Source organism: Allobosea sp. FG18, from assembly GCF_057809495.1.
In genome coordinates, this window is the sequence record NZ_JBMDKB010000006.1 from 1 (window position 1) to 224,895 (window position 224,895).

208 protein-coding genes, 2 tRNA genes and 4 pseudogenes (1 of these 214 only partly in view) are annotated in these 224,895 nt (G+C 66.7%); 103 read left to right on the forward strand and 111 right to left on the reverse strand.

Annotated elements, in window-relative coordinates; genetic code table 11:
* Window positions 1-106 precede the first annotated feature (106 nt).
* On the reverse strand, window positions 107-835 hold the full coding sequence (locus ACODTJ_RS08365) for a LysR substrate-binding domain-containing protein (protein ID WP_488848159.1): 729 nt from the start codon (window positions 833-835) through the stop codon (window positions 107-109).
* A gap of 306 nt (window positions 836-1,141) precedes the next feature.
* Here ACODTJ_RS08365 and ACODTJ_RS08370 point away from each other — a divergent pair.
* Window positions 1,142-1,488, forward strand: a pseudogene (locus ACODTJ_RS08370) (transposase); the annotation flags it as partial.
* A 133-nt stretch (window positions 1,489-1,621) separates the two neighbouring features.
* On the opposite strand, the gene ACODTJ_RS08375 reads toward ACODTJ_RS08370, so the two are convergent.
* Entirely contained in the window at window positions 1,622-2,548 is a 927-nt protein-coding gene (locus ACODTJ_RS08375; RefSeq protein ID WP_454655592.1) for a hypothetical protein, read from the reverse strand.
* A gap of 116 nt (window positions 2,549-2,664) precedes the next feature.
* On the opposite strand from ACODTJ_RS08375, the gene ACODTJ_RS08380 reads away from it, so the two are divergent.
* Window positions 2,665-2,877 carry a helix-turn-helix domain-containing protein gene (locus ACODTJ_RS08380; RefSeq protein WP_454655591.1) on the forward strand — a complete coding sequence of 71 codons (213 nt, stop codon included), beginning with the start codon at window positions 2,665-2,667 and terminating at the stop codon, window positions 2,875-2,877.
* Window positions 2,878-3,078: 201 nt separating this feature from the next.
* Here ACODTJ_RS08380 and ACODTJ_RS08385 read toward each other — a convergent pair whose 3' ends face one another.
* Both ACODTJ_RS08385 and ACODTJ_RS08390 read right to left on the reverse strand, forming a co-directional pair.
* Entirely contained in the window at window positions 3,079-3,750 is a 672-nt protein-coding gene (locus tag ACODTJ_RS08385; protein WP_488848161.1) for a hypothetical protein, read from the reverse strand.
* A gap of 518 nt (window positions 3,751-4,268) precedes the next feature.
* A tRNA-Ser gene (locus ACODTJ_RS08390) sits at window positions 4,269-4,358 on the reverse strand.
* Window positions 4,359-4,650: 292 nt separating this feature from the next.
* Here ACODTJ_RS08390 and rplU point away from each other — a divergent pair.
* The 3 genes from rplU to ACODTJ_RS08405 all read left to right on the forward strand — a co-directional run bounded on the left by rplU (window position 4,651) and on the right by ACODTJ_RS08405 (window position 6,422).
* Window positions 4,651-5,136: a 50S ribosomal protein L21 gene (rplU, locus tag ACODTJ_RS08395; RefSeq protein WP_454655589.1), complete on the forward strand. Its 486-nt coding sequence runs from the start codon at window positions 4,651-4,653 to the stop codon at window positions 5,134-5,136.
* A gap of 168 nt (window positions 5,137-5,304) precedes the next feature.
* Window positions 5,305-5,571 (forward strand): 50S ribosomal protein L27, encoded by a 267-nt coding sequence (gene rpmA, locus ACODTJ_RS08400; protein ID WP_061970119.1) that lies wholly within the window; start codon window positions 5,305-5,307, stop codon window positions 5,569-5,571.
* Window positions 5,572-5,726: 155 nt separating this feature from the next.
* Window positions 5,727-6,422 (forward strand): GNAT family N-acetyltransferase, encoded by a 696-nt coding sequence (locus tag ACODTJ_RS08405; RefSeq protein ID WP_488848163.1) that lies wholly within the window; start codon window positions 5,727-5,729, stop codon window positions 6,420-6,422.
* A 120-nt stretch (window positions 6,423-6,542) separates the two neighbouring features.
* On the opposite strand, the gene denD (ACODTJ_RS08410) is transcribed toward ACODTJ_RS08405, so the two are convergent.
* From denD (ACODTJ_RS08410) to ACODTJ_RS08440, 7 genes and pseudogenes are all read right to left on the reverse strand, one after another.
* Window positions 6,543-7,523, reverse strand: a complete 981-nt coding sequence (denD, locus tag ACODTJ_RS08410) for a D-erythronate dehydrogenase (protein WP_454655587.1) — start codon at window positions 7,521-7,523, stop codon at window positions 6,543-6,545.
* 33 nt (window positions 7,524-7,556) lie between these two features.
* Window positions 7,557-8,542: pseudogene (gene denD, locus ACODTJ_RS08415) on the reverse strand (D-erythronate dehydrogenase).
* Window positions 8,543-8,639: 97 nt separating this feature from the next.
* Window positions 8,640-9,386 carry an SDR family oxidoreductase gene (locus ACODTJ_RS08420; protein ID WP_061970123.1) on the reverse strand — a complete coding sequence of 249 codons (747 nt, stop codon included), beginning with the start codon at window positions 9,384-9,386 and terminating at the stop codon, window positions 8,640-8,642.
* Between the two features lie 12 nt (window positions 9,387-9,398).
* On the reverse strand, window positions 9,399-10,571 hold the full coding sequence (locus ACODTJ_RS08425; RefSeq protein ID WP_454655585.1) for a GNAT family N-acetyltransferase: 1,173 nt from the start codon (window positions 10,569-10,571) through the stop codon (window positions 9,399-9,401).
* The gene (locus tag ACODTJ_RS08430; RefSeq protein WP_454655584.1) at window positions 10,568-10,894 is read right to left on the reverse strand and encodes a hypothetical protein; all 327 of its coding nucleotides are present in this window, start codon (window positions 10,892-10,894) and stop codon (window positions 10,568-10,570) included. The genes ACODTJ_RS08425 and ACODTJ_RS08430 overlap by 4 nt, the downstream gene beginning before the upstream one ends.
* Complete coding sequence (locus ACODTJ_RS08435; protein ID WP_454655583.1) at window positions 10,891-11,730, reverse strand: isocitrate lyase/PEP mutase family protein; 840 nt, start codon at window positions 11,728-11,730, stop codon at window positions 10,891-10,893. The genes ACODTJ_RS08430 and ACODTJ_RS08435 overlap by 4 nt, the downstream gene beginning before the upstream one ends.
* Window positions 11,731-12,092: 362 nt before the next feature.
* Complete coding sequence (locus tag ACODTJ_RS08440) at window positions 12,093-13,913, reverse strand: IlvD/Edd family dehydratase (RefSeq protein ID WP_454655582.1); 1,821 nt, start codon at window positions 13,911-13,913, stop codon at window positions 12,093-12,095.
* A gap of 253 nt (window positions 13,914-14,166) precedes the next feature.
* On the opposite strand from ACODTJ_RS08440, the gene ACODTJ_RS08445 reads away from it, so the two are divergent.
* Together ACODTJ_RS08445 and ACODTJ_RS08450 are read left to right on the forward strand one after the other, a co-directional pair.
* Window positions 14,167-15,351 carry a pyridoxal phosphate-dependent aminotransferase gene (locus ACODTJ_RS08445; protein WP_454655581.1) on the forward strand — a complete coding sequence of 395 codons (1,185 nt, stop codon included), beginning with the start codon at window positions 14,167-14,169 and terminating at the stop codon, window positions 15,349-15,351.
* Window positions 15,352-15,353: 2 nt separating this feature from the next.
* Window positions 15,354-15,686 (forward strand): NIPSNAP family protein, encoded by a 333-nt coding sequence (locus ACODTJ_RS08450; RefSeq protein WP_454655580.1) that lies wholly within the window; start codon window positions 15,354-15,356, stop codon window positions 15,684-15,686.
* A gap of 118 nt (window positions 15,687-15,804) precedes the next feature.
* Here the strand turns inward: ACODTJ_RS08450 and ACODTJ_RS08455 are convergent, their stop codons facing one another.
* A complete protein-coding gene (locus ACODTJ_RS08455; protein ID WP_454655579.1) occupies window positions 15,805-16,614 on the reverse strand; it encodes a DUF3108 domain-containing protein in 810 nt (269 codons plus the stop codon).
* A 289-nt stretch (window positions 16,615-16,903) separates the two neighbouring features.
* Here ACODTJ_RS08455 and rpmB point away from each other — a divergent pair, with 289 nt between their 5' ends.
* A complete protein-coding gene (rpmB, locus tag ACODTJ_RS08460; RefSeq protein ID WP_454655578.1) occupies window positions 16,904-17,191 on the forward strand; it encodes a 50S ribosomal protein L28 in 288 nt (95 codons plus the stop codon).
* Between the two features lie 249 nt (window positions 17,192-17,440).
* On the opposite strand, the gene ACODTJ_RS08465 is transcribed toward rpmB, so the two are convergent.
* The 10 genes from ACODTJ_RS08465 to ACODTJ_RS08510 form a co-directional block, all read right to left on the reverse strand.
* Window positions 17,441-18,436: an esterase-like activity of phytase family protein gene (locus tag ACODTJ_RS08465; protein ID WP_454655577.1), complete on the reverse strand. Its 996-nt coding sequence runs from the start codon at window positions 18,434-18,436 to the stop codon at window positions 17,441-17,443.
* Window positions 18,436-20,328 (reverse strand): cobaltochelatase subunit CobT, encoded by a 1,893-nt coding sequence (gene cobT / locus ACODTJ_RS08470; protein ID WP_454655576.1) that lies wholly within the window; start codon window positions 20,326-20,328, stop codon window positions 18,436-18,438. Before cobT ends, ACODTJ_RS08465 begins: the two co-directional genes overlap by 1 nt.
* A 31-nt stretch (window positions 20,329-20,359) precedes the next feature.
* Entirely contained in the window at window positions 20,360-20,710 is a 351-nt protein-coding gene (locus tag ACODTJ_RS08475; protein ID WP_454655575.1) for a GFA family protein, read from the reverse strand.
* Window positions 20,711-20,726: 16 nt separating this feature from the next.
* Complete coding sequence (gene cobS / locus ACODTJ_RS08480) at window positions 20,727-21,710, reverse strand: cobaltochelatase subunit CobS (protein ID WP_488848169.1); 984 nt, start codon at window positions 21,708-21,710, stop codon at window positions 20,727-20,729.
* Window positions 21,711-21,862: 152 nt separating this feature from the next.
* Entirely contained in the window at window positions 21,863-23,023 is a 1,161-nt protein-coding gene (locus tag ACODTJ_RS08485; protein WP_454655573.1) for a glycosyltransferase family protein, read from the reverse strand.
* Window positions 23,020-24,270 (reverse strand): glycosyltransferase, encoded by a 1,251-nt coding sequence (locus tag ACODTJ_RS08490; RefSeq protein WP_454655572.1) that lies wholly within the window; start codon window positions 24,268-24,270, stop codon window positions 23,020-23,022. Before ACODTJ_RS08490 ends, ACODTJ_RS08485 begins: the two co-directional genes overlap by 4 nt.
* The gene (locus ACODTJ_RS08495; RefSeq protein ID WP_454655571.1) at window positions 24,267-24,929 is read right to left on the reverse strand and encodes a class I SAM-dependent methyltransferase; all 663 of its coding nucleotides are present in this window, start codon (window positions 24,927-24,929) and stop codon (window positions 24,267-24,269) included. The genes ACODTJ_RS08490 and ACODTJ_RS08495 overlap by 4 nt, the downstream gene beginning before the upstream one ends.
* A 76-nt stretch (window positions 24,930-25,005) precedes the next feature.
* Entirely contained in the window at window positions 25,006-26,748 is a 1,743-nt protein-coding gene (locus ACODTJ_RS08500) for an adenylate/guanylate cyclase domain-containing protein (RefSeq protein ID WP_454655570.1), read from the reverse strand.
* 82 nt (window positions 26,749-26,830) lie between these two features.
* Window positions 26,831-27,280 (reverse strand): Crp/Fnr family transcriptional regulator, encoded by a 450-nt coding sequence (locus ACODTJ_RS08505; protein WP_488848171.1) that lies wholly within the window; start codon window positions 27,278-27,280, stop codon window positions 26,831-26,833.
* Complete coding sequence (locus ACODTJ_RS08510) at window positions 27,277-30,003, reverse strand: ABC transporter transmembrane domain-containing protein (protein WP_454655568.1); 2,727 nt, start codon at window positions 30,001-30,003, stop codon at window positions 27,277-27,279. The genes ACODTJ_RS08505 and ACODTJ_RS08510 overlap by 4 nt, the downstream gene beginning before the upstream one ends.
* Window positions 30,004-30,204: 201 nt before the next feature.
* Here ACODTJ_RS08510 and ACODTJ_RS08515 point away from each other — a divergent pair, with 201 nt between their 5' ends.
* From ACODTJ_RS08515 to ACODTJ_RS08590, 16 genes are all read left to right on the forward strand, one after another.
* The gene (locus ACODTJ_RS08515) at window positions 30,205-31,197 is read left to right on the forward strand and encodes a heparin lyase I family protein (RefSeq protein WP_454655567.1); all 993 of its coding nucleotides are present in this window, start codon (window positions 30,205-30,207) and stop codon (window positions 31,195-31,197) included.
* 47 nt (window positions 31,198-31,244) lie between these two features.
* Window positions 31,245-33,122: an ABC transporter ATP-binding protein gene (locus tag ACODTJ_RS08520; protein WP_454655566.1), complete on the forward strand. Its 1,878-nt coding sequence runs from the start codon at window positions 31,245-31,247 to the stop codon at window positions 33,120-33,122.
* Window positions 33,119-35,080 carry an ABC transporter substrate-binding protein gene (locus tag ACODTJ_RS08525; RefSeq protein ID WP_454655565.1) on the forward strand — a complete coding sequence of 654 codons (1,962 nt, stop codon included), beginning with the start codon at window positions 33,119-33,121 and terminating at the stop codon, window positions 35,078-35,080. Before ACODTJ_RS08520 ends, ACODTJ_RS08525 begins: the two co-directional genes overlap by 4 nt.
* A 6-nt stretch (window positions 35,081-35,086) precedes the next feature.
* Window positions 35,087-36,085 (forward strand): ABC transporter permease, encoded by a 999-nt coding sequence (locus ACODTJ_RS08530; protein WP_454658946.1) that lies wholly within the window; start codon window positions 35,087-35,089, stop codon window positions 36,083-36,085.
* The gene (locus ACODTJ_RS08535) at window positions 36,082-37,269 is read left to right on the forward strand and encodes an ABC transporter permease (RefSeq protein ID WP_454655564.1); all 1,188 of its coding nucleotides are present in this window, start codon (window positions 36,082-36,084) and stop codon (window positions 37,267-37,269) included. The genes ACODTJ_RS08530 and ACODTJ_RS08535 overlap by 4 nt, the downstream gene beginning before the upstream one ends.
* Window positions 37,270-37,295: 26 nt before the next feature.
* Window positions 37,296-38,435 carry a glycosyltransferase family 4 protein gene (locus ACODTJ_RS08540; protein WP_488848174.1) on the forward strand — a complete coding sequence of 380 codons (1,140 nt, stop codon included), beginning with the start codon at window positions 37,296-37,298 and terminating at the stop codon, window positions 38,433-38,435.
* Window positions 38,432-39,226, forward strand: a complete 795-nt coding sequence (locus ACODTJ_RS08545; RefSeq protein ID WP_488848175.1) for a polysaccharide deacetylase family protein — start codon at window positions 38,432-38,434, stop codon at window positions 39,224-39,226. The genes ACODTJ_RS08540 and ACODTJ_RS08545 overlap by 4 nt, the downstream gene beginning before the upstream one ends.
* A 149-nt stretch (window positions 39,227-39,375) precedes the next feature.
* Window positions 39,376-40,656: a glycosyltransferase family protein gene (locus tag ACODTJ_RS08550; RefSeq protein ID WP_454655561.1), complete on the forward strand. Its 1,281-nt coding sequence runs from the start codon at window positions 39,376-39,378 to the stop codon at window positions 40,654-40,656.
* Between the two features lie 72 nt (window positions 40,657-40,728).
* Window positions 40,729-40,917 carry a twin transmembrane helix small protein gene (locus ACODTJ_RS08555; RefSeq protein ID WP_454655560.1) on the forward strand — a complete coding sequence of 63 codons (189 nt, stop codon included), beginning with the start codon at window positions 40,729-40,731 and terminating at the stop codon, window positions 40,915-40,917.
* Between the two features lie 155 nt (window positions 40,918-41,072).
* Window positions 41,073-41,669, forward strand: coding sequence for an acyloxyacyl hydrolase (locus tag ACODTJ_RS08560; RefSeq protein WP_454655559.1), 597 nt, complete (start codon window positions 41,073-41,075; stop codon window positions 41,667-41,669).
* Between the two features lie 58 nt (window positions 41,670-41,727).
* Window positions 41,728-42,309, forward strand: a complete 582-nt coding sequence (locus tag ACODTJ_RS08565; protein WP_454655558.1) for a cob(I)yrinic acid a,c-diamide adenosyltransferase — start codon at window positions 41,728-41,730, stop codon at window positions 42,307-42,309.
* Window positions 42,310-42,317: 8 nt separating this feature from the next.
* Complete coding sequence (locus ACODTJ_RS08570; RefSeq protein ID WP_454655557.1) at window positions 42,318-43,016, forward strand: rhomboid family intramembrane serine protease; 699 nt, start codon at window positions 42,318-42,320, stop codon at window positions 43,014-43,016.
* Window positions 43,017-43,180: 164 nt separating this feature from the next.
* The gene (locus ACODTJ_RS08575; protein WP_454655556.1) at window positions 43,181-43,927 is read left to right on the forward strand and encodes an electron transfer flavoprotein subunit beta/FixA family protein; all 747 of its coding nucleotides are present in this window, start codon (window positions 43,181-43,183) and stop codon (window positions 43,925-43,927) included.
* A complete protein-coding gene (locus ACODTJ_RS08580; protein WP_454655555.1) occupies window positions 43,927-44,871 on the forward strand; it encodes an electron transfer flavoprotein subunit alpha/FixB family protein in 945 nt (314 codons plus the stop codon). The genes ACODTJ_RS08575 and ACODTJ_RS08580 overlap by 1 nt, the downstream gene beginning before the upstream one ends.
* A gap of 82 nt (window positions 44,872-44,953) precedes the next feature.
* Window positions 44,954-45,838: a 3-hydroxybutyryl-CoA dehydrogenase gene (locus ACODTJ_RS08585; RefSeq protein ID WP_488848180.1), complete on the forward strand. Its 885-nt coding sequence runs from the start codon at window positions 44,954-44,956 to the stop codon at window positions 45,836-45,838.
* Between the two features lie 224 nt (window positions 45,839-46,062).
* Entirely contained in the window at window positions 46,063-46,620 is a 558-nt protein-coding gene (locus tag ACODTJ_RS08590) for an HNH endonuclease (RefSeq protein ID WP_454655553.1), read from the forward strand.
* Window positions 46,621-46,623: 3 nt separating this feature from the next.
* Here the strand turns inward: ACODTJ_RS08590 and ACODTJ_RS08595 are convergent, their stop codons facing one another.
* Together ACODTJ_RS08595 and ACODTJ_RS08600 are read right to left on the reverse strand one after the other, a co-directional pair.
* A complete protein-coding gene (locus tag ACODTJ_RS08595; protein ID WP_454655552.1) occupies window positions 46,624-47,151 on the reverse strand; it encodes a disulfide bond formation protein B in 528 nt (175 codons plus the stop codon).
* Window positions 47,152-47,158: 7 nt separating this feature from the next.
* Entirely contained in the window at window positions 47,159-47,770 is a 612-nt protein-coding gene (locus ACODTJ_RS08600; RefSeq protein WP_454655551.1) for a YqaA family protein, read from the reverse strand.
* 198 nt (window positions 47,771-47,968) lie between these two features.
* Between ACODTJ_RS08600 and ACODTJ_RS08605 the strand changes: the two genes are divergently transcribed.
* From ACODTJ_RS08605 to ACODTJ_RS08650, 10 genes are all read left to right on the forward strand, one after another.
* Window positions 47,969-48,053 (forward strand) — tRNA-Leu (locus ACODTJ_RS08605).
* A 195-nt stretch (window positions 48,054-48,248) separates the two neighbouring features.
* On the forward strand, window positions 48,249-49,892 hold the full coding sequence (locus tag ACODTJ_RS08610) for an MFS transporter (protein WP_454655540.1): 1,644 nt from the start codon (window positions 48,249-48,251) through the stop codon (window positions 49,890-49,892).
* Window positions 49,893-50,181: 289 nt separating this feature from the next.
* The gene (locus tag ACODTJ_RS08615; protein WP_173044066.1) at window positions 50,182-50,271 is read left to right on the forward strand and encodes a K(+)-transporting ATPase subunit F; all 90 of its coding nucleotides are present in this window, start codon (window positions 50,182-50,184) and stop codon (window positions 50,269-50,271) included.
* 28 nt (window positions 50,272-50,299) lie between these two features.
* Complete coding sequence (gene kdpA, locus ACODTJ_RS08620) at window positions 50,300-52,003, forward strand: potassium-transporting ATPase subunit KdpA (protein WP_454655539.1); 1,704 nt, start codon at window positions 50,300-50,302, stop codon at window positions 52,001-52,003.
* 10 nt (window positions 52,004-52,013) lie between these two features.
* Window positions 52,014-52,187: a hypothetical protein gene (locus ACODTJ_RS08625; RefSeq protein WP_454655538.1), complete on the forward strand. Its 174-nt coding sequence runs from the start codon at window positions 52,014-52,016 to the stop codon at window positions 52,185-52,187.
* Between the two features lie 33 nt (window positions 52,188-52,220).
* Window positions 52,221-54,278 (forward strand): potassium-transporting ATPase subunit KdpB, encoded by a 2,058-nt coding sequence (gene kdpB / locus ACODTJ_RS08630; RefSeq protein WP_454655537.1) that lies wholly within the window; start codon window positions 52,221-52,223, stop codon window positions 54,276-54,278.
* A 12-nt stretch (window positions 54,279-54,290) separates the two neighbouring features.
* Window positions 54,291-54,896, forward strand: a complete 606-nt coding sequence (locus ACODTJ_RS08635) for a K(+)-transporting ATPase subunit C (protein WP_454655536.1) — start codon at window positions 54,291-54,293, stop codon at window positions 54,894-54,896.
* A gap of 54 nt (window positions 54,897-54,950) precedes the next feature.
* Complete coding sequence (locus ACODTJ_RS08640) at window positions 54,951-57,659, forward strand: DUF4118 domain-containing protein (RefSeq protein ID WP_488848186.1); 2,709 nt, start codon at window positions 54,951-54,953, stop codon at window positions 57,657-57,659.
* Window positions 57,656-58,348 carry a response regulator transcription factor gene (locus tag ACODTJ_RS08645; RefSeq protein WP_454655534.1) on the forward strand — a complete coding sequence of 231 codons (693 nt, stop codon included), beginning with the start codon at window positions 57,656-57,658 and terminating at the stop codon, window positions 58,346-58,348. The genes ACODTJ_RS08640 and ACODTJ_RS08645 overlap by 4 nt, the downstream gene beginning before the upstream one ends.
* A gap of 28 nt (window positions 58,349-58,376) precedes the next feature.
* Entirely contained in the window at window positions 58,377-58,823 is a 447-nt protein-coding gene (locus ACODTJ_RS08650) for a PTS sugar transporter subunit IIA (protein ID WP_454655533.1), read from the forward strand.
* Here the strand turns inward: ACODTJ_RS08650 and ACODTJ_RS08655 are convergent.
* A complete protein-coding gene (locus ACODTJ_RS08655; protein WP_454655532.1) occupies window positions 58,796-59,797 on the reverse strand; it encodes a LysR family transcriptional regulator in 1,002 nt (333 codons plus the stop codon). The genes ACODTJ_RS08650 and ACODTJ_RS08655 overlap by 28 nt on opposite strands.
* A 108-nt stretch (window positions 59,798-59,905) precedes the next feature.
* On the opposite strand from ACODTJ_RS08655, the gene ACODTJ_RS08660 reads away from it, so the two are divergent.
* From ACODTJ_RS08660 to ACODTJ_RS08670, 3 genes are all read left to right on the forward strand, one after another.
* Window positions 59,906-60,742 carry an alpha/beta hydrolase fold domain-containing protein gene (locus tag ACODTJ_RS08660; protein ID WP_454655531.1) on the forward strand — a complete coding sequence of 279 codons (837 nt, stop codon included), beginning with the start codon at window positions 59,906-59,908 and terminating at the stop codon, window positions 60,740-60,742.
* 51 nt (window positions 60,743-60,793) lie between these two features.
* Window positions 60,794-61,993: an efflux RND transporter periplasmic adaptor subunit gene (locus tag ACODTJ_RS08665; RefSeq protein WP_454655530.1), complete on the forward strand. Its 1,200-nt coding sequence runs from the start codon at window positions 60,794-60,796 to the stop codon at window positions 61,991-61,993.
* 79 nt (window positions 61,994-62,072) lie between these two features.
* Window positions 62,073-65,252, forward strand: a complete 3,180-nt coding sequence (locus ACODTJ_RS08670; RefSeq protein WP_454655529.1) for an efflux RND transporter permease subunit — start codon at window positions 62,073-62,075, stop codon at window positions 65,250-65,252.
* Window positions 65,253-65,466: 214 nt separating this feature from the next.
* On the opposite strand, the gene ACODTJ_RS08675 is transcribed toward ACODTJ_RS08670, so the two are convergent.
* From ACODTJ_RS08675 to ACODTJ_RS08695, 5 genes are all read right to left on the reverse strand, one after another.
* Window positions 65,467-66,339: an ABC transporter permease gene (locus ACODTJ_RS08675; RefSeq protein ID WP_336810519.1), complete on the reverse strand. Its 873-nt coding sequence runs from the start codon at window positions 66,337-66,339 to the stop codon at window positions 65,467-65,469.
* A 151-nt stretch (window positions 66,340-66,490) separates the two neighbouring features.
* Window positions 66,491-67,537, reverse strand: a complete 1,047-nt coding sequence (locus ACODTJ_RS08680; protein WP_454655527.1) for an ABC transporter substrate-binding protein — start codon at window positions 67,535-67,537, stop codon at window positions 66,491-66,493.
* 35 nt (window positions 67,538-67,572) lie between these two features.
* Window positions 67,573-68,631 carry an ABC transporter ATP-binding protein gene (locus ACODTJ_RS08685; RefSeq protein WP_454655526.1) on the reverse strand — a complete coding sequence of 353 codons (1,059 nt, stop codon included), beginning with the start codon at window positions 68,629-68,631 and terminating at the stop codon, window positions 67,573-67,575.
* Between the two features lie 20 nt (window positions 68,632-68,651).
* Window positions 68,652-69,467, reverse strand: a complete 816-nt coding sequence (locus ACODTJ_RS08690) for an ABC transporter permease (RefSeq protein ID WP_454655525.1) — start codon at window positions 69,465-69,467, stop codon at window positions 68,652-68,654.
* 159 nt (window positions 69,468-69,626) lie between these two features.
* On the reverse strand, window positions 69,627-70,862 hold the full coding sequence (locus tag ACODTJ_RS08695; RefSeq protein ID WP_454655524.1) for a metal-dependent hydrolase family protein: 1,236 nt from the start codon (window positions 70,860-70,862) through the stop codon (window positions 69,627-69,629).
* 212 nt (window positions 70,863-71,074) lie between these two features.
* On the opposite strand from ACODTJ_RS08695, the gene ACODTJ_RS08700 reads away from it, so the two are divergent.
* Complete coding sequence (locus ACODTJ_RS08700) at window positions 71,075-72,184, forward strand: CaiB/BaiF CoA transferase family protein (protein WP_454655523.1); 1,110 nt, start codon at window positions 71,075-71,077, stop codon at window positions 72,182-72,184.
* Here the strand turns inward: ACODTJ_RS08700 and ACODTJ_RS08705 are convergent.
* The gene (locus ACODTJ_RS08705) at window positions 72,153-72,398 is read right to left on the reverse strand and encodes a hypothetical protein (protein WP_454655522.1); all 246 of its coding nucleotides are present in this window, start codon (window positions 72,396-72,398) and stop codon (window positions 72,153-72,155) included. The genes ACODTJ_RS08700 and ACODTJ_RS08705 overlap by 32 nt on opposite strands.
* A 36-nt stretch (window positions 72,399-72,434) precedes the next feature.
* On the opposite strand from ACODTJ_RS08705, the gene ACODTJ_RS08710 reads away from it, so the two are divergent.
* Complete coding sequence (locus ACODTJ_RS08710; RefSeq protein WP_454655521.1) at window positions 72,435-73,178, forward strand: aspartate/glutamate racemase family protein; 744 nt, start codon at window positions 72,435-72,437, stop codon at window positions 73,176-73,178.
* Window positions 73,179-73,188: 10 nt separating this feature from the next.
* On the opposite strand, the gene ACODTJ_RS08715 is transcribed toward ACODTJ_RS08710, so the two are convergent.
* Window positions 73,189-74,100 carry an NAD(P)-dependent oxidoreductase gene (locus tag ACODTJ_RS08715; RefSeq protein WP_454655520.1) on the reverse strand — a complete coding sequence of 304 codons (912 nt, stop codon included), beginning with the start codon at window positions 74,098-74,100 and terminating at the stop codon, window positions 73,189-73,191.
* A 101-nt stretch (window positions 74,101-74,201) separates the two neighbouring features.
* On the opposite strand from ACODTJ_RS08715, the gene ACODTJ_RS08720 reads away from it, so the two are divergent.
* Window positions 74,202-75,272 (forward strand): LacI family DNA-binding transcriptional regulator, encoded by a 1,071-nt coding sequence (locus ACODTJ_RS08720; RefSeq protein WP_488848192.1) that lies wholly within the window; start codon window positions 74,202-74,204, stop codon window positions 75,270-75,272.
* Window positions 75,273-75,433: 161 nt separating this feature from the next.
* Here ACODTJ_RS08720 and ACODTJ_RS08725 read toward each other — a convergent pair whose 3' ends face one another.
* The 5 genes from ACODTJ_RS08725 to ACODTJ_RS08745 all read right to left on the reverse strand — a co-directional run bounded on the left by ACODTJ_RS08725 (window position 75,434) and on the right by ACODTJ_RS08745 (window position 80,929).
* Window positions 75,434-76,339: an NAD(P)-dependent oxidoreductase gene (locus ACODTJ_RS08725; RefSeq protein ID WP_488848194.1), complete on the reverse strand. Its 906-nt coding sequence runs from the start codon at window positions 76,337-76,339 to the stop codon at window positions 75,434-75,436.
* 73 nt (window positions 76,340-76,412) lie between these two features.
* The gene (locus ACODTJ_RS08730) at window positions 76,413-77,315 is read right to left on the reverse strand and encodes a carbohydrate ABC transporter permease (protein ID WP_454655517.1); all 903 of its coding nucleotides are present in this window, start codon (window positions 77,313-77,315) and stop codon (window positions 76,413-76,415) included.
* On the reverse strand, window positions 77,308-78,264 hold the full coding sequence (locus ACODTJ_RS08735; RefSeq protein WP_454658945.1) for a carbohydrate ABC transporter permease: 957 nt from the start codon (window positions 78,262-78,264) through the stop codon (window positions 77,308-77,310). Before ACODTJ_RS08735 ends, ACODTJ_RS08730 begins: the two co-directional genes overlap by 8 nt.
* Window positions 78,265-78,338: 74 nt before the next feature.
* Window positions 78,339-79,643: an ABC transporter substrate-binding protein gene (locus ACODTJ_RS08740; RefSeq protein ID WP_488848196.1), complete on the reverse strand. Its 1,305-nt coding sequence runs from the start codon at window positions 79,641-79,643 to the stop codon at window positions 78,339-78,341.
* 233 nt (window positions 79,644-79,876) lie between these two features.
* The gene (locus tag ACODTJ_RS08745; RefSeq protein WP_454655515.1) at window positions 79,877-80,929 is read right to left on the reverse strand and encodes an ABC transporter ATP-binding protein; all 1,053 of its coding nucleotides are present in this window, start codon (window positions 80,927-80,929) and stop codon (window positions 79,877-79,879) included.
* A gap of 240 nt (window positions 80,930-81,169) precedes the next feature.
* On the opposite strand from ACODTJ_RS08745, the gene ACODTJ_RS08750 reads away from it, so the two are divergent.
* The 3 genes from ACODTJ_RS08750 to ACODTJ_RS08760 all read left to right on the forward strand — a co-directional run bounded on the left by ACODTJ_RS08750 (window position 81,170) and on the right by ACODTJ_RS08760 (window position 83,846).
* Window positions 81,170-81,946 (forward strand): FadR/GntR family transcriptional regulator, encoded by a 777-nt coding sequence (locus ACODTJ_RS08750; protein ID WP_454655514.1) that lies wholly within the window; start codon window positions 81,170-81,172, stop codon window positions 81,944-81,946.
* Between the two features lie 146 nt (window positions 81,947-82,092).
* On the forward strand, window positions 82,093-83,067 hold the full coding sequence (locus ACODTJ_RS08755) for a 2-hydroxyacid dehydrogenase (protein ID WP_454655513.1): 975 nt from the start codon (window positions 82,093-82,095) through the stop codon (window positions 83,065-83,067).
* Window positions 83,052-83,846 carry an AprI/Inh family metalloprotease inhibitor gene (locus ACODTJ_RS08760; RefSeq protein WP_454655512.1) on the forward strand — a complete coding sequence of 265 codons (795 nt, stop codon included), beginning with the start codon at window positions 83,052-83,054 and terminating at the stop codon, window positions 83,844-83,846. Before ACODTJ_RS08755 ends, ACODTJ_RS08760 begins: the two co-directional genes overlap by 16 nt.
* A gap of 39 nt (window positions 83,847-83,885) precedes the next feature.
* Here the strand turns inward: ACODTJ_RS08760 and hppD are convergent, their stop codons facing one another.
* Window positions 83,886-85,022, reverse strand: a complete 1,137-nt coding sequence (gene hppD, locus ACODTJ_RS08765) for a 4-hydroxyphenylpyruvate dioxygenase (RefSeq protein WP_454655511.1) — start codon at window positions 85,020-85,022, stop codon at window positions 83,886-83,888.
* Between the two features lie 133 nt (window positions 85,023-85,155).
* On the opposite strand from hppD, the gene ACODTJ_RS08770 reads away from it, so the two are divergent.
* The 6 genes from ACODTJ_RS08770 to ACODTJ_RS08795 all read left to right on the forward strand — a co-directional run bounded on the left by ACODTJ_RS08770 (window position 85,156) and on the right by ACODTJ_RS08795 (window position 90,170).
* On the forward strand, window positions 85,156-85,626 hold the full coding sequence (locus tag ACODTJ_RS08770; RefSeq protein ID WP_454655510.1) for an Lrp/AsnC family transcriptional regulator: 471 nt from the start codon (window positions 85,156-85,158) through the stop codon (window positions 85,624-85,626).
* A gap of 99 nt (window positions 85,627-85,725) precedes the next feature.
* On the forward strand, window positions 85,726-86,610 hold the full coding sequence (locus tag ACODTJ_RS08775) for a tellurite resistance TerB family protein (RefSeq protein ID WP_454655509.1): 885 nt from the start codon (window positions 85,726-85,728) through the stop codon (window positions 86,608-86,610).
* A 218-nt stretch (window positions 86,611-86,828) separates the two neighbouring features.
* Window positions 86,829-87,719, forward strand: coding sequence for a UbiA family prenyltransferase (locus ACODTJ_RS08780; RefSeq protein WP_454655508.1), 891 nt, complete (start codon window positions 86,829-86,831; stop codon window positions 87,717-87,719).
* A complete protein-coding gene (locus tag ACODTJ_RS08785) occupies window positions 87,716-89,029 on the forward strand; it encodes an FAD-binding oxidoreductase (protein ID WP_488848200.1) in 1,314 nt (437 codons plus the stop codon). Before ACODTJ_RS08780 ends, ACODTJ_RS08785 begins: the two co-directional genes overlap by 4 nt.
* Before the next feature lie 81 nt (window positions 89,030-89,110).
* Window positions 89,111-89,737 carry a TlpA disulfide reductase family protein gene (locus tag ACODTJ_RS08790; RefSeq protein WP_454655506.1) on the forward strand — a complete coding sequence of 209 codons (627 nt, stop codon included), beginning with the start codon at window positions 89,111-89,113 and terminating at the stop codon, window positions 89,735-89,737.
* Between the two features lie 133 nt (window positions 89,738-89,870).
* Complete coding sequence (locus ACODTJ_RS08795) at window positions 89,871-90,170, forward strand: hypothetical protein (protein ID WP_454655505.1); 300 nt, start codon at window positions 89,871-89,873, stop codon at window positions 90,168-90,170.
* Between the two features lie 293 nt (window positions 90,171-90,463).
* Here the strand turns inward: ACODTJ_RS08795 and ACODTJ_RS08800 are convergent, their stop codons facing one another.
* From ACODTJ_RS08800 to ACODTJ_RS08820, 5 genes are all read right to left on the reverse strand, one after another.
* Complete coding sequence (locus ACODTJ_RS08800; RefSeq protein ID WP_454655504.1) at window positions 90,464-91,912, reverse strand: aspartate aminotransferase family protein; 1,449 nt, start codon at window positions 91,910-91,912, stop codon at window positions 90,464-90,466.
* The gene (locus ACODTJ_RS08805) at window positions 91,909-92,913 is read right to left on the reverse strand and encodes an NAD-dependent epimerase/dehydratase family protein (protein ID WP_454655503.1); all 1,005 of its coding nucleotides are present in this window, start codon (window positions 92,911-92,913) and stop codon (window positions 91,909-91,911) included. The genes ACODTJ_RS08800 and ACODTJ_RS08805 overlap by 4 nt, the downstream gene beginning before the upstream one ends.
* 4 nt (window positions 92,914-92,917) lie before the next feature.
* Complete coding sequence (locus ACODTJ_RS08810; protein ID WP_257732638.1) at window positions 92,918-93,040, reverse strand: hypothetical protein; 123 nt, start codon at window positions 93,038-93,040, stop codon at window positions 92,918-92,920.
* A gap of 8 nt (window positions 93,041-93,048) precedes the next feature.
* Window positions 93,049-93,417, reverse strand: coding sequence for a DMT family transporter (locus tag ACODTJ_RS08815; protein ID WP_377841245.1), 369 nt, complete (start codon window positions 93,415-93,417; stop codon window positions 93,049-93,051).
* 152 nt (window positions 93,418-93,569) lie between these two features.
* A complete protein-coding gene (locus ACODTJ_RS08820; RefSeq protein ID WP_488848204.1) occupies window positions 93,570-94,883 on the reverse strand; it encodes a DUF3422 family protein in 1,314 nt (437 codons plus the stop codon).
* 146 nt (window positions 94,884-95,029) lie between these two features.
* Here ACODTJ_RS08820 and ACODTJ_RS08825 point away from each other — a divergent pair, with 146 nt between their 5' ends.
* From ACODTJ_RS08825 to ACODTJ_RS08845, 5 genes are all read left to right on the forward strand, one after another.
* Entirely contained in the window at window positions 95,030-95,659 is a 630-nt protein-coding gene (locus ACODTJ_RS08825) for a hypothetical protein (RefSeq protein ID WP_454655501.1), read from the forward strand.
* Between the two features lie 292 nt (window positions 95,660-95,951).
* On the forward strand, window positions 95,952-96,899 hold the full coding sequence (locus ACODTJ_RS08830; RefSeq protein WP_454655499.1) for an ABC transporter ATP-binding protein: 948 nt from the start codon (window positions 95,952-95,954) through the stop codon (window positions 96,897-96,899).
* A gap of 8 nt (window positions 96,900-96,907) precedes the next feature.
* The gene (locus ACODTJ_RS08835) at window positions 96,908-97,669 is read left to right on the forward strand and encodes an ABC transporter permease (RefSeq protein ID WP_454658944.1); all 762 of its coding nucleotides are present in this window, start codon (window positions 96,908-96,910) and stop codon (window positions 97,667-97,669) included.
* Window positions 97,670-97,882: 213 nt separating this feature from the next.
* Complete coding sequence (locus ACODTJ_RS08840; protein ID WP_454655497.1) at window positions 97,883-99,505, forward strand: peptide chain release factor 3; 1,623 nt, start codon at window positions 97,883-97,885, stop codon at window positions 99,503-99,505.
* A 150-nt stretch (window positions 99,506-99,655) separates the two neighbouring features.
* Complete coding sequence (locus tag ACODTJ_RS08845; RefSeq protein ID WP_454655495.1) at window positions 99,656-100,345, forward strand: OmpW/AlkL family protein; 690 nt, start codon at window positions 99,656-99,658, stop codon at window positions 100,343-100,345.
* 65 nt (window positions 100,346-100,410) lie between these two features.
* On the opposite strand, the gene ACODTJ_RS08850 is transcribed toward ACODTJ_RS08845, so the two are convergent.
* Entirely contained in the window at window positions 100,411-100,884 is a 474-nt protein-coding gene (locus tag ACODTJ_RS08850; protein WP_454655493.1) for an Lrp/AsnC family transcriptional regulator, read from the reverse strand.
* Window positions 100,885-101,062: 178 nt separating this feature from the next.
* On the opposite strand from ACODTJ_RS08850, the gene ACODTJ_RS08855 reads away from it, so the two are divergent.
* The 3 genes from ACODTJ_RS08855 (at window position 101,063) to ACODTJ_RS08865 (ending at window position 102,908) form a co-directional block, all read left to right on the forward strand.
* Window positions 101,063-101,584, forward strand: a complete 522-nt coding sequence (locus ACODTJ_RS08855) for a cysteine dioxygenase (RefSeq protein WP_454655491.1) — start codon at window positions 101,063-101,065, stop codon at window positions 101,582-101,584.
* Window positions 101,585-101,659: 75 nt separating this feature from the next.
* Complete coding sequence (locus tag ACODTJ_RS08860; RefSeq protein WP_454655489.1) at window positions 101,660-102,250, forward strand: glycoside hydrolase family 19 protein; 591 nt, start codon at window positions 101,660-101,662, stop codon at window positions 102,248-102,250.
* 145 nt (window positions 102,251-102,395) lie between these two features.
* The gene (locus tag ACODTJ_RS08865; protein ID WP_454655487.1) at window positions 102,396-102,908 is read left to right on the forward strand and encodes a TspO/MBR family protein; all 513 of its coding nucleotides are present in this window, start codon (window positions 102,396-102,398) and stop codon (window positions 102,906-102,908) included.
* A gap of 9 nt (window positions 102,909-102,917) precedes the next feature.
* Here ACODTJ_RS08865 and ACODTJ_RS08870 read toward each other — a convergent pair whose 3' ends face one another.
* From ACODTJ_RS08870 to ACODTJ_RS08880, 3 genes are all read right to left on the reverse strand, one after another.
* Entirely contained in the window at window positions 102,918-103,292 is a 375-nt protein-coding gene (locus ACODTJ_RS08870) for a response regulator (RefSeq protein ID WP_454655485.1), read from the reverse strand.
* Window positions 103,293-103,301: 9 nt separating this feature from the next.
* On the reverse strand, window positions 103,302-103,859 hold the full coding sequence (gene hpt / locus ACODTJ_RS08875) for a hypoxanthine phosphoribosyltransferase (protein WP_454655483.1): 558 nt from the start codon (window positions 103,857-103,859) through the stop codon (window positions 103,302-103,304).
* A gap of 126 nt (window positions 103,860-103,985) precedes the next feature.
* Window positions 103,986-104,786 (reverse strand): zinc-ribbon domain-containing protein, encoded by an 801-nt coding sequence (locus ACODTJ_RS08880; protein WP_488848209.1) that lies wholly within the window; start codon window positions 104,784-104,786, stop codon window positions 103,986-103,988.
* A gap of 228 nt (window positions 104,787-105,014) precedes the next feature.
* On the opposite strand from ACODTJ_RS08880, the gene ftsE reads away from it, so the two are divergent.
* The 5 genes from ftsE (at window position 105,015) to ACODTJ_RS08905 (ending at window position 108,854) form a co-directional block, all read left to right on the forward strand.
* On the forward strand, window positions 105,015-105,674 hold the full coding sequence (gene ftsE / locus ACODTJ_RS08885; RefSeq protein ID WP_454655479.1) for a cell division ATP-binding protein FtsE: 660 nt from the start codon (window positions 105,015-105,017) through the stop codon (window positions 105,672-105,674).
* Window positions 105,661-106,623: a cell division protein FtsX gene (locus tag ACODTJ_RS08890; RefSeq protein WP_454655478.1), complete on the forward strand. Its 963-nt coding sequence runs from the start codon at window positions 105,661-105,663 to the stop codon at window positions 106,621-106,623. The genes ftsE and ACODTJ_RS08890 overlap by 14 nt, the downstream gene beginning before the upstream one ends.
* Window positions 106,624-106,729: 106 nt before the next feature.
* Window positions 106,730-107,536, forward strand: a complete 807-nt coding sequence (locus ACODTJ_RS08895; RefSeq protein WP_454655476.1) for a YdcF family protein — start codon at window positions 106,730-106,732, stop codon at window positions 107,534-107,536.
* A gap of 12 nt (window positions 107,537-107,548) precedes the next feature.
* A complete protein-coding gene (locus ACODTJ_RS08900; protein WP_454655474.1) occupies window positions 107,549-108,349 on the forward strand; it encodes a lysophospholipid acyltransferase family protein in 801 nt (266 codons plus the stop codon).
* A 106-nt stretch (window positions 108,350-108,455) separates the two neighbouring features.
* The gene (locus tag ACODTJ_RS08905) at window positions 108,456-108,854 is read left to right on the forward strand and encodes a hypothetical protein (RefSeq protein ID WP_454655472.1); all 399 of its coding nucleotides are present in this window, start codon (window positions 108,456-108,458) and stop codon (window positions 108,852-108,854) included.
* Window position 108,855: 1 nt separating this feature from the next.
* Here ACODTJ_RS08905 and ACODTJ_RS08910 read toward each other — a convergent pair whose 3' ends face one another.
* On the reverse strand, window positions 108,856-109,425 hold the full coding sequence (locus ACODTJ_RS08910; RefSeq protein ID WP_454655470.1) for a gamma-glutamylcyclotransferase: 570 nt from the start codon (window positions 109,423-109,425) through the stop codon (window positions 108,856-108,858).
* Between the two features lie 169 nt (window positions 109,426-109,594).
* On the opposite strand from ACODTJ_RS08910, the gene ACODTJ_RS08915 reads away from it, so the two are divergent.
* Window positions 109,595-110,635, forward strand: coding sequence for a DUF2125 domain-containing protein (locus tag ACODTJ_RS08915; protein WP_488848214.1), 1,041 nt, complete (start codon window positions 109,595-109,597; stop codon window positions 110,633-110,635).
* 58 nt (window positions 110,636-110,693) lie between these two features.
* Here ACODTJ_RS08915 and rpoH read toward each other — a convergent pair whose 3' ends face one another.
* From rpoH to ACODTJ_RS08935, 4 genes are all read right to left on the reverse strand, one after another.
* Window positions 110,694-111,590, reverse strand: a complete 897-nt coding sequence (gene rpoH, locus ACODTJ_RS08920) for an RNA polymerase sigma factor RpoH (RefSeq protein ID WP_454655466.1) — start codon at window positions 111,588-111,590, stop codon at window positions 110,694-110,696.
* Between the two features lie 218 nt (window positions 111,591-111,808).
* Window positions 111,809-112,837: an RluA family pseudouridine synthase gene (locus ACODTJ_RS08925; protein ID WP_454655464.1), complete on the reverse strand. Its 1,029-nt coding sequence runs from the start codon at window positions 112,835-112,837 to the stop codon at window positions 111,809-111,811.
* Window positions 112,838-112,883: 46 nt separating this feature from the next.
* Window positions 112,884-114,578, reverse strand: a complete 1,695-nt coding sequence (locus ACODTJ_RS08930) for a heme biosynthesis protein HemY (protein WP_488848216.1) — start codon at window positions 114,576-114,578, stop codon at window positions 112,884-112,886.
* Between the two features lie 18 nt (window positions 114,579-114,596).
* Window positions 114,597-116,438, reverse strand: a complete 1,842-nt coding sequence (locus ACODTJ_RS08935; protein ID WP_454655461.1) for a uroporphyrinogen-III synthase — start codon at window positions 116,436-116,438, stop codon at window positions 114,597-114,599.
* Between the two features lie 269 nt (window positions 116,439-116,707).
* Between ACODTJ_RS08935 and tsaD the strand changes: the two genes are divergently transcribed.
* From tsaD to ACODTJ_RS08955, 4 genes are read left to right on the forward strand one after another with little or no spacing between them, the layout of a single operon-like run.
* Window positions 116,708-117,763, forward strand: coding sequence for a tRNA (adenosine(37)-N6)-threonylcarbamoyltransferase complex transferase subunit TsaD (gene tsaD / locus ACODTJ_RS08940; protein WP_454655459.1), 1,056 nt, complete (start codon window positions 116,708-116,710; stop codon window positions 117,761-117,763).
* A complete protein-coding gene (locus tag ACODTJ_RS08945; protein ID WP_454655457.1) occupies window positions 117,760-118,755 on the forward strand; it encodes an NAD(P)H-dependent glycerol-3-phosphate dehydrogenase in 996 nt (331 codons plus the stop codon). The genes tsaD and ACODTJ_RS08945 overlap by 4 nt, the downstream gene beginning before the upstream one ends.
* Window positions 118,756-118,766: 11 nt before the next feature.
* On the forward strand, window positions 118,767-119,093 hold the full coding sequence (locus ACODTJ_RS08950; protein WP_454655455.1) for a hypothetical protein: 327 nt from the start codon (window positions 118,767-118,769) through the stop codon (window positions 119,091-119,093).
* Window positions 119,093-119,500, forward strand: a complete 408-nt coding sequence (locus tag ACODTJ_RS08955; RefSeq protein ID WP_454655453.1) for an EVE domain-containing protein — start codon at window positions 119,093-119,095, stop codon at window positions 119,498-119,500. The genes ACODTJ_RS08950 and ACODTJ_RS08955 overlap by 1 nt, the downstream gene beginning before the upstream one ends.
* A gap of 5 nt (window positions 119,501-119,505) precedes the next feature.
* On the opposite strand, the gene ACODTJ_RS08960 is transcribed toward ACODTJ_RS08955, so the two are convergent.
* The gene (locus ACODTJ_RS08960; RefSeq protein WP_454655452.1) at window positions 119,506-120,639 is read right to left on the reverse strand and encodes a T6SS phospholipase effector Tle1-like catalytic domain-containing protein; all 1,134 of its coding nucleotides are present in this window, start codon (window positions 120,637-120,639) and stop codon (window positions 119,506-119,508) included.
* A gap of 228 nt (window positions 120,640-120,867) precedes the next feature.
* On the opposite strand from ACODTJ_RS08960, the gene acs reads away from it, so the two are divergent.
* Entirely contained in the window at window positions 120,868-122,820 is a 1,953-nt protein-coding gene (acs, locus tag ACODTJ_RS08965) for an acetate--CoA ligase (protein WP_454655450.1), read from the forward strand.
* A gap of 210 nt (window positions 122,821-123,030) precedes the next feature.
* Window positions 123,031-123,753 (forward strand): AprI/Inh family metalloprotease inhibitor, encoded by a 723-nt coding sequence (locus tag ACODTJ_RS08970; protein ID WP_488848223.1) that lies wholly within the window; start codon window positions 123,031-123,033, stop codon window positions 123,751-123,753.
* Between the two features lie 143 nt (window positions 123,754-123,896).
* Here the strand turns inward: ACODTJ_RS08970 and ACODTJ_RS08975 are convergent, their stop codons facing one another.
* Entirely contained in the window at window positions 123,897-124,511 is a 615-nt protein-coding gene (locus ACODTJ_RS08975; RefSeq protein ID WP_454655447.1) for a GNAT family N-acetyltransferase, read from the reverse strand.
* 328 nt (window positions 124,512-124,839) lie between these two features.
* On the opposite strand from ACODTJ_RS08975, the gene ACODTJ_RS08980 reads away from it, so the two are divergent.
* A complete protein-coding gene (locus tag ACODTJ_RS08980) occupies window positions 124,840-125,544 on the forward strand; it encodes a cold-shock protein (RefSeq protein ID WP_454655446.1) in 705 nt (234 codons plus the stop codon).
* Window positions 125,545-125,654: 110 nt separating this feature from the next.
* On the opposite strand, the gene bfr is transcribed toward ACODTJ_RS08980, so the two are convergent.
* From bfr to ACODTJ_RS09005, 5 genes are all read right to left on the reverse strand, one after another.
* Window positions 125,655-126,149 (reverse strand): bacterioferritin, encoded by a 495-nt coding sequence (bfr, locus tag ACODTJ_RS08985; protein WP_454655444.1) that lies wholly within the window; start codon window positions 126,147-126,149, stop codon window positions 125,655-125,657.
* 117 nt (window positions 126,150-126,266) lie between these two features.
* Complete coding sequence (locus ACODTJ_RS08990) at window positions 126,267-126,554, reverse strand: (2Fe-2S)-binding protein (protein WP_454655442.1); 288 nt, start codon at window positions 126,552-126,554, stop codon at window positions 126,267-126,269.
* Window positions 126,551-127,084 carry an iron response transcriptional regulator IrrA gene (gene irrA, locus ACODTJ_RS08995; protein WP_454655440.1) on the reverse strand — a complete coding sequence of 178 codons (534 nt, stop codon included), beginning with the start codon at window positions 127,082-127,084 and terminating at the stop codon, window positions 126,551-126,553. Before irrA ends, ACODTJ_RS08990 begins: the two co-directional genes overlap by 4 nt.
* A gap of 243 nt (window positions 127,085-127,327) precedes the next feature.
* Window positions 127,328-128,917, reverse strand: coding sequence for a DHA2 family efflux MFS transporter permease subunit (locus ACODTJ_RS09000; RefSeq protein ID WP_454655438.1), 1,590 nt, complete (start codon window positions 128,915-128,917; stop codon window positions 127,328-127,330).
* Window positions 128,918-129,119: 202 nt separating this feature from the next.
* Window positions 129,120-130,322: an HlyD family secretion protein gene (locus ACODTJ_RS09005; RefSeq protein WP_454655436.1), complete on the reverse strand. Its 1,203-nt coding sequence runs from the start codon at window positions 130,320-130,322 to the stop codon at window positions 129,120-129,122.
* A gap of 148 nt (window positions 130,323-130,470) precedes the next feature.
* On the opposite strand from ACODTJ_RS09005, the gene ACODTJ_RS09010 reads away from it, so the two are divergent.
* On the forward strand, window positions 130,471-131,139 hold the full coding sequence (locus ACODTJ_RS09010) for a TetR/AcrR family transcriptional regulator (RefSeq protein ID WP_454655435.1): 669 nt from the start codon (window positions 130,471-130,473) through the stop codon (window positions 131,137-131,139).
* Between the two features lie 12 nt (window positions 131,140-131,151).
* Here the strand turns inward: ACODTJ_RS09010 and ACODTJ_RS09015 are convergent, their stop codons facing one another.
* Together ACODTJ_RS09015 and ACODTJ_RS09020 are read right to left on the reverse strand one after the other, a co-directional pair.
* A complete protein-coding gene (locus ACODTJ_RS09015; protein ID WP_454655433.1) occupies window positions 131,152-132,084 on the reverse strand; it encodes a DMT family transporter in 933 nt (310 codons plus the stop codon).
* Between the two features lie 145 nt (window positions 132,085-132,229).
* Complete coding sequence (locus ACODTJ_RS09020) at window positions 132,230-133,264, reverse strand: aspartate-semialdehyde dehydrogenase (protein WP_454655432.1); 1,035 nt, start codon at window positions 133,262-133,264, stop codon at window positions 132,230-132,232.
* 457 nt (window positions 133,265-133,721) lie between these two features.
* Between ACODTJ_RS09020 and ACODTJ_RS09025 the strand changes: the two genes are divergently transcribed.
* A complete protein-coding gene (locus ACODTJ_RS09025; RefSeq protein WP_488848229.1) occupies window positions 133,722-134,822 on the forward strand; it encodes a hypothetical protein in 1,101 nt (366 codons plus the stop codon).
* Window positions 134,823-134,911: 89 nt separating this feature from the next.
* Window positions 134,912-135,217: a hypothetical protein gene (locus ACODTJ_RS09030; protein ID WP_454655429.1), complete on the forward strand. Its 306-nt coding sequence runs from the start codon at window positions 134,912-134,914 to the stop codon at window positions 135,215-135,217.
* Window positions 135,218-135,409: 192 nt separating this feature from the next.
* On the opposite strand, the gene ACODTJ_RS09035 is transcribed toward ACODTJ_RS09030, so the two are convergent.
* The gene (locus ACODTJ_RS09035; RefSeq protein ID WP_454655427.1) at window positions 135,410-137,809 is read right to left on the reverse strand and encodes a transketolase-like TK C-terminal-containing protein; all 2,400 of its coding nucleotides are present in this window, start codon (window positions 137,807-137,809) and stop codon (window positions 135,410-135,412) included.
* A gap of 158 nt (window positions 137,810-137,967) precedes the next feature.
* Window positions 137,968-138,609, reverse strand: coding sequence for an invasion associated locus B family protein (locus ACODTJ_RS09040; RefSeq protein ID WP_454655426.1), 642 nt, complete (start codon window positions 138,607-138,609; stop codon window positions 137,968-137,970).
* 343 nt (window positions 138,610-138,952) lie between these two features.
* Here ACODTJ_RS09040 and ACODTJ_RS09045 point away from each other — a divergent pair, with 343 nt between their 5' ends.
* Entirely contained in the window at window positions 138,953-140,374 is a 1,422-nt protein-coding gene (locus tag ACODTJ_RS09045; protein WP_454655424.1) for an amidohydrolase, read from the forward strand.
* 164 nt (window positions 140,375-140,538) lie between these two features.
* On the opposite strand, the gene ACODTJ_RS09050 is transcribed toward ACODTJ_RS09045, so the two are convergent.
* Complete coding sequence (locus ACODTJ_RS09050; protein ID WP_454655422.1) at window positions 140,539-140,817, reverse strand: hypothetical protein; 279 nt, start codon at window positions 140,815-140,817, stop codon at window positions 140,539-140,541.
* A 234-nt stretch (window positions 140,818-141,051) separates the two neighbouring features.
* On the opposite strand from ACODTJ_RS09050, the gene ACODTJ_RS09055 reads away from it, so the two are divergent.
* A complete protein-coding gene (locus ACODTJ_RS09055) occupies window positions 141,052-142,161 on the forward strand; it encodes an aminotransferase class I/II-fold pyridoxal phosphate-dependent enzyme (protein WP_454655421.1) in 1,110 nt (369 codons plus the stop codon).
* 169 nt (window positions 142,162-142,330) lie between these two features.
* Here ACODTJ_RS09055 and ACODTJ_RS09060 read toward each other — a convergent pair whose 3' ends face one another.
* From ACODTJ_RS09060 to ACODTJ_RS09070, 3 genes are read right to left on the reverse strand one after another with little or no spacing between them, the layout of a single operon-like run.
* A complete protein-coding gene (locus ACODTJ_RS09060; protein WP_454655419.1) occupies window positions 142,331-143,287 on the reverse strand; it encodes a Rossmann-fold NAD(P)-binding domain-containing protein in 957 nt (318 codons plus the stop codon).
* Window positions 143,280-143,897, reverse strand: coding sequence for a helix-turn-helix transcriptional regulator (locus ACODTJ_RS09065; RefSeq protein ID WP_454655417.1), 618 nt, complete (start codon window positions 143,895-143,897; stop codon window positions 143,280-143,282). Before ACODTJ_RS09065 ends, ACODTJ_RS09060 begins: the two co-directional genes overlap by 8 nt.
* A 10-nt stretch (window positions 143,898-143,907) precedes the next feature.
* Entirely contained in the window at window positions 143,908-145,023 is a 1,116-nt protein-coding gene (locus ACODTJ_RS09070) for an aminotransferase class I/II-fold pyridoxal phosphate-dependent enzyme (protein ID WP_454655415.1), read from the reverse strand.
* Between the two features lie 151 nt (window positions 145,024-145,174).
* Here ACODTJ_RS09070 and argH point away from each other — a divergent pair, with 151 nt between their 5' ends.
* The 3 genes from argH to ACODTJ_RS09085 all read left to right on the forward strand — a co-directional run bounded on the left by argH (window position 145,175) and on the right by ACODTJ_RS09085 (window position 150,967).
* Window positions 145,175-146,593 (forward strand): argininosuccinate lyase, encoded by a 1,419-nt coding sequence (argH, locus tag ACODTJ_RS09075; RefSeq protein ID WP_454655413.1) that lies wholly within the window; start codon window positions 145,175-145,177, stop codon window positions 146,591-146,593.
* Between the two features lie 284 nt (window positions 146,594-146,877).
* Window positions 146,878-149,886 (forward strand): aminotransferase class III-fold pyridoxal phosphate-dependent enzyme, encoded by a 3,009-nt coding sequence (locus tag ACODTJ_RS09080; RefSeq protein WP_454655411.1) that lies wholly within the window; start codon window positions 146,878-146,880, stop codon window positions 149,884-149,886.
* 79 nt (window positions 149,887-149,965) lie between these two features.
* Window positions 149,966-150,967: a LysR family transcriptional regulator gene (locus ACODTJ_RS09085; RefSeq protein ID WP_454655409.1), complete on the forward strand. Its 1,002-nt coding sequence runs from the start codon at window positions 149,966-149,968 to the stop codon at window positions 150,965-150,967.
* A gap of 6 nt (window positions 150,968-150,973) precedes the next feature.
* Here ACODTJ_RS09085 and ACODTJ_RS09090 read toward each other — a convergent pair whose 3' ends face one another.
* The 10 genes and pseudogenes from ACODTJ_RS09090 to pip form a co-directional block, all read right to left on the reverse strand.
* Complete coding sequence (locus ACODTJ_RS09090; protein WP_454655407.1) at window positions 150,974-151,984, reverse strand: serine hydrolase domain-containing protein; 1,011 nt, start codon at window positions 151,982-151,984, stop codon at window positions 150,974-150,976.
* A 41-nt stretch (window positions 151,985-152,025) separates the two neighbouring features.
* The gene (locus ACODTJ_RS09095) at window positions 152,026-152,820 is read right to left on the reverse strand and encodes an ABC transporter ATP-binding protein (RefSeq protein ID WP_454655405.1); all 795 of its coding nucleotides are present in this window, start codon (window positions 152,818-152,820) and stop codon (window positions 152,026-152,028) included.
* Window positions 152,817-153,002 carry an ABC transporter ATP-binding protein gene (locus ACODTJ_RS09100; RefSeq protein WP_441473452.1) on the reverse strand — a complete coding sequence of 62 codons (186 nt, stop codon included), beginning with the start codon at window positions 153,000-153,002 and terminating at the stop codon, window positions 152,817-152,819. The genes ACODTJ_RS09095 and ACODTJ_RS09100 overlap by 4 nt, the downstream gene beginning before the upstream one ends.
* A gap of 144 nt (window positions 153,003-153,146) precedes the next feature.
* Window positions 153,147-153,605 (reverse strand): annotated as a pseudogene (locus ACODTJ_RS09105) (ATP-binding cassette domain-containing protein); the annotation flags it as partial.
* Between the two features lie 70 nt (window positions 153,606-153,675).
* Window positions 153,676-154,602: an ABC transporter permease gene (locus tag ACODTJ_RS09110; protein ID WP_454655404.1), complete on the reverse strand. Its 927-nt coding sequence runs from the start codon at window positions 154,600-154,602 to the stop codon at window positions 153,676-153,678.
* Window positions 154,603-154,611: 9 nt separating this feature from the next.
* Window positions 154,612-155,682, reverse strand: a complete 1,071-nt coding sequence (locus ACODTJ_RS09115) for an ABC transporter permease (RefSeq protein WP_454655402.1) — start codon at window positions 155,680-155,682, stop codon at window positions 154,612-154,614.
* 26 nt (window positions 155,683-155,708) lie between these two features.
* Window positions 155,709-157,343, reverse strand: a complete 1,635-nt coding sequence (locus ACODTJ_RS09120; protein WP_454655400.1) for an ABC transporter substrate-binding protein — start codon at window positions 157,341-157,343, stop codon at window positions 155,709-155,711.
* An 89-nt stretch (window positions 157,344-157,432) separates the two neighbouring features.
* Entirely contained in the window at window positions 157,433-158,860 is a 1,428-nt protein-coding gene (locus ACODTJ_RS09125) for a M20 family metallopeptidase (RefSeq protein WP_454655399.1), read from the reverse strand.
* Window positions 158,861-158,890: 30 nt separating this feature from the next.
* Complete coding sequence (locus ACODTJ_RS09130) at window positions 158,891-160,705, reverse strand: S9 family peptidase (protein ID WP_454655397.1); 1,815 nt, start codon at window positions 160,703-160,705, stop codon at window positions 158,891-158,893.
* Window positions 160,706-160,715: 10 nt separating this feature from the next.
* Window positions 160,716-161,693: a prolyl aminopeptidase gene (gene pip, locus ACODTJ_RS09135; protein WP_454655395.1), complete on the reverse strand. Its 978-nt coding sequence runs from the start codon at window positions 161,691-161,693 to the stop codon at window positions 160,716-160,718.
* 252 nt (window positions 161,694-161,945) lie between these two features.
* Here pip and ACODTJ_RS09140 point away from each other — a divergent pair, with 252 nt between their 5' ends.
* Both ACODTJ_RS09140 and ACODTJ_RS09145 read left to right on the forward strand, forming a co-directional pair.
* Window positions 161,946-162,989 carry a transporter substrate-binding domain-containing protein gene (locus ACODTJ_RS09140; protein WP_454655393.1) on the forward strand — a complete coding sequence of 348 codons (1,044 nt, stop codon included), beginning with the start codon at window positions 161,946-161,948 and terminating at the stop codon, window positions 162,987-162,989.
* Between the two features lie 313 nt (window positions 162,990-163,302).
* Window positions 163,303-163,821, forward strand: coding sequence for a protein-tyrosine phosphatase family protein (locus ACODTJ_RS09145; RefSeq protein ID WP_454655392.1), 519 nt, complete (start codon window positions 163,303-163,305; stop codon window positions 163,819-163,821).
* Here the strand turns inward: ACODTJ_RS09145 and ACODTJ_RS09150 are convergent.
* The 3 genes from ACODTJ_RS09150 to ACODTJ_RS09160 all read right to left on the reverse strand — a co-directional run bounded on the left by ACODTJ_RS09150 (window position 163,797) and on the right by ACODTJ_RS09160 (window position 166,920).
* Window positions 163,797-164,483: a GntR family transcriptional regulator gene (locus ACODTJ_RS09150; protein WP_454655391.1), complete on the reverse strand. Its 687-nt coding sequence runs from the start codon at window positions 164,481-164,483 to the stop codon at window positions 163,797-163,799. The genes ACODTJ_RS09145 and ACODTJ_RS09150 overlap by 25 nt on opposite strands.
* A gap of 75 nt (window positions 164,484-164,558) precedes the next feature.
* Entirely contained in the window at window positions 164,559-165,656 is a 1,098-nt protein-coding gene (locus tag ACODTJ_RS09155) for an amino acid ABC transporter permease (RefSeq protein ID WP_454655390.1), read from the reverse strand.
* A 1-nt stretch (window position 165,657) separates the two neighbouring features.
* Entirely contained in the window at window positions 165,658-166,920 is a 1,263-nt protein-coding gene (locus tag ACODTJ_RS09160) for an amino acid ABC transporter permease (RefSeq protein ID WP_454655389.1), read from the reverse strand.
* A 141-nt stretch (window positions 166,921-167,061) separates the two neighbouring features.
* Here ACODTJ_RS09160 and ACODTJ_RS09165 point away from each other — a divergent pair, with 141 nt between their 5' ends.
* Window positions 167,062-167,601 (forward strand): phosphatase domain-containing protein, encoded by a 540-nt coding sequence (locus ACODTJ_RS09165; RefSeq protein ID WP_454655387.1) that lies wholly within the window; start codon window positions 167,062-167,064, stop codon window positions 167,599-167,601.
* A 13-nt stretch (window positions 167,602-167,614) separates the two neighbouring features.
* Here the strand turns inward: ACODTJ_RS09165 and ACODTJ_RS09170 are convergent, their stop codons facing one another.
* The 3 genes from ACODTJ_RS09170 to ACODTJ_RS09180 form a co-directional block, all read right to left on the reverse strand.
* Window positions 167,615-167,935: a cupredoxin domain-containing protein gene (locus ACODTJ_RS09170; RefSeq protein ID WP_454655386.1), complete on the reverse strand. Its 321-nt coding sequence runs from the start codon at window positions 167,933-167,935 to the stop codon at window positions 167,615-167,617.
* Window positions 167,936-167,945: 10 nt separating this feature from the next.
* On the reverse strand, window positions 167,946-168,470 hold the full coding sequence (locus tag ACODTJ_RS09175; protein WP_454655384.1) for a DUF4142 domain-containing protein: 525 nt from the start codon (window positions 168,468-168,470) through the stop codon (window positions 167,946-167,948).
* Between the two features lie 94 nt (window positions 168,471-168,564).
* The gene (locus ACODTJ_RS09180; RefSeq protein ID WP_454655382.1) at window positions 168,565-169,263 is read right to left on the reverse strand and encodes an RNA polymerase sigma factor; all 699 of its coding nucleotides are present in this window, start codon (window positions 169,261-169,263) and stop codon (window positions 168,565-168,567) included.
* A 211-nt stretch (window positions 169,264-169,474) separates the two neighbouring features.
* On the opposite strand from ACODTJ_RS09180, the gene ACODTJ_RS09185 reads away from it, so the two are divergent.
* Both ACODTJ_RS09185 and ACODTJ_RS09190 read left to right on the forward strand, forming a co-directional pair.
* Window positions 169,475-170,650, forward strand: a complete 1,176-nt coding sequence (locus ACODTJ_RS09185) for an amidase (RefSeq protein ID WP_488848276.1) — start codon at window positions 169,475-169,477, stop codon at window positions 170,648-170,650.
* Window positions 170,647-171,051 (forward strand): AtzH-like domain-containing protein, encoded by a 405-nt coding sequence (locus tag ACODTJ_RS09190; RefSeq protein WP_454655380.1) that lies wholly within the window; start codon window positions 170,647-170,649, stop codon window positions 171,049-171,051. Before ACODTJ_RS09185 ends, ACODTJ_RS09190 begins: the two co-directional genes overlap by 4 nt.
* Before the next feature lie 15 nt (window positions 171,052-171,066).
* Here ACODTJ_RS09190 and ACODTJ_RS09195 read toward each other — a convergent pair whose 3' ends face one another.
* From ACODTJ_RS09195 to aptA, 3 genes are all read right to left on the reverse strand, one after another.
* On the reverse strand, window positions 171,067-171,369 hold the full coding sequence (locus ACODTJ_RS09195) for an alkylphosphonate utilization protein (protein WP_061970508.1): 303 nt from the start codon (window positions 171,367-171,369) through the stop codon (window positions 171,067-171,069).
* 86 nt (window positions 171,370-171,455) lie between these two features.
* Complete coding sequence (locus tag ACODTJ_RS09200; RefSeq protein WP_454655379.1) at window positions 171,456-172,001, reverse strand: carboxymuconolactone decarboxylase family protein; 546 nt, start codon at window positions 171,999-172,001, stop codon at window positions 171,456-171,458.
* Between the two features lie 54 nt (window positions 172,002-172,055).
* Window positions 172,056-173,405 (reverse strand): omega-aminotransferase AptA, encoded by a 1,350-nt coding sequence (gene aptA, locus ACODTJ_RS09205; protein ID WP_454655377.1) that lies wholly within the window; start codon window positions 173,403-173,405, stop codon window positions 172,056-172,058.
* A 139-nt stretch (window positions 173,406-173,544) separates the two neighbouring features.
* Here aptA and ACODTJ_RS09210 point away from each other — a divergent pair, with 139 nt between their 5' ends.
* The 5 genes from ACODTJ_RS09210 (at window position 173,545) to ACODTJ_RS09230 (ending at window position 179,225) form a co-directional block, all read left to right on the forward strand.
* Window positions 173,545-174,093, forward strand: a complete 549-nt coding sequence (locus tag ACODTJ_RS09210; protein WP_454655375.1) for a cupin domain-containing protein — start codon at window positions 173,545-173,547, stop codon at window positions 174,091-174,093.
* Between the two features lie 321 nt (window positions 174,094-174,414).
* The gene (locus ACODTJ_RS09215) at window positions 174,415-176,019 is read left to right on the forward strand and encodes an ABC transporter substrate-binding protein (protein WP_454655374.1); all 1,605 of its coding nucleotides are present in this window, start codon (window positions 174,415-174,417) and stop codon (window positions 176,017-176,019) included.
* Window positions 176,020-176,029: 10 nt separating this feature from the next.
* Entirely contained in the window at window positions 176,030-176,971 is a 942-nt protein-coding gene (locus ACODTJ_RS09220; RefSeq protein ID WP_454655373.1) for an ABC transporter permease, read from the forward strand.
* Window positions 176,968-177,840 (forward strand): ABC transporter permease, encoded by an 873-nt coding sequence (locus ACODTJ_RS09225; RefSeq protein ID WP_454655371.1) that lies wholly within the window; start codon window positions 176,968-176,970, stop codon window positions 177,838-177,840. The genes ACODTJ_RS09220 and ACODTJ_RS09225 overlap by 4 nt, the downstream gene beginning before the upstream one ends.
* Before the next feature lie 191 nt (window positions 177,841-178,031).
* The gene (locus ACODTJ_RS09230; protein ID WP_454655370.1) at window positions 178,032-179,225 is read left to right on the forward strand and encodes an amidohydrolase family protein; all 1,194 of its coding nucleotides are present in this window, start codon (window positions 178,032-178,034) and stop codon (window positions 179,223-179,225) included.
* A gap of 235 nt (window positions 179,226-179,460) precedes the next feature.
* Here the strand turns inward: ACODTJ_RS09230 and arcC are convergent, their stop codons facing one another.
* The 6 genes from arcC to ACODTJ_RS09260 form a co-directional block, all read right to left on the reverse strand.
* On the reverse strand, window positions 179,461-180,444 hold the full coding sequence (gene arcC, locus ACODTJ_RS09235; protein ID WP_454655369.1) for a carbamate kinase: 984 nt from the start codon (window positions 180,442-180,444) through the stop codon (window positions 179,461-179,463).
* 98 nt (window positions 180,445-180,542) lie between these two features.
* Window positions 180,543-181,988 carry a YlbE family protein gene (locus ACODTJ_RS09240; protein ID WP_454655367.1) on the reverse strand — a complete coding sequence of 482 codons (1,446 nt, stop codon included), beginning with the start codon at window positions 181,986-181,988 and terminating at the stop codon, window positions 180,543-180,545.
* Between the two features lie 2 nt (window positions 181,989-181,990).
* Window positions 181,991-183,535, reverse strand: coding sequence for an acyl-CoA synthetase FdrA (gene fdrA / locus ACODTJ_RS09245; protein WP_454655366.1), 1,545 nt, complete (start codon window positions 183,533-183,535; stop codon window positions 181,991-181,993).
* Window positions 183,513-184,433: an oxamate carbamoyltransferase subunit AllH family protein gene (locus ACODTJ_RS09250; RefSeq protein WP_454655365.1), complete on the reverse strand. Its 921-nt coding sequence runs from the start codon at window positions 184,431-184,433 to the stop codon at window positions 183,513-183,515. Before ACODTJ_RS09250 ends, fdrA begins: the two co-directional genes overlap by 23 nt.
* 22 nt (window positions 184,434-184,455) lie before the next feature.
* Window positions 184,456-185,688, reverse strand: a complete 1,233-nt coding sequence (locus tag ACODTJ_RS09255) for an ankyrin repeat domain-containing protein (protein WP_488848246.1) — start codon at window positions 185,686-185,688, stop codon at window positions 184,456-184,458.
* Between the two features lie 109 nt (window positions 185,689-185,797).
* On the reverse strand, window positions 185,798-187,363 hold the full coding sequence (locus ACODTJ_RS09260; protein ID WP_488848249.1) for a SulP family inorganic anion transporter: 1,566 nt from the start codon (window positions 187,361-187,363) through the stop codon (window positions 185,798-185,800).
* Between the two features lie 257 nt (window positions 187,364-187,620).
* On the opposite strand from ACODTJ_RS09260, the gene ACODTJ_RS09265 reads away from it, so the two are divergent.
* From ACODTJ_RS09265 to ACODTJ_RS09295, 7 genes are all read left to right on the forward strand, one after another.
* Window positions 187,621-189,243, forward strand: a complete 1,623-nt coding sequence (locus ACODTJ_RS09265; RefSeq protein ID WP_454655361.1) for a PucR family transcriptional regulator — start codon at window positions 187,621-187,623, stop codon at window positions 189,241-189,243.
* A gap of 457 nt (window positions 189,244-189,700) precedes the next feature.
* Window positions 189,701-190,675 carry a helix-turn-helix transcriptional regulator gene (locus ACODTJ_RS09270; RefSeq protein WP_454655360.1) on the forward strand — a complete coding sequence of 325 codons (975 nt, stop codon included), beginning with the start codon at window positions 189,701-189,703 and terminating at the stop codon, window positions 190,673-190,675.
* A 168-nt stretch (window positions 190,676-190,843) separates the two neighbouring features.
* Window positions 190,844-191,857: an AraC family transcriptional regulator gene (locus tag ACODTJ_RS09275; protein WP_454655359.1), complete on the forward strand. Its 1,014-nt coding sequence runs from the start codon at window positions 190,844-190,846 to the stop codon at window positions 191,855-191,857.
* A gap of 214 nt (window positions 191,858-192,071) precedes the next feature.
* A complete protein-coding gene (locus ACODTJ_RS09280) occupies window positions 192,072-192,614 on the forward strand; it encodes a hypothetical protein (RefSeq protein WP_454655358.1) in 543 nt (180 codons plus the stop codon).
* 79 nt (window positions 192,615-192,693) lie between these two features.
* Window positions 192,694-197,013: an autotransporter outer membrane beta-barrel domain-containing protein gene (locus ACODTJ_RS09285; RefSeq protein ID WP_454655357.1), complete on the forward strand. Its 4,320-nt coding sequence runs from the start codon at window positions 192,694-192,696 to the stop codon at window positions 197,011-197,013.
* 7 nt (window positions 197,014-197,020) lie between these two features.
* Window positions 197,021-197,449: a globin family protein gene (locus ACODTJ_RS09290; protein WP_454655356.1), complete on the forward strand. Its 429-nt coding sequence runs from the start codon at window positions 197,021-197,023 to the stop codon at window positions 197,447-197,449.
* Window positions 197,446-198,102 (forward strand): invasion associated locus B family protein, encoded by a 657-nt coding sequence (locus ACODTJ_RS09295; RefSeq protein ID WP_454655355.1) that lies wholly within the window; start codon window positions 197,446-197,448, stop codon window positions 198,100-198,102. Before ACODTJ_RS09290 ends, ACODTJ_RS09295 begins: the two co-directional genes overlap by 4 nt.
* A 13-nt stretch (window positions 198,103-198,115) precedes the next feature.
* On the opposite strand, the gene ACODTJ_RS09300 is transcribed toward ACODTJ_RS09295, so the two are convergent.
* The 10 genes from ACODTJ_RS09300 to ACODTJ_RS09345 form a co-directional block, all read right to left on the reverse strand.
* Window positions 198,116-199,075: a carbohydrate kinase family protein gene (locus tag ACODTJ_RS09300; protein ID WP_454655354.1), complete on the reverse strand. Its 960-nt coding sequence runs from the start codon at window positions 199,073-199,075 to the stop codon at window positions 198,116-198,118.
* A 106-nt stretch (window positions 199,076-199,181) separates the two neighbouring features.
* A complete protein-coding gene (locus tag ACODTJ_RS09305; RefSeq protein ID WP_291653681.1) occupies window positions 199,182-199,787 on the reverse strand; it encodes a histidine phosphatase family protein in 606 nt (201 codons plus the stop codon).
* Window positions 199,784-200,887, reverse strand: coding sequence for an ABC transporter ATP-binding protein (locus ACODTJ_RS09310; RefSeq protein WP_454655353.1), 1,104 nt, complete (start codon window positions 200,885-200,887; stop codon window positions 199,784-199,786). Before ACODTJ_RS09310 ends, ACODTJ_RS09305 begins: the two co-directional genes overlap by 4 nt.
* Complete coding sequence (locus tag ACODTJ_RS09315) at window positions 200,887-202,626, reverse strand: ABC transporter permease (RefSeq protein ID WP_454655351.1); 1,740 nt, start codon at window positions 202,624-202,626, stop codon at window positions 200,887-200,889. The genes ACODTJ_RS09310 and ACODTJ_RS09315 overlap by 1 nt, the downstream gene beginning before the upstream one ends.
* Window positions 202,627-202,688: 62 nt before the next feature.
* Window positions 202,689-203,801 carry an ABC transporter substrate-binding protein gene (locus ACODTJ_RS09320; RefSeq protein ID WP_454658942.1) on the reverse strand — a complete coding sequence of 371 codons (1,113 nt, stop codon included), beginning with the start codon at window positions 203,799-203,801 and terminating at the stop codon, window positions 202,689-202,691.
* Window positions 203,802-203,843: 42 nt separating this feature from the next.
* Entirely contained in the window at window positions 203,844-204,680 is an 837-nt protein-coding gene (locus tag ACODTJ_RS09325) for a MurR/RpiR family transcriptional regulator (protein WP_454655349.1), read from the reverse strand.
* A gap of 185 nt (window positions 204,681-204,865) precedes the next feature.
* Window positions 204,866-205,990: an N-acetylglucosamine-6-phosphate deacetylase gene (gene nagA, locus ACODTJ_RS09330; protein ID WP_454655347.1), complete on the reverse strand. Its 1,125-nt coding sequence runs from the start codon at window positions 205,988-205,990 to the stop codon at window positions 204,866-204,868.
* Window positions 205,990-207,021, reverse strand: a complete 1,032-nt coding sequence (locus ACODTJ_RS09335; RefSeq protein WP_454655345.1) for an SIS domain-containing protein — start codon at window positions 207,019-207,021, stop codon at window positions 205,990-205,992. The genes nagA and ACODTJ_RS09335 overlap by 1 nt, the downstream gene beginning before the upstream one ends.
* Window positions 207,018-207,851: a GntR family transcriptional regulator gene (locus tag ACODTJ_RS09340; RefSeq protein WP_454655343.1), complete on the reverse strand. Its 834-nt coding sequence runs from the start codon at window positions 207,849-207,851 to the stop codon at window positions 207,018-207,020. The genes ACODTJ_RS09335 and ACODTJ_RS09340 overlap by 4 nt, the downstream gene beginning before the upstream one ends.
* The gene (locus tag ACODTJ_RS09345; RefSeq protein WP_454655341.1) at window positions 207,848-208,774 is read right to left on the reverse strand and encodes an N-acetylmuramic acid 6-phosphate etherase; all 927 of its coding nucleotides are present in this window, start codon (window positions 208,772-208,774) and stop codon (window positions 207,848-207,850) included. Before ACODTJ_RS09345 ends, ACODTJ_RS09340 begins: the two co-directional genes overlap by 4 nt.
* A 74-nt stretch (window positions 208,775-208,848) precedes the next feature.
* Between ACODTJ_RS09345 and ACODTJ_RS09350 the strand changes: the two genes are divergently transcribed.
* A complete protein-coding gene (locus ACODTJ_RS09350) occupies window positions 208,849-209,748 on the forward strand; it encodes a DMT family transporter (protein ID WP_454655339.1) in 900 nt (299 codons plus the stop codon).
* Window positions 209,749-209,950: 202 nt separating this feature from the next.
* Here ACODTJ_RS09350 and ACODTJ_RS09355 read toward each other — a convergent pair whose 3' ends face one another.
* Window positions 209,951-211,060: an anhydro-N-acetylmuramic acid kinase gene (locus ACODTJ_RS09355; protein ID WP_488848259.1), complete on the reverse strand. Its 1,110-nt coding sequence runs from the start codon at window positions 211,058-211,060 to the stop codon at window positions 209,951-209,953.
* Window positions 211,061-211,218: 158 nt separating this feature from the next.
* Here ACODTJ_RS09355 and ACODTJ_RS09360 point away from each other — a divergent pair, with 158 nt between their 5' ends.
* Genes ACODTJ_RS09360 through ACODTJ_RS09385 form a run of 6 tightly spaced genes read left to right on the forward strand, consistent with a single transcriptional unit; the run spans window position 211,219 to window position 217,109 of the window.
* Entirely contained in the window at window positions 211,219-212,748 is a 1,530-nt protein-coding gene (locus tag ACODTJ_RS09360) for an ABC transporter substrate-binding protein (RefSeq protein WP_454655335.1), read from the forward strand.
* 18 nt (window positions 212,749-212,766) lie between these two features.
* Complete coding sequence (locus ACODTJ_RS09365) at window positions 212,767-213,720, forward strand: ABC transporter permease (RefSeq protein WP_488848261.1); 954 nt, start codon at window positions 212,767-212,769, stop codon at window positions 213,718-213,720.
* On the forward strand, window positions 213,717-214,535 hold the full coding sequence (locus ACODTJ_RS09370; RefSeq protein WP_454655331.1) for an ABC transporter permease: 819 nt from the start codon (window positions 213,717-213,719) through the stop codon (window positions 214,533-214,535). Before ACODTJ_RS09365 ends, ACODTJ_RS09370 begins: the two co-directional genes overlap by 4 nt.
* Entirely contained in the window at window positions 214,532-214,981 is a 450-nt protein-coding gene (locus tag ACODTJ_RS09375) for a GNAT family N-acetyltransferase (RefSeq protein ID WP_488848263.1), read from the forward strand. Before ACODTJ_RS09370 ends, ACODTJ_RS09375 begins: the two co-directional genes overlap by 4 nt.
* Complete coding sequence (gene murA / locus ACODTJ_RS09380; RefSeq protein WP_488848264.1) at window positions 214,981-216,240, forward strand: UDP-N-acetylglucosamine 1-carboxyvinyltransferase; 1,260 nt, start codon at window positions 214,981-214,983, stop codon at window positions 216,238-216,240. The genes ACODTJ_RS09375 and murA overlap by 1 nt, the downstream gene beginning before the upstream one ends.
* Entirely contained in the window at window positions 216,237-217,109 is an 873-nt protein-coding gene (locus ACODTJ_RS09385; protein WP_454655327.1) for a glucosamine kinase nucleotide-binding domain-containing protein, read from the forward strand. The genes murA and ACODTJ_RS09385 overlap by 4 nt, the downstream gene beginning before the upstream one ends.
* Here the strand turns inward: ACODTJ_RS09385 and ACODTJ_RS09390 are convergent.
* The 7 genes from ACODTJ_RS09390 to ACODTJ_RS09420 all read right to left on the reverse strand — a co-directional run bounded on the left by ACODTJ_RS09390 (window position 217,106) and on the right by ACODTJ_RS09420 (window position 223,661).
* Entirely contained in the window at window positions 217,106-217,705 is a 600-nt protein-coding gene (locus tag ACODTJ_RS09390) for a histidine phosphatase family protein (protein ID WP_454655325.1), read from the reverse strand. The genes ACODTJ_RS09385 and ACODTJ_RS09390 overlap by 4 nt on opposite strands.
* Window positions 217,706-217,929: 224 nt before the next feature.
* A complete protein-coding gene (locus ACODTJ_RS09395; RefSeq protein ID WP_454655323.1) occupies window positions 217,930-218,868 on the reverse strand; it encodes an N-acetylglucosamine kinase in 939 nt (312 codons plus the stop codon).
* Complete coding sequence (locus tag ACODTJ_RS09400) at window positions 218,855-219,538, reverse strand: N-acetylmannosamine-6-phosphate 2-epimerase (protein WP_454655321.1); 684 nt, start codon at window positions 219,536-219,538, stop codon at window positions 218,855-218,857. Before ACODTJ_RS09400 ends, ACODTJ_RS09395 begins: the two co-directional genes overlap by 14 nt.
* Window positions 219,535-220,389 (reverse strand): carbohydrate ABC transporter permease, encoded by an 855-nt coding sequence (locus tag ACODTJ_RS09405; RefSeq protein WP_454655319.1) that lies wholly within the window; start codon window positions 220,387-220,389, stop codon window positions 219,535-219,537. The genes ACODTJ_RS09400 and ACODTJ_RS09405 overlap by 4 nt, the downstream gene beginning before the upstream one ends.
* Entirely contained in the window at window positions 220,389-221,321 is a 933-nt protein-coding gene (locus ACODTJ_RS09410; RefSeq protein WP_454655317.1) for a carbohydrate ABC transporter permease, read from the reverse strand. The genes ACODTJ_RS09405 and ACODTJ_RS09410 overlap by 1 nt, the downstream gene beginning before the upstream one ends.
* A 109-nt stretch (window positions 221,322-221,430) precedes the next feature.
* Window positions 221,431-222,708 carry an extracellular solute-binding protein gene (locus ACODTJ_RS09415; RefSeq protein WP_454655315.1) on the reverse strand — a complete coding sequence of 426 codons (1,278 nt, stop codon included), beginning with the start codon at window positions 222,706-222,708 and terminating at the stop codon, window positions 221,431-221,433.
* Window positions 222,709-222,737: 29 nt separating this feature from the next.
* Window positions 222,738-223,661, reverse strand: a complete 924-nt coding sequence (locus tag ACODTJ_RS09420) for a hypothetical protein (RefSeq protein ID WP_454655314.1) — start codon at window positions 223,659-223,661, stop codon at window positions 222,738-222,740.
* Window positions 223,662-223,848: 187 nt separating this feature from the next.
* Here ACODTJ_RS09420 and ACODTJ_RS09425 point away from each other — a divergent pair.
* Window positions 223,849-223,971, forward strand: a pseudogene (locus ACODTJ_RS09425) (ring-cleaving dioxygenase); the annotation flags it as partial.
* 131 nt (window positions 223,972-224,102) lie between these two features.
* Here ACODTJ_RS09425 and ACODTJ_RS09430 read toward each other — a convergent pair.
* A protein-coding gene (locus ACODTJ_RS09430; RefSeq protein ID WP_454658941.1) for a LysR family transcriptional regulator crosses the window boundary here: on the reverse strand, window positions 224,103-224,895 show its 3' portion. Its footprint extends 119 nt past the window's final position; the window shows 793 of its 912 coding nt (coding positions 120-912); its start codon lies off the right edge, out of view — the gene reads right to left on this strand; it ends in the stop codon at window positions 224,103-224,105.

The window sequence follows — 224,895 nt, forward strand, 5'->3', positions numbered from 1 at the left end:
CAAAATCTCAGCAATTACCGAGCCGCAGCGCACTGCCGCGAGAGCGGCTTAGTCCTCTGGCGCGTCACGGCCGCTAGGTACGCCAAGCCAGAAGAGCATCACATTTTCAGCCCGGCAGGGCCGCGACCAGCTCCTCGATCTGCCTTGCCACATGCTGCACCGCCGGGTCCCCGGCGCGGCGCTTGTGCCAGGCACTGTGCAGCGGAAAGCCCTCGACGGCGACCGGCGGCTCATAGGTCACGATCTCGCCTCGCACCCGCTCCGGCAGGCAGCGACTCGGTAGCAGCCCGATCATGTCGGATTCGGCCAGCAATGGCGGCACCATGATGAAGCTTGGCACGACCATGCCCACCTGGCGCGTGCGGCCGATCCGCGCCAGCGCCTCATCGAGCGGGCCGCGGGTATCGCCGCGCCCTGAGACCAGAACGTGCGGATAGGCGAGCCAGCGGTCAAGATCGAAGGTGCCGGCAGCCGGATGGTTCCGCCGCATCGCGACGCAATAGCGCTCTTGCAGCAGCTCGCGGCGGGTGAAATCGGCATCGACCTTCGGGAAGACCGAGATGGCAAGGTCGATGCCACCGCGACCCAGCTCGTCCAGCGCCGCTGCTGCGCCATGCCAAGGCATGACCGCGACTGTGATGCCGGGCGCCGTCTGCGCCAGCCGGCGGTGCAACGCCGGGTCAATCGCGACGGCCGGGAGATCGGCCATGACGACGCGCACCGTCTGGCGGACGGTGGCCAGCTCCGGCTCGCTCCTGTCAAGCAGCGCCGCCATGCCGGCAAGGATTTCCTTGACCGGGTCAGCGAGCCCCTGAGCCTTAGGGGTCAGCACCATCCCGCCCGCTCCGCGCTCCAGCAGCCGGTCCGCAAAGAGATGGCCAAGAATCTGGAGCACAGTTTCCTGCGCGCCGTCACGGTCTCGCCCGAAGCGCGGGCAGAAGCTGCTTATCTCTACGCCGCAATCAAGCAAGGCCTGAGGATCGGCTAAGCAGTTGGGGCAGGCGATCGTATCGACGCCGCCTGCCTCGATTGCCAAGAGCGAAGTGTTGGCCTGCTGCCGGTTTCGTGGACACCGAGATTGGGTGTTTCATGGAGCCGGAGGTGGCGTATGAGACGAAGACAGTTTGGGCGTTAGTTCAAGATCGAGGCGGTCCGCCTGATTAAGGATCGCGGAGTGAGCGTAGCGCAGGCGTCTCGGGATTTAGATGTCCACGAGAACCAACTGCGCAAATGGGTGAAGCTCTTCTCGGCGGATCCTGCGCAGGCCTTTCCCGGCCACGGTCAGATGAAGCCGGAGCAGCTTGAGATCGAGAAACTGCGGCGAGAGGTGGCCAAGCTCAAGGCGGAGCGCGACATCCTAAAAATAGCCGCAGCCTACGTCGCGAAGGACGTGACATGAGGTTCACGTTCATTGCGAAGCACCGGGGGATCTGGCCGGTGGCATGGCTTTGCGAAGCGCTGGATGTGTCGCGCTCGGACTACCCCGCACGCAATGCGCGCTGAAGCGCAGGGACCGAGCCAAGCTCCAAGAGACCATCTCGAAAGTCCCCATGATTTGCCCGCAAGCGAAAAGCGGGGCACCTTTCGGAGCTCCGCTGCTTCGATATTGAAGTGATGAATTTCAGCCGCCGCTTTCGACCAGAGCGTTGCGGAACGAATCCAGATCCTCTTGGCTACCGATGTGGCTGAGAATCTCGATAAATTCGACAAAAGCCTGGGCCGTGACCTGCGTCATGCACTTTGCTGGGTTTGCATCTCGCGAGCAGCGTTTCTCTTCTTCGAACGGAGATGGCAATTTTATTGGAGCGCCCTTTTCAACTCCCCAAGCGTGCGCAGTGCGGTAAACTAGAAATCCCAGACGAAAAGTCATTTGCGCGTTGAGCGGCTCAACCTCCTGCGCTGTTTGTTTCAAGCACGCAGGATATAGAGTGGTGCTATCCTTGTTCGCAGTGATACCCAACCGTAGGCAAGCGAAAGCCGTTTCGACAACGTACTTCGACAGTCGAGTATTTTCATTTTGGGATGCTGGCGGCTTCACGGGCGCAGCATTTGGCCGTGCATTGATCGTGCTGTCAGTGGGAGTTCCTGACGCATACAGGTCCATCGCCTTTGCCATCTGACCGGGCAGATTCTGAAGTTCCTCATTAGATTTTGCTGCAAATTGGCCCATAGGGCCGGCTTTGTTTGCGATGCGTTGAAACGCTTGTTGGAACTCTGCATCGCCGGACAATCGCATGCTGAGCGGCAACATTCCCACGGCTGCTAGACTGCAATTGCCTTTCAACAAGAGCTGTAACGGTCCGCGTTGTTCGAATTTCGCGCGCAACCAATGCTGTCCGTACAAAGTCGACAACTCGGAATCGAATTGCGATACCCTGTCTTTGATGACAGTGGAATTCATTCCAGCGCATGTATCTTTGGTGATCTCGTAAGCGAGAACCACGCCAGCATACTCTTCGAGTTGCCTGTAGGTTGTCTGCGCCTTTGCACTGTGCGCGCACGTCAAGACTAGTGTGGCGCCGATCGTTATCGCGGTTCGCATTTTCATAATCAGCCTCGCGCTTGTCTCCGTGCATGCTCCGCCCTCTGCAAAGGCCGTCACCGCGGTCTCTGTAGAGAATACTCCGTGGCAAAATACTCCACAAGGCATCGACCATCCTGCGAATGGAAATTCGCGAGGTCCTTGCGTTGAATCTTCGGCAGCTGCGGCGAGCACGCGGCCTGTCGCAGGAGGAACTTGCTCACAGGGCCAACATCGATCGGACCTACATCAGCTCGCTAGAGCGGAGTGTCTATGCCGCGAGCATCGATGTCCTTGACCGCATTGCACACGTCCTCGACGTCGAGGCGGCCGAATTATTGAAGCGGCCAGAATAGGGGCGTTACCCTAGCGCCAATGCGCATAGCCGTGACCAGGAAAAGCTGGACACTTTTTGTCTCGGAGGGCGAACTGATGCCCGCAGAGGAAAATCTCACAGTATTCGGCCCATAAAGCGGAACCGAAATCTCGTAGCCAATATTCGAACGCTAGAGCCTCAACGCGGATTTAACCAGATCGCAGAGCCGAGCAGCAATCGGTTATCGAGCGAAATCATAAATGTGATCGCTCTGCGGATTGAAATACCGTGAGTTCAGATCGAATGCAGCCGCCGAGCGGCGGTTCTCAGTGCAATAGCGGTCGCCATTCTCGCTGACGAACCCGACCGTCGCGTTCAGCCAGAATCGGAACTCTCCCACTGAGAAGCTGAACACATTGCCTCGCGGCTGCGAGCACCACGAAGCCCGCACGTGGGCGAGGCGACACACCGTGACGACGAGCATCAGTGGATTGTTGTCGCTGCGCGCCCAAAGCGGGCAATCCCCGACGAATGAATCGATATCCTGCTCCGAAGATTCGAAACCACGCGCCAGCCTGACAGCGGCGACATCGTCAAACGGGTGCGAGTGAAACTCCCCCAGGAATGCAAATTGAGGCGACCACCGCGCGACGAAGTTGTCCTTCAGCAGCAAGGCCCGCGGATGCGGAACGACATAGCTGTCACCTCGGCGTGCCGAGATGCTGACCGAGGCTTTCGCAACGAAGATCGTCGTGAGATCGGGACAGAGTTTCCGGTGACCCCACAGATAGCCAAACGTCTCGACCGGTTCGAAATCCGAGCCTTGCCCGTCTCCGAGGCAATACGCCTCAATCGCCGCCAGAGCCAGCGATTCAAGGGCATCGTCGGCTATCCGTATCAGATATCGCATCACGGCAGGATGAAGGCGTTCTCAGCAGGGTCGAGCAGGCGCGCGCCGACGATAGCGCCGCGTCGAGGACCGTTCCCGCTCAACCGACTGCAACGCATCTGAATGCCTCCCGCGCCCGCCCGCCCGAGCATCGCGTCGATTCGGAAATCCGCAGCCGCAATGCTCGTTTCGAGTGCGTCCGCTCAGATTCTAGCGTTCTCGACGGGGGCCCACAATGGACTTGGCCTTGAATAGACCCGGCAACACATTGAAATGACCACGCTTTCGGGGGATCGCGTACGGGACGTCAGCTTTTCGAGGCTACCCGTCCCCGCGCGAGCGGCACGCCTCTATCCCTCTCCCTCCCCGGCTGATTGCCGCTCGCGCAAATCGCGCCTGAACGGGCAAAATCGACAGAAAGAGCGCAGCTCGGCGCTCAAACGGGCGATTTTTCAGCGCTTTGGCTTTTGTAGGCGATTTTGTGAGTCAACAACAAGGCGCAATAAAATAATCGCGCAACTCCAACGCCTTAGCTAGAATGATGGCGGACAGGGAGGGATTTGAACCCCCGATACCCTTGCAGGTATGCCGCATTTCGAGTGCGGTGCATTCAACCACTCTGCCACCTGTCCGCGGTCGCCTTCGGTCGAAGCGAGGCGGTTACTACACAAGCAGCGCCCGGGGGGCAAGCCTCTCCGATATGAGAAATCCACTCTTCACAGCCGCTTTCGCTTGACCTCATCCGGCCGTGCGACTATCGAGCACCGTCCGGCGTGGGGAAACCCGCGCCCGATCTCTTTTGGCATGTGCGCTGCGTCGCATGCCAGATGAGCAAGCCAGACCACGCAATCGACTGCCAAAAAGCCGTCCCACGGGCCTCCATCCGGAAGCCGCGACAGGACGGGGCCGAACATGGAGGACAAAATGTTCGCAGTCATCAAGACCGGCGGGAAGCAGTTCCGCGTCGCCGCCAACGACAAGATCACCGCTGCCAAGATCGAGGGCAACGCCGGCGACACCGTCGCTTTCGACTCGGTGCTGATGCTCACCGAAGGCGAGAAGACCACGCTCGATGCCAAGGCCCTTTCCGAGATCACCGTCGTCGGTGAGATCGTCGAGCAGGCCCGTGGCGAGAAGGTCATCGCCTTCAAGAAGCGCCGCCGCCAGAACTCCAAGCGCAAGCGCGGCTTCCGCGCCGAGCTGACCGTCATCCGCATCACCGACATCCTCACCGGCGGCAAGAAGCCGGAGATGAAGAAGGCAGATGCCGCCGCTGCTCCGGTCGCCGCCAAGGCGAAGGCTGCGCCGAAGGCCGCCAAGGCCGAGGCTGGCGAGGCCGAGGCACCGAAGAAGGCCGCGGCCAAGAAGGCCCCTGCCAAGAAGGCCAAGGACGAGGCGTCCGAGGCCTGAGACCGGGTTTCCCGGCGTCGATATCCACGCCGGATCACCATTGCCGAGGCTCACGTCCCGGTCTGTCACTCCTGACAGAATGGTGTTCCGGCATTTCGTATCCGATGCGGGTGGCTTTCGCCGCCGATTCGGGTTAGAGAGACACGACAAGTTTTGAGGTAGGGCGTTATGGCTCACAAAAAGGCAGGCGGTTCATCCCGCAACGGTCGCGATTCCGAAGGCCGGCGCCTCGGCGTCAAGAAGTTCGGCGATCAGGCCGTCATTCCCGGCAACATCATTATCCGTCAGCGCGGCACCAAGTGGCATGCCGGCGCCAATGTCGGCATGGGCAAAGACCATACCCTCTTTGCGACGGCAAATGGCCGAGTCCGATTCACGACGAAACTCGGCCGAGCTTTCGTGAACGTAGTCCCGGCCCAAGAGGCCGCAGAGTAATAGGCGGATAGGGAAATCTCTCGATCCGCCGGTTCCATCGAACCGAACGGATCAAGGGTTAAAAGGCCCGAATAGGGTCTCCCGAAGGTCAGCGAAGGGGAGATGGGACCAAAGTCCCAGCTCCCTTTTTTCGTTTGCGCCGACGGAGAGACGATATGTTCCCCGAACTGACCCGCGACGATGTCTTCCGGCTCGAGACCCGGCGTCTCTGGCTGCGTTGGCCCCGCATGGCCGATGCCAATGCGATCCTGCGCCTTGCCGGCGAAAAGGCGGTGGCGGAGATGACGGCATCGATTCCCCATCCCTACCCGTCCCAGGCGGTCGAGCCCTTCATCTTCGGGGCCCGCAAGGGCAATGCGCTGGGTGAGCACCTCATGCTGGCGATCACGCCGCGTTCGAAGCCGAACGAGCTGATCGGCATGATCGGCGCGCACAAGCAGGCTTCGGGCGTGCCCTTCATCGGCTACTGGCTCGGCACTCCGCACTGGGGCAAGGGCTACGCGACCGAGGCGGTGCAGGGCCTGATCGACAGCCTGTTCTCGCTGATCGACCTGCCCGCGATCGAGGCGGATACCCGCGTCATCAACCCGGCTTCGCGGCGGGTGCTGGAGAAGTCCGGTTTCCGGGCCGAAGGCTCCTTCCTCAAGTCGCTGCCGGCGCGCGGCGGGCTGTTCCCCTGCGAGCAGTTCCGGCTCGACCGCTCGACCTGGGCGGCGCTCAAGAGCTGGAGCGCCAGCGGCTGGGCCCATGCGCCCGAGCTGGAGCAGGAGGAGCAGCCCGTGCGCGGCCAGCCGGCGCTGGGCATGCCATCGCGCCGCCAGCAGGAGCAGGCCGAGCCCTGCCCGGCGTAAGAGCCTGCAGCCGTCATGCTCGCCCTTGTGGCGAGCATCCACGTCTTGAACACGGACTATGACCGACGAAGGCGTGGATGGTCGGGACAAGCCCGACCATGACGGAACCGCAGTTTCGTCTTACTTCACGAACGTCCCGTGCAATTCGTCCTCGATATGCACGCGGATAATCTCCTCGAAATTCGCCTCCGCCTTGAAGCCGAGCGCCAGCGCCCGCTGCGGATCGAAGTTGCGCGGCCAGCCGGCGACGATCCCGTCGATCACCGGATCGGTCTCGCGACGGATGCGCTTCACCACGTTCTCGCCGGCGACCTTGCGCAAGGTCTCGATCTGCTCGGCGACGGTGCAGGAATAGCCCGGCATGGTCAGCGCCCGGCGCGGGCCGATCGCGGCGGTGTCCATCGTCGCGGCATGGACGAGGAAGCCCACCGCCGAGCGCGGCGAGGCATGCCAGTGGCGGACCTGGTCGGACACCGGCAGCACCGCCTCCTCGCCGTTCAGCGGCTCGCGGATGATGTTGGAGAAGAAGCCGGAGGCCGCCTTGTTCGGCTTGCCCGGCCGCACGCAGATCGTCGGCAGGCGGATGCCGACGCCATTGAAGAAGCCGCGCCGCGAATAGTCGCAGAGCAGGAGCTCGCCGATCGCCTTCTGCGTGCCGTAGCTGGTTAGCGGCGTGGTGAAGAACTCGTCCTCGATCTTGTCGTGGAAGGGCGCGCCGAACACCGCGACCGAAGAGGTGAAGACCACGCGCGGCGTGTAGCCCTCGGCATGGCGGATCGCCTCGAAGAGATAGCGCGTGCCGTCGAGATTGATCCGGTAGCCCTTGTCGAAATCAGCTTCGGCCTCGCCCGAGACCACCGCCGCAAGATGGATGATCACTTCCGGCCGCGTCGCGATCAGCTTCTCGGATTCGCCGTGGATCGAGAGATCGGAGACCACCGCCTCGAAATCGAAGGGCGCGGCCGGCGGCGGCGAAGCCACGACAACGTCCTGCGCCGTCACGCGCGTCACTGGCTTCCCGCCGAGCTGGCCGTCGCGCGCCAGCCGCTCGATGAACTTGCGGCCGACCATGCCGGCGCCGCCGAGAACGAGAATATGCATCGGTTCTGTCCTGAAGGTTTGCTTTGAGTTTCATCAGTTCGGGAAATGGCCGCCGAGGTCGTCTGCGATATGGACGCGGATGATCTCGTCGAAATCGCGTTCGGCCGTGAAGCCCAGCGCCAGCGCACGTTTGGCATCGAAGCGCGTCGGCCAGCCCGCGACGATCGCAGCGGAGGCCGGATCGGGCGCACGCCGGATCAGCTTCACCGCCCTGTCGCCGGCAATGCGCCGAAGCGCTTCGATCTGCTCGCTGACGGTGACGCAGACGCCGGGCATGGTCAGGTTGACGCGCGGGCCGAGCTGCTGGCGCGAGAGCCCGGCGGCATGGATCAGGAAGCCAACGGCCGAGCGCGGGCTCGCATGAGTGAAGATCACCTCGTCGCCGACCGGCAAGAGCGCCTCCACGCCCTGCAGCGGCTCGCGGATGATGCCGGAGAAGAAGCCGCCGGCCGAGGCATTGGGCTTGCCTGGCCTGACCACGATCGAAGGAAAGCGGATGCCGACGCCATCGACGAAGCCGCGCCGGGAATAATCGGCCAGCAGCAATTCGCCGATCGCCTCTGCGTGCCGTAGCTCGTCAGCGGCGTGACGTGGAATTCATCGGAGATCGACGGCGGGAACGGCGCGCCGAAGATGCCGCTCGAACTGGTGAAGACGAGCTTCGGAACATAGGCAGCACCGCCCTCGTGCCGGACCGCCTCCAGAAGGTTCAGCATGCCGTCCAGATTGACGCGGTAGCCCTTGTCGAAATCGCGCTCGGCCTCGCCGGAGATGATCGCGGCGAGATGGAAGATCAGGTCCGGCCGCAGCGCAGCGAGCTGCTTCGCGACCGCCGCGTCGCCGGCATCCTCGACGCGGATCGTCGCCCGGTCGGCAAGTTCCGCCGGCAGCGAAGCGGGCACGACATCGGTCAGCGTCAGCCTGTCGACCGCCTGGCCGGCGCATTGGCCTTCGCGGGCCAGACGCTCCGCCAGCCTGCGGCCGACCATGCCGGCCGCACCCGTGATCAGGACATGCATGACCTCTCCCTGTCAGGTTCGCGTCTCGGGTCGCTCTTGCCGGCAACCGCATGGGAGAATGGAGGGCGATGGGCGCCCTCCACCCCGAAGTCAGGCTTCAGAGGGCGAAGCCGCCATCCGCCAGATGGATCTGGCCGGTGGTGTAGCTCGACTCGTCCGCCGCGAGGTAGACGGCGAGCGCGGCGATCTCCTCGGCCGTGCCGAGCCGGCCCATCGGCTGCCGATCGATGAAGGCCTGCCTTGCGGCGGCCTCGGTCGTCTTCGTCGCCTGGGCGAGGTCCTTGATACGCTGGTCGAGCGAGGGCGACTGGATCGTGCCGGGGCAGATCGCGTTCGCGCGCACGCCCTTCTTGATGTAGTCGGCCGCAACCGCCTTGGTCAGGCCGATCACCGCCGCCTTGGTCGCGCCATAGGCGTAGCGGTTCGGGATGCCGCGCACAGAGCCGGCGCCCGAGGCGATGTTCACGATCGAGCCCGAGCCCTTGGCCAGCATGCCCGGCAGGAAGGCCTGGATCGTGCGGTGCATCGACTTGACGTTGAGGTCGAAGGAGAAGTCCCAGGCCTTGTCGTCGGTGTCGAGCACGGTGCCATGATGGACGAAGCCGGCGGCGTTGACGAGGATGTCGACGGGCCCGACCTTCTCGGCGAAGGCATTGACCGCCTTGCTGGAGAGCACGTCGAGCTTGCGCTTCTTCGCCTTCGGAATGCCCTCCAGCAGGGCGACGTCCTTGTCGGTCGCCCAGACGGTGGCGCCCTCGGCGACGAAAGCCTCGGCGATGGCCCGGCCGATCCCCTGCCCCGCGGCGGTGACGACCGCGACCTTGCCCTTCAAACGTCCTGCCATGCTCGTTTCCTTTTATTGCCCGGCTTTTGCTAGGGTTTTGCGCATATGGGTCAGCCGCCGGTCGGCCATGTCCTCATGATGCGTGATGGCGAAGCCCAGCCGCTCGTACCAGCCGATGCGCTGGGTCAGCTTGGCGTGGGTGTAGAGATGGACCGAAGCATAGCCGAGCGCCTGCGCCCGTTCGTCGGCGAAACCCATCAGCGCGGCCCCGAGCTTGCGTCCGCCGGCCTCGGGCGCGACAGCGACGCTCCAGACGGTGAAATCCTCCGGCTCGATATCGAGCACCAGCGCGGCTTCCAGTTCACCGCCCTCGCCTTCCGCGAGCCAGACCTCATGCTCGGCGACGACCTGCGCGTAATCGGCGATGCGGGGCAGCGAGGGCACGCCGATGATGCTTTCGTTCGGCGTATAGGCGGCGTTCTTGAGCGCGAGGATCGCCGGGATATCGGCAAGCCCGGCCCGGCGCAGCGCGACCGCGCCGACATGGCCGCCGGTCTGGTTGAAGGCGCCGAGCGAGAGCTTCTGCTGGCCTTGAGCATCGAAATTGGACGGCGCCAGCCAGCGCCGGAAAGCCTGCGCCCGCACCGGCCATTCGCCATCGAGGATCGAGAACCAGGCGGTGTCGCGATTGGCGCCCTTCACCACCATGTGCTGGCGGAACAGGCCCTCGTACAGGAAGCCGAAGCGCAGGGCGGCGCGCTTGGAAGGCTCGTTCCGGTTGTTGCACTTCCACTCGTAGCGGCGATAGCCGAGCGAGAAGCCGTAATCGCCGACGAGATAGATCGCCTCGGTCGCCGCGCGTGTCCGCTGCAGGGCCGGCGAATAGGTGATCCAGCCGACCTCGAACACGCCGTGCTCGGGCCGGATCTCCATGATCCAGAGATGACCCTTGGCCTTGCCGTCGGCCTTGTCGATCACGGCGAGCGGCACGATCCCGGCCTTGGCCACCATCGAATCGAGCAGGGCGCGGTATTCGTCCTTGCTTTTCGGCGGCGCAGCCGGGAGCCAGGCCCAGACATCGTCGCGCGCGACATCGCAGGCCCAGATGTCGTCGATATGCTTGGCGACATCGAGCGGCTCCAGCCGGCAATACTGGCCTTCCAGAACCTTGGCCGGCGGGAACGGCGGCGCCTTCCAGCCTGCCGGTACCGTGGACTGAGCGGGCGGTGCGATCATCGGCATCATGGCTTCGTCATCTCCTGCCAGCCAGTGAGATCAGCAGTAACCGTCCAGCTGGCGCCCAATTCTTCGCGGATCGCCTCGACGATGGCCGCACCCTCCGCTTCCCAGGCCAATTGCTCGACGGCGTCGGGAAAGCGCGAGCGCGCCTCGTCATCCTCTTCATAGATCGCGTCGAACGCATCCATCCAGGCTTCCAGCCGGTCCGCGAGATCGTCGGACAAGCCCGCATCATCGGCATCGATGGCCTTGCGCCGGCCCTTTGCGTCGATCGTCCAAAGGCCGCTATGCCCAAGCCAGGCCGGGGCGATGAGCAGGGTCTGGCTCACGAGCGCGCCTTCAGGTCCGCGGTGAAGAACGGGTTCAGCGGCGCCGAGGGGCCGTTGCCGGCAAAGCCCTTGAAGCTGCCCTCCTCCGCGATCAGGCGCGTCGCCTCGATGAAGGCGGCCCAGGCCGCCCGCGCCAGCGCGCCGCCGATCGAGATGCGCCGTGTGCCGGTCGCCGCGATATCCGCAACCGACAGTCCGAAATCGCCGTAGATCAGCGTGTTGACCGGCTTGCCGCCGGCCGCGGCGACGATCGCCGCGATATCGGCCGGGGTCTTCGGGCCGGGGGCATAGAGCACGTCGGCACCGGCCGCCGCATAGGCCTCGATCCGCCGGACCGATTCCTTCAGCGGCTCGGCATGACCGGTCAGGAAGCACTCGGCCCGCGCCGTCAGCACCACGCCGGAGCCGGTCTCGTCGATCGCCTTGCGCGCCGCCTTGATGCGCTCGACCGCGAGCTCGAACGGATAGAGCGGCTCGTCCTGGCGCCCGGTCGCATCCTCGATCGAGAGGCCGGCGACGCCGGTCGCGACGCAGAGCTTGACGTTGGCGGCGACGCCGTCAGGCGTATCGGCATAGCCGTTCTCGAAATCGGCATTGACCGGCAGGTCCGGCACCGCCTTCACGATCTCTGCGAGGTGGCTCAGCATCATGTCGCGCGGCACGTCCTGGTCGGCGCGCCCTTGCGTGAAGGCATAGCCCGCGCTCGTTGTCGCCAGCGCCTTGAAGCCCTGCCCGCGCAGCCAGCGGGCCGAGCCAAAATCCCAGGGATTGGGCATCACGAAGCAGCCGGCCTCGTGGAGCTTGCGGAAGGCTTCGACCTGGGGGCTCTGTGCCATGGTTTAAATCGTTTCAAATGGAGGCGGAACGAACGACTGCCATAGTGTCGAGGGTCGTCTCGTTTGTCAGCCCCGTTGGGCGCGCGTCGCACAGCGAACGCCGATGCGCGGACGGAATGGCGTGGGAAGCGGCGCGGGCGATGAGCGGGGCGGAAGCGCACCGATGAAGCGCCATGAAGCGTGTCATCCCGCACGCGCTGCGGCGCGAAGTGCCGCTGCGCAGATGCGGGATCATCCGACGAGAAGGCGCCCATCGACGCGCTCGATAAGGCACCTTTTTCCGGGTGACGGTCCCGTGTCTGCGCCGCGGCATTCACATGCCGCAGCGCGCACGGGAAGACACCCTTCAAACGCGCTTCACGTCAATGGTTGTCGCGCGGAATGCCGAACTTCTTGTGGATCTTCTGATACTTGACCGCCGGCTTGAGGACCATGCCCTCGGAGAGCTCGTCGACGATCTTGCGCTGGATCTCCTGCCAGGGCGTCTGGCTCTTCGGATACTTGTAGCCGCCCGAAGCCTTGAACGCCGCCTTGCGCTCGGCCAGTTCCTCATCCGAGATCAGGATGTTGGCGGTGCGCTTCTTCAGGTCGATGCGGACCTTGTCGCCCATCTTGAGCATGGCGAGCCCGCCGCCGGTCGCCGCTTCCGGCGAGGCGTTGAGGATCGAGGGCGAGCCGGACGTGCCGGACTGGCGGCCGTCGCCGACGCAGGCGAGCGCCGTGATGCCCTTCTTGATCAGGTAATCCGGCGGCCGCATGTTCACCACCTCGGCTGCGCCCGGATACCCGATCGGGCCGACGCCGCGGATGAACAGGATGCAGTGCTCGTCGATGGCCAGCGCCGGATCGTCGATGCGGTGGTGGTAATCCTCTGGCCCGTCGAAGACGATGGCGCGGCCCTCGAAGGCCATCGGGTCCTTCGGGTTCTCCAGATAGCGCTTGCGGAATTCCGGCGTGATCACGCTGGTCTTCATGATCGCGGAATCGAACAGGTTGCCGGAGAGGTTGAGGAAGCCCGACTGGGCCTTCATCGGCTGGTCGTAGCTCTTGATCACCTCGCGGGCGATCGAGAAGGCGCCCTTGCAGTTCTCTTCCAGAGTCTTGCCATTGGCGGTGATCGCGGGCTTGAGCTTGCCCTTCTCGATCAGCTCCGCGATCACGGCAGGCAGGCCGCCGGCGCGATAGTAGTCCTCGCCAAGATACTCACCGGCCGGCTGCAGGTTCACCAGCAGCGGGATATCGTAGCCGACCTTGGTCCAGTCCTCGTTGTCGAGCTTGACGCCGATATGCTTGGCAATGGCGTTGACATGGACGGGCGCATTGGTCGAGCCGCCGATCGCCGAGTTGATGACGATGGTGTTCTCGAACGCCTCACGGGTCAGGATCTTCGATGGGATCAGGTTCTCCCAGACCATCTCGACGATGCGCTTGCCGGTGAGATAGGCCATCTCGTAGCGGTCGCGGTACGGCGCGGGGATCGCGGCGGCGCCGGGCAGCGTCATGCCCATGGCCTCGGCCAGCGAGTTCATCGTCGAGGCCGTGCCCATCGTGTTGCAGTGGCCAGCTGAGGGAGCAGACGAAGCGACGAGGTCGACGAAGCCCTTATAGTCGATCTCGCCGGCCGCCATCATCTGGCGCGCCTTCCAGACGATCGTGCCCGAGCCCGTGCGCTCGCCGCGGAAGGAGCCGTTCAGCATCGGCCCGCCCGGCAGCGCGATCGCCGGGATGTCGACCGTCGCGGCCGCCATGATCTGGGCCGGCGTGGTCTTGTCGCAGCCGGTCGTCAGCACGACGCCGTCGAGCGGGTAGCCGTAGAGGATCTCGACCAACGAGAGATATTGCAGGTTGCGGTCGAGCGCCGCGGTCGGCCGCTTGCAGGTTTCCTGGATCGGATGGATCGGGAATTCGAAGGGCACGCCGCCCATCTCGCGGATGCCGTCGCGGACGCGCGAGGCCAGCTCGATATGATGCCGGTTGCAGGGCGCGATGTCGGAGCCGGTCTGGGCGATGCCGATGATCGGCCGGCCCGACTGCAGCTCCTCGCGCGACAGGCCGAAATTCATGGTGCGCTCGATATAGAGCGCGGTCATGTCGGCATTGTCGGGATTGTCGAACCACGCCTTCGAGCGCAGCTGCTCGGGCTTGATGCGCCGAACGGGCTTCTTGCCGGGTGCCTTGGCCATCCTCGTTTCCTCTCGTTCGGCGCGGCGCTGGCGGCCGCTTGCCGATCTCACATTCAAACGATTTGAGACTAGCCATCATGCCGATCGCCCGCGGCTCGGCAAGGCCCAATCTGGCTGATAGTCATACTATTTAATCATGCTGTATGCAGCACGCAACAATCCCGCAATGCGCCGCCCGCGCTTGCCAGCCGCGCCGGTTTGGCGCCAAGACAAGGTGAGCCGGCCGCCACGCCAGAGCCTGAGGAAACGCGCCATGACCCTTCACGTCGTCCCCTCCTTCTCCCGCATCGGCGAGGAGAACGCCTTCGCCGTGCTGGCCCGCGCCACCGAATTGCAGCGCCAGGGCAAGGACATCATCAATCTCGGCATCGGCCAGCCGGATTTCTCGACACCCGATCATATCGTCGAGGCCGCGGTGAAGGCTTTGCGCGACGGCCACCACGGCTACACCCCGGCCAATGGCATCCTGCCGCTGCGCGAGGCGGTCGCCGCCGACCTGCACAAGCGCTTCGCGGTCGAGGTTTCGCCCGAGAGCGTGATGATCGTGCCCGGCGGCAAGGTCACCATGTTCATGGCGATCCTGATGTTCGGCGAGCCCGGCGCCGAGATCCTCTATCCGGACCCCGGCTTCCCGATCTATCGCTCGATGATCGAATATACCGGCGCGACGCCGATCCCGGTGCCGATCCGCGAGGAGAACGGCTTCGCCTTCTCCGCCGAGGAGACGCTGGCGCTGATCACGCCGAAGACCCGGCTGCTGATCATCAACTCGCCGGCCAATCCGACTGGCGGCGTCACGCCCAAGGCCGAGATCGACAAGCTCGTCGTGGGTCTCGCGAAGTTCCCGGACGTCGCCGTGATGTCGGACGAGATCTACGACCAGATGGTCTATGACGGCGAGAAACATGTCTGCCTGCTCAGCTATCCCGAGATCCGCGACCGGCTGATCCTGCTCAACGGCTGGTCCAAGACCTATGCCATGACCGGCTGGCGCCTCGGCTATTCGATCTGGCCGAAGCCCTTGCTCGACAATGCCCGCAAGCTCGCGGTGAACTCGCATTCCTGCGTCAACGCTCCCGCGCAATGGGCAGGCCTGGCGGCGCTGACCGGCCCGCAGGACGCGGTCCATATGATGCTGGCGGAATTCGACCGGCGCCGGAAGGCGGTGGTCAAGGGCCTGAACGGCCTGCCCGGCGTCTCCTGCATCGAGCCCAGGGGCGCCTTCTACGCCTTCCCCAACGTCTCGCAAACCGGCTGGAAGGCGAAGAAGCTGGCCTCGGCCCTGCTGGAGGAAACCGGCGTCGCCACCATCGGCGGACCTGATTTCGGCGTCCATGGCGAGGGCTATATCCGCCTCTCCTATGCCAACTCGCTGGAGAACATCGAGAAGGCGCTGGAGCGGATGAAGACCTTCCTCAGCACCGCGAAGGCTGCCTGACCATGGTCACCTGCTACCTGCGCTACGTCATCGACCCCCATAAGCTCGATGCCTTCGAGGCCTATGGCAAGCTCTGGATCCGGTTGGTCGAGAAATTCGGCGGCAAGCATCACGGCTATTTCATGCCCTCAGAGGGCGTGTCGAACGTCGCGCTCGCGATGTTCAGCTTTCCGTCGCTGGCCGCTTATGAGGATTACCGCAAGCGGTCCTTCAATGATCCCGAATGCCAGGCAGCCTTCGCGATGAACGAGAAGGAGCGCTTCATCATCAGCTATGAGCGCTCGTTCTTCAGGCCGGTCTTCGAGGACGACCAGGGCGTCAAGCGCGCGCCCTGAAGCGACCGCACAACCCCATCGTCATTGCGAGGCGCAAAGCGACGAAGCAATCCAGCGGCGGCAGAGCGCTACGTCTCCCTGGATTGCTTCGCTACGCTCGCAATGACGGTTACGCGGCTCAGTTCCGCGCGCTGGCGGTCACGCCGGGATCGACCTTGAAGCTCGAGGCCTCGATCACGGCGGTACCGATCATCGTCTTCACGGAGATCCGCACCGGCACCATCACGTCCGTACCGGCGATCGGCGCGAGCCAGGTCGTGATGTCGCGATTCTCCGCCATGAACTTGGTGCTGGGCCTGAGCGCCCTGTGGCCGGCGATCGGCACGAAGCGCGCCTGGCAGATCGAGACCGGGCCGCTATAGCCTTCGAGCGTGACGTTGCGCGTGCCGGCGCTCGACAGCTTGATGTCGTAGCGCGCCGCGCCGTCGAAGATCGGCAGCGTGCGGTTGCAGGCGCCGTCCTTGCCCTTGCCGTTGACCGGCATCAGGAAGGCGCTGAGCGGATCGACGATATTGCGTTTGTGGCTGTCGTTGAGCGGCACGCGATCGGGCTTCTCGTCGATCGGCGGCTCGATATCGATGCCGGCGACGCCGCCCTCGGCCAACGCCATCCTGACGGTCCGGCTCTCGCTCGAATTGGCGGAGCTCACCGCGAAGGTCTTCGGCGCGAGCCGGCCGCCGACGAGCGTGCCCGTGGCCGCGCCGGAGCCGCGCCCGCCGGTGACGCCACCGGCGATTCCCGTCAGCTTCGCTGACATGTCGAGCTTGTAGCCGGAATTGTCGATTCCGCCGCTGAGGCTCGCCGTGCCCAGGGTGATTCCCAGCAGAGACACGTCATAGCGCGCGTCGAGCGAGGCCGCGCCGGCTCCCGTGCCCAGACAGGCGGCGAGGACGAAGCCTGCGAGGGACGATGCGGCGGCGGACTTCATCCATTGTCTCCGGAACGGCGCGATCCTGCGCTGAATGCACTTTGAATCGGCCCGAATCGTGACCGGCTTCCCCGCGCGGCGAAGCGACGGCCGGTTGAAGCATCGGACCCCGATCTTTACACCCCGTTAACGCTGAAGGCCATGTGAACGGCTTGCCGGAGTTTTCCTTGACGCAAGCTCCGCCCTTGGCTATGGAACCCCCGACTTCAAATTGACTTCCGGTGCTCGCCGGCACGTCACGTGTCGGTTTTTTTGTTTGAGCGCCCCCGGGGATGTAAGGAACGATATCATGGCCCGCCGTTGCGAACTGACCGGGAAAGCCACCCAGACCGGCCACCTCGTCAGCCACTCGAACCGCAAGACGAAGACGGTCTTCCGTCCGAACCTCGTGAACGTCACGCTGCAGTCGGACGCCCTCGGCCGTTCGGTGCGCCTGCGCGTTTCGGCCAACGCCCTGCGTTCGGTCGAGCATCGCGGCGGCCTCGACGCCTTCCTGCTCAAGGCTGCGGCCGGCGACCTCTCGACGGGCGCTGCCACGCTGAAGCGCGACCTCGAGAAGAAGCTCGCCGCCAACTGAGTGGGCTTTAACCCTCGGGTTTGAAGGAAGCGGCCGCAAGGCCGCTTTTTTTGTTTGGGCGCATCAGACGAAGATGACCGGCCGCCACGCGCGCCATCCCCTCGCCCCTTGCGGGAGAGGGTTAGGGTGAGGGGTCTCGCGACACTGCTCGCAAGCGTTTCATGGCGTTCTCCGAAGCTTTCAAGACCTGTGCGCCCCCTCATTCGGCCCTCCGGGCCACCTTCTCCCGCAGGGGGAGAAGGGAAGGCCTCACAGCAGCTCGAACTCCAGCAGCAGCGTGCGCTGCAGGAACGAGAAATTGTCGTCCGAGACCAGGGTCAGCACCGTGCGCCCCTCCTCCAGATGGACCGACAACCCCTCCATGTTATCGATCTCGAAGCCGAGATCGGCCTCGATCAGGCGCTGACCGTCCACCAACGCACCCGGCCGGATGTCGCGCCCGGCGATTCGCCTGATCCGCATGCCGACGCCGCGCAGCGGCTGGTACCAGCGCTCCAGCACCAGCATGTCGCCGGATGGCAGGAAGGCGAGATCGGTGATGTCGTAGCCGTCATGCCGGGCGAGCCTGAACAGGCCGGGCTGCGGGCCGCCGACAAGCGCGCCGAGCGTCGGCTCGTCCTCCTTGCCCGAACGTTCCGCGATCGCGACCAGCGCCCCCTTCAGAGGCCCCACGGGCATGACGCCGAGCGCCTCCAGCCCGCGATTGCGCGGCAGGCGCTTCAGCTCGGGCGGCACAGGCACGGGCCGGGCCCGCGCCTCGACGCCATCGCGCGCCCAGTCGAAACGCGCGATCTCGTGCTTGCGCTCGATGCCGACATAAGCCGTGCCGTCATGGATGCAGAGGCTCTCGGTGTCGTAGAGCCCCGAGCGCGAGAGCGGCCGGCCGGAGCCGCCGAGAATCGCCGCCATCTCGACATCTTCAAGCCCGGTCAGCTTGCCGTTTCTGGAGCCGACCTTCGCGGTCAGCCAGTAGCCACGATCCGTCACCGCGACGAGATCGCGTCCGCCATTGAGGCGCGCGAGACCTGACAACCCGCCAAAGCGCGGATGGCCGGACGAGAGCACGAGCCCGCTGCGGAATTGCAGCGCATCGAAACGGCGCTGCTCCGGCCGGCGCGGCTCGAAGGCCGTGATCGGCCGGGCCGAGACCCCAATGGGGAAGCGGGTCTGCTCGACCGCCTGCGCGGCGCTGGGCAGCGCCAGCGCGCCGAGCCCTGCCAGCGCGGCGCGGCGCGTGAGACGCATCAATGGCCGCGGCGCTTGGCGCCGGAACCGCCCGGACCGTCCTCTTCGAACAGCTCGGCGAGCTTCTCGGTCATCACCCCGCCGAGCTCCTCGGCATCGACGATGGTGACCGCGCGACGATAATAGCGCGTCACATCATGGCCGATGCCGATAGCGATGAGTTCGACCGGCGAGCGCGTCTCGATCTCGGCGATGACATGGCGCAGATGCCGCTCCAGATAATTGCCGGCATTGACCGAGAGGGTGGAATCGTCGACCGGCGCGCCGTCCGAGATCACCATCAGGATCTTGCGCTGCTCGGGTCGGCCGAGAATGCGCTTATGCGCCCAATCGAGGGCCTCGCCGTCGATATTCTCCTTGAGCAGCCCCTCGCGCATCATCAGCCCGAGATTCTTGCGCGCGCGCCGCCAGGGCGCGTCCGCCGCCTTGTAGATGATGTGGCGGAGATCGTTCAGGCGGCCGGGATTGGCCGACTTGCCCGATTGCAGCCAGGCCTCGCGCGACAACCCGCCCTTCCAGGCGCGCGTGGTGAAGCCGAGCAACTCGACCTTCACGCCGCAGCGCTCCAGCGTCCGGGCCAGGATGTCGGCGCAGGTCGCCGCGACCGTGATCGGCCGGCCGCGCATCGAGCCGGAATTGTCGATCAGCAGGGTGACGACCGTGTCGCGGAAATTCGTGTCCGATTCCTGCCGGAAGGAGAGCGGCTGGAACGGGTCGAGGATGATGCGCGGCAGGCGGGCCGGGTCGAGCGCGCCCTCCTCCAGGTCGAATTCCCAGGTCCGGTTCTGCTGCGCCATCAGGCGCCGCTGCAAGCGGTTGGCGAGGCGCGCGACCACACCCTGCAGATGGGCGAGCTGCTTGTCGAGATAGGCGCGCAGGCGCGTCAATTCCTCGGCGTCGCAGAGCTCCTCGGCCGTGACGACCTCGTCGAACTTCTGGGTATAGGCCTTGTAGTCGGTCTGCGGCCGCTCGTTGCCGCGGCTCTCGCGCGGACGCGGGGCCTCGCCGGCCTCCTCGGATTCGGAGTTCTCGTCCTCCTCCTCCCAATCGCCGGCCGGCGCGTCGGTCGCCTCGGAGGCGCCCTCCTGCAGTTCCTCGGTCGCGTCCTCGCTGACCTCGACCTCGGAGCGGTCGGCGCCGCTCTCCTGCTCGGATTCGCCGTCCTGCTGCTGCTGATCCTCGGAGGACTGGTCCTGGTTGTCCTCGTCCTCGTCCTGCTCGTCGCCCTGTGCCGTCTGCTCGGCCATGTCGAGCGCGGCCAGCATGTCGCGCACCGTGCGGGCGAAGCCACGCTGGTCCTCGATCGTCTTCGTCAGCCGGTCGAGATCGCCGCCGGCCTTGGCCTCGATCTGCTCGCGCCAGAGCTCGACGACCTTCTCGGCCGCCTTCGGCGGCTTCAGGCCGGTCAATCGCTCGCGCACCATCAGCGCCAGCGCATCTTCCAGCGGCGCGTCAGCCCGGTCGGTGATTTCCTCGTAGCGGCCGCCGCGATGATAGCGGTCTTCCAGCATCGCGGTGATGTTGCCGGCCATGCCGGACATCCGCCGCGCGCCGATCGATTCGACGCGCGCCTGCTCGACGGCGTCGAACACGGCCCGGGCGGCATCGCCTTCCGGCGCAGCGCGGCGGTGGATCGCGGCATCATGGCAGGCGAGGCGCAGCGCCATCGAATCGGCATGGCCGCGCAGGATCGCCACGTCGCCGGGGCTGAGCTTGCGCGGCGGCTCGGGCAGGCGCGCCCGCTCGCCGACCAGCGAGGGCTTGTCGGCAGCGAAGACGATTTCCATCTCCGGCTTGCGCGCGATCGCCTTCATGGCGCCGGAGATCGCCCGCTTCAGCGGCTCGGCCGGAGCCTCTTTCGGCGTTCCTGGCTTGCGGTTCGAGATGGACAAGACTGAGGCCGTCCTCTGGGTTCCGTGACTGTTACCGCGACCGGCCGTCGTACTGGATCGACTGGAGCTCGGTTGGCTCCACCCCGGCAAGGCAGCGCACATTGATCGCGACCGTCGGCGTTCCGTCCGGCATCGCGCCGCGCGCGAAGGACTCGATGCCGCAGGTCTCGCAGAAGAGATGCTGGATCTTCTGCGTGTGGAATCGGTACTCGGTCAGCGCGTCCTCGCCCTTGGTCAGGGTGAAGGCGCTGGCGGGCGAAAACGTGAGGATCGAGCCGCGGCGCTGGCAGTAGGAGCAGTTGCAGGTGATCGTCTGCGCGAGATCGGCTTCGACCTCGTAGGCGACCCGCCCGCAGTGACAGCTTCCCTGATACTGCGCCATGGCTCGTGTCCTCCCGTTAGCTGAGCACCACGTTCGCGGCGCTTTCCGGCAGTTCCTTGCCGAAGGAGCGCTGGAAGAACTCCGCCACCAGCGTGCGCTCCATCTCGTCGCACTTGTTCAGGAAGGTGACGCGGAAGGCGAAGCCGATATCGCCGAAGATCGCCGCGTTCTCGGCCCAGGTAATGACCGTACGCGGGCTCATCACGGTCGAGAGATCGCCGTTCATGAAGGCGTTGCGGGTGAGATCGGCGACGCGGACCATCTTGTTGATGACGTCCCGGCCTTCCGGCGTGCTCTGGAAATGCTTCGACTTCGCGAGGACGATCGCGACCTCGTTATCATGCGGCAGGTAGTTCAGCGTGGTGACGATCGACCAGCGGTCCATCTGGCCCTGGTTGATCTGCTGGGTGCCGTGATAGAGGCCGGAGGTGTCGCCGAGACCGACCGTGTTGGCGGTGGCGAACAGGCGGAAGGCCGCATGCGGGCGGATGACGCGCTTCTGGTCGAGCAGCGTCAGCTTGCCGGACTGCTCCAGCACGCGCTGGATCACGAACATCACGTCCGGGCGGCCGGCATCGTATTCGTCGAAGACGAGCGCGATGTTGTTCTGCAGCGCCCAGGGCAGGATGCCGTCCTGGAACTCGGTGATCTGCTTGCCTTCCTTCAGCACGATCGCATCCTTGCCGACGAGGTCGAGGCGCGAGACATGGCTGTCGAGGTTGACGCGGACGCAGGGCCAGTTGAGGCGGGCCGCGACCTGCTCGATATGGGTCGACTTGCCGGTGCCGTGATAGCCCGAGATCATGACGCGGCGGTTATGAGCGAAGCCGGCGAGGATCGCGATCGTGGTGTCGCGGTCGAATCGGTAATCCGGGTCGAGGTCCGGCACATGCGGATCGGCTGCGGAATAGGCCGGCACCTCGAGATCGGAATCGATCCCGAAAGTCTGGCGCACCGACAGCTTGATGTCGGGCAGGCCGGGCGCAGTCGTCGTCGTCATCATCTTGTCTCCAGGCAAGGGGCCATGACCGGAATTCGCCGGGTAACCCAGAGCCGACCGAGGAGGGAGGCGGATCGTCCCTCATTAGAGCGAAAGACCGGAAGCGGCAATTCGCAAAGCTGCACCCCGGCCCACGCAAAGGGCATGCCGGCTCAGTGTCCTGCGCGGGCAGCGGCCACGGCGAGAAGCTCGGTCACGATAGCAACCGAGCGGACGGTGCCGTCTCGGTCGATGGGCAAGGCCGGCGGCCGGGAGCCGATGGCTCCCCCAACGGCATCCGCGAGTGCCACCGCGTCCGCGACGAAATCTCCAGACAGGCGGAAGCAGCGCGCCAGCCCCGCCCGCTCCATCGCCTCGGCCCGGACCGTCTGCTCGGTCTCGTTGCCGGCGTCGAAGGGCACGACGATCGCCGGCCGGCCAGCCGCGACAAGGTCGAGCACCGTATTGTAGCCGGCCTGGCTGATCGAAACGGCGCAACCGGCAAGCAATGCGGGAAAATCCGGCCGCGCCCGCTCGATCACGACCCTGTCGACAGCTTCGGCCGCCAGCAGCGCGAGATCGACCTCCGCGATGCCGCGCCCCGCGAGAAGCCGCCAGCGGCGCCCGGAGCGGTCGAGCCGCGCCGCTGCGACGGCATTGGCGAAAAGCGGCAGGGCGGCGGCCGAACCGCCGCCGGAAACGATGATCTCGCCATTCTCCTGCGCGTCTCCAACGGGCCGGTCGTCGGCGATGTAACCGGTATAGCGCAGCTTCCCCGCCAGCCCCTCGCCCACCGGCCATGACCGGTCGAGCGGCAGGAAATTCGCATCGCCATGGACCAGGACCGCGTCGAACAGCCCGGTGATCCGCTCCTCGGCCTCCGCGATCCGGTCAGGCCGCGGCGTCACCAGCACGTCGCGCACCGAGGAAAGCACCAGCGCCTCGGACCGCGCCGCCTTCACGGCTGCGATCAGGGCGAGGAACTCCTCCGCCAGTTGCCGCCGTCCGAAGGGGAAATGCTCGACGATCACGACATCGGGCCGCAATCGCGCAGCCAGTTCTTCGAGCATCGCGATGCGAGCGGTCTTGCGCTCTGGTTCAATCGGCTGGCCAGCTTCATCCAACAGCGTGCGGAAATCGGTGCCCTCGGTTCTGATCGGCGGCAACTGCACGAAGGCGAAGGGCTCGCCCTCCATCGCGCGTAACGGCATGCCGCCGCCGGCCAGCGTCACGGAGAAGCCGCCTTGTGCCAGTGCTCGCGCCAGATTGGCCGCCCGCACCAGATGGCCGCTGCCGAGCAGATGCGTCACCGCAATCAGGACGGAGGCGCTCATGCCCCCCCTCCGGCCGAGCGCTTCAGCATCGCCGCGACCCGGTCGAGCCCGGCCTGCGCGGAGAAAGATTCCGTCAGGCGCGCATAAGCTGCCTTACCCAACATCGCGCGCTTTTCGGGCGCCCCGGCAAGTTCACCCAGCGCGGCGGCCAGAGCGGCGACATCGCCCGGCGGCACCAACTGGCCCTCGACGCCGTCACGTACGAATTCCGGTATCCCCGCGAAATCGGTCGCGACGATCGGCAAGCCTTGGCTCGCCGCTTCCATCACCACATTGGGCAGGCCGTCGCGGTCGCCGTCCCCGGCCTCCTTCGAGGGCAGCACGAAGAGATCGGCCGCCCGCAGCGCGGCGATGACCTCGTCCTGCGCCTTCGGCCCGGCCCAGATGATCCTGTCGTCGAGCCCGAGCGCCTGGGCCTGCGCCTGCAGAGCCTTCAGCTTCTCGCCGCCGCCGATATGGGTGAGGCGCCAGTTCAGCGTGCTGGGCAGCCTCCCCAACGCCTCCAGCAGGTCGTCGAAGCCCTTCTTCGCCACGGCCCGCCCGATGGTGACGAAGCGCACGGGATCGTTCGCGTTGGAGCCGTCCCGCGCTGATCGCGGTCCCGGCGCCGGAAAACGCGCGAGATCGAGCCCGTGATAGAGCAGCGCGACCTTGTCGGGCCGGTCGGAGAGGCGTTCGAGTTCGCGATGCCCGTCGCGCGTGCAGGTGACGCCCCACGCGGCCGAAGCGATCTTCTCGCGCTTCTCCCAGTCCTCGGTGGTCCAGATGTCCTTGGCATGGGCCGAGAACGACCATGTCAGGCCACCAAGCAGGGCGGCATAGCGGATCACCGAAGCCGGCGTGTGCAGGTAATGCACATGCAAGTGCGTGATATCCCGGGGCAATTCATGCGCCATCACGCAGGCTTGCCCGAAGCGGCGCCAGCGATTGCGCGTCCGGTCGCGGGCGAGATCGCGCAGGAAGACCGGCAGGAGCCGCAGCAGGCCCGGCCGCAACAAGGCCGCCAGCAATCCACGCGCCACGCGTGCCGGCTCGTCATGCAGATATTCCGGCAGATAGCGCACAGGTGCCGTGATCTGCTGGTGCATCAGATGCTTGGCCGCATCGGTGGGATGGCGCAGCGACCAGATCTCGAAGGGCAGGCCGCGCTGCTGCAGGCCCAGCAATTCCTGCGCGATGAAGGTCTCCGACAGGCGCGGATAACCTTTCATCGCCACCGCGATGCGCGGCCGCGTAGGCTCCGTCATCGCCGCCCGATCAGCATGAAGCGCGTGTAGTTCTTCGCCGGCCGGGCGCCTGCAAACCAGACCTCCGACAGCCCCGCCTGCTCGCGGAAGGCATCGAGCGAGGGCACGCAGCTCCGGTGGTCCGGCTCGCGAAAATAGTCGTTGGACTGCAGCACCAGCGGCACCCGCTTCGGCAGGGTCGCGATCCAGCCCGGCACATCGTCGAGATGCTCGCAGCTCGTGTTGATGACGAGCCCCGGCGCCGGCGACTGCGCCGCGAAATCCACCGCCGTCATATCCGCCGTCACCGCCCGGAACCGCCCCGCCGCGACATGGCGATGGTTCAGGGTGTCCGCGACCGGCGCGCAGGTCGGGTCGATATCGAGGCTGACGATTTCGGGAATCGCGAGCCTTTCATCGTCGAGCAGCAGGGCGCCGAGCACGCCATACCAGGCACCGAGCACCCAGACAGGCCCCTCGGGCTTCGGATAGGTCTCCACCAGCGCCTCGACCAGCCATTGCTTCGAGGCGATCTGCTTGTGATTGCAGGCGATCGAGAGGTCGGGCGGCGCGCCCTTGCCGTAAAGCCGCGCGATATCGGCGACGATGCGATGGCCCGAGAGCGCCGCCATGCCGCGCAGCAGGTCGTGAAAGGCCTCTTGGGGCGGTTCGGGCGTCATGTCTCAGTCGTCACGAGGAAAAGCCGGCGGACCATAGGCATGCGCGCCCGGAAAAAACCAGCGGCCCGCGCAAGGATCAGCCTTTTTCGCCTGTCTCGTCCTGCTCCCGCACCACCTCCGCCGGTGTCGTCGCCTCGCTCCCGGCCACCACGGGCACCGGCACGGCCACGTCCTCGCGCTTGCGGCGGGCGATTTCCGGCGCGCTGGCGAAGCCATAGGCGGTAAGCGGCTTCTCCCGCCCCTTGATCGCGATCTTCAGCGCCGTCGTGCCGGCATAGCTGCGCCCGCTCGCCCTGATCGTGTCCTCGGAGACGACGACATCGGCCAGCACGCGCCGGGTCGCCGATTCGAGCTGGCTCGCGACCATGACGCTCTCGCCGACCGTGATCTCGCGCCGGCCGAGATTGTCGTTCTCGACCGCGCCGGTGACGGCATCGCCCGTATGGATACCGATGCCGATCCGCAACGGCAAAGGCAGCGCCGCGCCATATTCGCGGTTGATCGCATCGACCGCCCGAACGATGTCGCCGGCAGCCGCGATCGCGGCCTGCGCCCCACGCGCGGGCGGGCCTTCCAAGCCGAATACAGCCATGAAGCCGTCGCCATAGAAGGCGTCGATCCGCCCTTCATGCGCGGTGATCGCCTGCCCCATCTCGTCGAAGAACCGATTGAGCAGACCGATCAATTCGCGCGGCAATTGCCGTTCGGAAAGAGCGGAGAACGCCCTGAGATCGGCCACCACCACGGTCAGGCCGCGCTTGCCGGCGGCATCGTCGAGTTCGAGGGCGCGGCCCGCACCGGCATTCAGCCGCGAGGCCAGAAGGAGCTGCACCTGCAGATCGTCGCGCGGCCGGATCTGGCAGGCGAGCCGGACGCCCTCGGGCGCCGAGATCCGGCGCAGCAGCTTGGCTTCGTTCATGCCGGGCCTCGGCAGCTTGTCGTTGCCGTCCATCACCAGCACGCGGCAGGTGGCGCAGCGCGCCCTCCCGCCGCAGAGCGCCGCATGGGGAATGCCGAAGCGCCGGAACATCTCCAGCACGGTCGGCCCCGGGGCCAGCCGGCGCGTGCCATGGCCGACGAAGCGCACCGTGATCTGGCGCGTCGTGCGAACCCTGATCTCGCGGATGCCGATGAAGAGCAGGAAGCAGGCGACGAGCCCGTAGAACCCGCCCTTCCCCCACATCACGTCGCGGGCGAACATCGCGGCCTGAGCATCGCTGACCAGTTCGGCCGGCATCGCCAGCCGCTCGGCCTCCCGCGCCCCCACGGCGAAGCCGATAATCGCCAGAAGCGGGATCAGGATCGCCGCCAGCAGGAAGGGATCGCGCCAATGGCGATAGCTGTCGCGGGCGCGCAGCATGAAGTGGATGCCGATGATGCCATGCGTCCAGACCAGCAGCAGCAGCAGCGACTGCGTCAGCGCCAGTCCCGGCCAGAGCCGCCGCAGCACCGAGCGATAGCTCTCGTCGACGCCGAAATAGATGCCCATGATCCGCGTGCTGATGATGTGGTCGATCAGCAGCAGCGGGATCGCGAGGCCGAGCGCGATCTGCAGCATTTCGCGCAGCGGCATCTTGAAGGTGCGTCGCTGCACCACGCGCAGCAGCGCGAAGACCGGGTGGACGATCAGTGCGCCGTAGAGCGCGACCGTTCCGACCCGGGAATGCCAGAGGCCGTAGCGCCAGTCCTGCACCTTCTCCATGGCATCGACGCCGAGGATGCCGACGGCATGGTTCAGGAAATGCGTCGTCGCGAAGGCGAGCAGGATCAGCCCGGAGACGAGCCGGATATCCCGGCTCCAGGACGAGACCTGGTCCATGCCCGCGCTCATGCCGCCGCGGGGCATTCCGGTACGATTCGTGCCTGCAGCTTGCGGCCGGTTCATGCGCTGATCGACCTCGTCAGACGGTTTCGTGCTCGTGCAGCAGCACGGAGGCCAGCCGATGGAACCGGTCGGCCAGGTCACGGCAGACCGCGAGGCTGAACTCCGGCACGGTATGCAGCAGTTCGAAGAACAGGTCCTTCGGTATCCGCAACGCCAACACCTGCGACTTGGCCCGGATGGTCACGCTGAACGGCTTGCCGCTGAGCAGCGCAACGTCGCCGGTGATGCTGCCGGTGTCCTTGACGAAGGCCCGTTCCTCGCCGTTCTCGCGTGGCTGCAGGATTTCGACCTCGCCTTCCATGATGACGTAGACGCCCGCGAGCTTCTCCTGCGGGCTGATCAGGATGTCGCCCGGCTCGAATTGCAGTCGCTCCCCCATCAGCGCGACGAGCTTGAGCCGCGACGCCGGCATGCCCTGAAACAGCGGCATGCCGCGCAGGCAGCCGAGATCGGTTTCCAGACTCATGACCGTGCCTCCATTCGCCCGGCATTCTCGAAGCGCGACGCCCGATCATTGGCCGCGTCGGGCGCGTCCTGCGCTTCGACCGTCCCCGTCGCTCCGTGGAACACCACCCGCAGCGGGACCTCTCTCGCAAGATTAGCATCTCCGACCAGAAGAAACAGCGTCATGCCCGCGCAATAGCTGTGCAGGCGGGCGACGATCTCCTCGGGACAGTCCGAAATCGCGAGCAGGGCCGAGATGTCGAGCACCGCGATCTGCGGCGCTTTGATCAGCGCCTGCACAAGCGGCACGGCCTGGCGCAGCCGCGCCGGCAGGAAGCGCCCGCGAATGCCGCTCTCGGTATCGAGGCCCAGCCGGTAGAGCGCCTCGCCCAGCCCGGAGCGAGCAAGCGCCTGCAGCGCGATCTCGCCCACCTTGCGCGCGGCATCGGGTACGCCATAGCCGATACGCCCGAACATCAGGTTGTCGCGCACGCTGGCGCCGACCATCACGGTGTCGGGATCGTAGAAATCGACATCCTCGACCGCATCGGCCGGCAGATGCTTGCGGAAGCTCTCCCGCGCCCGGAGGATGCGCCGCTCCAGGCGGGCATCGATCAGGTTCAGCCGGTGCTTGGGCTCGATATAGCCGAGCGCCAGCGCGACGAGGTCGCGTTCCGTCTCCTGGTCGAGCGGATTGCGCATGTCGTGCTTGGCCAGCAGTTCCGCCAGCTCGTTCAGGCGCTCGAACTCGAAATTGGCGCCGAAGGAGTAGCGCTCGAACAGCGCGTGGCCCTGCGGCAGGCCGGCGAAGATCTCGACGACGGTCGCGACGATCCGCCGGCCCATCTCGGCCAATGGCTCGACCAGCGCCTCCGCGTTCAGGATCGACTGGGCATAGGGCTCGAACAGCAGGGTCGCGCTGTCGAAACGCATGGTCGTCCGCGTGCCGAAGATCAGGTTCTCGATGATCGGGGCATTGCGGTTGTAGCGGTCGAGCACGAAGGGCTCGATCAGGTCGCCCTGCTTGATTCGCGCGAGCTCGGCCGCGACCACGCGGCGCGCCTCGATGATGCGTTCGGTCGCCTGCTCGCTGACGGGGCGCATCACTTTCCCGCCGAGCCCGAGCTCGTAGACCTCCTGCGTACAGCCGAAGACGTCGAGCAACTCGTGGACCCGCGCCGCGAGCTCAGCCGCATCGGTCACGCCGACCCCTTCATAGTCGGTCCAGTCTGCTTCGAACGGGAAGGGCGAATTGCCGGAGCGGATCGCCTCGACGAAGCGGCGATGCTCCGGCGACGAAACCGCGCCGCCGGCCTTGAGATCGGGTCGCCGGCGCCGGAGCGGCAGCAGGATGTTGTCGCGCATCGAGCCGGCGATGATCTCGGGCTCGTCGCCGGAATAACCGATGAGATGGCTCGCCCGCTCGACCGACATGCCCGCCAGCGGCTCGCCGTCGATCAGCACGCGGCCGGTATAGCTCGTCGCCTGCCGGCCGAGGATCCGGCCGAGCACGTCCTTGCCGCCACCCTGCGGGCCGACCACCGCGGCCACGCCCGGCCGTTGCAGGCTGAACGAGAGCGGCGTCAGCAGCGGCTGGCCGCGATTGTCCAGCATCTGCACGGATTCGAGCCGGATCTCGCCCTTTTCCGGCAGGGCTTTGACGCCGTTCTCCTCCTCGAGGACCAGGGTTTCGTCGGTGTTGAACTGGGAGATGACCTGATCGTACTTGATCGTCACGTCGTTGCGCTGCTGGTCCCAGTCGATCAGCTCCTTGATCGGTGGCGGCAGGTCGCGATAGGCGGCGATCACCGCGACGAGCTGGCCGATATCGAGCCGCCCCTGCAGCGCGAAGAAGCCGCCGATCGCGTAGAAGAAGAACGGCGTGATCTGGGCCAGCAGGTTGTTCAGGAACTTGACCGCGAATTTCCGCTTGTAGAGCGCGTAGCGGATATCGAAGAGCCGCCCGAGCCGCCCGGCGATGTCGGACTGGACATAGGCCGTGGCGCCATGGCCCTGGATCATCGGCCCGGCATCGACGATCTCGCCGATGCGGCCGGCGAGCTGGCGCGAGGCGATCTGGCGCTCGCGGCCGAGCCGGAGCTGCTCACGCCGCAGGATCGGGATGATGATCGCCTGCGCCAGCACGATCAAAAGCGCGACCGAGCCCAGCCAGAAGCTCTGCGCCATGATGAAGACGAGCGCCGTCAGCGCCTGGCTGAGCAGGAAGACCGGCTGGATGAAGGCATCGCCGACGAAGCCGCCGATCGGCTCGACCTCGTCCTTGATCATGCTGGCGATCTCGGCCGGCTTGACCGCGCGGATCTCCTCCGGCCGGAAGCGCATGAGCTGGCTGAACAGATCGTAGCGCATGCGCCGGAGCATCCGCTCGCCGAGAATGCCCTTGCGGACGTTGATGACGTACTTGAAAGCGCCGTTGATCAGCACCAGCAGCAGGAAATAGGTGCTCAAGCCCAGGAGCAGGCCGTACTGGCCGACCTGGATGCCGTCCGAGATCTTGTAGCTCGCCCCGCCCAGCCATGACGGCAGGTGCAGGGTGAAGTCCATCAGCGTCGCGGTGGTCTTGCCGTCCTTGAAGGCGCCGCCCTGGATCGCGTCGTTGACGATGCGCTTGGGCACGTCGAAGGACGCCCAGTTGAATGGGATCGAGACAAGGATGATCAGCAGGACGACGACCTGCTCCGCCCGGCTCTTCTGCCAGATGTAACGGAAGAGATTGGACTCCAAGGGGCAACCCCGTACCGAAGCGCTCGCGGCGCAACCTCGACGGGTCCGGCGGGCCCGAGGCGTCCATATGTGGGGAGGTTGCGGCCGAGTGCAATGCGCGCCACGCTGCGACCGTACCGGCATTGCAGAGTGGAGGCTGCGTCCGTCATCGGGGGAAGCGTGAACAGGGTCGCCGTGTCGGGAATGCTGTGCTGTGCGGCCATGATCGGTCTCGCCGGCGCTGTGACCGTCTCTGCGCGCGCCGAGGCCGGGGCTGATCCCACGCAGCACATCCTGCACGACGGTTTCGAGCGAGGCTGTTTCGCCCCCGAAGGCGGGCTTTTCTATACGGACAATCCCGAGCAGCGCTCCGGCCGCGTGGTTTTCGATGGTGTCGCGCCCGACAGCGGCGCCGGCGCCGTGACCGTGGTCATGGCGCCGTCCTGCCTTTCGCATGCGGTGGGATGCAGCGAGCGGACCGAGATCTGGGAGCGCCCGGAGGTGCTCGTCCCCCTCCACAGCACGGTCTGGTACGGCTTTGCCCTGCACCTCAACGATGCGCTCGCGCAGGATGATCGCAGATATGTGATTGCGCAGTGGAAGCGCGAAATCCTGCCCGAAGCCGTCGGCGACTACTCGCCATTCCTCGCCTTGCGCCTCTATCGCGGCCGCCTCGGCATCACCGTCGAGACCGACCTGATTCCCTCCTACCCGATCGGCGGCAGCGAGCGCCCCGAGGGCTGCCTTCCCGGCGAGGTGCTCGTGATCAACTGCACCGAGGCACAGCAAACCCGCGCGCTGATCGCGATCGAGAGCGGCACGACCACGAAAAATTATCCGCGCTATTTCAACGTCTGTGCGCCGGGCATCCGGGTCGCATCCCATGCCGACCTGCCCTCGGCGCAGCAGGGCTGGATCGACTTCGTCATCCGCTCCCAGCCCGGCCCCGATGGCGAGGGCCATATCGAGGTTATCGCCGGCGGCGTCCATACCGTGACCCTACAGGGGCATATCGGCCATGGCGGCCCCGGGCTCGACGACAACCAGTATTTCAAGATGGGGCCCTATCGCGCGCCGCCCCCCTGCCCTGGAGCATCAGCTACGACGATTTCCGGCGCGGACCCCGTTGCAGCGATGTCATCCGCATCGGGCAATGCTCGCCGGAAGCGTCGAAAGCGATTGGCAAGCCGTCGCTTTCGACGTCTAGTGACATGAGGAAAACTGCAGAGCGGTAAGGCTCCCGGGAACGTATCGACGTAAGCATGGACATCCTGCGCATCAACGACCTGCGTATCGGCTTCACAATCCACGGCCTGTCCCGTGACGTCGTGAAGGGCGTGAGCCTGCGCGTCCCCGCCGGCAAGACCGTCGCGCTCGTCGGCGAATCCGGCTCCGGCAAATCGGTGATCTCGCAGGCGATCATGGGGCTGCTGCCGCGCGCCGGCGGCGTCACTGGCGGCGAGATCCTGTTCCGCGACCCGCTCGCGCCCGAAACCGTCGTCGACATCGCGACGCTGCCGGCCGAGGGCGAGGGCATCCGGGCTCTGCGCGGCGGGCGCATCGGCATGATCTTCCAGGAGCCGATGTCCTCGCTCTCGCCGGTCCATACGATCGGCAACCAGATCGAGGAGGCGCTGCTCCTGCACCGGCCGATGCCGAAGGCCGAGGCGCGCGAGCTCATCGAGGCCATGCTGAAGCGCGTCGGCTTCAAGAATCCCAAGCGCGCCTTCGGGCTCTATTCCTTCGAACTCTCCGGCGGTTTGCGCCAGCGCGCCATGCTTGCCATGGCCCTGATCTGCCAGCCGGCCCTGCTGATCGCCGACGAGCCGACGACGGCGCTCGACGTCACCATCCAGGCCCAGGTGCTTGACCTGATGCGCGATCTCCAGGCCGAGATGGGCATGGCGATCCTGCTGATCACCCACGACCTCGGCGTCGTCGCCAACATGGCCGACGAGGTCGTCGTGATCTTCCACGGCGAGATCATGGAGCGCGGCCCGGTCGAGGACATCTTCCGCCGGCCGCGCCACCCCTATCTCAAGGCCCTGCTCGACGCCTCCCCGCATTTCGACATGCAGGACGGCGAGCGGCTCGTCGCGTTGCGCGAGGCGCGCCCGCGCCCGGTCGTGACCGCGCGCCCGCCGAAGCCTTCAGTGGATGCCGCCCCATTGCTCAGCGTCCGCGGCCTGTACAAGACCTATGTCACGGGCTCGCGCAGCTTTTTCGGCAAGGGCAGCCAGACCAGCGTCAAGGCCGTCGACAATGTCAGCTTCGACATCAGGCGCGGCGAATGCCTCGGCCTCGTCGGCGAGAGCGGCTGCGGCAAGACGACCGTCAGCAAGATCATCATGCGCGCCGTCACGCCCGATTCAGGCGAGATCATCTTCGACGACGGGCGCGAGCGGGTCGACGTGCTCGGCCTCGACGGCGAGGACCTCCGCAAATTCCGCCCGCGCGTGCAGATGATCTTCCAGGACCCGGTCTCGTCGCTCTCGCCGCGCATGACCGTGATGAACATCCTGCGGGAGCCGCTGGTCGTCCATGGTCGGGGCGGCCCGGCCGAGCAGGACGAGCGGGTCCGCAACCTGATGCAGGATGTCGGGCTCGATACCCGCTTCCTCAACCGCTACCCGCATTCCTTCTCGGGCGGCCAGCGCCAGCGCATCGGCATTGCCCGCGCGCTCGCGCTCGACCCCGAGCTGATCATCTGCGACGAGCCGGTTTCGGCACTCGACGTCTCCGTGCAGGCGCAGATCCTCAACCTGCTCAAGGACCTCCAGGCCGAGCGCGGGCTGACCTTCCTGTTCATCTCGCACAATCTCGCCGTGGTGAACTACATGGCGGACCGGATCGCGGTGATGGCCAATGGCCGGATCGTCGAGCTGGCGCCGCGCCACGCGCTCTTCACCCGCCCGGCCCATCCCTATACGCGGGCGCTGCTGCGCTCCGTGCCCTTCGCCGATCTCGACCGCAAGCTCGACTTCAAGCTGGCGGCGCCCGGCGGCGCCTCCGACGACAGCCACTGGGACATGGCCTTCAAGGCCGGGCCGGACGAGGCCGTGCTGGCGCCCCTGCCGCTCGGCGACGGTCACTATGTGCTGGCACGGCCGAATGCCGATATCCGGGAGCTGGTGCCATGACGCCACGCCGCCACAACCCGACCCGCCGCACCGCGCTGCTGCTCGGCTCCGCCGCGCTGGCTGGAACGAACCTGCCCCGCCTCGCGCAGGCAGCGCCTGCGCCCTTCTCGGGCACCGCGATCGACAGCCCGTTCTTCAAGGACAGGGTCGCAGCCGGCTCCCTGCCGCCGGTCGCCGCGCGCCTGCCCGCCAATCCGCGCGTCATCGATCTGGAGGCGCTCGGCCGGCAGCAGGGCCGCCATGGCGGCAATATCCGCATGCTGATGGGCGACCAGCGCGATATCCGCATGATGACGCTCTACGGCTACACCCGGTTGATGGTCTATGACGACAGTCTGGAGCTGGTGCCGGACGTGCTCGAGAGCTGCGAGGTCGAGGACGGCCGCATCTTCACGCTCAAGCTGCGCGAGGGCCATCGCTGGTCGGACGGCTCGCCCTTCACCACCGAGGATTTCCGTTACTGGTGGGAAGATATCGCCAACAACAAGCGGCTTTCGCCGGGCGGGCCGCCCCAGGCGCTGCTTGCAGGCGGCAATGCACCGTTCTTCGAAGTGCTGAACGAGCGCGAGGTGCGCTATAGCTGGGAGGCGCCCAACCCGGTCTTCCTGCCGGCGCTGGCCGGTGCGCAGCCGACCTATCTCTTCATGCCCTCAGGCTATCTCAAGCAGTTCCACGAGAAGCACGCTCCCAAGCACGAGCTCGCCCAGCGGGTGAAGGAGCACCGGGTGCGCGACTGGGGGGCGCTGCACGAGCGACTGTCACGCATGTACCGGCCGGAGAACCCGAAGCTGCCGACACTGGAGCCCTGGCGCAACACGACGCCGCTCCCGGCCGAACAGTTCGTCTTCGAGCGTAATCCCTATTTCCACCGCGTCGACAAAAACGGCCGCCAGCTTCCCTATGCCGATCAGGTCACGCTGACGATCGGCACCAGTGCCCTCGTCCCAGCCAAGACCGCGGCCGGCGAAGCCGATCTCCAGGCCCGCTACATCCGCTTCGACAACTACACCTTCCTCAAGGAGGCCTCGAAGCGGATGAATTTCGACGTCCGGCTGTGGAAGCGGGCGGAAGGCGCCTATTTCGCCCTGCTCCCCAACCTGAACGCCATCGATCCGGCCTGGCGCGACCTCAATCGCGACGTCCGTTACCGCCAGGCGATCTCGGTCGCGATCAACCGCAAGGACGTCAACAAGGTCATCTTCTTCGGGCTGGCGCGAGAGAGCGGCAACACCGCCCTGCCTGAAAGCCCGCTCTACGACGCGAAGCTCGCCGAACTCTGGACCCAGCACGATCCGGCGCTGGCGAATCGCCTGCTCGACGAGATCGGCCTGACGAAGCGCGACGACGACGGTATCCGCCTGTTCCCGGACGGACGCCGGCTGGAATTCACCATCGAAACCGCCGGCGAGAACACCGAGGAAACCGACATCCTCGACCTGCTCAAGCCGGACTTCATCGATGTCGGCATCAAGATCTACCCGCGTTCGACCCAGCGCGACGTCTTCCGCCGCCGCATCCTCGCCGGCCAGACCGTGATGTCGGCCTGGGCCGGCATGGACAATGCGCTGGTCACGTCGGATATGGAGCCGGACGCGCTGGCGCCGACCTCCTCGGCCCAGTTCCAGTGGCCGCGCTGGGGCCAGTTCATCGAGAGCAGCGGCCGCGAGGGCGAGCGACCGGCCCTCGCCGAAGTCAACGCGCTGGTGCGGCTCTACGAGGAATGGCGCATGAGCTCGACCCGCGAGCAGCGCCGCGCCATCTGGCACAAGATGCTGGCGATCAATGCCGAGCAGCTCTACACTATCGGCGTGATCAACAGCACGCTGCAGCCGATCGTCGTCTCGAACGACCTGCGCAATGTGCCCGAAAAGGGCCTCTACAGCTTCGAGCCCGGCGCCTTCATCGGCCGCTACATGCCCGACACCTTCTGGTTCGACAGGCCAGAGACCAAGGCCTGACCCGTGCTGCTCCGCTACATCCTCAAGCGCATCCTGATCATGATCCCGACGCTGATCGTCACCAGCGCGCTGATCTTCACCGTGATCAACCTGCCCGAAGGCGATTACTTCGAGACGCTCGCCGCCGAGATGCAGGCCCAGGGCGAGAAGGCGGACATGAGCCGCATCGAGTTCCTGAAGCAGGAATACGGCTTCGACAAGCCGCCGGTGGAGCGTTACGTCCGCTGGGTCGCGGGCCTGCTCCAGGGCGATATGGGCTACTCCTTCGAGTACCAGCGCCCCGTGCGCGAGATCGTCGGCGACCGGCTGCTACTGACGATGATGGTCTCCTTCGCCACCATCATCTTCACCTGGATCGTCGCCTTCCCGATCGGCATCTATTCGGCCACGCACCAGTACAGCTGGGGCGATTACGGGCTCACCTTCCTCGGCCTCGTCGGGCTCGCCGTGCCGCATTTCCTGCTGGCGCTGGTCTTCATGTATTTCGCCAATGTCTGGTTCGGCACCTCGATCGGCGGGCTCGTCGATCCCGCCTATCTCAACCAGCCGATGAGCTGGGCCAAGCTCAAATCGGTGCTGGAGCACCTCTGGATTCCCGTCATCATCATCGGTGCGGGCGGGACCGCCGGCATGATCCGGGCGCTGCGCGCGAACCTCCTCGACGAGTTGCAGAAGCAGTACTATGTCACCGCCCGCGCCAAGGGGCTGCCGCCCGGCAAGGCGCTGCGGAAATATCCGCTGCGCATGTCGCTCAACTTCTTCATCTCGGATATCGGCGACATCCTGCCCTCGATCGTCTCGGGCGCCGAGGTCGTCGCCATCGTGCTCTCGCTGCAGACGACCGGCCCGCTGCTGATCCGCGCCCTGCAGAGCCAGGACATGTATCTCGCCGGCTCCTTCCTGATGTTCCTCTCCTTCCTGACCGTGATCGGCGTGCTGATCTCGGACATCGCGCTCGCCATTCTGGATCCGCGCATCCGCCTCCAGGGAGCCGCGACCAAGTGAAGGCGACGACGCTCAACCATCTCCCGCCGGACGGCGCGCCGCTGCCGCACGAGGTCTCGACGGCACCGTTCGAGCCCTATGCCACCGAGGCGATGACGCCCGAGCAGGAGCGGGTCTATCTCGCCTCGCAATGGCAGTTGATGTGGTGGAAGTTCCGCAAGCACAGGCTCGCGGTCATCTCCGCCTTCGTGATCGTCGCGATCTACGCGATGGCGGCCTTCGCCGAGTTCCTCGCGCCCTATCACTACACGACGCGCAACACCGATTTCATCCGGGCGCCGAGCCAGGGCATCCATCTCTTCCACGAAGGCAGCTTCATCGGCCCCTTCGTTTATCCGTACACGATGCGCCTCAACATGGAGAACCTGAAGCGCGAATACGAGGTCGACACGACCCGCCCGCAGAAGCTGCGCTTCTTCTGCAAGGGCGACGACTACACGTTCTGGGGCATGGTCCCCGGCAACACGCATCTCGTCTGCCCGCCCGAGGGCGGCACCTTCTTCCTGCTCGGCTCGGACCGGCTCGGCCGCGACATGCTCTCGCGCATTCTCTACGGCGGACGCATCTCGCTCTCGATCGGCCTGCTCGGCGTCTCCGTCTCCTTCGTGCTCGGCGTGATCATCGGCGGCATCGCCGGCTATTATGGCGGCCGCGTCGATCTCTTCATCCAGCGCATCATCGAGATCGTGCAGTCGCTGCCGCATATCCCGCTCTGGCTGGCGCTGGCCTCTATCCTGCCGCCGACCTGGAGCCCGCTCTTGGTCTATTTCGGCATCACGGTGATCCTCGGCCTGATGGATTGGACCGGGCTCGCGCGCTCGGTGCGCTCGAAACTGCTCTCGCTGCGCGAGGAGGATTATGTCGTCGCGGCTCAGCTCATGGGGGCCAAGCCGCGCCGGATCATCGCGCTGCATCTCGTGCCCGGCTTCATGAGCCATCTCATCGCCTCGGCCACGATCACCATCCCCAAGACCATTTTGGGCGAGACCGCGCTCTCCTTCCTCGGTCTGGGCTTGCGGCCGCCGATCACCAGCTGGGGCGTGATGCTCAACGAGGCCCAGAACATCAATGTGGTGGCGCTCTATCCCTGGCTGCTCTATCCGGTCGTGCCCGTGATCGTGATCATCCTCGCCTTCAACTTCCTCGGCGACGGCCTGCGCGACGCGGCCGACCCCTATCGCTGACAGCATCACCGACACTGAAGACCGTCTTGCACATCGCTTTCCACACCCCGCTCAATCCGGTCGGTGACGGCGGCGTCTCCGGCGATCGCCGCATGGCCCGCCAGCTCGCCGCAGCGCTCGAAAGCCTCGGCCATGTCGTCGCGCCCGTCGCAGCGCGGAAAACCTATTTCCGCGAACCCGATCCTACCCGCCTGGCCCGCTGCGCCGACGATGCCGCCCGGCTGCGCGACGCCCTGCTCGCCGGTTACCGGGAGGGCAAGCCGCGGCCCGAGCTCTGGTTCACCTATCACAACTACTATCGCTCGCCGGACTTCCTCGGTCCCGCGATCGCGGCGGCGCTCGGCATCCCCTATGTCACAGCCGAATCGAGCGATTCCGCGCGGCGTGCCAGCGGCGAATGGGCCATGCATGTGGCCGCCGCCCGGCAAGGACTCGCAGCCGCCGATGTCCATTTCTACTTCACCGCCCGCGACCGGCAGGGGCTCGCGCGCTGGGAGAACGAAGGCACGGCCCTGCTCCACCTGCCTCCCTTCGTCGCGCCCGGCTTCGAGTTTTCCCGGGCGACCGACCTATCGGGCAAGCCCCGCCTGATCACCGTCGCCATGATGCGCGCGGGCGTTAAGTTGAAGAGCTACCTCACCCTCGCCCGTATCCTCGACCGCTGTCGGGGCGAGGACTGGACGCTGAGCATCATCGGCGACGGCCCTTGCCGCGCTGAGATCGGCGCCGCCTTCGCCGGCCTGCCCGAAGGCCGCATCACCTGGCATGGGCAGCTCGACCGCGACGCCACCCAGGCCGAGCTTGCCCGGCACGACATCCTCCTCTGGCCCGGCATCGGCGAGGCCTATGGGCTGGTCTATCTCGAAGCCCAGGCGGCCGGGCTGCCGGTCGTCGCCTTCGACAGCGGCGGCGTCGCCGAGACGGTGCGAGCCGGCGAAACCGCCCTGCTCGTCCCGGAGCATGACGACGAAGCCCTGGCTGCGGCGCTGACCCGCCTGCTGCGCGACAGGGCCTTGCGCGAGGGCATGGGCGCAGCCGCGCACCGTTTCATCCTCGCCGAGCGCACACCCGCGCGCGCTGCCGAAAGGTTGGCGGAAGGTCTCACCCTCGCCGTGCGAAATCGCAGCGCCAAATTGCGGTCGCCCGCCCGGGAAGCCACGCCATGACTGCCTCGACCTGGCACGCGCTCGCCCTCGAGCTCGACCACTGGAGTGCATCCGGCCGGCAGATCGACCTCTGGCTGCGCGATGACGACGCCGTGGCACCGAGCCTGGCGCTCGACCGGCTCTCGGAGCTGGCCGAGCGCTTCGCGGCCCCCATCCTGCTCGCCGTCATTCCCCTGCTGGCCGAACCCGAACTGGCGACCGCGTTGCGCGGCATGCCGCTGCTGCGCCCCTGCCAGCATGGCGCCATCCATCGGAACCACACGCCCGCCGGCGGCAAGAAATCGGAATTCGGCGCTGAACGCGACGCCGATCATGTCGACGCCGACATCGCGCAGGGCCGCCGGCGCCTGTACGATCTGCTCGGCGGCGATGTCCTGCCGATCTTCGTCCCGCCCTGGAACCGCATCGCCCCGAGCCACGCCGCACGTCTCGGGGCGCTCGGCTTTTCCGGGCTCTCCTGCTTCCGCGGCTTTCGCCTGGGGTCGGATGGCGGACCGCGCCTGCTCAACACCCATATCGACGTCATGAACTGGCATGGCGGCCGCGTCGGACGTCTGGCCGCCGACGTCGTCGGCGAGCTTGTAACCCTGTTGGCGGATCGGCGAATGGCGGAAACCGGCAACATCGAAATCGGCCTGCTGCTGCACCATCGCGACCACGACGAAACAGCGTGGTCCTTCCTGTCCGATCTCCTGCAGGCGGCCGCTCATCCGGCCATCCGCCTGGTCGATCCGGCAAGCTTCGTCCGGCTGCCGGGCAGCGACCGGCAATGCGATCCCGGCCCGCGGTGATAACTGCGATCCGACACGGTTTTTCTCGCCTGACGACAGGCCGACGGGCTTGGATCGTTCCCGGCGACCAGTTATAACCGCTCCAGAGTTTCAACTGCGTTCGTCCTCGCCAAGAGGTCGTCTGGCCTTTCCCGGGGGGCGACGTTCCGATGCCTTCAAACGTCGTCGATCTCGCCGGCGCCGAGCGCGCGCCGCGTAGCCCCCACGCTCCGCGTGTCCTGATCTACAGCCACGACACCTTCGGCCTCGGCCATATCCGCCGCTGCCGCGCCATCGCCAATGCGCTGATCGCGAGCTTCCCGCATATCTCGGTGATCATCGTCTCGGGCTCGTCGGTGATCTCGAGCTTCCAGTTCGGCGACGGCGTCGATTATGTCCGCATTCCCGGCGTCGAGAAGCAGAGCGACGGCGGCTACGAGCCGCATCACCTCAATCTCGGCCTCGACGACACCATCCGTCTGCGGGCCGACATCATCAAGCAGACCGTGCTCTCCTTCGATCCCGACGTGGTCATCGTCGACAAGGAGCCGGTCGGCCTGCGCGGCGAATTGAAGCCCTCGCTCGACATCCTGCGCCGGCGCGGTGCCCGCATCGTGCTCGGCCTGCGCGACGTGCTCGACGAACCCGCCGCGGTGCTCGAGGAATGGAGCCGCAACGGCGCGCTGGAAGCGCTCGACACGGTCTATGACGACATCTTCGTCTACGGGCTCGACAACGTCTATGAACCCCTGACCGGCCTGCCGAACCAGCACCGCTTCGCCGACAAGCTCCGCTACATGGGCTATCTCAAGCGCGCGGTACCGAGTCCGATGCCGCCGAACCGCTACCCCCGCATCACCAAGCAGCCCTTCATCCTGGTCACGCCGGGCGGCGGCGGCGACGGTGCCGGCGTCATCGACTGGGTGATCTCGGCCTACGAGAGCGATCCGACGATCGCATTGCCCGCGCTCATCGTCTTCGGTCCCTTCATGTCGCGCGAGAAGCGCAAGGAATTCGCCGAGCGCATTGCCCGCCATCCCAAGCTCGAAGGCCTCGGCTTCGAGCCGCGCCTCGAATTGCTGATGAACCGCGCCCACTGCGTCGTCGCCATGGGCGGCTACAACACATTCTGCGAGATCCTGTCCTTCGACAAGCCGGCGCTGATCGTGCCGCGCGTCCGGCCGCGCCTCGAGCAGGCGATCCGCGCCGGCCGGGCCGACGAACTCAAGCTGGTCGATGTCCTCTACGATCCCTCGCAGACCGGCGAGGGCGAGCGCGATCCGCGCGTGATGGCCGCTGCGCTCCATGCGCTGCCGCGCCGCCAACCGCCGTCGCAAGCCTTCGTGCCCGACCTGCTCGACGGCCTGCCCGCCATCAGCCGGGCGCTCGCCGGCGACCTCTCCATGCCTGTCCGCGGCCGCGCCCTGGCGCAGATGGCTGCGACGAGCTGACCCACGGCCCAACCGGCACGAGCCCCATCAGGGCGCTGGCCAAGTCCTTCCCACCATCCTAAGCCTGTCGCCATGACGCTTTCGAACACCCTCGTATCCGTCGCGGTCGGCGCCGTCGCCATCGTGCTCCTGCTCGGCCTCATCAACATGCTGCGCGGCGGCAGCGCCAACGCCTCGCAGCGATTGATGCGGCTGCGGGTCATCCTGCAATTCGTCGCCATCGTGCTGATCGTTATCGTCCTGTGGTGGCGCAACGGCTGAACGCCTGCGACACTACACACAAGACCTTGAAATAATTGAACTTGCATTCTTAGTGCACTGTGGATGAGAGCTTGGATTTCCGGGCCTTGCCACATTCCGAACACGAGTATGTGCGCTTCACTAACGTCTGCTCACACGTTCATTGCCGAAGGTCCATGGTCCGCGTCGCGTTGCTGCCTCTTGCCGTTTGCCTGGCCGTTTCTGCCGCCTCCGCGCAGACCCGATCCCTCTCCGGCAGCGTCTCCAGCTACGCTCCCGCCACCGAACCACCCGCACCCGCCTGGGAGGCAAGGGTCGGTGCCGGCCTGGCCAATCCCGGCGGCCGCGAGAGCGGCCTGCCGAACCTGAGCGCCGACCTCCTGTCGCCGCGCCTCGTTCCCCTGAGCGACCGCCTCGCCGCAGCCTTCATCCCGCGCTTCAACATCGGCGCGAGCCTCAATCTCAACGGCACGCGCTATGCCTATGCGGGGGCGACCTGGACCTTCGACGTAACCCGCGACATCTTCGTCGAGGCAAGCCTCGGCGCCACCCTGAACGACGGCAAGACCGGCCTGGTCATCCCGGAGAATCGCCTCGCGCTCGGCTGCAACACCGGCACGCGCGAGGCCGCCGCCCTCGGCTTCCGGCTCTCGGACCGCTGGAGCCTGGTCACCACGCTCGAGCATTTCAGCACGGTCGGCTGCTCCGACAAACCGGGCACGAACAGCCGCGGCCCGGCCAATATCGGCGCCAGGCTCGGCTACACTTTCTGACGTACCGCCACGGCGGAAACGCGCTTCCGTCCAGCCGGGACCGCGCTATAAGCGTGGCATGGTCAAGCTCAATCGCATCTACACGCGCACCGGCGACAACGGCACGACCGGCCTGACGAGCGGCCCGCGCCGGCCCAAGTTCGACCTGCGTGTCGACGCCTACGGCACGGTCGACGAGACCAATGCCTGCGTGGGCCTCGCCCGCTTACATGCGGCGACGGAAGACGCCCTGGTCGATGCCATGCTCGGCCGCATCAGCAACGATCTCTTCGATCTCGGCGCCGACCTCTCGACGCCCGAGACTGATAAGCCCCTCGCCTTCGAGCCGCTGCGCATCGTCCAGGCTCAGGTCGACCGGATCGAGAGCGAGATCGACCAGCTGAATGCCGATCTCAGCCCCCTGCGCTCCTTCGTCCTGCCGGGCGGCACGCCGGCTGCGACCCATCTGCATCTTGCCCGCACCGTCAGCCGCCGGGCCGAGCGCCTGATGGCCGAGCTCGCCGCGACCGAAGGCGAGACAGTCGCTCCTGCCGCGCTAAAATACATCAACCGTCTCTCGGACTTCCTGTTCGTCGCCTCCCGCTACCTCAATGCCAAGGCAGCCGGCGATGTGCTCTGGGTGCCCGGCGGGAATCGCTGAGATCGGCCATGTTCGTTCCCCTGCATGACGGCGTGCCACTGCGCTTCATGCGAACGCCCTACATTACCTATGGGTTGATCGGCGCCTGCCTCGCCCTTCAACTCATGCTGCTGCTCTGGCCCGGCGAGGAGGCGGAGCTCGCGCTCATGGCCGGCTTCGGCATGATTCCCTCGGTACTGTTCGGCACGGCGCAACTGCCGGACGGGCTCGCCCATCTCCCGGCCTGGGCGACCCTGTTCAGCAACATCCTGTTGCACGCCAATCTCGCGCATCTCGTCGGGAACATGCTGTTCCTCTGGGTCTTCGGCGACAATGTCGAGGATGCGATGGGCCATGCCCGCTTCCTCGTTTTCTTCTTCCTCTGCGGGCTCGGCGGCTCACTCTTCCATGCCGGCCTATACCCGGATTCACAGCAGCCGCTGATCGGCGCCTCCGGCGCCATCTCCGGTGTCATCGCCTCCTATCTGATGATCTATCCGCAGGTCCGGATCTGGGGCCTCGCCTTCAACTGGATTCCGATCCATATCCCGGCGCTCTATGCGCTCGGCGGCTGGATCTTGCTGCAGGCCGCCTCCGCCATATTCGGCGCCGACGGCAATGTCGGCTGGTGGGCGCATCTCGGCGGACTGGCGACGGGCGCCGCCCTGACCCCGCTCTTCGTGCACCGCAGCATCGCCCTGTTCGGGCGCAAGGCCACCCATGGCTGAAGCCGCGCTGTTTTGCCTCCGAGTCGGGCCAGGACGGACGTTGACAAGCGCAAACGGGCGTCGTTACGGTCCCAGCGCATTCCAGCCGAGGGCCGCGATGCCGCTGTCCTGCCGTCAGGTATGGTGCGGCGCGAGGCTCATCTCTTCTAAACGGTGATCTGGCGATGAAGATCTTGGTGCCCGTCAAGCGGGTGGTTGATTACAACGTGAAGATCCGCGTGAAGGCGGACGGCTCCGGCGTCGAACTCGCCAACGTCAAGATGTCGATGAATCCCTTCGACGAGATCGCGGTCGAAGAGGCGCTGCGCCTGAAGGAAGCCGGCAAGGCGACCGAGGTGGTCGTGGTCTCGATCGGCCCGGCGCAGGCGGCCGAGACGATCCGCACCGGTCTCGCCATGGGCGCCGACCGCGGCATCCTGGTCAAGGTCGACGGCATCGTCGAGCCGCTCGCCGTCGCCAAGCTCCTGAAGAAGGTCGTCGAGCAGGAGGCTCCCGGCCTCGTCATCCTCGGCAAGCAGGCGATCGACGACGACTGCAACCAGACCGGCCAGATGCTCGCGGCGCTCCTTGGCTGGGGCCAGGGCACGTTCGCCTCGAAGGTCGAACTGTCAGCCGACAGCGTCGACGTCACCCGCGAGGTCGATGGCGGCCTGCAGACCGTGTCGCTGAAGCTCCCGGCGATCGTCACCACCGACCTGCGCCTCAACGAGCCGCGCTATGCCTCGCTGCCCAACATCATGAAGGCGAAGAAGAAGCCGCTCGACGAGACCTCGGCCGAGACGCTCGGCGTCGATGTCGCGCCGCGCCTCAAGGTTCTGAAGACGGTCGAGCCTGCCGGCCGCTCCGCCGGCGTCAAGGTGGCCAATGCCGCCGAACTCGTCTCCAAGCTCAAGACTGCCGGGGTGATCTGATGACCACGCTGCTGATCGCCGAACACGACAACGCGTCCATCAAGGACGCCACCGCCAAGGCACTGACGGCCGCCGCCAAGCTCGGCGCGCCCGTCCATATCCTCGTCGCCGGCCAGGGCGCCAAGGGCGCGGCCGATGCCGCCGCCAAGCTCGCCGGCGTCGAGAAGGTGCTGCTCGCCGATGACGCCGCTTACAGCCATGCGCTGGCCGAGCCGCTTGCCGCGCTGATCGTCAAGCTCGCGAGCAACTACGACGCCATCGTCGCGCCCTCGACCACCACCGGCAAGAACGTGCTGCCGCGGGTCGCAGCCCTGCTCGACGTGATGCAGGTCTCGGATGTGAGCGGCATCGTCTCCCCCGACACCTTCGAGCGTCCGGTCTATGCCGGCAACGCCATCCAGACCGTGCAATCGACCGACGCCAAGAAGCTGCTCACCATCCGCACCGCTTCCTTCGCGGCGGCGGGCGAAGGCGGCTCGGCCACGGTCGAGAGCGTCTCGGCGGCCGAGAATCCCGGCACCTCGTCCTTCAAGGGCGAAGAGGTCGCCAAGTCCGACCGTCCGGAGCTGGCCTCGGCCAAGATCATCATCTCGGGCGGCCGCGCGCTGGCCTCGGCCGAGAATTTCGGCAAGGTGATCGAGCCCGTCGCCGACAAGCTCGGCGCCGCCATGGGCGCCTCGCGCGCTGCGGTCGATGCCGGCTACGCCCCGAACGACTGGCAGGTCGGCCAGACCGGCAAGGTCGTCGCCCCCGAGCTCTATATCGCCGTCGGCATCTCCGGCGCGATCCAGCATCTCGCCGGCATGAAGGACTCGAAGGTCATCGTCGCCATCAACAAGGACGAGGAAGCCCCGATCTTCCAGATCGCCGATTACGGCCTCGTCGGCGACCTCTTCACCGTCCTGCCGGAGCTCGACGCCGAACTCGCCAAAGCCGGCAAGTAAGCCGGCACATCGCTTCCGGGCCGCCTCAGGGCGGCCCGTTCCGCTCCTGCGGGAGCCTGAAAAGTTCATCCGGGATCAAACCATGTCGGACCACGCGATCAAGACGATCGGCATCATCGGGGCAGGCCAGATGGGCAACGGCATCGCCCATGTCGCGGCCGCCGCCGGCTTCGACATTTGGCTGCACGACATCGCCGAGGAGCGGATCAAGGCCGCGCTCGCCACGATCGACGGCAACATGGCCCGTCAGGTCTCGAAAGGCGCCCTTGCCGAGGACGAGCGCCGCGCGGCAATCGCCCGTATTCAGCCCGCCATCGGCCTCGCCGATCTCGGCGGTTGCGACCTCGTCATCGAGGCCGCGACCGAGAACGAAGAGGTCAAGCGCAAGATCTTCACCGCTGTCTGCCCGCATCTGCGCCCGGACGCGATCCTCGCCTCGAACACCTCCTCGATCTCGATCACGCGCCTTGCCGCGGCGACCGATCGCCCCGAGCATTTCATCGGCATCCATTTCATGAACCCGGTCCCGCTGATGCAGCTCGTCGAGTTGATCCGCGGCATCGCCACCGATGACGGCACCTTCGAACGCGCCAAGAACCTCGTCGGCAGCCTGCACAAGACCGTCTCGGTTTCCGAGGATTTCCCGGCCTTCATCGTCAACCGCATCCTGCTGCCGATGATCAACGAAGCCGTCTACACGCTCTATGAGGGCGTCGGCTCGGTCGAGGCGATCGACACCGCCATGCGGCTCGGCGCCAACCATCCGATGGGTCCGCTCCAGCTTGCCGACTTCATCGGCCTCGATACCTGCCTCTCGGTGATGCAGGTGCTCCATGACGGGCTTGCCGATTCGAAATACCGCCCCTGCCCGCTGCTGGTGAAATATGTCGAGGCCGGCTGGCTCGGCCGCAAGACCAAGCGCGGTTTCTACGACTATCGCGGCGAGAAGCCTGTCCCGACCCGCTGACGAAGCGGGCCGGTCGCTCGCAAGCTACGAAAACCCGGCCGGATTTCGTCACAATCCACCGTTTCACTGCCGCGGGCGAGGCTGATCCTCGCCCGCGCGCAGATGCTTGCCGCAGTCGCAATAAGTTCCTTCACATTCCTGTCGTCTCGCGCTTACATTGATCCTTGAGCGGGATTCGTCCCGCTCGATGAAGCGGAGGTGCGACGGGTTTGACGGCGCATGTGATGCATCCGATGGCATCGCCGGACGGCTGTCCGGCTTTGGTGCTGAACGCCGATTTCCGGCCGCTCAGCTACTATCCCCTGTCGCTGTGGAGTTGGCAGGACGCGATCAAGGCGGTCTTCATGGACCGCGTCAACATCGTCTCCGAATACGACACTGTCGTCCGCAGCCCGAGCTTCGACATGCGGCTGCCCTCGGTGGTCTCGCTCAAGAGCTATATCAAGCCCTCGCGGACACCGGCCTTCACCCGGTTCAACGTCTTCCTACGCGACCGCTTCGCCTGCCAATACTGCAATACGCGCGACGAGTTGACCTTCGACCACGTTATCCCGCGCTCCAAGGGCGGCCAGACGACCTGGGAGAACGTCGTCGCAGCCTGCTCGCCCTGCAACCTGCGCAAGGGCGACAAGATGCCGGCCACAGTCGAGATGTTCCCGGCCCAGAAGCCCTATGCGCCGACGGTCAACGACCTCCACCGCAACGGCAAGCTCTTCCCGCCCAACTATCTGCACGAGAGCTGGCTGGACTATCTCTACTGGGATTCGGAACTGGAGCCGTAAGGCTTACGCCGACGATCGCCCGCGCAGCAGCCCGAACACGGCGAGCAGGAAGAGCCAGGCCGAGGCCAGCGCATTCCAGCCGGCGAGCGACAGTCCCAGAAAGCGCCAGGCCGCTTCCGAGCAGGCGACGATGCGCGTCGTCTGCAGCTGCTTCATGAAATCCTGCATGCCGGTGGCGGCCGGAGCCGCCCCGCCGCAATCATTCGGCCCGATGAACCAGCCCCATTCGACGCCGGCATGATAGACGCCGAGGCCTGTGCTCCAGGCCATCAGGCCGGCGAGCCCCAGCAGGACGAACCATTGCAGCCGGGCTGAGCGCGCCAGCACCAATCCGACGAGTGCGAGCCCGATCGCGGCATAATGCGGCGCACGCTGCTCGAGGCAGAGCTTGCAGGGGCGCAGATGCAGGACGAGTTCGAAGAACCACGCCCCGGCGATCAACGCCAGGCTGACCACACCGATGAGAGCGATCAGTTGCCGCGAATTCGGCAGGCGACGCGAAGCGGGGGGAGCGGCAAGGGAGGCGGTCATCACGGGCTCAGCAGGAGAAAAGCTGGCCCGACCCTGCGACGAGCTTGAGGCCGAAATAAAGCAGGATCAGCAGGGCTGCACCGACCACGGCGATCACTTTCAAGCGACGTTCGATGAAATGGCGGATCGTGTCGCCATAGCGCCGGAGCAGGAAGGCGAGCGCGAAGAAGCGCGCCCCGCGCGCCAGCACGCAGGAGATGACGAAGAAGGCGAGCCCGATATGGACGGCACCGGCCAGGATCGTCACCACCTTGATCGGCGGCAGGTGGGCAAGGCCGGAGGTCGTCAGCAGGATCAGCGTCGTATCCGGTCCGGCGCAGGCCTTGAGCGCCTCGAAGGCGCCGAGCTTGCCGTAGAAGGCCAGAACCGGCTTAGCCAACGCCTCGAAGGCGTAATAGCCGAGCGCATAACCGGCAATGCCGCCGAGCACCGAAAGCAGCGTCGCCACGAAGGCCAGCCGGTATGCTCGTTGAGGCCGGGCGAGCGCCATCGGCACGAAGAGGACGTCAGCCGGGATCAGGAAGAACGAGCTTTCGACGAAGGCGACGACCGCCAGCCAGATCGTCGCCCGCGGCCGGGCGGCGAGTGACATCGTCCATTCGTAGAGGCGCTTAAGCATGGCGCGCTCTAGAGCATGGGTAGGCAGAGGACACAACCGCTTGCGTGCCTCGGAAAGGCACGTTTTCGAGCCATCTCGCCCGCCATTCGTTTCGGGCGACGGTACGCCTTCCAGATCAACCGCGAAAACCTGCCGGAACAGCCGCACCAGCGATTGACCGGCATTGGCCGATCGCTATAGTCCGCCCGCCTGCAAAGGGCCCCTGTGGCGGAATTGGTAGACGCGCTCGACTCAAAATCGAGTTCCGCAAGGAGTGCTGGTTCGATCCCGGCCAGGGGCACCATTCGCCGTCCTCACGATATTTTCAGCGTTGTTGGGCTGTGCGGCTCAGCCGCCGGCGGCGAAGATTCATCTCCCTGCAGGTCATCCATGCCGGAAAATCAGGCCTTCCAGGCGAAAATCGTGACATAAGATTCCAGAATCACGCTCGGAACCCATGCCGGCGGCCGAGGAGCAGACGTCGGAAATGAGCGGAGTCATGGATGTGCGGAAGCCCGCGGCGAGCACCGGGCCATTTGCGCCTCTCCGCAACGTCACCTTTCGGGCGATCTGGCTCGCCGGCCTGATCTCGGGACTGGGATGGCTGATCCAGACCATCGCCATGAGCTGGCTCATGGCCACCATCACGCCGTCCAGTGTCATGGTGGCGCTGGTTCAGGCCGCGACCAACCTGCCAGCCTTCATCCTGTCGATCTTCGCCGGGGCGATCGTCGATAATTTCAATCGCCGCAAGGTGATGCTGGCAGCCCGCTCGCTGATGACCCTGACCGCCGTAGCGCTGACGATCCTCGTCGCGCTCGGCATGATCAATCCCTGGGTCATCCTGTTCTTCAGCTTCCTGGCCGGCTGCGGCATTGCCTTCAACGACCCGGCCTGGCAGGCCTCGGTGGGCGATATCGTCGATCGCAAGGACCTCGCAGCGGCCGTAACGCTGACATCCGTCGGGTTCAACACGGTGCGCAGCGTCGGGCCGGCGCTCGGCGGCATCATCCTGGCGACCTTCGGCCCCCTGACCGCCTTCTGCCTGTACACGCTCGGCCATCTCGCGCCGCTGGCCGTCGTCTGGCGCTCCCGATGGAAGGTGCCGACCTCGAGATTGCCGCCGGAGGCAATGCTGACGGCGATCTCCGACGGCATCCGCTTCACCTCCCTGTCCTCCGAGATCAAGACGGCGCTCGGGCGCGGTTTCCTGTTCGGCTTCGCGGGTATCGCGATCCTCGCCTTGCTGCCGCTGGTGGTTCGCGACCAGCTCAAGCAGGGCGCGATCGCCTATGGCACCTTGATGGCAGGCTTCGGCGCGGGAGCGCTGCTGGCCGGCCTCGCCTCGACGACGCTCCGGCGCAAGCTGTCGGACGAGCAGATGCTGAAACTGGCCTGCACGGCTTGCGCGACCTGCACGCTCTGCCTTTCGCTGACGCAGATGCCGGCCGTCGCGGCCATCGCACTGATGCTCGGCGGCGCCGGGTGGGTGCTGGGCTGGTCGGGCCTCAGCATCAGCGTGCAATGGGCAAGCCCGCGCTGGGTCGTCGGCCGGACGATCTCGCTCTACTACGCCCTCACCTCGCTCGGTCTCGCAGCCGGAAGCTGGCTCTGGGGCATGGTCACCGAGAGCTATTCCCTGAGCTTCGCCCTGCAGGCGTCGACCGCGGCGTCCCTTGGCGTCGCCCTTCTCGGCTTTCTCCTGCCCATCCACCAGCGCAAGGATTCCGATGTCTCGACGCCCGAAAGCTTCGAGGCACCGGCTCTGGGCCTCGATCTGAAGCCGCGCAGCGGGCCGATCGCCGTCAAGATCGAGTATCGGATCGCCCCGGATCAGGTCGAAGCCTTTCTCGCCCTGATGCTGCAGCGACGGCGCGCACAGGGGCGCAACGGCGCGCGTCGCTGGATCCTGACCCGGAACCTGCACGACATCGCTGTGTGGACCGAGAGTTTCCGCACGCCGACCTGGCACGACTATCTGCGTTTCAACTATCGCCGCACCGCGGCTGACAGAGTGCTGAACGATAGCCTCGCCAACTTGCATATGGGCGACGGCGCGCCGGAGGTGACCCTCTCGATCGAGCGCCCCACCGCCGTACCGCGAAAGCCCGGCATCTTCCGGTCCGACACCCCTCACGGCTGAAGGCCGCGCGCCCCGCAGGGCACGCCGAATTCCTATAAAATTCCTATTCTGCGGCGCTGCCGGCCGTCTCGAACGGCTATGCCGCCAGCACGATAATCCCGCCCATGGTCGATCCGCTCGTGTCCTCGCCTTCAACAGGAAGGCGGGTCCGCGCGCGTCGGCCCATCGGTAACGCCCGGTCGAAAGGACCACGGCAATGGATATCGCCATGCTCGCGCTCGCACTCGGCTTCTTCGCGGCAGCCCTCGCCTATGTCTCGGCCTGCAACGCGCTCTGAAGGAGCCCATCCATGTTCGTCGACTATCTCCTCGGCGGCGCGGTGACTGCGGTCCTGCTCGTCTATCTCACCTATGCGCTGCTGCGCCCCGAGCGCTTCTGAGCGCGGGCCGAGCTGAGAAAGCACCCCCATGACACTCTTTGGCTGGATCCAGATCCTGCTCTTCTGCGCGATCGTGCTCGCCTTGGTGAAGCCGCTCGGCGGCTACATCACGCGCGTCTTCAAGGGCGAGCGCACCTTCCTTTCCCCCGTGCTCGCGCCGGTCGAGCGCGGGCTCTATGCGCTCGCCGGCACGCATGAGCGCGAGGAACAGCACTGGAGCGCCTATGCGGTCGCCCTGCTGCTGTTCAACCTCGCCGGGCTGCTGCTGCTCTACGGGCTGCAGCGCTTTCAGGGCCTGCTGCCGCTGAACCCGGACGGCATGTCGGCAGTGCCTGCCGACCTCGCCTTCAACACGGCGGTCAGCTTCGTCACCAATACCAACTGGCAGGGCTATGGCGGCGAGAGCACCATGTCCTACCTGACGCAGACGCTAGGCCTGACCGTGCAGAACTTCGTCTCCGGCGCGACCGGCATCGCCGTCGCCATCGCCCTGATCCGCGGCTTCGCCCGCGCCTCCGCCCAATCGGTCGGCAGCTTCTGGGTCGACCTGACCCGCGCGACGCTCTATCTGCTGCTGCCGCTCTGCATCCTGCTGACGCTGGCCTATGTCGCGCTCGGCGTCCCGCAGACGCTCGATCCCTCCGTGACGGCGACGACGCTCGAAGGCGCCCAGCAGACCATCGCGCGCGGCCCGGTCGCCTCCCAGCTCGCGATCAAGATGCTCGGCACCAATGGCGGCGGCTTCTTCAACGCCAACTCGGCCCATCCGTTCGAGAACCCCGACGCCATCACCAATCTCCTCCAGATGGTCTCGATCTTCGCGATCGGCGCCGCGCTGACCAATGTCTTCGGCCGGATGGTCGGCAATCAGCGCCAGGGTTGGGCGATCCTCACGGCCATGGGTACCCTGTTCATCATGGGCATCGCCGTCTGCTACTGGGCCGAGGCTGCCGGCAATCCGCTGGTCCAGAGCCTCGGTCTCCAGGGCGGCAACCTCGAAGGCAAGGAGATGCGCTTCGGCATCCCGCTCTCGGCCCTCTTCGCGGTCGTGACCACCGCCGCCTCCTGCGGCGCGGTCAACGCCATGCATGGCAGCTTCACCGCTCTCGGCGGCATGATCCCGCTGATCAACATGGAACTCGGCGAAGTCATCGTCGGCGGCGTCGGTGCCGGCTTCTACGGCATCGTCCTCTTCGTCGTGCTGGCGATCTTCGTCGCCGGGCTGATGGTCGGCCGCACGCCGGAATATCTCGGCAAGAAGGTCGAGGCGCGCGAGGTCAAGATGGCGATGCTGGCCATCCTCTGCCTGCCGGCCGGCATGCTGGTCTTCACGGCGATCGCCGTGGTGCTGCCCGGCGCCGTCGCCTCTGCCGGCAACAGCGGCCCGCACGGCTTCTCCGAGATCCTCTACGCCTATACCTCGGCGGCGGCCAACAATGGCTCGGCCTTCGCCAGCCTCTCGGCGAACACGCTCTGGTACAACACCACGCTCGGCATCACGATGCTGGTCGGCCGCTTCCTGGTCATCATCCCGGCGCTCGCCATCGCCGGTTCGCTCGCCGCGAAGAAATCCGTGCCTGCCTCGGCCGGCACCTTCCCGACCGATGGCCCGCTCTTCGTCGGCCTGCTCGTCGGCGTCATCCTGATCGTCGGCGGCCTGACCTTCTTCCCGGCGCTGGCCGTCGGCCCGATCGTCGAGCATCTCGCGATGCTCGCGGGCCAGAGCTTCTGAGGAGGCCGCCATGGCAAGCTGCCTGCGCCAATTGCGCCGCGAGGCCGTCCATCGTGACGCCGCATCGCGGGAAACGGACAGGGCGCCCCCGCGCCCTGCCACCCTCATCCTCGGCCTGACGGTCGCTCTGTTCCTCGTCCTGCTGCTCGTCCGGGCGCTCGCCGGCCTCGTCGCCGCTGCCTGAGCCGGACCTTACACCCTTCCGCTGGAGCCTCTTATGAGCCCATCCAAATCCGCGAGCCTGATCGACGCTCGGATCCTGCTGCCGGCGCTTGCCGACGCCTTCCGCAAGCTCGACCCGCGCAGCCTCGCCCGCAACCCGGTGATGTTCGTCGTCGCCGTGGTCTCCGCGCTGACCACCGTCCTCTTCCTGAAGGACCTCGCCACGGGGGGCGCCAATCTCGGCTTCTCCTTCCAGATCGTGCTCTGGCTCTGGTCCACCGTGCTCTTCGCCAATTTCGCCGAAGCGGTGGCCGAGGGGCGCGGCAAGGCCCAGGCGGACTCGCTGCGCAAGACCCGCTCCGAGACCGAAGCCAAGCTGCTTTCGGGCGATGACCGCAGCCTGTTCCGGCTCGTGCCCGGCACCTCGCTCAAGGTCGGCGATGTCGTTCTGGTCGAGGCCGGCGACATCATCCCCTCCGATGGCGAGGTCATCGAGGGCGTCGCCTCGGTCAACGAGGCCGCGATCACCGGCGAATCCGCCCCCGTGATCCGCGAATCCGGCGGCGACCGCTCGGCCGTCACCGGCGGCACGCAGGTGCTCTCGGACTGGATCCGCGTCCGCATCACCGCCGCGGCCGGCTCGACCTTCATCGACCGCATGATCGCGCTGGTCGAGGGCGCCGAGCGCCAGAAGACGCCGAACGAGATCGCCCTCAACATCCTGCTCGCCGGCATGACGCTGATCTTCGTGCTCGCCACCGTGACGATCCCGAGCTTCGCCACCTATGCCGGCGGCTATATCCCGGTCGTCGTGCTGGTCGCGCTCTTCGTGACGCTGATCCCGACCACGATCGGCGCCCTGCTCTCGGCCATCGGCATCGCCGGCATGGACCGTCTCGTGCGCTTCAACGTGCTCGCCATGTCCGGCCGCGCCGTCGAGGCCGCCGGCGACGTCGATACACTCCTCCTCGACAAGACCGGCACGATCACGCTCGGCAACCGCCAGGCGACCGAGTTCCGCCCCGTGCGCGGCGTCGGCGAGCAGGAGCTGGCCGATGCCGCCCAGATCGCCTCGCTCGCCGACGAGACGCCGGAAGGCCGCTCGATCGTCGTGCTCGCCAAGGAGAAATACGCCATCCGCGCCCGCGACATGGGAGCCCTGCACGCGACCTTCGTGCCCTTCACCGCGCAGAGCCGGATGAGCGGCGTCGATCTCGAGGGCTCACAGATCCGCAAGGGCGCGGTCGATGCCGTGCTGAAATATGTCGAGGGCGCCAGCGGCAAATCCACGCCCGAAACGGTGCGCGAGATCCAGGCCATCGCCGCCGAGGTGTCGAAGGCCGGCGGCACGCCGCTTGCGGTCGCCCGCGACGGGCGCCTGCTCGGCATCGTCCATCTCAAGGACATCGTGAAGGGCGGCATCCGCGAGCGCTTCACGGAACTGCGCCGCATGGGCATCCGTACCGTGATGATCACCGGCGACAACCCGATGACCGCCGCGGCCATCGCGGCCGAGGCCGGGGTCGACGATTTCCTCGCCCAGGCGACGCCCGAGAACAAGCTCGCCCTGATCCGCGAGGAACAGGCCAAGGGCAAGCTCGTCGCCATGTGCGGCGACGGCACCAACGACGCCCCGGCGCTAGCTCAAGCGGACGTTGGCGTCGCCATGAACACCGGCACGGTCGCGGCTCGCGAAGCCGGCAACATGGTCGATCTCGATAGCGACCCGACCAAGCTCATCGAGATCGTCGAGATCGGCAAGCAGCTCCTGATGACGCGCGGCGCGCTGACGACCTTTTCGATCGCCAACGACGTCGCCAAGTATTTCGCCATCATCCCGGCGATGTTCCTGGCCTTCTATCCGCAGCTCAGCGCGCTCAACGTCATGGGGCTGGCGACGCCACAGAGCGCCATCCTCTCCGCGATCATCTTCAACGCGCTGATCATCGTCGCGCTGATCCCGCTCGCGCTGAAGGGCGTGAAGTACCGCGCGGTCGGCGCCGGCGCCCTGCTGAGCCGCAACCTCACCGTCTACGGGCTCGGCGGCCTCGTCGTCCCCTTCATCGGCATCAAGGCCATCGACATGGCCATCACTGCCCTCGGCCTCGTCTAAGGAGCCGCAGACATGCTCAAGCAGATCCGCCCCGCCCTCGTGATGATCGTCGCGCTGACCGCCATCACCGGCCTCGCCTACCCGCTCGCCATGACCGGCATCGCCCAAGCCGTGTTTCCGCGCCAGGCCAATGGCAGCCTGATCGAGAAGGATGGCAAGATCATCGGCTCCAGCCTGATCGGCCAGAACTTCACCAGCGAACGCTATTTCCACGGCCGCCCCTCGGCGACAGTCGGCACCGACCCGAACGACAGCACGAAGACCGTGGACGCGCCCTATAACGCCGCCAATTCCAGCGGCTCCAATCTCGGCCCGACCAACCAGAAGCTGGTCGACCGCATCAAGGCCGAGACCGAGAAGCTCAAGGCCGAGAACCCGAGCGCGCCGGTGCCGATGGAGCTGGTGACGACCTCAGGCAGCGGGCTCGACCCGCATATCTCGCCTGAGGCCGCCTATTTCCAGATCGCGCGCGTCGCCAAGGCCCGCAATGCCGACCCTGCGACGCTGAAAGCGCTGGTCGATACCCATGTCGAGCGGCGCAAGCTCGGCTTCATCGGCGAGCCCGTCGTCAACGTGCTCGCGCTGAACCTGGCTCTCGACGGCGCCGCCCAGCGCTGACACAAAGACCCCGGCGGCGCGCGAGGCGCCGCCGTTTTCCCCTTGCGGACCCACATGACCATCGCCGACAGCCATCGCGAGACGAGAGGCAGGCCCTCACCAGAGGCGCTCCTCGCCAGCGCCCAGCGCGAAGGGCGCGGGCGCCTGAAGATCTTCCTCGGCGCGGCGCCGGGCGTCGGCAAGACCTATGAGATGCTGACCTCCGGCCGCGCCCGCCGGGCGGAAGGGATCGATGTCGTGATCGGCGTCGTCGAGACCCATGGCCGCAGCGAGACGAAAAGCTTGGTCGACGGCTTCGAGATCGTCCCGCGCCGGCTCGTCGACTACAAGGGCCGCGCGCTCGACGAGATGGACCTCGACGCGATCCTGGCGCGGCGCCCGGCCCTCGTCCTCGTCGACGAACTCGCCCATACCAATGCGCCCGGCAGCCGCCATCCCAAGCGCTATCTCGATGTCGAGGAATTGCTGTCGCGCGGCATCGACGTCTACACCACGCTCAACATCCAGCATGTCGAGAGCCTGAACGACGTCGTCGCCCAGATCACCCGCATCCGCGTCCGCGAAACCGTGCCCGATTCGATCGTCGACCGCGCCGACGATATCGAGATCATCGACCTGACACCAGCCGACCTGATCAAGCGGCTCGAAGAGGGCAAGGTCTATCTCGGCAAGACCGCCAAGCGCGCCGTCGCCAACTATTTCTCATCGGGCAACCTGACGGCCCTGCGCGAGCTGGCGCTGCGCCGTACCGCGCAGCGGGTCGACGACCAGCTGCTCAGCCATATGCAGGAACACGCGATCTCCGGCCCCTGGGCGGCGGGCGAGCGCATCCTGGTCTGCATCGACGACAGCGTCGGGGGGCCTGCCCTCATCCGCCATGCCAAGCGGCAGGCCGACCGGCTGCGCGCACCCTGGAGCGCGCTTTATGTCGAGACGCCTCAGGCCGCGGCCTTGCCCGAGGCCGCGAAGACTCGCATCGCCAATGCGCTCCGGCTTGCGGCACAGCTTGGCGCCGAGGCGATCACCCTGCCCGGACAGGACGTCGCTGGCGAGATCCTGCGCCATGCCGCCGCCGGCAACGTCACCCAGATCATCGTCGGCAAACCGGCCAAGCCGCGCTGGCGCGAATGGCTGAGGCCTTCCGTCTCGCATGAATTGATCAGCCGGACCGGCGATATCGGCGTGCATGTCGTCGCCTTGCGCGAGCAGCCGCCGGAGGCGGATGCCGGCGTCTCGGCCATCGGCAAGCCCGGCTTTGCGCCTAAGCCCTATCTCGCGGCAGCGGCCTATGTCGCGGCCGCGCTCGGCGCAGCCGAACTGCTCAGCCAGATCATGGATCTGCGCAATATCGCGCTGGTCTTCCTCACCGCCGTGCTTGCTTCAGCCGTGACCACCGGGCTGGGTCCAGCCCTCTTCGCCTCGCTGCTGAGTGCGCTCGCACTGAACTTCTTCTTCATCCCGCCGCTCTACACGCTGACGATCGCCGATCCCGAAAATGTCGTCGCGCTCGGCTTCTTCCTGCTCGTCGCCCTGATCGCTTCGAACCTCACCGCCCGCGTCCAGCGCCAGGCCAATGCCGCCCGTCAGCGCGTCCGCACCACCGAGGACCTCTATCTCTTCTCGAAGAAGCTCGCCGGCACCGGCACGCTCGATGACGTTCTCTGGGCCAGCGCCTTCCAGATAGCCTCGATGCTGCGCCTGCGCGTCGTCATCCTGATGCCCGAGGACGGAACGATCGCGGTGCGCGCCGGCTATCCGCCCGACGATACGCTGGTCGATGCCGACATCGCCGCCGCGCGCTGGGCCTGGGAGCATGATCGCCCGGCCGGGCGTGGCGCCGATACCCTTCCTGGGGCCAAGCGGCTCTACCTGCCCCTGCGCACCGGCCGCACTGCCATCGGCGTGATCGGCCTCGACGACGACAAGGAAGCCCCTCTGCTGACGCCGGAACAGCAGCGCCTGCTCGATGCGCTGGCCGATCAGGCCGCCGTCGCCATCGAGCGCATCCAGCTCGTCGCCGATGTCGACCGCGCGAAGCTCGCGGCCGAAGCCGACCGCCTGCGCTCGGCCCTGCTGACCTCGATCTCGCATGACCTGAAGACGCCGCTGGCCTCGATCATGGGCGCGGCCGGCACCTTGCGCGACTATCGCAACGCCCTGCCTGAGGACGACCGCACGGCCCTGCTCGCGACCCTGATCGACGAATCCGAGCGCCTCAGCCGCTTCATCGCCAATCTCCTCGACATGACCCGGATCGAATCCGGCGCGATGGAGCCGAATGCGGCCCTGGTCGATGTTGCCGACGTGGTCGGCAGCGCTTTGCGCCGCGCCAGCAAGATCACCGCCGGCCACCACGTCGAAACCGCACTGCCCGGCGACCTGCCGATGCTCAGGCTCGACCCCGTCCTGTTCGAGCAGGTGCTGTTCAACCTGCTCGACAATGCCGCGAAATACGCCCCCACCGGCAGCGCCATCGCGATCGGTTCCCGGCAGGACGGCAACCAGGTTCTCGTAACGGTCACCGACGAGGGGCCGGGCCTGCCGCCCGCCGATCTCGAACGCGTCTTCGACAGCTTCTACCGCGTCCGCAAGGGCGATCAGGTCCGCGCCGGGACCGGGCTCGGCCTCGCCATCTGCCGCGGCTTCGTCGAGGCGATGGGCGGCACGATCACGGCGGCCAACCGAGCCGATCACAGCGGCGCAATCTTCACCATCCGCATGCCGGCCGACGCCCAGCCCAACCAAGTGGAACCGCAGACATGACGGCAACGGACATCAAAGTGCTGGTCGTGGACGACGAGCCGGCGATCCGCCGCCTGCTCCGCGTCGGCCTCTCGACCGAGGGCTACGCCATCCGCGAGGCCGCGACGGGGCGTGAGGCGATTGAGCGCATCGCCGAGGCCCTACCCGATCTCGTTATCCTCGATCTCGGCCTGCCCGATCTCTCCGGGCAGGAACTCCTGCAGAAATGGCGCGCCGAGGCGCTGGTCCTGCCCATCGTCATCCTGTCGAGTCGCACCGACGAGGCCGGCATCGTCGCGGCTCTCGAAAACGGCGCCGACGACTATGTCACCAAACCCTTCGGCATGAAGGAATTGGCGGCGCGCTTACGCGTCGCCTTGCGCCACAAGCTCCAGCAGCAGGGCGAAAAGCCGATCTTCCAGACCGGCGAGCTCTCGGTCGACCTCGTCAAGCGCATCGTCAGGCTGGGCGAGCAGGAGGTGAAGCTCTCGCCCAAGGAATACGACATCCTGCGCATCCTCGTGCAGCATGCCGGCAAGGTGCTGACCCATCAGTTCCTGATGAAGCAGGTCTGGGGCGCCTCGGCCGATGTGCAGTACCTGCGCGTCTATGTCCGGCAGCTCCGCCAGAAGATCGAGCGCGTCCCCGACCAGCCGCAATACATCACCACCGAGACCGGCGTCGGCTATCGCCTGCGCGAAGCCGAGTGACCCCTGCCGCAAGGCATAAGACCGATCCATGATTCCAGCAGACATCATCCGCCCGCGCTCCATCGTCAAGCTCTCGGCCGCGACCAAGCCCGCCCTCTTCCGCGCGCTCGCGAAAAAGGCGGCCGAGCAACTAGCCTTGCCCGAAGCCGCGATCCTCGACGCACTGCACCGCCGCGAAGCGCTCGGCTCCACGGGGGTCGGCGGCGGGCTGGCGATGCCGCACGCACCGGTCGAGGGTCTCGCCGAGCCTTTCGGCCTGCTGGCACGGCTAGAGAAACCCGTCGCCTATGAAGCGATCGACGGCGCGCCGGTCGATCTCGTCTGCCTGGTGCTGACGCCGGTGAACGGCGGCAAGGGCCGCATCGACGCGCTGGCCTGCATCGCGAAGCGCCTACGCCCGGCCGAGATCCGCGACCGCATCCGCAATGCCGCGGGCGGCGAGGATATCTACGCGCTGCTGCTCGACGAGAGCTGATCGGCCTTGGCCGGGATCGGCAGCGGCACGGCCGGCAGGATCGTCGGTTTGCAATTGCCGCCGCGCGACAGCACGAATTCGTCGCGCGCGAACAGCTCCGCCAGCCAGTCGACGAAGACGCGCACCTTGTTGCTGAGGTGTCTGTTCGGCGGATAGACGATGTGCAGCGGCTTCGGCGCCGTGCACCAGTCCATGAGCAGCGGCACGAGGCGACCGTCAGCGATCGGCACCCGGGCCATGAAGGTCGGCAATTGCATGATGCCGTGGCTGGCGAGCCCGGCGGCGAGATAGCCCATGCCGTCATTGAGCGCGATCGTGTGGCGCCCGCTGACCTCGATCGTCTCACTGAGGCTCTGATAGACCAGCGGCAGCACCCGGCCGCCGAGCGCCGGCCGGTAGGCGACGATCTGGTGCCCGTCCTCGATATCGCGCGGATGGACTGGCGTGCCGAAGCGCGCGAGATAGTCCGGCGTCGCGCAGGTGATGAGCTGCATCTCGCCGATCCGCCTTGCGATCAGGCTCTGGTCGACGATCTCGCCGGCCCGCACCGCGCAATCGAGATTCTCGCCGATCAGGTCGGCCGGCCGGTCGCTCAGGCCGAGATCGAGCTGGATATCGGGATAGCGCGCCTGGAATTCGTGAAGCGCCGGGATAATCACAGAGACCGCGAGAGACGAGCTGCAATCGACCCTGAGACGCCCGCTCGGCCGCGCCTGCGCGAGCGTAAGGCTGGCGTCGAGTTCGGAGAGCTCGTCGAGCAGGCGCAGCGCCCGTTCGTAATATGCCGCGCCGTCCATGGTGACCGTCACGCGTCGCGTCGTCCGGTTCAGGAGCTTGGCGCGCAGATGCGCCTCCAATTGCTGGATCAGCTTGGTGACGGTCGGCTTCGGCATGTCCAGGAGATCGGCGGCGCGCGTGAAGGTCCCGGTCTCGACGACCCGCACGAAAGCCCGCATCGCGGCAAGCTGATCCATTTGCCCTCAGATTGTTTCCGTACGTGAACAATGAATAAGCCAATAGCGTATTTATTCCGAAATCCCGATTCACTATCTCGTGGTGCACCGCAACAGCGAGGGTGAGCCATGCCCGCGATCGCCGCGCAGAGACTACAACCGGTCCTCTCCGTATTCTGGCGGGAGGAAACCCTGAGCGCCCGTGGAGAGACCTTCACCGGCCGGCTCTACGTTCCCGCCGAGGTCCCGGACAATGCCGGGCTCGTGCTGCATCTGCATGGCGGCCACTTCAACAGCGGCTCGCCAGCCGAAGGGCAGGCCGTCGCCACGGCCCTGACCGAAGCCGGCGCGGTCGTGTTCTCGCTTTCCTATCCGCTCGCGCCGGTCCAGCGCTTCCCTGAGACGCTGGAGCGCATCTATGCAGCGCTTGAGGCTCTTGCCAGGGGTCGCAATCGCTGGGCGACGCGCGGCGCGCCGCTCTACATCGCCGGCGAGGAAGCCGGCGGCAATCTCGCCGCGGCACTCGCCATGATGGCGCGTGATCGCGGTGGCCCGGCGCTCGCCGGCCAGATCCTGTTCTCGCCGATGCTCGACGCCTGCCTCGGCACGGCCTCGCTACGCGACGTGCAGGCCGGCCCGGTCGGCTGCCGCTGGGCCGATGGCTGGGCCGATTATCTCGGCACGCCCGAGCGCGCCGCCCACCCCTACGCCGCCCCGCTTCAGGCGACGCGCCTCGCCGGCCTGCCCCCGGCCCTGCTGATCAGCGGCCAGGATGACCCGATGCGTGACGAAGCCGCGCAATACGCCGATCGCCTCGGCCAGGCCGGCATCGCCGTCCGCCATGTCGAGTTCACCGCGCCGACGCGCTGGCCGCAAGCCTATGCGGACGCGGCGGAGGAAGGTTCCTGTCTCTGCAAGAGCTGCGGCGAGATCGCCGCCTTCTATGAACGGACCGCGCCCTCCTAGCGCTCTCCCTCTTTCGAACACCCCAAGCATTTCCAAGGAAGGACCGACCCCATGATTCCGGGAACGAACCGTCGCGGCCTTTTGGCCGGCCTCACTGCCTCCGTCGCGCTGACCGCCATCACGGTCTTCTCCCTCTCCGGCACCCGCGCGCAGGGCGACACCGCCCCTGCCGCCCCGCCGGCCGTCCCTGTCTCCGTCGCGACCGTCGAGGCGCGCGAGGTCGTGCCCTGGGCCGAATTCTCCGGCCGGCTGGAGGCGATCGAGCGCGTCGAATTGCGCTCACGCGTCGCTGGCGTGGTCGAGGCCGTGCACTTTCGCGAGGGCAACCTCGTGAAGCAGGGCGACCTGCTGGTCAGCATCGACCAGGCGCCTTATCTCGCCGATCTCCAGCGGGCCGAGGCTCAGGTGCAGGGCGCGAAGGCACGCGTTGCGCTGGCCGAGAGCGAGAACGAGCGCGGCCAGCAATTGCTGGCGACCCGCAACCTCTCCCAGCGCGACGTCGACACCCGCGTCAACAACCTGCGGGAGGCGCAGGCCAATCTTCAGGCTGCCGAGGCCGCGCGCCGCACGGCGCAGCTCAACCTCGACTACACCCAGATCCGCGCCCCGATCAGCGGCCGCATCGGCCGGCTCGACGTTACCATCGGCAACCTGATCGCGGCCGGCGGGCAGGTCCTGACCTCGCTGCTCTCGGTCGATCCGATCTACGCCGCCTTCAATGCCGACGAGCGCAGCGTGCTCGACGCATTGGCCTCGCTGCCGGACGGTTCGCGGGCGCTGGAGCAGATCCCGGTCAGGATCGGCACCGCGACGGCGCAGGCCGCGCAGTTCACCGGCAAGCTACATTTCGTCGATAACGGCATTGACGGCGCCAGCGGCACGGTCAGGGTGCGCGCCAAGCTCGACAATCCGGACGGCAAGCTGATGCCCGGCCAGTTCGTCCGGGTCCAGCTCGGGCAGGCCAAGGCCGAGCAGCAGCTCGTCATCAACGAGCGCGCGGTCGGCACCGACCAGAACAAGAAGTTCGTCTTCGTCGTCGGCGACGACGCCAAGGCGGCATGGCGCGAGGTCTCGCTCGGCGCGGCCCATGACGGTCTGCGCGTCGTCAATGCCGGCCTGAAGCCCGGCGAGCGCATCGTCGTCAACGGCCTCCAGCGCGTCCGCCCCGGCGCGACCGTCGCGCCCGAGCCGGTGCCGATGGCGCAGAAGAGCGAACTGAAGAAGCCCGCGACCGAACTCGCGCAACGCTGACCGACACGACCAGCCACGGATGCCGCAAGGGCGGGTCCGTGGCCGCAGGTCCAATAAGCCGCTCGAAAGGGGGCGCCCCATGAACCTCTCGAAATTCTTCATCGACCGGCCGATCTTCGCGGCGGTCCTCTCTGTTCTCATCTTCCTGGCAGGGCTGCTCTCGATCAGGGCCCTGCCGATCTCGGAATATCCGGAAGTTGTCCCGCCGACGGTCGTCGTGCGGGCGCAATATCCGGGTGCCAGCCCGCGCGTGATCGCCGAGACGGTGGCAACGCCGATCGAGGAGCAGATCAACGGCGTCGAAGGCATGCTCTACATGTCGAGCCAAGCGACGACCGACGGCGTCATGACGCTCAACGTCACCTTCCGCTTGGGCACCGACCCGGACAAGGCCCAGCAGCTCGTGCAGAACCGCGTCAGCCAGGCCGAGCCGAGGCTGCCGGAAGAGGTGCGCCGGCTCGGCGTCACCACGGTCAAGAGCTCGCCCGATCTGACGATGGTGGTGCATATCACCTCGCCGAACGGCCGCTATGACATGACCTATCTGCGCAATTACGCGGTGCTCAACGTCAAGGACCGGCTCGCCCGCATCGACGGCGTTGGCCAGGTCCAGCTCTTCGGCTCCGGCGACTACTCGATGCGCGTCTGGCTCGACCCGCAGAAGGTCGCGGAGCACGGGCTGTCGCCCGGCGACGTCGTGCGCGAGATCCGCGCCCAGAACGTCCAGGCAGCGGCCGGTGTCATCGGCGCCTCGCCGAATGCGCCGGGCCTCGATCTCCAGCTTTCGGTGAACGCGCAAGGCCGCCTGCAGAACGAGGAGCAGTTCGGCGAGATCATCGTCAAGACCGCCGCCGACGGCGCGGTCGTCCGGCTCAAGGACGTGTCCCGCATTGAATTGGGCGCCGCGGACTATGCGCTGCGCTCGCTGCTGAACGGCAAGTCGGCCGTCGCTGTCCCCGTCTTCCAGGCGCCGGGCTCGAACGCCATCGCGATCGCCGACCGCGTCCAGGAGACGATGCGCGAGATCAAGCAGAACATGCCCGAGGGCGTGGACTACTCGATCGTCTACGACACCACCCAGTTCGTGCGGGCCTCGATCAAGGCCGTCATCACCACGCTGCTTGAGGCGGTGGCGCTCGTCGTGCTCGTCGTCATCGTCTTCCTGCAGACCTGGCGCGCCTCGATCATCCCGCTCGTCGCCGTGCCGGTTTCGGTCGTCGGCACCTTCGCGGTGATGTATCTCATGGGCTTCTCGATCAATGCGCTCAGCCTGTTCGGGCTGGTGCTCGCCATCGGCATCGTCGTCGACGACGCGATCGTCGTGGTCGAGAATGTCGAGCGCAATATCGAGAACGGCCTCTCGCCGCGCGAAGCCACCTACAAGGCGATGCGCGAGGTCTCCGGCCCGATCATCGCGATCGCGCTGGTGCTGGTCGCGGTCTTCGTGCCGCTGGCCTTCATCTCGGGCCTGACCGGGCAGTTCTACCGCCAGTTCGCGCTGACCATCGCGATCTCGACGGTGATCTCGGCGATCAACTCGCTGACGCTGTCGCCGGCGCTCGCCGCGCTCCTGCTCAAGGGCCATCACGCTCCCAAGGACGCGCTGACCCGCTTCATGGACAAGCTGTTCGGCTGGTTCTTCCGCGCCTTCAACCGCTTCTTCAACCGCTCGTCCGAGGCCTATGGCGGCGGCGTGCGCCGGGTGATCTCGCATCGCGCCGTGATGCTCGCGGTCTATGTCGTGCTGCTCGGGGCGACCGGCGTGCTGTTCAAGGCCGTGCCCTCGGGCTTCGTGCCGGGCCAGGACAAGCAGTATCTCGTCGGCTTCGCGCAGTTGCCCGATGCCGCGACTCTCGACCGCACGGAGGATGTCATCCGCCGCATGGACGAGATCGCGCTGAAGCATCCGGGCGTCGAGAACGCCATCTCCTTCCCCGGCCTCTCGATCAACGGTTTCACCAACTCGTCGAATTCCGGCATCGTCTTCGTCGGCCTGAAGCCCTTCGACCAGCGCAAGGACCCGTCGCTCAGCGGCAACGCCATCGCGATGCAGCTCAACAAGGAGTTCTCGGGCATCAAGGAGGCCTTCATCGCGATGTTCCCGCCGCCGCCCGTGCAGGGCCTCGGCACGATCGGCGGCTTCAAGCTGCAGATCGAGGATCGCGCCGGGCTGGGTTATGCCGCGCTCGACGAGGCAACCAAGGCCTTCATGGGCAAGGCCGCGACCGCGCCGGAGATCGCCGGCATGTTCTCGAGCTTCCAGGTCAACGTTCCGCAGCTCTATGCCGATATCGACCGCACCAAGGCCCGCCAGCTCGGCGTGCCCGTGACGGAGGTCTTTGACACGCTGCAGACCTATCTCGGCTCGACCTATGTCAACGACTTCAACCGCTTCGGCCGCACCTACACCGTGCGCGTCCAGGCCGATGCGCCCTTCCGCGCCCAGCCCGAGCATATCGGCCAGCTCAAGGTGCGCTCGACGTCCGGCGAGATGATCCCGCTCAGCGCCGTGCTCAACGTCCGCACCGATTCCGGGCCGGAACGCGCCATGCGCTATAACGGCTTCCTCTCGGCCGACATCAATGCCGGCGCGGCTCCGGGCTTCTCCTCGGGACAGGCGCAGGAGGCGGTGGAGCGCATCGCGAAGGAGACCCTGCCCAAGGGTTTCGCCTTCGAATGGACCGAGCTGACCTATCAGGAGATCCTCGCCGGCAACTCGGCAGTGATCGTCTTCCCGGTCGCGATCCTTCTGGTCTTCCTGGTGCTGGCGGCCCAGTACGAGAGCATGACCCTGCCGATCGCGATCCTGCTGATCATCCCGATGGGCCTGCTGGCGGCGCTGACCGGCGTCTGGCTCTCGGGTGGAGACAACAACGTCTTCACCCAGATCGGCCTCGTGGTGTTGGTCGGGTTATCCGCCAAGAACGCCATCCTGATCGTCGAATTCGCTAGGGAACTCGAATTCGAGGGCAGGACGCCGGTCGAGGCCGCAATCGAAGCCAGCCGCCTGCGCCTGCGTCCGATCCTGATGACCTCGCTCGCCTTCGTCATGGGCGTGGTGCCGCTGGTGATCTCGACCGGGGCCGGCGCCGAGATGCGGCAGGCGATGGGCATCGCGGTCTTCGCCGGCATGATCGGCGTCACCGCCTTCGGCATCTTCCTGACGCCGGTCTTCTACGTGCTGATGCGGAAGCTGGCGGGGAACCGCCCGCTCGCCCGGCACGATATCGAGCCGCCGGTCCTGCAGGTTGCCGAATGACTAGAAACCCGCCTCCGGCCACGCGGCCGGAGGCGGTTTCGTTTGCGCCGCCTTCAGAGACCATCAGCCTTTCCGAGCCCTCATCCTGAGGAGCCGCGTCAGCGGCGTCTCGAAGGATGTTCCAGATGTCTCCGGAGCCTCCTGAAACATCCTTCGAGACGCCATTCCCAAGAGAATGGCTCCTCAGGATGAGGGCTCACATGAGCAACTCGCCCTATCGATAGCGCCGCTGCACCGTGAGATGCGCGATCATCGTCAGCAAGATCGTCGCGGTCATCAGGATGAACGAGATCGCGCCGCCGAAGGGCCAGTTGTTCTGCTGCGCGAACTGGCCATAGACTAGCGGTCCCATCATCTGGAATTTCGGCCCGCCCAGCAGCACGGGCGTGGCATAGGCGTTCATCGCCAGAATGAAGGTCAGGATCGTGCCGGCGAGGATGCCGGGCAGCGCCAGCGGCCAGAGCACGCGGCGGAACATCGCCGCGGGGCCGGCACCGAGGCTGAAGGCGGCCTCCTCGACATTGCGCGGAATGCCCTCGATCACGCTCTGCAGCGTCAGCACCATGAAGGGCAGGTTGACTGCGATGATGCCGATCAGCACGGCATTCTCGGTATACATGATCTCCAGCGGCTGATCGATCAGGCCAAGCCCCATCAGCGAGGCGTTGAACGCGCCCTTGCTGCCGAAGAGCGTCATCCAGCCGGCAGCGCGCACCGCGTTGCCGACGAAGAGCGGCAGCACCACCGCGATGACCATCAGGTTCTTGAAGCGGCTTTGCGTGCGCGCCAGCACATAGGCGAGCGGGAAGCCCATGATCAGGCAGGCCAGCGTACAGATCACCGCGACGCGGACCGTGCGGGCGAGCACGTTGAGATAATAGGCGTCGGTGAAGAACTTGACGTAATTCTCGATCACCAGCGCATCGACCATGAACTGGCCGGGCACGAACTTGTTGAGCGAGTAGCGGAACAGGATCGCGAGCGGCCCGATCAGCATGAGCGCGACGAAGAGCGTCGCCGGCACGACGAGCAGGCCGGCGAGTCTGGTGCGGGCGCCGGCGACGGCTTCGGGAGCGGAAACACTCATAACCAACTCCTGTCATTCCGGGACATGCCGAAGGCATGAACCCGGAACCCACGACCGGGCGAGCGATCGCGGTTGTCGAAAATACAGGCCTCGCCCAGTCGTGGGTTCCGGGTTCGCTCCTGCGGAGCGCCCCGGAATGACAAAGGGGGCATCAGCCCTTGAAGACCTTGTCCCACCATTCCTTCATCGCCGCGTCGTTCTTGGCGAGGAAGGCGTAGTCGAGATCCTTGAGGGTCTTCTCCTCCTCGGGCGTGAAGCCGATGCGCTTGTGCAGCGCCGGATCGACATTGAGGCCGGTGACGGTGCCGTTATAGCCCATGTCGACGGCGAAGGCCTCCTGCGGCGCCTTGGCCAGCATCGCGTCCATATAGGCGTAGGCATTGTCCTTGTTCGGCGCGTTCTTCTGGATCACGAAGCCCGAGACATAGGTCGGAATGCCTTCGATCGGCGACACAGCCTCGCAGGGGATGCCGGCATTCTGCCACTGCACGACGCGCGCCTTCCAGATCGCGCTGATGCCGACTTCCTCGTTCTTCATCGCTTGGGCGAAGGCCTCGTTGGTCGGATAGACGCGCGCGCCGGCCTTCTTGACCGCGAGCAGGACTTCCTTGGCCTTCTCGATGTCGTTCATGTCCTTGCCGCCGGTCGCGGCCATCGAGGCCGCGATGAAGATCGACTGGTACTGGATGTCGATGAAGCCGATCTTCGAGCCCCATTTCGGGTCGAGCCAGTCCTTGAAGCCCTTCGGCGCCGGCGAGATGATCTTGGGATTGTAGATCACGACGTTGCCCGAATAGATGTGCCCCATGCCATAGGGGTACTTCATCGTCGGCAGCAGGTTCTTGGCGTTGGGCAGCTTGGAATAGTCGATCTGCTCGAGCACGCCGGCTTCGTTCATCTCGTACATGTTGGCGGCGGAGAGGCCCTGGATATCGACCGTGCCGCGCGGCAGGCGGCGTTCGGCGACCATCTTGGCGCGGCGCGGCGCGTCGCCGGCCTGATCCTGCACCACTTCAAGCCCCTTGGGCTTGAGGATCGGGTCCTCGATGTTCTTGGTCAGCAGCCTGGCATAGTCGCCACCCCAGGTGCCGACGACGACGCGGCCGCCGGATTGGGCGAAGGCCGGCATGCCGGTCGCGGTGGCGAGCGCGGCTGCGCCTACGCCCTTCAGAAGATCCCGCCTGTCGAATGAAGCCATGGTATTCCCCTCGTTTCTGGACGCCGGATGAGCCTTCAGGCTCCTTGCGGATAGACGAGCCCGGCGCTTTCGGCCCAGCCTATCGTGATGCTCTCGCCGACATGCGGCTCGGCGAACCCGACCTTGTTCGGGATCTGCAGGAGCATGCGGTCCTGCTCGTTGAGCGCGACCTGCACGTCGAGCAGCGCGCCGAGATAGGAGGCATGCTCGACCCGCGCCGGAAAGCGGTTGGGTAACCCATCCGCCTCAGCCCCGACCGCGATCCGCTCGGGCCTGAGCGCCAGCGTCGCCGGTCCGGGCGCGGCAGCGGCGATGCAGGCGATGTCGAGCCCGCCGCCCGTGCGGAAGCGCCCCTGCCCCGTCACCTGCCCTTCGATGAAGGCGCTGCGCCCGATGAAGCCGGCGACGAACCGGTCGGCCGGTTTCTCGTAGAGCTCGCGCTGGGTACCGATCTGGCGCACCTGCCCCTTTTCCATGACGACGAGGCGGTCCGCCATCGTCAGCGCCTCCTCCTGGTCATGGGTCACCATGATCGTGGTGAGGCCGAGCTTCTGCTGCAATTCGCGGATCTCGATCCGGACTTCGAGCCTGAGCTTGGCGTCGAGATTGGACAGCGGCTCGTCAAGCAGCAGCACCTTCGGCTCCATCGCCAGCGCGCGGGCGAGCGCGACGCGCTGCTGCTGGCCGCCGGAGAGCTGGCGCGGATAGCGCTCGTCGAAGCCGCCGAGCCGGACAAGCCTGAGCGCCTCGGCGACGCGCGGACCGCGCTCGGCCTGCGGTACCTTGTGCATCTCCAGCCCGAAGGCGACGTTCTGCGCGACGGTCATATGCGGGAACAGCGCATAGCTCTGGAAGACCAGCCCGCAATGGCGCTTCCACGGCGGCAGGTTGGTGACGTCCTGCTCGCCGATCGTGATCGCCCCGGAGGTCGGCGCGATGAAGCCGGCGACCATGCGCAGGGTCGTCGTCTTGCCGCAGCCGGAGGGGCCGAGCAGCACGAGGAATTCGCCTTCGGCGACCGCGATGTCGACATCGTCGACAACCGTCAGCGCGCCGTAGGTCTTCTTCAGATGCGAGATCGAGAGACGTGCCACGTTAGTATCTCGCCATCCGTTCACACCACCCGGCTCAGTTTGACATAGCGATCGGTCACGACCATCGCGACGCAGATCAGGACGATCTGGATCAGGGATGCCGCCGCCACCGTCGGATCGATCTTCCATTCGAGATACTGGAGGATCGCGATCGGCAGCGTCGTCCGCCCCGGCCCGACCAGGAACAGGCTCATCTCGAGATTGCCGAACGAGGTCACGAAGCCGAACAGAGAGGCCGCGACGATGCCGGGCCGGATGCTCGGCAGCGTCACCCTCCAGAAGGTGGTGACCGGGCCGGCGCCCAGATTCTGCGCGGCCTCCTCGATCGAGCGGTCGAAGCCCGCGAGGCTCGCCGTCACAAGCCGGACCACCCAGGGGATCACGACGAGCGTATGCGCGGCGACGAGACCCGCGAGCGAGCCCATCACCGGCCATTGCGTGGCGATCTCGACCTCGATCTGGAAGACATAGGTCGCAGTGCCCAGCACGATGCCGGGCATCACCAGCGGCAAGAGCAGGAGCGTGCTGATGCCACCGCCCAGCGGGATGCGGTGGCGCACCAGCGCCAGGCTCGCCGGCACCCCCAGCAGAAGGCCGATCAGCGTCGATGCAATGGCGACCTGAAGGCTCAGCGTGAAGCCGTCGATGAAGGACTTGTTGTTCGCCGCCCCGGCGAACCATTTCAGCGAGTAGCCTTCCGGCGGAAAGGACGGGATCTCCTGTCGGAAGAAGGCGAGCCAGGTCACGAAGATCAACGGAAGCAGGATGAAGCCGAGCGAAAGCGCGGCTGCACCGTTCAGGGCGTAGCGCCCGAATCGCTGCGAACCGGCGCTCACCCGACGTTTTCCCGATGGCAGGCCGCTCCCGCTGCCTGCCGCTTGCTGTCCACTGCGAAAACCAAAACCGTCCCCTCTTTTGTCAGACAGTTTGCGACGCCACTTACAAACAGTGAAGCCTGCATTTCCGTCATGCGCCGGCTGGCGCTTCGGCAGGACTCAGTGCAGCGTGTTCTTGTGGAAGGCGCCGCCCTTCATGATCGCCGCCAGGTGCTTGCCCTGCTCCTGGAACAGCGCGAGGTCCTTCAGCGGGTCGCCATCGACGAGGATCAGATCGGCGAAGGCGCCGGTCTGAACCGTGCCGAGCTTGCCTTCCATGCGCAGGATCTGGGCACCGACCGTGGTCGCCGAGCGAATGATCTCCAAGGGCGAGAGCACCTCGCGGCGCAGCAGGAACTCACGCGACTGCTCGCTCTGCAACTGGCCGAGCAGGTCCGAGCCATAGGCGACCGGCACGCCGGCGCGCTTGCAGATTTCGAGGGAGCGCAGGCCGCCATCGATGACGAGATCGTTCTTGGCTAGCATGTCGCCGGTCATGCCGAACTCGGCCGCCCGCTCCTTCATCGCGTAATAGGCGACGAGATTGGCGGTGAGGAACATGTTGTTCTCCGCCATCAGCTTGGCCGAGGCCTCGTCGATCAGGTTGCCGTGCTCGATCGCGCGCACGCCGCATTGAGCCGCCCGCGTGATCGCCTCCGGCGTATAGGCGTGGGCGCAGACATAGCGGCCGAAGGCCTTCGCCTCCTCGACGGCGGCCTTCACCTCGTCGACGCTGAACTGCATCGAATCCAGCGGGTCATAGGGACTGGCGACGCCGCCGGACATCATGATCTTGATATGGTCGGCACCGAGCCGCATCTGCTCGCGCACCGATTTGCGCACCGAGGAGACGCCGTCGGAGACGTTCATCGTATAGGCCATGGCGTTGCAGCAATGGCAGCGCGCGCCGAAATCGGTGCGCCGGCGCGGGTCGCTATGGCCACCGGTCGGGCCGATGGCGGCGCCGGCGATGAACAGGCGGGGACCCGCGACATCGCCCTTCTCGACCGCTTCCTTGATGCCCCAGTCGGCGCCGCCGGTATCGCGCACGCTGGTGAAGCCGCGGTCGAGCATGCCCTTCATCAAGCGGACGGCGCGCGCCGTCATCAGCGTCAGCGGCATGCTCTCCATCGTCCGGATATAGACCTCGGACAGGAAGACATGGACATGGCTGTCGATCAGGCCCGGCATCAGCGTGCGGCCGCCGCAATCGACCACATCAGCCTTGGCGAGCTTCAGCGGCTTATCGGAGAGTTCGCGGATTTTGTCGCCTTCGACGACGAGCTCGTAGCCCTGCCGGAGCTCACCGAAACCGGGTTCGAGCAAAGCGAAGTTCTTGAAATGCAGCATCGTCATCACCGCCTCCGAACATGCCTGCCGGGAAGCACCCGGCCCCAGACGTCAGCATGATATGCACGCAACATCCAACTTGTCGACAGCGCAAAAAGCGCATTTGGCGGCCCCGTACCGCCCATCGCGCGCAGGGCGGGGGCGTCCAACGGTGAGCGGCGTTGCGCCCCTCGCGGTTGGCAGCTTCACTGCGCTCCGAACGGAGATTCGCACGCGCCATGCCGGGACCACTGGACGGGATCAAGATCGTCGACCTGACCACGGTCATCGCCGGCCCCTATGCGACGCAGACGCTCGGCGACATGGGCGCCGATGTCCTCAAGATCGAGCCCCCGGGCGGCGACATCATGCGGGCACCGGGTCCTGCGCGCTCGCCGGGCATGGGCGCGGCTTTCCTCAACTGCAACCGCAACAAGCGCAGCATCGCACTGGACATGAAATCGGCCGGGGATCTCGCTCGCCTGCGCGAACTCGTCGCCGATGCCGATATCTTCATCCACAACATGCGGATGGAGGCGGCGCGCCGGAACGGGCTCGATCCGGAGACGCTGCTCGCCCGGCATCCGCGGCTGATCTACTGCGCCATTGTCGGCTTTGGGCAGGACGGGCCCTATCGCGACCGCCCGGCCTATGACGACGTCATCCAGGCCGCCTCGGGCTGGGCCGCGCTGGCTGAGCGCAGCGGCGATGCTCCGGCCTATGCGCCCACCATCGTCGCCGACAAGACGACCGCCCTCTTCGCCGTCGGCGCGATCAATGCCGCGCTCTATCACCGGGCGGTCTCGGGGGAAGGCCAGGCGATCGAGGTTCCCATGTTCGAGGCCATGGTCTCCTTCCTCGCCGTCGAGCATCTCGGCGGCCGCAGCTTCGAACCTGCACTCGGTCCAAGCGGTTATTCGCGCGTCCTGTCGCAGCATCGCCGGCCCTATCGCACGGCGGACGGCTTCATCGCAGCGATGCCCTATACCGCTGCGCATTGGCACGCCCTGTTCGAGGCGGCCGGTCGCGAGGACTGGGCCACGGAACCGGCGCTCAGTGACGGCGCAGCCCGCGCCGCGATGATCGACACACTCTATGAGCGGCTGGCGGAGTGCCTGCTGCATCGCCCGTCCGCCGAATGGCTGGCGATCCTCGACCGGATCGATGTCCCTTGCTCCGCGATCAATACGCTCGACGACCTGCTGGACGACCCGCACCTGAAGGCGACAGGCTTCTTCGAGACGGTCGAGCATCCCGAGGAAGGGCGGCTCGTCACGACGAAGCCACCGATTCGCTTCAGCCGGACGCCCTGCGCGATCACGAAGCAGGCGCCGAGCCGGCCGCGCTGAGCGGCAGCGCGATCACGCCCTTGCTGTAGGCGCTGCGGAATGCGAGAACGCCGGCAGTGCCAACGACGACCGGCCATGCCGGAATGGAAGCACTGTTTCTCCATTCCTCCGCTTGCAGGCCGAACGGCATATCTGCTGTTGATTTCAAACCGATGAGACATCGTTCACTCCTGACCGCCGCTGCCTGGCCATTGCGCAATCGCTCGATCGGCAACGGCCAGCGGCTGAATCACGGATTGTGAGGCCTCGCTTGCGCATTCTCCTGCTCAACCCCAACACCATGCCGGAGATGACGGCGCTGGTCGCGCGCGTGGTCCAGCCCTATCTGCCGGCACAGGCCGAACTCGTGCCGATCACCGGCCGCTTCGGTGCGCAGTACATCGCCAGTCGCAGCGCCGGGGTCATTGCCGCCCATGCCGCGCTCGAAGCCTTCGCCGAGCATGGCAGGGACTGCGACGGCGTCTATCTCGCCTGCTTCGGCGATCCCGGGCTGCTGGCCCTCAAGGAGATGGCTCGCATCCCGGTGATCGGCATGGCGGAGGCCAGCAGCCGTTATGCCGCGGAGAAGGCTGAGCGCTTTGCCATCGTCACGGGCGGCGAACGCTGGGGGCCGATGCTGCATGAATTCGTCGGCTCGATCGGGCTGGGCAATCGCCTCGCCGCCGTCGAGACCGTCGCGCCGACCGGCGCCGACATCGCCCGCGATCCCGACGGTTCGATCGCCATGCTCGCCGAGGCCTGCCGCCGCGTCGCCAAGCGCGACGGTGCAGGCGCGGTCATCCTCGGCGGCGCCGGCCTCGCAGGACTCGCGCCCCGCGTCCAGCCGCATGTCGACGTGCCCGTGATCTGCTCGGCCGAAGCCGGCATCCGGATGCTGCTGGCCGAGCTGGCCCAGCCTCGACCCAAGCCGCAGGAAGGCGACCTCGCCCTGCCGGCGCCGGTGGCTAGCACCGGGCTTTCGGCAGGTCTTTCCCAGTTGCTGGCTCAACCCTGAACCGATCTCGTCAGCCCTTGCCGGCGAGCGAGGTGCCGTTCAAGCCCGCGATCCAGTCCGACAGCATCGGCACGTAATCCTCGCCCTTGCCGCTGGCGACGGCGGCGGCGTAGCTGTTCTTCACGGCGTTGCCGATCGGATTGGCGACGCCGGCCTCATTGGCCACGCTCTCCAGATAGCGCACGTCCTTCAGCGCATTGGTCAGCGTGAACTTGTGGGCGTCCCGGTCGCGCTCCAGCACGTATTTCATGAAGGTCTGGTAGAAGCCGCAATCCATCCGGCTGCCCCGCAGCACGCTGTCGAAGGTCTGGGGCGTGATGCCGATCTTCTGGCCGAGCGTCAGCGCCTCCGCATAGATCGCGGCGTAGCCGAGCGACAGGAAATTGTTGATCAGCTTCATCTTGTGGCCGTCGCCGACCGGTCCGAGATGCACGATCTTCTGCGCCCAGGCCTCGCAGGCCGGCTTGATCCGCGCGAAGACCTCCGGCGAGGCTCCGACCATCGCCGAAAGCTGGCCGAGCGCGGCCTGTGCCGGTGTGCCGCCGAGCGGTGCGTCCGCCAGATGCAGCCCCTTTGCCTCGAGCTCGGCCGCGAGCTTCACCGTCACCGTCGGGTCCGAGGTCGAGCAATCGACGACCACGGTGCCCGGCTTTGCCCCGGCAATGATGCCGTTGTCGCCTCTCAGCACGGCCTCGACCTGGGGCGAACCGGTCACGCACAGGAAGATGATTTGGGAGCGCGAAGCGAGCTCCTTCGCCGTCTTCGCCTCCACCGCGCCGGCCGCGACCAACTCCTCCACCGGCTTGCGGTTGCGGTGCCCCATCACGGTGAGGGGAAAGCCCTTGTCGACGAGATTGCGGGCCATGCCCTGCCCCATCAGGCCGACGCCGATGAAGCCGATCGACTCTTTCTGTGCGCTCATCTTCAAATTCTCCCGCTGATATGGTTGAGATGGAGCCGGAAGTCGGCGAAATGGCCCGACCGGAAGCCGGCCGCGAGGCCCGCGCTCACTGTGGACGAGTCATGACCGCCAGCGACCCGCCCGGGCCCCGACAGCCCAAGACCCCGCCCCCTGCCGGCCGCAGCCGCGTCACGCTGCAGGTTATCGCCGAGCGCCTTTCGGTCTCGACCGCGACGGTGTCGCTGGCGCTGCGCGGCTCGCCGCTCGTGGCGGAAGCGACGCGCAGCCGCGTGCGCGAGATCGCCCGCGAGATGGGCTACAGCTACAACCGCAGCGCCGCCTCGCTGCGCACCGACCGCACCAACATCATCGGCGTCGGCTTCCACGAAATCATCAATCCGTATTTCGCCGAGTTGCTGGCGGCGATAGAGGAAACCGCGGCCCGCCATGACCGCTCGATCCTGCTCGGCACCTATTCCGAGAATCTGGACCGGCAGCAGCGCGTGCTCAGCACGCTCGCCGAATACCGGCCGGACGGCATGGTCCTCTGCCCCGCCGGCGCCAGCACGGCCGAGAACCTCCTGCCGCTCGTCGAGGCCGGCATCCCGATCGTCCAGCTCTCGCGTGAAATCCCGGAGCTCGATCTCGATTTCGTCGGCTCCGACGATCGCCACGGCACCAATCAGGCGATGGAGCACCTGATCGGGCTCGGCCACCGCCGCATCGCCTTCCTCTGCGCCAACGAGAACATCTCGACCGGCCGCAACCGCTATGCCGGCTATCGCGAAGCGCTCACCCGCCACGGCCTGCCCTTCGATCCGCAGCTGGTCCATTTCGACTACGGCACCCGCGAGAACGGACTGAAAGGCATTCAGCAGGTCCTCGACGCCGAGACCCCGCCGACCGCTGCCGTCTGCATGAACGATCTCGCCGCCTTCGGCGCGATGCTCGGCCTGCGCCATCGCGGGCTGGAAGCCGGCAGCGACTTCTCGATCGTCGGCTGCGACGACGTGAAGGAGGCGGCGCAGTGGTTCCCCGCGCTCACCACGGTCTATAATTTCCAGAACGACATGGGCGCCAAATCGGCCGAGTTCCTGCTCAACCGCATCGCCGATCCCACCGCCCCGACTCAGCGCCTGCTGCTGACGCCGGCCCTCCACGTCCGCGGAACGACCTGCCCGCCGCCGCGCTAGGGGCGCATCTCTCAAGCCCTCATCCTGAGGAGGCCCGCAGGGCCGTCTCGAAGGATGTTCCAGCATGCTCAGGAACCTCCTGGAACATCCTTCGAGACGCGCTTCTCCGAAGCGCTCCTCAGGATGAGGGCTGAGGACATCCGCCATGGAACCAACGCCCTTCAGGCATCGTTCGCCGGCTTGGCGTTGAGCGCCCGATAGGCCCGGACCACCTGCGAATCGTCGCGCCCGCCATGGCCAAGACCGGAGGCCGACAGGAACATCTGGTGCGCCGCCGCCGCCAGCGGCAGGGCCGTCTTCGCCGCACGCCCGGCATCGAGCACGATGCCGAGATCCTTGACGAAGATATCGACGGCGCTCGCCACCACCGGATCGGGCTCATGCATGCGCGGCCCGCGATCCCAGAGCATCCAGGACGAGGCGGCCGAACCACCCATGATCTCGAAGAGCAGGCGCCCGTCGATGCCCGCCTTCTCGGCCAGCGACAGGGCCTCGGCCGCGACCGCTATATGCACGCCGCAGAGCAGCTGGTTGACGGTCTTCACCGTCGCGCCCTGCCCTGCCTTCTCGCCGACATGGAAGACCTTGTCGCCAAGCGCATCGAGCACCGGCTTCGCCCGCGTGAAGCTGTCCTGGGGCGCGCCGACCATGATGGTCAGCGTCGCGTTGCGCGCGCCGTTCACCCCGCCTGAAACGGGGGCGTCGATAAAGTGCCGGCCGGTCTTCATGACCTCCGCCGCGATCGCCTCCGCCTCGCCCGGCGGGCAGGTCGCCATCAGGATCACGTTGGCCCCCGGCGCCAGCGCCTCCAGCGCTCCGGCCTCGAACAGCACTGCGCGCGCCTGCGCGGCATTGACGACCATCAGCACCAGCGCCTCGGCACCATCAGCAGCTTCCTTCGCGCTCGCGGCCGCATGGCCCCCGGCCGCGACGAGCGCCTCACGCGCCGCCTCCCGCATGTCGAAGCCTGTCACGCGGAACTGCTTCCTGACGAGGTTCTCGGCCATCGGCGCGCCCATGGCGCCGAGCCCGACGAAGGCGATGCTGGAGATCGGTTGAACGGACATGAGGCAGACACTCTCGGAACGAAAGCGGGCACAGCTCGCGCCATGCCCGCAGGAAATCCGGCATTGGCGCCGGTTACTCCTTCACCGCACCCGTCATGGACGCGACGTAGTAGTCGACGAAGAAGGAATAGAGGATCGCAACCGGGATCGAGCCGAGCAGAGCGCCGGCCATCAGCGAGCCCCAGTGATAGACGTCGCCCTCGACGAGCTGGGTCAAGACCGCGACCGGAACCGTCTTCTTCTCCGCCGACTGGATGAAGGCGAGCGCATAGATGAACTCGTTCCAGGACAGGGTGAAGGCGAAGATGCCGGCAGAAATCAGGCCGGGCATGGCGAGCGGCAGCGTGATCCGCCACAGCGTCTGCAGCCGTGTCGCCCCGTCGATCATCGCGCATTCCTCGAGCTCGTAGGGGATCGACTTGAAGTAGCCGATCAGGAGCCAGGTGCAGAACGGGATCAGGAAGGTCGGATAGGTCAGGATCAACGCCAGCGGCGAGTCGAACAGCCCGAACTGGAAGATCAACGTCGCCAGCGGAATGAACAGGATCGAGGGCGGCACGAGATAGGCGAGATAGATCGCCAGACCGACATATTGCGAGCCCTTGAAGCGCAGGCGCTGGATCGCATAGGCGGCGAGCACGCTGGAGAACAGCGAGAGCGCCGTCGCCACGGCCGCGACCATCATCGTGGTCCACAGCCATTGCGGATAGTCGGTCTGGAACAGCAGCTTGTGGATGTTCTCCAGCGTCGGCGACTTCACCCAGAACGGGTTGTTGTTCTTGTAGTCGAGCAGTTCCCCGTTCGGTTTGATCGCCGTGATCGCCATCCAGTAGAATGGGAACAGCAGCACGAGCACGAAGACCGACAGCGGCAGGTAGAGCGTGATGAAGCGCCGCGGGCCGGACGACCAGTCGATGACGCCTTCGCGCTCCTTGTCCGTCAGATGCGGGCGCGCTCCGAGGGTCTGGTCAGTCATTGTCTTCCCCCTGCTGCCACTTGCGCCGGGACAGGCCGTAATAGCTGAACAGCGTCGCCATCACGAGGAACGGGATCATCGCAACCGCGATCGCCGCACCCTCGCCGAGCTGGCCGCCGGGAATGCCGCGCTGGAAGGCGAGCGTCGCCATCAGATGCGTGGCGTTGACCGGCCCGCCGCGGGTGATCGCGTAGACCAGCTGGAAATCGGTGAAGGTGAACAGCACCGAGAAGGTCAGCACCACCGCCAGGATCGGCATCAGCATCGGCAGCGTGACATGCCGGAAGCGCTGCCAGGAATTGGCGCCGTCCAGCATCGCCGCCTCGTAGAGCGAGGGCGAGATCGTCTGCAGGCCGGCCAGCAGGCTGATCGCCACGAAGGGGATGCCGCGCCAGATATTGGCCGCCATCAGCGAGAACCGCGCCGGCCAGGGCTGGCCGAGGAAGTCTATATAGGTGTCGCGCCAGCCGAGTATGTCGACGAGCACATAGGAGATGATCGAGAACTGCGGATCGTAGATCCACCAGAAGGCGATCGCCGAGAGCACGGTCGGCACGATCCAGGGGATCAGGATGATCGCCCTGAGCAGCGACTTGAACGGCAGATGGTTGTTGAGCAGCAGCGCCAGCCAGAGGCCGAGCGCGAATTTCCCGAAGGTCGCCACGCCCGTATAGAGCAGCGTGTTCCAGACCGAGGTGATGAACACCCGGTCGTGCCAGAGCGACACGAAATTCTCGAAGCCGATGAAATGCCCGACGCGGCCGATGCGCGTATCGGTGAAGGCGAGCCAGATGCCCAACCCCAGGGGATAGCTGAGGAAGACCAGCAGGAAGCCAGCTGCCGGCAGCAGGCACAGGAAGATCAGGAACGGCTTGTAGTCGAACAGACGCACCAGCCAGTTGTGTTGCAGGCTGTGGACGGTTCGCGATTCGGCGGCAGCAATGGCCATGGCGCCCTCGCGTTCGAGCAGGCTATCGTCGGCCGCCGGACGAACCGGCGGCCGCATGTATCCGGATCAGCGCATCAGGTCCGGTAATAGCGCTTGGCGCGGCGTTCGGCCTCGGCCGCGGCCTCTTCCGGCGTCGCCTGACCGGCGCAGACCGAAGCGACCATCTGGACGACGACATATTCGGCGTTGACCGTGCCGGCCGCCTCGTTGATCGAGCCCTTGTAGCCGCTCCAGAGCGCGCGCTCCCAGGTGTCGCGGTAGACGAGGATCTTGGGATCGCCCGACCAGACCTTGCTCTCGGCATAGCCCTTCAGCGGCTGGGTCCAGTAGCCGAAGCAGCCGGTCAGCCACTTGTCGTACTGCTCCTTCTCCATCATGAAGCGGAGATATTCCTTCGCCGCGTTCGGGAACTTGGTGTGCTTGAACGCCATGGCGTTGATGATCAGCGCCGGCTCCGACGGACGCCCGAGCGGGCCGACCGGCATCGTGGCATGGTTCAGGTCCTTGCCGATCGCCGCGGTCTTCTCGTCCTTCGAGTTCTTGATCGAGAAGTAGAGCGAGACGCCGTTCTGGGTCAGGCCGATTTCACCGGCGGACAGCGCCTTGTTGTTGCTGATGTCGAGCCATGAGAGCGTGCCGGGAATGAAGGTCTCGTAGAGCGCCTTCGCGTATTTCAGCGCCGCGATCGTCTCCTTCGAGTTGATCGCGACCTTGTTGTTCTCGTCGACCATGTAGCCGCCATGGGTCCAGACGAGCCAGTTGCAGAAGGCGTTGCCGTCGCCGACCGCGTTGCCGAGCGCGAAGCCGGCGGGGTGGCCGTTCGCCTTGAGCTTGCGGCAGAGGTTGAGGAAGCCGTCGAGATCCTTCGGGAAGGTGTCGAAACCCGCTTCCTTGACCCAGGATTCACGATAGACCGCCGGCGCGCCGGAGGCGCCCATCGGGATCGAGACCCACTGGTTGGTCTTGTCCTTCTTGCCGTATTTCTCGGCGATCGGGTACCAGCCACCATTCTTCTTGCCGAGTTCCTCGGCGATCTCGGTGAGGTCGATCAGTTTGTCCGAGAAGATATGCGGATCATCGGCCCAGCCGACGACGATATCCGGCCCGGCGCCGGTATTGGCGGTGACCGCCGTCTGCGGACGCAGGTCTTCCCAGCCGGCATAGTCGACGCGCACCGGCACGCCGGTCGCCTTGGTGAAGGCCTCGGTGTTCTCGTTGAAGATCGCCTGGTCGGGATCGACGAACTTGGTCGGGCGCAGCACGCGCAGCGTCGCGCCCGGCTCGATCTTGGCCTGCGCGATGGACGGCGCGAACGGCAGCGTGGCGCCCGCCGCGAGCCCGGCGCCGCCGATCAGAACGTCTCTTCTGGAAATGCTCATGGAAACCGTCTCCTCCGTTGGTGCGGCGGCGGCCTGCATGGGACCACCGTCCTGCATGATTTATGGGCGTTGACAGCGATCATCCGTCGCTCCGCCTGGCGGGAGCGGCGAATTCCTTGGAGCCGGGTCCGATCAGGCGTGAAGAAGGCCGATCGGGAAGGCCGGCTCTGAATTCAGCATCGAGAACGCGCCTCGCTCGGCCGGGTCGCATCGCAACCCGGCCGATGCTCGTTCTAGATACGCTTGCCTGTCGCCGCGTCGAACAGATGCGTGACGCTGGTATCCGGCGTGATGCCGATCGTTTCGCCGGGCTTGGCCAAGATGCGCTCGCGGAAGATGCAGGTCAGATCCTGCCCGCCGCAGCGGACGACGACCTGCGTCTCCGAACCCATCGGCTCGACGACCGCGACCTCGGCCTTCAGGCCATTGGGATCGAGCCGGAAGTGCTCAGGGCGGATACCCAGCACCGCAGCTTGCCCGTCGGAGCCGATCGGGTGCTTGCCGATGGGCCAGACCGTGCCACCTTCGGTCTCGAAGCCGTTGCCGACGATCTTGCCCTTGAGCAGGTTCATCGAGGGCGAGCCGATGAAGGCGGCGACGAAGAGATTGGCCGGGTTGTCGTAGAGATCGAGCGGCGCGCCCATCTGCTCGACGATGCCGTCATGCATCACGACGATCTTGTCGGCCATGGTCATGGCCTCGATCTGGTCGTGCGTGACATAGACCGTCGTGGTCTTCAGGCGCTGGTGCAGCTCCTTGATCTCGGTGCGCATCTGCACGCGCAGCTTGGCGTCGAGATTGGAGAGCGGCTCGTCGAACAGGAAGACCTGCGGATCGCGCACGATGGCGCGGCCCATGGCGACGCGCTGACGCTGGCCACCCGAGAGCTGGCGCGGATAGCGGTCGAGCAGCTTGGTCAGGCCCAGGATCTGGGCCGCCTTGTTGACGCGCTCGTCGATCTCGCTCTTCGGCGCCTTCCTGAGCTTCATCGAGAAGGCCATGTTGTCGGCGACCGTCATATGCGGATAGAGCGCATAGTTCTGGAACACCATGGCGATGTCGCGTTCCTTGGGCGGAACGTCGTTCACCACGCGCGGGCCGATCTTGATCTCGCCGCCCGAGATGTTCTCGAGCCCCGCGATCATGCGCAGCAATGTCGATTTCCCGCAGCCGGACGGACCGACCAGGATGACGAACTCGCCGTCGTTGATGTCGATATCGACGCCGTGGATGACCTGCGTCGACCCGTAGGCCTTGCGCACATCGGCGATCTGGACTGAGGCCATGCCGTCCTTCCCTGCTTTCCGTTCCCTGGTCGCTCCGCCCGTCATGCAGGCGGCTCACGACCACAATCGGTTTCTTGTGACCGAATGATGAAAGCGGATATCGCCCGATCCCGGCGATTGTCTCCGTTCCAATCTGCGATAAAGTCATACGATAGAAGCGGGCCTGTCAAGCACCGCCACAACCTCCGGGATGCCGTAATTTCAGGCTGGCCGGAAGTGCCTGAGGGAGGGGCATCAGCGATGCGGGTACGCGATTTCTCGCGACCGACGACGCTCAATCCGGACCGGCTTTTCGGCCAGGTCGCCCAGAAGCTCGCCGTCGCGGTCATCACCGGCCGCGTCCGGGCAGGCGAGGTCCTGCCGAACGAGGATGACCTGCGCTCGGAAATCTCGGTCTCGCGCACGGCCTATCGCGAGGCCGTCAAGATCCTGACGGCGAAAGGACTGGTCGAGGCGCGCCCGAAGAGCGGCACGCGGGCCGCGCCGCGCGAGCGCTGGAACCTGCTCGACCCCGACGTCCTGTCCTGGCATTTCGAGGCCGATCCCAACGAGAAATTCATCCGCGATCTCTTCGAGTTGCGCCGCTTCGTCGAGCCCAGCGCGGCGCGCCTTGCGGCGCAGCGCCGGACCTCGACCGATATCGCCCGTATCGAGGCGGCCTATCGCGGCATGGCCGACGGCGCGCCTTACGCCGAGAACACGATCCGGGCCGACCTCGCCTTCCACGAAGCGATCTTCTCCGCCTGCCAGAACGCCGCGCTGCAATGCCTCTCCAGCGCCGTCATCGCGACGCTGCAATGGTCCTTATTGCTCAAGACCGGCGACGAGGCCGCCTATGTCGAATCCCTGCCCGATCACGAGCACGTGCTGCTCGCCATCATCGATCGCGACGGCGACCTCGCCTCGGCGCGCATGGCCGGCCTGGTCATCGACAGCCTGAACACGACGCTGGCTTCGCTCGGCACGCATGTCGCCACGGAGACGGGGAAAATCGCCAGAATAAAGCATACTAAATGAGCGCCTCGCTCATCGGCGGGACGTGATCGGATAGCGCTCATGCGACGACCGGGCTATGCCGTTCCGGCAGGCCGCGCCATTCCATTTTAATCGATTCAGACCACCCGAATCAACGACCTTCGCCACCACAGACGGACAGCCCGACAATGACAGCCTCGACCAAGCCCGAAATCGTCCAGACCGGCCCGCTGATGGCCTATGCGGCCGACCAGCTCAAGGCCCGCTTCACCGTCCATGAATTGTGGAAGGCGGCCGATCGCGCCGCCCTGCTGCGCGAGGTCTCCGGCCGCGTGCGCGGCGTCGCCGCCGGCGGCGGGCACAACCGCGTCGATGGCGCGCTGTTCGACGCTCTGCCGAAGCTCGAGGTCATCTCCAGCTTCGGCGTCGGCTACGACCATGTCGACGCGGCTGAAGCCGGCAAACGCGGCCTCGTCGTCACCAACACGCCCGACGTCCTGACCGACGAGGTCGCCGACCTCGCGCTCGGCCTGCTGATCGCCACCGTCCGCCAGCTGCCGCAGGTCGACCGCTATCTACGGGAGGGTCAATGGCTCAAGGGCAATTACCCGCTCACCACCTCGCTGCGCGGTCGCAAGGTCGGCATCGTCGGCCTCGGCCGCATCGGCAAGGCGGTGGCGCAACGCGTCGAGGCCTTCGGCCTGCCGGTCGTCTATCACGGCCGCTCGCGCCAGCCCGACGTGTCCTATCCCTACTATCCCTCGCTGGTCGACATGGCCGCCGATGTCGACACGCTGATCTCGGTCGCGCCGGGCGGCGCCTCGACCCATCACATCATCAATGCCGAGGTGCTGAAGGCGCTGGGTCCCAACGGCATCCTGGTCAATGTCGGCCGCGGCACCGTCGTCGACGAGCAGGCGCTGATCAAGGCACTCAAGGACAGGACCATCCTCTCCGCCGGCCTCGACGTCTTCGAGGACGAGCCGCGCGTGCCGGCAGAGCTGATCGCGATCGAGCATGCCGTGCTGCTGCCCCATGTCGGCTCTGCCTCGGTTCATACCCGCGAGGCGATGGGCCAGCTTCTGGTCGACAACCTGGTTTCATGGTTCGATGGCAAGGGCCCGCTGACGCCCGTGTCGGAGACTCCATGGAAAAAGGCCTGATCCACCGGCTTCTGCCACTGTTGATCCTCGCCGCCGGCGCCCTGCCGGCGGCCGCCCAGACGGCGCCGTTGCCGCGCGGCGCCGACAAGGCACCCGAAGCAATCCGCCACTGGCTCGGCGCCTGGGAGCTTGCAACGGCCGATGCCTCGCGAAGCTGCACCGTCACGCTCGGCGCGGAAGCCACAGGCAACCGGCGTCAGTTGCGCTTCCCGGCCACCTGCCGCCGCGCCTTGCCGATCCTCGATACCGCCGCATCCTGGACGCTGAACGGCGCAGGGCAGCCGCAGTTCATGGATGCAGGCGGCAAGGAGGTCATCGCCTTCCAGGGCGGATCGCCCGAGGCCGGCCTCAACGGCAAGGGCAGTGACGGCAAGCCCTACAAGCTGTCGTCGGGAGCCCATCCGCGCGTCTCACCGCAGGTTGCGCAGAGCTCCGCCGGGACGGCGGCCCAACGCATCACGCAAGTCGACCCCGCGACCGCGCCAGCAGCTTCTTCGTTGCCCGGCCGTTATGTCGTAATGCGCCAGCAGAACCGCGAGGCCTGCCGCCTCGTCCTGTCGCCTGCCTCTGCCGGTGGCCGCCAGCCAGCCGCTTTCGAAGGGCTCTGCCCGGATACCGGCCTGACCATCTTCGACCCCGTCGGCTGGCGTTATGCCGACGGCCGCCTGACGCTCGTCGCGCGCCGAGGCCACGGCACCGACCTCGTCTTCGAGAACGGCCAGTGGCGCAAGGACCCCGCGGTTGGCGCCCCGCTTCTGATGCGCAAGCTCGCGCCGTAGCGTGCATGGCCGGGCTGGCCGGCCGTGCAGCGTGGAGCTCTATTCGGCAGCAGCCGCCGGGCTCAGGACGCCCCTGCGAATCTGGTCTTCCTCGATCGATTCGAAGAGCGCGCGGAAATTGCCCTCGCCGAAGCCATCATCGCCCTTGCGCTGGATGAACTCGAAGAAGATCGGTCCGACCACCGTGGCCGAGAAGATCTGCAGCAGCACCTTGCTCATCCGGCCCTGTTTCTCGCCGAGCGCGACCGCGCCCTCGCCGTCGATCAGGATGCCGTTGGCCTTGAGCCGCTCGACCGGCTCGCCATGGTTCGGCACGCGGGCATCGACCTTCTCGTAATAGGTCGCGGGCGGCGAGGGCATGAACGGCAGACCGTTGCCGCGCAGGGCCTCGACGCTGGCATAGATGTCGCGCGAGCCCATCGCGACGTGCTGGATGCCCTCGCCCTTGTACTGGCGCAGGTACTCCTCGATCTGGCTCTTGTCGTCGAGCGACTCGTTGATGGGTATGCGGATCTTGCCGCAGGGCGAGGTCAGCGCACGCGAGATCAGGCCGGTCAGCTTGCCCTCGATGTTGAAGAAGCGGATCTCGCGGAAATTGAACAGGTTGCCGTACCAGTCGGCCCAATGGTCCATGCGCCCGCGCATGACATTATGGGTGAGGTGGTCGAGATAATACAGGCCGGCCTGCTCCGGATGCGGGTCGCGCTCGCCGATCCACTCGAAATCGACATCCCAGATCGAGCCCTTCTCGCCGTAGCGGTCGACAAAATAGAGCAGCGAACCGCCGATGCCGCGCACCGCGGGGATCGCGAGCTCGCCCGGTCCGATCGCGCTTTCATAGGGCTCGGCGCCGAGCGACACGGCCCGCTCGAAGGCATGCTTCGCATCGACGACGCGGAAGGCCATCGCGCAGGCGCAGGGGCCATGTGCGGCGGCGAAGGCCTGGGCGAAGGAATCGGGTTCCGCGTTGACGACGAAATTGACGTCGCCCTGCCGGTAGAGCGTCACTTGCTTCGAGCGGTGGCGGGCAACCTTGGTGAAGCCCATCGTCTCGAAGAGAGCGCCGAGCTTCTCCGGTTCGGGATGGGCGTATTCGACGAACTCGAAACCATCCGTGCCCATCGGGTTGGCGGCCGAGATCGCAGGCGGGGCGGCATCGTGCGGAAACGGACCCATGGGCATTCCTCCTGTCTGCTCTTGTCGGGATGATCGATCATCGCGCAAATGGCAGGCGAGTTTCGTGCAAACTTGCCTCCTTTCGAGAATTCGATGCATGATCCGTGCATCATGGATGTTGCAGGCGCATCATATGGCCACGCTCGACGCACTCGACTGGCGTCTCCTCGACGCGCTCCAGAACGACGCCTCCCTGACCAACGCATCCCTGGCCGAGACGGTCGGGCTTTCGGCGAGCCAGGTCTCGCGCCGGCGCCAGCGGCTGGAGCAGGAGGGGGTCATCCGTGGCTATCGCGCGGCATTGGAGCCTTCCGCCGTCGGCCTCGGCGTCATCGTCTTCATTCATGTCGCGCTCGACACGCATTCGCGCGACAATGCCCGCCGCTTCCGCGATCTCGTGCGATTGACGCCAGCGATCCTCGAGGCCCATGCCCTCACGGGCGAGGCTGATTACCTGCTGAAGGTCGCCGTAGGCGACCTCAAGGCGCTCGCCCGACTGGTCAACGAAATCCTGATGCCACATGAAAGCGTGGCCCGCGTGCGCTCCGAGATCGCGCTGGAAACGCTGAAGGAACCGGGAGTGCTGCCGCTGCCGATGACTTGAGCGCCAAGCTGTGCAAACTGACGCCTTGGTCGCACCGTTTTCATGCCGCTGATCGATCCCGACTGCGCGGCATCACGACCGCCAACAGGAGAAACCTAGATGTTCAATGCCAAATCCCTGCTCGATGCCCTGATCAATGCCGGCAGCCAGGCCGGCACGCAGGCAGGGCAGCAGGGCGGCCTCGGCGGCATGCTCGGCGGACTGGCCGATCAGGTCCAGCGCTCGGGCGGGATCGGCGGCCTGGCCGGACAGATCCTGACCCAGGCGACGCAGGGCCTTGGCGACGCGGCGCGCCAGACCGGCGTGCAACAGGGCGCCGGCGAAGCACTCGGCCGGGTCACCGGCGGCCGGACGCCGGACCAGCTCATCGAGCAGGCCAAGGGCATGTTCACCAGCAACCCGGCGCTGGCCACCGCCGTGCTCGGCGGTCTCGGCGCGCTCGTCTTCGGCACCAGCACGGGCCGCTCGGTCGCCGGCTCCGCAGCCAAGCTCGGCGGCCTCGCCCTGATCGGCGGCCTCGCCTACAAGGCCTACCAGAACTATCAGGCCGGCAAGCCGCTGCTCAACGCAGCCCAGCAGGAAGTACTGCCGGCGCCGGCCGGCACCGGCTTCGAGCCGCAGGCCGCGACCGAGGCCACGGCCCTCGTCTTCATCCGCGCCATGATCGCGGCGGCCGCCGCCGACGGCCATATCGATGCGGAAGAGCGCAGCGCGATCCTCGGTGGCCTGAAGGAAGCCGGCCTCGAACAGGAGGCGCATGCCTGGCTGGCACAGGAGATGGCGAAGCCGGCCTCGATCGACACATTGGTCGAGGCGGCCGAAAGCCCCGAGCTCGCCGCGCAGATCTATACGGCGGCGCGCATCGCCATCAATCCGGACAACGCCGCCGAGAAGGACTTTCTCGCTGGCCTCGCCGGCTCGCTCGGCCTCGATGCCGAACTGGTCGCCAATATCGACGCCGCCGCCAGCGCCGCCAAGGTCTGACAGCCTCGGCCGGCGCCTGATCGCGGCGCCGGCCACCTCGGGCTTTCGCGGAATGCGGAAGCCCGATGTTAAGCATGGCGTTGAAATCACTGCCCGTTTCGACGCCACATGCACCCTCGCTTAGGATTTTCCAGCCGATAACGCCCGCGCCGGTCGAGCCGGTGGCCGGGTTCCGCATCGCGGAAGCCGACCCATGTCTTAGGGAGACGGGTCGAACCATGTCTGTGACCGCGATGATCAGAGCGATGCGGCCGCACCATTGGCTCAAGAACGGCCTCGTCTTCGTCCCCATCCTGCTCAACCACGACGCCTTCGATCCGCACGCGCTTTGGCTGGGCCTGATCGCCTTCGTCGCCTTCAGCCTGATCGCCTCCGCGGTCTATCTCCTGAACGACATCAAGGATGTCGAGGCGGATCGGCGCCACCCGACCAAGCGCAAGCGCCCGCTCGCGGCCGGCGAGATCACGGCGGCACAGGCCTATGCCGCCGTCCCCATCCTGCTCATTGCCGCCTTTTCCATGGTCATGCTCGTCCCGCAGCCGAAGAACTTCCTCCTCGCGCTGCTGGCGTATCTCTTCCTGGCGCTGGCCTATCTGCTCTTCCTCAAGCGCAAGCTTCTGGTCGATGTGCTCGGCCTCGCCGCCATGCACACGCTGCGCATCCTCGCCGGCAATGCCGCCGCCGCCATCGCGATATCGTCCTGGCTGCTGGCCTTCGCGATGTTCCTCTTCCTCAGTTTGGCTCTGGTGAAGCGCTATGCCGAACTGCGCCTGACTCAGGATCAGTCCGGGCTGAAGAAGGCGGGGCGCGGCTATCAGGCCGAGGATATCGAGGCGCTGTCGCAGCTCGGCATGGCCTCGGGCTGCACCTGCGCGCTCATCATGGCGCTCTATGTCGACAGCGCCAACGTGAAGCAGCTCTACAGCCAGCCCAAGCTGATCTGGCTGATCTGCCCGATCATCCTCTACCAGATGGCACGGATCTGGTTCCTGGCCCGCCGCGGCCAGATGCCGGACGATCCGCTGGTCTTCATGATCCGTGACTGGCGCAGCCAGTTCATGGGGCTGCTCGTGGTCCTGATCATGGTCGCCGCGACCTTCCTGCCGTGACCGCGCCCTTGACCGATTACCGATCCTGGGGCGGACTTGCGGCCCGCGGCAGCACAATCCTCGACGCCCGCGACTGGCTCGACGCGCCTCACCGCCCGCGCCGCCCGCTCCTCGCCTATGGCAACGGCCGCTCCTATGGCGATTCCTGCCTGAACGACGGCGGCACGCTGATCGATGCACGCAGTCTCGACGACATCCTCGCCTTCGATCGCGAGACAGGCCTCATCACCTGCGGCGCCGGCCTCATGCTCGATCGCCTGCTCGAGATCGCCGTGCCGGCCGGCTGGTTTCCGCCGGTCACGCCCGGCACCGCCTTCGTCACCGTCGGCGGCGCGCTCGCCAACGACGTTCACGGCAAGAACCACCACGGCGCCGGCACCTTCGGCTGTCATGTTCGCGCCTTCGAACTGGCACGCTCGGACGGTCAGCACCTGATCTGCGCCCCCGATCTCAATGCCGAGCTCTTCGCCGCGACAATCGGCGGCTTCGGCCTGACCGGGCTCGTGACGCAGGTGACGCTGCAGCTCATGCCGATCGCATCGGCCGAAATGGCGCAGGAGGTCCTGCCCTTCGACAATCTGGCACGCTTCTTCGAGATCGCCGCCGCCTCCGACGCCACGCATGACTACACCGTCGCCTGGATCGACTCGCTCGCCAGCGGCCGTCATTTCGGCCGTGGCGTCTTCTTCCGGGCCAATCATGCCCCCGCATCCGACGAGCCGCCGCCGCGGATGGCACGCTCGCTGCCGTTCCCGCTGAAGCCACCCTTCCCGCTGATCAACCGCGTGACACTCGGAGCCTTCAACTGGCTCTACCGCAACAGCCAGCCGCAGGGCGGCAGCGAGCGCCGCGTCCCCTATAGGCCGTTCTTCTATCCGCTCGACCGCATCTACGACTGGAACCGCGCCTATGGCCCGAAGGGCCTGCGGCAGTTCCAGTGTGCCGTCCCGCGCGACGGTGCGCCCGAGACCGTGGCCGAGATGCTCAGGCAGACGCTCGCCGCGGGCGAAGCCTCCTTCCTGACGGTGCTGAAGCTCTTCGGCGACAAGCCCTCGCCCGGCCTGATGTCCTTCCCCATGCCGGGCGCGACGCTGACGCTGGACTTCCCCAATCGCGGCGAGCGAACCGAACGATTGCTCGCCCGGCTCGACAGCCTCGCCATTGCCGCTGGCGGACGGGTCAATCCCTACAAGGATGCTCGCATGTCATCAGCGACCTTCGCGGCCTCCTTTCCGCGCTGGCGCGACTTCGCAGCTCATATCGACCCGGGCTTTTCCTCCGATTTCTGGCGGCGGGTCACGACGCGGTAGGATCGGCCTGCGACATCACAGCCCGGTGAGGTACGCGCGACAACGGTTTCCCGGCAGATGGCCGGCTGCTAGCAGCGCCTCATGACCACCCCTCTGAACGATCAGCCGGCACCGGACCGGCACGCATTCCTTTCGCCGACACGTCGCCAGGCCCTCGCCATCACCTTGTTCTCGTCGCTGGGCGCCATCCCGGCTGAGGCCCGGCAGCCGCCGCGCTTCTCGGGGCCAAGCTCGCAATTCGTCCAGATCGATCCCCCGGAAGAGGCCGGCTCCCTCGTCCTCACCGATCTCGCCGGCAAGACCCGGCCGCTTTCCGCCTATCGCGGCAAGGCGGTCCTCCTGAATTTCTGGGCAAGCTGGTGCCCGCCCTGCCGGCGCGAATTGCCGATCCTGCGGCGGCTCCAGACAAAGACGGCCCGCGAGCCCTTCGTCGTCGTCCCGGTCTCGCTCGACAGATCCGTGGCGACCGTGAAGGCCTATCTCGACAGGCTCGGCCTTGCCGACCTCAAGACTTTCATCGATGCCGAGGGGATAGTGGCCTCGGGCCCGAAATCGGCGAAGCCCACGCCCTTCCCGCTCTATGGCATGCCGATGACCTATCTGCTCGACCGCGAGGCGCGCAGCGTCGGCTATCTCGTCGGCGAAGCGGATTGGACGAGCCCGGAGGGGCTGGAATTGCTGCGCTTCTATGGGCGGGCCGCGGGCTGATCGCACCGTGTTCTGGAGCGGCTCCAACCACCCCGAAAAATTCTCACGTCACCTTTGAACCCGTTTGCTGCGGCCTGCGACCAATGAGCATGAAGAGCGAAACCTTCGCTCTCGCAGAGATTGGGAGACGAGCATGACGACGTTCCGCAAGACCGTGACCGCGACCCTCGCGGCCCTCACCCTGGCCACCACCTTCGCGGCTTCCGGCGCCGAGGCGCGCCCGCGCTGGGGTTATGGCTACGGCCACCGGGGCTGGGGTGTCGGAGCGGGCGTGGTCGGCGCACTCGCCGCGGGCGCCATCATCGCCGGCGCCACCCGCCCCGCTTATGGCTACGGCTACTACGCCGCCCCCGTCCGCTCCTGCGATATGGTCGAACGCTTCGACCGCTGGGGCAACGTCATCGGCTACCGCCGGGTGTGCGGCTACTACTGAGCTTTTCTGGAAGACTCCTGTTTCGAGACCCCTGACTCAAAAGGCCGGCTTACGCCGGCCTCTTTTTTGTTGGCGGTCACTCGGATCGCCAACTGCGGATCGTTCCCGGCCAGAACCACCTTTGTCATTCCGGGGCTTCGCCTAGCGAAGAACCCGGAACCCACGACTGGGTGAGCCGCTCGCAACGCGTCTTGAATGTCTCACCCCGTCGTGGTTTCCGGGTTCGCGCCTGCGACGCGCCCCGGAATGACAAGCGTGGAGCTTGAAGCCGCTGCAACCAGCGCCCGCATCACCTAGCCCTTGCCGACCGCGACCTTGCGCAGGTAGCCGGTGACGATGCCGGTGACGCCGCCCGACAGCACAGCTTCGAAGGCCGCGAGGAACTGGTCGCACTGCTCGCGCGTGACGATCAATGGCGGCTCCAGCCGGATGACGTTGCGGTTGTACTCGGTGAAGGCGACGAGCACGTCGTGTTCCTTCAGCAGGAGCGCGCCGACGAAGCCGCAGAGCGAGCCCTTCAGCTTGTCGTCGAGCAGCGCGACCATGTGCTTCAGTCCGAAGGGCATGGTCTCGCTGATGTCCTGGAACTCGACGCCGATCATCAGGCCGCGCCCGCGGATTTCCTTGAGCAGGGTCGGATACTTGGCGCGCAGGCCGTTCAGCTTCTCGATCAGGTAGTCACCCTGGCGCTGCGCATTGCCCATCAGGTCCTCGTCATAGAGGACGTTGAGGGCCTCGATCGACGAGACGCAGGCCTCGCCCATGCCGCCGAAGGTCGCCTGCGCATGGATCAGCGCGCTCTTCGGCTTGCCATAGGCTTTCATGTAGATCTCGCGACGGGCGATCATCGCCCCCATCGCCGCCTTCGAACCGCCGAGCGCCTTGGCCAGCGCGGTGACGTCAGGCACCACGCCGTCGCGCTCGAAGGCGAAGAACTGGCCGGTGCGGCCGAGCCCGCACTGCACCTCGTCGGCAACCCAGAGCACGCCATGCTTGTCGCAGAGCGCACGCAGTTCGCGCCAGAAGCCCTCGGGCGCCTCGACGATGCCACCACCGCCCTGGATCGTCTCCATCACGACGATGCCGATCGAGGGATCGCTCTCCAGCGCCTGCCGGACCGCGTTGATGTCGCCGAACGGCACCTTGACCCGGTTCTCGACCAGCTTGAACTGCGACTGGTAGAGCGTCGAATCCGTGACCGAGAGCACGCCCTTGGTCTTGCCGTGGAACGAGTTCGCGGCGTGCAGGATTTTGGACTTGTCCGGGCCCTGCGCCTGCTCGGCGACCTTCAGCGCCGCCTCCATCGCCTCCGAGCCGGTCGAGCCGAGGAAGACCATGTCGAGATCGCCCGGCGCGATGGTGGCGAGGTTCTTGGCCAGCGCGGAGGCATATTGCGACATGAAGGCCATGCAGATTTCATGGCGGTTCTCGTCCTGGAACCTCTGCCGGGCCGCGACGATGCGCGGATGGTTGTGACCGAAGGCGACCGAGCAGAAGCCGCCGAAGAAATCGAGGATCTTGCGGCCATCCTTGGTGATGTAGTGCATCCCCTCGGCACGATCGACGAGGATCTTGTCGAAGCCGAGCAGCTTCAGGAAGTGAAGCTGGCCGGGATTGATATGGGCTGCGAAGAGCTCCTTTACCTGCGCGGCATCGAGCTGCTTGGCAGCTTCCACGCTGATGAGCTGCGGCCGGGCATTGGTCAAGGCGACGTCCTCGTTCTTGAAGGCGGGCATGCTCATGCGGCGAGGCTCCTCTCAGCCTGTTTCGGGCCATCCTTGGCCTTGCGATACTCGGTATAGGCGGCGAGCAGCATGTCCTCGTCGCGGTATTGCGGCGCCCAGCCGAGCTCGCGCTTGGCCTTGGAGGTGTCGAGGATGCAGATCTCGTCGGCGATCTTGTACTGCTCGGGATCCATGATCGGCAGGTTGATCGCGTCCAGCGTATCGAGCGTCAGCTTCACCAGCGAGGCCGGCGTCGGCAGCAGGATCGACTTGGAACCTGCATGCTTGATCAGGTCGCCGAGCAGCTTGCGCACCGGCGGCGGATCGTCGGAGCCGAGATTATAGGCCTCGTTCGGGAAGCCCGCCTTCCAGGCCGCGACGCAGGCGCTGGCGCAGTCGAAGACCGAGATGAACTGGTAGGGGTTCTTGCCCGAGCCGATCATCGGCACCGGCAGGTTCATGTCGATCAGCTTGAACAGCTTGACGAGGATGCCGAGCCGGCCCGGCCCGATGATCAGGCGCGGTCGGAAGATCGGGATGCGGAAGCCCTTGGCCCGGTATTCGTCGGCGAGGCGCTCGGTCGCGAGCTTGCTCTCCCCGTACTCGCCGAGCGGATGGGCCGGGTGCGTCTCGTCCTGCGGCACCGTCACCGAATGGCCGTAGATCATGTCGGTGGTGAAATGGACGAGCCGGTTGGCGCCGTTCTTCTCCATCCACGACAGGATGTTCTGCGTGCCGTGATAGTTCACCGGCCAGAAGAATTCGTGCCGCTCGGCCCGCGTCACGATCGGCGACAGCATCTTGGCGGAGAGATTGTAGACGAGGTCTTCCGGCGTCAGCGGGATTGCGTCCACGCTCTCGGCCTTGGTCACGTCGACCGTCAGGAACGGCACCTTGGCGTAATGCGCGTGGCTGCTCTGGTGGATGTCGGCAACCAGCACCTCCTCGCCCATGGCGGAGAGATCCGCCGCCAGATGCGAGCCGACGAAGCCGTCGCCGCCGATGATGATGTGCTTCATCGTATCACCTCCGGTCGACAGGCAGGCGGGGATGGCGGTTGCGCACCGGCACGGGCACCGGCTGCGGCGCCACCGGCGGCTCGAACAGGGCGCCGAGGCGCAGGAACAGGCGTACGATCAGGTCCATGATCTCCCTCAGCTTTGTGCAATGAAGATGGTGCCCAGCACGATGAAGCCGATGCCAGCGATACGCATCGCGCTCAGATCCTCGTGGAAGACGAAATAGGCGTAAGCCGCGACCACGACATAGGCGAGGCTCAGGAACGGGTAGGCGTAGCTGATCTGCACCTTGGAGAGCACGATCAGGTGCGAGGCCATGCTGATCACGAAGGTGCACAGGCCCGCGAAGACGAAGGGGTTGAAGACGACGCGGAAGACCGTGGCGATCAGCCCGTCGCCGGCGACATCAAGCGAACCGACACCGGTCATGCCGCGCTTCAGCATCAATTGCGCGGCGGCGTTGGTCAGCACCGTGAACAGGATCAGGGGCAGATAGGTGTTCATGGTGGCGCTTGCCGGCTCCGCTTGGCTTCGTCGCCACCGGGATGCAGCCAAAAATACTTCAAATGCCTTAGGGGCCGGCGCCGACTTGCTTCTAGCGTTAAGGCTCTGCTGACGGGATCGCAGAAAATCGCCGGCGCTTCTTCAGGTATTGCTCAGCTCTCATGGTGTCCGCGCCGGATGCGCCTGACAGCCAACCAGACTCCCAGCAGCGCCACCGGCACGAACAGCGCCATCGCGACGCCCGTATCCGGCATCGGCCAGCCGGCCTCCTTCGCGCCCTTGGCGAGATAGCCGAACAGGCTGACGACGTAATAGGCGATGGCTGCGACCGAGAGCCCCTCGACCGTATGCTGCAATCGCAATTGCAGCCGCGTCCGCTCGTTCATCGCAGCGAGCAGGTCGCGGTTCTGCTGCTCCAGCGCCACGTCGACGCGGGTGCGCAGCAGGTTCGAGGCGCGGCCCAGATTGCGCGAGAGATCGGCCAGGCGCCCGACCAGCATCTGGCAGGTCCGCATCGCCGGCGCCATCCGCCGCGACAGGAAGGCGGAGATCGTCGGCCAGCCCTCATGCGGCTCCTCACCGATCGCCGCAAGCCTCTGCTGCACGATATCGCTATAGGCGCGGCTGGCGCCGAAACGGTAGCCGGCGACGGTCGCCTCCGCCTGGAGCCGGGCCGCAAGCGCCGTCATTTCGTCGAGCAGGGCGTTGTCGGCGGCGAGCCCGTCGGTCTGCGTCATCGTGTTGGCGATGCGCACCAGCGCTTCCTCGGTCGACTTGACGAAAGGCGCGATGCGATGGGCTTCCGGCAGGCCGAGCAGGGCCAGCGTCCGATAGGTCTCGATCTCCAGCAGGCGTTGCGCGAGCGCCCCCGCCTGCGCCGGCGTCAGCGAGCGATCCCGCACCAGGATGCGCACGAAACCGTCTGCACAGGCCCGGAAATCCGTCGCCGCCATGGCCGCGCCGCCATCGACCACGGCGAGGCTAGAGGCATCGAAGAGCCGGTCGAAAGCCTCGGTCGGCCGCTCGACGACCAAGTGCAGATCGACCGAGACGAGATGCGGCCCCGGTTGCGGCAATTCGAGCATCGGCTGCGGCAGCATCGTGGGCGGCGGCTCGAAGGGTTGGCCGCCATTCGCCGGCAGCTCCCAGCTATAGGTGGTGAACTCGCTATGCTGTTCCCAGCGCAGGCCAGTGTCGTTGAGCCGAGCGCGATGATGCTTCGCGTCCTCCGATGGGCCGGCGACGCCGCGCTCGGCACAGAAGCGCGCCAGCGCCGCGCGATCCGCCGCGGCCTGCGCGGCATCGGTCAGGAAGGCGAAATGCAGGACGCGGCTCGGCGTCGCCATCGGTGCGAAAGGCCGCGCATGCACCTCGCCCAGGATCAGGCCGCGATCGGGATGGGCGACCAGCCGCGACGGCGCCGGCTGCGGCACCTGAATCGCATTCGCATGACGCGCGTCTTCCATCGCCGCCCCCGCTCTGGACGAAGCCAGCTTGCCTCAGGTCCTCCCATGCGCCAACACGCTGCGACGTCGCAGGGCCGGACGCTGCTGCCATCGCCTGTCGCGCGGGACCCGGATGCTGACCACGATCAAGCTCGGCGAACCATCCCATGCCCCTTCCCAATCGCGTCAGACCCGATGGCACGCTCTTCGCCGATCCGGCGCGTGGCACCTTCTACGGCAATCGCGGCGGCCGCTTTCATGACCCTTCGGCGCAAGAGGTCCCCACCCGAATGCAGGCGACGCGCCAGTGGCTCTGCTGCGTCCTCTCGTTCAAGGGCCGCAAACGCAAGGTCTGGGACCGCGGCTATACCGAGCTGTTCTTCTGCGACGAGGTGACCGCGCTCGCCGCCGGTCACCGCCCTTGCATGGAATGCCGGCGCCAGGACGCGCTCGCCTATCGCGATGCGCTGGTGCGGGGCCTTAGGCTTCCCGAGACACCACTCTTTCCCGAGATCGACCGCATCCTCGATGCCGACCGCCGTGACGGCCGGCTGAAACGCACGCACCGGCTGGCCGCTGAACAGCTGCCGGATGGCGCGATGCTGCGATCAGATGACGGAACAGCATTCCTGGCGCTGCGTGGCACCTCCGCCCTGCTCTGGTCGCCCGGTGGCTATGTCGAGCAACGGAGACGCCCGACGGGCACCGTGACCGTGCTCACGCCTCCCGCCACGCTCGCGGCGCTGGAACACGGCTATCGCCCGCGATGGCATCCAGCCGCGGAGGCTTTCAGATAGGTCTGACAGCCCGCGGACAGGAACATTACCCCTTCGAACAGCGTTGCCGCAGCATCATCGATCCAACGAGGGGCTGCATATGCGTTCCATCATTCTGTGGCTTGTAGGCGTTCCGATTCCGATCATCATCCTGCTGTGGTTTTTCATGAAGTAGCGTGCGATTGCGTTGCGTAACCGAAGGCCGGGCCGCGCCCGGCCTTTTCGTTTGGGTACGCTTCCCGCCATGAACTGACAGGCGATCATGCTTTCCCGACATGACCCCGCCATCGTAACCACGCAACGGCTCCCCTATATGCCGCCCATGTCAGACACGACCTCGCCGATCATCTCGGTCTCCAGCCTCTCGAAGACCTACGCCTCCGGCTTCAGCGCACTGAAATCCGTCGACCTCGCCATCAGGCGCGGCGAGATCTTCGCCCTGCTCGGCCCCAACGGCGCCGGCAAGACGACGCTGATCAGCATCATCTGCGGGCTCGTCCGGCCGAGCACCGGCACCGTCACCGCCGATGGTCACGACATCCTCAGGGACTATCGCGCCGCCCGCGCGGCCATCGGCCTCGTGCCGCAGGAGCTGACGACCGACGCCTTCGAGACGGTGTGGTCGACCGTGAATTTCAGCCGCGGCCTCTTCGGCAAGCCGCGCGATCCCACCCTGATCGAGCGCATCCTGAAAGACCTCTCGCTCTGGGAGAAGAAGGACAGCCAGATCCGCATGCTCTCCGGCGGCATGAAGCGACGCGTCATGATCGCCAAGGCACTCTCGCACGAGCCACGCATCCTCTTCCTCGACGAGCCGACCGCCGGCGTCGATGTCGAGCTGCGGCAGGACATGTGGCGGATGGTGCGGCGGCTGCGCGACGAGGGCGTCACCATCATCCTGACCACCCACTATATCGAGGAGGCCGAGGAGATGGCCGACCGCGTCGGCGTCATCTCCAAGGGTGAGATCATCCTGGTCGAGGAGAAGGCCGAGCTGATGCGCAAGCTCGGCAAGAAGCAGCTTTCGCTCCAGCTTCAGCAGCCGATCGCGGCCGTGCCGGAGGCGCTGGCGAGCTTCGACCTCAAGCTGTCGGCGGCCGGCGACGAGATCGTCTACACCTACGACACCCAGGCCGAGCGCACCGGCATCACCACCTTGCTGCAAGGCCTGGCCGAGGCCGGCATCCGCTTCCGCGACCTCAGCACCAGCCAGAGCTCACTCGAGGACATCTTCGTCAGCCTGGTCAAGGAGCGCCATTGATGACCGGCCTGAACCTGCACGCCATCGCCGCGATCTACCGCTTCGAGATGGCTCGGACCTGGCGCACCCCGCTCCAGAGCATCGTCTCGCCCGTGCTTTCGACCTCGCTCTATTTCATCGTCTTCGGCGGCGCGATCGGCTCGCGCATGCAATCGGTCGAAGGCGTACCTTATGGCGCCTTTATCGTGCCCGGCCTGATCATGCTCTCGCTCCTGACGCAGAGCATCGCCAACGCCTCCTTCGCGATCTATTTCCCGAAATTCACCGGCACGATCTACGAATTGCTCTCCGCCCCCGTCGCCTGGTGGGAGGCGGTGATCGCCTATGTCGGCGCCGCCGCGACCAAGTCGATCCTGCTCGGCCTGATCATCCTGGCGACGGCCGCCTTCTTCGTGCCACTGCGGATCGAGCACCCCGTGATGATGCTGTTCTTCCTCGTGCTGACGGCGACGACCTTCAGCCTGTTCGGCTTCATCATTGGCATCTGGGCCGACGGCTTCGAGAAATTGCAGGTCATCCCGCTGCTGATCGTCACCCCGCTCGCCTTTCTCGGCGGCTCCTTCTACTCGATCTCGATGCTGCCGCCCTTCTGGCAGACCGTGACGCTGTTCAACCCCGTCGTCTACCTCATCAGCGGCTTCCGCTGGAGCTTCTACGGGCTCGCCGATGTCAGCCTGGGCGTCAGCCTCGGCATGACGCTGTTCTTCCTTGCCGCCTGCATCGCCACCGTCGGCTGGATCTTCAAGACGGGGTATCGGCTAAAGAACTGAGCCCCCTGTCATTCCGGGGCGGCCCGCAGGGCCGAACCCGGAACCCACGACCGGGTGATACCTCTTGGTTCTCCGTTGAACCGACCGATCGAAAACAGCAAACGCTCACCCGGTCGTGGGTTCCGGGTTCTTCGCTGGCGCGAAGCCCCGGAATGAGAAGCGGGACAGCGTCAACCAATTGACTTCCGCCCCCCTTCCGTCTTCATGCGCGCCATGACCGATCTTTCGACCCTCGAAGCGTCCGCGGCCTCCGTCGCGCCGCATGCGCGCCGGCGCACCTTCGCCATCATCTCGCACCCGGACGCGGGCAAGACGACGCTGACCGAGAAGCTGCTCTATTTCGGCGGCGCCATTCAGCTCGCCGGCGAAGTCCGCGCCAAGCAGGGCCGTCGCCAGACCTCCTCGGACTGGATGAAGATCGAGCGCCAGCGCGGCATCTCGGTCGTCACCTCGGTGATGACCTTCGAATATGGCGGCCACGTCTTCAACCTGCTGGACACGCCCGGCCACGAGGACTTCTCGGAAGACACCTACCGCACGCTGACCGCCGTCGACGCCGCCGTCATGGTGATCGACGCCGCCAAGGGCATCGAGGATCGGACCAAGAAGCTGTTCGAGGTCTGCCGGCTCCGCGACATCCCGATCGTCACCTTCATCAACAAGGTCGACCGCGAGACGCGCGATCCCTTCGACCTGATCAACGAGATCGAGACGACGCTGGCGCTCGACGTCGCGCCGATGACCTGGCCGGTCGGCCGGGGCCGCGAATTCGTCGGCACCTACGATCTCAAGGCCAACACCTTCCGCCGCAACCAGAAGGGTGACGAGCGCGCCGAGGACCGCCAGGTCTCCGGTTGGGACGATCCGCTTTTCGACGAGTTGCTGCCGCACGGCGCTGCCGAGACCTGGCGCGAGGAGGTCTTCCTCGCTGCCGAGGGCCTGAAGCCCTTCGACCTCCAGGCCTTCCGCGAGGGCCATCTCACGCCGCTCTATTTCGGCGCGGCGCTCCGCGACTATGGCGTGCGCGACCTGATCGATGCGCTGGGCCGCTATGCCCCGAGCCCGCGCGCGCAACCTTCCGACAAGCGCCTGATCGAGGCGGACGAGCCGAAGATGACCGGCTTCGTCTTCAAGATCCAGGCGAACATGGATCCGAACCACCGCGACCGCATCGCCTTCATGCGCATCTGCTCGGGCAAGCTCTCCCGCGGCATGAAGGCCAAGCTCGTCCGCACCGGCAAGCCGATGCCGCTCAACGCGCCGCAATTCTTCTTCGCCCGCGACCGCTCGATCGCCGAGGAAGCCTTCGCCGGCGACATCGTCGGCCTGCCGAACCATGGCACTTTGCGCATCGGCGACACGCTGACCGAGGGCGAAGACATCGTCTTCAAGGGCGTGCCGAGCTTCGCCCCGGAAATCCTGCGCCGCGTCAAGCTCAAGGATGCGATGAAGGCCAAGAAGCTGCGCGAGGCCCTGCAGCAGATGGCCGAGGAAGGCGTCGTCCAGCTCTTCCTGCCGCATGACGGCGCGCCCGCCATCGTCGGCGTCGTCGGCGCCCTCCAGCTCGACGTGCTCAAGGAGCGCATGGACGTCGAATACTCGCTCCCCGTCGATTTCGAGCCCTGCCAGTTCGCAATCGCCCGCTGGGTCTCGTCGGACGACAAGGCGGCGCTGGAGAAATTCGTCGGCCTCAAGCCATCCTCGATGGCCGACGACCTCGACGGCGATCCGGTCTTCATGGCGTCCAGCCAGTTCACATTGAAATACGATGCCGAGCGCGCGCCCGGCATCACCTTCTCGGACGTGAAGGACTACCAGAAGGTCACGAAGGCCTGACCGGCAGCCGTGGCCGGAAAGCCACAGCCAGCGGCAGCCGCCCCCGCGGTTGATCCGGATCAATTCGCATCGCTCGAAACAGGCGCTGATGGAGCCATGGGCTGGAGCTGCCGACAGGTAGCCCGGCTTACCACTCCAGGGGCTGCCTCCATGACGTTTCGTTCAACCATACTTTCCCTCGCCGCCGCGCTGCTCGGCGCCACCGCCTTGACCGGCGCGCAGGCCGCCGACCTGCCTTCGACCAAGGTGGCCCCGATTGCGCCTGTCATGACGCAGTGGAGCCCGTGGATGATCCGCGGCCGCGCGCTGTTCGTCATCCCGCAGGAAAAGGCCAGCCTGAACATCGGCGGCGCGCCGATCGTCGGCGGCAAGGTCGACATCTCCAACTCGGTCGTGCCCGAGCTCGACATCACCTATTTCTTCACGCAGAACATCGCGGCCGAACTCGTCCTCGGCGTCACTCCCCATAATGTGAAGGGCGCGGGCAGCCTTGCCGGCGCACGCATCGGCTCGGCTTGGCTGCTGCCGCCGACCCTGATGCTGCAGTACCACTTCACCGATCTCGGCGCGTTCAAGCCCTATGTCGGCGCGGGCGTGAACTACACTGTGTTCTTCAACGAGAAGGCCAAGGGCGGCTTCACCGATTTCGACCTGAAGGACTCGTTCGGCTTCGCCCTGCAAGCCGGCTTCGACTACATGATCGACCGGCACTGGGGCTTCAACTTCGACGTCAAGAAGCTCTTCCTGGAGCCGAAGGTGAAGGTGAACAACGGCCTCGTCGCCGGCAAGGTCAAGATCGACCCCTGGCTGATCGCCGCAGGCGTGACCTATCGCTTCTGATTCCCAACCCTCTCGAAATGACGAAGGGAGCGGCTCGCCGCTCCCTTTTGCATGAGAGCGCGGCCTCAGTGTTCGGCAAATCCCAGCGGGATCGCCGAGGTCGATTTCAGCTCCTCCATCGCGAACATCGAGGTCACGTCGCTGAGGTCGATGCGCGAGATCAGCTTCTTGTAGAGCGCGTCATAGGCCGCGATGTCGGAGACGCAGGCCTTGAGCAGGTAGTCGATCTCACCACTCATCCGGTAGAAATCGACGATCTCCGGCAGGTCCTGCACGGCGGCATGGAAGCGCTCCAGCCATTCCATCGAGTGCCGCGCCGTTCTGACCGCGATGAAGACGGTGACGCCGGCCTTGAGTTTCTCGCGGTCGAGCAGGGCGACGCGGCGCTTGATATAGCCGCCCTCCTCCAGCTTCTGCACCCGCCGCCAGCAAGGCGAAGACGACAGCCCCACCGCCTCGGCGAGTTCCGCCAGCGGCAGGCTCGCATCCTCCTGCAATCGCGCCAGGATGCGCAAGTCGAATGCGTCGAGCTTCGCCATCACACTACACCGAATCCAGAATCGGATTGCTTCCCAAAGAAGGAAGGTGAGAAATAATTCCACCTATAATCACATGAAGGGCATCAGATTCCAACCGGGGATGAAAATTCTCCAACTCCGCAAACTGCTGCCCTCAAGCGCGCCCTATCATCGCCGCAGTGATCGAGAGGGGAATGGCATGCAGGGTTTTCTCAGCGAGGAACGGCGTGGGGCCGTGTTGCGCAACCTGCGGACCGATGCGGGCACGCTGACGCGCGACTACCTGACCGCCGCCCGCGAGGTGCTGCAGGAGCTTGTCGCCATGCCCGACCTGATCCAGCGCCTGCCGCTGGAGCGCAAGGCCGGCAGCTACCGCCGCAACCTGCTCGCCGGCAACGAGGCCGTCAGCGTCTGGGCGATCGTCTGGAGTGAAGGCTCGGCCACCTCGATCCACGACCACCATTGTTCCTGCTGTTTCGGCGTGGTCTCCGGCACCGTCACCGAGACCTGGTATCGCGCCATCGACGCCGACCGCGCCGTCCAGACCGAGGAGCAGGAGCGCAAGCCGGGCTACGTCGCCTGCATGCTGCCCTCGGGCCCGAATATCCATCGCATGCGCAATTTCGGGCCGGGCGAAGCGATCTCGATCCACATCTACGGCTTCGACCACGAGGTCCACGCTTCCTCGATCGAGACCGAGTACACCGCCGTCAGCGGCTGATCTCCCCCGCCGGAAACTTTATCCCCGGCCACGCGGCAGCGGCGATGATGTCCTCCTTCTCGGGAGGGCATTTTCATGTCGATGCGCGCCGTCGGAAACTGGATCGGCCTCGACCATGCCCCCGAGCCGGGCCTGGCTGTCAACCGCGAGCGCCTGCTGCGCCTCGCGCCCTCGGCCAATGCGACGATCATCGCCGGCCTCGCCGAGCGCTTCGATGAACTGGCTGGTGACCACGACATCGCGACGCCGCGGCGCATCTGCCATTTCCTGGCGCAGGCGGCTCATGAGACCGACGGCTTCCGCACGCTGGAGGAGTATGGCGGTCCCGCGTATTTCATCCGCTACGAGGGCCGGCGCGATCTCGGCAACACCCAGGCCGGCGACGGCATCCGCTATCACGGGCGCGGCATCTTCCAGCTGACCGGGCGCGCGAACTACCGCCTCTTCGGCCAGCTGCTCGGCATCGACCTGGAAACCGAGCCCGAGCGGGCGAAGGAGCCCGAAATCTCGCTGCGCGTCGCCTTCGCCTACTGGGGCGAGCGCGCCATCAATGCCGCGGCCGATGCCGACGACAGCGAGCGCGTGACCAAGCTGATCAATGGCGGCCGCAACGGCCTCTCGGAACGGGTGCGCTATCTCGCGAAGGCGAAAGCGATCTGGTTCTGACAAGGCCTGCGCACCCGCATGGGCAAGCGCACCGAAGGTTCTGCGCGGCTCTTCCCGAAAAGTTCCATGAGATGCGGGAATGTTCGCTGCATGCCGCAAGCAGACGCATCGCCTTGCGAGACGCACAGCAGCGCCCCATCATCGCATGATGACGACGCCTGCCGACATCAGCACTGATCTCCGCCCGCCGCTCTGGGCGGCGCTCGCCATCGCGATCCTGCCGGTGGTCGCCGCCTCGATCGCCGGCAGCGCTGTTACCGTCCCGCAGATTCCGACCTGGTATGCCGGCCTCGCCAAGCCACCCTTCAATCCACCGAACTGGATCTTCGCACCGGTCTGGACCACGCTCTTCGCGCTCATGGCGCTTGGCGCCTTCCGCATTCTGCGCCGGCCCGTCGGCACGCCCGGCCGCCGGCGCGCGCTGCTGGTCTATCACCTGCAGCTTCTGTTCAATATCGGCTGGTCCTTCGCCTTCTTCGGCGCCAACAGCCCGCTGGCGGGCCTCGCGGTCATCCTGCCGCTGTTGGCCCTGATCGTGGCAACGATCGTGGCCTTCCGGCCGCTGGACCGGCTGGCCTCCAACCTGTTCTGGCCCTATCTCGCCTGGGTCGGCTTCGCGACGCTGCTCAACGCCTCGATCTGGTGGCTGAACCGCTAGGGTTTGCGCTCACCCGATCGAACCCTCGATCACCTTCAGCACGGTCGCGCGCAACTCGGCGATGGTGAAGGGTTTCGCCATCACCTCGGCGACGATCGATTCCAGGCTCTTCGCCCGCTCGCGCTGCTCGGCATAGCCGGTCATCAGCATGATCGTCAGCTCCGGGAACTGCTGCTTGGCGGCGAGCGCCAACGCGATCCCATCCATCAGCGGCATGCGGATATCGGTCAGGAGCAGATCGAAGCGGCCTTGCTCCGCGACCAGGATATCGAGCGCCTCGGCGCCGTCCGACGCCATGAGGCAGCTATGTCCGTCGAGGCCGAGGCCGCGCGCGACCAGCAGGCGCAGCGGCTCCTCGTCATCGACGACCAGAATACGCGACATGGCGGCTCCTCAGATCCCCGGCAACCCAGCCTGATCATCGGTCTCGATCACGCCGACGAAGGGTAGCTGCCGATAGGAATGCGCGACGTCCATGCCGTAGCCGACCACGAAATAATCCGGGCATTCGAAGCCGACATAATCCGCCTGGATATTGACCGCCCGCTTGTGCGGCTTCTCCAGCAGCACGGCGGTCGACACCTTGCCGGCCCCGCGCGCTGCCAGAAGGTCCTTGGCGAAGGCCAGCGTCCGGCCGGATTCGAGGATGTCATCGACCAGCAGCACGTCGCGGCCGCGCACCTCGCTCTGCACGTCGCGCAGGATTTCGACCTGGCCGGAGGAAACCGTGCCCTGGAGATAGCTCGACAGGTGGATGAACTCGACCTGGGGCGCGAGCCCGACGCGGTGCATCGCCCGGATCAGGTCGGCGGCGAACATGAAACTGCCCTTCAGGACGGCGACGACGAGCAGGTCCTTCGGGTTGCTGGCCGCGATGGCCTGCGCCATCTCCTCGTTGCGCCGCGCGATCGCCGCTTCGTCGTAGAGAACCCTGATGCGCCGTTCCGGCATGATGACTCCGTTTCGATGTCCGGCCGCAACCGGCCCCGCTGCGCCGGGGACCCGATGAGGCAATGATGCGTGACCACCGACCGGCTGCTGGTTCCGGTCGGTCGGCAGGCCTCTGTCCTAGCAGCCTCAATGCTTGCTGGCGAGATTGGCCGCCGGTTCGGCGGAGGTGAAGCGCACCCGCACCGACTGCCCTTGCTCCGGCGGAGAGGCCAGTCGCGCTCGAAAGCGGACGAGCTCCGCCGGTTCCAGATTCGCGCGCGGTGGCTCGGTGGTCCAGGTGTAGAGTGTCGCGCCGCCGGCATCCTTGACCGCAACCTCGATCAACGGCACGGCCGCCTTGCTCTTGCTGATATTGGTGACATCGCCCTCGACCACGAGGAAGCGGTGCTGGCCGTCCTCGACCAGGCCGCTCTCGATCGAACCGAGGCTGAGGCCGCGGACATTCACGGGCATGCCGATCTTCTCGAACACACCGGCAAGCTGCGGCGCAGCGCGGACGGCCGCTTGGCGCTGCCAGACGACGATGCCGAGCAGGGCAAGGCCCGCAAGCGCTGCCGCTATCGGCCGTCCCGCTCCGCCCTGACGCAGGAAGGCGCTCGACGCCCTGCCCGGCTTGGCTGAACGCTTGGCCCGGCGCCTCGACACGGCAGCCACCGGCGCCTCGACGATCGGAGGCTCCTCGGAAATATCCTGCGCGCCGGCCTCGGCAGTCACCGCGGTGATCTCGGCATCGATCGCGGCGGCGCGCTCCAGCTCCTCGGCGAGCAGCGCCTGGGTTTCCGCTTCGCTCGGCGGCTCGGGGAAGGCGCTCGGCGCGACATGCCAGGACGTCTTGCAGCCGGCGCAGCGCACCTTGCGCCCTTCCGGCCCCAGTTTGGCCGCGTCGAGTTCATACTGGCTCGCGCAGGATGGGCAGACGATCAGCATGGCTGCGAGCCAACTCCTTCGGTGCGATTGCCGCAAGCGCTTCGGCGCATCGGCAGGGAGCCGCATGACGGCAGCCGTTGCGCGCGCCTCCATTGGCGCGATTTATGGTTAACGCCCCGTGAAGAATCTCTGGCGCAGATTGGTCGCATCACGATCTTTCCGCAGGCATCGGCTTGCAGTGTAGGATCGAAGGCGGATTCGCAAGATCGGGTGAGCGAGGAAGACCGTTTGGTTCGGTTCGAGAATGTCGGCCTGCGTTACGGCATGGGTCCGGAGGTGCTGAAAGACATCAACTTCAGCATCCAGCCGCGCTCGTTCCAGTATCTGACGGGCCCCTCCGGCGCCGGCAAGACGACGCTGATGCGCCTCATCCTGATGGCGCTGAAGCCGACGCGCGGACTGGTCAACCTGTTCGGCCAGGACGTCTCGCGCCTCGAGCCGGATACGCTGACCGCCTTCCGCCGCCGCATGGGCGTCGTCTTCCAGGATTTCCGCCTGCTCGACCATCTCACCGTCTACGAGAACGTCGCGCTGCCGCTGCGTGTCCTCGGCAAGGAGGAAGCGAGCTACCGCGCCGAGGTCGTGGAATTGCTGCGCTGGGTCGGGCTCGGCGAGCGCATGCATGCCGTGCCGCCGGTGCTCTCCGGCGGCGAGAAGCAGCGCGCGGCCATTGCCCGCGCCCTGATCAGCCGGCCCGAGCTCCTGCTCGCCGACGAGCCGACGGGCAATGTCGATCCCGGCCTTGGCCGGCGCCTGCTGCGCCTGTTCATGGAGCTGCAGGCGCTCGGCACCGCCGTCGTCATCGCGACCCACGACCTCAACCTGATGGATATCTACGACGCACCGCGTCTCGTGCTGGCCGACGGACACCTTCATGTCGACGCCTGAGGCCAGCGACAGGGAGCCCGAACGGCGGCCGCGCGGTCTGCCTGCCAATCTCCGGCGGGACCAGCCGCTCGTACCCATAGACACTGTCGCCGGTCGTGCGCTGATGGCCGTGATCGCGATCCTGACCTTCCTCGCCGCGCTCAGCGCCGGCGCAGCGGTCCTCGCCGCGCGCGCTTCCGATCAATGGCGCGGCGCCATCTCGAACGAGATGACGATCCAGGTCCGGCCCGATTCGCATCGCAAGATCGATGACGACGTGGCGCGCGCCGTCATGCTGGCGAGCGGGTTGAAGGAGGTCGAGAGCGTCCGCGCCGTGCCGAAGGCCGAATCGGACAAGCTGCTCGAACCCTGGCTCGGCACGGGGCTGGACCTCGTCGAATTGCCGGTCCCGCGCCTCATCGTGCTGAAGCTGAGGACGGACGCCCCCTCCGACCTCGCGGGCTTCGGCGCGACGCTGCGCCGCGAGATACCGACCGCGACCCTCGACGACCATCGGCTCTGGGTCCGGCGCCTCTCCGCCATGGCGGGCACCATCATCGCCTCCGGCTTCGCGATCGTGCTGCTGGTCCTCACGGCGGCGGCGCTGGCCGTCGCCTTCGCCACCCGCGGGGCCATGGCCGGCAGCCGCGACAGCGTCGAGGTGCTGCATTTCGTCGGAGCGAACGACGATTTCATCGCGCGCGAGTTCCAGAGCCGCTTCATCCGGCTCGGCCTCCGTGGCGGCCTGTTCGGCGGCCTTGCCGCGATCGCGACGATCGGCATGCTCGGCTTCCTCGCCTCGCGCTGGAGCGCCACGCCGGAAGCCGAGCAATTGCAGGCCCTGTTCGGCGCCTTCGAGATCGGCTGGACCGGCTATGGCGCCGTGATCCTCGTCGCCCTGGTCGTCGCCGTCATCGCCGGCCTGGTCTCGCGCTTCACCGTGCGGCGGCATCTGAGGATGCTGTCATGAGCCTCCCCCTGACCGGACAGCGTCAACCAGGCCTTAACGCGTGCGGCAGTGTCGGACGCGAGCCTGCCGCCGTTATGCCCGATTGGCGCGCTAGGACGGCAGCGCTATGGCCATGATCGGCAGCACAGACGACCATCTCACGATGGCCCAGCCCAATTCAGCACCCCGGAGCGGCAAGCCGGCCCGGCCGGCCTCGCTGCGCCGCGTCCTCGGGTTTGCGGCCGTCGCCATCGCCGGCACCGGAATTCTGCTCCTCGGGATCGGCTATGCCCGTTTCGCCGGCATGATCGACGCGCGCGAACCGGCGGACACGCCACGCACCGATGCGATCGTCGTCGCCACCGGCGGCGCCCAGCGCGTCGGCGACGCCATGGGCCTGCTCGGGGCGGAGCGCGGGCGACGGCTCCTGATCAGCGGCGTCAACGAGAAGACCGGCCGCGAGGAACTCGCCAAGCTGAATCCGGCCTCGCGCGACCTGCTCGCCTGCTGCGTCGATCTCGACTATCGCGCCCGCAACACCATCGGCAACGCGATCGAGACCCGCCGCTGGGTCCGCCGCCACGGCTTCCGCTCGCTGCTCGTGGTGACCTCGAACTATCATATGCCGCGCACGCTCGCCGAATTCGCGCATGCGATGCCGGACGTCCGGCTTGTCGCCCACCCGGTGGTGACCGAACACATCGACACGTCCGGCTGGTGGAACCGCTGGTCGGTCATCAAGGTGCTCGCGCCGGAATATGCGAAATATCTCGTCGCGCGCCTGCGCGGCCTCGTCGAGAGCGATCCGGAGACCTCGCGCCTTTCGGTCATCATCGGCGGCCGCAAGCCGGTTTCGCCGAAGCCCGCCGATGTGCTCGGCCCCGCGGCCGAAAAGCCCACGCGCCTCCTGGGCCAGCATCGCCACGAGGGTTGATGACGAAAAGGCATGCTTGACCGGGACGGCGTCTCGGGCTCATTGCGCTGCATGCTCGTCCTGCGCTCCCTCGCCTTCAATGTCCTGTTCTATGCCAATCTCATCCTCTGGCTGATCTTCGGTGTTCTGCCCACGCTCGTTCTACCGAAGCGGATGCTGCTGGCGGTCGCGATCGGCTGGTCGCACTCCTCGCTCTGGCTGATGCGCGTCGTCGCCGGCACGCGCTGCGAGATCACCGGCATCGAGAACATTCCCCAGGGCGGCCTGATGGTCGGCGCCAAGCACCAGTCCTTCCTGGAGACCTTCGCGCTGGTCACCGTCTTCCGGAACCCGGTCTTCATCCTGAAGCGCGAATTGACCTGGATCCCGGTCTTCGGCTGGGCCCTGACGAAGATGCGGATGATTCCGGTCAATCGCGGCGCCCGGGCCCGCGCCCTGTCCGACGTCACGCGCCGCGCCAAGGTCGAGCTCGGCCAGAACGGCCGCCAGCTCCTGATCTTCCCGGAAGGCACCCGCCGCGCGCCCGGCGCCGAGCCCGCCTACAAGTTCGGCGCCGCCCATCTCTATGCCGAGCTCGGCGTGCCCTGTGTTCCGGTCGCCCTGAACACCGGGCTTTACTGGCCGCGCCGCAAGTTCCTGCGTCGCCCCGGCACCGTCCGCATCGAGATCCTGCCGCCGATCGAGCCCGGCCTCGACAAGGCGTCGTTCCAGCGACTTCTGCAGGAACGCGTCGAGACGGCGAGCGACCGGCTCCTGGCGCAAGGCCGGGCCGAACTCGCCGCCCGCGGGATGGACCCGCTCGCGAACTCCTGACAGGCCCTGACAGCAGCAGAGCGGGAAAGCGCCGGCCTCGTCGCTGACGGCGCTTGACTTATCCCCAGACCGTTCCCATTTTGTTCCTATCACAAGAGGAACGGATATGGCCGCTCTCGCCTATCGCTACACCCCCGATCTCTTCGATGAGGCCCCAGTCGCCTGCGAAATGCCGTTGCGCAGCACCGCCGCGCTCAACGAGCGTCGCTTCACCGCCTGGCGCGGCCGCTCCGGCCGGCGCTATGTCGCCTCGGTCTTCGCCGTCGACGACACGCATGCGTTGAGCTTCACCGATGCGGTCCTGCTCGCGGTCTCCGCCGATCGGCGCGTGATCGCCGCCCGCGATTCCGGCCCCTTCGGCATCGAGGCCGCGCTCGGCCGCTGGCAGCGTTCGATCATCGCCGCCGGCGCCTGCGAGATCCATGTCCATCTGCTCGCCGAGGACGGGATGAGCCGCCGCGCCGCCCTGCTCGACCTGATGCCGGAAGCCAATCCGGAGGGCTGAGCTATCCTGCCAACGGCGGATGGGGCGCGCCGAGCCCCGGCGCCAATTGCTGTGCGAGTTCCGCCAGCACGGGATCGAATATCCCCATCTTGCGCAGATGCTCGTGCGTCTGCAGTACATAATCGGGGTTCTCGCCGGACTGGCCCCTGCCCTCCCGCACGAGCTTGAGCAACTGCGCCGAAGGCAGCTTGCCGGCATATTGCAGGTGCTTGCGGTCGGCGACATAGACGATGCCGCGCACCTGCCGGCCATCCTCCAGCTTCAGCGCGACATGGCGTTCCAGATAGACCGCCGTCGCCTGCTCGCGCGCCCGGAGATAGTCGACCGTCTCCTGCGCCTGCCCGGCCGCGACGCGGAAGGCGAGGCCGCGGCAGACCCCGCCGCGATCCAGCCCCAGCACCAGCCCCGGCCGCTCCGGCGTGCCGCGATGCACATGCGAGAACACGCAGAGCGAGCGGTGGTAGCCGTGGAGGCGCGCCTGCACGCTCTCCTCGAAGGCGAAGCCCGGCCGCCAGATCAGCGAGCCATAGCCGAAGACCCAGAGATCGGTCGCGCCGAATGCGGTCGTCATCCTCGTCCCATAATTTAGCCGCGCCGGCCTGCTTGCTTGAGCATCAGACCGAAAAGCGGTACCCGCCTTTCGAGCAAATCCAGTGCCACGACAATGCGATAGACCGCCCGCGAGAGCGACCCGGGCGATCTAGCGATCCGCCCGCCCCTGCGCAAGGAATGCCTGCCGCATGACCGATCCCCTTCCGACGCGCCGCCGCAGCCGCTTCTGGCTCTACGGGCCCTTCATGCTGCTCGTCGTCCTCGCCGCCGCCTGGTCCGCCTTCTGGTTCTATGCGCGCGGCCGCATCGCCACCGAAATCGACGTCGCGCTGGCCCGCGAAGTCGAGCGCGGCCGCACCTGGACCTGCACCGACCGCAGCATCGGTGGCTTCCCCTTCCGCATCGAACTGCGCTGCAACGCGCTGAGCCTGACTTCGACGCGCTGGGGCGATGCGGTGCGCGTCCAGACGGGCCCCGCCGTCGTGGTCGGCCAGGTCTACTCGCCCGGCCTCGTCATCCTTGAGGCATCGAGCCCGGCGAAAGTCACCCTGCCGGAAGGCCGCGTGCTCGACCTGACCTGGAAGAATCTCGACGCCAGCTTCGCCTGGCGCAGCCCTGAGCGCTTCGCGCTTGTCGCCAGCGAGCCGCGCGGCGTGCTGACCACGCCCGGCATCACCACCGAGAACTGGGGCGCCGCGACGCTCGAGGCGCATTTGCGCCGCAACCCGACACGCCCCGCCGCCGAGCAAGCGGTCGATATCGCCGTCACCGCCAAGGGGACGATCCTGCCGCCGGTCGACGCCTTGCTCGGCAACACCGATGCCGGCGAGATCGACCTGCAGGCGTCGCTGACCCAGGCCGAGAACTTCCGCAAGGGTTTCAATCCCGATGCCCTGGAAAGCTGGCGCGGCGCCAACGGCACCTTCGAATTGACCCGCCTCGTCTCGACCAAGGGCAAGGCCCGCGTCGATGGCAGCGGGCAGTTGCTGCTCGACTCGCTGCACCGCGTCGCCGGCGATCTCCAGCTCGCCGCAGCCGGCATCGAGCAGATCGGCGGCCTGCGCATCGGCAACCTCCTGGGCGGCCTCGGCGGCTTCCTCGGCGGACGCGGCAGCAACACCGCCGCGGCGCCCGGCCTCACCACCCTGCCGCCGGTCTCGCTGCGCGAGGGCCGGGTCTTCATCGGCCCGTTCCGCCTGCCGCTCCAGCCGCTGCCGCCGCTGTACTGACAGACAAAAAAGGGGCGCCTCACGGCGCCCCTTGAACTGTGTTGGAACCCGAAATCCGTCAGGCCGCCGGCAGCGCCGCACGCGGCGCCTCGATGCGGGTGATCGCCTTCTTCACGGCTTCCTGCACCTTCTCGAAGGCACGGACCTCGATCTGGCGTACGCGCTCACGCGACACGCCGAACTCCTCGGAGAGCTGCTCCAGGGTGATCGGATCCTCGGCCAAGCGGCGCGCCTCGAAAATGCGCCGCTCGCGCGGATTGAGCACCTCCAGCGCCTCGCGCAGCGCCGAGTGGCGGTTGTCGGCCTCCTCGGAATCGGCGAGCCGGCGCTCCTGGCTTTCCGAATCGTCGACCAGCCAGTCCTGCCACTCGCCCTCGCCATCCTCGCGGAGCGGCGTGTTGAGCGAAGCATCGCCGCCGAGGCGGCGGTTCATGTCGACCACGTCCTGCTCGTTGACGCCGAGCTTGGTCGCGATCTGCGCGACCTGGTCGGGACGCAGATCGCCCTCGCCCAGCGCCGAGATCTTGCTCTTGGCCTTGCGCAGGTTGAAGAACAGCTTCTTCTGGTTCGCGGTGGTGCCCATCTTCACCAGCGACCACGAGCGCAGGATGTATTCCTGGATCGAAGCCTTGATCCACCACATCGCATAGGTGGCGAGGCGGAAGCCCTTTTCGGGCTCGAAGCGCTTAACCGCCTGCATCAGGCCGACATTGCCCTCCGACACGACCTCGCCGATCGGCAGACCGTAGCCGCGATAGCCCATGGCGATCTTGGCGACGAGGCGCAGATGCGAGGTCACGAGCTTGTGCGCCGCGTCGCGGTCGCCATGCTCGCGCCAGCGCTTGGCCAGCATGTATTCCTGGCTCGGTTCCAGCATCGGGAACTTGCGGATTTCATCGAGATAACGTGACAGCCCGCCTTCGGCGGACAGGACGGGCAGCGAAGCACTCGCCATGCTCGTTCTCCTTATCGAGGCCCCCGCTTGGCGGCAGGCCCTCCGCGCGATCAACCTTCGCGCAGGCTTCGGATCCGGCAAAGCGGTCCAACGCAGGAACCTGTCATCGGTTCGGTCGGAACGCTCGCTCGCGGCGCCCCCTTGGCCATCCGCATCCGAACAGCCCCAGTATATGCGAACTCACTCTGGCGGAAAGGTGGCAAAATCGCCCGGTTCGCTCACAGCCGTGCGAGTGCGGCTTGCAGATTCGCAAAATCCTCCGGCGGCTCGGACTCGAACAGCATCTCCTCACCACTGGCTGGATGCTCGAATCCGAGGATCGCCGCATGCAGGGCCTGCCGGCCGAGCGCGGCCAGCGCGGCTTGCGCATCGGCGGGCAGGCGGACCGCCTTGGTGGCGAAACCCGAGCCATAGAGCTGATCACCCAGCAGCGGATGGCCGATATGGCTCATATGCACGCGGATCTGGTGCGTGCGCCCCGTCTCCAGCCGGCACTCGACCAGGCTCGCCAGCGGTTCGGTCTCGTCCAGACCCTTCAGCAGCGGCGGAAAGCGCTGGAGCAGTTCGATATGGGTGATCGCCTCGCGCCCGCGCCCTTCCTTCACCACCGTCATCTTCTCGCGGTTGCGGGTCGAGCGCTCGATCGGTGCGTCGATCGTGCCCTCGCGCAGGCGCGGCACGCCCCAGGCAATGGCGAGATAGGCACGCTGCAACGGCCCGGTGCGGCCATGGTCGGCGAACTGCTTGGCGAGCTTCTGATGCGCCCGGTCGTTCTTGGCGACGACCAGGAGGCCACTGGTATCCTTGTCGAGCCGGTGCACGATGCCCGGGCGCCGGACGCCGCCGATGCCGGACAGGCTCTCGCCACAATGCGCGATCAGCGCATTGACCAGCGTTCCGTCCTCATGGCCGCCGGCCGGATGGACGACGAGCCCCGCCGGCTTGTCGATGACGATCAGATGCTCGTCCTCGTAGACAACGTCGAGCGGGATATCCTGTCCGACGGGATCAGCCGGCTTCGCCGCCGGCATGACCAGCGCGATAGTGTCGCCCTCGACGACCTTGCGGCTGCCATCGCTGAAGACGGCGCCGTTGAGGCTGACCCCGCCCTCCTTGATGACCTGCTGCAGGCGCGCGCGCGAAATCTCGCCGGCCAGCAGGGCCAGCGCCTTGTCCAGGCGCTGGCCCGCCTGCTCGGGGCCGACCGTCAGGGTCACAGTGGCATTCGGATCGAGAATGGATGTCATCGCGTCGCTATAAGGCGCATGGCCGCCGGCCGCACGCCTTTTCCGCTCAGCCGAACAGCCTGAAGCCGCTCTTCTTCGGCTCCGGCGATGGTTCCTCCTCCGGCCCCGGATCATCGGGCGCATGCGAGACCGGGAAGATCACCGGCTTGGGCGACCCAGCCTCGCGCGGAGCGGGCTTGCTCTCAACCAGCTTGGTCTCGGCAGGCTTCGATTCAGCCGGTTTCGCGGGTTCGGCAACCGCTTCCACCGGCTTCGGCTCCTCCTTCTGAACCGGTGGCGCAGCAGGGGCGACCGGCTCCGGCCTCGGCTCCTCCTTCGGCGCGGACGGCGGCGGCGGAGGCGGCGGTGCAACGGCCGCAGGCTCGATCGTCGTGACGCTCTCCGCCTTCGCCTCGATCAGCTTGGTCGAATCGTCGAGATCGGCCAGCACGTCGTCGGCGGCCTGGGCCCGGCTGCCGAGCGTCGCCGGTGGCACGGTCCAGACGAAGGCGTCGAGCCGGCCGGTGATCGGCGAGACCGGCATCCAATGGTCGGAGACCAGCCCGTCCGCCACCCAGGCAGCATCGCGCGGCGCCCGTGTCGCCCGCGCCAGCCATTCGCGCACGCGGCCGGCGGCGCCATGCTCGGCATCCTCGAGCTCGACCATCAGCAGGCAGGCGCGCACCGAGGCGCCGCCCGCCAGCAAGGGCTTCAGCGTCTCGCGCGCCTTCTGGAACTCGCGAGCCTGGATCGCGGCGCCCGCCAGCACCAGCACACTTTCCGGATCGGAGGGGCGCAGCTTCGTCAGGGTCGTTGCCCGGTTGAGCCGATCCAGCGCGCTGTCGCCCGGTCGTGCATCGAGATAGGCGGCAGCAATATCGGGATGGGGCGCATCCTTCCAGGCGGCTTCCAGCAGCTTCGATGCCTTGCGGACATCGCCGCGCTCGGCAAGCATCCGGCCGGCCAAGGCAGCGGCCGGCGTCAGGGCCGGCGCGAGCTTGACCGCCTCGAGCGCGGCTGCGAGCGCCTTCTCAGGCTCGTGCTCGCGTGCCTGCAGCGCCTCGGCCGCCAGCAACACCGCGCGCTGGCGGCGTGCCTCGGCCTTGTCGGCGAGCCTGAGCGCGGCGCGACGCTCGACCGCCGTGCGAGCTGCCTGCCAGTCGCCGGCCTGCGTGTGGAAATCGAGCAGTGCATCATTGGCCCAGGCCAGCGAGGGCGAGCGGCGCACGGCATCATCGGCAAAGGCGCGCGCGGCGGTGACGTCGCCGCGACGCTTGGCCTCGACGAAGAGCCCGCGCAGGCCCAGCACCCGCGTCTCCGATTTCTCCAGCATCGCCTTGAAGGCGGCCTCGGCCTGCGCCCGATCGCCGCTCAGCTGCGCGGTTTGTGCCTCCAGCAGCAGGGTCAGCGGCTCGCCCGGCACGAAGCGGCGCGCCTCGCCGGTGTAGCGCCCGGCGGCAATGGGATCGCCTGCACCAATCGCGACCATGCCGCGCGACACGGCCTCGAAGCCGCGTGCCCGACGCCGCGCCCGCGAGGACAGGCTGAACGCCGAGGGCAAGCCGAAGACGAAGCGCAGCACCGCCCAGGCCAGCAGCACGAGGAAGGCGAGCGCGACGACGCCGATCGCGGCCAGCGCGACGCTGGTCTCGATCCGGTAGCCCTGCCAGAGCACGGAGACCTCGCCCGGCCGGTCGGCAAGCCAGACGGCGCCGAAGGCAAGGCAGGCGAAGACGGCGAGGTAGACGAGAACGCGAACCATGGACCTCTCAACCCTCCGTCAACCGGCCACGCCGAGCGCCGCAACCGCATCCTGCGCGATTTTGGCGATCGCCGCATCCGCCGCGGCACGTTTCTGCAAATCGGCGCCGAATTCCGCACTGGCACGGCGTGCCGGCTCCGGCAACTGGCCCCACAGGCCCGCGGCCTTGACGATATCACCGGCAGCGATCGCGCTTTCCAGCCGGATCGGCAGCGTCGCCGGATCGGTCGAGCCGCTGTCGCCGACCGGGCGGACCGTGACGACGCGGCTGGTCAGAGCCAGCAATTTGTCCGTCCAGCTGTCGGAAACCGGCATCACCTCACGCTGGAACATCGCGCCATGCTTGCGGAAGCCCGCCTGAAGAGCCTCGCGGGCCGGCGCGCCGGCCGCAGCGACCGCCGTCAGCGCGGCGACATCCGCCTGCGCCACGCCGCTTTTCGTCAGTGCAGCGATATCGCCGGCGAAGGGCCGCCCGCCGGCGAGCGCACGCTGCACCCGCTCCGCCAGCACGATGCGCGCCGCCGCCATCGCTTCCGGACTCGCACCCGATGCCGCCTTCGCCTGCGTCTCGACGTTGCCGAGCCGCCCGGCAATCTGGTCGAGGCGCTGACTGAGGGCCGTTGCCGCAGCTTCAGCTCGCTGCGCCTGGGCGCTGAGGGCGCTCGTATCCGGCGCCTGCGCATTGCCGAGCGACGCGAGCCTCGTCGTTACCGCCTGCAGTTCGGCGCCGGCCTTCGCAGCCGCTTCCGATGCCGCAACCGCCTTGCGATCGGCCGCCGCGGCACTCGCCTGCATGGCCTCCAGCCGGCTGCGCAATTCGGCGATCGCCTCGCCGCCGCCCGAAGGCGCCTGCTTGGAGAGGGCATAGGAGACGAGCCCGCCGCCGATCAGGCCGCCGACGAGACCGGCCGCCGCAACGGCAAGCCACGGCGTGCGGGCCGGCTCTGCGGGCACGACGGGCCCGCGCGCCGGCTCGACCGGAGGCGGGGCGAACTCTTGCGGCAGAGCCTCGGTCGGCGCGAGCTGCGAAGGATCAGCCAACCCGGCAGGCTCGGCCGTAGCCGTCACCGCCTTCAGCTCGACGGTCGGCCGTGTGCGGCGCTGGCTGCCTTGCGGACCCGGCCGTGCCGGATCGGCCAGGCGCTCGCGCGCCGAAACCTGCTCAAGCGCGGCGAGCATGCCGGCCTCCTCGGGGTGCTCCGCGACCAGGACGGTGCTCGCCCCCGTCGCGATCAGCGGCTCCGCCGCGGCGGCCGAGATCACGACATGGGTGAGTTCCAGCGCCTCGTCCGCCACGCCGGCAGCCTGCGCCAGCGCGATGAAGGTCTGCGCCCCGCGCGCCGAATAATGCATGGCGGCGGCATCGCCCTTGCCCTGCCGCAGCGCGGCCTGGGTCTCCGCCGGCAAGGCCGGGAGCGCCTCGGCCGCATAGGCCGTCCAGAGCGCGACATCGTAGCCGGCCTCGCGAAGACGATCCGGCACATCCTCCTTGCGATCGCGCCCGGCGATCATCAGCAGTTTCGCAGGGGCCGGCAGCGTCCGCCGGATCAGCTCGATCAGGTCGTTGCGGTCACCATCGGCGCTGCGCGCATCCTCCAGCCCGGCCTCGCGGATCTTGGTCGCCGTGCGCGCGCCGACCGCGAAGATCGGCAGGTCGCGCCACGACGCCGGCCCGTCGGCCAGCATCGGCACGGCATTGCCGCTGGTCACCACGATCGCATCGAAATCACCCTCAGGCGCGTCACCGGGCAGGCGGACCACCTCGAAGAGCGGCGCGATCACCGGCTCGAAGCCGTGCTCGGCGATGGCGCGCGCCGTCCGCTCGGCATCGTGGCGGGGACGAAAGACGAAGACGCGCATTCACAACTCCTGACAAAACCGGCGGCGACCGCAGGACGATCCGCGAACCGTGCAGCATTCCGCGATCATGCCGCATTGAGGCGGAACAATGATCCTGCCCATGCCGTCTCCCTTTCCTGCCTTGCCGTCATACTGCCAGGGCGCCTCTTGTGACGCGCCTCTTGGCCTTGCGCCCCCTCGCGCACTATACGAAGGAATTGCCGGCACGGAACCGTCGGGCGCCGTTCCTCGATCCTGATCCCTCATTCCGCGAGACAAGTCGACCGATCATGCGTGTACTGGGGATAGAGACGACCTGCGACGAAACGGCAGCGGCGATCGTCTCCGTCGAGCGTTCCGGCGAAAGCAAGATCCTGTCGAACGAGGTGCTGAGCCAGATTGCCGCACATGCAGCCTATGGCGGCGTGGTGCCGGAAATCGCAGCGCGCGCCCATGTCGAGGCGATCGACCGCATCATCGCCCGCGCCTTCGCCAATGCCGAACTGAAGCCGGACGAGATCGATGCCGTCGCCGCGGCGGCCGGTCCCGGCCTCGTCGGCGGCGTCATGGTGGGCTTGACCGCCGGGAAGGCGATCGCGCTGGCGACCGGCAAACCCTTCATCGCAATCAACCATCTCGAGGCGCACGCGCTGACCGCCCGCCTCACCGACGATCTGGCCTTCCCCTATCTGCTGCTGCTCGTCTCCGGCGGCCATACTCAATTGCTCGCCGTGCGCGGCGTCGGCGACTATCTCAAGCTCGGGGGCACCATCGACGACGCGGTCGGCGAGGCCTTCGACAAGATCGCCAAGATGCTGGCGTTGCCCTATCCCGGCGGTCCCTCGGTCGAACGCGAGGCGGCCAAGGGCGATCCCGAGCGCTTCGACTTCCCCCGCCCTCTGCAGGGCAGGCCGAGCCCGGATTTCTCGCTCTCCGGCCTCAAGACCGCCGTGCGCCTCGTCGCCGAGCGGATCGCACCGCTCTCCGACAACGATGTCGCCGATCTCTGCGCCTCCTTCCAGGCGGCTGTCGTCGACGTGATGGTGGATCGCACCCGCGCCGGCCTGCGCGCCTGCCGCGAAGCCGGCATCACCCCTTCCACGCTCGTCGTTGCCGGCGGCGTCGCCGCCAACCAGGCGATCCGCAGCGGGCTCAATCGTCTCGCCACAGAAGCCGGCCTGCCGATGGTCGCCCCGCCGCTGGCGCTCTGCGGCGACAATGGCGCGATGATCGCCTGGGCCGGTCTCGAACGCCTCAGGCTCGGCCTCGTCGACGACATGAGCGCGGTCGCCCGGCCGCGCTGGCCGCTGGACGAGCTCTCGCCAGCCCCATCGACCGCCGCATGAGTTCTCGTGCTGCCTATCAGAGCGTCGGCGTCATCGGTGCAGGCTCTTATGGAACCGCCCTGGCGCTCGCCGCCGCTCGCGCCGGACGCGATGTGCAACTCTGGGCGCGCGATGCCGCGACGATCGAGGCCATCGCGCAGACGAGGCAGGCGCCGCGCCTCCCCGGCGTCGACCTGCCCGAAAGCATCCGCGCGACCGGCTCGCTCGCTAACCTCGCCGATTGCGACACCCTGATCGTCGCCGTACCGACGCAAGCCTTGCGCTCAGCCTGCGAAATCCTGGCCGCGGCCCTGCCGCCGCGCGTGCCGGTGATCTCGGCCGCCAAGGGCATCGAGCAGGCGAGCGGCCGATTCGCGACCGAGATCATCGGGGAAGCCTGGCCGGGTACGACCGCGGCGATCCTCTCCGGGCCGAGCTTCGCCGACGATATCGGGCGCGGACTGCCGACGGCGGTGACGCTCGCGGCCGGCAATCCCGAGCTGGCGCAGGCGCTCGCCGAGGCGCTGAGCTCACCGGCCTTCCGCATCTATCACTCCGCCGACACCCGCGGCGTCGAGATCGGCGGCGCGGCCAAGAACGTGCTGGCCATCGCGGCGGGAATCGCGATCGGGCTAGGCTATGGCGAGAGTGCCCGCGCCGCGCTGGTGGCCCGCGGCTTCGCCGAGCTGCGCCGCTTCGGCGAAGCCTATGGCGGCGATGCCGAGACGCTGATGGGATTGTCCGGCCTCGGCGACGTCGTGCTGAGCTGCGCCTCGCCCCAGTCGCGCAATTTTTCCTATGGACTGGCGCTGGGCCAGGGCAGGAGCCCGGCTGAAGCGGCCGGCGGCAAGCTGGCGGAGGGTGCTTTCACCGCCCCGGTCCTAGTCGAGATGGCGCGGGCAAAACAGGTCGAAACCCCGATCGCCGAGGCCGTGGCCGCGATCATCGCCGGCCATGTCGGCGTGCGCGATGCGGTCGCGGCACTGCTGGCGCGGCCGATCCGGGCGGAGTGAGGGAGGAAAGCATGGCGGGAGACTGGTCCGACCTGACGAAGCGCGTCGCGCGCGGCATCGCCGAGGTCAAGAAGACGACGGGCTCCGAGCTCGTCGCCGAGAGCGAGCCCGTGCCATTGGCCGGCCGGATCGCGGGCCCCGTGATCCAGCATCGCAAGCGCCGGGCCGAGGGCACGCATCGTTTCGTGCTGATCCTGCCCTTCGGCGAGGGCGAGGTCCGCGTCGAGCTCGACCCCAAGGATTACGCCGCGCTGACCCGCGAGATGGTGCGGTTCTGGAACGAACAGGGCGAGGCGGCCTCGCAGCCGCCGGTGCCGCTCAAGGAGGACGAGGCCTGATGGCTCACTGGCTGATCAAATCCGAACCATCCGTCTGGTCCTGGGACGACCAGGTCAAGGCCGGCGCCAAGGGCACGCATTGGGACGGGGTGAAGAACCACACCGCCAAGCTCAACCTGATGGCGATGAAGCAGGGCGACCAGGTCTTCTTCTACCATTCCAACGAGGGGCTCGAGGTCGTCGGCATCGTCGAGGTCATCAAGGAAGCCTATAACTGGATCCCCGGCGAGCCCTGGGTCCTCGTCGACTTCAAGGCGGTGAAGCCGCTGCCAAAGCCGGTCACGCTCGCCGCCGTCAAGGCCGAGCCGACGCTCGCCAAGATGGCGCTGGTCACCTCCTTCCGCCTCTCGGTCCAGCCGGTCACGGACGAGGAATGGGACATCGTCTGCAGGATGGGCGGGCTTTAGAGCGCTCACGCGCGATAGTAATCGGCGAAGGTCGGATAGCCCGCCAGCGCGCGCGGCCGATAGGGCAGCATCTCCTGAAGGATCGGCACGGCCGTAGCCCGCAGGCGTGGCTCGACGGCATCGGCCATCCGCGCCGGCTGCGGCTGGAACCCGTGCGGCACGAAGCCCTCCCGCGTGCCCTCGCTCCAGGGCAGCCAGGAGGTCTTGCGCTCGTCATGCTGGCGGCCGAGCGCATCCGGCCGCAGCTCCGCGATCAGCCCGGGCTCGACGATGAGCGGATGCGGGATGGCCTGCGCCTCCGCGATCATCCAGCCGAGCGAGAGGTCGGACAGGCCCATCTTCAGGCCGTAGCCGCCGCCGATATCGGTATGCACGCCGGCGAACCAGGCCTGCCGGATCTGCCCCGGCGGCGCCTCCCGCTCGTCCCAGAGCTCGGGCGCGAAGACCTGCCGGTTCTCGTCGATGGCCAGGACGTGGCGGCCATGGGCGACCTGCCGGTTGAGGATTGCATCGTGGAACTTGTGGCGCCCCGGCAGGCTGCCGATCCCCGGCAGGCCGAGCGCCCTGACCGTATCCCAGACGCCGACGAAGAAAGGCGGCGCCGGCTGTGTGCCATGGCGTTCGCGGAACGCCGCCGCGGCTTCGGCCCGCGCGGCGGCATCCCTGATCATGTAGACATCCTTGACGGCGCTAGCGGCCAGCGCCCTGACCTCCTCCGCCTTGATCGCGTCGCTGAACCCATCCCAGCGCGTCACCTGCGCGAAGCCGCCCGGTACGCCGCATAACGCCAGCACGCCTCCGAGGCTGCGGACGGTGTAGGCGCCGCGGCTGAAGCCAAACAGGAAGATCCGATCTCCCGGCCTGTGCGCGCAGAGCAGTGCTGCATAGCAATCGATGATGTTGTCGGTGATGCCGTAGCCGGTCGCCTCGGCGAGCAGGTCCTTGAAGCGTCGGAACGGCCCGCGAATCTCGCCCTCGTCGGGATTCGCGCCGAGGCCGGGGTCGTAGAAGCAGATTTGCCCGGCTCCATCAGCCTCGCGGGTCGCCATGAACAGGCGATAGACATTCGTCCAGTTGATCGGGTTGGCGCCGCCGGCCTGTCCCGTCCCATCCGAGAAGATGCCGATATTGCGCGCCATGACGCCTCCCAGGACCCTATCCTACCATTGGATGAGGCGAACCGGGGATGTTTTGGCCTTGCGCCATGCCCAAAACGCCGGTCCCTGCCACGAAAGTGCGATGCACAATGGGTTGCCGCGCCGCGCACGCAACCTATGATGCGTCGAAATCGAAGAAGCGATGCCCGCCGCACCTCCATGAGGCGGACCAGCGCAACACAGACGGTCCAAGTCTGGGGAGACGCCCGAATGTCCGAGATCATCTACGACGTCCCGACCTCCTGGTCGAAGAAGGCCTGGGCGACCGACGCCAAGTACAAGAAGATGTACGCGGCCTCGATCAAGGATCCCGACAAATTCTGGGGCGAGCAGGGCCAGCGCATCGACTGGTTCAAGCCGTACACCAAGGTCAGGAACGCCAGCTACAAGCCGGGCAAGGTCTCGATCAAATGGTACGAGGACGGCACCACCAACGTCGCCCATAACTGCATCGACCGGCATCTCGCGACCCGCGCCAAGCAGACGGCGATCATCTGGGAAGGCGACGATCCCAGCGAGTCGAAGAAGATCAGCTATGGCCAGCTCTATACCGAGGTCTGCAAGTTCGCGAACGTCCTCAAGGCCAATGGGGTCAAGAAGGGCGACCGCGTCACCATCTACCTGCCGATGATCCCGGAGGCGGCCTATGCGATGCTGGCCTGCGCCCGCATCGGCGCGATCCATTCGGTCGTGTTCGGCGGCTTCTCGCCGGATTCGCTGGCGAGCCGCATCGAGGATTCCGATTCGAAGATCGTCATCACCGCCGACGAGGGCCTGCGCGGCGGCCGCGCCGTGCCGCTCAAGAAGAATGTCGATACCGCCGACGACAAGGTGAAGGGCGGCATCGGCACCGTCATCGTCGTCAAGCGCACCGGCGGCAACGTCACCATGAAGGAAGGCCGCGACCTCTGGTATCATGACGAGGCCGCCAAGGTCTCCGGCCACTGCCCGCCGGCCGAGATGAAGGCGGAAGACCCGCTCTTCCTGCTCTACACCTCGGGTTCGACCGGCAAGCCAAAGGGCGTGCTGCACACCTCGGCCGGCTATCTCGTCTACGCCGCGATCACCCACCAGTATGTCTTCGACTACCATGACGGCGACATCTACTGGTGCACGGCGGACGTGGGCTGGGTGACCGGCCACAGCTACATCCTCTACGGGCCGCTCGCCAACGGCGCGACCACGCTGATGTTCGAGGGCATCCCGACCTATCCGACGATCTCGCGCTTCTGGGAGGTCATCGACAAGCACAAGGTCAACACCTTCTACACCGCGCCGACCGCGATCCGCTCGCTGATGGGCGCCGGCGAGGAGCCGGTGAAGAAGACCAAGCGCAAGTCGCTGCGCCTGCTCGGCTCGGTCGGCGAGCCGATCAATCCGGAAGCCTGGGAGTGGTATCACCGCGTCGTCGGCGAGCGCCGCTGCCCGATCGTCGACACCTGGTGGCAGACCGAGACCGGCGGCATCCTGATCACGCCGCTGCCCGGCGCGACCCCGCTGAAGCCCGGCTCGGCGACGCGGCCCTTCTTCGGCGTCAAGCCCGAGATCGTCGACGCCGGGGGCAAGGTCCTGGAAGGCGCCTGCGAGGGCAACCTCGTCATCGCCGAGAGCTGGCCCGGCCAGATGCGCACGGTCTACGGCGACCATAAGCGCTTCGAGGAAACCTATTTCGCGACCTACCCGAACAAGTACTTCACCGGCGACGGCTGCCGGCGCGACGCCGACGGCTACTACTGGATCACCGGCCGCGTCGACGACGTCATCAACGTCTCCGGCCACCGCATGGGTACCGCCGAGGTCGAATCGGCGCTGGTCGCGCATCCGTCTGTCTCGGAGGCCGCGGTCGTCGGCTACCCCCACGACATCAAGGGCCAGGGCATCTATGCCTATGTCACGCTGATGTCAGGCGAGGAGCCGAGCGAGACGCTACGCAAGGACCTCGTCGCCTATGTCCGCAAGGAGATCGGCCCGATCGCCTCGCCGGACCTGATCCAGTTCGCGCCGGGCCTGCCCAAGACGCGCTCCGGCAAGATCATGCGCCGCATCCTGCGCAAGATCGCCGAGGATGAGTACGGCGCGCTCGGCGACACCTCGACGCTCGCCGATCCCGCCGTCGTCGACGACCTCGTCGCCAACCGCCAGAACAAGCGCAAGGCGGGGTAAGACGCTCTCCTTCGGGATGAGACCGAAAATGGCCTGTTCGCATCGGCGCGCAGGCCTTTTTCATGGGATTGAGCCCACCGGCGGGAACCGCAGCCGATATCGAGGGTTCGCAATGCCGCTGGCCTGGGTTAGACCATGCTCATGCCGCGTTCATCGCGTTTCCTGATAATGACGCAACGTTCGGCTGACCGAGATCGGAACCCGCGCCTGATGACGACGACGATCAAGACCGCATCGCCCGCCGCCTTCGTCCGCGCGGCCGCCTTGCTGCCTCTGGTGGCCCTGACCGCCTGCGCCGGATCGCAGCGCTTCAGCGGGCCGGTGATGAACCAGCCCTCTTACAGCCAACCCCTGCCCTCCGCACCGCCGGTGAGCTCCGCCCCGATCACCTCGGAGCCCTTGCCGCCGCCTGGCGGCTATCCGGCTGCGCCCCCGCAAGCCGGCGGTTATCCCGCCGCGGGAGGCCCGCAGGGCGGCGGCGCCCTGCCCCCGCCCCAGGATCCGTTCTTCGACCCCAATGCCGGCGGCGCGCCGCAGGGCCAGCCCCTGCCCCCGACCGGCCAGCCGACGCAAGATCCCGGCCTGCGCGGCAGCAACAATCAGGTTGCCGGCCTCGGCTCAGCCCCGGCAGCGACGCCACGCCCCTCGGCCAGCCGCGACAGCGTCGTCGGCGGCTGGACGGCCCGCGAAGCGACCGGCGGTACCTGTCGGGTGCAATTGTCGAGCTCGCCGACGCTTGATCTCTATCGCGCCTCCTCGTCCGGCTGCGCCAACAAGGATCTGCAGAAGATCTCGGCCTGGGATTTCCGCGACGGCGAGGTCTATCTCTATCAGCAGGGCGGCACCGTCGCAGCCCGGCTGCGCAGTTCCGGCTCGGGCGCGCTCGACGGCGCCGTCACGAAATCCGGCGCCTCGCTGTCGATGAACCGCTAGATAACAGCCTGCACGTCATGGTCGGGCCTGTCCCGACCACCCACGTCTTCGCTGGTCGAACGCGGTGTTCAAGACATCGACGCTCGCCACAAGGGCGAGCATGACGACGGCTGGATCAATGCCGTTGCGTAGCTTCTCGGGGTTCAGGCCCCGAAGGTCCGGGTCAGCAAGGTGCTCGGCCAGAAGCTCTTCTGGATCGACAGCGCCATGGTCGCGAAGCCCCGGGCATTGTCGAGCGCCTCGTCGAGGATCGTGAAGGGCGTCGGGGCACCGGTCGCGATCACGCCCTCGACATCGGCATAGCCGCCGACCAGATCGGCCTCGAACTTCGCCGCGAGCCGGCGCATCGCCGCATTCTCCGGCAGGCAGGTCAGATAGAGCGTGCGGACGCTGCGATTGCGTGCTGCCGTGATCAGGCGCCCGAACAATTGCGAACCGACGCCACGCCGCCGCCACGGCGTCTCGACGCTGAAGGCGGCTTCGCCGGTGAGCGCGATGATGTCGTCGAGGCCGCGCAGCTCGGCCGCCCCGCGCACCACGCCATCGACCACATAGGCATAGACCAGGCCACCGACGCCAAACGTCGTCCTGGCATAGTTCTCAAGAAACGCGTCATTGACCGCCGTGCCGAAACGCTGGTGGCGCGTGACGGCATCGAGCCTGAGCAGATGCTCCTTGAAGAGATCGCGCTCCGTCGGCCACAGCCTGCGGATCACGCCATCGCCGGCCTTCTTGCCGGACTGTCGCGAACGAACCAATTCTCATCTCCTGAACAGCGCAAGTCTTGCGCGAACCGACCAGGAGGCGTTGTCTTCCCTGACTTGCTCATCACATCGTATTACGTCCGCACGATGGCAAGTGCACGATCCGCGGCATTTTTGCCGGGTCCACGCAAAAATCAAGTGAACACCCCGCACTCTCATGCACTGAGCGCATGGAAAAGGCACGGCATGACGTTGGGGACGGGGGCGAAAAAACCACTGTAACGCCGTAAAATGCCATGCAATAATTTCGCATTGACCCCGATGACGGCGCGTCCGGCATGAGCTAAGTTGCGTGCTCCCGGTCACTCATATTTGAAGCTCCATGTTCGATCGTCGCAAGCCTCCGGCTGCCCAGCCTTTCGTCACCCACGAAAACATCGAAGCCAAGGTCAAGTGGTTCGACCCCGAGAAGGGGTTCGGTTTCGCATCGCCCTCCGATGGTTCGGGCGATGTCTTCCTGCACGTCTCGGCCATCGGCCCGCTCGACCAGCAGGACCTGCTGCCCGGCGCGACGATCGTCGCCGATCTCGGCGAAGGCCGCCGCGGCCTCCAGGTCGTGGCGATCCATGAGATCGATGCGTCGACCGCCTCGCAGACCGCGCCGGCTCCCCGCGCCTTCTCGCCCCGTCCCCCGCGCGATGATTTCGGCGGTGGCGGCTATGGCGACCGGGATCGCGGCGGCTTCGGCGGCGATCGCGGTGGTTATAACGACCGCGGCGATCGCGGTGGCTACGGCGGTGGTGATCGCGGCGGCTTCGGCGGCGGCGATCGCGGCCCGCGTGGTGGCGGCTTCCAGGATCGCAACAGCGGTCCGGTCGAAGGCCCCTATGACGGCGCCGTGAAGTTCTTCAACTCGGATCGGGGCTTCGGCTTCATCGCTCCGGACAAGGGCGGCCCGGACGTGTTCCTGCACGTCTCTTCGCTGGGCCGCAGCGGCCTGCAGCCGCCGATGGACGGGCAGCGCGTGCGCTTCTCGATCCGCACCGGCCGCAAGGGCCCGGAAGCAGCCGACGTCAGCTTCATCTGACGCGACGCAGCTTCGCTGGAATCACAAAGGCCCGCCAATGGCGGGCCTTTTCTTTTGGCACGGCAGGCCTTGCAGACCGCGCGCCGCCGAAGCGACGCGCGTCAACCGACTCAGTGGCCGTGGTCGTCGCCTTCCAGGCCGCCGATATGCTTCTGGGTGTAGAGCTCGATGCCGATGCGGCTGATGAGGTCGAGCTGGGTCTCGAGGAAGTCGATATGGCCTTCCTCATCCTTCATCAGGGCCTTGAACAGGTCCTCGGACGGGAAATCGCCGACCTCGCGGCAGTACTTCGCCGCTTCCTGGTAGAGCGTGCGCGCTTCGAGCTCAGCCTTGAGGTCGCACTCGATCACTTCCTTGACGGTCTCGCCGATGCGCAGTTGGTCGAGCGTCTGCAGGTTGGGGAAACCCTCGAGGAAAAGGATGCGGTCGACGAAGCGGTCGGCATGGACCATCTCCTCGATCGATTCCTTCTTCCAGGTCTTGGCCATGTCCTTGAGGCCCCAGTTGTCCAGCATGCGGTAATGCAGCCAGTACTGGTTGATGGCCGTGAGCTCCGAACGCAGCCCCTTGTTGAGGTATTCGATGACCTTCTTGTCGCCCTTCATGGGGTCCACTCCGCAATCCACATTAGAATGATACTAATGTAGGCACGGACTGGCCGGAAGTGAAGAGCTAAAAAGCGGTCTCGGCGCTTTTGATCGAGCAGGAGGCCGCAGCGGCGCTCAGGCCGCGATGCTCTCGTCGTTCAGCTCGATCCCGTCGAGCATGATACCGACCGAGACATGCACCGCGCACTCGATCTCGCGGCTGGCGCAACCGCCGCATTGCGTCGCGCAGACGGCGCGGGCCTCGGCCAGAAGCGCCCGGACCTCACGCGCGCAACGTCCACAATCCGGGCTGCAGCCCAGGCAATCGTAGACCTCGCCGGCTGTCCGGGGGCCGCTGCCGTCAGCAGCGACAGTCCCCTTGATCTGGCCGCAGGACAGAACGTTGCAGGAGCAGACGATCACGCGTGGTGGCCCACCACCCGCTTGGTCTCGATTTCCTCGCCATCGGCGCTGCGCAGGCGGACAATGACCTCGACCGAGGAGATCATCATGCCCTCAGGCGCGTCCGGCAGTCCGGCAACCTGGATCATCGAGCCGGGGATGTCGGTGACGGTCTCGTCGTCCTCGTTGTAGAAATGGTGATGCTCCGACACATTGGTGTCGAAGAAGGTCTTCGGACCGGAGACCGAGACCTGGCGCAGCAGGCCGGCTTCCGAGAACTGGCGCAGCGTATTGTAGACGGTCGCAAGCGAGAGCGGCTCGCGCGCCCGCAGCGCCTCCTCATAGAGCATCTCGGCGCTGACATGACGGTCGCCCTTGGCGAAGAGCAGCCAGCCCAGAGCCATGCGCTGGCGCGTCGGACGCAGGCCCGCCGTCCGCAACCGCGCCTTCACGGCGCTGATCGGGCAGCTCGACGGATTTTTCTGCGGCCACGGGATATGATCGGCCGCCACCGGCCTGTGATCGTGATCCTTGCTCGCCAGAACGCTCATTGTAACGCCTTCCACACGCCGAACCTCGGCAGCGTAGTTTAGAAAACATCTAAACTACTGATATTATTGTCATTTTTGGCAAAGCACCGCTCAAATGTCAATCTTCGCAGCTGCGACATCGGGCAGCGCCCACAGCACAACCGCGTGACCGCCGTGCCGACGCCCTGCCCTGAACGCATGGCTGCGGCATCCACGGAGATCATTTCTCAGCTTCGCGCAGCCGGCAGCCACGCGCGGAATCGCCTAGTGACCGCCGCCGCCAGCGCCTGCGACGGGCTTCGGCGGCTTGCGTAGGAACAACGCCATCACGACCAGGCTCGCGAAGATCATGGTCAGCCCGAGGAAGACATCGCCGAAGGCCATGACCAGCGCCTGCTTGTGGACGCGCTGGTTGATCAGGGCGAGCGCCATCGTCTGCGCCGCATCGCCGTAGTCGATGAAACGCTGCGCCGTGTTGGCGATCGCCTCCTCCGCCACTTGGCGCCCGGCAACGACCATCTCGTGGAGCCGGGTGATATGCAGATCGGTACGGGTGTTCAGCATCGTGTTGATCACCGCGAGCCCGACGGCGCCGCCGAGATTGCGGGTCAGGTTGTAGAGCCCGGACGCGTTCTTGAGTTGCTGCGGCGGCAGCGAGCCCAGCGCGATGTTGTTGATCGGCACCATGCACAGCATCAGCGAGCAGCCACGCAGGATCTGGGGAACCATCAGCTCGTAGAAATCCCAGTCGGAGGTGATGAAGGAGGCCCACCAGGTGCCGACCGCGAAGCCGCCGAAGCCGATCATCATCATCGCGCGCGGGTCGAGCTTGGTCGAAAGGCGCCCGGCGATCGGGGCCGTCAGGAACATGCACAGACCGGTGACGAACATCGTCTCGCCGATCATCAGTGCGTCATAGCCGCGGATACGCCCGAGATAGACCGGGTAGAGATAGGTCAGCCCGTAGAGGCCGATGCCCATCGTGAAGGAGAACAGCGAGCCGAAGGCGAAATTGCGATTCTTGAACGCATAGAGATCGACCAGCGGATCGTCGCGCGTCAGCGCCCGCCAGAAGAACAGGACAGCACCGGCGACCATCACGACCGAGAACAACACGATCTCGTGGCTCTGGAACCAGTCCAGCCGCGTCCCCTCCTCCAGCACGTATTCGAGGCTGCCGAGGAACGCCGCCATGGCGGCGAGTCCGAGCCAGTCGAAGCGCTTGATCAGGCTGTGGTCGGGCTTGTCGAAATCGATCAGCGTCCAGGCCGCGATCGTCACCGCGATGCCAGGCACGACATTGACCAGGAACAGCCAGTGCCAGGAGAAGGCATGGCTGAGATAGCCGCCGACGGTGGGGCCGATCGTCGGCGCCAGCGTCGCGACGAGCCCGATCAGCGGCGAAATCACCGGCCGCTTCGACGGCGGGAAGATGGTGAAGGCTGCCGCGAAGACGCCGGGAATCATGCCACCGCCGATGAAGCCCTGCACCGCCCGCCACAGGATCATCTCGTTGATCGAGGTGGCCTGCGCGCAGAGCACGCTGGCAATGGTGAAGCCCGCCGCGGCGATCGAGAAGAACACGCGCGTCGACAGCGCCCGGCTGAGATAGCCCGACAGCGGGATCATGATGACTTCGGCGATCAGATAGGCGGTCTGGACCCAGGCGACTTCGTCGGACGAGGCGGACAGGCCGGCCTGGATCTCCGCAAGCGAGGCGGAGACGATCTGGATATCGAGGATCGCCATGAACATGCCGAAGACCATCGCCATGAAGGCGAAGATCCGGCGGAGCGGGATGGCGTCCTCGGCGGGTTTGGCGCCGGCGCCCGGATTCAGGGTCGCAGTGGCCATGACGGCCTGCCTTTCATCGGGGTGTCTTCCCGCGCGCGCTGCAGCGTGAAACGCTGCTGCGCAGACGCGGGACCGTCATCAGAATGAGGCGCCCTCACAGCGCCGGGAGCCGATCACATTTCGTCCTGCGGTCCCGCATCTGCGCAGCAGCACTTCGTGCCGCAGCGCGTGCGGGATGACCCGCTTCATCAATGGCGCTTGATCAGCGCTGGCTGACCGGCCGCGGATCGATCGAGACGACCACCGACATGCCCGGCCGCAGCGCATGCTTCGCCGTCGAGGCCGGATCGAGCGCGATGCGCACCGGCACGCGCTGCACGATCTTGGTGAAGTTGCCGGTCGCATTGTCGGGCGGCAGCAGCGTGAAGACGGAGCCCGTGCCGCCGGCGATGCCGCTGACCGTGCCGTGGAAGACCTGTCCCGGCAGGGCGTCGACGGTGATGCTCGCCTTGTCGCCCCTCTTCAGCGGCCCGACCTGCGTTTCCTTGAAATTGGCGTCGACATAGACCTGGTCGAGCGGAACGATCGACATCAGGCGCTTGCCGGCGCCGACGAGGTCGCCGATCTGGACATTGGTATTGGCGATGACGCCGTCGATCGGCGCGGCGATCTTCATGAAGGAGAGATCGCGCTCGGCCTTCTGCTCGGCCACCTTCAGCTCGTCGATCTGTCGGGCGGCCTCGATGCGCTGCGCCTCCAGCACCTTGATATTGGCCTGCGCCTGCACGACGCCGGCCTTGGCGCTCGCCACTGCAGCGACAGCCTGATCGCGGGCCGCGGTCGCGGCATCGAGTGTCGCCTGCGAACCGTAGGACTTGGCGGCTAGGCTATTGGCGCGGTCGAAATCGGCTGTCGTGCGCGTCACGGCCGCCTCGGCCGAATTCTGCTGCGCCTGCGCCTGCAACTGGGCGGCGCGCGCGGCCTCGACCTGACTGTCGATGCGGGCGAGCGTCGCCTGCGCCGTCGCGGACTTGGCGCGGGCGCTGTCGAGCGCGATCCGCCAGTCACCGTCATCGAGCGCGACGAGCGGCTGCCCGGCCTTGACCTCCTGGTTCTGCCGCGCGGAAACGGACGCGATATTGGCGGAGAGCTTGGCCGAGACGGTCGCCATCTCGGCGCCGACATAGGCGTCATCGGTCGAGACGATGAAGCGGCCATTGCGCCACCAGTCGACACCGTACCAGAGCCCGGTCCCCACGACGGCAGCGCCCACGACAAGCAGCGCGCCGCGCTTCAGCGGGCTCTTGCCGGATTTGGCCTTGGCCTCGGCGGTTTCGGGCGGGGAGGTCTTCGCCTGTGCGTCACGGGCGGTGGCGGGCTCGGCCGCCGGCTGGGCGGTCTCGGCCTTGGCATCGACCAGCTTCAGCCGGTCGCGACGGTGTTCGGCAGCGGTTTCAGCAGACATTGGGCGTCCTGCATGTCAATTCGAACCAACCGGTTCGATTGCGCTTGAAGTAGCGCGGCGCATGATGCATATCAAGCCAAATCGAACCGATTGGTTCGATTCTTTTTCGCAGCTGCCATGCAGGGCCCGCAGACCGGGCCGGGATGAGATGTCGGAAAGCTCTGAAAGCCCGGTAAAGACGGGACCACGCAATCGCCGGATCGCCGGCACCGATCCCGACAAGCGCCGCCAGATCCTGGACGGCGCCTTGCACATCTTCACCTCGCGCGGCTTCGACGCCGCCAGCATGAGTGATATCGCAGCCGCCGCGAACGTGTCGAAGGGCACGCTCTACGTCTATTTCGAGGACAAGGAGCATCTCTTCGTCGCGCTGATCCAGCGCGAGCGCGAAGCCCAGAAGCGCGGCGCGCTCGAAGCCCTGAACGAGGATTCCGATCCCGTGCGGGCTTTGACCAGGTTCGGACTCTGCATCGTCAGAATGATCAACGGCGACCTCGCCGTCAGCGCCCATCGTGTCGTCATCGGCGTCGCCGAGCGCATGCCTGAGCTCGGCCGTGGTTTCTACGAGAACGGCCCGATGCTCGGCTCCAAGCTGATCGCGGGCTATCTCGACCGCATGGTGGCCGAAGGCAAGCTCGCGATCGACGACACCTATCTCGCCGCCGTCCAGTTTCTCGATCTCTGCCAGTCGACCCTGACCCGCCCGCGCCTGTTCAACGCCGTCCGTACGCCCCCGAGCGACGAGGAAATCAGCCACGTCGTCGGCGAAGCGGTCGCGATGTTCATGGCGCGCTACGGCGCCCAACCGCGCGACTGAACATCGACGCCGTCAGCCGGCGACCAGCTTCGCCCGGATGCGCTCGCGATGGGCGATATAGAGTCCCGAAGCCGCAATGATAGCCGCGCCGACATAGGTCCAGATGTCCGGGATCGCTGCAAAGACCAGATAGCCGAAGATCGAGGACCAGAGCAGCTGGGAATAGGCGAAGGGCGCCAGCAGCGAGGCATCCGCGTAGCGGAAGGCCTGGATCAGGAAGATATGCCCGATCGTCGAGATGCCACCGATGAAGAGCCCGATCAGGATCGTGTTGAGATCGAGCGCCTGCCAGCTGAACGGCACGGCCAGCGACAGCAGGATGAAGCCGATCGTGGCGGAATAGGCCAGCGTCACCACAGGGATCTCGGTGCGGCTCATCATCCGGGTGACGATCAGCGAAAACGCCCAGAAGAACGATGACCCGAGAACGAAGAACGACGCGCTGTGAAAGCCGTCGCCGCCGGGGCGCACCACGACCAGCACGCCTATCAGCCCGACGCTCGTGGCAAGCCAGCGCCGCCAGCCGACGATCTCGCCGAGGATGGGAATGGACAGCGCCGTCACGAAGAGCGGCGAGACGAAGGAGGTTGCAGTCGCGTCCGCCATCGGCAGGTCGTGCAGCCCGGCCACAAACAGGATCGAGGAAACCGTCACGCCCAGGGCCCGCAGCACCTGCAGGCCCGGCCGGCGCGTGCTCATCCTGCGGAAGCCGCCGGTGAAGCTGATGGTGACGAGCATGATCGCGGCGAAGGTGCCGTAGCGCATCCAGGTGATCTGGAGCGCGGGCAAGGTGGTCGCCAGATATTTGGAGGCGATGTCGCCGCTGCACATGAAGATGGCTGAGAGCAGCACAAGTGCGATGCCGCGCGCGGAATTGTCGACGCGCAGCGGCCTGCCTTCCTGCGGAGGGACGACCGGCGATTGATCAAGGGGAGCTTTGGACAAGGGCTCGGTTCGCACTCTGGGAATGCGCAAGCCTTAGCCCTTTTGCCCGGCATAGCCACACGCAAAGACGGTCGCCCGCCCATGCGCGTGGACATGGCCTGTGACCCTGCCCGGTATCGGCCAGGGCCGGGCAGCGCAGCTTGTCTTACGCAGCCTGCTTGCGCGGCTGGATCAGCTTGCGGTTGACCAGAACCTCGGCGATCTGCACGGCGTTCAGCGCCGCGCCCTTGCGCAGGTTGTCGGAGACGCACCAGAAGGCGAGGCCGTTCTCGACGGTCGAGTCCTCGCGGATACGCGAGATATAGGTCGCGTCCTCGCCGGCCGCCTCATGCGGGGTGATGTAACCACCGGGCTCGTGCTTGTCGATCACGAGGATGCCCGGAGCGGTGCGCAGCACCTCGCGCGCCTCGTCGGCTGTGATCGGCTTCTCGCACTCGATGTTCACGCTCTCGGAATGGCCGATGAAGACCGGCACGCGCACGCAGGTCGCGGTCAGCCTGATCTTCTTGTCGAGGATCTTCTTGGTCTCGACCACCATCTTCCACTCTTCCTTGGTGAAGCCGTCCTCCATGAAGACGTCGATATGCGGAATGAGGTTGAAGGAGATGCGCTTCGGGAACTTCTTGGTGGTGACCTCGCCGGCCGAGAACACGGCGCGGGTCTGGTTGAACAATTCGTCCATGCCTTCCTTGCCGGCGCCGGAGACCGATTGATAGGTCGAGACGACGACGCGCTTGATGCCGAACTTGTCGTGCAGCGGCTTCAGCGCGACGACGAGCTGCGCGGTCGAGCAGTTCGGGTTGGCGATGATGTTCATCTTGGTGAAGCCGGCGGCGGCGGCGGCGTTCACCTCCGGCACGATCAGCGGCACGTCGGGGTGCATGCGGAAGGCCGAGGAATTGTCGATGACGACGCAGCCCTGCGCGCCGATCTTCGGCGACCAGGCCTTCGAGACGTCGCCGCCCGCCGACATCAGGCAGATATCGGTGTCGGAGAAATCGTAATGCTCGAGGGCCTTGCACTTCAGCGTCTTGTCGCCGAACGAGACCTCGGTGCCGACCGAGCGCGAGGAGGCGAGCGCCACGACCTCGCCGACGGGGAAGGCGCGCTCGGCGAGAATGTCCAGCATCTCGCGGCCTACATTGCCGGTTGCACCGACGATTGCGACCTTGAAGCTCATGATGTGATCCTTTGCGGATAAGGCGGTTCGGGTCTCCCTTTGGGGGCCGCCCCGCACCGGTTTCGGGCGGGTTCGGCGATCTCTCCCCGCCGGGGGGAGATGGACCCGGAACCGAGGCGAAGCGTCAGCGCGACAGGCCGGTTTTCCCGGTCGTCGTTTTGGTCGTGAGTTTCGTCGTCGTCAGACGGACAGTCACAGAGCCAATCCCGAAGGGCTGAAAACTTCGCAAGGCGGCGCAACCTTGCACCACGCCTTGTCAGAACACCGGGAACGACGAAAAGTCAATCTCCTCCTCATAGTGGCGCCCGGCCAGCGCATTAACCCTGCCCGTTGACCCCTTGTTCACGCTGCCGGTCGATTGGCCGGCGTCGGTAACCCGGCAGCGACTCTCACGGTCCAGCCTGCCCTCTCGATCGAGGATTGCGCGGCCGGTGTTTCGGCGCGCGGGAGTGACGGGTTGCGTGTGCGTTCGGACGAGTTGATGGACCGGTTGCGGCCCCTGTCGCAGCACTTGCGGCATGTCTTGTCCGTTGCCGGCATCAGATTCCGCGGTGCGTGGGCTAGGCTCAGGCGGATCGATCTCGTCCCGGCTCTCATCACCTGCGTCGACCGGATCGAGAGCGGCTTCCGCATCGCGTCCCGTGCCCTTCGCCGCCTCGTGCCGCGCAACGGCCTCGGCTTGCCGGGCGCCCTCGCCTGGCGCATTGCGGCCGCGCTCGGCGGCATCAGCCTGACAGCCGCGCTCGTCACGGCACTGTCCGGGAGTGGCGAAGGCCAGTCCCAATTGGCCAGCCTCGCATCTCCGGTTGCCGCCGCGACCACCCAGACCACCGTCAACCGCAAGCCGCTCCTCGCGACGACCGAAGCAGATTGGATCGCGATCACCCGCCCGATCGCCATCTTCAATCTCGAAGCGCCGGAACTCGGCCGTGAAACTCCCGCGATCGAGGCCCGTCGCAGCCGCGATGGCGGCCAGCGCGAGGACCTCCTGAGTTTCGGCACTTTCGCAGGCTCCGCTGCTCATCTCTCGCTACGCTTGAAGACGGGCGACGGCGTCGCTGCCCATTCCGGCTCCTTCATGGTCGCGCTGGTGCATGCGGCGGCGCTTCGCAGCCTCGCTGTCGAGCGAGGCAGCACGCCCGCGCTCATCGAAACCCGCTTCGGTCCGCTTGAAACCGCCGATATCGTCCTCGGCGACGGCACCGAGAGCCGCGTCTGTCTCGCCTTCCGCACCATGGGTTCCGACGCTCCCTTCATGATGAACGGCTGGTGGTGCGCTGGCGCCAAGCCCAGCGACCGCAAGCAATTGACCTGCCTGATCGACCGGCTCGACCTCGCGAATGCCGGCGCCGACCCCGAACTGCGCGCCGCGTTTGCCCGCAGCGAGCTCCAGCGTCACCCGGGCTGCGCCACGCCGCGCCTCGCGGCGACCGGCCGCAAGGTCTCCTGGCTCGACGCGGACGGCACGATGCCGGCCCTGCGCATGAAGACAGCCACCGCCGAACCAACACCCGAGCCGCGCCCGCGGCGCGCGAAAAAGCCCCGCCGCGAGCGCTAACAAAGTTGTTAACGACGCGATGCTAGCCTTTGCACCGGTTTTTCGATGCTTACATCGAGCGGATCGATCCGCTCCCGGAGATTGCCGTCATGATGTCGTTCAAGCGCGTAGCCGCCATCCTCGCCGTCGCCGCGACGGCTTCGACCGTGATGGTCAGCATTGCCGAAGCACAGAGCCGCCGTGGGCCGCTGCGCGTCACCGTGCAGAAGCGCAGCTATTTCGATGCCGGCAACGTCGTGCCCGTCGGCTCGCTGAACCGCTATGCCAGCCAGCACATGTCGGCTTCGCCTGTCTATGTGAACACCGGCGACCTCTATGGCGAGGGCACCCTGCCCGGCCGCATCGGCGCGGGCGCGAACCCCTTCGCCAACACCTTCGCGACGCCGCGTTTCTGACGGACGCCTCCCTGAAGGGCACGTGTCATCCCGTGCGCGCTGCTGCGTGAAACGCTGCGGCGCAGACACGGGACCGTCCTCAGAAAAAGGCGCCTTCTCGTCGCGCGATCCCGTGTCTGCGCAGCGGCATTGCATGCCGCAGCGCGCACGGGATGACACTCTTCATTGGCGCACGCTTTCCTTAGGCGCGCGTCACTCCGGTAACGCCCTGAGATAACGCACCGGCCGCCCCGGCGCCGCCGCGTTCGCCGCATGCACGATCGCGTTCGCGTCGATGCCGAAATGCCGGTAGAGATCGGCGACGGTGCCGGTCTGCCCGAAGTGTTCGACGCCGAGCGCCTTCTGCCGGTGGCCATGCACGCTGCCGAGCCAGGCCAGCGTCGCCGGATGCCCGTCCAGAACCGAGACGATGCCGCAATCGCGCGAGAGATCGCCGAGCAGCCGCTCGACATGGCTTGTCGCCGCATGGTTGCCACGCTGTCGCGCCCGCTCCGCCGCCTGCCAGCCGGCATTGAGCCGGTCGGCTGATGTGATCGCGAGCAACCCGACATCGCGCCGGTCCTCGGAGAGCAGCCCGACCGCCTCGATCGCCTCGGGCGCGACCGCGCCGGTATAGGCGATCACGACAGACGCGTTCGGCCCCGGCTTCCTGAGCCAATAGGCCCCGTCGATGATGGCGCGCTCCAAATCCGGCGTCATCGCCCGGCTAGGCTGCTCGACCTGCCGGGTCGAGAGGCGCAGATAGACCGAGCCGCCGGTCTCGTCGCGCAGCCAGGTGCGCTCGTCCGGATCGCCCTCGCCGTCGCGCTGCATGTAGTCGAACGACCAGCGCATCATCACCGCAAGCTCGTCGACGAAGGCTGGCTCGAAGGAGCAGAGTCCGTCCTGGCTCATGCCGATCAGCGGCGTCGCGATCGACTGGTGCGCGCCGCCCTCCGGCGCCAGCGTCACGCCGGACGGCGTCGCCACCACCATGAAACGCGCATCCTGGTAGCAGGCATAGTTCAGCGCATCGAGCCCGCGCGAGATGAACGGGTCGTAGAGCGTGCCGATCGGGATCAGCCGCTCGCCGAAGATCGAATGCGACAGGCCCAGCGCCGAGAGATTAATGAACAGGTTCATCTCGGCGATGCCGAGCTCGACATGCTGCCCCTTCGGCGAGAACTCCCATTTCTGCATCGAGGGAATGCGCTCGTCCTTGAAGGTGTCGGCCATCGACGCCTTGGCAAAGAGCCCGCGCCGGTTCACCCAGGGCCCGAGATTGGTCGAGACGGTGACGTCCGGCGCCGTCGTCACGATGCGATCGGCGAGCGGCCCGCCCGTCTTGGCGAGATCGTCCAGAACCTTGCCGAAGCCCATCTGGGTGGACATCGACGGCTGGATGCCCGCCTCCAGCTTGTCCGGAACCGGCAGCTTCGGGGCCGAGAAGCGTCGCCGCCCCTGCGAGAAGAACGGCACCTTGTCGAGGAAGGCCCGCATCTCGCTCTCGGGCAAGTCGAGCCCCTCGAACAAATCCCATTCGTGGCCGAGGCGAACGCCGTTCGCCTTGCGGAAGCCGTCGAGCTGCTCCTTGGTCATCAGCCCGGCATGGTTGTCCTTATGCCCGGCGATCGGCAGCCCGAAGCCCTTCACCGTATAGGCGAGGAAGCAGACCGGTCGGTCATGATCGATCGCCTCGAAGGCCTCCAGGATCGACGGCAGGTCATGGCCGCCGAGATTGCACATCAGCTTCGAGAGTTCGGCGTCCGAGCGCTTCTCAATCAGCGTGGTCACCGGCCCCTGGTCGCCGAGATCGTCCATCAGCCGCTTCCGCCAGGCAGCGCCACCCTGGAAAGTCAGGGCCGAATAGAGCTGGTTCGGGCAGGAATCGATCCAGGCCTTCAGCCGCTCGCCGCCCTTCTCCTTGAACGCCGCCTGCTGCAGCGAGCCGTATTTCAGCGTGACGACGTCCCAGCCGAAATTGCGGAACATCGTCTCGAACCGGTCGTAGAGCCCCTCGCGGATCACGGCGTCGAGCGACTGGCGGTTATAGTCGATGATCCACCAGGTATTGCGCAGGCCGTGCTTCCAGCCCTCCATCAGGGCCTCGAAGATATTGCCCTCGTCGAGCTCGGCATCGCCGATCAGCGAGACCATGCGGCCTTCGGGCCGGTCCTTCGCCCAGCCATGCGCCTTCACGTAGTCCTGCGTCAGCGACGAGAACAGCGTCTGCGCGACGCCCAGGCCGACCGATCCGGTCGAGAAATCGACGTCGTCGATATCCTTGGTGCGCGAGGGATAGCTCTGCGCGCCCTTGTAGCCGCGGAAATTCTCGAGCTTTTCGCGGGTCTGGAGCCCCATCAGATAGTTGATGGCGTGGAAGATCGGCGAGGCATGCGGCTTTACCGCGACCCGGTCCTGCGGCTTCAGCGCGGCCATGTAGAGCGCCGTCATGATCGTGGCGAGCGAGGCCGAGGAGGCCTGGTGCCCGCCGACCTTCATCCCGTCCTCGTTCTGGCGGATATGGTTGGCGTTGTGGATCGTCCACGAGGCCAGCCAGAGGATCTTCTTCTCGAGCTCGGCGAGAAACGGCAGGCGCGGATCTGTTGTCATGAATGTGGCCCGAACTCCCAATGCAGCCGATCATGCACGGAAGCACTGGCAGAACGAGCCAAATTTCTATGTGGCACCAGCCGGCTTTGGTGATTTCCGCTACGGCGCGGCGGCCCGGCGACGAAAACCACCAATCACGGGTCGGGTCCGATTGCCGGCTACTTGTCGATCTGCGCGATGCGATCGAGCGCCGCGCCGAAACCGCCCAGCGAGACGTTGAACGAGATCGGCTCGTTGTTCGACAGGTTCAGCGCCGCGACCGTCAGCGCCTTGCCCGCCTTCATCGCGTCGGTCGCCACCGTCGTAAACGAGATCGGCAGCAGGCAACCCTGCGCCAGGCAGGTCGAGAAGCGCAGGCCCTGGCCGAGATCCTTGTCGTCGAGCCTGAGCACCGCGCCGTTCTCCAGCTTCATGCCGAACGGGAACAGGATCGTGCCCTCGGCGCGCCCATCCCTCGGCGCGCGCAACTCGATGGCGAAGACGCGCTGGCCGGTCTGGCTGTTGCCCTGCGACTGCAGCAGCACGCAAAGCCGCTGTCCGTTCGCGATGCGGCAATCGACGGTCCAGTCGCCATAGGTCTCGTTGATCGCGCTGGCGCCATTCGGCAGCGTCGCGGCCTGGGCGGCGGGCTGGCCGACGCTCGGCGCAGGCTGGGCCGGCTTGGCAGGCGCGCGGGGAGCCGGGCGCTGCGGCGTGGCAGAGGCCGCAGGTGCCTCCTGAGCCCAAAGCGCGGGCGCGGTGACGGAACTGGCCGCGAGAACTGCGGCGAGGGCGGCGATCCGGAGCGAATGATGTTTCATGCCAGCGCTGTCATGTGAAGTTATCCTTGCCCTATCGCAGAAACAGCCTCCGAGAGAAAGCGGCAAAACGTAAATGACCTGCAGCAAATGAGACCGATCGCTACTTGCAATCGCCCCTCTATAATTGAATCAGTTCAATCCGAAAGTATTATTTCTTGCCTGCTCTTGCCCCTGACGCAATTTCGCGAGCGAAGCTGGGCCTTCGATTCACAGGATGATGCCCCCCGCCTCTGTCGCCAGCGCAGGCGAACCCTGCCGCCAGCTCGCTTGTGAGCCGCCCGCGCCGCATGCCAGAAACCGGCACGGAATCGGGCCGAGCGACCCGCGCAGGAGGAACCTACCCATGAGCAACAGCAAGGATGTCTGGCGTCGGGTCGACGACAAGGCCCCGGCCTATTTCGGGCTCTCCGACCGCATCTGGCACATGCCCGAGCTGAACTATCAGGAGGTCCGCTCGGCCGCCGAGCACAGCGCCATGCTGGAAAGCGAAGGTTTTCGCGTCACGACCGGCGTCGCAGGCCTCCCGACGGCCGTCGTCGGCGAGGCCGGCGAAGGCGGCCCGGTCATCGCGATCATGGGCGAGTTCGACGCCCTGCCGGGCCTCAGCCAGGAGGCCGGCAACGCGACCGAGACCCCGGTCGAGAAGGGCGGCAACGGCCATGGCTGCGGCCATAACATGCTGGGCTCGGCCTCGCTGCTCGCCGCGGCCGCGGTGAAGGACTATCTCGCCGCCAACGGGCTCAAGGGCCGCGTGCGCTATTATGGCTGCCCGGCGGAAGAGGGCGGCTCGGCCAAGGGCTTCATGGTCCGCGCCGGCGCCTTCGATGATGTCGACATTGCCCTGTGCTGGCACCCCGCCTCGTTCAACGGCGTCAACCGCGCCTTCTCGCTGGCCTGCGTCGAGATCGAGTTCACCTTCTCCGGCCGCGCCTCCCACGCTGCCGCCGCGCCGCATCTCGGCCGTTCCGCGCTCGATGCGGTCGAACTGATGCATATCGGCGTGAACTACATGCGCGAGCACATGCCCTCGACCGCGCGCGTCCACTACGCGGTCATCAATGCCGGCGGCATCGCTCCCAACGTCGTGCAGGCGACCGCGACGACCCGCCAGCTCATCCGCGCCGCGACGCTCTCCGAGATGTGGGAACTCGTCGCCCGCGTGAAGAAGATCGCCGAAGGCGCAGCCCTGATGAGCGAGACCACCGTCGCGATCAAGCAGCTCTCGGGCGACGCCAATCTCGTCGGCAACCGCCCGCTGGAAGAGACGATGCAGGCCAACCTGCTGGCGCTGGGCGGTCCCGGCTTCGACGCCGCCGACCACGCCTTCGCCGCCAAGTTCCAGAAGACGCTGAGCCCGCAGGACATCGCCGCCGCCTATGGCCGCTTCGACCTGCAGCCGAAGGAGGGCGAGGCCCTGAGCGACGAGATCTATCCGCTCGGCGCCGGCAACGATACCTCCGTCGGCTCGACCGATGTCGGCACGGTGAGCTGGGTCGTCCCGACCGTGCAGTGCCGCACCGCCTGCTACGCGATCGGCACGCCCGGCCATTCCTGGCAGCTCGTCGCGCAGGGCCTCGCCCCGGCCGCCCACAAGGGGCTCGCGCTCGCCGCCAAGGCGATGGCCGGCGTCGCGACGGACGTGCTGAACGACCCTGCTTTGCTCAAGGCAGCCAAGGACGAGTTCGCGGCCTTCCGCGCCAGGAACCCCTTCGCCAATCCGATCACGGATGATGTCGAGCCGCCGCTCGACATGGCCGCGCATTGAGCAGGCGGAGTTGAGGTAACACAACGCGCGTCATCCCGGACGGACCGAAGCGGAGATCCGGGATCCATGCCTGAGCCTTCAACGGAAGCGCTCCGGAATGGATCCCGGGTCTCCCTTCGGTCGCCCGGGATGACCTGCGTGTTTCTCTTGAAAACGGCAAAGCGCTACCCGTCCTGCAGTCCGGATAGCTCAACACGGATCACCGGCCGGGTCGCCTTGAACTCGGCGACGGCAGCGGAAGTGAGGTCCGAAACCGAGTCGGAGGCACTCGACATCAAGCGCAGGATGATCCGGCCCAGCCGGTCGCGGGCTTCCGTCTCCAGCTCGGTGTCGAGCCTGTCGTCATGCCCGATCGCGGCCCAGGCCCTGGCCTGGACGGCTTCTGCGACGAGCAATTCCTGGGAGTTCAGGACACCGGGAAAGCGGAAATTCGAGCTAGGCATCGGCAATTCAAACATGGCAGGCCAACGGATATAGGGCTGCCGCGGTTCCCGGCAAGGCGGAGGGAAAATCGGAGCGCGGAGCCAGCGCGGCTGCGCATGCGATATAAACAATCAGTCTAAATTGGATTTATTGTCCAAATTTACCTTGACCCACTCCGCCCCCACTTGCACAGATGGCTGCCACAGCCTTGCCGCCCCAGCGGCAAGCGACGGACCGCAAGGCGGGAGGCTCGCGTGAAGTTCGACATTTTCCAGATGGAGCGGAACCAGACGCTCTTCGAGAACGACGTCGAGATCAACCTGACCGAGAGCGGCGTCCATCCCTGGTCGATCGAGGACATCCTGGGCGAACAGGCCGCGAGCGATCTGCTGAAGCAGCCGCTCGGCTATGGCTGGACCGATGGCCGGCCGGACCTGCGCAACAACATCGCCTCCTGGTATCCCGGCGCGACCGCCGCGAACGTGCTCGTCACCAACGGCTCCTCCGAGGCGACCATGATCGTCCTGATGGCTCTGTTTGAACCCGGCGACTCCTTGGTCTTCGCCCTGCCTAACTTCATGCAGATCGACGGGCTCGGCCGCGCGCTCGGCTTCGACATCCGCCGGCTCGAACTCTCCGGCGACACCGACTGGCAGATCGATCCCGCCGCTCTCGCCGAGGTCGCGGCCGGCGCCAAGGCGATTGCCGTGACCAACCCTGCCAACCCCACCGGCAGCGTGCTCTCGGCCGCGAGCCGGGCCGCCCTCGTCGAAATCGCGAAGCGCAACAACGCCTGGCTGATGGTCGACGAAATCTATCGCGGCGGCGAAATCGACGGCGCCGAAACCGAGACGCTCTGGGGCAGCTATCCCAAGGTCGTCGTCACCTCCAGCCTGTCGAAATCCTTCGCCTGCCCCGGCCTGCGCCTCGGCTGGATCGTCGCGCCGGCAGAGGTTGTCGCCAGCGCGGCGGAGCGGCAGGACTACACCACGATCGGCAGTGGCATCCTCAGCCAGATCCTCGCCGAGGAAGTGATGCGTCCGGAAACGCGCGGCCGCTTGCTAGCGCGCGGTCGCGATCTGCTGCGCAGCAATGCCGATCTCGTGGCGCAATGGATGGCGCAGCACAACGACTGGTCGTGGCGCCGCCCGCAGGCCGGCGGCATGGCCTTCCTGCGCTATCCGCTCGACATGCCGTCGGAGGTCTTCTCGCAGAAGCTGCGCGAGGAGGAGAGCGTCTTCGTCGTCGCCGGCAGCTGGTTCGGCATCGAGAATCATATCCGCATCGGCATCGGCGTCCCGACCGAGGTGCTGCGGGACGGGCTGGCGCGGATGGATCGCTTCCTGGCGCGGCATAAGGGCTGACTAACGAGCCTTACGGCAATGATGCTCGGGAACCACTGCGTCATCCCGGGCTTGCCCCGGGATCCATCATAAAGTGCGGCGCCCTTCGATGGATCCCGGATCGGCGCTGCTGCGCAGCTTGTCCGGGATGACGACGAGGTTCCCGCAGGAAATCCCAAGACGGCCGGCGTTATCTATCCCCGATCCCGTCCAGCACCACCCGCGCGATCGCGATGTCCTGGACCGCAATCCCCGTGAGGTCGGCGACGGTGATGTCGTCGTTCGAGCGGCGCGCCGGCATATCCCCGGCCAGCACCGCACCCAGCTCGACGCAATCGCCCGCATCGATCAGCCCGACCGCTGCAGCGGCGGCGAATTCGCCATGATCGAGGCTCTGCTCCAAGGAATCCGCGATCCTTGTATCGGCGAGCGCGACCAGAGCGGTATCCAGCTCCTGCTTGCCCGGCGCATCGGCCCCGAGCGCGGTGATATGCGTGCCCGGCCTGACCCAGTCGTCGCGGATGATCGGTGCAGCGGCCGGCGTCACGGTGATCAGCGCATCCGACTGCGCGCAGAGCGCCTCCAGTTCCGCCACCGGCTCGACGGCGATACCCTCCCCTGCGAGATCGCTCCGCAGAGCTTCCAGCTTCTCCGGTGAGCGTGCCCAGACCGCAAAAAACGGCTCCCGCTCGCGCAGCAGATGCGCAGCGGCGCGGATCTGGAACCGCGCCTGCGTGCCGGCACCGACGATCCCGATCCGGCGCGCATCGGCCCGCATTCCCGCTCGCGTCGCGATAGCGCCGGCCAGCGCGGTCCTGAGGTCGGTGAGCCAGCCCTCGTCGCGCAGGATCGCGACGACCGCGCCAGTCTCGGCCGAAAGCGCGATCATCATGCCGCTCGTCGTCGGCAGGCCCTTGGCAGGGTTGTCGTAGAACCCCGTCGCGATCTTCACGACGAAAATCGGATCCCCGGCGATATGGCCGAACTTGATATGGCAGTCGCCGTTATGCGCGGGGAAGCCGAGATAGCCGACAGGCGGCATCTGCACCTGGCCGGCAGCCGCCGCCTTGAACCCTTCCTCCAGCGCGACGAAGGCCCGGTCGAGATCGACGGCGGCCTCGATCTCCGCACGTGACAGGTCAAGCATCCGGGGTCTCGTTGGCCTGGTTGAGGTAGTTGTAGACGGTCGCGCGGGCGAGCCCGAGGATGCGTGAGATATAGGCGGCGGCATTGCGCCCGCCAAAGGCGCCGTTGGCGGCCAGGTCCGCGACCAGCTCGCGCTTCTCGGCCCGGCTGAGGCTGGTCACCGCAAGCCCGCGGCTTTGCGTCCATTGCTGCACGAACTCGTTGATGCGCTCGTGCCAGTCTTCCTTGAACAGGGCCTGCGGCTTCTCCGTTCCCGCAGGCACGGTCGCGAAGGCGGAGAGCGTCTGCATCAACGCGTGGAACTGTGAGACATCGACATTGATGCAGAGCACGCCGATCGCCTTGGCCCCGACTGAGAGCACGATGCTGATCGATTTCAGCCGCCGCCCGTCCCAGTTCACCTTCTCATAGGGGCCGATGATCGTCTCGTTCGGGTCGAAGCCGATCTCGTCGAGCAGGGAGGGCTCTCCGAGCACCCGCTGCGAGAAATTCCCGGCGATATGCACGACGCTCTGCGTGCCGAGATCGTGCAGCACGACCTCGGCATGCGGCCGGAACAGCAAAGCCACCGCATCGCAGACCGGCAGATAGGGAGCGAGTTCCGGCGTCATGCTCGGGCCGTCAGCGCGGCTGCGACTTGAGATAGTCGCTCAAGCGTTCCAACCCCGCCGAGAGGTGCTCGCCGGGCGCACCGATGCCGATGCGGATATAGCCGTCCATCCCGTAGACATCGCCCGGCAGCAGCATGATGCCGCGCTCCTCGCGCAGACGGTGCACGAGCGCGGTCGAGTTCATCGAGTGGCTGTATTTGATGAAGGCCATGCCGCCGGCCTTGGGCGGCACGAAGGAGAAGAACTCGTCATTCGCCTTCACCCAGTTCGTCAGCAACGCGAGGTTCTCCCGCAGGATGGTCTTGCTCCGCTGCAGGATCTCGGCGCGCTTGGCCGGCTGGATGACGATGCGGGCGATATGCTCGCTCAGCGCGCTCGTCGTGATCGAGGTGTAGTCCTTGTTCTGCCAGGCGGTGTAGATGTCCTTGGCCGGTCCGACCAGCCAGCCGATGCGCAGGCCGGGCAGCGCCATCGCCTTGGAGAGGCCGCTGGTGATGATCGCCTTCTCGTAGAGATCGGCGAAGCTGGGCGGCTCGTCGGTTTCGAGCTCGGCGCCCTTGTAGACTTCGTCGGCATGGAGATAGCAGCCCTGCGCGCGGGCGATCTCGACCAGCGCGTCCATCGTCTCGCGCGAGAGTAGGCTGCCGGTCGGGTTGTTCGGGTTGCAGATCGTCATCAGCTTGGTCCGCGGCGTGATCGCCCGGCGGACCTCGTCGAGATCGGGCGTCCAGCCCAGTTCCTCGCGCAGCTTCACTTCCTTGACATTGGCGCCGATCGCCCGCGCCCAGCCCCAGATCTGCAGGTAATTCGGTACGAAGACGACGATCTCGTCGCCCGGCTCGATCAGCGACATCACCATCAGGAAATTGGCTTCGGCCGAGCCGTTGGTGACGATCACCTCGTCCGAGGTCCGGTTGCGATAGAGCTTGGCGATATCCTCGCGCAATTCGACCGCGCCATTGGTCCAGCCATAGCCGAGTTCGACCTCCATCAGCTTGGCGCGCTGCTCCGCGCTGAGCAGTTCGTTCAGCGAATAGGGATGGACGCCGCTATCGGAGAGATTGAACTCGACGGTGTTCTCGTAGAGCGACTGGATGCGCTCCAGGGTGAATTCTTCGATCTTCATGCTGCCCATCCCGCGGCGACTGATCCGCCGCATCTGCCTGCGAGTATGATGAGCATGATTTAGACGTCAAGGTCGATTTTGGAATTTACAGTCCAAATACCGATTGCTATCCCTTGGCGATCCCGTCGCAGCCGCTCCCGGAAAGCCCATCATGTCCGACCAGAACCCCGGTGCCAACAAGATGTGGGGCGGGCGCTTCACGACGGCTCCGGCCGATGTGATGCGCAAGATCAATCCTTCGATCGGCTTCGACTATAGGCTCTACCGGCAGGACATCGCGGCGTCCAAGACCCATGCCGCGATGCTCGCCCGCCAGGGCATCATCGCGGCGGCCGACAACGAGCGCATCCAGGCCGGGCTCGACCAGATCCGCGGCGAGATCGACCGCGGTGAACTCCAGTTCAGCATCGACCTCGAGGACATCCACATGAACGTGGAAGCGCGCCTCAAGGAGATCATCGGCGAGCCGGCCGGGCGCCTGCACACAGCCCGCAGCCGCAACGACCAGGCCGTGACCGATGTCCGCCTCTGGATGCGCGATGCGATCGATGCTCTCGACGGCATCATCCGCGACTTGCAGCGGGCGCTGATCGAGCGTGCCAGCGAGCATGCCGAGACGATCATGCCCGGCTTCACCCATATGCAGGTCGCCCAGCCCGTGACCTTCGGCCATCACCTGATGGCCTATGTCGAGATGTTCGGCCGCGACCGCGAGCGCCTGGCCGGCGCGCGCCAGCGCACCAATGTCTCGCCGCTCGGCGCCGCCGCGCTCGCTGGCACCGCCTTTCCGATCGACCGGCAGTTCACGGCGGCGGAACTGGGCTTCGCCCGGCCGACCGAGAACTCGATGGATTCGGTCGGCGCGCGCGACCATATCTGCGAATTGCTGTTCTGCTGCTCGATGCTGGCCGTGCATCTCTCGCGTCTCAACGAGGAGATCACGCTCTGGTGCAGCGACGGCTTCCGGTTCATCGCACTGTCGGACGCTTTCACCACCGGCTCCTCGATCATGCCGCAGAAGCGCAATCCGGACGCGGCCGAACTGGTGCGCGGCAAGACCGGACGCGTCGTCGGCTCGCTCACCGCCATGCTGGTGATGGTGAAGGGCCTGCCGATGACCTTCATGAAGGACATGCAGGAGGACAAGGAACCGATGTTCGACGCGCTGGAGACGGTCGAGCTCTGCGTCGCCGCCACCACCGGCATGGTCCGTGACCTGACCGTGCGCCCCGAGGGCATGCGCGCCTTCCTCGACCGCGGCTTCCCGACCGCGACCGACCTCGCCGACTGGCTGGTGCGTGAGGCCGGCATCCCCTTCCGCGACGCCCACCACATCACCGCCCGCGTCGTCGCGCTGGCCGAGGCCAGGGGCTGCACCTTGCAGGCGCTCGATCTCGACGCCATGCGCTCGGTCGATCCGCGCATTGGCGCAGCGGTCTTCGAAGTGCTGGCGCCCGAGCATTCCGTCCGCAGCCGGCGCAGCTATGGCGGCACCGCGCCTGACACGGTGCGCGAGGCGATCGGGCGGGCGAAGCAGCGCTGGCTGTCCGACCAGCCGATCCAAGCTTGATTGTCATTCCGGGGCTTCGCGCAGCGAAGAACCCGGAACCCACGATTGGGCGAGCGGCCGGCAACCGAACACAGGATGTCTCACCCGGTCGTGGGTTCCAGGCTCGCGCCTTCGGCGCGCCCCGGAATGACAAGCGGGGGCGGCCTATCAAAAGCATCCAGGTCGCCTTCGCCCCACGCAACCCGGCAGCCGCCGTCCCGCAAACTTTGCGGGGTCCAACCGGCCGCCTTTCTGGCTATGGAAGACGGCGCCGGTCGATTCGATCCGGCGACGGGAGAGAGATGATGGAACATGTCTGGTTGCGTGGGGTCGCCGAGCAATTCGGCATTGCTGGCGGGCTGCGGCAGCTCGGCGGAGAATACGACCTCAACTTCCGCGGCCGGACCAGCGAAGGCGACGTCATCGTCAAGGCGATGCGCCCCCAGGGCGAGCCCGCCCTCGTCGACCAGCAATGCGCCGCGATCAGTCACGCCCTTGCCGCCGATCCGGCGCTGCCGCTGCCGCGCCTCCTCCCCGCCGACGGCAAGCGCTTCTGGCAGAACGTCGCCGATTCCAAGGGCCATCAGCGCATGGTCTGGGTCCAGCGCGCCTTCTCAGGGATTCCGATGGGCGAAGCCGGGCCGCAGCCGCCCGCCGTCCTCGCCGAACTCGGCGCGCTGACCGCGCGTCTCGATCTTGCGCTCCGTGATTTCAAGGTCACCGCCGCTCCGGACGCCGCAAAATGGGACCTGACCGAGGCCAGCTGGATCAAGCCGCATCTCGACGTGCTCGAAGGCTCGCGCCGCACGCTGGTCGCGGAGATCGTCGCCGGGTTCGAAGCGCTGAAGCCCGCGCTCGACAAGCTGCCGCGCCAGACCATCCATAACGACCTCAACGACTTCAACATCCTGGTCCAGCCGCGCCTCGGCGAGCCCGCCCGCATCAGCGGCCTGATCGATTTCGGCGACATGACCAATGGCCCGCGCGTCTGCGAGATCGCCATCGCCGCCGCCTATGCCATCCTCGACCACGAGACGCCGGAAACGGCGCTCGCCGCCTTCGTCGCCGGCTATCACGGCGTCTCACCGCTGAGCGCCGAGGAGATCGGCCTGATCTGGCCGCTTGTCCGCATGCGCCTCGCGGTCAGCGTCGTGAACTCGACGATCGAGGCCAAGGGCCGCCCGAACGATCCTTACGTCACAATCTCGCAGGCCCCGGCCTGGCGGCTCCTCGAAAACCCCGGCATCGACGGCGAGTTGATGGGCGCGCGCCTGCGGAATGCCTGCGGCCTGCCGGTCACGGACGCCGCCGGCCGCATCGCGAGCTGGATCGCCGGACAGCGCGGCAGCTTCGCACCCGTGCTCGGCCGCGCGCTCGACGGGCTGCCGGTCGGCTCGCTCGGCATCGCCGAGGCGACGATCCCGCAGAACCCGTTCGAGCTACGCGCCGACGAGGCCCGCAATCTCGGTACCGCGCTCGGCATCACCTCCGAGTGGTGGCTCGGCCAATACGGCGAGCCGCGTCTGGTCTATACCGACAAGGCCTTCCGCAAGGGCCGTTGGCTCGCCTCGAACCGCCGCACCATCCATATGGCCGTCGATGTCTTCGCACCGGCCGGTGAACCGGTCCGCGCACCTCTCGCCGGCAAGGTCGCGCTGGCGGAGAACCGTGAAGGTCATCTCGACTACGGCGGCGTCGTCATTCTCGAACATCGCACGCCTGCGGGCGACGTCTTCCATACGCTCTACGGCCACCTCGCCGCCGATGGCGCTGCCAAGCTGAAGCAAGGTCAGGAGATCGCCGCCGGCGAGGCCTTCGCCAAGCTCGGCCCGGCCGAGGAGAACGGCGGCTGGGAGCCGCATCTGCATTTCCAGCTCGCGCTGACACTGGACGGCATGGGCCATGACTGGCCGGGTGTCGCCGATCCCGACGACTGGGCGCTCTGGCAGGCGATCTGCCCGAACCCTGCCGCCCTGCTCAACTTGCCCGACGACGTCGTCGCCTATCAGGCGATCGACGAGGCCGCGCTGCTGGCCGAGCGCAAAGCCCGCTTCGGCGCCAATCTCAAGCTCAGCTACAAGAAGCCGGTCACATTCCTGCGCGGCTGGCGCCACCATCTCTTCGACGCGATGGGCCGACCCTATCTCGACGCCTATAACAACGTGCCGCATGTCGGCCACGCCCATCCGCGCATCCGCAAGGTGGCGATGGACCAGCTCGCGCGGATGAACTCCAACACGCGCTATCTGCACCCGGCGCCAATGGCGCTGGCCGAGCGCCTGACGGCAAAACTGCCGAAAGAGCTGGAAGTCTGCTTCTTCGTGAATTCCGGCTCGGAGGCGAACGAGCTGGCCCTGCGCCTCGCCCGTGCGGCCAGCGGCGGCTACGACATCGTCACGCCCGATCACGGCTACCACGGCAACACCACCGGCGCGATCGACATCTCCGCCTACAAGTTCAACAAGCCGAACATGGGCGGCCGCAAGCCCTGGGTTCAGCTCGTCGACGTCGCCGACGACTATCGCGGCCGCTTCCGCCGCGACGATGCAGACCGGGCGTTGCATTACGCTGAGCAGGTCGACGGCGCGCTCGCAGCCATCACGGAGCGCGGCGGCAAGGTCGCGGGCTTCATCGCCGAGACCTTCCCGAGCGTCGGCGGCCAGATCATCCCGCCGCCCGGCTATCTCGCCGCGGTCTACGAGCGCATCCGCGCCGCCGGCGGCATCTGCATCGCCGACGAGGTGCAGACCGGTCTCGGGCGCCTCGGCGACTATTACTTCGGCTTCGAGCAGCAGAATGTACGGCCGGACATCGTCGTGCTCGGCAAGCCGCTCGGCAACGGCCACCCGATCGGCGCGCTCATCACCACCCGCGCCATCGCCGAGCGCTTCGCTGAGGGACCGGAGTATTTCTCCACCTTCGGCGGCTCGAACCTCTCCTGCCGCATCGCCTCGGAAGTGCTCGACATCGTCGAGGAGGAAGGGCTCTCGGCCAACGCCAAGGTGATGGGCGACAAGCTGCTCGCCGGCATGCGCGACCTCGCGAAGGACTATCCTTGCGTCGGCGATGTGCGCGGTATCGGCCTCTTCCTCGGCCTGGAACTGGTCACGGATCGCGAGACGCTCGAACCCGCGACCGATGCGGCAGCCCATGTCATGAACCGCCTGCGCGACATGCGCATCCTCGTCGGGCGTGAGGGTCCGGCCGACAACATCCTGAAGATCCGCCCGCCTCTGACGGTCGGCGCCGACGATGTCGAGATGATCCTCGACCGGCTGAAGATCTGCCTGCGCGAGGTCGAGGCCGCGCGATAGCGCGATCTTCGGGGCTCCGGCCGCTTCTGGCGTGGCCGGAGCGGCCATGCCATCCTGCCCATGGCGCGGAGGAGCGGCGATGGAGTTGAAATGGCTGGAAGACGTGCTGAGCCTGTCGACCACGCTCAGCTTCTCGCGCGCCGCCCGTGAGCGTAACATCACGCAATCGGCCCTGAGCCGCCGGGTCAAGCAACTCGAGGATTGGCTCGGCTCGCCGCTGTTCGACCGCAGCAGCTATCCGATCCGCCTCACGGAAGCGGGCCGGACCTTCCTGCCGCGAGCGCAGGAGATCATCCGGCAGGTGCAGGGCGCACGGCAGGAACTGCGCCAGTTGCACGAGGATGCCGCGGAAACGCTCACCTTCGCCACGCTTAACACCCTGTCGCTGACCTATTTCCCCGGCCTGATCCGCCGCATGGAAGAGACGCTCGGCCCGCTGAAGACGCGGTTCTGTGAGCAGCGCTCGTCCTTCGACGGCAATGTCGCGCTGCTCGACCGGGGCGAATGCGATTTCCTGCTGACCTATGCGCACGAGTCCGTGCCGCCGGAGCTCGACCCCGAGCTTTTCACCTATCGCCGGCTCGGCACCGAGCGGGCGATCCCTGTCTCGATACCGGGCGAAAGCGGCGAGCCGCTTCACGCCTTCCGCTCCGGCGAAACGCCGGTGCGCCTGCTGAGCTATGGCAGCTCGACCTTCTTCGCGCGCCGGCTCGCCCTGCTCTTCGCCGAGCGGCCGACGCCGCTGGTCACCGTCTACGAGAACCCGATGTCGGTCGGGCTCAAGGCCATGGTCCTGGCCGGGCGCGGCGTCGCCTGGGTGCCGGAGAGCCTGGTGGTCGAGGAACTGCGCAGCGGCCAGCTCGTGCCCGCTGCCGATACCTCATGGTACGTCTCGGCCGAAATCCGGCTCTATCGGGCAAGGCAGCAGAGCCGCCTTCCCGTCGAGCAGTTCTGGGCCGCCGTAGCGGAGGCCAGCCCGCCGGCGCGCCCGGATGACATGGCCCGCCCGGCTCTCGCTCGGCACGGACCTAGCCGCCCCGCCTCCGACGACCGGAAGTCCGTCGCCTCGACACCGGCCTGATGGACCTCAACCCGGCTGGCGGGCTTCGAGGATCAGGCGCAGCAGGCGGCCGAAGGCGAAGCGGTTCACCTCCGTGCCCTTGATGTCGGTGTTGACGCGGTGGACGATCACCAGGTCGAGCGAGGGAATGACGAGGCAATACTGCCCGCCGACGCCCTGGGCGCTGTAGCTGCCCGCCGGCAGCACGACGCCGGGGAAGCCGGCACCGGAGCGCTCGGTCCACCACATATAGCCATAGCCGCCGCGCGGGCCGGCATCGGAGAGCGGCAGCACGCTGGTCGCGACCCAGTTGGCCGGCACGACCTGCGCATCTTGCCAGCGGCCCTGACGCAGGAACATCAGGCCGAAGCGGGCAAGGTCCCGCGTCGACATGCGGAACGGATAGGCGGGGTGAACGGAGCAATCGTCCGGCTCCAGCCAGCCGTCGCGCCGCTCGCCGTCGAGGCGGAAATCCTCCAGGCCGAGCGGACGGCCGATCCGCGCCAGGAAATCGTCATGGATGCCGGCGCCGGTCAGCGCCGTGAAGATCGTGCCCAGCGCATTGAAATCCCAGTTGTTGTACAGCCAGAAGGCGCCCGGCGGCTGCGAATGGCGCGGCGGCTTGATCGACTTCATCCAGGGCGATTCATAGCCTGCCGGATGGAAGATACCGGAGCGCGCCGTCAGCAGATCGTAGATCGTCGCCGCCTTCTCGCGGTCGCTCAGCCCCTCCTTGTCGTCGATGCCGAGATCGGCGAGCGTGCGCGACAGGTCGATCCGGCCCTCCTCCTCATGGATACCGATCAGCGCGCTGAGGAAGCTCTTGCGGACGGAATGACACTGGTAGCGATGGGCGAGATCGCCCCGGCTCGCCACCACGCGCCCGCCTTGCACGATCATCACTGTCGCCGTCGAGACAGTGTCGGCATAGCGCCAGGCCCGGTCGAGCCCCTCGCGCGACCAGCCAGCCGCCTCGGGCGCCACGCTCTCCCAGCCATTCGCCGGCCAATGCTCCGCATTCAAGGCTTCGCTCGTCATACCTATCCCGTCCATGTCTTGATCCGCCGAAGCCCGGCCGCTCACGCGATCGGGCGGTAGCCGACGCTCGCTTCGAGGAATTCGCGCGTATAGGGTTCATGCGCGCGGCCGGCCCGAACGTCCTCGGCGCTCATCTGCTCGAGGATGCGGCCCTCGCTCATCATCGCGACGCGCTCGCACAGATGCGTCACCACCGCGAGATCATGGCTCACCATGAGATAGGTCAGGTCACGATCGCGACGGAGCTGCTTCAGCAGGTTGAGGATCTCGGCCTGCACGGAGACGTCGAGCGCCGAGGTCGGCTCGTCCAGCAGCAGAAGCTCGGGCTCGATGATCAGCGCGCGCGCAATCGCGACGCGCTGCCGCTGCCCGCCCGAAAGCTCGTGCGGAAAGCGGTAGCGGAAGGACGGTCCGAGGCCGACGGCGGTCAGGATCTCGTCGATGCGCTCCTGCGGCCGGTCGAAGCCGTGGATCTTCAGCGGCTCGGCCAGCACGTTCTGCACCATCTTGCGCGGATGCAGCGAGGCATAAGGGTCCTGGAACACCATCTGGACGCGGCGGAAGAAGGCCTTGTCGCGCTTGTGCGGCACCTCGCGGTCATGGAAGGCGATCGTGCCGCCATACTCGCTGTTGAGGCCCGCAAGCGCGCGCAGCACCGTCGACTTGCCGCAGCCGGACTCGCCGATCAGGCCGAAGGCTTCGCCATGGCCGAGCGTGAAGGAGACGTCGTCCACCGCCTTGAGCGCGGACGCGCCGCGGCCGAAGGCGACCGAGAGATGACTGACCGTGAGGGCGGCCGGGCGGTTCGCTGCCATGGTCGGATCAGCAGCGTTCATGTCCGGCTCCCGCTCTGCAAGGTCGGCCCGTCCAGCCAGGCCGGATCGCGGCTCGGCACCTGCAGCATGTCGGCCTGCCGGTCGAGCCGCGGCAGGCTGTCGAGCAGCGCGCGGGTATAGGGATGGCGCGCATTGCGCAATTCGCGCGCCGGGATGTCTTCCATGATCCGGCCGGCATACATCACCAGCACCCGGTCGCAGAAATCCGCCACGAGATTGAGGTCGTGGCTGATGAAAATCAGCCCGGCGCCGCGCCGCGTCACCAGCTCGTCGAGGATGCTCAGCACCTGCCGCCGGATGGTGACGTCCAGCGCCGAGGTCGGCTCGTCCGCGATGATCAGGTCCGGCTCCGGGATCAGCATCATCGCGATCATGATGCGCTGGCCCATGCCGCCCGAGACCTCGTGCGGAAAGAGCTTGAAGACGCGCGCGGGGTCGCGGATCTTCACGGCCTCCAGCATGGCGAGCGCACGCGCCTCGGCCTCCTTGCCGCCGACCTTGTGGTGCAGGCGGTAGGCCTCGGTGATCTGCTCGCCGACCCGCATCAGTGGGTTCAGCGAGAATTTCGGGTCCTGCAGGATCATCGAGATGCGGTTGCCGCGGATCGTCCGCATCTGGCGCTCGCTGGCGGCGAGCAGATCGATCCCGTCGAAGGACAGCTTCTTGGCGGAGATTGTCGCGGCCTTCGGCGTCAGCTTCAGGATCGTGCGACCGGTCAGAGACTTGCCCGAACCGGATTCTCCGACGATGCCGACCTTCTCGCGGCCGACGCTGAAGGAGATGCCGCGCACCGCCTGCACCGAGCGATGCGCGCCCTTGAAGGTGACGGAGAGGTCCTCGACCTCGAGCAGCGGCTTATCCATGACGCGGATCCAGGATATCGCGCAGGCCGTCGCCGAACAGGTTGAAGGCCAGGCTGGTGATCAGGATGGCGAGGCCGGGAATGCCGGCGATCCAGCCATTGGTCAGGATGAACTCGCGACCCGAAGCCAGCATCGCGCCCCATTCCGGGCTCGGCGGCTGGGCGCCTAAGCCCAGGAAGCCGAGGCCGGCCGCCGTCAGGATGATCGACGCCATGCTGAGGGTGATGCGCACCACGACGGAGGGAATGCACATCGGCACGACATGGCCGAGGATGATCCTGAGCGGCGACGCGCCCTGCAGGCGAACCGCAGCGATATAGTCGGACTTGCGGATCGACAGCGTCTCGGCCCGCGCCAGACGCGCGATCGGCGGCCAGGCGGCGAGCGCAATTGCGATGATCGCATGGTCGATGCTGGGTCCCAGGGCCGCGACGAAGGCGAGCGCCAGCACCAGGCTGGGGAAGGCCAGGAAGATGTCGACGATGCGCATCAGCACGGTATCGACCCAGCCGCCGAGATAGCCGGAGGTGGTGCCGACGATCAGCCCGAGCGGCGCCGCGATCACCGCCGTCAGCATGGCGATGTAGAGCGTGATCCGGGCGCCGAAGACCAGCCGGCTGAAGATATCGCGGCCAAGTTCGTCGGTCCCGAACCAATGCGCGGCCGAGGGCCGTTGCAAACGGTTCGTCAGGTCCTGCGCGTAGATGTCATGCGTCGCGACCAGCGGCGCGAACAGCGCCGTCAGCGCGATCACCACGATGATGGCGAGGCCGAACATGGCGGCGGGATTGGCCCGCAGGCGCCACCATTTCAGCGACAATTGCTGCATCCGCGCCTGGAAGGGCGAGGACGGGACGGGCGCGGCGAGCCAGGCCTTGAGGCCACGCCCGCCGGCCTGGTCGATGGAGTGTGGTGTCATGGCCATGCCTCAGCGGGTCCGCGGGTCGAAGACCCGGTAGAGCAGGTCGCACAACAGGTTGAGCGTGACGAAGATGACGCCGACCAGAAGCGTGCAGCCGACAACGGCGTTCATGTCGCCTGCGAGCAGCGCATTGGTCAGATAGCGGCCGAAGCCGGGCCAGGCGAAGACAGTTTCGGTCAGCACCGCGCCTTCGAGCAGGAAGGCGTAGGACAGCGCCACCACCGTCACCACCTGCACGGCGATGTTGCGGAAGGCATGGCCCCAGACGGTGCGCGCCCAGGACAGGCCCTTCACGCGCGCCGTCACCACGTATTCCTGACTGAGCTGCTCCATCATGAAGCTGCGGGTCATGCGGCTGATATAGGCGAGCGAGCTGAAAGCCAGGATCGAGGCCGGCAGGATGATGTGCGACACGGCATTGCCGAACATCTCCCAGTTGCCGGCGAGCAGGCTGTCGATCAGCAGGAAGCCGGTGACGGGTTCGAGGTCGAACTCATAGGTGAAGTCGATGCGGCCCGGTCCGCCGACCCAACCCAACGTCGCGTAGAACAGCACCAGCCCCATCAGGCCGAGCCAGAAATTCGGCGCGGAATAGCCGATCAACCCGACGACCCGGACGATCTGGTCGAGCCAGGAGCCGCGATACATCGCCGAGAGCACGCCGAGCGGAATGCCGAAGCTCGTCCCGATCACGATCGCCACGCTGGCGAGCTCGATCGTCGCCGGGAAGACGCGGGCGATATCCGTCATTACCGGCTTGCCGGTGGTCAGCGCCATCCCGAAATCGAGATGCAGCACGCCCCAGAGATAGCGGCCGAACTGGACGTAGAGCGGCTGGTCGAGGCCGAGCTGCTTGTACATCGCCTGATAGGCTTCCTGGGTCACGTTGTCGCCGAGCACGGCGACGACGGGATCCAGCGGCAGCAGGCGGCCGATGAAGAAGGTCAACGCCGCCAGCCCGAGCAGGGTGACGGCGAAGGAGACGAGCGTTCGACCCGAGGCCTTGAGCCAGGACGGAAGGATTGTCCGTCCTGGATCGGAGCTCAGGCCGGGCGCCGCGGTGGCGGTCCGGGACATTCAGATGGCCTTGCTTGCAGGTGGCCTTACTTGGCGGCGCGCTCGTAATAGGTCCGGAAGCCGTTCCAGGTCCACGACTTCAGGTCCTTGCGCACGCCGGCGACGCTGTTCATCTGGAACATGAAGGCCATCGGTCCCTTGGCCATCACTTCCTTCTGGATCGTGGCGTAGAGCGCGTCGCGCTTGGCCGTATCGGGCTCCAGCAGGGCCGCGTCGATCTGCTTGTTCAGTTCGAGGTCCTGATAGGCCGCGCGCCAGCTCGGATACTGGGTCTGCTTGGCTTCCAGCCGGTTGTCGGGGTTGAAGACGAGGCGCGAGGCATTGCCATGGGCATCCGGCACGCCGGTCTGCCAGGCGAGCATCGCCGACTGGTACTCACGCCCGCGCACCTTGCTGAAGAGCTGGGCATTGGCCATGCGCTCGAGCGAGAGCTTGACGCCGATCTTGGCCGCGTTCTGCTGGACGCTCTGGGCGATCGGGTTGGCATGCGGCAGCGTGCCGAACAGCACGCTCGCCTCGAAGCCGTTGGGATAGCCGGCTTCGGTCAGGAGCTGCTTGGCCTTGTCGAGATCGAGCTTGAAGGGCTGCCCCTCCTTCGCGTCCAGCGCACCGACGGCGCCAAGCTGGGCGAAGCTGGCGCGCGGCACGCCGAGATGGGTCATGACCGTCTTGCCGAGGGTGTCATAGTCGATCAGGTAGCGCATCGCGAGGCGCACCTTCTCCTTGGAGAACGGACCGTCCGCGACGTTGAAGCCCCAGTAGAACAATTGCGGCCGCAGGACCTTCTCGATCGCGATGTCCTTCGAGCCTTCGAGGTCCCGCAGGTCCTCCGGCGTCAGGTCGCGCGCCACGTCGACATCGCCCTGGCTGAGCAGCAGACGCTGCGTGCCGGGCTCGGCAACGTGGCGGATCAGCACGCGCTTCAGCGCCGGTGCCTTGCCCCAATAGCCGTCATTGGCCTCCAGCACGATCGACTCGCCGGCATTCCAGCGCGTCAGCTTGTAGGGACCGACGCAGGCCGTGCGGGTCGCGAGGTACTTGTTGCCGAGATCGCTACCCTGCTCGTTCGCCATCAGGGTCTTCTTGTCCATGATCATGGAGACCCGGTTGGCGCCGATCGCCTGCAGCACCAGCGTCGTCGGATAGGGCTTGTCCAGCTTGAGCGTGAGCGTGTCATTGCCCGCGACGATGGTCTGTTCGACATTGTCCTTGGTGAAGCCATACTCGGTCAGCGTCGCGGCGTTGCCGAAGTTCAGCTTGACGACGCGGTGCATCGACCAGGCGACGTCCTCGGCGGTGACGGGATTGCCGGACGGGAATTTGGCGCCCTTCTGCAGGTGGAAGGTGATCTCCTTGCGATCCGGCGAGACGTCCCAGCGCGAGGCGAAGCTCGGCACGACCTTGCGCTCGTCGGTCTGATCGAAATCGACCAGCGTGTCGCAGGTGTTCTGCAGGATCTCGTTGGTGACGACCTCGCCGACCTGGGCGGGGTCGAAGGTGCTGATCGCGTCGATGTTCCAGGCCATCACCAGCGCGTTCTTCGGCGTGGCGGCAATGGCGGCTCCCGCACCCGCGCAAAGGGCGGCAGCCGCAGCGGCCGAGAGAAGCTTGCTCCCGACGAGGCGTCGCTTGGTTCCGGTGTCGTGGTTCTGGTTGGCCATGATTTCTGTCCCGCTCTTTGGTTTGTTGTTTGATTGAAAACGCGTCGGTAGCCGGGAGCAACCGCAAATGCTGCTCCTGGCGAGGTTGTTCAGGCGGCCTGAGGTCGCGGCTTGATCGGCGGCTTCACATCGGCCGGGATCGGGCAGACATAAGGCGTCTGTGTCACCCGTTCCTGGTGGTCCTTCTTGGCCCGCGCCAGCAGCGTCTCGTCGCTGATCACGTCGACCGCGGTGGCTGCCATGATCTTGGCGGCATGGACCATGCCCTTATGCGCGGCCGGGGCCTTGCCCTGCGCCGTGATCTGCCAGGAATGGCCGGGCGTACCGATGGCATGGGTCGCGACCCTGGCCTGGATGGTCGGCACCTTCCAGCTGACATCGGCGACATCGGTCGAGCCGATCATCGGCACGCCGCGCGTGCCCTGCGGCACGACGAAATCGCAGAGCGGCGTATCCTCGCGCGGCGCGATGCCGGTGCGGCGATAGTCGTTGAGGATGTCGGCCGGGCCGAGCGTAGCCTGGATCTTCGCCGCATAGGCCTTGTCGGCCGCGTCGAACGGCACGGGGCCGAGGCGATCGATGTTCTTGAACATCGCGTCTTCCAGCGGCGTGTTGCCGAGCATGTTGGAGACCGCGCTCATGATCGAGATCGAGACCGTGGTCTCGGTCATCAGCGCCGCGCCCTCGGCGATCTTCTTCACGCGCTCGTTGAGTTCCAGCATGCCGGCGAGGTCGCGCGCCCGGATGGCGTAGCGCACCTTGGCCGAGGCCTGCACGACGTTCGGCGCGATGCCGCCAGCATCGAGATAGGCATAGTGGATGCGCGCGTCGGACGGCGCATGCTCGCGCATGTAGTTGACGCCGACATTCATCAGCTCGACCGCATCGAGCGCCGAGCGGCCGAGATGCGGCGCGGCCGCGGCATGCGAGGCGCGGCCGGTGAACTGGAAATCCATCCGCGTGTTCGCGAGCGACAGCGCATCGTCGACCTTGGTCATCGAGGCCGGGTGCCAGCTGATGGCGACATCGACATCGTCGAAGGCGCCGGCCCGCACCATGAAGGCCTTGGCCGCGCCACCCTCTTCCGCCGGGCAGCCGAAATAGCGCACGCGCCCCGACCGGCCGGTCTTGGCGAGCCAGTCCTTCACCGCGGTCGCCGCCAGCAGCGCGGCCGAACCCAGCATGTTGTGGCCGCAGCCATGGCCGTGGCCGCCGGCCTCGACCGGCTTCGGCTCGGCGATATTGGCTTCCTGGCTCAGACCCGGCAGCGCATCGTACTCGCCGAGGATGGCGATGACCGGGCCGCCCTCGCCCGCCTCCCCCATCACCGCGGTCGGAATGCCCGCGACGTTCTCGGTGATGCGGAAGCCCTGCTCCTTGAGCATGGCGATATGCTCGGCGACCGAGCCATATTCGGTATAGGCGATCTCGGGCATGCCCCAGACGCGGTCGCTCAGCGCCTCGAAAGGCTGCCGCTTCGCGTCGACCAGCTCCCAGATGATCTCGGAATTCTGCATGGTTTGCGTCCTTTCAGATGCCGCGGGCGCTCAGAGATGCTCTCGCAGGAAACGGGCCACGCCGCCGAAGACGGTGCGCCGGTTCTCGATCCGGGCGAAGCCATGGCCCTCATGCGGGATGCGGACATATTCGACCGGGCGACCGAGGCCGCGCAGCACCGAATAGACCATCTCGCTTTCGCCCGGTGGCACGCGGGGATCGTCGAAGCCCTGCGCGATGAAGAGCGGCACGCGGATCTGGTCGAGCTTGTGGATCGGCGAGAAGCGGATCAGATTCTCGCGGTCGGCGACCGGATCGCCATATTCCACCGCGCGCAGATAGCGCCGCCACGGCCCGGTCGTCTCCAGCAGCGTCAGGAAATTGGCAATGCCGTAGAACTCGATCCCGACCTTCCACAGCTCCGGCTGCTCGGTCAGCGCCGCCAGCACCATGAAGCCGCCATAGGAGCGGCCATAGACCGCGACGCGATCGTCATTCACGTCGGATTGCTCGCGCAGCCAGAGCCTGACCGCCTTGAGATCGGCGACGCTGTCCATACGCAGATGCTTGTCGTCGAGATGGTGATAGCTGCGGCCATAGCCGGTCGAGCCGCGCACGTTCGGCGCAATCACCATGATGCCCTGGCTCAGGAAGAACTGCAGGTCGGCCCGGAAGATCGGGGTCCACTGCGCCTCCGGCCCGCCATGCACCACGACCACCGCCGGATAGCCACCTTCCGGCGCCTTGCCGCGCGGCCGGTAGACGAAGAACGGCACTTCGAGCCCGTCGAAGCTCTTGGTGCTCGCGACCGTCGGCTCGACGAAGCTGGACTGATCGAGCCCGGCCTTCGAGGCATCGGTCAGGCGCTTCACCTGCTTCGAGGCGATGTCGAAACGCCAGATATCCGGCGACGAAGTCGAGCCGTCGAGCGGGAAGACAAGCCCGGAACCATCCGGCAGCCAGGCGACGGACCCGACCGAGCCGGCCGGAAACCCTTCGACCTCGAACTCGGCTCCGCCGGCGATATCGCGCACGAAGACGCGGTTCCAGCCACGATCATTCGCGACATAGGCGAGGCGGTTCTGGTCCGGCGCCAGCGCCACCGCCTCGATATCCTGTCCGTCGCGCGCGACGATCCAGCTCAGCGTGCCGTCAGTCGCCGAGCGGAAGGCGACGCTCAGAAACTCGCGGCCCTGGTCGGTGATCGAGAAGAAGCCGCTGCCATCCTTCTTCATCCGGTTCGCGGCATAGCGGGCCCGGCCCTCATGCGGCAGCAGAGCTTCGCGCGCCCCGCTTTCGAGATCGAGCCGGTAGAGGTCCTGATCGTTCATCGCATGGGTGGCATCGGCGACCAGCAGCGAGCACCCGTCCGGGAAGAAGGCCACCGCCTCACGATAGCCATTGCCCTCGAACACGCGCCGCGCCGCCCGCGTCGCCATGTCCATCACATAGATGTCCATATGCTCGCGGTCGCGTGCGTTCGATGCGAAGGCGATGCGCTGTCCGTCCGGCGCCCAGCAGCCCCAGACATGGACCACGGTCGGATCATCGGTCAGCGGCTGCGGCACGCCGGAGGCGCCCGGCACGAGCCAGAGCTGATGCCGCTCGTCGCCGCCGCAATCCATCGTGAAGAGCAGGTCGCGATTCTTCGGGTTGAAGGCGATCGCGCCGACCGGCTCCGGCATGTCGGTCAGGCGCCAGGGCGCACCGCCGGCGAGCGGCCGGAGCCAGATCTGGTGCGTGCCGCTCTCGTCGCTGAGATAGGCGAGGAGCTCGCCATCCGGCGCGACCGCCGGGTTCTTGGCACTGCGGATTTCGAGATATGGCTCGATGCCCAGACGAATCTGGCTGGCGGCTTCGTACATGATGGTTCCTTCAGGCCGCGAGGGCCGGCATGGAATCACGCAGGCGATCGGTCGCGTCGCGCAGGGCGAACGACAGGGCCGGCGCGTTCGGCGTCGCAGCGTGGTTGGCCTCGGTCACGATGGTGAAGCGCGCCTCGGGCCAGGCCGTCTTCAGGCGCCAGGCCGTGCACATCGGCGTCACGATGTCGTAGCGCCCCTGCACGATCTCGGCAGGCAGATGCCGGATGCGCGAGACGTCGCGCAGCAACTGGCCGGGCTGGAGAAAGGCGCCGTTGACGCAGTAATGCGTGAAGATGCGGGCCAGCGCGAGCGCGGCATCCGGCTCAGTCAGGGCCGCGACATGCTCGGCATCGGGCAGGAAGGTCTGCGTGTTCCCCGAGAAGGTGCGCAAGGCGACCGCAGCCGCGAGCTGCTGCTCGCGATCGGGGCCGGTAAGCCGGCGGTAATAGGCGGCGAGCAGGTCGCCGCGCTCCGCCTCCGGCACGAAATTGGCGAAGGTCTCCCAATGGTCCGGGAAGATCGTGCGCGAGCCGTGGAACCACCAGTCGATCTCGGCACGCTCGGCCATGAAGATGCCGTGCAGGCGGAAGCCGAGGCAGCGCTCGGGATGGGCCTGTCCATAGGCAAGGCCGAGGCAGCTCCCCCAGGAGCCGCCCGTGACCAGCCAACGGTCGATGCCGAGATGTTCGCGGATGCGCTCGAGATCGGCGATCAGCGCCTGCGTGGTATTGCCGGCGAGTTCCGCCAGAGGGCTGGAGCGCCCTGCCCCGCGCTGGTCGAAGGTGACGATCCGGAAGGCGGACGGGTCGAAGGTCTTGCGCTGCGCGGGCTTGGTGCCGCCGCCGGGCCCGCCATGCAGGAACACCACGGGGATACCGTCGGGATTGCCGCTGAGATCGACATGAAGCTCATGTCCGTCGCCGACCGGCAGGCGCAGGGACTCGTAGGGTTCAACCGCCTCGTAGAGGGCGTTCTGGTCGTCTGACACACCGGGCTCCGCCGAACCGGAGCGTCGGAGCGCTCCCTGGATACCGGCAGGATGGCATGCCCGAACGGCTGCTGGCTAATGCATTCGGAGCGCATTGTTATGACGCCGCGGAATAGATTGGCCGATCCGTGGAATCTTGGCGATTCTCGGAGAAGGACGCGGGAGCCGCAACCCCCAATCGTTTGACGTATGTCTGCGTTGCTGTATACAGCTCCATAGCTCGATAGCGATCGAGAACGGGAGGAGATCGGGATGGCATTCAGCATCGTTCGTGCGGCCCTGGCCGCGGCAACCCTGACCATGATCGCGCCGGCGGCACAGGCCGGGCCGGTGCTCGACAAGGTCAAGGAAGACGGCAAGATCATCTGTCTGGTGAACCCGAATTCGCCCGGCTTCTCGGTTCCCGACAGCGCTGGCCGCTTCCAGGGCTTCAATGTCGAGTTCTGCCGCATGGCTGCCGTCGCGATCTTCGGCGACGCTGCCAAGGCGGAATTGCGCGGCATCGGCTTCTCCGACAGCCTGAAGGCGATCATCAGCGGCAGCGCCCATATCGCCTCGCGCGGCATCACCGCGACCGGCACGCGCGACGCCGATCCCGGCGTCTCCTTCGTCACCACCACCTTCTATGACGGCCAGGGCTTCATGGTGCCCAAGAGCCTCGGCATGACCAAGCTCGCCGACCTCTCGGGCGCGACCGTCTGCGCCGAGGAGGGCTCGACCACCCTGCTCTATCTCGCCGACTGGTTCGGGGAAGCGAAGCTGCCCTACAAGGTCGAGAACATCGCCGACAAGACCGCCCGGCTCCAGGCCTTCTTCTCCGGCAAATGCGACGCCGTCGCGAGCTCGGTCTCGGCCTTGGCCGCCGACCGCCTGCTGGCGCCGAAGCCGGACGACTACGTGCTGGTTCCCCAGCGCTCGGCGACCGAGCCGCTGGCGCTCGTCTCCCGTCCCGATACCGAGCTGGAGAAGACGCTGTTCTGGGGCGTGCAGATCATGGTCGCCGCCGAGGAGTTCGGCCTGACGTCCAAGAACATCGAAGCCAAGCTCGCCGCGCTCAAGGACATGCCCGTCGATGCCCAGCGCCTGATCGCGCCGAACGGCCCGACCGCCGACATGGCCAAGAAGCTCGGCCTGCGCCCGGACTGGGCCTTCCAGATCATCAAGCAGGTCGGCAATTACGGCGAGGTCTTCGAGAAGCATATCGGCAAGGCCTCGCCGCTGGCGATGGACCGCGCCCAGTCGCCGAACCGCCTCGCCCGCGACGGCGGCCTGATCTTCTCCTATCCGGTTCGGTAAAGCCCACGACCGGGATGCCTGAACAAGCCCTTCCGGAGCGATCCGGAAGGGCTTTTTTGGCTTTGAAGGACCCTGTCGCTCCCCGTCATTGCGAGCGCAGCGAAGCAATCCAGGAGGACTGGGCTGAAGCGTTCGACCCAGCCCCCCTGGATTGCTTCGTCGCTTCGCTCCTCGCAATGACGGCTGTGTCAGAGCGAACCGGCCCAACCGGTCAGCCTGCCTTTCGACAGTGGACACCCCCCTCGCCAATCCGCTTCATGATCGCGATGAGCACCGCATCTCCCGATGGCGGGATTGCCGGGCGGAGGGACGCATGGCTGAGGGGATTGCCTGGATCGAACCGCCGGGCCAGGTCGGCGCGATCGGCATGCTGCCGCTGCCCGGTCTCGTCATCGCCCGGCGCGGCGAACGCTTCGTCGACGGCGCCTTGCAGGAGGAGGTGCTGGACGCGCTCGCTGCCCGGCAGACGGCCTTTCTGGTGGTCCTGCTCGATGACGGCGAATGCGATCCCGACGAGATCGAGGACCTGCGCCACGCCGCCGAAGCGCGATCGATCGCCCTGCTCCGCGCGCCGATCGCGGATTTCTCGGCGCCCGACCAGCGGCTCGACTGGCCGGCTCTGATCGAACGCCTCGCCGGTGAGCTACGGCATGGGCACCGCATCGCCTTCTGCTGCCTTGCCGGCTATGGCCGCTCCGGCATGATGGCGGCACGGCTGCTGATCGCGACCGCCTCAACCGCGGAGGACGCCATCACCGCGGTGCGGAGCGCACGTCCCGGAGCCATCGAGAGCGAGGAGCAGGTCGCTTACCTGCTATCCTGCGCCCCATAGCGCGCCAGCATCCGCTCGAGATGCGCCGCATGCAGCCGGAACAGCTCCGGAGCCGACATGCCAGCGGATTGCCCGACCACTGCCGCGATCTCCTCGACCAGCAACGCATGCATCGCCGCGGGCTCGCGCTTCAGCCAGTCGATCCAGCTGCGCGCAGTGCGGAAGAAGATGGTATCGTCCATCTGCCGAAGCGCCTCGTCGCCGATCAGGGCGTTGCGGACCTCGTGATGCGTCCGCCAGACATCCCAGGCTTCCTTCAGCGAGGAATCCGGCTTCAGCAAACCGGCCAGAGCCTGCAACCGCGCATAGTCGGAGCCGAGCGTCGAGGGTAACTGGAGCGGAATCAGGTCGGCGATCAGGCGCGTCAGACCGATGCGGAAGCGCAGCATGTCCGCCGATTGCGGGCCGACATAGGAGACGATCGTGCCGACGCCGTTGCGGGTCTCGGCGAGTTGCTCGTAAACCAGCCGCTGCAGCACCTGCCGGATCGGCGTGCGGCTGACACGGAATTCGGTCGCCAGCGCCGTCTCGTGGATGACATGGCCTTCGTCGTACTCGCGCAGGCAGATGCGATCGCGCACGATCTCGAAGATCACGTCATTGCGCGAACGAACCAGCTGGCGCAGCTGGCGCGTATCCGAACCGGCGATATCGACCGTCATCGTCTCTCTTCCTGCCTGCCTTGTGCTTAGAGCATCGCTCGCAAGGCTGGCCAATTCTTTTGTCGATGGCCGCGGTCAGTGCGCCTTGACGGCGCCATGGCCCAACCGCCGGGCGCGCTCGGAAATCAGCCAGCAGCTAATGAAGTAAAACAGGCCGATCGCCAGGTTCGCCTCCAGCGAATAGGCCTGCCATTGCGGGTCGGCATAGGCCATGCGCGCCGTCGAGAGCAGGTCATGCATGCCGACGATCGCGACGAGCGAGGTATCCTTGAAGCTGCCGATGATCGAATTGGTGATGCCGGGGATAGCGGTACGCAGCGCCTGCGGCAGCACGATCAGCCGGATGCGCTGCGCCGACGAGAGGCCGAGGCTCGCCGCCGCTTCGGTCTGGCCCTTCGGCAAGGCCTGCAAGCCACCCCGCACGTCCTCGGCGAAATACGCCGCATAGAACAGGGTGAGCACGATCAGGATCGCCGCGACCGGCTCGATCGCCGCACCACGCGACAGGAGCAGCGGCAGGATGAAGATGCCGGCGAACAGCACCGCGACCATCGGGACCGCCCGGACGGCCTCGATATAGCCCACGGCGAACAGGGCCAGCCCGCGCTGGCCCGACCAGCGCGCCAGCGCCAGCACGACACCCAGCGGAAAGGCCGCGGCCATGCTGAAGGCCGAGAGGAACAGGATCAGCGGCAGGCCATTCCAACGATGCGATTCCACCACCGGAAGACCGGCGACGCCGCCGCGCAGCAGCAGATAGGCGCAAGCGCCGGAGACCACCACGAGCACGGCCCGGCCAGCGACGCCGATCGGCGCCTTCGCGAAGGCAAGGATGGCCGCGATCATCATGGCGCTGGCGAGATAGGCGCGCCAGCGCTCGGGCTCGGGATAGGTCCCGGTCAGGACGAGATGGACCTTCTCGCGCAGGAAGGCCCAGCAGGCGCCGCTCGCCGCCGCGCATTCGGCCCGGCTGCCGGAGAAGGGCACGGCATCGACCACGCCCCAGCTCAGCGCCTTCGCGACGAAAGCCACGACCCCGTACAGGACCAGGCCCGTGAGCAACGTGTTCCACCAACTCGAAAACAGGTTCGACCGCAGCCAGCGACCGGCCGCAACGAGGCGGCGGCTCTGCGGCGGACCGGCAACGGGGGTTGTCTCGGCGAGCGTGGTCATCTCAGCGCCCCCTGATGCGGAAGACATGGTTGCACCAGTTGACCCCGGCCGAGATCACGAGGTTCGCGATCAGGAAGAACAGCGCGACCAGCGTCATCAATTCGATCGGCCGAAAGGTCTGGTTCACCGAGGTACTGACCACACTGAGCAGATCGGAATACCCGATCGCCAGCGCGATCGAGGTGTTCTTCAGCAGGTTGGAATACTGGTTGCCGAGCGGCGGTGTGATGACACGCAGCGCCTGCGGCAGCACGATCAGGCGCATCGTCCGCAGGCGGCTGAGGCCCAGCGCCAGCGCCGCCTCGTGCTGGCCGCGCGAGGTCGCCAGGATGCCGCCCTCGACGATCGCGCCGATCTGCCCGCCATGATAGACCGAGAGCGCCAGAACGAGCGCGGCGAATTGCAGGGAGAGCCCGATGCCGCCGCTGACATTGAAGCCGGTCAGCTTCGGCAGCGACCAGCCGATCTCCACCAGCCCCGACAGGGAGAGCCCGGCATAAAGCGCGAGCCCCGCCGTCAGCACCGGCAGCGCAACCGGCCGACGCTGGCCGGTCACGTCCTGGTGGCGTTTCACGGCTCGCGCCCAGAACACCCAGCCGATGAGCCAGAGGCAAGCCGCCAGCGCCAAGGCGAACCCGCCATGCCCGATCACCGGCGACGGCAGGGCGAGCCCGCGATTGCTCAGCATGGCGCCGAACGGGCCGGTCCAGGCCGCCTTGATATGTGGCAGGCCGCGGACCAGCGCGACATAGAGCGCGATCACGATCAGGAGCTTCGGCAGGTTGCGTAGCAACTCGACATAGAGCCGCGCGAGATTGCGCACGAGCCAGTTCGCGCTGGTCATGGCGATTCCGACGACGAGGCCGATCACGCTCGCCAGCACCAGCGTCACCGCCGCGGCAAGGAGCGTGTTCAGGATGCCGACGAGCAGCACATAGGCATAGGTATCGCGCGGGGAATAGGCGATCAGGCTCTCGCTGACATCGAAGCCGGCCTGCTGCCAGAGGAAGGAGAAATCGATCTCCATCCCGGCCGCCGCGAGATTGGCCGAGACGTTCCGCGCGCCCAGCACACCCACACCGACGAGCCCGAGCAGGACGACGAGCGGCCAGACCAGCCCTTCCAGGCGCTCGCGCAAAGGCGCACCCGGAGGCGGCGGGCTCGGCGGCTTGAGCGCGCCGGCCGCAAAGGCCTGGCCGCCTGGCGCCGTGCCGACGGTGCTGGCTGGGTCTTGGGTGGACAGCATGATGATATAGCTGTACACAGCTATATCATCATGTCAATCAGCGAGCCCTCTGACCTGCCCGTGCGACGCGAATACCGTTTCGCGTGAAAACGACGCGACAGGTAGAATGCTCCGCCCTTCCGCCCTCTGGAGGATTGTTTGCACAGCCCTGCGCCTTCCGTGTCCCGTCTCGACCTGTCCGGCTTCGCCGGCGCGCTGCTGCTCGGCCCCTGCCCCGGCCGGCGCAAGGAGACGCTCGATGATGCAGCCTCGCAGGCGGCGCTGACGGAAGATCTGACGCGGCTCGCAGGCTTGGGCGCGACAGGCCTGCTCAGCCTTGTGGAAACCAAGGAACTGCCCCGCGGCCTCGACGGCTTCGCCGCCGCCGTCCGGGCGGCAGGACTGAAATGGACCCATCTCCCCATCCCCGACTACGGCGTGCCGGATACGGGCTTCATCGCCGGCTGGCGCGAACTCGATCTCTCGCGCCGCCTCCGCGAAGGCGAGAGCTGGGCGATCCATTGCCGGGCCGGCCTCGGGCGCACCGGCACCGTCGCCGCGCTGTTGCTGGTCGAGAACGGCGCGGGCGCCGCCGAAGCCATCGCGCTGATCCGCCGCGAGCATGATGCGGCCGCGGTCGAGACCGAGGCCCAGGCCGATTTCCTGATCGCACGGGAACAGAGCGCGCTCCAGCCTCCCATCGCCCGAAGCGCACCCTGAACCCGCATCACCGTCACGGGGCCGAGACGGTGATGCGACCCTTCATGTTGGGATGGAAGCGGCAGTAATAGTCGATCGCCTCCGCCTTCTGGAGCGTCACCCGGACGGTCTTCTTGACGGGGATCATCACCTCCATACCGCCCTTCACTGTGGCGGTATGGGCGAGGATGTCCCGGTTGATCCATTCGATGGTGTCGCCGACCTTCGCGCTGACCTCCGCCGGGGTGAAGACCAGCTTGTCGACCATCACCTGAATGGTCTCCGCCCGCACCGGGACGGAAGTCGCTGCCAGCATCGCCGCTGCGGCCGTCGCGAGGGCATGTTCCGCGCGCATGGCGCCGCCCTCACCGCAGCTCGGCGGCGACATGCACCGCATGCTGCTGATGGCCCTGGAAGATCTTCAGCCCCGTCTCGAGCAGCCCCTTGAGCTCGGAATTGCTCGCCGACGGGATCAGCAGGGCCTGTAATGCCCCGTTCACCTGCTGGTGGAAGGCGACTTCATTGGCGACATAGGCCTTGTCGAAAGCCGCGCCGCGCAGCTTGGCGAGCGCTGCCTTGGTCTTGCCGGCGGCATCGGAGAGGGCCCGACTCGTCGCATTGTCCTCCGGCTTGACGTTGAGCTTGCCGACGAGGGCGAGCGCCTGCTTGTTGACGGCCTCGTGGTCGCGCAGCATGTCCTTGGCGAAGGACACGACCACCTTGTTCCGTGATTTCGCGATGGCCTGCTTCGCCGCCGCGACGTCGATCGCGCCCGCCGTATAGGCGATATGGGCGATCTGCGGGTCGGTCGGCTTGTCGGCAGCCTGCGCTGCGGTCGCCACTCCCAGCAATGCCAGGACAAGGGCGAGACTATACTTGCGAACGGACATGACTCCTCCTTCTTCCGGCCGCGGGAGCGGATCGGAACGCTTTGTTTCATCGACGCTTATTGGATGCCGGAGCGGCCGAAACGTTCCCGGAATCTCAGCCGGAAAACCCAAGTCTTTGCATCACGGCAGCGGTCAGGCGCTCGCAGCGCCGGCCGGCAAAGGGGAAGGCATCGAGCAGGACCGGGCCGATCTGCTGCTCCAGCTCCTTGTGCAGCAGCAGCCTCGCCCGGTGCAGCCGGGTCTTGACCGTCTCCGGCCGGATGCCGAGCAGCACGGCCGTTTCCTCGACGCTGCGTCCCTCGATCACCCGCGCCATGAACGCGCCGCGATAGACATCCGGGAGATTGTCGGTCGCGCGCTCGACCAGTTGCAGGATCTGCCGCTGCGCCATTGTTCGCTCCGGGTCGTCGTCGCTGGTGCTGCCGGGAAACGGGATGATCTGCGCCGGGATGCCCGGGTCCTCCGCGCGCAACGCCTGGGCCGCCCGCTTCTTCCGGCGCAGGCGGCCCAGCGCCTCGTTCAGCGTGATACGCGACAGCCAGGTCGACAGCGTCGCCTCGCCGCGAAAGCTGCCGAGATGGCTGAAGGCCCTGACATAGGCCTCCTGCACCACATCCTCGGCCTCGCTGTCGTTGCGGATCACAGCCCGCGCGATGCGATAGAGCGCCTGGTTATGCGTCGTCATGATCGTGCGGAAGGCCTGCGGATCGCCCGCGCTCGCGCGGCGGGCGAGGTCGAGATCATCAGCCGAGGCGGAAGCCGCATCGCGGACGAGGGTCGGAATGGATGGCATGATCTGTCCTCCTGCCCGCATCGGATGACCGAGGCCGCAAAAGGTTCCCGATGATCGGCCGCAGGACAAGCTGGCAAGCGGCCGTTTGCAGCGGCGACGAACCTGATAGGCTGCCAACCGAACGATAGGCCGAACACCACGAAGGACGAAAAGCCGTGCCGATGCCGACCCGCCCGACCGCCCCAGGCGAAACACGATCGCCGCGGCCGTGATGGAGGGTCGCATCAACGCCTTCGTGCCCGGCCCGCGCATCCGCATCCCCGGCCGATCCGGCGGGCCGCTCTCGGGCCTGACCTTCGCCGTCAAGGACCTGTTCGACGTCGCGGGCGCGCCGACCGGTGGTGGCAACCATGACTGGGCCAAAGCCAATCCGATTCCGGACCGCCATGCCTGGGCGGTGCAGACCTTGCTCGATGCCGGCGCCGAGCTCGTCGGCAAGACCATCACCGACGAGGTCTCGCTCGGCATCCTCGGCGAGAACGCCTTCGACGGCACGCCGCTGAACACGGCGGCCCCTGATCGCGTGCCGGGCGGCTCTTCCTCCGGCTCGGCCGCAGCCGTCGCCGCCGGGCTCTGCGACACCGCCTTGGGCACCGATACCGGCGGCTCGATGCGCGTGCCCGGCAGCTTCTGCGGCCTCTACAGCATCCGGCCGACCCATGGCCGGATCGACCTGACCGGACTGATGCCGCAGGCGCCGAGTTCGGACACGGCCGGCTGGTTTACCCGCGACGCAGCGACCTTCGCCCGTGTCGGCGCGGCGCTGCTCGGCGAGGCGCCCGGCCCGTTGCCGACCAAGCTGCTCGTCGCCGTCGACGCCTTCGGCTTCGCCGACCCGGAGGTCGCAGAGGCCCTTCAGCCGATGGTCGAGCGGCTCGCCGGCGCGCTGGGTACCACCCCGCGCGACGAGATCATGGCGCCGCAGGGCCTGTCGGTCTGGGCGCGAGCGCAGCGCAGCCTCCAGCCGGTCGAGGCCTGGCAGACCTTCCGCCCCTGGATCGAGCGCGACAATCCGCGCATGGCCTTCACCGTCGCGGCCGGCCTGATCGCCGGCTCACAGGTGCCCGTCGCCGAGCAGAACTGGGCCGCCCTGATGCGCGAGGAGGCCCGCGCCAGACTGCGCCACCTGCTGCCGGCAGGCACGATCCTGTGCCTGCCGACGACGCCTTTCCCGGCTCCATTACGCGGTTTGCCGGTGCCGTTGCTTCGACCGATACGGGACCGCATCACCTGCCTTTGCGCACAGGGCGGGCTCACCGGCCATCCGCAGGTCAACCTGCCCGGCGCTTACGTCGACGGCGCGCCCGTCGGCTTGTCCATCATCGGCGGGCGCAGCACGGATGCCAGCCTCATCGCCGTCGCACAGGCCATGGAGGCCGCATCATGACCGACCTGACCCCGAACATTCCCGACGTGGTGGCCGAGATCAGCGCCCTGTTCGAGGCTTACGAGCAGGCGCTGATCGACAAGAATGTCGACGTGCTCGACGCCGCCTTCTGGAACAGCCCGCACACGATCCGCTACGCGCTGCACGAGAACGGCTACGGCTTCAAGGAAATCCACGGCCACCGCGTCGCCCGCCCGCCCGGGCCGGGGATCAAAGAGAAGCGGATTCGGCTGGAGATCCTGACGCTGGGACGCGACATCGCCACGGTGAACCTGGAGTTCAAGGTGCGCGGGCGCGACGTGATCGGCCGGCAGAGCCAGAGCTGGGTGCGCTTTCCGGATCTGGGCTGGAAGGTGGTCTCCGCCCATGTCTCGACGATGGAGGGGCCGCGCCTCTGGTAGGCACGGCCCGAAACCTCAACGCTTGCGGACGAACTCCGTCCGCAACACGAGGCCCTTGATCGTGTCGTGGCGGCAGTCGATCTCCTCGACATTCTCGGTCAGGCGGATCGAACGAATGACCGTGCCCTGCTTCAGGGTCTGGTTCGCGCCCTTCACCTTGAGGTCCTTGACCAGGACCACGGAATCGCCGTCGGCAAGCACATTGCCAGCGGCATCGCGCACGACTGGCGCCGCGGCAGCTGCGGCGGCCTGCTTCACTTCCGAGGCCGGGCGCCATTCCCCGGTCGCCTCGTCATAGATGTAATCGTCGTCGGACATGTCTTTCCCGTGTTGCGGCCGGGCACTCGCCATCGGCCCGATCCGGCGGGGTTACACGATGCCCGGCGACTTCGCCAAATCGAAGGCTAAACGGTGCCCAGCGGCTTCTCGGCCATCTCGGTCGCAACGCCAGCGTCGATCGGCGTCTCATAGGTCATCAGCATGTAGCCGAGCACCGAGTAGAAGCCGACCGTGGCGATCAGGTCGAACACCGCCTCGCGCCCGATCACGGTGGCGAGTTCGGCTTCCTGCGCAAGCGACAGCCGCTTGTCGTCGAAGAGCGCATCGACCGCCCGCACGATCAGCCCGTCCTCACCTTCCGGCTCGCCACGCAGGGCGGCGATACGGGCGTCGCTCATCCCAAGCACCCGCGCCCGGCTGACATGATGCGCCCATTCATAGGGCGAGCCCATGCGATGGGCCGCGCGCAGGATCACCACCTCCGAGCGCACCGGCCCGAGCGCGCTGTCCTTGACGACATGCTGGCGAAGCGGCGCCCAGGCCTTCAGCAAGGCCGGGTGATGCGCCATCGTCCGGTAGACATTGAGCGCGCCGGCAAAGCCGGTCTTCATCTCGGCGATCGATTCGGGCCAGTCAGCATCGCTGATCGGCGGGCAGGGAGAGGTCGTCATCGGCGGTCTCGCGGAGGTCAGGACACGAGACCTGTAGCACAGAGCGGAGCGCCGTCAGGCCACCCGCTTCAGCGCGCCACGCAGCGTCTCGACCATCTCGCCGATCTGACCCTCCTCGACGATCAGTGGCGGCGACAGCGCGATGATATCCCCGGTGACGCGGATCAGCAGGCCCTTCTCGAAGCAGTCGACAAAGACCTCATAGGCACGGGCACCAGCAGCGCCGTCGCGCGATGCGAGCTCGATGCCGGCGACGAGGCCGAGATTGCGGATGTCGATCACATGCGGGGCATCGCGCAGCGAATGCATCGCGCTTTCCCAAGCCGGCGCCAGCGTCGCCGCCCGCGTCAGCAGCCCTTCGGCCGCATAGATGTCGAGCGTGGCGATACCCGCTGCGCAGGCGACCGGATGGCCGGAATAGGTATAGCCGTGGAACAGCTCGATCATCCCCTCCGGCCCGGTCATCAGGCCGTCATGCACCTTGCGGCTGGCGAAGACCGCGCCCATTGGCACCGCGCCGTTGGTCAGGCCCTTGGCGGTGGTCATCAGGTCCGGCATCACCCCGAAATAATCGGCGGCGAAAGGCGTGCCGAGACGGCCGAAGCCGGTGATGACCTCGTCGAAGATCAAGAGGATGCCGTGCTTGGTCGCGATCTCGCGCAGGCGCTGCAGATAGCCCTTCGGCGGCAGCAGCACGCCGGTGGAGCCTGCCATCGGCTCGACGATCACGGCCGCGATCGTCTCCGCGCCATGCAGCGCGACCAGCCGCTCGAGATCGTCGGCAAGCTCGGCGCCATGCTCCGGCAGGCCGCGGGTGAAGGCGTTGCGGGCGGGATCATGGGTGTGGCGCAGATGGTCGGTGCCCGGCAGCTGCGGGAAGACGCGGCGATTGTTGACGAGGCCGCCGACCGAGATGCCGCCGAAGCCGACACCGTGATAGCCACGCTCCCGCCCGATCAGGCGGGTCCGCGTGCCCTGGCCGATGGCGCGCTGATAGGCCACCGCGATCTTGAGCGCTGTATCGACCGATTCCGAACCCGAGCCGGTGAAGAAGACGCGGTCGAGCTTGTTCGCGCCCTCCCCCGGCGCGATGGCGGCAAGCCGCTCTGCGAAATCGAACACGATGGGGTGGCCCATCTGGAAGGCCGGTGCGAAATCGAGCTCGGCGATCTGGTGCGAGACGGCCTCGCTGATCTGCCGCCGACCATGCCCGGCATTGCAGCACCAAAGCCCGGCCGTGCCATCCATCACCTTGCGGCCGTCCTCGGTGGCGTAATGCATGCCGCTGGCGCTGGCGAGCAGGCGCGGTGCCTGCTTGAACTGGCGGTTCGCGGTGAAAGGCATCCAGAAGGCGTCGAGCGAACGGGCATTCTGCAGCGCGGACGGCTTGGTGTTGACGGTCATGACGGCCTCCCTGTGTGGCTCGTCAGTGCTCATGTTTTTATCAACGCAACAAGTCTGTTTCAGCATCGCCATAATCCGTTGAAAAAATTGGTCTGATCTGAAAATCGTTCAAGATCGAGAACAGCAGGAACAGGCCGCGATGAATATCGATGTCGGAGCCCGGCTCAGATATGTCCGGATGCAGCGCGGCCTGTCGCAAAGGGCGCTCGCCAAGCAGGCCGGCGTGACCAATTCCTCGATCTCGCTGATCGAGGCGAACGAGGTGAATCCCTCGGTCGGCGTGCTCAAGCGCATTCTCGACGGCATTCCGATCAGTCTGTCCGAGTTCTTCGCCTTCGAGCCGGAAAAGCCACGGCAGGTGTTCTATCAGGCGCAGGAACTGGTCGAGATCGGCAAGGGCGGCATCTCCTTCCGCCAGGTCGGCGAGAACCTGTTCGGCCGCGCGCTCCAGATCATCAAGGAGCGCTACGAGCCCGGCGCCGATACCGGCCGCGTGATGCTGACCCATGAGGGCGAGGAAGGCGGCGTCGTCATCAGTGGCCGTATGGAACTCACCGTCGGCGAGGAGCGACGCATCCTCGGCCCCGGCGACGCCTATTATTTCGAGAGCAACCGCCCGCACCGTTTCCGCTGCGTCGGCCCGGTTCCCTGCGAGATCGTCAGCGCCTGCACGCCACCGACGTTCTAGGCGCTATCGATATTTGGCTACAGCCGGTTCAAGCCACACCCTTGTCATTCCGGGGCGCGCCGAAGGCGTGAACCCGGAATGACAACGGCGGTTACCGCGCACGGCTTCATTCGATTCCTGCATGATAATAATTGGACGATTTAATTTGAAAATCCGCACCGCGGCCCCATCATACCGCCAAACAATATAACAACTCCGGGGCACAATACTTCGACGCCTTTCGACGATGCCTATGACGTCGGCAGTCGAACCTGCTGGCGTGCAGCTTCTCGATCCCAATCGAAGTCAAACCAACCTCCCCGGCAACACCAGGGACGAAACATGAATAGGCGCGATTTCCTAAAATTCGCCGCGCAGTCGGCTGTCTTTACGCAGCTGGCTCCGTTCTTTACTGCGCCGGCCCATGCCGCCGGCAAGAAGGAACTCCGCTACATTCCCGAGGCGGACCTCAACATCCTCGATCCGGTCTGGAGCACCTCGACCATCGTCCAAGTCTACGGCCATCTGGTGTTCGACACGCTCTACGGCTTCGACAAGGACTACAATGTCCACCCGCAGATGGCCGAGGGCCACACCGTCTCGGACGATAAGCTGCAATGGACGATCAAGCTGCGCGACGGCCTGCAGTTCCATGACGGCAAGCCGGTCCTCGCCAAGGATTGCGTCGCCAGCATCAACCGCTGGGGCAAGCGCGACTTCATGGGCGCGGCGCTCCTCGGCGTGGTCGACACGATGACCGCACTCGACGACCGCACGCTCCAGTTCAAGCTCAAGAAGCCCTTCCCGCTGCTACCGATGACGCTCGCCACCAGCGGCTCGAACATGCCGGCGATCATGCCGGAGCGCATCGCCATGACCTCTCCGACCGAGCAGATCCGCGAGAGCATCGGCTCCGGCCCCTATCGCTTCGCGAAGGAACAATGGGTCTCCGGCTCGAAAGCCGTCTTCGAGAAATTCGCCGGCTACAAGCCGCGCAGCGACAGCTTCGCCCCGAGCTATACAGCCGGCCCCAAGATCGCCCATTTCGAGCGGATCGTCTGGAACATCATCCCTGACGCCTCAACCGCCGCCGCCGCCCTCCAGGCCGGCGAGATCGACATGATCGAAATGGTCGGCGCCGATTTCCTGCCCGTGCTCAAGGCCGATCCCAGCATCAAACTGATGCCGCGCTCGACGCCGAATTTCGCGGTGATGCGCTTCAACCACCTGCAACCGCCCTTCAACAACCCGGCGATCCGGCGCGCGCTGCTCAAGGCCTTCGACCAGCGTGCGATCATGTCCGGCACCTTCGGCGAGGAGAACGCGGCGTTCTGGCAGTCCGGCGTCGGCTTCTTCAGCCCGGATTCGCCGATGACGACGACGGTCGGCCTGGAGGCCTTCACCAGCCCGCGCGACGTCAAGAAGGCGGCCGAGGAGATCAAGGCTGCCGGCTACAACGGCGAGCGCGTCGTGGTGCTCGATCCCGTCGACTATCCCTGGACGCATCCCTGCACCTTGCTCGCCGCCGACACGCTGAAGAAGGTCGGCCTCAACGTTGACATCCAGGCGATGGACTGGGGCACGCTGATGCAGCGCCGCCTCAGCAAGGAGCCCGCGGACAAGGGCGGCTGGAACGTTTTCCTCACCGCTCTCTCAGGCATGAGCAACTTCAACCCGGTCGGGCATGTCGGCCTGCGCGGCAACGGCAACGATGCCTGGGTCGGCTGGCCGACGGCGCCCCGCCTGGAAGAACTGCGCCAGCAATGGCTCGATGCGCCCGACGTCGCCACACAGAAGAAGCTCTGCGAGGAGATCCAGAAGCAGGCGCTGATCGATGTGCCCTATATCCCGCTCGGCGGCTTCGCGACCGTCAGCGGCTACAGGAGCAACGTGACGGATATCCAGCTCCAGCGGCCGCTCTTCTTCACGATGACCGCCAAGGGCTGAGACAAGCCCCATGCTCTCCCATATCGCGCGCCGGCTGCTTGCAGCGCTGCCGGTCATGGCCTTCGTCGCCCTGTTCGTCTTCGGCCTGCTCTATCTCGCGCCGGGTGATCCCGCCGCGATCATGGCCGGGGACCAGGCGACGGCGGCCGATATCGCCCGCATCCGCATCGCGCTCAAGCTCGACGACCCGTTCCCGATCCGCTTCGGGAACTGGGTCTGGAGCCTGCTCCATGGCGATCTCGGCCTCTCGCTCTTCACCAACCAGCCGGTCGCAGCGATGATCGTCCAGCGCCTGGAGCCAACCTATCTGCTGATGCTGATGACGCTCGTCGTCTCGGTGACGCTGGCGCTGCCGATCGGCGTGATCGCCGCCTGGAAGCACAACACGACGAGCGACCGTGCGGTCATGGTCTTCGCCGTGCTGAGCTTCTCGGTTCCCTCCTTCGTCGTCGGTTACCTACTCGCCTTCGTCTTCGGCCTGCAGCTGCGCTGGCTGCCGGTACAGGGCTATGTGCCGATGTCGAACGGCCTCTGGCCGGCGGTGCGCAGCCTGATCCTGCCGGCGGTCGCGCTCGGCAGCGTCTATATCGGCCTGCTCGCCCGCATCACCCGCGCCACCATGCTGGAGGTGCTGGCCCACGACTATGTCCGCACCGCCCGCGCCAAGGGCGCCGAGGAGCGCAAGATCCTGTTCAAGCACGCGCTGAAGAACTGCTCGGTGCCGATCATCACCACCATAGGCAGCGGCGTCGCCCTGCTGATCGGCGGCGCAATCGTCACCGAGACGGTCTTCGCCATTCCAGGCCTCGGACGCCTCACCGTCGATGCCATCCTGCGCCGCGACTACCCCGTCATCCAGGGCGTCATCCTGCTGTTCAGCTTCATGTACGTGCTCGTGAACCTGCTGGTCGACATGCTCTACACCGTCTTCGATCCGAGGATCCGCTATTGACCGCCATCACCTCCGACGCCGCGCCGCGTGGCGGCCGGCAGAGCCGGCTCGGGCAGCTTGCCCGCAATCCGAGCATCGCCTGCGGCGCCGCCGTGCTCGTGCTCCTCATCCTGGTCGCGCTGCTCGCCCCCTGGCTCGGCACGCGTGACCCGACGGCGATCTCGGCCTTCGACCGCGCCAAGGTGCCCTCGGCCACGTTCTGGTTCGGCACCGACATGCTCGGCCGCGATCTCTATTCCCGCGTGCTCTACGGCACCCGCGTCTCGCTCATCGTCGGCTTCTCGGTGGCGATCGGCGCGACCATTCTCGGCGTGCTGATCGGCGTCTTCGCCGGCTTCCTGCCCCGCTTCGACGCCTTCGTCATGCGGGTGATGGACGGGCTGATGGCGATCCCCTCGATCCTGCTTGCCATCGCGCTGATCGCGCTCAACCGCGCCTCGATCTGGAACGTCATCCTCGCCGTCACCATCGCCGAGACGCCCCGCGTCGTGCGCCTGATCCGCGGCGTCGTGCTCTTCCTGCGCGAGGAGCCCTATGTCGAGGCCGCCCGCTCCTGCGGCGCCAGCGTGCCCTGGATCGTCTTCCGCCACATCCTGCCCAACACCTTCGCGCCGATCGCGGTCCAGGCGACCTATATCTGCGCGGTGGCGATCCTGGCGGAAGCTGCCCTCTCCTTCATCGGGGCCGGCGTGCCGCCAAGCACGCCGTCCTGGGGCAACATCATGGCCGAGGGGCGGGCGCTCTGGCAGATCAAGCCCTACATCATCTTCTTCCCCGCGCTGTTCCTCTCGATCACCGTGCTCGCCATCAACATGCTCGGCGACGGCCTGCGCGATGCCCTCGATCCGCGCCTGCGCAAGCGGGTGTAAGTCCTGAACGCCTCCACGGGAGCCAAGCTCGGTACGCCCCACTCTCGTGGATACCTCGCCCCCCGCGCGACACCGGCGGGGCGCCTTTTATGCCGACGGCTGCGGCAAGCTGGTCCTATGATCCGGCCGGCCAAAGCCATCATCGACGTTGAGAAGCCGGCATGCGCCGGTCTGGAAGAAGGAGATGCCTCGTGTCCGATACCCTCTTGATCCGGAATGTCCGCCCGGCCGGCGGCACAGCGACCGACGTGCTGATCCGTGACGGGCGCATCGCGGCGATCGGTGCCGGTGCGACCGGAGGCGACGCGAGTTTCGATGCCGGCGGCCGCCTGATGATCCCCGGCCTCGTCGAGGCCCACACCCATCTCGACAAGAGCTTCTGGGGCATGGGCTGGCACAAGCACACCGCCGGCCCCGCCCTGATCGACAAGATCGAGACCGAGCGCCGCAACCGCCGTGAGTTCGGCATCGATGCCAATCGCCAATCCGGCCGGCTCGTCGCCCAGATGGTCAAGCTCGGCACCACCCATATTCGCAGCCATGTCGATGTCGACACGGAAGTCGGCCTCGCCGGCATCGAGGGCGTCATGGCCATGCGCGAGCGCCTCAAGGACGTGATCGATGTCGAGATCGTCGCCTTCGCGCAATCCGGCATGCTGATCCGGCCCGGCACGCTCGAACTGCTCGACCAGGCGATGGCGATGGGAGCCGATGTCGTCGGCGGCCTCGATCCCTGCACGCTCGATCGCGATCCCAAGGGCCATCTCGACGCGATCTTCGGCCTCGCCGAGACATACGGCCGCCCGCTCGACATCCATCTGCATGAACGCGGCGAGGTCGGTGCCTTCTCGATGGAGCTGATCATCGAGCGCACCCGCGCGCTCGGCATGCAGGGCAAGGTCGCGATCAGCCACGCCTTCTGCCTGGGCATGCCCGATGCCGACCATGTCCGGCGCCTGATGGAGGACCTGGCAAAAGAGCGCATCGCGCTGGTCACGACCGCGCCGGCTTCCTCGCCTGCACCGTCCGTCATGGCCTGCCTCAAGGCCGGCGTCGTCATCGCCGGCGGCTCGGACGGTGTGCGTGACAGCTGGAACCCCTATGGCATGGGCGACATGCTGGAGCGGGCGACGCTGGTCGGCCTGCGCAACAATTTCCGCCGCGACGAGGAGATGGAGCTGGCGCTCGACGTCTGCACCTATCAGGGTGCCAAGACCATGGGTATTACCGATTACGGTCTCAATGTCGGCTGCGTCGCCGATTTCGTGATCCTGCCTGGCGAAACGATCTGCGAGGCCATCGTCGAGCGCCCGGCCGACCGCACCGTCGTCAAGCGCGGCAGGATCGTCGCCCGCCATGGCGAGCTGACCCAGCCCATCGCCTGACGGGCCGATCCTACCTCCGCACATGAAAAGGGCCGCCGGTCACCCCGGAGGCCCTTTTCAGTGCATTTAACAGAAGCCAATTCATCCCGCTCGGAAACACGCCGTCATCCCGGACTTGATCCGGGATCCATGCCGGACCATTTCCGATAAAGGTTCTGGCATGGATCCCGGGTCTGCGCTTCGCTTCGCCCGGGATGACCGCGTTCTTTGAAGACGCGAGAGGCCCGGAAAAGCTTCAGGCCGCCGCCGCGAAGGCTTCGTCGGAAACGATCTGCGTGCCGGCCTCGCCGCGGAGCGCCGCGACCGCATCCTCGATGCGCGCGATGATGCAGCGCCGGCCGCCGCCTTCGATGAACTGGACGGCCGCATCGATCTTCGGCCCCATGCTGCCGGGCGGGAAATGCCCCTCTTCATGCAGGCGCTTGATCTCGGACAGGCTGACGCGATCGAGGAAGCGCTGCTCCGGCTTGCCGAAATGCACGGCGACGCGCGGCACGGCGGTCAGGATGATCATGTCGGGAATGTCGAGCAGGTTCGCCATCTTGGCGGTGGTGCGGTCCTTGTCGATCACGGCCTCGACGCCGCGGCTCTGGCCGTTGGGCTGGCGTACCACCGGCACGCCACCGCCGCCGCCCGCGATCACGACTGCGCCCTTCTCGGCCAGCGCTTGCACGAGGTCGAAATCGACGATGTGCTGCGGCAGCGGCGAGGGCACGACGTGCCGGTAGCCGCGGCCGGAATCCTCCTTCATCAGCCAGCCCATCTCGGCGCTGAGGGCCTTGGCCTCCTCCTCGGTGTAGAAATAGCCGATCGGCTTCGACGGGTTCTGGAAGGCCGGATCGTTCGGGTCGACCTCGACCTGGGTCAGCACGCAGGTCACCTCGCGCGGATTGCCCTTGGCGCGCAGCGCGTTCTCCAGCGCCTGCGTCAGGAGATAGGCGATGCCGCCCTGGCTATGGGCGACGCAGATGTCGAGCGGCATCGGCGCGACGCGATGGCGGGCGATGGCATGGCGCAGCAGCATCTTGCCGACGACCGGGCCGTTGCCATGGGTGATGATGAGCTGCGAGCCGAGCTCCATCAATGGCAGCAGGGCGGCGCCCGTCTCGGCAGCCAGCTTCTCCTGCTCCTCGGCCGTGCCGCGGATGCCCTCGGGATGGATGGCGTTGCCGCCGATGGCGATGATCAGGCGATCCGGAACGGCATCGATCGAAGTCATGAATCCTCCTCCCACGCGCCGGCCGGCAGGTCGCGACGCATGTTGAAATTGTTCGTTGGTGCGGAACGCGGGCCGCTCGGAGCGGCCCGCGGCAGTCTTCAGGCCGCGACGCTTTGGTCGGTGACGCCCTCCTGGCGCGCGAAGGCGAGCAGAGCCTTCTCGAAAGCCTCCATCGGCGGATAGGTGATGCCGGCGCCGATCATGCCGATGCCGGCTTCCTTATGGGCGATGGCGGTGTTGATGACGGGCATGATGCCGGTCTGCAGCACCTTGCGCATGTCGATGCCGGTCGGCACGCCCCTGAAGTTGAGCAGGGGCACCGTGACGTTCGGGTTCTCGGCCGTGGTGATCTCGGCCATGCGGACCGAGAAGCCGATGGCTTCGTCGACCGTGCCGCCGACGAGCGGCACGATGGCCGGCGCCGCCGCCATGGCGAAGCCGCCGATGCCATAGGTCTCGGTGATCGCGCTGTCGCCGATATCGAGGCCGGAATCCTCCGGCTTGTAGCCGGCGAACATCGGGCCGATGACCTTCTGCGCCGGGCCGGTAAACCAGGTGAACCCCGGCACGCCGCTGATGCGGATGCCGAACTCGACGCCGTTGCGGCACATCGTCGTCAGGATGGTCGAGTGCGGCACGTCATGGGCGGCGTCGAGCGCGCATTTGCACATCGCCATCCAGGTCGGCCCGGAGAAATAGTCGCTGCTGGCGACGAAATCGAAGACCTCGCGCTTCTGGGCCGTCGTGAACGACGTCTCCAGGATGAAGGGCGCGAGCTTCTGGATCAGGATCGTCGTGCCGGCCACGTTGCGGTTATGGCACTCGTCGCCCATGTGCAGCGCCTGCGAGAGCAGCAGGCGCAGGTCGATCTCGCCAGCGATCTGCATGGCTTCGCGCAGGATCGGCCCGAGCACGTCGCGCATCCAGTTCAGCCGGGCGATGACGGTCTCATCATTGGCGCCCATGCGCAGGATCTTGGAGAGCTGCTCGCTGAGATTGGTGTAGGCGACGTTGCCATAGGTCTTGTTCTTGACGACGTGCATGAACATCGAGGCCGAGGTCACGCCCGCCATCGAGCCCACGCAGTTATGCTCGTGGCAGGGCGAGAAGGTGATCTCGCCGGAGGCCGCGAGCGCAGCCGCCTCGTCGAGGTTCTTGGCGAGCCCCTCGAAGACCAGCGCGCCGGTGACAGCGCCCTTCATCGGGCCGGACATCCGCTCCCAGGTGATCGGCGGGCCGGCATGCAGGATGGTCGTCTTGGTCATGCCGGGCACGACTTCGAGCGCCGGACCGAAGCCGACCAGTACGGGCTGCGACTTCAGGATGCGCTCGACCGCTTCCTGGTTCGCCTTCTCGATACGCGCCGCGATCTCGGGGCGTGCGAGCGCTTCGAGCGCGTCGATCAGCTCGGGCTTGCCGCCCGCCGGCGGGCGCCAGTCGAGATAGACAGCGCTGCCGCCCTGCTTCTCGATATCGTCCTTGAACATTTCGAGGCCGATATTGATGACGCTGACCTTGCTGAACAGGTCGTTGATGCTGGACATGATCAGTTCTCCTTGGAGACGAAACCGCGCGCCAGCAGGCCGGCATTGGTGCAGCTGCTGGCGATGGTGACGCCCACTTCCGAAAGCTTGGCCGTCTGCTCGGCGAGCGACTGGCTGTCGAGATCCGTGCCGAGGACATAGCCGAGGATCTCGAGGTGGCGGCCCTCGGCCGCCGCGATCTGCTTGGCCTCGACGAGGGCGGGGATCATCACGCCGGCCGGGTCCTCATGGGCGCCGTAGCCGAGGATGAAATCGAGCACGATGACACCGACCGAGGGGTCGCGCGCCTCCTGCACCAATCGTGCGAGGCGCTGCGAGGGGTCGATCATCGGGTGCGGCCGGCCACGGGTGAAATCGTCGTCGCCGAAATCGATGAAGGTGTGCTCGATGCTGGTGGAGACGTCCTTCAGCTTGCGCGCCGGGTCCTTGGCGATGTTGCTGTAGACGTTGTCGTAACTCTCCTTGGCGATCAGCATCATCTCCTCGCAGAGCGTACCGCCGCAAAGCAGCGCGCGGATATAGCGCTGCTCGGGCTTCAGCTTGGCGCGGGTCTCGGCGATCAATGGCAGGTTGAGCGCCCGCTTGTTGATCTCCGCCTCCTTCTTGCCGCCGAGGATGACGGCCTTGAGCGCGGCTTCCTTGGTGGTCTTGCCGAATTGCAGGCCGGCCTTGGTGACGGCCTCCTCCGAGCCGCCGAGCAGGCAGGCGACGACCGGCTTGCCGCAGGCCGCGGCCGCAGCCAACACCTTGTCCTGCACCGACTTCGCCGGGGGCTTGGAGACCAGCACGATCACCTCGGTCGCCGGATCGCGGGCGAGCGCGTTGATGCCGTCGATCATCATGATGCCGCCGACCTTCTCGTTGAGGTCGCGCCCGCCGGTGCCGATGATCTGGGTGATGCCGCCGCCGAAATCGTGGATGCGGGCCGCGACCTCCTGGCTGCCGGTGCCGGAGGCGCCAACGATGCCGATATTGCCGGCGCGCACCGCATTGGCGAAGCACAGCCCGACGCCGCCGATATAGGCGGTACCGCAATCCGGCCCCATCATCAGCAGGCCCTTGTCATGGGCGAGCGTCTTGAGGGCGACCTCGTCCTCGATCGAGACGTTGTCGCTGAACATCATGACATGCAGGCCGCTCTCCAGCGCGCGGCGCGCCTCGCGGCTGGCGAACTCGCCGGCCACCGCGATGATCGCGAGATTGGCGCCGGGCACATGGGCGACGGCTGACTCGATCGTCGCGTAGTTCATCTTGCGGCCGCTCTCGTTGCCGCCCTTCTGCTTGAACAATTCGTCGATCTCGACCAGTGCCTTCTCGGCGATCTCGTCCGATGCCGAGCGCACCACGATCATCAGATCGCCGCTCTGGGCCTCCGCCGCCTCCGGCGTCAGCATGCCGACATTCTGCAGCACTTCTTTGTTCATGGCGGTGCCCATGCCGATCATCGCCTGGTCGACGCCGGCAACCGCATTGGCCCGCCCGGTCACCGACATCAGCGAGACCGAGTCGAAATAGGTGTTCCGCTTAATGGCGGTCTTGATGGCCATGATCCCATTCTCCGTTGTCGATGAGCGACGCCAGCCCGCGGATGACGCCGAAAGCGATCTCGGTCCCGGATGAGGAGCCGATCGCGAGAACCTGTGTGAGTGCCGGCGAGAAGGGCTCGGCGGCCGCGCTGCCGAGCGCGATGATGAGGCGTGCGACCCGCTCCCGGACCTCGCCGCGCGCCGCCTTGGCGATGGCCGCATAGGCGATCGGGTTGGTCGCGCTCTTGGCGAGCCGCACGACGCCGTGCGCGAAGGCATCGCTGCCGAGATCGTCCGGCCGCCGGCAGAGCGCACGGGAAGCGAGCAGCCCGACGAGGAAATCGTCACCGGATGGCGTGAGGCCCGGCCCGAGCCCGAGCAACCGGCCAGCATGGGCCAGCGCCCCATCCGTGTCGCCCCACCCCAGGGCGAGCGCGAGCCCGTCCACGCCTTCATGCAGCATCCGGGTCGTCAATCGTGCGACCTCGGTATCGGCCATCCCCTCGATGAAGCCGCCGGGCGTGCCGTTGCGCCAGATCGCCGCCTCGGCTTCCGCCAGCCGACGACGCAACAGGCCGGCCGCGCAATGCGTTTCAGGGATGGGCGTGTGCCAGACCGCCGCTCCGTCAACGGTGACCATCGCCTTGCCGGCAATGGCGAGGCTGCCACCTCCGGCCCTGACGCTGTCGCCCTGGCAGATACCCATGGCGAGAAAATCATCGGCGGTGACAACCAGCGAGTTCGGCCCGTCATCCAGATCGTCCGTGACCAGCGTGTGCAATTTGCCGCAACACAGGCAGGCGATGTTGACCGCCCGGTGGAAGGCGCTGTGGACCACGCCAGCGAAGGCTGCCCCGTTCACACGGGCGAGGAAGGCGCCGTCACCGGACCTTGCCTGCATCGTGGTATGCGCGCGCATCGGGGCAGGACCTCTGTCGGGCTTAGCTGGCGCGGGCAGCCGGAGGCTGACCGATCGCAGCAAGCTCGACCTGCGCCTCGGCCTCGCGGCCGAGTAGCTTGAGCGACTGCGCCTTATGGTTGCGGTAGAGCGGATTGCCGGGATCGGACGCGATCGCGACTTCGATCGCGCTGATCGCCTCTTCGTGCCGGCCAAGCGAGCGCAGGCTGTTGCCCTTGTGGAAGGCGAAATCGTAGCGGCCGGGATCGAGCACGAGCAACTCGTCCATCGCGGCGACGGCAGCCTCGTGCCGTCCAAGTTCACGCAGATAGTTCGACTTGTGATAGCGCAGGAACTGCGCCTCCGGCTTCTTCGCGATCCCCGCGTCGAAGGCCGCGAGCGCCGCTTCCGGCTGCTTCATCGCCCGCCAGGCATAGGCGATGTAGAAATGGAACTCGATCGCGTCGGGCGTCGCAGCGAGCACCGCCTCGAAGGTGCAGATCGCCTCCTCGTTGCGCCCGAGCTCGTAGAGGTAATAGCCTTTGTAATAGCCGAGATCGGCGTCGCCCGGATGCTGCGCCAGCGCGGCCTCGATGATGGCGAGCGCCTCCTCGTAGCGCTCCGCCTTCTCGGCCTGCTTCGCCTGCCGGATCGACGCTGCGCCCGGCCCGGCCGCAGCACCTTCACCGCGGAAGATCTTCAGGACGCGCTCCTGACCGAGCGCTTGCGCATGCTCCAGCGAGGACTTGCCGTCGCGATCCCTGAGGTGCTGGTCCGCACCCGCCTCGACCAGAGCCTCGACCACGTCGCCATAGAGCCTGCCGCCGTCACCGAGGATCACCGCCTCCAGCAGCGCCGACCAGCCGAGATCGTTTGCATGGTTCACCGGAATGCCGGCGGCCAGGCAGACCCGCACCGTGCGCAGAAAACCCTTCTCGCTCGACGGCAAAAGCGGCGTGCCGCCGAAGCGGTTGACGCTGTTGCGATCGGCGCCCGAGGCGATGGCGAGCTTCAGGATTTCGTTGAAGCCGTTCGCACCCGCGCAGAGATAGGGCGAGAGCATGGTGATGTCGCGGGCATTGACGTCGCTGCCGGCCGCGATCAGGCGCCGCGCCAGCGGCAGGTTGTTCCTCTGCGTCGCCGCCATCAGCGCCGTGCGGCCGGTCTCGTCCTTGGCGTCCACCTTGGCGCCCTCGGCGAGAAGGCGCTCGACAGCAGCCATATCGCCCTTGTCGGCGGCGGCAATCAGGGGCGGGTTGGCGGACGGGGCGTTCATCGGGTCTTCCTGTCGATCGGTGGTGCGGCGCCCGGACAGGCACCGCGAAAGGCATAAGAAGCGAAAGCAAGGCGAGCCCATCCGCAGCGGGCAGGCTCGCCTCGCTGGTTCATGCCTTGCTGGCCTGGGCGGCCGGCTTCATTTCGCCGGCGGAGATCGTCCGGTCCGCCTCGCGCAGGTTGAGGTAGTGCTTGAGCACGAAGACGCCGGCAATCATGCAGTATGCATAGACCAGCGGCATCGCGTGCGGCTGGGCGAAGCCGACCGTCGGCGCGTGAATCACGCCGAACAGCGTCAGGAAGCCGCCGACCAGTGCCGCAACCGCACCGCGCATCGGCTTGTCGGTGATCGCGAAGATCGTGATGCAGCCCCAGGTCATGCTGCTCAACGGCGCGCCGTTCCCGAGATTGGAGAGGCCCTGGTAATAGACGCCCTTCTTGGCGAGCGCTTCGACGCCGACGGTCTTGGCGGCGGTGCCGGCGGCTGCCAGCGTGTTGTTGGCCAGCGTCAGCGCCCAGTTGGCGATCCACGGGAACATCGTGACGAAGATCACCGGCACTTCGTCGCGAGGCGACTCGCGCACCACCTGATTGGCTGTGACGATGCCGATATAGACGAGGATCGGAACCACCGCGACCATCGGGATCAGCGCCAGCAGGAAGGCGCCGAGCCCGAACAGCGAGACCAGGAACATGGTCAGGCCGGTGAAGAAGGTGTAGCCGGTACCCGCGCCGATCGATTTCCAGCCGGCATGGCCGATATAGACAGTGACCGGGAACGGGTTGCCGAACATGGCGCCGAGCGTCGAGGACAGGCCGTTGGCCATCATCACCTGGCGCGTCGGGTAGGGATCGCCGGCGGCATGCGCGCTCTCGATGTTCTCGAGGTCGAACACGTAGTTGGCGAGGCCGAGCGGCACGGCCGAGGCGAGATAGGGCAGCGCATGCGGCAGGCCCTGCATGAAGCTCGAGATGTGCAGCGTCGGCGGGTTGAAGCCGAAAGTGCTCAGCGAGTTCTTGATCTCGGCCGGGCTCTGCAGGCCGAAGATCCAGGCCAGCACCGTGCCGGCAGCGAGCAGCAGGAAGCCGGTCGGCACCTTCGGGAAGATCGGCTTCTTGCCGAACCAGTTCAGGAAGATCAGGGCGAGCACCACGAAGGCGACTGTCGGCGTCTCGAAGGATTGCAGCATCGGGTTCATGGCCAGCAGCAGCAAGCCGAGACCGGCGAGGCAGGACAAGAGCACCGTGCGCGGGATCGTCTTGCGGATGGTCTCGCCCAGGAAGGAGCCGCCGACGAGGATCATCGCCTCGACGAAGCACCAGACCAGCGCGATCTGCAGCGCGAACTCGGCATCCTTTGTCTGGAGATAGACCGGCAGGATGACGAGGAAGGTCACCGTGAAGATCGATGGCGCACTTGGGCCGGAGGGCAGCGCGGTCACATCGGCGCGGCCGGTTTCCTTGACGAGTTTGTAGGCGAAATAGGTGTACCAGAGGCTCGCGGCGAAGACGGCGAGGCCGAAGGCCGGAGCGATCCGGCCATAGACCATCTCCTTCGGGAAGCCGACGACGAAGAGCAGCAGGCCGATCATCGTGAGCAGATTGGTCAGGTTGTTGGCCAGCAGGCCGAAATAGCCGCCCCAGTCGCCCTTTCGCCAGATAAACGATCTATCCATCGGTCTTCCCCATCCTCGCGGGCGCGCTCCAGCGGCGCGGCTCCCCGCAGTCGAACGATCTTCTTTTGAAGGGAGCCTAGTGAGCCGGCGGCAGGCGAACCATTGCCAAGCCGCCTAAATTGACCGGTCTTGTTTTATCCAGATCGGATAAATATCGAACCGTCCTAACCGGGCTTGGCTTGCGAATACCCGCCATTAGCGCATAGATCGACATGGCGGAGTGGCCGCTGGCGCGGGCCACCCTGGGAGCCCGGACCATGGCCCATCAGCTCAAGATTTCCGAACTGCTGCAATTTGCGCCGTTCAAGCAGGCCCGCCTGATTTGCGGGGAAGAAGGCCTCGCCAATCCCGTCCGGGGCGTCAACGTCATCGAGGCGCCCGATGTCACCGACTGGGTGCAGCCCGGCGACGTCCTCCTCACCAATTTCTATTCGCTCGACCGCCTGCGCCCGCTCGACGCCTTCATCGAGAAGGTGGCGGCCCGCAAGCTTAGTGCGTTGATCGTCAAGACCGGCCTCTTCGTGCAGGAGGTCCCGGAGGAGATCGTCGAGGCCGCGCGCAGGCACCGCCTGCCCGTCATCGAGATCCCCCGCAGCGTGCTCTACCGGACCATCGTCCTGTGCATCTCCGAACATCTCCTCAGCGAGCGGCTCGGCGTGCTCGAACGCTTCAAGGAGATCAGCGACCATTTCCTCAGCGCCTCGCTGGCGAACCAGGGCGCCTTCCGCATCCTGAAATCGCTGGAGAGCTTCATCGGCAATCCGGTCGGGCTCTATGACGAGAAGCTGCAATGCCTCGCCGGCACCACCGGCAGCTCGGTGAGCCTCGCCTCGCCCGAAGGGCATCAGGAAGGCGCGCCCTACTACATCCAGACCATCACGGCGCCCGAAGCCGACGACCGCACCTGCAATCGCTACGTCTTCTCGGTCCGCGTCGGGGAGGAGATCAGGCTCTACCTCACCGTGCTCGAACTGAATGGCGAGCTTGAGGACGTCCAGTCGATCGCCATCGAGAGCGCGATCAACGCGCTCGCGCTCGATTTTCTCAGGCAGCAGGCTGTGATCGAGGTCGAGAAGCAGTTCCGCTTCGACCTGATCGGCGACCTGCTCGGCGGCAGCGCTCTGCCCTCCAGCGAATTGCACCGGCGTGCCGGGCTGATCCAGTGGGACCTCAAGCGCAGGCACGCCGTGGTGGTGCTCGGCCTCAAGGCCACCCAGAAGCAACTCACTCCCGGTCCGGGCGACGGCAAGAAGCTGGAACGGCTGGCACAGCTTCTTGCAGACCTCATCGACAATGCCCATGCCCAGGTCCGCGGCGGCCATGTCGTGCTGTTCTGGCCGGCCGGCGAGGGCCGCGACTGGCGCGCGCAGCTCGAACGCCGCTTCGCCGAACTGAACACGCTCTGGTCGCGCGGCGAGGAGCGCGCCGTCCTGCATGCCGGCATCGGCGAGATCGCCGCCGACATCGAAAGCCTGCCCCGGAGCTACCGCCAGGCGCTCGACGCCCTCAATATCGGCACCCGGGCGCGCTTCGAGAAGCAGATCGTCGCCTTCCACGAGCTCGGCATCTACCGCATGCTCTGCCGGCTCGCACCGCAGCACGAGCTCAGGGAGATGATCCCGCCCTCACTGAAACGGCTGGTCTCGGTCAAGACACGGGCCCGGGCCGACCTCGTCGAGACGCTGGAGGCCTATATCGCCAGCAGCGGCAACGCGCTCGAAACCTCGCGGCGCCTCGATGTCCACCCGAAGACGGTACTCTATCGGCTCGACAAGATCAGGACGGAAGCCGGCATAGATCTCGACGACGCCGAGGAGATGCTGATGGTCCAGATCGGCCTCAAGATCCTGAAAATGGAGGATGCGACGGAGGCTGCCTGAAGCAGCGATTTCTTCTCTTAGCGCCCGAAAACTTGGCAATCCCTGCGATTGACCCGAGCCGATATTCCCGGAATGCTCGAAGCCATCGGAGCGATCCGGTCGCGGGATTTGTCGGAGCAGCTTGCGCCGCGTCAACAACGCTAAAAGCACCACGCTTTACCGTGGGCTCCCGAGATGGAGACACGGCTGTGGTCTATACTCTGATCGTCAACGGCCTGCTGCGGCTATCGGCCTTCCTGCGCTGGACACGCACCGGCTAGAGCATTTTCAAGTGAACCGGGCACGAACTCCGTCGCTATCGCGCCGGTGCCCATCATCTCGGGCACGACTCATTCCGGAACGGCGTCGGGGGCTCGCGCCGGCTGCAGGCTTGTAATAAAGGTAAAAGGACCAGCCATCACCGTCAAAGGCCCCGCCGCGCCGCGCGGACCTCATGTCCATCGCGAGGGAGAGCTCCGTGACAGCAGCCCCGTTCCCGATGATGCGGTTGCGGACGGAGGACGTCCCGCGCCGGGAGCAGATGGCCTTCGTCCATGATTTCGTCGCGCGCCATGTCGGCGGGCTGGAATTCCGCCCGGCCGACCAGGACAATATCCGGATCGATATGGAAGCCATGATGCTGCCGGGCGGGCTAACCGTCGGCCGCGGCCTCTATGCGCCGATGCGTGGCGCGCGGACGCGTGGCCTGCTCCAGGACGGCCGCGAGCACTACCTGATGACGATCCATAACGAGGACCATGAGGTCGCCGTCGATGGCGGCAGGATGATCAAGGTCTCGGCCGGCGATGTCCTGCTGCTGAACGAGGCAGTCTGCTTCGAGTTTTGGCAAGGCAAGCCGATGTCCGTCGACGTGCTCTCGCTCGATCAGCGGCTGCTCGCGAGCCTCGCACCGCGCGTGGCGCTGGAAGCGAGTTACGTCATACCGGCGGCATCGGCGTCGCTGTCGCTGCTCTCCGGCTATGCCGAGATGCTGCGCCGCAATCCGCCCGCATCGGTCAGGGCGAGCGAGATCGCCTCGCGCCATGTCTATGATCTCGCCGCCCTGATGCTCGATGGCTTCGTGCGCGGTGGCGCCGAGCGCAATGCCCGCAGCATTGCGGCGGCACGATTGAAACTCGTATGCAAGGATATCCTCGAACAGCTGCCCGATCCCGGTCTCGGGATCGAAGCGGTCGCCCGGCGCCAGGGCATCACGCCGCGCTATGTCCAGCGCCTGTTCGAGACGCAGGAAACGACCTTCTCGAACTTCGTGCGCGACCAGAGGTTGGACCTCGCCTTTCGCATGCTACGGGAGCACGATTCCGCCTCCTGCACGATCACGACCATCGCCTTTGACGCCGGCTTCTCCGACGTCACCTCCTTCAACCGCGCCTTCCGCCGGCGCTTCGAGGCGACGCCCTCCGAAGTCAGGGCCAGCGCCCTGAAGGGCTGATTCAAGCCAGCCTTTTGCAATCCGGCCGCGGAAAAACCTCTACTTTGTTCGCCGGCTGCAAAATCTGTTCGCGGCGATCCGAGACGGCCCATCCCGCCCCGCCATAGCGTCCGCCCCCTCTGAACGGTGGGGGACTGGCTCCTACTTCGTCGAAGCCGGAGCCCTCGCATGACGATCGCACCGTTTGCGATGCAGCGGCTGTCGACAGAAGAGATTCCGCGCGGCGAGCGGATGGCCTTCCTGCACGATTTCATGGCCCGGCATGTCTGGAGCGGGCGTCGATTGCTCCCGCCCGACCGCGACAATATCCGCGTCGATCTCGAAGCGATGGCGCTGCCCAGCGATCTTCTCGTCTCGCATGGCCGGTTCACGCCGATGCGCGGCATCCGGGCCCGCGACCTGCTGCAGGACGGCCGCCAGAACTACGTCTGGACGATCCAGGACCACGAGCGTGAAATCTCGGTCGCCGGCAAGGCACCGATCAGGATCGGCGCGGGCGATCTCGTGCTCGTCAACGAGGGCACCTGCCACGAGTGCTGGCACGGCCAGTCCACCGCGTTCGATTTCGTCTCGCTGGATCGTCGCTTGCTGACCGACCGCGCCCCGCGCATCGACCTCGCAGCGAGCTACGTGGTCCCGGCAGCGGCGGAAGGCCTGTCGCTTCTGCGGAACTATGTCGAATTGCTGCGCCGCAATCCGCCGGGTTCGCTCAAGCTCGCCGAGGCGGCGGCTCGCCACGTCTATGACCTCACGGCCCTGGTCCTTGGCGGGGCGGTGCGCGGCGGGGCCGAGCGCAGCGAGACCAGCATCGCGGCCGCCCGCTACCGGCTCATCCAGGCGGACGTGCTCGCACGCCTGTGCGATCGCGATCTGGATATCGCCGCTCTGGCCAGGCGCCAGGGCGTCACGGTGCGTTATGTCCAGCGTCTGTTCGGGAACGCCGGAACGACATTCTCCGATTTCGTCCGCGGGCAGAGGCTCGAACACGCCGTCCGCTTGTTTGGAGAGCGCGATCTCGCCTCCAGCACGATCACGGCGATCGCCTATGACGTCGGGTTTTCGGACGTATCGTCATTCAACCGCGCGTTCCGCAAGCGCTTCGACGCCACCCCTTCGGAGTTCCGGGCGGACATCCTGAGTCGCCGCGCCGCGCTGCCGAAAGGCGAGGAATGGCGCGGATGAAGGCGGCCGATACGGCGCCGCGGCGGATCGCGCTGCCGCTCCCCGAAAATACCCGGAGCCGTGTTCGCTCCCTGCAAAACCGCTTCGCTCTCCGCGCAGACGAGCCATCCACCCTCTTCCTAAGGTCCGGATCGAATGGCGCGCAAGCGCCGCTCCGCTTTGCCGAATGGGCCGTACCGACAGCCTTCAGTCTCGGCCTTGGAAGGGAATTCGAGTGCTGTCGATCATCTGCGCCCGCAAGCACGGTGCCGCCTCCGCGCGCCGCGGAAAACGCCGTCTCCTGTCTGCCGCGCTCTGCGCCTGCTTCCTGTTCACCGCTGATCCGGCCGCCGCCCTGACGCGCGAGGAAGCCGCCAAGGTCGCCGAACTGATCGCCGCGCTGCAGCCCGCCTTCAGCTCCTTCGCCTATGACGAGGAGATCGTCGGCGACTGGTTCGAGCGCGATGCCGCAGGGCGCGGCCTGATCCGGGCCGCGGGCTTCACGGCGGAGAGCTGGAAGACCGCGGTCGGCGAGACCTTCCGCGGCCTCGCCGCCCTAGAACCCCAGAGCGAAATCGACGCGATACGGGCCAAGCTGGATGCCGGCGCGAGCGGCCTCGTCGCGTTGAACGCAGCTCAGAAGGCAGAAGCCCTGCAGGCGCTCCGCGCGGAATTCGCACGCATGCTGGCGTTCCGCACTGAGGGCGCACGCTTCGCCGACATCGTGCGCCCGCTCGCGCCGCGCCTGAAGGCGATCCTCGACAACAGCTCCGACTGAGCCCGCCACCACGGTCGGCCATCGCTCATATCGCGTTTCCCAAAGGCTCATGATGAAAACTGCTTCCTCGAAGCGCTCCGTGCGCAGCCATGCTCTCCGCAGGACGAGCCTTCTCTCGGCAACCGCGCTCGTCGCCGTCAGCACGCTGGCGCTTCCATCGGCGCGCGCCAATTCCGTGACCTACACCCAGAGCGGCACTTATGCGGACGCCGTGACCGTGAGAGCGACCGACACGATCCGGGCCGGCGCCGGCGTCAACGCGGTCTTCGCGGGAACCGTCACCTATGGTGATCCTGCGAGCGGGTTTCTCTTCCTCGGGGATACCCTGCCCGGCAACGGTACGATCGTTTTCGCACCGACCAACATGACCGCCAGCCCTGGCTTCAGCTATCTCGGCATCGCGGGCGGCACCGTCCGTTTCGGGAGCGACACGGCGCGAAATTTCTACAGCCGATCCGGAACCCATGTGTTCGTCTCCGGCGGCATCTTCGACCTCGGCGGCGCCAGCCAGACCATCTATCGACTGGGTCAACTGGGCGTGAGTGCCGGCGCGATCACCAATAACGGCCCCGGCACGGCGGTTCTGACGATTGCGAACGGTATCGATTTCAGCGGTGCGATTACTGACGGCAGCAACGCCCTCGCGCTGCGCCTGGCAGGCAGCGGCACCCAGACGCTGGGCGGCAACAACAGCTATTCCGGCGGCACGACGCTGACTGCGGGCACGCTTCTGACCGCGGCACATTCCAATGCGCTCGGCACCGGCGCCCTGCGCTTCGAGGGGCTGGGCAGCACGCTGGCGCTCAACGACACCATCTCGCTCGCGAACGACATCAACCTGGCGGCTGGCGCCACCGCCGTCTTCAGCGTCGGCAGCGGCACCGGCCGGCTGCTCGGCGACATCGCCGGCAACGGGGGCGACCTGTTCAAGGAAGGCGCCGGCGAACTCGTGCTCGGCGGCACTGTCAATGCCGGCCGCATCTTCCTCAACCGCGGCAGCCTGACCTCCGCGGCCGGCGCCGACATCTCCGATACGGCGTCGCTGATCGTCGCCCAGAACGCGACCTTCAACGTCCAGGGCACCGAGAAGATCTACGAGATCATCGGCACCGGCCGGGTTACGCTCGCGAATGGCGCGCAGCTGACGCTCGGCCGCGACGGAAACGGAGGATCGGACTATTCGACCACCTCCAGCAATCCGATCAGCGGCGCAGGCTCGCTGCGCAAGGAAGGCAACAACCGCCTCACGCTGCGCGGCACCAACACCTATTCCGGCGGCACTACGCTGGCGGCCGGGACGCTTCGAGCGGGCATCACTGGCGCTCTCGGCACGGGCGGGCTGACGATCGCCGGCCAGGGAACGACGCTCGCACTCATCGACAATGTCCGGCTCAACAATGCGATCACGCTTGATCAGGGCGATCTCAATGTCGAGGTGGAGAGCGGCACGGCAACCCTCGGCGGGCGGATCACCCGGGCGAACCCGGCGGAAGCGCGGGACTTCCACAAAAACGGCCCCGGCAAGCTCATCCTGGCCAGCAACGGTTCGAACGTCGCGCATGCCCATGTGAACAGCGGCCTCCTGCAGGTGGATGGCGAGATCACCGCCCAGACGCTGCAGGTGACGAATGTCGCCGGGTTGTCCGGCATCGGCACCGTCAACGCCAATGTCACGATCGCCGATGGCGGCACCTTGTACGGGCGCTCGGACCAGACCCTGACCATCAACGGCAACCTGGTCCTGAACAACGGCTCCACGGTCGAGGTCGAGCTCGACGCGCCCAGCACCCGCGCCTTGTTCGGCGTGGGCGGAAACCTGACGCTGGACGGCGGCCTGAACATCACCGGCACCGGCAATTACGGCGCGGGCGTCTACCGCCTGTTCGACTATGACGGAACGCTCACCGATAACGGGCTCGACGTCACCGCCGAGCCGGCCGGCATGACCGCGACCGTCCAGACCGGCGTCGCGCGCCAGGTCAACATCGTGGTCGGGGCGGGCGGTGGCCCGGCCTGGCAATTCTGGGACGGCAGCCAGACCGCGGCCAACGGCCAGGTCGACGGCGGCACCGGCAATTGGGGCAGCCTGACCAACTGGACCGATGCGAATGGCCAGGGCAACGCCGCCTGGGGCGGCGGATATGCCGCCTTCCAGGGCGCGCCCGGCACGGTCACGGTCGCGCCGGGCGGAGTCTCGGTGAACGGCCTCCAGTTCGCCGTGAACGGCTACAGCCTGGACGGCGGCCCGATCACGCTGGCAGCGCCACAGACCGTCATCCGCGTGGGCGACGGCACGAACCAGGGCGCGAACTTCGTCGCCCGGATCGGCGCAGACCTCACCGGCACCGGCGGATTGCTGAAGACCGACCTCGGCCGGCTCGTCCTCACCGGCAACAACAGCTACCAGGGCGACACCTTCGTCCAGAACGGCACGCTGGAAGGCAACACGAACAGCATCCGCAACAACATCGTCAACAACGGCATCGTCGTCTTCAACCAGACGCAGGACGGCAGCTTCTCCGGCAATGTCGGCGGCGAAGGCGGCGTCATGATCAAGGACGGCGCGGGCATGCTCCGGCTGACCGGGCGCAGCACGCTCGACTGGTCGATCTGGGGCGGCGCCCTGTCCTCGACCACCGAGGTCTTCCGCGGCAATCTCGATATCCGCAGCGGGGCGACGATGCGCTTCGAGCAGAACGCGTCGGGCAGCTATGACGGCAATGCCCGCAGCAGCGGCAATGGCGACGGCCGGATCGAGATCGCCGCCGGCACCGGCAACAGCATCGCCTTCACCGGCGATTCCAGCGGCTTCACCGGCATCACCACGATTGAGACCGGCGCTCTGGCTGTGAACGGGCAGCTCGGCGGCAGGCTCGTCGTCAACGCAGGCGGACGCCTCGGCGGCGCGGGCACGGTCGGCGATGCGCTCGTCTCCGGCACGGTCGCGCCGGGCAACTCGATCGGCACGTTGAACGTTGCCGGCAACATCGCCTTCAATCCGGGCTCGACCTACGAGGTCGAGATCGACGCGGCGGGCGCCTCGGACCGGGTCGTCGCGGCGGGCACCGCCACGATCAATGGCGGCGCAGTCAATGTGCTGGCGGGAGCCGGCAACTACGCCCAGCAGACGCAATACACCATCCTGACTGCGGCAGGCGGGCGCACCGGCACCTTTACCGGCGTGACCTCGAACCTCGCCTTCCTCGATCCCGCACTCAGCTACGACGCCGGCAATGTCTACCTGACCATGACGCGCAACGGCACGAGCTTCCGCAATGTCGGCCTGACCTGGAACCAGGTCGCCGCCGGCGGCGGCGTCGAGAACCTCGGGCTGGGCAACCCGGTCCACAACGCCGTGCTGAGTCTGTCAGCCGATCAGGCACGCGGCGCCTTCGACCAGCTCTCGGGCGAGATCCACGCCTCGGCCCGCACCGCGCTGATCGAGGACAGCCGCTTCCTGCGCAACGCCGTCAACGACCGCCTGCGCGCAGCCTCCGGCAGCACGGGCGCAGCCGGCGATTCCGCCGTCACCTATGAGAACGGCAAGCCGGTCGCAGCCCCTGTCACCACCGACCGTTTCGCGTTCTGGGGCCAGGGCTTCGGCTCATGGGGCCGCACGGATGGCGACGGCAACGCGGCGAAGCTTGAGCGCAAGACCGGCGGCTTCTTCATCGGCGCCGACGCACCGGTGTTCGGCAACTGGCGCCTCGGCGCGGTCGCCGGCTACAGCCGCAGCGATTTCGACGTGAAGGGCCGTCAATCCTCGGGGGAGAGCGACAACTACCATCTCGGCCTCTATGGCGGAGCGAACTGGGGAGCGCTCACGCTGCGGACTGGCGCGGCCTATACGTGGCACGACATTTCGACCAACCGGACGGTCAGCTTCCCCGGCTTTGGCGACAGGCTGAAGGGCGACTACGGCGCCGGCACCACGCAGCTCTTCGGCGAACTCGCCTATGGCTTCGCGTTGGGCGCGACCCGGATCGAGCCCTTCGCCAATCTGGCTTATGTCAGCCTGCACACGGACGGCTTCCGCGAGACCGGAGGCGCCGCGGCCCTCACCGGCGCTGCGGCGACCACCGACGCCACCTTCACGACGCTCGGCCTGCGCGCTTCCACACGTTTGACCCTTGGCGGCGCAAGCCTGACCGCGAAGGGAACGCTGGGCTGGCGCCATGCCTTCGGTGACGTGACACCTCTTGCGAGCCTGCGTTTCGCCGGCGGCGGCAATGGCTTCGGCATCGGCGGCGTGCCGATCGCGCGCAATGCGGCGCTGATCGAGACCGGGCTCGACTATGCGCTCTCGCCGAACGCCACGCTCGGCGTCAGCTATGGCGGCCAGTTCGGCTCGGGCATCGCCGACCATGCCGCCAAGGCCAACTTCAATGTCCGGTTCTGAGGGCAGCATGAACGATCGGTCCCGCTCCCTCATCCTGACGAACATCGTGGCGCTGTTTCCGATAGCCGAGCAGGCGGATGCGATGTTCGCCAATCGGCTGCTGGAATCCTATCCGGAGGTCTATCGGCTCTTCGCCATGGAGATCGAGCCGCAGGAACGAAGCCTCGTCCTGACGCTGCGGCTGATATTCGGGAATTCCCGGCACTTCGGCGAGCTGCTGCCGATCGTCCAGGAGCTCGCTCGTTCCCACAGGATTTACCGCCTGATCGAGCCTCACTATCGGGCCCTGGCCGAGACGCTGCTCTGGACGCTCCGGCGCAGCCTCGGTCCCGGTTTCACGATCGAGGCGGAGCGGGCCTGGCAGCGCGTGCTCGACGGCCCTCCGGAGTCGGTTCGCATGTCGTCGCAAGCCGACGGCCGAAAGGCGATCGCATGATCGTCCGCCGGATTCGCCTCCTCCGCACCATCGGCCTCGCAGCGCTCGCCAGCGCTGGCGGCATGGCGGCCTGGCTCGGATCGGAACGGGCAAATGCCGGGGCGAGAGACGTCGCAATTTTCGCGGATCGGGGTAACGTTCCGGCGCCGCAGTGGCTCGAGGCCGCGCAGGCTCCTGCGGTGGGACAGGCCGCCGCAGCAACGGCGACACTCCCCGGCGGCGCGTCCTCGCTCAACGAGACCTACAAGGACTGGCGTGTCGTCTGTGCGCAGCAGGGCAGCAAGAAGCGCTGCGTGCTCAATCAGGTCCAGACACAGCAGGGCGGCCAGCGCGTGCTCGCCATCGAGCTCAATGCCCTGACCGGCAGCGCCGTTGCCGGGGTACTGGTCCTGCCTTTCGGGCTGTCGCTGGATGCCGGCGTCGCTTTTCAGATTGACGAGAAGCTGACGGTGCAGCCGATGCGCTTCCGCACCTGCCTGCCGAGCGGATGCATCGTCGCCGTCAGCTTCGACGCACAGATGGTCGCGGCCCTGCGAACGGGCTCCGCGCTGAAGATCAACGCGACCGCCGATAGCGGGGCCGCCGTACCCTTCTCCATCTCGCTCCAGGGCTTCGCGAGCGCTCTCGATCGCGCCACCACGCTGTCACGCTGACGCGCCGACGTCTTCAGGCCATGCCGGAACGCCACCCGAACGCCTCGACCTCGGCCGCGGTCGGGAGATCGGCGCCTCGACGCGTCACCGTGATCGCCGCGGCCGCAGCAGCATAGGCCAACAGGTCGGCGAGAGCCTCGCGATCGAGCGCCGCGATCGCCTCCGGGCTGAGCCGGCCGGTATGGGCGAGCCGCGCCAGCAGCGCTGCGTGGAAGGTATCGCCGGCGCCGACCGTATCCTGCACCGCGACGCTGTGGCCCGGCACTGACACCGGGCCGGCGGCGGAAAAGGCGGTCGCGCCCTGCTCGCCCTGCGTGACGACGACGAGGCGCGCTCCCAGGTCGAGCCAATGGGAAGCGGCTTCCGCAAGGGTGAGCTGCCCATCCCAGGCGATCCGGATATCCTCGTCGCTGGCCTTGATGATGGTCGCCGCGCGATAGAAGCGTTCGGCTGCCCGATGCCAGCCCGACATGTCGCCGATCGCGGTCGGGCGCAGATTGGGATCGACGCTGATGACACGCCGGCCGCATTCCCGCTCGGCCAGCGCCGCGAAGGCGGAGCCGACGGGTTCAACCGCCATGGTGTAGGAGCCGAAGGTCAGCGCCCGGACCGTATCCGGCAGGGCTGCCGGCAGATCGGCAGCGGTGAGCGAGCGGTCCGCTGCACCTTCGCCGTGGAAGGCATAGCTGGGGTGGCCGTCCCTACCGGTCGTCACGACCGAGATGGTCGTCAGCCGGTCCGTCCGGACGAGATAGCGATCGTCGACCCCTTCGCGCGCCAGGAGATCCGCGAGCAGGGTGCCGAAGCCGTCGCGCGAGATGCCGCCGAGGAAGCCCACCTCGATGCCGAGCCGGGCCAGCCCGATCGCGACGTTGAAGGGCGAGCCGCCGGCCACGATCCGCGCAGGCACCTCTGCGCCTGTACCGGCCTCGGCGAACAGATCGACCAACGCTTCGCCGCAGACCAGGATCATCAGGGTCGACCTTTGCCGTTCGCCCTCATGCGAGCGCGTTCCGCGAGGCTACCGGACGAACCGCACCGCTCCAACCCGAAGCTGGCGGAGCCGTGCAGGCAATCGCTCAATCCGCGACGGAGACGTCCGGCGCGACCGATCCGATATTGTAGCCTTCCAGCTGCGCGGCCGGCGCGTCGGCGGAGGCGAAGTTCAGGATCGTCGCGGTCCCCGGCGTCACCGGGATCACCCGGGACGGCGGCAGGCCGACGAATTCATGGCAGGCGGCACGGATGACGCCGCCATGCACGACCGCCAGCAGGTCGCCCTGCGCCTTGTGCAGCCAGTCCCGGATTCCGGCCGCGACCCGGGCACGAAAATCGCCCCAGCTTTCGCCCTTGTCCGGCGTGAACGTGCCGGCCCGCCAGGCGTGGTAGCGCTCCGGCTGCTCGGCGATCAGGTCGCGTTTCCGGCGGCCCGTCCATTCGCCCATGTCGAGCTCGCGCAGGCGGGCATCGGATGGCGCATCCGGATAGCCGATGAGGCCGACCGTCTGGCGGGTGCGGCCGAGATCGGAGGAGACGACATGCGCCGGCAGCAGAGCCCTGACATAGGGCACGAATTCGCGCGCCTGCCGGATGCCGCGCTCGGAGAGCTCGGAATTGTCGTGCCCCTGCAGCCGCTGCTCGACATTCCACAGCGTCTCGCCATGGCGCATCAGGATAAGTCTCATGGATCGATCCTTTCGCCTTCCATCGTGAAGGCGGCATCGGGTGTGCTGGAGAACGACAGGCCGACCTCGTCGCCCGGTGTCGCGGTGAAGAATCCCTCGGCCATGCCGGTGAGGCGCAGGTCGCCGACCATGACGGTGACCATCGACTGGCCGGCGATCGGCGCCGCCTCGGCGAAACGCCCGACGAGCTGGTGCCCGTCACCGACCCGCCCGACGGCGATGTCCTGCGCCCGGTAGAGCAGTTGCACCCGCTCATGCCCCGCGGCAAAGGCGGCCGGAGCCAGCGGCACATCCGCGAAGACGAACCGGTCCTGCACACGGGAAACAGGTAGAAGATTGGCTGGCGGCGTGCCGAGGAACGAGGCGACGAAGGTGGTCGTCGGCCGGCGCAGCAGGTCGATCGGCGCGCCGAACTGCTCGACCCGGCCATGATTGAGGACGGCGACATGGCTGGCCATGGTCATGGCCTCGACCTGATCATGCGTGACATAGACCGATGTCGCGCCCGTCGCCCGGTGGATGCGCATCAACTCGCTGCGCATCTCGATGCGCAGCTTGGCGTCGAGATTCGACAGAGGCTCGTCGAAGAGCAGGATGCTCGGCTTCGGCGCGATGGTCCGCGCGATCGCGACGCGTTGCTGCTGGCCGCCGGAGATCTCGGCGGGATAGCGGTCGCGCAGCGCCGAGATCCCGAGCAGGGCGAGGACCTCGTCGACACGGGCGTTCCGGTCGGCCTTGGACCAGCGCGCGACCTTGAGGGGCCAGGCGATGTTGCCGGCGACCGTCATATGCGGCCACAGCGCATAGCTCTGGAAGACCAGTCCGGCATCGCGCTCTCCGGCATCGGCGATGACGCCGCCCGCCCCGCTCGACACCGTGCGGCCGACGAAAGCGATCTCTCCCGCGCTCGGCTCTTCCAGCCCGGCGAGCATGCGCAGCAGCGTGGACTTGCCGCAGCCGGACGGGCCGACCAGCACCAGGAAGGCGCCCCTCGGCACCGAGATGTTCACGTCCCTGACGGCGGCGACGTCGCCGAAGCGCTTCACCAATTGGCTGATACGAATGGCGTCCTGCGCCGGGGCGGTCGATGCGGGCGCCATCACTGCTTCCACTTCTGCACACGGGTCTGGATGAGATGCGCCGCCAGCGAAGCCGCCAGGCAGATCACGAGGATCACCAGCGTGATCGCGTTGGCGAACTGCATGAAGCCCTCGGACGCATAGCGATAGGCGACCATGCTGAGCACCGGCGAGGTCGCGGTGAACAGCAGCACGACGAGCGACAGGTCCCGCACCATCTTGACGAAGACCAGGATCGCGCCGGCGAGCAGGCCGCGGATCGTCAGCGGGAAGATGATGAAGACGAGGCGGGTGAGTAGTCCGGCACCGGTCAGGCGGGCGCTCTCCTCGATATCGTTGGAGATCTGGCCGAGGACCGAGCGGCCCGACTGCACCGCGTAGGGCAGGTTATGCGCCGTCGCGGCCAGCACCAGCAGGGCGAAAGTGCCGTAAAGTGACGGCAGCGGCCCGATCGGGGCGCCGAACAGCGCGATATAGGCCGCGGCGAAGGCGATGCTGGGAACGAGCAGCGGCAGGAAGGCGAGCTGGCTGAGCACGGCCGCGAGCCAGGTCCCCTTGTTGCGGACGATCGTATAGGCCAGCGCCAGCCCGAGCAGCATCGTCGTGAGCGCCACCGTCAGGCCGAGCTTGAGCGTGTTCCACAAGGCCTCGACGATCATCGGGTTGCGGAACAGGCCGGCCTGGCCCTGGGCGAGCGCGCCACCGCCCTCCCCGATCCAGAAATGCAGCGTCCAGTTCGAGAACAGCGCCCCGCCCTGCGGCGCGAGGCTCGACGCCGCCAGCACCAGCACCGGCAGCACCGAGGTCGCGAGCCCGATGATGAGCGCGACCGCGAAGAGCGGCCAGCGCCAGGCTCCGAGTGGAAAGCGCTTGATGCGCCCGCCCTTCCCGGTGACGGTGGTGAAGGCCTTGCGGCCGGCGACGAGCCGGTCGCTAAAGAACAGCAGCGCAGCCGAAACGGCGATCAGCAGAAGCGCCAGCACGAAGCCGCGCTCGGTCTCGCCGGTCTCGATCATGCCGAAGAGCCGGGTGGAAAGAGTCTGCATCCTGACCGGCAGGCCGAGCAGGGCCGGCGCCGCGAAATTCGCCACCGCCCCGGCGAATGTCAGCGAGGCCGCGGCGATCAGGGCCGGCGTCACCACCGGCAGGACGATGCCGAAGAAGATGCGCCCCCGCCGCGCCCCGGCCACCTGTCCGGCCTCGATCAGGTCGGCACCGACCGAGCTGAGCGCCGCGGCGATGATGGTGTAGGCGAGCGAGAAGTAATGCGCGATCAGGACGATCATGGTCGGCGCCAGCCCCCAGGCCAGCCAGTCCGGCACATCGAAGCCGTTCGCCTGGAAGAAGCCGGGCGAGCCGCCGAGCCGCTCGTTGCGGAACAGGGTGCCCCAGGCCAATGCACCGGCGAAGCTCGGGATCATGAACGGCAAGGTCGAGAGCGTCGCGACAAGGCCGCGCCCCGGCAGGTCGGTCAGCGTCACCAGCCAGGCGAGGAAACCGCCGACGAGCAGGCAGCCAGCCGCCACGCCGAGGCCGAGCAGCATCGTTGTGAGTAGCGGGCGCCACCAGAGATTGGCCGAGAGTGGGCTGGCGAGCACGGTCTCCCAGGCCTGGAGACCATCCGGCGTAAGCGTCGCCAGCAGGATCTTGACCAGCGGCGCCGCGACCAGAAGCGCGATCACCACGGAGAGGACGAGCGGCAGGACGCGGTTGGCGCGCAGCAGCGGCGCGCGCCCGGACACAAGCGCGAGTGAGGTCATGGCAGCGTTTCCCGGAGCGAGGCCGGCCTCTCCCATGAGAGTGCCGGCTCGCGGCGTCGGCGTTACTGGAGCGAGATGATGAGGTCGTTGATGCGCTTCCGCGCCGCAGCCGTCCGCGCCGGGTCGATGCGCCAGGCCTTCAGCTTGTCGAGCGGCACGGAATCCGGATCGTCAGCAATCGTCTTGCGCGTGGCATAGTCGCCGGGAACGTTGAACGGCTCGAAGGCGGGGCCGCCGGTCGGCGAATTGTCCCCGAACATGAAGTCGATCAGCAGGCGGGCGGCGGCCGGGTGCGGCGCCTTGCTCGCGATCGTCAGTACGGCCGGAAACAGAATGCCGGTGGCCGGCTCGACAGCGTTCGCCACCTGCAGCGCCCAGCCTTCCTTCTTGTTGTCGCGCCGGTCGGAATAGGTGCTGAAGCCGACAGGCGGGTTCTTGCTGGTCTTGTCGCCGACCGCCTTGTTCACGAGGTCGCTGTTGGCGACGAGGATCAGGTCGTTCTTGAACAGGGCGCGGATGTACTGTTCGCCGGCCCCCTTCAAATCCTTGTCGACGGCGATGTCCTTGCCGAACTGGGCCTTGTAGGCAGCCGCCATCTCGTCCGGATGCAGGGCGATCTCGGTCATCAGGTCGAGCAGTTCGCCACGCTGCGCCGGGTCGACCATCAGCACCTTGCCGCGCCATTGCGGGGTGGTGAGCTGCCAGAGATTGGTGACCGGCGAGCCGTTGGGATGCGCGGCCTCGTTATACATCAGCACCTTGGTCGAGAGACGGTGCACGAGCAGCGGCGCCTTGTGCGCGGCGTCGATCTCGCCCGCGACACGCGGCGGCACGTAGTTCTGGACCCGCCCCGCCTTGAGCAGCTTGTCGTAGACCACCGGCGTATCCGCCAGATACAGCACGTCCACGGCATTCACCCCCGCCTGCTGCTCGGCTTCCAGCCGCGCGATCTGCTTGACCGAGCTCATGTCGAGGCCGATCAGGTCGATGCCCGGATAGGCGCTTTCGAACGCCTTCTCGATGCGGGCGATCCGGCTCGACAGCGAGAAGATCGTCACGCTGCCTTCCTTGACCGCCTGGGCGACGAGCTGCTCGCGCGTCATGGTGTCGAGATTCTGGGCCGCCGCACCGTCTGCCGCCAGCAGCATCGCCGGCAACAGCAGAGACCGCGCCAGCTTCGATAGGATCTGCATCCGTCCCTCCCGTTTATCGTTATGTCATTCGAATTCGGAGAACAGGTCCGCGAGCTTCTCGAGCCGGCCCATGATCGGATCCTGGTGTCGTCCCGCGATCGTCATCAGGATGGCGTTGACGATCGCGAAGGGGATGGTTGGCGTCTGGAACTCGCTGCCGGAGCGCCCGCGCGGCGCCGCCAGCAGAAGCTGCGCCTCTGGTTTCATCATCGGCCCGGCAAGGTCCGAGATCAGCAACGTCGCGGCTCCCACCTGCGCCGCATGCCGCATCAGCGGCTCGTAGCTTGCAGGCTGCTTGCGGAAGGCCAGCGTCAGGACGACATCGCCGGGCCTCAGGCTGACCACGCGTTCCGCGATATCGCGCCCGCGCCCGGACAGGGCGATCGCCGTCATGCCGAACCGGTCGAGGCGCCGTTGCAGGAAGCTCGCGACGGAGCGCGCATGGCCCTGCGCGAAGATGAAGACGCGCCCTGCCCCGAAGATCATGTCCGCCGCCTGGTCGATATCGGCCTGCGAGATGCAATGGCTGAGCTCGTTGAGCGCGGCGATCTCGGCGCCGATCAGGTCGGTGAGGAAATGCCCGTCCTCGACCTTGGCAACCGAGCGGCGCATGCGGTTGGCCGCATCCTGCCCTTCGAGAACCTCGCGCTGGAGCTGGTTGCGCAGCTCCGGATAGCCCTTGTAGCCGAGCTTCTGCGCCAGCCGCGTCGCCGTCGCCTCATGGACCTGTGCCCGTTCGGCGAGCTGGATTCCGTTCAGATAGGCGGCTTCGGCCCGGTTCTCGAGCAGGGTCGTGACGAGCCGGCGATCGGCGTCGGTCAGCTTGTCAGAGTGCGACTTGATCCGCTCGAGGATGCTCATGATCGTCCTGCAAAACTGTTTGCAGGATCAAGCTAGATCACAATTTCCTCTGCCGTCAATATCGATTGCAGATAATTCATGCTCTGCAAAATATCCTGCAATGCCGCAGCCAAGCGACCCCGACCGGTAGCGCCGCGAACGCAGCCCACAGATACGCGGCAGATTCAGCCAGGGGCGCGGTGGGACTAAGCGGATGAGAGGGCCGCTGTCCGCAGCACGGAAAAGATCGCCTTCCGGCCCGGCGCGATCCGGCCATGGCTGCCGGAGAGGCCGAGATAGGCCGCCGGCGCAGTGCTCGCCATCGCGAGCGCCTCGGCCAGGGTCGCGCCGCCATGGCGATGCGCGTTGAGGATCGCGGCGTTCATGTCGAGATGGGCTCCGGCCAACCGGCCCTCGGCATTGACCAGGCGCCCTTCGCTGACGCGAATCGTCTCACCGAACAATTCGAAGGCATCGCGCGGCGAGCCGATCGTCGCCATGGCGTCGGTGACCAGCATCATCCGCTGTGGGCCGATAGCGCGGAAGGCTGCCTGGAAAGAGGGCCAGGCGACATGGTGGCCATCGGCAATGATGCCGGCGGCGAGTCCGAGATCGGACATCGCCGCGCCCACCACGCCGGGCTCGCGCGAGCCGAGCTGCGACATGGCGTTGAACAGATGCGTGACGCCGGAGAGCCCTTCGGCGCGAGCCCGCGCCATCTCCGCGGCAGTGGCGTTGCTATGGCCGGCACAGACCCTGACGCCACGATCGACCAGCGCGCGAATGAAGCCTTCCGGCACACGTTCCGGCGCGAGCGTCACCAGCGTCACGCCGGCAGGCCCGAGCGATGCGAGCAGATCGATATCGGAGGGTTCCGGTCGCAGCAGATTGGCGAGCGGATGAGCGCCGTTGCGCTCAGGATTGATGAAGGGGCCTTCGAGATGCACGCCGAGGACGCCCGGCACGCCCTGCGCAATCGCCTCCCGCGCCGCAGCGATCGCCCGGGCGATATCGGCGCGGCTGGCGCTGATCAGCGTCGGCAGCAGGAAGCGGGTGCCGAAGCGGGCATGGGCTGCGCAGATCGCGGCGACGCCCTCGACTGTCAGGCTGTCGTTCAGCATCACGCCGCCGCCGCCATTGACCTGGATATCGATGAAGCCCGGCGACAGCACGGCGTCATCGGGCAGGTCCTCGACCGCACAATCGGGTGCGGCATCGGCCGGAAGGATCGCACTGACGATGCCGTCCTCGGCGACGACGATCCGATCGCTCAGGATCTGCGCGCCATCGAACAGGTGCCTGGCGCGCCAGGCTTGCCGGGCTACCGCCATCACAGCGTCTCCGTGACCTTCAGCAGTCCGGGCGGGCGATCAACGTCGCGGCCGAGGCGGGCCGCCTCCGCTTCAAGCGCGCGATACACCGGTACCAGCAGCGCGATGGCATCGAGCGCCGGTTCGCCTGGGCTGAGGCCGGGCAGGTTCGGCTGCGCTCCGGAGCCCGAGAAGACCGGGCTGCCCTGCCGGCCGAGCGTCGCCAAGGCATCCTCGATACTGTCGGAAACCTCGCCGCCGGCATTGAGCCCAAGGATCGGATGCTCTCCACGGATCGCCGCCTTCGGACCATGCAGGACCTCGGCCGCGCTATAGGCGAGCACCGGCACGCCCAATACTTCCGCCGCCTTGAGGGCCGCCTCGCGGGCCGGACCCAGGCTGAGCCCGCGCCCGATCACGAAGCCGGCAGGCGCGGATGACAGGCGCTGCGCCCAGGGCGCCCAGTCGAGGGCGAGCGCCTGCGCCAGCCGCTCGGGCGCAGCTTCTGCAGCAGCGGTGAGAACCTTGTCCTCGGCAAGGGCGCCGACCAGCAGCAGGCCGGCCAGCATGGTGTTCACCACCGTCTTGGTCGCGGCAACAGCAAGTTCGGGCCCGGCGGCGATCGGGATGACATGGCGGCAGGCGCGCGCTGCGGGCGAGGACGCGTCGTTGACGATGGCGATGGTCTGCGCCCCGGCCGCGGTCGCCTGCTCGGCAGCAGTGACCAGATCCGGGCTGCGACCGGATTGCGAGATCAGGATGTAGAGCGCCTCGCCGAGGCGGGGGTTAGCACCGTAGCGCGTCACGACCGAGGGAGCGGCCGGGGCCGCGCTCAGGCCGAGGCGGGTTTCGATCAGGTAGCGCAGATAGGTGCCGGCATGGCCGGAGCTGCCGCGGCCGCTGACCACCGCATGGCTGATGCGCCGCATGTCGAGCGCCGCCGCGACCTGCGCGATCGCGTCCCGCCCGTCCTGCAGCAGGCGAGCGGCGGCCTGCGGGATCTCCGCCACCTCGGCCGACATCAGCGACATCGTTCGGTCGGAATGGCTCATGATTGCGGCCCCATGGCTTCACCCTTGAGGGTCGCGACAAAATCATAGCGGTCTCCGCGATAGGCGGAGACCGTGAACTCGATCGGCTTGCCGTTGGCGAGGAACGCGCGGCGCTCGATCCTGAGCAGGGCGCTGCCGGCCGGCACGCCGAGATGCCGGGCTTCCTCGGCCGTGGCGAGGCCGGCATGGATGCGCTGCACGCCATGGGCCGGAACGGCGCCGCGCTGCGCGAGCGCGGCATAGAGCGACATCTCGACCAGATCGGGCGAGGGCAGGATGCTCGCGGGCACGACCGCGCATTCGATCGCCAGCGGCTCGCCATCCGCGGTCCTGACGCGCGTCAGCCGCACCACGCCGTCGCCCGGGCCGAGCCCGAGCGCCATCGATTCCTGCGGCTTCGGCCGCGTCAGCTCGCGTGAGAGCCAGACCGACCCGGGCCGGCCGCCGCGATTCTCGATATCGGTCGAAAAGCTCGCCAGAACCGAGAGTGGTTGCTCGATGCGCGAGGCCACGAAGGTACCCGAGCCGTGGCGGCGCGACAGGGCGCCGCTGCGGATGAGCTCGTCGATGGCATTGCGTACGGTGACCCGCGCATAACCGGTGAGCTGAGCCAGGTCGCGCTCCGAGGGCACGGCATCGCCCGGCTGGAAGACATCGCTCTCGATCAGCCGCGCCAACGCGCCGGCAAGCCTCAGATAGCGCGGCGTCGGGTCGTCGCCGGCAAGCGCCTGCAGGATCGCCTGCTGCTTGGCCGGCATGGCCTCGGTCGCAGCATCCGTCGCGGCCTCGCGCGGACGCCGCGAGCCACGTCCGGGAGAGGCCTCGCTCACGGCGCCGCCTTGGATGCGGTCGGGGCCTTATCCGCCGCCCCGGAACCAAGCTCGACGAGAGCGTGCCGCAGATTGCCGCGATGATGGCCGAGCAGGGTTTCGGCGAGGGCGGCATCGGCACCGCTGGCCAGCAGCACCGCGCGCTTGACGTCGCCACGGGCGCGGTCCAGATGCCGGGCCGCCGCCTCCATGCCGCAGCCGGTGATCATGTCGACCATCTCGGCCGCGCGATGCCTGAGCTTGGCGTTGGTGGCCCGCATATGGACCATCAAGCCGCGATAGACGCGGCCCAGCCGGATCATCAGCAGGGTCGAGAACAGGTTGAGCACGATCTTCTGCGCGGTGCCCGCCTTCATCCGTGTCGAGCCCGCGACGACCTCCTCGCCAGTCTCGATGAGGATGCCGAGATCGGCGGTGCGCAGCAGGGCCGAGCCCCGGTTGTTGGCGACGCCGAGCGTCAGCGCGCCGCGGGCCTTGGCTTCGCCGATCGCTGCGAGCGTGTAAGGCGTGCGCCCGCTGGCGGCGAGCCCGATGACGACATCGTTCGGGCCGATCCCGGCCCGGCGCATCGCCTCCGTGCCATCATCGACGGAATCCTCGGCATTCTCGACCGCATGCAGGATCGCCTCGTCGCCGCCGGCGATGGCGAAACCCAGGCGCTCCTCCGGCCAGTCGAAGGTCGGGGTCAGCTCGGCGCCGTCCTGGACGCCGATGCGCCCGGAGGTGCCGGCTCCCGCATAGATCAGCCGCCCGCCGGCCTCGAGCCGCGGCACGGCGGCGGCGACCGCCTCCGCGATCGCCGGCAGGGAGGTCGCGATCGCGGCGACCGCCGCGAGCTGGCCCTCGTAGAGCGCCTTCAGGATATCGAGATCGCCCCAGGCATCGAGATCCTGAAAGCGTGCGCTGACATCTTCCGTCGCCATGAACTGCCTCTTGTGACCAGACCAAATTAAGTCCACTTTAGCCCAGTAGCAAGCCGGAAGCGGACAGGGAAGCCATGACGCCGCCAGAACCGCAGATTTCCCTTCCCGCGCGCGCCGCCCGCCTGACCACCGCCGTCCCGCCCTTCCTGCTCGGCCTCACCGGCATCGCCCTGCTCACAGTGATGGACGGCGTCGTGAAGGAGCTTTCGCCGCGCTACAGCGCCCTGCACCTCACCTTCCTGCGCTTCGCGGTGACCGCCGTGATGGGCGCCCTGCTCTTCCTCGCCCTGCGCGCACCATTGCCGGACCGCGGCGTCATCACCGGCAACCTGTTGCGCGGCGTCCTGGTCGCGCTGTCGACGCTCGGTTTCTTCTACGGGCTCGCCGCGCTGCCGTTGGCGGAGGTCTTCATCATCTCCTTCATCGCGCCGCTGCTGGTCGCGCTGATCGCGATCCCGCTGCTCGGCGAGCGGCCGAAACCGCTGGTCTATCTGGCGCTGGCGCTCGGCTTCGCCGGCGTCATCGTCACGGCCGGCGGTGTCAGCTTCGCGACGATTGCGCCGGAGCGGGCGCTCGGAATCGCCGCCGTGCTCGGCTGTGCCGTGGCCTATGCGCTCTCCATCGTGCTGCTGCGCCAGCGAGCCAAGCGCGGTGATCCTCCCCTGACGATCGCGCTGTTCCAGTCGGCGATCCCGGCGGCCATCCTTGCCCTTCCGGCGGCGCTGTTCTGGGCGCCGATCGCGTCAGCCGATTGGCCTGCCTTCATCCTGATCGGCGCGCTGGGCCTTGCCGGCCATGTCGCGCTGGCGCTGGCCTTCGCCCGCGGCGAGGCGAGCCGCCTGGTCGCGGTCGAATATACCGGGCTGATCTGGGCGATCCTGATCGGCCTTGTCTTCTTCGCGGAGATGCCGACGCCGCAGGCCATGCTCGGCGCCGCGCTGATCATCGGAGCCTGCTGGCTGCTCCGGCGTTAGGTACCGACGTCGATCGAAGCCGTTGCAAGCCGCCCTTGTCATTCCGGGGCGCGCCACAGGCGCGAACCCGGAACCCACGACCGGATGAAACTTTCAGGCTTGGTTGTGAAGGGCTCACCCAGTCGTGGGTTCCGGGTTCTTCGCTACGCGAAGCCCCGGAATGACAAAAGGGGCTCGAAACGCTTCAGAACCGTTGCCCTGTCTAGCCCGGCAGGTTCAATCGCCCACCGGTCAGCGGCTTCGGCACGCCGGTCGTGCCCGGCAGGCTGAGGGCCAAGCCCTTCACCGAGCGGATCGCGAGATAGCCGAAGGTCTGCGCCTCGATGACGTCGCCGGCCCAACCAGCGGCCTCGACCGGTTCGACGGGCACGCCAAGGCGCTCGTGCAGCCGACGCATGAAATGGCCGTTGAGACGCCCGCCGCCGGTGACGAGCCAGCGCCGCGGCACCTTCGGCACATGCCGGAGCGCATCGACCACGCTCTCCACGGTGAAGGCGGCCAGCGTCGCCGCACCATCGGCATCGGAGAGCGCTTCGACCACCTGGGCGCGGCGGTGGAAATCGTTGCGGTCCAGCGACTTGGGCGCCGGCCGGTCGAAATAGGGATTGACCATGAAGTCGGCGACGAGGTCCTCGCGGACCGTGCCGCTCGCCGCCAGCGTGCCGTCGGCGTCATAGGTCTTGCCGAGGCGGCGCAGGACGAAATCGTCGAGGATCGCGCTGGCCGGGCCGGTATCGAAGGCGATCACCTCATCGCCGTCGATATAGGTGACATTGCCGACGCCGCCGAGGTTGAGCACCATGACCGGCTGCTCCAGCCCCTGAGCCAGCGCGCGATGATAGAGCGGCGCGAAGGGCGCGCCTTCGCCGCCGGCCTCGACATCGGCATGGCGGAAGCGGTCGACGGTCGGGATGCCGAGCGCCTGCGCCACCGCCGGCCCGTCGATGAGCTGCCGGGTGAAGCGGATTTCGGGGCGGTGATAGACGGTCTGGCCGTGCAGACCGACGAGATCGACGCTCTCGGGCTTGATGCCCTGCTCGGTCATGAAGCGCTTGACCGCGTCGAGATGGGCCGCGGTCACGGCGGCTTCGAGCTCGACCAGCGGCTCGGTCACCGCACGCTCGGCCTCGGCGACCAGCGCCTGCAACTGGCGGCGGGTTTCGGGGGGATAGGGATAGCCGGCGCCGGCGCCGAAGCTGAGCTTCTCGCGCCCGTCGCTCTCGACGATCGAGACGTCGATCGCATCCATCGAGGTGCCGCTGATCACGCCGATCGCGGTCAACATGGGCTTGTCGAGGTCACGCATCGTCATTTCGCCCCTGTAAACCCTCGGAGTCGCTGCTTCGAGGCTTGCACCGGCTCTAGGCGATCGGTTAAGCGTTGTCCAGATTGGTCCGCAAGTGGTCCATATGCGATAAGCTTCGCACGAGCGTCGGAACAGGCGCCGTCGTCACATCAGGAGGGGTTGTCATGCTTCGTGTCGTGAAACAGGGTTCCGGGCTGCGCCGCACCTTGCGCTGCAGTGTCGCCGCGGTCGCCTTCGCGCTGCTCACGGGCGCCGCTTCCGCCCAGACGCTGGAGGTTGCCGTCGAGGCGTCGCCCGCCGGCCTCGACCCGCATATCGTCACGGCTTTCGCCTCGTCCCAGATCGTGCTCGGCCCGATCTATGAGGGCCTCACCGCGCTCGACAAGAACCTCAACATCATCCCGGGGCTGGCCCAGTCCTGGACCGCTTCGGCCGACGGCAAGACGGTGACCTTCAAGCTCCGCCCCGGCGTCACCTTCCATGACGGCAAGCCGATGGAGGCGGAGGACGTCGCCTCGTCGCTGCGCCGCGTGCTGTCGAAGGATGTCGGCTCGCCGCTCGCCAGCCGCCTCTCCGCCATGGAGAGCGCGACCGCCGTCGACGCGACGACGCTGGAGCTGAAGCTCAAGGAGCCGTCGGCGCCGCTGCTCGCCTCGCTCACCGGCATCGCCATCGTGCCGCGCGGCCTCGAGGGCAACAAGGATGCGCTGCAGCGCGCGCCCATGGGCACCGGTCCATTCAAGTTCGAGGAATGGCAGCCGAACGGCTTCATCCGCCTCGCCAAGCATGCCGGCTACTGGAATGCCGCAGAGGTCAAGCTCGCCGGGGTGAAGTTCAACTTCGTGCCGGAAGCGGCGACCCGTCAGGTCGGCATCGGCAACGGCCAGTTCGCCCTACTGCCGCATATCGATGCGGCGACTGCGCTCCAGCTCAAGGGCAAGCCGAACATCGCGATGCAGGAGACGACGGAGCTCGCCTACACGCTGATCGGCATGAACACGTCCAAGCCCCCCTTCGACAACGTGAAGGTGCGCGAGGCGCTGAACTACGCGCTGAACCGCAAGGAGATCATCGATGCCGCGCTGTTCGGCAGCGGCACGCCGGCGGCCCCGCTCCCGGCCGTGCTGAAGGACTGGGCGGTCGATGTGAAGGACCTGCCCTGCTACGCCTATGACCCGGCCAAGGCCCAGGCACTGCTCAAGGAGGCCGGCGTCGCGACGCCGGTTACGGTCAGCATGACGGTGCTGCCGCGCCAGGACATCCGCGACATCGCTCAGGTGGTGCAGCAGCAGCTCGGCAAGGCCGGCTTCAAGGTCGAGCTGAAGAACCCCGAGCTCGGCCAGTTCGTGCAGGACTGGCGCAACTCAAATTTCGACCTCTTCGCCTCGACCAATGCCGGCAGCATCGAGCCTGACGATTATTTCTACCGCGCCTTCCGCACCGGCGGCTCGACCAACGTCTTCAAATACAGCAACCCGGAGCTCGACACACTGCTCGACAAGGGTCGCGCGACGCTGGACAAGCCGGCGCGCCAGGCCGCCTATCGCGACGCGCAGAAGATCCTGGGCTGCACGGGGCCGGCGGCGCATATCGCCTATCCCACGCTGTTCAGCGCGGTGCGCAGCAACCTGCAGGGCTATGACATCTACGCCAACCGCTCGCTGGTCTCGCTCGGCCGCGCCAGCCTGCGCTGACCTGACAAAGGCCGAGGCATGCTCCGTCACCTGCTGCAGCGCAGCCTCGACCTCCTGATCGTGCTGTTCGGGATCTCCGTGATCGTCTTCCTGATGATCCGGCTGATCCCGGGCGACGCGGTGGCGATCATGCTCGGCGCCAATAACGAGGTGACGCCCGAGCGCATCGCCGCGATGCGCGGCGAACTCGGGCTCGACCGGCCCTTGCTGGAGCAATACTGGGTCTGGCTCAGCCATGCCGTGCGCGGCGATTTCGGCACCTCGATCTGGACCGGTCGCCCGGTGATGCAGGAGATTGCCACCCAGATTTGGCCGACGCTCCAGCTCACCCTGTTCTCGCTCGTGCTCGGCGCCGGGCTTGCGATCCCCGTCGGCTGCCTGATGGCGCATTGGCGCGGCGGGCGGGCCGATCTTGTGCTGCGCGTCGGCGCCATCGCCGGGCTCACCATCCCGTCCTTCTGGCTCGGCATCGTCATGCTGATGACGGTTGCGACGCTGGCGCCGAGCTTCGCCTCGCTCGGCTACGTGCCGTTCAGCCAGGACCCGCTCGGCAATCTCCAGCGCCTGCTGCTGCCAGCGATCGCGCTGGCGCTGCCGATCCTGGCCAATCTGTCGCGGCTGGTGCGCACGGCGATGCTCGATGCGCTCGGCCAGGACTATATCCGCACCGCCCGCGCCAAGGGGCTGGGCGAACGGGCGGTGCTCTACCGGCATGCCCTGCGCAACGCGCTGATCCCCTTTATCACCAGCGTCGGCATCATGACCGGCTATCTGCTCGGCGGCGCGATCGTGGTCGAGCAGGTCTTCTCGATTCCCGGCCTCGGCCGGCTGATCCTCGGCGCCATCGCCGAGCGCAACTATCCGCTGGTCCAGGCCACGATCCTCGTCGTCACCGTCGGCTTCGTGCTGGTCAACGCCCTCGTCGATTTCACCTATGCGCTGGTCGACCCTCGGCTCAGGACCGCGTCATGAGCCAGAGCCGCCGCATCGCCATCGTCGCCGGCATCTTCGTCGTCCTGCAGATCGTGTTCGCGCTCGGTGCGCCGCTGATCGCGCCCTATGACCCGTTGGCGCAGGACATCGTCGCCCGGATGAAGGGGCCGAGCGTGGCGCATTGGCTCGGCACCGACCATCTCGGCCGCGATATCCTCTCGCGCATCCTCTACGGCTACCGCACGGCGCTGATCGCCTGCGGCATCGCGGTCGGGCTCGCGCTGGCGATCGGCGGCAGCCTCGGCCTGCTCGCCGCCTTCTATCGCGGCTGGTGCGACCGCATCGTCATGCGGGCGATGGACATCCTCTTCGCCTTCCCGGTGATGCTGCTGGCGATCGGCATCATCGCCATGCTCGGCCCGCGCACCGAAAGCGCCGCGATCGCCATCGCCGTGGTCTATGTGCCGATCTTCGCGCGCCTGATCCGGGGACCGGCCATGGTGCTGGTCGAGAGCGATTTCGTCGCCGGCATCCGCTCGATCGGCGCGACCGACCTGCGGATCATGCTGCGCCATATCCTGCCCAATCTCGCCTCGGTCATCCTGGTGCAGAGCTCGCTCCTGCTTTCGGCCGCGATCCTGGTCGAGGCCTCGCTCTCCTTCCTCGGGCTCGGCACCCAGCCGCCGACGCCCTCGCTCGGCCTGATGCTGGCGGAGGGCCGCAATTTTGTGCTGCTCTCGCCCTGGAACGCGATCTTCGCCGGGCTCGGCATCCTCCTGCTCTCGCTCGGCTTCAACCTGCTCGGCGACGCCCTGCGCGACGAGCTCGATCCGCGGCTCCGGGGCCAATCATGATCATCCGCAGGGCGGTCGCGGCCGATATCGCGCCGGCCGCCGCCCTGATGGCGCAAGCCTATGCCACACATTTCCGGCTGATCATGGGCGATGCCGCGCTCGACTTCGACCAGGCGCATTTTGCTGAACGCTTTGCCCGTGAGCTGGCCGAACTGACCGTCCTCGATGCGGACGGCATACGCGGCGTGCTGCTGGTCAAGGACGGGCATATCGCCATGCTCTTCGCCGCTGAGACCGGTCAAGGCCACGGCGCCGCATTGCTCGCCCATGCCGAGGCGCACGGCGCCCGATCGCTCGAAGTGTTCGCAGCGAATGAAGGCGCGCGGCGTTTCTATGAGCGGGCCGGCTGGCAGGTCGCTGGTGACTACGAACGTGAGTTCGCCGGAGCGCGGCATCGCTTCCTGCGCTATGAGAAGCCGATGATCCCGGCACGGAGACAGGGCTGATGGATAAACTCCTGATCCGCGGCGGCCAGAGGCTGTCCGGCACGGTCGAGATTCGCGGTGCCAAGAACGCTGCGCTGCCGGCCTTCGCGGCAGCCCTGCTCTCGGACAAGCCGCTGACCCTGCGCAACCTGCCGGATGTCGTCGACGTCAAGACGATGCAGACTTTGCTCGAAGGCTATGGCGTCGCCTTTTCGGGACGGGCCGCCGATGCCCTGACGCTCGATGCCGCCAGGGCCGGGCCGCGCGAGACAAGCTACGACACCGTCCGCAAGATGCGCGCCACCGTTCTGGTGCTCGGGCCGCTGATCGCGCGTTTCGGCGAGGCGCGTGTCTCGCTGCCGGGCGGTTGCGCCATCGGTGCGCGTCCGGTCGACCTGCATATCAAGGCTCTGGAAGCACTCGGCGCCGAGATCAATGTGGCCGGCGGCTATATCGAGGCGAAGGCGCCGCGAGGCCTGACCGGCGCGCGGATCGTCTTCCCGTTCTCCTCGGTCGGCGCGACCGAGACCGCGCTGCTGGCGGCGAGCCTTAGCCGGGGCGAGACCGAGATCGTCAACGCCGCCAAGGAGCCGGAGGTGCTCGACCTCGCGCGCTGTCTCTCCGCGATGGGCGTCAGGATCGAGGGCATCGGCAGCCACCGCCTGCTGGTGCAGGGCGCGCAGAATCTCTCGCCCGCGACCCATGAGATCGTCGCAGACCGGATCGAGGCCGGCACCTATGCGGTCGCCGCCGCGATCACCGGCGGCGAGCTGGAACTGGTCGGCGCGCGGCTCGAGCATCTCGCCGCTGTCGGCGAGGCGCTTGAGGCAGCCGGCGTCCGGCTCTGGCCGAGCGACCGCGGTCTGATGGTGACGCGCCCCGGCCGGCTCACCGGCATCGACATCATGACCCAGGCCTATCCCGGCTTCTCGACCGATCTCCAGGCACAGTTCATGGCGCTGATGAGCGTAGCGGACGGCACCTCGCTGATCCGCGAGACGGTGTTCGAGAACCGCTTCATGCATGTGCCGGAACTTGTTCGGCTCGGGGCGGACATCACCCTGAAGGGCACGAGCGCGACCGTGCGCGGCGTCACCAAGCTGAAGGCCGCCCCCGTGATGGCGACCGACCTGCGCGCTTCCGTCAGCCTCGTGTTGGCCGGGCTCGTCGCCGAGGGCGAGACCGTGGTCAGCCGCATATACCATCTCGACCGTGGCTATGAGGCGCTCGACCGCAAGCTCAAGCGTTGCGGCGCCGATATCGAGCGGGTTCCGGCATGAGCGCGCCAGCCGATCTCTATCTCGGGGTCGATGGCGGCGGCACCGGCTGCCGCTGCCGCCTCGAAACCGCAGCCGGCGAGGTGCTGGGCTCCGGCATCGCCGGCCCGGCCTCGCTCCGGCTCGGTCTCGAAGCCTCGCTCGCCGCCGTGATGCAGGCAGCGCGTGGCGCCATCGCAGAGGCTGGTTTGAGCGAGGCCGATTTCGCGCGGGTCCATGCCGGCATCTGCCTCGCCGGCATCGGGCGCAAGGGCATGCAGGAGGCGCTCGCCGCCTGGCAGACACCCTTCGCGGAAACGGTCTTCGAGAGCGACGGCCTGGCCGCCTGCCTCGGCGCGCATGCCGGCGAGGATGGCGGCATCGTCATCATCGGCACCGGCTCGATCGGGCTCGCCCGGGTGAACGGCGAGGAAGTCCGGATCGGCGGCTACGGCTTTCCAATCGGCGACGAGGGCAGTGGCGCCGATCTCGGCCTTGCGGCAATTCGCGTCTCGCTGCGCGCCCATGACGGACGCGAGCCGGCGACGCGCTTCACGGGGGATGTGCTGGCACGCTTCGAGGCCGATCCCTTCGAGGTCATCGCCTGGATGGACAAGGCCCATGCCACCGATTACGCGACGCTGGCGCCGCTGGTGCTGCGCCATGCCGATCTCGGCGATTCCCATGCCCGCATGATCATGCAGAACGCCGCCGCGATGATCGACGCGATGGTGCGCACGCTGTTCGAGCGCGGCGTGCCGCGCGTGGCCCTGATCGGCGGCCTGTCCTCGGCGATGGAAGCCTGGCTCGCGCCTGATGTCCGGCGGCGGCTGTCGCATGTGAAGAGCGACGCGATCGCCGGGGCACTCTCGCTAGTCCGGCCGAAGACTTAAGGGGCAGCGCCGGCCGCTTCGGGGACGATATCACGCCAGCCGTGATGCAGGGCCCGACTCTCCCTATCGAAGGCGAAATAGCAGCCGCCGCCGGCGATCGGCTGGCCGTGCCGGCGCGAGATCGGCTCGCCCTTGAGATCGCTGAGCAGCAATGTGCCGACACCGCCATGGGCGAAGATCACGAGATCGCCCGTGCCGCTTCGCGCCGCGATGCAAGCTGCGACGCCGGCCTTGATCCGCGCCTGCGCATCCCGCGCCGTCTCCCAGCCGAGAATGCTGGTATCCGGCTCTCCGAAGAACTGGTCGACGATCTCCCAGAAGCGGGGCGGCGCGACATAGCCGGTGGCCGAGCGATCGTTCTCGCGCAGGTCCTCGCGCGTCGCGAAGGGCAGGCCACGGGCGCGCTGCAAAGCCTCGGCGCAATCCATCGCCTTGCGCTCGTCGCTGGTAAACACGTCGGTCACACCAGCCAGCTCGGGCCGCTGACAGAAGGCCTCGATGCGCGTCCAGCCAACGGTTGACAGCCCCCAATCCGGCACCGGGACCTGCGGATCGACGATGACTTCGGGATGGGTGACGAAATTGACGGTCGCCATGCTGCTCCTGGGCGGTTTGGACAATGGCTGGATACTTATTGGGAGCCACCCTTGTCATTCCGGGGCGCGCCGCAGGCGCGAACCCGGAACCCACGGCTGGTGAGACATTCAATGCCCGGCTCTCGATGGCTCGCCCAGTCGTGGGTTCCGGGTTCTTCGCTGCGCGAAGCCCCGGAATGACAATAAGGGGCTTCTAAACAGCTGTGATCACCTGTCAGCGTTACCTAGATCCCCTTCTCACCCGGTCGAGAAAGCTCGCAAGCCAGACCTGCCGCGCAGCCGGGCACATCGACTTGCGTCGCATCCAATGTGACCGGCAGCGTCACGAGCGCCCGGAAGCGCTGAGCGATCAGCGGTGAGAGCGTCGCGGCGCGGCCGCAGAGAGCGACCGGTTTAGCCCCGACGCGCATCTTCAACGCGAGTGCGAGCCTTGCCAATTCCCCGCCGGCTTGCGTGAATATCTCGGCAGCCACGCCATCGCCCATCTCCGCCGCCACAGCGACGGCGCGTGCCAACAGGCCGAGGCTTCCGCGATCACCGCCATAGACATGGGTGCGCACGGCGTCCCAGGAGGGCTCGCCCAGTGCCTGCGCCAATGAACGGCCGAGCGCGCTGTCCCAGCCGGAGCCGGGGGCTTCGTCCTCGCGACGCAGCAACCGGCGCAAGGCCTCTGCCGCGATCCAGGCAGCAGAACCACCATCGTCGAGCAGTATGCCGCGGCCGCCGGCGCGGATGATATCTCCATCGGCGCTGAGGTGGTAGCCGATCGAGCCCGTGCCGGAATAGACGATGATGCCTTCGCCCGGTTGGAAGCGGGCGCGATAGCCCAACCACATGTCGTCGACGACTAGGATTTTCGCTTCGGAGCAGCCGAAGGCCGACCCCAGCATGGTGGAAAAGACGGCCCTGACGACGCTCTCCGGCCCAAGGCCGGTGACGCCGGCGACGATCGCCGCCGGATGGCCGATGTTGTCCACTTCGCTCGCCAATCGCGCGAAAATGCCTGAGACCCTGTCGCGTTCGGTCTGCGTAAAGACATGACCAGTCATCGGTTCCATCTCGCCGCGCGCCAGAATCATGCCCGAGGGAGCGGACAGGCACCAGCGCGAGCCGGTGCCGCCCGTCTCGATGCCGAGGCCGAGGCTGGCGTCAGGCGCCGGCATGGCGGGCAAAGCGGCGGGTGATCTCGCGGGGGTTGGTGATCGCCGTGCCGACGACGACAGAATGCGCGCCCGCCGCGAAGGCAGTCTCCAGCTGCTCCGGTTGTTCGAAGCGTCCTTCGGCGACGATCGGGACGGAAACCGCCCTGGCCAGAGCCTCGATCAGTGCGATATCGGGGCCGAGCGCCTTCCGTGCTTCCGTCTCGGGCGTATAGCCGGAGAGCGTCGTCGCAATGTAGCTCGCGCCGAGCGCCGCGGCCCGCACGCCATCCTCCAGCGTCGCGCAATCCGCGAAGATCGGCTTGCCCAGCTCGTTGCGGATACGCCCGATCAGCCGCTCCAGCGGTTCACCGTCACGCGGCCTCGCGGTCGCGTCGAGCGCGATGATGTCGGCGCCGGCCGCGGCAATCGCTTCGGCACTGGCGAAATCCGGGGTGATGTAGACCGGGAAGCGGTCGTCCCAGCGCTTGAGGATGCCGATGATCGGCAGGCGGCTGACAGCACGGATGGCGGCGATGTCGGCCGGGCCGTTGGCGCGCAGGGCCAGCGCCCCACCTTGCTCCGCCGCCAGCGCCATCGCCGCCATAAAGGCGGGGCCGTGCAAGGGATTGTCGGCCCGCGCCTGGCAGGAGACGGCGAGGCTGCGAGGTGGGATCAGGGGCTGGGTCGTCACTTCACCGCACCGGCGGTCATGCCGCGGATGAACTGGCGGGACATCAGGATGTAGACGATCGTCAGCGGCAGTGCCGCGATGGTGAGGCCGGCGAAGAGCATGCCCCAGTCGGTGGTGTACTCGCCCATGAAGACCGAGAGGCCCTGCGGCAGGGTCTTGCGGGCATCGGTCTGGATGAAGACCAGCGGGAAGAAGAAGTCGTTCCAGGTCGGGACCGCGTTCTGGATCGCGGCGATCACCATTGGCGGGATCGAGAGCGGCAGCATGATCGAGAGCATGATGCGCGGCTCTGAGGCGCCGTCGATGCGCGCGGCCTCTTCCAACTCGACCGGCAGCGTGCGCAGGAAGCCGGTCATGATGAAGATCGTCGAGGGCAGGCCCATCGCCGTGTAGATCAGGATCAGGCCGAGGCGGGTATCGAGCAGTCCGAAATCGCGCATCTGCAGGAAGAGCGGGATCACCGCGAGCTTCAGCGGCAGCATCAGCCCGGCCAGGAAGAACATGAAGATCGCCGAATTGCCGGGGAAGCTGTAGCGCGCCAGGCCGTAGGCCCCCATGGTGCCGAAGAGCAGCGTCAGCAGGATCGATGTCCCGGTGATGATGACCGAGTTGACGAAATAGCTGGGCAGGCTGGTCTCGCCCCAGATGCGCTTGAAATTTTCGACATAGGCGAAATCCGGCACCGCGAAGGGCGCATCGAAGATCTCGGGCGTCGTCTTGAAGGCCGAGAAGACCATGATGACGATCGGGTAAAGCATCAGCACGGAATTGCCGATCAGGAGCGCGGCCGCGATCAGGCTGCCGGCGCTGCTGCGCGGAAAGAGCGGGTCGTTGCTGGCGGCACGGAACATCACAGCGCGACCTCCCGCCGGCGCAGATACTGGGTGATGACCGTGGCGACAACCGCGATGAACATGAACATCAGCACGGCCAGCGCATTGCCATGCCCGAAATCCTGCAGGCCGGCGGTCTGGTTGCCGAAGGCGGTGCGGTAGAAATACAGGCCGAGCACGTCGGTCGAGCCATAGGGCGAGCCGTCAAGCCCCGCCATGATGTAGGGCAGCTCGAACCAGTTGAAGGCGCCGATGAAGAGCAGCGTCAGCGTGATCGTGGTCGAGGGCGTCACCAGCGGCCAGACCACGCGGGTCAGCATCTGCCAGCCATTGCAGCCGTCGAGCTTGGCGGCCTCGAGGATCTCGCGCGGGATGCGCTGCATGCCGGCGAGATAGACCAGCGCCGGAAAGCCGATCCAGTGCCAGGCATTGGCCAGCACCAGCGCCGGCAGCGCCGTCGTCTCCTGGCCGAGCCAGGGCTGGCGCAGTTGGCCCAGCCCGATCATCTCGAGCAGCTGGTTCACCAGCCCGAAATTCGGGTCGAGGAACAGCTTCCACAGGAAGCCGACCAGCACGGTCGACAGGATCACCGGCATGAAGATCGCGATGCGGTGGAAGCGGAAGCCGAAAGGCTCGCGATAGATGAACCAGGCGAGCAGGAAGCCGACGCTGTTCTGCACCACGAACAGCGCGAAGAAGACGAAGAGGTTGTGGCGGAAGGCGCGCCAGGTCAGCGCCGCGAAATGATCGCCGAACAGCACGTCGGCGAAGTTCTTCAGGCCGACGAACTCGCCCTGCGCCATGCCGTCCCAGCGATAGAAGGCCGCGCTCAAGGCCGATAGCAGCGGCCAGACCACGAAGGTGAGCATGATCGCGAGCGGCGGCAGGATAAGGAAGGCGATCCAGGCCGCGCGCCGGCGCTTCTCGCGGTTTCGGTAATCCGTCTGCATCGACTTCGGTCCTCGGGATGCGCCGGGGAGGCGAGCGGCGGCTGCACGGAGCCAGCACTCACGGCCGCGGGCGGCCGTGAGTGTCAGGCGAGCGCCGCCGCTGTCGCGCTTACTTCTTGAAGGGCGCGTAGTAGGTCGCGATGCCCTTGGTGATTTCGGCGCCGATCTCGGCCGGCGTCGCCTTGCCGGCGAGCATCTTCTGCACGCCCGATTGCAGCAGCACCGAGCCGGTCGGCTCCTGATAGCGGAAATTGACCAGCATGATGTAGGACATCGCGCTCTGGTTCAGCGTCGCGACCTCCTTGAGCAGCGGGTTCTCGAAGGCGACGCCCTTGATCGGCGAGATGTTTTGCAGCTCGTTGGAGAACATTGTGCCGAATTCCGGCGTGCCGACAAAGCGCAGGAACTTCAGGGCCGCTTCGCGCTTCTTGGACGCCGCGTTGATGGCATAGCCGCCGTCATAGTAGAGCGCGACCAGCCGCGGATCGCCGGCCTTGGCCACGGGCGAGGGGAAGAGGCCGAGCTGCAGCTTGGGGTTCTGGCGCAGGAAATTGGCGATCTCGAAGGAGCCGCCGGCAAACATCGCGGCCCGGCCGGCAGCGAAGAGCTGCTGCGAGGCCGCATAATCGACGCCCGAGAAGTTCGGCGCGAAGTAATCCTTGATCTCGTTGAGCTTGGTCAGCGCGCCGACGAAGCGGGCATCGGTGAAATCGGCCTTGCCGGCCAGCACGTCCTGCTCGAACTGCGCGCCGATCTGCGAGGACAGCAGCGCACCGACGATGGTCTCGTTCTGCCAGGCCGTCGCCGTGCCGTTGCCGAAGGGATTGATGCCCTTCTCCTTCAGCGTCTTGGAGACGCCGACGAGCTCGTCCCAGGTGTTCGGCGGCTTCACACCGGCCTTCTCGAACAATTCCTTGTTGTAGATGATCAGCATGGTCTGCGATGCCAGCGGCACGGCATAGAGCTTGCCGTCGGCCCGCATCGTTTCGGCCGCGATCGCCGAAGCCGGGAAGTTCGCGAATTCCGGCACCATCGTCTTGTCAAGCGGCACGAGGTAGTCGGGCTTGCCGACGCCGAGCGTGCCATAGGCGCGCACCTGCACGACATCCGGGCCGGTGCCGCCAGCCAGGGCGGTGGAAAGGACGGTATTGTAGTTCGCCGCCTCGAAGGCTTCGAACTTCACGTTGATGTCGGGGTGGTGTTTGCGGAAGGCGGCGATCAGCTTGGCATAGGCCGCCTTGTCCTCCTGACGCCAGCTCCACACCGTGATGTCTTCCGCCTGCGCCTGTACCGGCGCTGCGAAGGCGGTCGCGGCGGCGAACAGCGTCAGCGCCAACTTTCCAAATGTCCGCCTGACGATGGATTTGCTCTGGATTCCGGCCAACATTGTCACTCTCCCTGGTTGTTCTCGTCGTCTTATGACGGTTTTTCGATATGGTTGTCGCGTAGTCCCGGCGTCACCAGCAGCGCGGTGGCATCGTCATGGATCTTGACGCGCCTGTAACGCTCCGCCTTCGGGTCCGCGCTTTCGAGCCGGCGCAGCTCGGCAATGGCGCCTGCCGTGCCGACGCGCGCGACGGCATCCATCAGCCCGGCCTCGTCGTGATGCGCGATGACATCGACGAGACGCATGAAGCCGTCGGACGCGAGCAGCACGATCGCCCCCGGTGAGATCTCGGCCGAGAACAGGCGCAACCCCGCCTGCCAGCCCAATCCGGGGTTGATCGCCCAGTAGCCGCCCTGCCGGTTGAGCGAGCGCCGGTTGCGCAGGATCTGCGCCAAAGCCGCCGAGGAAATCACCTCGCCGGGGCGGTGTCCGTCCGCGGTCGCCGCCGCGATGGTCCGGGCCTCGAACGGGTTGCTCGACGGGTCGGTCCAGTGTTCGATCCGGTCGCCATCCTGGATCAGGATCGAAACGTCGCCGATCACCGCACCCTCGATGCGGCAGGCATCCCCGTGGCGCCGCAGGCGGATGAGGCCGAGCACGGCTGAAGGCCCCTCGCCCGCCCCGCGCTCTGGATGCCCTTCACCCAATGCCGCATAATCCTGCTGAAGCTGCCGCTCGAGTCCTGCAGCCCAGGCCGCGAAGGACAGGTCTTCAGGCGGATTCGCCCGCAGAACCGCATCGATCCGCCGGACGAGCCAGGCCCCTTCCGATTCTTCGGTGGTCCGGGCAGCGCCGGAGAAGAACGCCGAGCCGTCGACGATCCAGGCGCAGGAGCCGGCGGCGCCGGAGATGTCTTCGTTATGGGCGGCGCTGCCCTTCTCGCTGGCCTGCGAGATCACGCGCCAACCCTGCCCGGCTTCACCGGCACCCGGCGCGGAGCGGTCGATCGACACTGAAACGAACCCGTCGCCTTGCACCGTTCCGGACGCTCCCATTGCCGTGGCTGACATGAGCCGCGATCACTATATAGACCAATATAGAACCAGTTTCACCGACACAAGTCGGAATCTGGTGCTGACCGAGATGCCGAAGAAGCGCCACAAGCCGACTTCACGGAGGACTACTTTTCAAGGGGCAGGCCATTTCCGCGCGCTCCACTTTCGCGAGCCCGGCGTCAATCTGTTCGAGATCGCCACCGACGGTCCGGGCTTCGCGGCCGATGAGCCGCCGGAGACGCCCAGCGAGCGACTGGCGCTGCCCCCTTCCTCGTGGGACGGCATGCGTAGATCGAAGCCAATCTCAAGCCGCTTGCCCAGCGCGCCAGCGAGCTTTGTCCAGCCCGCGTGCGCGTGAGCACCAGCGATCACGCTCGCCGGCCTTGCCGGTTGTCGCCGCTATCTCATCTCCTGATCGAGACGCGCATAATCGGCAGCCAGAAAGTCGAGCAACGCGCGCACCGAGGGCAGCAATCCTCGGCGCGACGGGAATACGGCGTGGATGATGCCGGCCCGCGGTGTCCAGTCCGGCAGGACCTCCACGAGCCGCCCGGCCCTGATGTCGTCGCTGACCACCATGGTCGGCATCTGGACGACGCCGATTCCCTCCAGCGCGGCATGGCGCAGCGCGACCATGTCCTCCGTGACGAAACGGGGCTGATGGCGAATGGCGGCTTCGGCATCGCCCGGCCCCTTGAGCCGCCACTCGTGGCTCTGGTGCGGGCCTCCCCATGACAGGCTCGGCAACGCGCCGACATCGGCCGGAGCCAGCGGACGGGTGCACCCTTCCAATACGCGTGGCGCTGCGACGAGCCGCTGCGCGCTTTCAGCCAGCACCTTCATCACGAGTTCGCTCTCATCCAGCGGCGGAAAGCGCACCCTGATCGCAATGTCGAAGCCTTCGCGGATCACGTCGACGCGTCGGTTTGTGCTCTCCAGTTGCACCTCGACCTTCGGGCAAGCAGCAAGGAAGCGGGCGATCATCGCACCGACCTGGAAATAGAGCACCGCCGAAGGACAGGCCACACGCACGACCCCCTGGGGCACGGCGCGAGTACGATCGATCGCCTCCTGCGCCGCATCGGCCTCGACCAGCATCGCCACGCAGTGGCGGTAGTATTCATGGCCGATCTCGGTCACGGCGAAGCGCCGGGTCGAGCGCTGCACCAGCCGCACGCCCAGCCTCTCCTCG

Coding starts and splice junctions, on each gene's coding strand:
- ACODTJ_RS08365 (WP_488848159.1), bottom strand. CDS start 835: ATGGTGCTGACCCCTAAGGCTCAGGGGCTCGCTGACCCGGTCAAGGAA.
- ACODTJ_RS08375 (WP_454655592.1), bottom strand. CDS start 2,548: ATGAAAATGCGAACCGCGATAACGATCGGCGCCACACTAGTCTTGACG.
- ACODTJ_RS08380 (WP_454655591.1), top strand. CDS start 2,665: ATGGAAATTCGCGAGGTCCTTGCGTTGAATCTTCGGCAGCTGCGGCGA.
- rplU (WP_454655589.1), top strand. CDS start 4,651: ATGTTCGCAGTCATCAAGACCGGCGGGAAGCAGTTCCGCGTCGCCGCC.
- rpmA (WP_061970119.1), top strand. CDS start 5,305: ATGGCTCACAAAAAGGCAGGCGGTTCATCCCGCAACGGTCGCGATTCC.
- ACODTJ_RS08405 (WP_488848163.1), top strand. CDS start 5,727: ATGTTCCCCGAACTGACCCGCGACGATGTCTTCCGGCTCGAGACCCGG.
- denD (WP_454655587.1), bottom strand. CDS start 7,523: ATGCATATTCTCGTTCTCGGCGGCGCCGGCATGGTCGGCCGCAAGTTC.
- ACODTJ_RS08420 (WP_061970123.1), bottom strand. CDS start 9,386: ATGGCAGGACGTTTGAAGGGCAAGGTCGCGGTCGTCACCGCCGCGGGG.
- ACODTJ_RS08425 (WP_454655585.1), bottom strand. CDS start 10,571: ATGATGCCGATGATCGCACCGCCCGCTCAGTCCACGGTACCGGCAGGC.
- ACODTJ_RS08435 (WP_454655583.1), bottom strand. CDS start 11,730: ATGGCACAGAGCCCCCAGGTCGAAGCCTTCCGCAAGCTCCACGAGGCC.
- ACODTJ_RS08440 (WP_454655582.1), bottom strand. CDS start 13,913: ATGGCCAAGGCACCCGGCAAGAAGCCCGTTCGGCGCATCAAGCCCGAG.
- ACODTJ_RS08445 (WP_454655581.1), top strand. CDS start 14,167: ATGACCCTTCACGTCGTCCCCTCCTTCTCCCGCATCGGCGAGGAGAAC.
- ACODTJ_RS08450 (WP_454655580.1), top strand. CDS start 15,354: ATGGTCACCTGCTACCTGCGCTACGTCATCGACCCCCATAAGCTCGAT.
- ACODTJ_RS08455 (WP_454655579.1), bottom strand. CDS start 16,614: ATGAAGTCCGCCGCCGCATCGTCCCTCGCAGGCTTCGTCCTCGCCGCC.
- rpmB (WP_454655578.1), top strand. CDS start 16,904: ATGGCCCGCCGTTGCGAACTGACCGGGAAAGCCACCCAGACCGGCCAC.
- ACODTJ_RS08465 (WP_454655577.1), bottom strand. CDS start 18,436: ATGCGTCTCACGCGCCGCGCCGCGCTGGCAGGGCTCGGCGCGCTGGCG.
- ACODTJ_RS08475 (WP_454655575.1), bottom strand. CDS start 20,710: ATGGCGCAGTATCAGGGAAGCTGTCACTGCGGGCGGGTCGCCTACGAG.
- cobS (WP_488848169.1), bottom strand. CDS start 21,710: ATGACGACGACGACTGCGCCCGGCCTGCCCGACATCAAGCTGTCGGTG.
- ACODTJ_RS08485 (WP_454655573.1), bottom strand. CDS start 23,023: ATGAGCGCCTCCGTCCTGATTGCGGTGACGCATCTGCTCGGCAGCGGC.
- ACODTJ_RS08490 (WP_454655572.1), bottom strand. CDS start 24,270: ATGACGGAGCCTACGCGGCCGCGCATCGCGGTGGCGATGAAAGGTTAT.
- ACODTJ_RS08495 (WP_454655571.1), bottom strand. CDS start 24,929: ATGACGCCCGAACCGCCCCAAGAGGCCTTTCACGACCTGCTGCGCGGC.
- ACODTJ_RS08500 (WP_454655570.1), bottom strand. CDS start 26,748: ATGGACCAGGTCTCGTCCTGGAGCCGGGATATCCGGCTCGTCTCCGGG.
- ACODTJ_RS08505 (WP_488848171.1), bottom strand. CDS start 27,280: ATGAGTCTGGAAACCGATCTCGGCTGCCTGCGCGGCATGCCGCTGTTT.
- ACODTJ_RS08515 (WP_454655567.1), top strand. CDS start 30,205: ATGATCGGTCTCGCCGGCGCTGTGACCGTCTCTGCGCGCGCCGAGGCC.
- ACODTJ_RS08520 (WP_454655566.1), top strand. CDS start 31,245: ATGGACATCCTGCGCATCAACGACCTGCGTATCGGCTTCACAATCCAC.
- ACODTJ_RS08525 (WP_454655565.1), top strand. CDS start 33,119: ATGACGCCACGCCGCCACAACCCGACCCGCCGCACCGCGCTGCTGCTC.
- ACODTJ_RS08545 (WP_488848175.1), top strand. CDS start 38,432: ATGACTGCCTCGACCTGGCACGCGCTCGCCCTCGAGCTCGACCACTGG.
- ACODTJ_RS08550 (WP_454655561.1), top strand. CDS start 39,376: ATGCCTTCAAACGTCGTCGATCTCGCCGGCGCCGAGCGCGCGCCGCGT.
- ACODTJ_RS08555 (WP_454655560.1), top strand. CDS start 40,729: ATGACGCTTTCGAACACCCTCGTATCCGTCGCGGTCGGCGCCGTCGCC.
- ACODTJ_RS08560 (WP_454655559.1), top strand. CDS start 41,073: ATGGTCCGCGTCGCGTTGCTGCCTCTTGCCGTTTGCCTGGCCGTTTCT.
- ACODTJ_RS08565 (WP_454655558.1), top strand. CDS start 41,728: ATGGTCAAGCTCAATCGCATCTACACGCGCACCGGCGACAACGGCACG.
- ACODTJ_RS08570 (WP_454655557.1), top strand. CDS start 42,318: ATGTTCGTTCCCCTGCATGACGGCGTGCCACTGCGCTTCATGCGAACG.
- ACODTJ_RS08575 (WP_454655556.1), top strand. CDS start 43,181: ATGAAGATCTTGGTGCCCGTCAAGCGGGTGGTTGATTACAACGTGAAG.
- ACODTJ_RS08580 (WP_454655555.1), top strand. CDS start 43,927: ATGACCACGCTGCTGATCGCCGAACACGACAACGCGTCCATCAAGGAC.
- ACODTJ_RS08585 (WP_488848180.1), top strand. CDS start 44,954: ATGTCGGACCACGCGATCAAGACGATCGGCATCATCGGGGCAGGCCAG.
- ACODTJ_RS08590 (WP_454655553.1), top strand. CDS start 46,063: ATGCATCCGATGGCATCGCCGGACGGCTGTCCGGCTTTGGTGCTGAAC.
- ACODTJ_RS08595 (WP_454655552.1), bottom strand. CDS start 47,151: ATGACCGCCTCCCTTGCCGCTCCCCCCGCTTCGCGTCGCCTGCCGAAT.
- ACODTJ_RS08600 (WP_454655551.1), bottom strand. CDS start 47,770: ATGCTTAAGCGCCTCTACGAATGGACGATGTCACTCGCCGCCCGGCCG.
- ACODTJ_RS08610 (WP_454655540.1), top strand. CDS start 48,249: ATGGATGTGCGGAAGCCCGCGGCGAGCACCGGGCCATTTGCGCCTCTC.
- ACODTJ_RS08615 (WP_173044066.1), top strand. CDS start 50,182: ATGTTCGTCGACTATCTCCTCGGCGGCGCGGTGACTGCGGTCCTGCTC.
- kdpA (WP_454655539.1), top strand. CDS start 50,300: ATGACACTCTTTGGCTGGATCCAGATCCTGCTCTTCTGCGCGATCGTG.
- ACODTJ_RS08625 (WP_454655538.1), top strand. CDS start 52,014: ATGGCAAGCTGCCTGCGCCAATTGCGCCGCGAGGCCGTCCATCGTGAC.
- kdpB (WP_454655537.1), top strand. CDS start 52,221: ATGAGCCCATCCAAATCCGCGAGCCTGATCGACGCTCGGATCCTGCTG.
- ACODTJ_RS08635 (WP_454655536.1), top strand. CDS start 54,291: ATGCTCAAGCAGATCCGCCCCGCCCTCGTGATGATCGTCGCGCTGACC.
- ACODTJ_RS08640 (WP_488848186.1), top strand. CDS start 54,951: ATGACCATCGCCGACAGCCATCGCGAGACGAGAGGCAGGCCCTCACCA.
- ACODTJ_RS08645 (WP_454655534.1), top strand. CDS start 57,656: ATGACGGCAACGGACATCAAAGTGCTGGTCGTGGACGACGAGCCGGCG.
- ACODTJ_RS08650 (WP_454655533.1), top strand. CDS start 58,377: ATGATTCCAGCAGACATCATCCGCCCGCGCTCCATCGTCAAGCTCTCG.
- ACODTJ_RS08655 (WP_454655532.1), bottom strand. CDS start 59,797: ATGGATCAGCTTGCCGCGATGCGGGCTTTCGTGCGGGTCGTCGAGACC.
- ACODTJ_RS08660 (WP_454655531.1), top strand. CDS start 59,906: ATGCCCGCGATCGCCGCGCAGAGACTACAACCGGTCCTCTCCGTATTC.
- ACODTJ_RS08665 (WP_454655530.1), top strand. CDS start 60,794: ATGATTCCGGGAACGAACCGTCGCGGCCTTTTGGCCGGCCTCACTGCC.
- ACODTJ_RS08670 (WP_454655529.1), top strand. CDS start 62,073: ATGAACCTCTCGAAATTCTTCATCGACCGGCCGATCTTCGCGGCGGTC.
- ACODTJ_RS08675 (WP_336810519.1), bottom strand. CDS start 66,339: ATGAGTGTTTCCGCTCCCGAAGCCGTCGCCGGCGCCCGCACCAGACTC.
- ACODTJ_RS08680 (WP_454655527.1), bottom strand. CDS start 67,537: ATGGCTTCATTCGACAGGCGGGATCTTCTGAAGGGCGTAGGCGCAGCC.
- ACODTJ_RS08695 (WP_454655524.1), bottom strand. CDS start 70,862: ATGACGATGCTGCATTTCAAGAACTTCGCTTTGCTCGAACCCGGTTTC.
- ACODTJ_RS08700 (WP_454655523.1), top strand. CDS start 71,075: ATGCCGGGACCACTGGACGGGATCAAGATCGTCGACCTGACCACGGTC.
- ACODTJ_RS08715 (WP_454655520.1), bottom strand. CDS start 74,100: ATGAGCGCACAGAAAGAGTCGATCGGCTTCATCGGCGTCGGCCTGATG.
- ACODTJ_RS08720 (WP_488848192.1), top strand. CDS start 74,202: ATGACCGCCAGCGACCCGCCCGGGCCCCGACAGCCCAAGACCCCGCCC.
- ACODTJ_RS08725 (WP_488848194.1), bottom strand. CDS start 76,339: ATGTCCGTTCAACCGATCTCCAGCATCGCCTTCGTCGGGCTCGGCGCC.
- ACODTJ_RS08730 (WP_454655517.1), bottom strand. CDS start 77,315: ATGACTGACCAGACCCTCGGAGCGCGCCCGCATCTGACGGACAAGGAG.
- ACODTJ_RS08735 (WP_454658945.1), bottom strand. CDS start 78,264: ATGGCCATTGCTGCCGCCGAATCGCGAACCGTCCACAGCCTGCAACAC.
- ACODTJ_RS08740 (WP_488848196.1), bottom strand. CDS start 79,643: ATGAGCATTTCCAGAAGAGACGTTCTGATCGGCGGCGCCGGGCTCGCG.
- ACODTJ_RS08745 (WP_454655515.1), bottom strand. CDS start 80,929: ATGGCCTCAGTCCAGATCGCCGATGTGCGCAAGGCCTACGGGTCGACG.
- ACODTJ_RS08750 (WP_454655514.1), top strand. CDS start 81,170: ATGCGGGTACGCGATTTCTCGCGACCGACGACGCTCAATCCGGACCGG.
- ACODTJ_RS08755 (WP_454655513.1), top strand. CDS start 82,093: ATGACAGCCTCGACCAAGCCCGAAATCGTCCAGACCGGCCCGCTGATG.
- ACODTJ_RS08760 (WP_454655512.1), top strand. CDS start 83,052: ATGGAAAAAGGCCTGATCCACCGGCTTCTGCCACTGTTGATCCTCGCC.
- hppD (WP_454655511.1), bottom strand. CDS start 85,022: ATGGGTCCGTTTCCGCACGATGCCGCCCCGCCTGCGATCTCGGCCGCC.
- ACODTJ_RS08770 (WP_454655510.1), top strand. CDS start 85,156: ATGGCCACGCTCGACGCACTCGACTGGCGTCTCCTCGACGCGCTCCAG.
- ACODTJ_RS08775 (WP_454655509.1), top strand. CDS start 85,726: ATGTTCAATGCCAAATCCCTGCTCGATGCCCTGATCAATGCCGGCAGC.
- ACODTJ_RS08780 (WP_454655508.1), top strand. CDS start 86,829: ATGTCTGTGACCGCGATGATCAGAGCGATGCGGCCGCACCATTGGCTC.
- ACODTJ_RS08790 (WP_454655506.1), top strand. CDS start 89,111: ATGACCACCCCTCTGAACGATCAGCCGGCACCGGACCGGCACGCATTC.
- ACODTJ_RS08795 (WP_454655505.1), top strand. CDS start 89,871: ATGACGACGTTCCGCAAGACCGTGACCGCGACCCTCGCGGCCCTCACC.
- ACODTJ_RS08800 (WP_454655504.1), bottom strand. CDS start 91,912: ATGAGCATGCCCGCCTTCAAGAACGAGGACGTCGCCTTGACCAATGCC.
- ACODTJ_RS08805 (WP_454655503.1), bottom strand. CDS start 92,913: ATGAAGCACATCATCATCGGCGGCGACGGCTTCGTCGGCTCGCATCTG.
- ACODTJ_RS08810 (WP_257732638.1), bottom strand. CDS start 93,040: ATGGACCTGATCGTACGCCTGTTCCTGCGCCTCGGCGCCCTGTTCGAG.
- ACODTJ_RS08815 (WP_377841245.1), bottom strand. CDS start 93,417: ATGAACACCTATCTGCCCCTGATCCTGTTCACGGTGCTGACCAACGCC.
- ACODTJ_RS08820 (WP_488848204.1), bottom strand. CDS start 94,883: ATGGAAGACGCGCGTCATGCGAATGCGATTCAGGTGCCGCAGCCGGCG.
- ACODTJ_RS08825 (WP_454655501.1), top strand. CDS start 95,030: ATGCCCCTTCCCAATCGCGTCAGACCCGATGGCACGCTCTTCGCCGAT.
- ACODTJ_RS08830 (WP_454655499.1), top strand. CDS start 95,952: ATGCCGCCCATGTCAGACACGACCTCGCCGATCATCTCGGTCTCCAGC.
- ACODTJ_RS08840 (WP_454655497.1), top strand. CDS start 97,883: ATGACCGATCTTTCGACCCTCGAAGCGTCCGCGGCCTCCGTCGCGCCG.
- ACODTJ_RS08845 (WP_454655495.1), top strand. CDS start 99,656: ATGACGTTTCGTTCAACCATACTTTCCCTCGCCGCCGCGCTGCTCGGC.
- ACODTJ_RS08850 (WP_454655493.1), bottom strand. CDS start 100,884: ATGGCGAAGCTCGACGCATTCGACTTGCGCATCCTGGCGCGATTGCAG.
- ACODTJ_RS08855 (WP_454655491.1), top strand. CDS start 101,063: ATGCAGGGTTTTCTCAGCGAGGAACGGCGTGGGGCCGTGTTGCGCAAC.
- ACODTJ_RS08860 (WP_454655489.1), top strand. CDS start 101,660: ATGTCGATGCGCGCCGTCGGAAACTGGATCGGCCTCGACCATGCCCCC.
- ACODTJ_RS08865 (WP_454655487.1), top strand. CDS start 102,396: ATGATGACGACGCCTGCCGACATCAGCACTGATCTCCGCCCGCCGCTC.
- ACODTJ_RS08870 (WP_454655485.1), bottom strand. CDS start 103,292: ATGTCGCGTATTCTGGTCGTCGATGACGAGGAGCCGCTGCGCCTGCTG.
- hpt (WP_454655483.1), bottom strand. CDS start 103,859: ATGCCGGAACGGCGCATCAGGGTTCTCTACGACGAAGCGGCGATCGCG.
- ACODTJ_RS08880 (WP_488848209.1), bottom strand. CDS start 104,786: ATGCTGATCGTCTGCCCATCCTGCGCGAGCCAGTATGAACTCGACGCG.
- ACODTJ_RS08890 (WP_454655478.1), top strand. CDS start 105,661: ATGTCGACGCCTGAGGCCAGCGACAGGGAGCCCGAACGGCGGCCGCGC.
- ACODTJ_RS08895 (WP_454655476.1), top strand. CDS start 106,730: ATGGCCATGATCGGCAGCACAGACGACCATCTCACGATGGCCCAGCCC.
- ACODTJ_RS08900 (WP_454655474.1), top strand. CDS start 107,549: ATGCTTGACCGGGACGGCGTCTCGGGCTCATTGCGCTGCATGCTCGTC.
- ACODTJ_RS08905 (WP_454655472.1), top strand. CDS start 108,456: ATGGCCGCTCTCGCCTATCGCTACACCCCCGATCTCTTCGATGAGGCC.
- ACODTJ_RS08910 (WP_454655470.1), bottom strand. CDS start 109,425: ATGACGACCGCATTCGGCGCGACCGATCTCTGGGTCTTCGGCTATGGC.
- ACODTJ_RS08915 (WP_488848214.1), top strand. CDS start 109,595: ATGACCGATCCCCTTCCGACGCGCCGCCGCAGCCGCTTCTGGCTCTAC.
- rpoH (WP_454655466.1), bottom strand. CDS start 111,590: ATGGCGAGTGCTTCGCTGCCCGTCCTGTCCGCCGAAGGCGGGCTGTCA.
- ACODTJ_RS08925 (WP_454655464.1), bottom strand. CDS start 112,837: ATGACATCCATTCTCGATCCGAATGCCACTGTGACCCTGACGGTCGGC.
- ACODTJ_RS08930 (WP_488848216.1), bottom strand. CDS start 114,578: ATGGTTCGCGTTCTCGTCTACCTCGCCGTCTTCGCCTGCCTTGCCTTC.
- ACODTJ_RS08935 (WP_454655461.1), bottom strand. CDS start 116,438: ATGCGCGTCTTCGTCTTTCGTCCCCGCCACGATGCCGAGCGGACGGCG.
- tsaD (WP_454655459.1), top strand. CDS start 116,708: ATGCGTGTACTGGGGATAGAGACGACCTGCGACGAAACGGCAGCGGCG.
- ACODTJ_RS08945 (WP_454655457.1), top strand. CDS start 117,760: ATGAGTTCTCGTGCTGCCTATCAGAGCGTCGGCGTCATCGGTGCAGGC.
- ACODTJ_RS08950 (WP_454655455.1), top strand. CDS start 118,767: ATGGCGGGAGACTGGTCCGACCTGACGAAGCGCGTCGCGCGCGGCATC.
- ACODTJ_RS08955 (WP_454655453.1), top strand. CDS start 119,093: ATGGCTCACTGGCTGATCAAATCCGAACCATCCGTCTGGTCCTGGGAC.
- ACODTJ_RS08960 (WP_454655452.1), bottom strand. CDS start 120,639: ATGGCGCGCAATATCGGCATCTTCTCGGATGGGACGGGACAGGCCGGC.
- acs (WP_454655450.1), top strand. CDS start 120,868: ATGTCCGAGATCATCTACGACGTCCCGACCTCCTGGTCGAAGAAGGCC.
- ACODTJ_RS08970 (WP_488848223.1), top strand. CDS start 123,031: ATGACGACGACGATCAAGACCGCATCGCCCGCCGCCTTCGTCCGCGCG.
- ACODTJ_RS08980 (WP_454655446.1), top strand. CDS start 124,840: ATGTTCGATCGTCGCAAGCCTCCGGCTGCCCAGCCTTTCGTCACCCAC.
- bfr (WP_454655444.1), bottom strand. CDS start 126,149: ATGAAGGGCGACAAGAAGGTCATCGAATACCTCAACAAGGGGCTGCGT.
- irrA (WP_454655440.1), bottom strand. CDS start 127,084: ATGAGCGTTCTGGCGAGCAAGGATCACGATCACAGGCCGGTGGCGGCC.
- ACODTJ_RS09000 (WP_454655438.1), bottom strand. CDS start 128,917: ATGGCCACTGCGACCCTGAATCCGGGCGCCGGCGCCAAACCCGCCGAG.
- ACODTJ_RS09005 (WP_454655436.1), bottom strand. CDS start 130,322: ATGTCTGCTGAAACCGCTGCCGAACACCGTCGCGACCGGCTGAAGCTG.
- ACODTJ_RS09010 (WP_454655435.1), top strand. CDS start 130,471: ATGTCGGAAAGCTCTGAAAGCCCGGTAAAGACGGGACCACGCAATCGC.
- ACODTJ_RS09020 (WP_454655432.1), bottom strand. CDS start 133,264: ATGAGCTTCAAGGTCGCAATCGTCGGTGCAACCGGCAATGTAGGCCGC.
- ACODTJ_RS09030 (WP_454655429.1), top strand. CDS start 134,912: ATGATGTCGTTCAAGCGCGTAGCCGCCATCCTCGCCGTCGCCGCGACG.
- ACODTJ_RS09035 (WP_454655427.1), bottom strand. CDS start 137,809: ATGACAACAGATCCGCGCCTGCCGTTTCTCGCCGAGCTCGAGAAGAAG.
- ACODTJ_RS09040 (WP_454655426.1), bottom strand. CDS start 138,609: ATGAAACATCATTCGCTCCGGATCGCCGCCCTCGCCGCAGTTCTCGCG.
- ACODTJ_RS09045 (WP_454655424.1), top strand. CDS start 138,953: ATGAGCAACAGCAAGGATGTCTGGCGTCGGGTCGACGACAAGGCCCCG.
- ACODTJ_RS09050 (WP_454655422.1), bottom strand. CDS start 140,817: ATGCCTAGCTCGAATTTCCGCTTTCCCGGTGTCCTGAACTCCCAGGAA.
- ACODTJ_RS09060 (WP_454655419.1), bottom strand. CDS start 143,287: ATGCTTGACCTGTCACGTGCGGAGATCGAGGCCGCCGTCGATCTCGAC.
- ACODTJ_RS09065 (WP_454655417.1), bottom strand. CDS start 143,897: ATGACGCCGGAACTCGCTCCCTATCTGCCGGTCTGCGATGCGGTGGCT.
- ACODTJ_RS09070 (WP_454655415.1), bottom strand. CDS start 145,023: ATGAAGATCGAAGAATTCACCCTGGAGCGCATCCAGTCGCTCTACGAG.
- argH (WP_454655413.1), top strand. CDS start 145,175: ATGTCCGACCAGAACCCCGGTGCCAACAAGATGTGGGGCGGGCGCTTC.
- ACODTJ_RS09080 (WP_454655411.1), top strand. CDS start 146,878: ATGGAACATGTCTGGTTGCGTGGGGTCGCCGAGCAATTCGGCATTGCT.
- ACODTJ_RS09085 (WP_454655409.1), top strand. CDS start 149,966: ATGGAGTTGAAATGGCTGGAAGACGTGCTGAGCCTGTCGACCACGCTC.
- ACODTJ_RS09090 (WP_454655407.1), bottom strand. CDS start 151,984: ATGACGAGCGAAGCCTTGAATGCGGAGCATTGGCCGGCGAATGGCTGG.
- ACODTJ_RS09095 (WP_454655405.1), bottom strand. CDS start 152,820: ATGAACGCTGCTGATCCGACCATGGCAGCGAACCGCCCGGCCGCCCTC.
- ACODTJ_RS09100 (WP_441473452.1), bottom strand. CDS start 153,002: ATGTATGCCGGCCGGATCATGGAAGACATCCCGGCGCGCGAATTGCGC.
- ACODTJ_RS09110 (WP_454655404.1), bottom strand. CDS start 154,602: ATGACACCACACTCCATCGACCAGGCCGGCGGGCGTGGCCTCAAGGCC.
- ACODTJ_RS09115 (WP_454655402.1), bottom strand. CDS start 155,682: ATGTCCCGGACCGCCACCGCGGCGCCCGGCCTGAGCTCCGATCCAGGA.
- ACODTJ_RS09120 (WP_454655400.1), bottom strand. CDS start 157,343: ATGGCCAACCAGAACCACGACACCGGAACCAAGCGACGCCTCGTCGGG.
- ACODTJ_RS09125 (WP_454655399.1), bottom strand. CDS start 158,860: ATGCAGAATTCCGAGATCATCTGGGAGCTGGTCGACGCGAAGCGGCAG.
- ACODTJ_RS09130 (WP_454655397.1), bottom strand. CDS start 160,705: ATGTACGAAGCCGCCAGCCAGATTCGTCTGGGCATCGAGCCATATCTC.
- ACODTJ_RS09140 (WP_454655393.1), top strand. CDS start 161,946: ATGGCATTCAGCATCGTTCGTGCGGCCCTGGCCGCGGCAACCCTGACC.
- ACODTJ_RS09145 (WP_454655392.1), top strand. CDS start 163,303: ATGGCTGAGGGGATTGCCTGGATCGAACCGCCGGGCCAGGTCGGCGCG.
- ACODTJ_RS09150 (WP_454655391.1), bottom strand. CDS start 164,483: ATGACGGTCGATATCGCCGGTTCGGATACGCGCCAGCTGCGCCAGCTG.
- ACODTJ_RS09155 (WP_454655390.1), bottom strand. CDS start 165,656: ATGACCACGCTCGCCGAGACAACCCCCGTTGCCGGTCCGCCGCAGAGC.
- ACODTJ_RS09170 (WP_454655386.1), bottom strand. CDS start 167,935: ATGCGCGCGGAACATGCCCTCGCGACGGCCGCAGCGGCGATGCTGGCA.
- ACODTJ_RS09175 (WP_454655384.1), bottom strand. CDS start 168,470: ATGTCCGTTCGCAAGTATAGTCTCGCCCTTGTCCTGGCATTGCTGGGA.
- ACODTJ_RS09180 (WP_454655382.1), bottom strand. CDS start 169,263: ATGCCATCCATTCCGACCCTCGTCCGCGATGCGGCTTCCGCCTCGGCT.
- ACODTJ_RS09185 (WP_488848276.1), top strand. CDS start 169,475: ATGGAGGGTCGCATCAACGCCTTCGTGCCCGGCCCGCGCATCCGCATC.
- ACODTJ_RS09190 (WP_454655380.1), top strand. CDS start 170,647: ATGACCGACCTGACCCCGAACATTCCCGACGTGGTGGCCGAGATCAGC.
- ACODTJ_RS09195 (WP_061970508.1), bottom strand. CDS start 171,369: ATGTCCGACGACGATTACATCTATGACGAGGCGACCGGGGAATGGCGC.
- ACODTJ_RS09200 (WP_454655379.1), bottom strand. CDS start 172,001: ATGACGACCTCTCCCTGCCCGCCGATCAGCGATGCTGACTGGCCCGAA.
- aptA (WP_454655377.1), bottom strand. CDS start 173,405: ATGACCGTCAACACCAAGCCGTCCGCGCTGCAGAATGCCCGTTCGCTC.
- ACODTJ_RS09210 (WP_454655375.1), top strand. CDS start 173,545: ATGAATATCGATGTCGGAGCCCGGCTCAGATATGTCCGGATGCAGCGC.
- ACODTJ_RS09215 (WP_454655374.1), top strand. CDS start 174,415: ATGAATAGGCGCGATTTCCTAAAATTCGCCGCGCAGTCGGCTGTCTTT.
- ACODTJ_RS09220 (WP_454655373.1), top strand. CDS start 176,030: ATGCTCTCCCATATCGCGCGCCGGCTGCTTGCAGCGCTGCCGGTCATG.
- arcC (WP_454655369.1), bottom strand. CDS start 180,444: ATGACTTCGATCGATGCCGTTCCGGATCGCCTGATCATCGCCATCGGC.
- ACODTJ_RS09240 (WP_454655367.1), bottom strand. CDS start 181,988: ATGTCCAGCATCAACGACCTGTTCAGCAAGGTCAGCGTCATCAATATC.
- fdrA (WP_454655366.1), bottom strand. CDS start 183,535: ATGGCCATCAAGACCGCCATTAAGCGGAACACCTATTTCGACTCGGTC.
- ACODTJ_RS09250 (WP_454655365.1), bottom strand. CDS start 184,433: ATGCGCGCGCATACCACGATGCAGGCAAGGTCCGGTGACGGCGCCTTC.
- ACODTJ_RS09255 (WP_488848246.1), bottom strand. CDS start 185,688: ATGAACGCCCCGTCCGCCAACCCGCCCCTGATTGCCGCCGCCGACAAG.
- ACODTJ_RS09260 (WP_488848249.1), bottom strand. CDS start 187,363: ATGGATAGATCGTTTATCTGGCGAAAGGGCGACTGGGGCGGCTATTTC.
- ACODTJ_RS09265 (WP_454655361.1), top strand. CDS start 187,621: ATGGCCCATCAGCTCAAGATTTCCGAACTGCTGCAATTTGCGCCGTTC.
- ACODTJ_RS09275 (WP_454655359.1), top strand. CDS start 190,844: ATGACGATCGCACCGTTTGCGATGCAGCGGCTGTCGACAGAAGAGATT.
- ACODTJ_RS09290 (WP_454655356.1), top strand. CDS start 197,021: ATGAACGATCGGTCCCGCTCCCTCATCCTGACGAACATCGTGGCGCTG.
- ACODTJ_RS09295 (WP_454655355.1), top strand. CDS start 197,446: ATGATCGTCCGCCGGATTCGCCTCCTCCGCACCATCGGCCTCGCAGCG.
- ACODTJ_RS09300 (WP_454655354.1), bottom strand. CDS start 199,075: ATGATCCTGGTCTGCGGCGAAGCGTTGGTCGATCTGTTCGCCGAGGCC.
- ACODTJ_RS09305 (WP_291653681.1), bottom strand. CDS start 199,787: ATGAGACTTATCCTGATGCGCCATGGCGAGACGCTGTGGAATGTCGAG.
- ACODTJ_RS09310 (WP_454655353.1), bottom strand. CDS start 200,887: ATGGCGCCCGCATCGACCGCCCCGGCGCAGGACGCCATTCGTATCAGC.
- ACODTJ_RS09315 (WP_454655351.1), bottom strand. CDS start 202,626: ATGACCTCACTCGCGCTTGTGTCCGGGCGCGCGCCGCTGCTGCGCGCC.
- ACODTJ_RS09325 (WP_454655349.1), bottom strand. CDS start 204,680: ATGAGCATCCTCGAGCGGATCAAGTCGCACTCTGACAAGCTGACCGAC.
- nagA (WP_454655347.1), bottom strand. CDS start 205,990: ATGGCGGTAGCCCGGCAAGCCTGGCGCGCCAGGCACCTGTTCGATGGC.
- ACODTJ_RS09335 (WP_454655345.1), bottom strand. CDS start 207,021: ATGAGCCATTCCGACCGAACGATGTCGCTGATGTCGGCCGAGGTGGCG.
- ACODTJ_RS09345 (WP_454655341.1), bottom strand. CDS start 208,774: ATGGCGACGGAAGATGTCAGCGCACGCTTTCAGGATCTCGATGCCTGG.
- ACODTJ_RS09350 (WP_454655339.1), top strand. CDS start 208,849: ATGACGCCGCCAGAACCGCAGATTTCCCTTCCCGCGCGCGCCGCCCGC.
- ACODTJ_RS09355 (WP_488848259.1), bottom strand. CDS start 211,060: ATGACGATGCGTGACCTCGACAAGCCCATGTTGACCGCGATCGGCGTG.
- ACODTJ_RS09360 (WP_454655335.1), top strand. CDS start 211,219: ATGCTTCGTGTCGTGAAACAGGGTTCCGGGCTGCGCCGCACCTTGCGC.
- ACODTJ_RS09365 (WP_488848261.1), top strand. CDS start 212,767: ATGCTCCGTCACCTGCTGCAGCGCAGCCTCGACCTCCTGATCGTGCTG.
- ACODTJ_RS09370 (WP_454655331.1), top strand. CDS start 213,717: ATGAGCCAGAGCCGCCGCATCGCCATCGTCGCCGGCATCTTCGTCGTC.
- ACODTJ_RS09375 (WP_488848263.1), top strand. CDS start 214,532: ATGATCATCCGCAGGGCGGTCGCGGCCGATATCGCGCCGGCCGCCGCC.
- murA (WP_488848264.1), top strand. CDS start 214,981: ATGGATAAACTCCTGATCCGCGGCGGCCAGAGGCTGTCCGGCACGGTC.
- ACODTJ_RS09385 (WP_454655327.1), top strand. CDS start 216,237: ATGAGCGCGCCAGCCGATCTCTATCTCGGGGTCGATGGCGGCGGCACC.
- ACODTJ_RS09390 (WP_454655325.1), bottom strand. CDS start 217,705: ATGGCGACCGTCAATTTCGTCACCCATCCCGAAGTCATCGTCGATCCG.
- ACODTJ_RS09395 (WP_454655323.1), bottom strand. CDS start 218,868: ATGCCGGCGCCTGACGCCAGCCTCGGCCTCGGCATCGAGACGGGCGGC.
- ACODTJ_RS09405 (WP_454655319.1), bottom strand. CDS start 220,389: ATGTTCCGTGCCGCCAGCAACGACCCGCTCTTTCCGCGCAGCAGCGCC.
- ACODTJ_RS09410 (WP_454655317.1), bottom strand. CDS start 221,321: ATGCAGACGGATTACCGAAACCGCGAGAAGCGCCGGCGCGCGGCCTGG.
- ACODTJ_RS09415 (WP_454655315.1), bottom strand. CDS start 222,708: ATGTTGGCCGGAATCCAGAGCAAATCCATCGTCAGGCGGACATTTGGA.